The sequence below is a fragment of the Ktedonobacter sp. SOSP1-52 genome (assembly GCF_016587395.1).
On sequence record NZ_BNJH01000002.1, the window covers coordinates 922744 to 1153429 of the forward strand.

Here is a 230686-nt window from a genome sequence, read left to right on the forward strand (position 1 = left end):
GAGCAGCACTGTCGCTCATGCGGCCACTGGATGCCGGTCGCCTATCATGGAACACGCAAGGTGCTCACGATGCAGGGGTTCGTTCAGCTACGCATCGTCGTTCGCCGCTGCCCCAATGCAACCTGTCAGGCGTACAAACAGCCGTATCGAGCCGAAGAAGAAGGTCGGTGGGCACTTCCTCATGGGGAATGCGGTCTGGATCTGATTGCGTATGTGGGGCATCTGCGCTACCGCGATCATCGTTCAGCTCCCCATATCCAACGCCTGTTGCAGGAGCAAGGAGTGCCAGTCTGTGAGCGGACCGTCGAGCATCTGATGCACCGGTATGAGGAATTGGTGAGCCTGCATCTCTCTAGCCGACACCGGCTGCAAGCCCGCTTCGCTTCCCAAGGACGTGTGATTCTCGCCATCGATGGGTTACAGCCGGATGTGGGTCATGAGGTGCTCTGGGTCATCCGCGAGGTCCTCTCCGGAGAGATCGTGCTGGCCCGAGCGCTTCTCAGCTCAAGTCAAGAGGATCTGGCGGGTTTGCTCACCGAGGTCAAAGACCTGCTGGCTGTTCCTCTCCTGGCTGTGGTTTCTGATGGGCAGCTTTCCATTCGTCGTGCCGTCGCTTCGGCCTTTCCCGAGATACCTCATCAACTCTGCCATTTTCACTATCTGCGTGAAGCCGCCAAGCCCATTTACGAGGCAGATCGCCATGCCAAGAAGGAGCTAAAAAAGCAGGTTCGTGGGGTGCGGCCCATCGAGCGAGCCGTCGAGGGGAGAACCGATGAGGAGGCTCAGGTGATTCATGATTACTGCCTGGGGGTTCGTGCCAGCCTGACTGATGATGGAATGCCTCCGCTCTCGGCATCGGGCTTGCGTTTGCAGCAACGATTGCAAGCCATCAGCGAGTCGTTGGATCGCGTGGCTCAAAAAGGGGGCTTCCACGAGAGCTTGGACGATTGAAGCACCTGCTCGACAAGGGATTACAGGCCACGGAGGCGCTGTTTGCCGTTGTTCATCCGCTCTTTGCCCATGTCTGGGCCGTGGCCCAGGTGCTCAGCAATCACGAGCAGCAAGCAGCACAAGAGGTCCAAGAGCGCTTTGAGAGGGAACTGATGCGCATGCGAGAGGACGCGGAGCAGCATCAGGCAAGTCGAGAGGCCCTCTCGCACTTCTTGAAGGTCACTCAGAGCTATGGGCCTCATCTCTTTTGCTGCTACCAGGTGGCCGATGTTCCCAAAACCAACAATGACCTGGAACAAGCCTTTGGGGCCGTTCGTCGAGGGGAGCGCCGAGCGACTGGACGCAAAGGAGCCATTCCGGCTCTGGTAGTGCGGGGAGCCGTTCGCTTGACAGCAGCACTTGCCACCCGCTTGCATCTTTTCAGCGAGGAGGAGCTTGTTCCCTCTGATCTGGCCCGCTGGCGACAACTGCGCTCCGAAGTTTCCTCTCGTCAAGAAGCTCGCTGCAAACAGCTTCGCTTTCGCAAAGATCCTCTCGCCTACTTGGCTGCTCTGGAAAAACAACTTTCTAAGGCAAGTTTACGATCCTAGGAAAAAAAGAGGGTCTGGCTCAAATTTGGTGATTGAAGACCTTATTACCAAATTTGAGCCAGACCCCAAACGGTACCGCCGTGACTCCACGTCGTCCTAATTGTTCTCTCATCCTCAGTGAATGGCTGACTTCCAATCCGCGGTCTCAGGATTCTTCTTGTCATAGAATGGGCGACGACTGCGGACGATGGGTATGGTAAGGAAGTTATACTTCTTCGGCGGCGATGTCGTGTCCCACTCCAGGGTAAAGCCGTCCCAGGGATCACTACCTACCTTCTGACCTGACTTCATGCTTGTGACAAAGTTGCAGAGGAAGACCATGATCGCGATACCAATCAAGAAGGCTCCAATTGTCGACATCAGGTTCAATTCGTTCCACCCTAAATTCGCTGGATAGGTGTAGACGCGACGCGGCATGCCCAGCAGCCCCAGGATATGCATGGGGAAGAATGCCAGGTTCATACCAATCATCAGCAACCAGAATTGAATATGTGCCAGCCTCTCATTCATCAATTTGCCGGTCATCTTGGGAAACCAGTAGAAGAGGCCCGCGAAGATTGCCATTACGCTACCACCGAAGAGCACGTAGTGAATGTGCGAGACCACAAAGTAGCTGTCCGTGACCTGGTAGTCAAAAGGCACAACAGCCAGCGCGGCCCCATTCAAACCACCGATGAGGAACATAGCAATAAAACCGAGTGCGAAGATCATAGGAGCTTTAAGGCTCAATTTCCCCTTGTAGATCGTTCCCAGCCAGTTGAAGATCTTTACAGCGGTTGGCACCGCGATGAGAACCGTGCTGGAAGCGAAGAATGCCTGTGCGACAGGTGGCAGACCAACGGCAAACATGTGATGAGCCCAGACAGTGAAGCTCAAGAAGCCAATCGCCACACCGGACCACGCGATAAAAGTATAACCAAAGATGGGTTTATGTGAGAAGACCGGCAAGACCTCCGAGACAATACCGAAGGCCGGCAGGATCAGGATATATACCTCAGGATGACCAAATGACCAGAACAAATGCTGCCACAGAAGCGGGTCACCACCATAGGCAAACTGATAGAAGTGCGTCCCAAGATGGCGATCCAGCAGCAGCATCAGACTCGCCGCCGTCAGACTTGGCATCGCGAATAATATCAGAAACGCCATGACTAGGATCATCCACGTGAAGAGCGGTATACGGTTAATGCTCATGCCAGGCGCGCGCATCTTTAGAATCGTCACAACAAAATTAAGCGATCCTGCGATTGAGGAGATGCCAAGCATTGTTATACCCAGAATCCAGAAATCCACGTTCATCCCAGGTGTACACTGATAGGCATGGATGCCGCAGACCTTTGTCGTCAGACTCAAAGGAGCGTACATGAACCAGCCCCCATTAGGAGCCACGCTCAACAGAAAGCTGGACTGTAAGAAGAGGCTACCAAAAAGCAAGATCCAGTATGCAAAGGCATTCATGCGCGGGAATGCCATATCGCGTGCTCCAAGCATCAGAGGTACAACATAGTTACCCAGCCCCGACAATATCGGCATGACGAATAAGAAGATCATCGTCGTGCCATGCATCGTAAAAATCTGGTTATATTCTTCGGGACTGAGCACCTTCCCATTGGGGACCGCCAGTTGTGCCCGAATGAAGAGTGCCTCTACACCGCCGATCAGGAAGAAGAAGAAAGCTGTGATAATGTACATGATGCCGATCTCTTTATGATCGGTTGTCGTGAGCCAACTACCAATATAGGTGTCGCTCAAGTGCCTCTCACGTACGCTCACTGACTCTCTATTACTAGTGCGAGTTGCCATATCTGATTTCTCCCAAACATCTCTTCTATACCAACACTAGTAACACCACATACTTCATTTTATATTTTAAGTATAGTCAATGCAATCTCAAGATATTCTCCCCTGTGTTTTAAGGATCAGTCACGTAAAAATATCACTCAACGTGATTCTAGATGTTCCTAAAAATGTTCTCACAATCTTCCTCACAGAAAAAGCTCAACCTAGTAGTCAAAAAGCGCACAACTCCTGAGAGCGACAATCTGTAGACACTCGAGGACTTCGTCTTAGAGGCGCAAAAGGATGATTGTCAGGATGAGTGGGAACATGTGGTTCTAGAGTGAGGAATAGTACCTTGGCGATCTTCTCCCGAAAGGAGAACTATCATGGCTCAATACTCAACAAGAACATCGGAACATCGTGACTTGGCAGAAGGACGTATTGCAAGCCCTATCCCTCTTGGGCTGAGCGTTCTTGCACTGACTACGGCTATTCTTGGCTCCTGGTACGCTGGTTTTATTCTTCCATTTGGAAATCAAGGCGCCCTCAGAGCTATTGGACCGATCATTCTTGTGGGAGGAATTGTTCAAATTCTGGCTGGCATGTGGGAGTTCCGCAAGGGAAACATGGAAGCGGCTACGCTCTTTACCTCGTATGGCGGCTTCCTCACAGCCCTTGGCGTGATCTTCATGCCAGGGTTTGGCATCTTAGCGAGCATGAGTGCAGGAGTGCAGCATCTCCTCTTAGGGCTTTTCTACCTATGCTGGACCATTCTTCTTGCGGTGACCTTCATTGGATCACTCAGGATGAATATGGTCTACCTTGCGGCCGTTGGTTTGTTGTTTCTGGCCTACCTCTGTCTGACTATCGGGCACCTAACAGGATTTAACCGGGTGTGGCTTGGCATTGGTGGTTGGCTGGCTATCATCTGCGCGCTCGTTGCCTGGTATGCGACGATTGCCAGTATGCTGCGCACGGCCGCTGGTATCACGCTGCCAACAGGTGGACGTGGACCTGTTGCAACTGAATAAGCACGCATCGATGCTCACAGTGTTTTCTCGTACGTACCTGGAGCAATTGTCAGGTGGTACGAGAAAACACGCTCAAGAGGTAAGGCGCTGGAGATAAGTATTTTGCCTATCTTATCTCGCTCATACTAAAAGTTTTCCTTCTTTTCTTTCGTCTTGCAGAGTATATTCCCCATCATGGTCTGTTTCCCGTTCAGGAAGAGTTCTCGTTTTGCTGTGGAAACCAAATGTGCAAAGTGCGAGGATCACACATATTGAACCAGCAATGCCTAGCGTCAGAGACGCTCCAATGTCCTGAGCTATCCAACCAGCAACAAGGTTGCCAAGTGGCGCGAGGCCGAACGCAGTCAGTATCCAAAGGCTGAGAACGCGCGAACGCATCTCCTGTGGCACCATCATTTGCAGAATGGTATTGGTGAGGGTTGAGGAGAGCACTGAGCATATACCTATGCAGATGAGCAGGGCCAGGGAGAGTGGTAAACTGTTAGAGAGCGCAAAAGCCAGGCAAGCGCCTCCTCCCAGGCAACAGACAATCACCAAGATACGCGACCCATTTTGAATGCGTTGTGTCATCATGACCAGAATGATGGAACCAAGTAGAGCCCCAATACCTGCCGCAGAATTCAATAGACCCAGCCCGGTGGCCCCGATATGGTAGATATTGTTGGCAAAGATTGGAAGCAGTGTCTGGTAGGGGAAAACCAGAAAGGCAATAAAGAATTGCAGCAAGAGCACGATTTGGGCTATAGGTCTTTTTCGCACATACTGCAGGCCATCGCGTAGGTCGCTCCACATACTTTTGTGCGTACTTTTGCGTTGCTCTCGATTGGCGGTGTGCATCAGGAGGAGCGGAATAATGACCGCAATGTAGCTTAGTGCATTGAGGTAGTATGAGCCTGCGATCCCAAAGATACCTACGGAGAGACCTCCAATAGCTGGGCCGATCACACGCGAGAGATTAAATTGAGTTGAGTTGAGCGCGATACCCTGCCTTAACTGCGATGGTGGTAATAGGTCGCCAACAAATGTTTGCCATGCGGGGAAGCCAACCGAACTGAATACTCCATTAAGCAGTGCAAGAAGGATAATCTGCCAGACAGTGATGATGTGTAAGGTGGTAAGAATGCCCATGAGAAGGGAGATGAGCATATAGAAGCACTGTGTAAAGAGGAGCAGATGACGCCGATTGAAACGGTCAGCTATGACTCCCCCAATAGGGGAGAGGAGAAGGTTAGGCAATGTCGCTATGAAGGTGACCAGGCCAAGCAGCAGGGCTGAATTGGTGATTTGAAGCACTTGCCAACCTTGACCAATAGATTGAATCCAAAAACCAGCATTTGAAAGAAATGCTCCTACCCATAGAAGTGCGAAATTTTTTTCCGCTAATGGGCGTAGTGACGATGGGAGAGCAGAAGCTCGTGTTTGAACAAGGTGAGATGATTCCGAAAGTTTTTTAGTATCTTTTATATTCTCAATAGAGGGCGATAACATAAAATATCCTTGCTAGACTAAAAATGAGGATTATGATGAAAAAGCTTTATCTTTTATAGTGTAACCGGGTGGGTACATGCAAACAATGTATAAATGCTCTATAAACAGGGCGAATAAGGTATGCAAAACACGAAAGATCGAAATCCACTGTTCCTTTTGCTCGGCCATAGACGACTTTTTGGGACAGCGTTCTGGAAAGCTGTCCCAAAAAGAACGGCCCAACCCTCTTTAGATATGGTGATTATGGAAATAGTCACCCTCACCATGTCTCTCCTGAGAGAACGCGCAGAAAAATGGTTGACATTTAGCCAATGGAGATTTCTTTCTCCAGGTAAAAGGAGCTTCCTATGAAATTGAACCATATCAATTTGACCGTTACCGATACCTCAGCAGCAACTCACTTTCTCGAAACATACTTTGGGTTACGTACACTAGCCAACAATCAGATGTTGACGGTGCTCACCGACGATGACAACCTGATTTTCACCTTGACAAAAGCTGGTCAGGTAAACTATCCCAACTCGTTTCATATCGGCTTTGTCCAGGAGAATGCAGAACAAGTCAACGCGGTCTATCACCAGTTGAAAGATGGTGGGTTTGAGATGAAACCACCACAGCGGAGTCACGCTATGCCTGGAGGAAAGTATGCCTGGAATTTTTATGTGCAAGCACCAGGCGGCTTTATGGTTGAGGTGCTCACCGCAGTTGATTGATCAGTTCGAGGGTATTCTGCATACTCAAATGCAAGATTGATTGTACCAATCAATCTTGCCCCCCTGGCTCAAGCGGAAGAGAAGTTTTTCCCTCACTATCCAAGTACAGCAAAATCCAGTCAAGAAGCTCTAGAGCAACCTGCACACGCTGCTTAGTTTCCCCACAAAAGAATTGTTTTAGCAGCTCTTCGGCATCAGGAGGTCCTTGTGATAAATCCTCGAGGTGCGCCCAGATTGATCCGTTAGGTGGAAGTGGCCTGTTATTTGCAGCCCATAGCCCCTCGATAACCTGCCAAGAAACTGTCCCAGCCACGAAAGCTGCTTTCAACAGATGGCCTCCTCTCTCAGCTACACGTATTTTGAAGCGAGCAGCCTCTAGCCAGGAGGTGATTTTCTCCCGCTCTTGTTCAGAGATCCGGTAGGTCTCAAAACGTCTTTGCGCCTGTTCTTTCAGGCGCGCGAGGATTCCCTGCGGATCAAAGAAGATACGGCCATCTAGATAGGCATAGACTTCCATTGGGTTCGTTTCGAGTTTGTACTGAGCTCCTGCCGCATCAGCATATCCCTGCTCAACCAGAACCCCCTGGCGCAGCCCTCTATGAAACTCACGCCTGGCACCTGGAGTAAGAATGAAGCGTAGGTCAAGATCGGCTCCCGGCAAGGCATCACCTCTCGCGACGGAGCCAGTGAGCAGGATGCCAATGATCTCTTCCTGCCCAGATGCCTCTTCGATTATCTCTTGCAGGAGGGTCTGATACAACAAATCAGCATCTCCTTTCATAGGTTTTTATCTCCTTATTCATGGATTTGCTCTCAATCGAGCCAAATTTCTCAATGCTCGCCTTCTGCAAATGAATTAGTTGCACCCTCGCCAAGGACATCACGCAGCACATCTGGCGTGTGAGAAGCGCCAGGTTCGATGTTCATCATACCTCTCTCCTGTCGTTGGAACTGGGAGAGACTCGATCCGCAAACAAGCGGGACGATCTCTTGCCAATCCAGGTGTAGTTTTACACTTGGTACAACACATTTCCCCTAGTATACTCTTCCCTGTGAGCAGAAAATGGTCCAATGCGCGTGATTGCCTGGAAGATGCTCTCTCGCAGAGGACCAGCAGAAGCTTCACCTATCAATGAGCGAGAGCTGTTCTTGCGAGAAAGACAAGCTCACGTTCATACGGGTTTCAGGCACCTGGTGCAAATGCAAGAGAAAATGGAGATACAACATGGTGACTGTAGGGTTTCTCATTCGATACGAGGCAAAACCCGGAAAAGAGGCGGATGTCGAGCGCGTCCTCAAAGAAGGGTTGGCAGCAGTCCAGGAGGAGCCAGCAACGACCGCCTGGTTCGCGTTCCGCCTGGGATCCTCGACGTTCGGCGTCTTCGATGCCTTCCCAGATGAAGAAGGGAGGCTCACACACTTCAATGCCCGTGCGGCGCAGTTGCAGGCGTTAGCTTCCGAACTGTTTGTCGAAGGATCACTGATCATGGAGAAGATTGATATCCTGGCGGCCAAGCTTCCTGGATAGAGGCTGCAAAGATCGTTATGTGCCGAAGGAAACATCTGTGGTTGGGAACCTCGCCAGGACCGACGCGCCGGTCCTGGCGAGGTTCCCGTCGTTTTACCACTAGAAATTGTGGCAATGACGGCTATTTCAGCACGCCATCCGTCACCCCCCTGATGAAATACCGTTGCAAGAATAGGAAGAGGAATACCGCTGGCAACATACTTATCAGGCAACCCGCAGCCGCCCAGTTGACATTATTATGGTACTGAGAGAAGAAAGCCGCCAGGGCCACAGGAAAGGTTTGTACCTCTGGTTTCTGAAGGAAAAATACGGAGAACTGGTAATCGTTCCAGATGGCAAGCCCGGCCAGGATAATCACTGTTGCCGTCACAGGCTTTAAGAGGGGGAGCAGCACGTGAAAGAAAACGGTAAAGCTATTGCACCCATCAATAAGCGCGGCCTCATCTAATTCCCGCGGTATCGTGCGCAGGAAACCAGTATAGAGGAATATAGTGAGCGGCAAGAAGAACGTGACCTGAACAAGGATAATCGCCCAGTAGGTATCGATTCCGTTGATATCCACCAGAAGCTTGTACAGGCTCACCAGGATGGTGAGGCCGGGGACAATCATAGACGCAATGCAGAGCGTATAGACAAAGGTATTCCAGCGACTTGGGAAGCGTGCCAGTGGATAGGCAGCCGCGGCGCCAATAAGTACGACCAGGATCACCGATACAACTGTAATGAGAGCGGTATTGAGTAGCGCTTGATCCAGGTGCGCACTTTGCCAGGCATTGACAAAATTGTCGATGAACCAGTAAGTGGGGGTTATCCACTTCGAACTGGTATCATTCGGCGACTTAAAGGCAATATTGACGAGAATAAAAAAGGGAATACTATGTATCAGGCCAATAAAGACCGTAAGCGCCCCCAGAGAGATCTTTTTCGTCATAGCTGCACTTCCTTTCCTCTGAGAGAGCGTAATGAGAAGATGCTGATAATGCTGATGAGAAGAAACATCACGATCCCCATTGTTGCTGCGTACCCAGCATCCTGGCGCGCAAAGTAGAGGTTGTACATCATGGTTGAGAGGGACTGCGAAGCATAGCCTGGTCCACCTTGGGTCAAGGCAACAATAATGTCAAATAGTTTTAAGCCACCTATAATGTTGTAAACAATGCTAATAGTTACCGAAGGCATGAGAAGAGGTAGCGTCACATCTTTGAAACGACCAAATGAGGAAGCTCCATCAAGTGCGGCAGCTTCTAAATACTCCTTGGGGATAGCTTGTAGCCCAGCGAGGTAAATCAGCATGGCAATCCCAACGTATTGATAGGAATTGACGAAAGTGATGATCCAAACAGCGAGCGCGCCATTACTCAACCAGTCGCGTGGAGGATTGCCAAATATTTTCAGAATGTCATTGACAGCACCACCATCATATTGGAAGAAAAAGTAGCCAATGTACCCCATAATTAATGGGCTAATGATAATTGGAAGGTATATGATGGTGCGGACAATTCCCTGCCCGCGCACTTTTCGGTCTAAAAACAGTGCATAAGCCAGGCCAAAAATATTTTGTAGCAAGGTGCTACCCAGCCCATAAATCAGGGTATTCACAATCGTATGGAGAATGTCCGCGTCAGTCAATATACGACGAAATTGCAACCAACCTACCCACTGCATCTCATCAGAATAACCATCCCAGTTGGTAAAGGAGAGACGAATGCCCTGTAAAAAGGGATAGAAAATAAATACCGCTAACAGGATGAGCGCGGGCACATACATAAGGTTAACCAACCAGGTCTTTCGTTTTTTCCCCTTGTGAGCTTGTGTTAATAATCGCGGTTTTGCCAGTCGCAGTTGAGCCTGAAAACGCACTGTTAACTCCTCACTACTAGAAGCCCTGTGATACATGCGTCATCCCAAATTGTTGTCCGCGAGCTTTCCAGATAGGAAAGCTCTCTGCGAGCCTCTCCCTCCCAGGGATCAGGATGCCAGTGGTGAAGTTGCAAACCCAACCACCGGCATCCTGATCCCTGGAGCGCCAGAGACGCACGAGGAGCACAGCAAGCCAACGTAGATGTGAATATTTAGGGATGAGCATGTTTGGCTTCAGAATCTCAACTAATGAGACCCTTTAAGCCGGTCATACTCTTGTTTCAAATTCGCGGAATATTGGCTGGGCGTGATTGCCCCCGCCAGCATATTCTGTGCATTCTTACAGAGCGGGTCCCACATCCCATTGGGCAAGTAGACGCGATCAAAGTATGGATGCACAGGCGTCGAACTGTACTTTTGATAGTATTGAGTCATTTCACCAAGATCCACCTGAATGCCTTGCAGTCCTGCCGGTGCCTCGCCAGTTTTCGCGAGATACTTGATATTCTCAGGCTGTGCCATGAAGTCCAGTAATTGCTTGGCTTCTTGCAGGTGAGGAGAGTCTTTCCATATCCCTAGAGTTGTTCTTTCACCACCGGCAAAACTTGGTTGATCTCCCGCAACCATGGCGGGAATAGGCATCAGCCCAAGATGGACATTGGGGTTCACCTTCTTTGCCTCATCAACAATGTACGAGCCATAGAAGCCAAAGGCCGCTTTCCCCTGCGCCAGAGCTTGTGCCGAATCACTGTACTTCGCGGTCAGCACATCTTTATTCAAACACCCCTTTTTCTGCAGATCCAGAAAATCCTGTGCGAGCGGCGTATAATGCGACCAATCGAAGGTGCCATTGAGTAGATCTGTTGTGTAGTTCTTCTGGGGGCTGATGAGGAGTGACGTTGAAAAATAGTCGAAGTAATTTCCTAATGGCCATGAATCCGCACCGCCGATGTGCATTGGCGTCACCTGCCCGTGACTCTTCTCATTGATCGTCTGACAGGCTGTGACAAGTTCGTCATAGGTCTCAGGGATGTCGATTCCATATTGCTTTAAAACATCACTGTTGAACATTAGGCCCGACTTGTCCTCGTCGATTGGGAGGACATAGACCTTTCCGCTGGAATCAGTAATGTTATCCTTGATGGTTGGGCTCAAATGGCTAGCCCATGGCCTATCGCGCAAATCAGCCAGGAAGTTCCCATAGCGAATCTTTGCCCATCCATGCGTCGAAAATATGTCTGGTAGATGCTTTGAGGCCATCTTCACCTTCATAATATTTTCGTAGTCCGCCCCTGGCGCGGTCACGTCAACTTTAATAGTAGGGTGCAGTTGGGTAAATTTTTGAGTAAGCGTTTCAATTGCCTGCGCTTCAGCATCTGTCACGTTTGTCTCCAGCGTCAGCGTAACAGTGCCTCCACTAGAGCCACCGCCACCTGAGCCACAAGCACTCAATAAACAGAGTAGAAGACAAAAACCTGCCATCATGGCTTGTAATGTGCGACGCCGCATAAATGCCTCTCCTGTTCTTTCCCTGGAGAGTGAGCTCAACGAGCCTAGACAGCCCATATAAACCACTGCACCTGGCTCCAGGAACTACTGGATACGCCAGCAGATGTACTCTCCAGAAAAATGTACAATAACGTTGAAGTGCCTTAAGAGCTTTGTATAATAACCACCTCTATTACTGTCCGCTTGCTTCTTGACAACAGATAAACGATCAGTTACCATTCACCTCAGGACCTGATAAAAGATTAATCCGTATTATTGTGTTTGTGTATGCTGTAAAACTACGATATGCGCGCTCATTTCTCTTCAGCCGGTAACTACTTCAGATATATTCTTGCTCACGGCATTCCTGCCCACACCTCCATACCTGGAAGAGCCATGTAGTGGCGAGAAGTCCTGCGAATTGGTCGAACATCGTTTGCAAGGAAGAGGCGATGAAGTTCACAAAATCATTGCGGATGAAGCTGTCAGTCTTGTATCTGCTGACGACTGTTATACCCCTGGTCGTTATTGTTTTTGCGATGCCCAGCTATACCGAGGGGGTCATCACCCAAGATACGCAAACCTTGACTACCGCTACATTGACAGCAGTATCGCGCAACATTGATACCTACCTCGATGACTTAGACCGCCTGACCCTGACCCCTTATCTCAATAGCGAGGTGATGTATGCGCTTAAACTCAAGGCGAGCAACGAGTATGCACACGCGACACCTTACCAGCAACTCATCGCGGACCAGGCCCTGTATAGAACCCTTCCTAATTACCTGCGCATTACCAGAAAAGACATCTTAAACACCATTATTTTGCCACTTGATGGTTCTGTTTTTGTGGCGTCCAAATATCCCTCCTCCAGTCCCGTTCCCAGGTATCCATTTACAAAACAGGAGTGGTATCGAAAAGCCATCCAAGCCGACGGAGACATTGTCTTTGTGAATCCACATTCACAGGATTATCTGCTAACGCCCACCGCGACGCAGGTTTTTTCCGTCGCGCGGCTGATCAAGGACCCCGATTCCAGGCTTCCCCTGGCTGTTATAATGGCGGACGCTGACACAGTGGTATTACATGATATTGTCAACGGCATCAAACTGAATGTCAGTTCGATCATCGCCGTATTTGGTACAAACGGAAAACTTCTTTACTCCAGTCAGCCACTCTCTACGAATGTGGAAAACGCAATAGCCCGCAGAGATCCAGGTACCCAGGGTGCCACTGATAATTACATTCCAGTCATCCAGTCTACGGCCTCAGCACAGTGGAAAGTCGTGATATTACTCTCACAAGCAGAAATAATCGCGAAATTGCGCTGGCTGTATATCACAGGGATTGGCTTTGCCATCGGCGCGGTCGGCATTACCCTTCTTGTATTTTTCTTTCTCTCGCGCTGGATTATCACGCCTTTTCAACATATGATTGTTGCCATGATGCAGGTGCAAGAAGGAAATCTGCACACGCGCTTTGTCACTGATGGAGAAGATGAAATCGCGCAGCTAGGGAATGCCTTTAACACGATGGTTGCGCGCTTGAATACACTCATTGAACGCGAATACGTCGCGACATTAAATCAACGCAATGCCGAATATCATGCGCTCCAGGCGCAAATGCAACCGCACTTTCTTTACAATACCCTCAATGGCTTTATTGGCCTCAACCGTTTAGGTGAGAGAAAAACGCTGGAGAGCGCCATTATCGCGCTCAGTGGTCTGCTACGCTATGTGCTCAATAATGATGAGCAAGTCATCCTCAAGGAAGAGTTTCTGTTCGTAAAGCGTTACTGTGAGCTTCAGGCACTTCGCTTTCAGGGTAGATTGACTTATCACCTGCAATGTGAAGATGGGCTAGCAGACTTTATACTCCCCAAGGTTCTTTTACAACCCCTGGTCGAGAATGCCATGATTCATGGTATCGAGCCCTCGGACCGTCCATGCCACCTGAATGTCTGTGCGACCTCGTTGTCAGATGAAGAGACCGGGCAACCCATGATACACATCCTGATTGAAGATGATGGAGTAGGTTTCTCTACGGCTGCACAGCGTGAACGGTGTGGACTTGGCCTGAACAATGTACGCGAGCGCCTGAAAATGGCTTTTGCAGCAGCCTCTCTAACGATCAACAGCCAAGTGGGTCAAGGAACACGCATAGCTATTAAAATTCCCAGAGGCGAGGCGGTAAGGACATGAATATTCTCATTGCTGACGATGAACACCTGGCACGGATGAGCTTAAAAAGCATGTTACAAGAAGCAGGTCTTCCCCTAGAAGCTATGAAAGAAGCTATCAATGGCGAGGAGCTGGTCGATCTGGCTTGTCTCCACAAGCCCCTTCTTGCGTTCGTAGATATTAGAATGCCCAGGCTGAATGGTTTGGAGGCTATCAAACAGGCCAAACTTCTCTCACCGCAGACGCGCTGGTTTATCCTCACAGGCTTTTCGGAGTTCCAGCACGCCCATGAAGCGTTACGTATAGGGGTCTCCGACTATCTCCTTAAACCAATTGATCCGGCAGAGATACACACGATCATAACAAAGGTCACAAGAGAACAGAGACAGCACCTGCTCGATCGCAATAAACAATTCGCTATGGATCTCACTGCTATCTATCATGGTGTTAGTCCTCTATCGCAAGAAGAACAGGATGATATCCTGCAACATGCATGCTTCATCGGCACCATATTTTGTATTGACACGACCTTATCAGCGATAGAGAAGGCCACGCGCCAGGATTCTCTGCTCCAGACCGTACAGTCTATCATTGACGAAATGGTGACCCCTGAGTTCAAAATGACGGTCTTTGTGCTCTCTAATGGCGAAATAGCCTTAATTGGCACTTGGGGATCAGAAGATGCCGATCAGGAGATGCAGCATTGCCTGAACTGCCTGTACCAGATTGAGCAAACTGTATGTCGTCCTCCAGATACCGGTTTTGACGTGACGCTGCTACAAACAAGTGTTTGTTCATCCTACAAAGATTTGTTCTATCAGTTCAACTGGCTACAACAATTTTCTAGCTTGCGAGTGATTTACGGGGTTGGCAAGAAAATCCAGCAACGCGACCTCTTACCCTATGCGGATACTCCACGTTTTCTCGCTATAAGTAAGCTGGTTAGTACCTTGACTGATTACTACAGGCAAAGTATGTATGTAAACTACATGAGCACGCTCGACCACTTCATGAAAGCGTATGCAGAAGAGCGTGCCATTGACTACGGCGTAAAGAAAAGTGTTGCGGAGTTCCTCAGTCAGATGCTTCCCTGCCAGATTTCCCCTCAACAAGACCTTGCCGACTGGTATCAGATCTTGAAGGGCTGTGGAGAACATCTCTTACATACTCAACCTCACAAGGAAGCTGTTGGCCTGGTTGAGTGGGTCATAGCGACTATTGAGCAGGAATATCATGCCAATATTAGCATCGCTCAGATCGCTGTAAAGTTAGGAGTGTCACCAAACTATTTGAGCACCCTCTTTCATAAGAAAACAGGAATGACCTTTGTAAGGTATGTAACAAAAGTTCGCATGCTCAAAGCGAAAGAACTGCTTAATAATCCTTCTTTGCAAGTCCAACAGGTTGCCGAACAAGTAGGCTACTACAGTGTGCGACACTTCACCAAAGTATTCACCGAGTTCTTTGGCTATTATCCGTCAGCCCAACGTAAAAAGCGAGACAAAAATACCACGCCTGCCCAAGTGGAACAGCAACCTTAGTTGTTTTCATGAAGGCTTCTTGACGGCTTCTATGCAGAGCTCAATGCGCGTGTCGTATCCGACAAGAGAGATGCCCATGTCCAAGACCTGGTTGAAGTGCATACCAAACATGCGCCGGTCGATGGTAGCAACTGAGAGGAGACCAAGTCGCCAGCCATCACTAAAAGGATCGCGTGCGTAACCATTGAAATCTGTTTGAAAACTGACAGTACGCGTAATACCATGTAGAGTCAGATTACCAATAATAACACAGCTTTTGGAGGTAGTGCGCCTGACCCGTGTGCTCTCAAAGGTAATTGTAGGATATTGTTCGACGTTAAAGAAATCAGCAGAGCGCAGATGTATATCTCTCTGCTCAGTACCCGTTGAGAGGCTGGCCGTGTTGACCGATGCCTTGACCCAAGAATTTTCTGGTTCCTGGGTATCCAGATAAATACTTCCCTGTACCTCGTTAAATCGTCCTTTGACAACATTAATCATCAGATGCTTCACGGAAAATTCAACGAGCGTGTGATAAGGATCAATGTCCCAGTACATAGCGATGCTCCTACAAAAATGGCCAAACTCCACAAAATATAGATATGTGCGTGAGAGAGGAGAGATCGCACCTCTTCTTCTTACTTCGTCTCTTTACCCTGGATATGTCACATGTTTAGCAATTATGTCGCTTTAAAAGCGGTGCCGTTTGATGATAGCCCACGCCTACCGCCGCGAACACCAGGTAATCGGTCGCAATATTCAAATATTTGCGACCGGAACCCCCTCTTTCTCAGCTTACTCATTTAATTTTTCGTGTTGCCACTCATTGTTGCCACTCATTATAGAATAGAAGCGTGAAGACATTGTGAATACTCGCAAAGCACTGGTGATAGTTTTGTAATGTTCATAGGATATTCTTGTGAAGATAATTCTTTCCTGAAGCAGAGGAGCGTTATGTCTCATTCAGAACAAGATATGCAGCAAGAAAATCTTTTTCTGTCCATGCTTCGTGCTCTACGAGAGGAAAAGGACTTTTCCTGTGATGGGACGCAGGAGATCAGTGAGAAGCAGACCCATCTCTCAGTGGTGTTGCTCACGCCGCAGTACGTATACAAGATAAAAAAGCCGCGAGACTTTGGCTTCTGTAACTACACGACACCTTCACGCCGCCGCTACTTCTGCCTGCAAGAGGTCCTGTTAAATGCGTCGCTGGCTCCGAATGTTTATCTTGGAGTGGCCCCTATTCTTCAATGCTCAGAAGAACACTTCCGCATAGGCCCAGTCATTGCGAGCGATGAGTTGCCTGAAGCTGGAACACACTATCAAGAGGGGATCGTCATTGACTACGCGGTCGTGATGCGGCGCTTGCCCGAAGATGCGACACTCGCCTCCCTCATTCAGGCGGGTCAGGTCACCCCTGAAATGATGCGCGAGGTCGCGCAGACGATTGCACATTTTCATATGGCAACTCCTACGAATGCCTCTATCATCACCTTTGGTGACGCGCAAACGATACAGCAGAACTGGGAAGAAAATTTTCGCCAGATCCAACCCTATATCGGTCGTGTGCTAGAACGAGAAGCCTATGACGCACTGCGCCGCTACATCGCTCAGTTCTTGCAGGCGCATGGCCCACTCTTCACGCGGCGTCTGTTACAAGGACGTATCCGCGATTGTCACGGGGATCTGCGTTTGCAGCATGTCTATGTATTGCCCACTACCAACCATTCCCCCACTCGACATATCCTCCTGCTTGATCGCATAGAGTTCAACGAGCGATTTCGCTACGGAGATGTCGCCAGTGAAGTCGCGTTTTTGGTGATGGAGCTGGAGATGGCACAGCACCATGATCTCGCAATGAACTTCCTCCAGGCCTATATCGCGGAGACAGGGGATACCGATCTCTACACACTTCTCCCTTTTTATATCTGTTACCGAGCTTGCGTACGCGGCAAGGTGACCGCATTCCTCCTCGATGATCCCGAGATCGAAACTAATCAGAGCAGGCAAGCTATTCAGGAGGCCTCTGACCTCTTTGCCTTCGCGGTTCGCACCACAAACAGCGACACGCACCACCCGCTGCTACTCTGCATAGGCGGGCTCATGGGTAGCGGGAAGAGCACGCTCGCCCACGCATTGCAACAGCATCTCTCCTTTCCCTTGTTCTCCTCAGATGTCATCCGTAAACAACTCACACAGCAGTCGCCCGCTATGCATCAGGCGGAATATTATGGCAAAGGAAACTATACCCCCTCCTGGAACAGGAAGACGTATGCTGCTCTCGCACAACGCGCGCTACTATATCTGGAGCAGGGGCAGTCAGTGATCCTTGATGCCAGCTTTTCACGTCGAGAGGAACGACAGGTATTGGCGCGTGCAGCGGTGACATTGGGGGCCAAGATCGTTTTTATCGAGTGTGTCTGCCCGCCAGAGGTCGCACTGGCGCGGCTCCATAGTCGCTGGCAAAGTCATTTCGATGGTACCAGCCATGAAGCGTCCCCTGAAGCTGTTCTGGCCTCAGATGGTCATCCAGATTTGTACGCCGTACAGGCTGCACACTGGGAGCCCTTTGAGTCTGCATTGGAACCATGGGTTACACATATCCTTCTCACAACGACCTCTCCTCTTGTGGAAACAGTGCAGCAACTTCTGACAAGGCTACCGCTAGAGTGTACCTCGCGCTACGCTTAGTTGGGGAATGCTGGGCGACAATGCTATTTGAACCAATGCAACAACGAAATTGGATGCATATGTATGTGTACATATGCATCCAATAATCGGAGCAGGATGTCTTTCGCTTTCTTCCCTAACTCAAAACCGACCATCCTGCGCTGGCGAACGGGGTGACAGCATAGGAGCATGCTTTCCCTGGAGCATGTAGTAGAGATGCCAGGAAATCTCATCAATAACGGGCACCTGGGTCATGAAGAGCTGAGGATCAAGCCCATTGACCATACTCTGACCAGTGTTGATCCGCTGTAGCATTGTTAAAAGCAATTTAGCAGCATAAGCTGTCTGCTCATTTGTAGCGCCGCCTTGCTTGAGACGATAGAACTGCCTCAACTGGTTGTTGATGAACATCCCTTGCTGATGTAGTGGATGGTCCGAAGATAAAATAATGAGGCCTTCCTGGCCATTTGCCAATAAACGCAAAGCATTGATGACCTCCTGCACAAACTCTTCCACCCGTGCTTTGCGTTCAGTCTCAGCCATACTAAAGCGCTGCTCAATAGTTCGCAATTCCTCTGCCCGATCAGCGCGTCGCACTGCTTGATCCATGCCACGTACCCAGAGAAAGGCGATAACGGCTGTCATAATCTGAATCGCTACCGGACGCCCAGCAATAACAGCCATGCTGTATTGAGATAGAGCCTGGTGAAGATCAGTGGACCAGGGCTGCAACATCAGATCGCCATAAATAAGGACAACATTCACACCCGCAATGATAAACGCTGCACCGCGTGGGAGAATAGAGGCACCAAGAATGACTGAGATAACCAGAACATCGTACGCGGGCAAATAAACCAGGTGGATTTTGCCATCCGTTGAACCTAGAACAACACCGATGACTGCCAAACACGATAGTATCACTAGAATAGTTCCCGCTACAGTGACCAGGCCCCCACGATTACATAGTATCGCGACCAGCACACCTGCAAGAGCAAAGAGGACGGCAAAAGCTGAGGCTCTGTCCGTAAAGGTAGCGGGAATGAAGGCCACAAGAGTGACAAGCATGCCCAGCAAAATCCAGGAAGTCAGGCGACTGCGGCGAACCTTCTCACGTTGCTCAATTGTTTCCTGGGGTAAATCCCAACCAGTACTTGTCATCCGCAACCACCAGTTTGTTCGAGGTGCTGGTGGCACAGGGGTTTCACGCAATGGCATACTTGCCCGAGGCTCGGTATTGGTAGGGTGCGTCATAAGCTAGCCTCCTTTCACTGCTATGACTAAAGGGAATACACGACAAAACTCTATTTTCTACTTGCTAGGAATAGGTGAACCCTCCAGTATAGCTTTGAGCTTCGCGAACATCTCTTTATGCGATGCTAAACCTTGCTTATAAACCGTTTTGATAAGCAAGCTCGGTGCTGTAATTTCAACACGCTCTTGTATTCGCGTTCCATTTCCCTCAGGGAGACAGATAGTAACATTGTGCAAATAGATGCCTGGAGATTGGTGCGCATCGTAAACGATTTCGCCCCGAGCATTGATGCTCATCTCTACGCTATAGGTAAAGGTCGTCATAAAGGGACCCTGCTTCATACGATCACGAATCTTATAATGATCAATACGCGAACCATCAGCCGCCTTCGTAGTTTTCTCATATGCGATATTAACAATAAGCGGGTGAATCTGAGTATGGTTACTCAGTGTAGAGAGGAAGCTCTTCACCTTTTCAGGTGGCACCTCAATAAAAGTGTCGATTTCGAATGAGTCCTGTGCCATAAAACACATCCTTTCGCTGCCAAAAAGATAAATAAAGCATTTTTTGCGTTTCTAGTGAGGTGGATGCTTTCCATCTATGAGTGCAATGCCTCTATATGGCTCACATATAAAATATAAACGCTAAACGAACTATAGCAGCACCATAGAAGGCAGTCAATATACATATTGAAGGTCCTAATGAACAAACGATTCAGGCCGGTATGCAAAGGTCATTGATCACGTCAAAAATTGTTTTGATCTTCCTTGGCGAAATCATCATCTCACGCCAGTTGACAAAAGCAGAAATTCATATTATCATTTTCATGAAAAACGATAGGTACAACATAATATATGACAACAACAAAACTCATCGATGTAGCGCGCACTGCTGGTGTCTCCCCAACGACAGTCTCGCGCGTATTGAATAATACGGGACCGGTCAACGAAGGCACACGCGCGCGTGTGTTAGCAGTCGTTGCCGAATTAGGCTATAAGCCAATCAGTGGTATACGACCACAACCTAGAAAAGAGCAGCGCACTATCGCCCTGGTTATTAGCGATATTCTTAATCCTTTTTTTCCTGAAATTGTACGCGGGGTCGAAGATGAGGCAGGCACGAATGGATTGACCATGCTCCTTTGTAACACGTCAGAAGACCCGCAAAGAGAGGCCCAGGCGCTCACGACACTCATTGAACGCCAGGTAGATGGAATTATTGTCTGTGCTTCGCGTATTGAGAGTAGCGCCCTGGTTACGCTCTATGAGCAGAGCAAGATCCCCCTCGTGATCATTAATAAAAATCTTAATCATCCCGAAATTCCTTGCGTCCTCATCGATTTTGAAAACGCGGCTTATCGCTCGACACAACACCTACTCAGGCTCAATCATACACGCATAGCGTATCTAGCAGGCAACAGTCTTGCCAGCCCTTCTTTAGCCAGAAGGCGAGGTATCGAAATGGCACTTCGCGAGAGGAATCGGACATTGCAGCCTGAATGGTGCCCCACCAGTTTTCCTAACGTTGAAGGAGGATTTCAGGCGATGAGCGCACTCCTCTCGCGCCCTCGTGCCGAACAACCTACCGCTGTGATAGCTTACAACGATATTATGGCATTAGGCGCTCTCCATGCTATCCGCACATACAGACTACGTGTCCCAGACGACATTTCGGTCGTTGGTTGCGATGGTATCGCGATGGCGGCTCACTCCAACCCTCCTCTCACCACTATCGACCAGCCAAAGTATCGTATGGGGCAACTAGCCATGCAGATGCTTCGACTGCTCATTGAAGGGCGGAATGCACCGAGCAGCGGCTACACACTCATGGAAAGCCCCTTGATCGTACGGGAGTCTACCGCCCCTTGTGTGCCTTAAGTCAACAACTAGCTCCCACTCCTTACACTATCTCTCTCTGGACTCTTCGCCTCTTTATTTTCATGAAAATATTACATGTATTTTCACCTTCTATTGAGTAAGTCCCGGGAGCACAAACACCACATTTGCGCTAAACCTGGGGAAGAATCTGCATTTACGAGCTCATAATAGAGAGGTTTATTCTTTTTTTACTGATACTGGTATGCGCAGGCTTTACAAGACCAAAGGTGAAATCACTGAAAATGCGCCTTGACAGAAAGGGTAATCATATGCTACCTTCTGAAAAGTAGTGAAATATTTTCATCTTTTTCTGGTAGCTAGTTGGCATTAACAAGGAAGGTGTGTCACAAGAAAGATCAGTACATCCCTGGCAGGTATATTTACACACTACTGCATGACAGAGGAGTTATGTCGGGTAGTGCGATCAAGCGCGCTTATGGCAATTCGCTTCAAACTACGGTGACTTGTCGTCAGAATAGTACTTATCAAGGAAGAGGTACACAATGAAGAATCCGCTAAGGTCGCCAGTTCTCCGCATCATATTTCTAGGCATGGCCTTTCTGCTTGCTGGATGCAGCGGAACTGGAGGATCGCCCAATGCCAACCACCCCATCATATTACAGGTAGTCGATGCCGGAGGATATACCGCGCAAGTAAAACCCATGCTCGACGCCTACCAGAAGGCTCATCCTGACAAGGTATCAAAGATCGTCTATCCTGCACGCATTCAGGCCCCCCAACTTCCTGGCAAGCTCAAGGCCGAAGAAAATGCCGGTAACATCCAGGATACACTTATCATTACTGGCTATGATGCTGTCGCGAGCACTATTCAACAGGGGCTAGTCGAACAACTGACACCAGCTCATAACGACAAATTCCCTAATCTCGACGCAAACTATCTGCCCGCGGCAAAGGCTTATAACGACCTGGCTCAGGGTTACGGCCTGGTTTTTACCTACACACCAAGCGGCCCCGTCTTCGAGTATAATCCAGCTAAGGTGTCCAATCCCCCACAACCATTGAAGAGCTACAAGCCTGGATTAAAGCCCACCCACGCCAGTTCCTCTATGCGCGTCCCTCAAACTCTGGTCCTGGACGAACAATGTTGATGGGACTGCCCTATCTGTTAGGTGACAAAGACCCCAAGGACCCGATACATGGCTGGGACAAAACATGGTCATTCCTGAAAGATGCAGGCTCAGCTATCGACGCGTATCCAACACGAACCGGAGACACGATGAAAGCCCTCAGCACTGGTGAAGCCTCTATCATCGCCAGTACCCTGGGATGGGATATTAATCCCCGCTTCCTCCAACAGGTCCCCGCGGGAGACAAAACGTTTGTCCTTAAGGACACGACATTTGTGGCCGATGCGGCCTTCATGATGATGCCCAAGGGGCTGGACCAGGCACGCCAGAATGTCATGCTGGACGTGATGGCCTGGATGCTTCGACCAGATCAGCAAGCATATAATTACGATTCTGGATACTTCTATCCCGGTCCAGCAGTAAAGAACGTGCCAATCTCTCTGGCACCAGCTAGCAGCCAACAAGTCATGCAACAGTACGGTCGCCCAGAATACGACACGTTGATTAAAAACATCAAAATCGAGCTGCCATTGAATACTGACCAGCTCGTAGCGGCTTTCCAAAAGTGGGATAGCGATATTGGTAGTGGCAAATACCAAACGTCTTAAGGCTTTAAGCGAAGATAGCGGTGCAGGAGGAGAATTTCCTCCTGCATCTTGCTAGAATCGAATACACCACCAAACCAGGACACAAGAAGCATGAAGAAAATAGAGAAGCTCGTGATCAAGGGCATGACGCGCCGCTTTGGTGATGCGACAGCCTTACACGACTTTAACCTCGAAATAGCTGGCGGTCAGTTTATTACTCTGCTGGGTCCTAGCGGCTGCGGCAAGTCCACAGCGCTCAATTGCCTCGCTGGGCTCCTTGAATTGACTGAAGGCGAGATCCTACTCAATGGTGCACCTGTCCAACACTTACCAGCGGAAAAGCGCGGCTTTGGCATGGTTTTTCAGAACTATGCCCTGTTTCCGCACCTTACCGCACAACGAAACATCAGCTATGGACTGGAAATTCGCCGTGTTCCCCGAGCTGAGCGAGAACAACGTGTCCGTAAAGCCCTGAATATGGTCCATTTACAGGATTTCGGGAAACGCTATCCGGCCCAGATGAGCGGTGGGCAGCAGCAGCGGTTAGCGATTGCGCGTACGATTGTATTGGAGCCTTCTCTCCTTCTTTTAGATGAGCCGCTCTCTAACCTGGATGCCAACCTGCGCAACGAGATGCGTATCGAAATTAAGCGCTTACATACTGAGCTTGGTCTGACAACCGTCTACGTGACGCACGATCAATCCGAAGCCATGTCGCTCTCAGACAAAGTCGTCGTCATGCGCCAGGGTCGCATTGAACAGATTGGGACGCCACAAGAAATTTACAATCGCCCTCAGAGCCTCTTTGTCGCCAGATTTATGGGGTATCTCAATCAGTTCCCTGGCACAGTTATAGGAAGAGATGGCGAGTACTGGCTCATTCAGACGGCATCCGGTGTGCAATTTACCGCCAGTAGTACAGCGGCAGAGAGCGCCCACTGGCAAACGGGGCAGCGTGTACTGGCATGCATACGTCCCGACGAAACACTGGCTGATCCGTTGCCCGCCGAGAACCACGTCCAGGGCCATGTGCGACTGGTGGAATATGTGGGGCGAGCATATGAAATTCTAGTACAACTTGCGGACGAGAGAGGCACACAATTGCTGGTGCATAGTGCCCACGCGCCAGCAATTGGCGCTCCGCTTACATTTGGCGCGCAACCCGACAGGCTTTTGCTCTTCCCTGACGACGAAACAGCAACAGATCACACCAGTGCTGAGCAGGATCTAGTAGATGTCGCAGCGATGAGAGTCGAGAGATAATGCGATGGCAGATATACCTCATTCCTCCATACGGCGCAAGATAAACAGGCGCGGACTACCTTTCAAGGTCAATAGCAGCGCGGTGTTGCTCTCGCTGCCAGCGATCATGCTGGTACTTGTGCTGTTTTTCTATCCTTTGCTCTTCGGTCTTGATATCAGTTTACGTTCAAGCGAGCAGGCATCATCCTGGAGCCTGACAAACTATTTTCAGTTTTTTAGCAATTCCGACCTGGTTGCCACCATCTGGACAACCTTTCGTGTCGCCTTGCCTGTGACCCTCTTTAGCGTATTGGTCAGCATTCCCCTCGCCTATTATATGCGTCGAGGCATTAAGTTTGAACGCCTGCTCACCGCAATTTTGATTCTGCCCATCACGCTCGGAAACGTTATGGTGGCCCAGGCAATGCTGGACTATTTCGCGCCTACCGGTTGGTTCAATCGCGTGCTCCTCTCGCTACACCTCATACAGCAACCCATGCTCCTGCTGCATCACTGGCTCGCGGTCGAGATCGCGCTCTTTATCCAGGGCTTTCCCTTCACCTTTTTATTGATCCTGGGCTATATGTCAGCGATCAGCCCGGATCTAGAAAGAGCCAGCCGGATGCTAGGAGCGAGGCCGTGGCAAACTTTCTGGCGCGTTGTACTTCCCCTCTCATTACCGGGTATCGCGGTCGCGTTTTGTCTCAATTTTGTTGCCAATTTTAGTGTTTTCCCTTCAGCGAACCTGGTTGGAGAACCATCGCATGAGACACGTGTGCTGGCTATCGCCGCCTATGAAACGGCCTTTACCAATTACAACATCCCGCTTGGCACGGCGATATCGTTGATCATGGGCGTTATTGAATTGCTGGTAATCGCACTGGTCCTGTGGCTGCAACGCAAAACGGCACGTGGCGCGACCATCAGTGGCGGCAAGGGGGTATAGGCGATGAACATTGAGGTTTCCCAGAATACTGTCACCAATACCACGAACAATGTGCCAACTCGTTCTTCAGAGAAGCCACGACATCAGAGGCGCAGGGGACGTTTCTGGAGTACGCTCGCCTTTTACGCCGCAATCGGCTTCTTTATTCTTAACATCCTGGCCATGGTCTGCACGGTTGTGCTCGACTCGCTAGGCAAACAGTGGTTCGCGACCTGGCTCCCGGAAGGACTATTTACCACACAATGGTACGCCTTCGCATTTAGTGACCATGATATTGTGCAACTCCTCTCGAATACGCTCATTGTCGCGCTTAGCGCAACCTTTATTTCCATGCTTGTAGGCTTCCCCGCCGCCTACGTGCTGGCGCGTCAACAGTTTCGCTTCAAGGGAGCACTGATGGGCTTTTATCTGCTACCAATGCTTGTACCGCCACTCGCGTATGGTATTCCGCTCGCGACAGTTTTGCTACGCTACATTGGTGGCGAATTACCAGGCGTCATTCTCATCAACGTTGTGCCCACGCTGCCCTTCGTTATACTCATTCTCGTTCCTTTCATCGAACAGGTGGATATCTCGCTGGAATCAGCCAGCCATATGCTCGGCGCGAATCGCTTACAAACGTTCTGGCGAATCGTGCTCCCCCTGGTGATGCCAGGTTTGCTCACTGCGAGCATACTGGCGGTTGTGCGCGTTATCGCGATGTTCGAGCTAACCTATCTGGTTGCCAACGCCGATGCCGGAACTCTCGTCGTCACCCTGTACGGAGATGCCTTTGCTTCGGGTATGCGGCCAGAGCAAGCAATCAACGCGATGGCTGTCGTCTATATGCTCACCACCATGGCGCTGCTGATCATAGCGCTCTGTTTCGTCAAGCCGACACAATTCGTTGTGCGCTTGAAAGGGAAGTAACAAGCCATGTCATCCTGCCAAATTATGTGCAGCGTTTACGCTACAGCGCTTTATTCCTCGATATATTCATTGTTGGCTCATAGATAGGAGATCCAATGACTCAGTCACTAGAAGACCGCTTCTTTTCGTCGGATCCTGCTCAACTCCAGATTGCTCGCAGTCTGTATAAACGCGTAAAAGACCTTCCTCTTGTCTGCGTCCACGGACATGTTAATCCAGCGATGCTTTGTGCATCCAACTACGACTGGGGGACGCCCGTTGATCTCTTGATTATTCCCGACCACTATATTTTCCGCATGCTCTATTCCCAGGGTATCATGTTAGAGGACCTGGGCATCCCCTCCAAAGAGAAGGGGAGCCATCTCGCGATGCCAGATCATCGCAAGATATGGCAGATCGTCTGCGACCACTGGTACCTGTTCCGAGGGACGCCATCGAGTCTCTGGTTGCGTGATGAATTGCGCGATATCTTTGGTATCGAGGAGAAGATAAACTCCGCCAACGCGCAGAAGATCTACGACGCCCTTGAAGCGAAACTACACAGCCCTGAGTTTCAGCCGCGCCAGATGTTTGAACGCTTTCACATTGAGGTACTCGCCACGACCGATGCCGCTACCGATACACTTCACTATCATGAAAGCATGCGCCAATCGGGCTGGCACGGGCGCATCATTCCAACCTTTCGTCCTGACATGGTTGTAAATATCGACGCGGAACACTTTGTAGAGAATATTCAACGCTTGAGTCAGGTGTCCAACATCGATGTAACCAGTTATCACTCGTATATCGCAGCGCTGGAACAGCGGCGTCGCTTCTTTAAAGAGATGGGAGCTACCGCCACCGATCATGCCGCCATGACCGCGTACACCGAGCATCTCAGCGAACGTGAGGCTGAGGTTATTTTTCAACGAGCATTGAAGGGTCAGATCAGTACAGAGGATGCGCGCCGCTTTACAGGTCATATGTTGCTTGAAATGGCGCGCATGAGCGTTGAAGATGGCCTCGTCATGCAATTGCATATCGGAAGCTATCGTGACCACAATCCTGCGATTTACGAGCGCTTCGGACGTGACATGGGCGCTGATATCCCTGTCGCCAGCGAATTCACACGCAACTTAAAACCCTTGCTTGACCGCTTTGGGCGAGAAGATGATCTGACCATCGTTGTATTTAACCTCGATGAGACAACCTATAGCCGAGAACTCGCACCACTGGCGGGCCACTATCCCGCCCTGCGCCTTGGTCCCCCCTGGTGGTTTTTTGATAGCTTGAACGGTATACGCCGCTTCTTCGATAATGTCGTGGAAACTGCCGGGCTATACAACACCACTGGCTTCAACGACGATACGCGCGCCTATCCCTCCATTCCTGCACGCCATGATTTATGGCGGCGTACCAGCGCCGACTGGCTGGCTGGAATGGTGCTACGTGGCATCATTGATGAAGAGGATGCCCATGAGATGGTTGTGGATATGGCCTATCGCCTGGCAAAGCAGGCCTACAAACTGGAGTCATAAGAATGCTTCATAATCTCAATCTACCGATCATTGATACATCAGTCGTTACCCTCGATAACACAACATATGCCCTGGTCACGACAGCCATACCAAGCGAGAAGCTGCTCGTCGTGCAGGGCCATACCAATGGCTTTGTTGGGGAGCGGCTACACAACGACCAGGTTATGCTATGCGCCCGAACCCCTGAAAATGCGCGTGTTCTACGCGCACGTCTTCCATGGCTACAACCAAGCGTACTAGGCCTGCAAACATCAGCAGGCTTTGGTGATCGCCTGGGCATCGCCACCCCCGGACATGTGCAAAGCGTACGCGACACAGGCGTGGCTCCCATCTTCGCGCAACAATCGGTACGCGAAAATGCACGTACGGGTCGTACCCCACAACAGGTACTTGATGACGCGATGTGGGGAGTGTTTGAAGCGGGCTGGCGCGAGCCCTGGGGAGCGGATGCCGACCACTTGAAAGCCCTGGCTGATATTGAAGCCTTCATCGCCGCCGGTTATACATTCTATACTATTGACCTCGGTGATTATGTTGACGATGATGCCGAGGAAGATGACACTGCAACGTTACGTCAGAAAGCCTCTGCTCTTCCCTGGAGCGATCTACAAAGCTCGCTCAATGAAACGCAACAGCGGTACCACAGACAATTCGATATCGAAGGTCTCCCTCTAGCGTTTGATGAACATACCTTGCTCAAAGCGGTTGTCAAATATGGTGCTGCCGTGGCTCACATGGCGCGCATGACACAGAGGATTCAAGAGCTGGCTGGTCAGCGCCCCTTTGAAATGGAGATCTCGGTTGATGAGACCGGGACCACAACCGCATTGCTTGAACATTTCTACATCGTATCCGAGTTGAAGAGGCTCAATGTCCCTTTCGTCAGCCTGGCACCGCGCTTTGTGGGGCGCTTCGAGAAAGGGGTGGACTACATTGGTGATCTCGCGGAACTGGAACAAAATATCGCTGGGCACGCCAGCATTATGCGCTACTTTCACAATGACTATAAACTCAGCTTGCATACGGGCTCGGACAAATTCGAGGTCTATCCCATCACGATGCGCCTGACTCAGGGTCTTGTCCATCTTAAGACCGCAGGAACAAGCTATCTGGAAGCGCTGCGCCTCATCGCTTCCATCGACAGTTCGTTCTTCAGGGAGATCGTTGAATTCGCCTGTAGCCGCTATGATACTGACCGCAAAACGTATCATGTCTCGGCCACGCTAGCGAAGTTTCCACTCATCACGTCCTTAACTGATGAGCAACTACCAGATCTCTTAAACCAGTTTGATGCACGCCAGGTCTTACATGTCACCTTCGGGTCGGTCCTAGATACCTTTGGCTCCAGGCTGCATCACCTCCTGAATGAACACCAGGCGGACTATCATGTGTATATCAAGAGGCACTTCGATAAACACCTGGAAGCCTTTCGAAGCCGTTGATCTCATAGCGCACACGAATGGCTCTCAGAGGGTAGGGGGTTCATGATCTCTTGATGCAGCAAACGCCTATTAGCACTTACTCTCTGCCTTGCATTGAAGGCTTCTGACCATCAAGAGCATAGCACTGCTCGTTAGTCCAGATGATACTCACTTTGCTGTTCATCTCCAGGGGAATGTCTTTGAAATAAAGAAGGCACCAGGAAGAGCTCCATATCATGAGCTTTTCCTGGTGCCTTTTAAATGGGTCATTAGACCCATGTTTAGCATGGCAGAGAAGACATATACTGAGGTAACAATGGTCGTTGTTGATATGGTAAAAGCACCATAAGAAAAATATTCTCGTGGCCCAATATATCACAGTTGGCCTAATATATCACATTAGAATAGCAGGGAAGTTTTATGAGTACTTTCATCAGCAATACGCCTGTTCGGGTTATAGCCCCCAGGAAACCCCGCCTTTTGAGTCCACAACGGATCATAGTGGCCTTGCTCTCGCTAATTCTTCTATGCGCAATCGCGTGCGGAGGCATTGGCTATTACTTCTCCAATGTCCTTTTAGTACCTGCGCACGATATATCCTATAATTTAGAGGCAACCAATGTGAGCACGCAAGCGGTGACGCTGCCACACACCCAGGACACCGAGCAGCCAGGTACATTTGGCATCACCTGGGCCAACGGAGCAGCCATCGTGGGCAAGATTACCGACGAAAACCAGGACACCGTGACGCGCCAGGTACTCCAGACGACCGCCCCTCTGGCATCACACACTATGGTTTCCTGGAATAGAGAGGTATATCTAAACGGATTGAAGGATACACTGGAGCTACACATCAGCACCGTTCAAGTCTCGACGTCTTTAGGAGAGATGCCCGCCTGGTATGTGCCTGGTAAGCTGGATACCTGGGGCATCCTGGTTCATGGGCGAGGCGATACGCTCGCTAGCAGCCTGCGCTTCATGCAACCGCTGGCGAAATTGGGCATACCCATGCTTGCCATCTCGTACAGAAATGATATGAATGCCCCAGCTAGCCCGGATGGCTACTATCACCTGGGTGATACTGAGTGGCAGGATCTGGAGGCTGGCGTCAAGTATGCTCTGGCTCATGGCGCCCACCACCTCGTGCTATATGGCTGGTCGATGGGTGGCGCGATCGTTGAAGCATTCCAGCATCGCTCACAATATGCGAGCAACGTTCAGGCACTCGTGCTCGATGCCCCATTGCTCGATTGGCGCTCCACGCTGAGCTTTCAGGCCGCCAGCCGCTACTTGCCAGATGTGGTTGCCAGCACCGCCGAGTTCTTCGCCACTCAACGCGCCAAAATCAATTTCGACGCGCTCAACCAGCTCAATCAGCCGCAGGGCAAGACCCCAATTCTGCTCTTCCATGGCACAAATGATACCACCACTCCCGTCTCGGTAAGCGATACCTTCGCGCAAGCACATACCGATATTGTCACCTATAATCGCGTCAATGGCGCGGACCATGTCCAATCATGGAATCTCGATCCTCAGTGGTATAACACACAAGTGGAATCGTATCTGACGCGCGTCCTGCACCTGTAATCATCAGACCTCCGCCTCTGGAGACCCCTGGCTTGAGGCCTGACACTTACACACAAGTTGTGGCGTGGGGTTCCTGACTCTTGCTACATGTCATAACAAGCCCGTCTCCTTGAAGGGGCGGGCACTTGACTGAGCTCAATACAGCATTTGCGAACTAGGCAGAGGCATCAAAGACGTAATGTCGATGTGCGGAGAAAGAGGCAGGGGAACGATGGAGAAATCAAGAATATCCTCATCCATATGCAGCATTCTGAAAAGGCTATTCTTGAAAAAGAGCGGCACCTTTTCACCATTGAGCCAGATACAAATAACCCCTTCCTGTCTGCGCTGGCTCGAGCCAGAATAGACAATTTTTGCTTCTCCCGCAGCTTCTGCCTTAATCTTATCTTCAATTTCATAGACGAGTTGTCTCAAAACAGAAAGTGAACATGCACATACAATATATGATTCAGTTCCTTCTAGCACCTTCCCACCTCTCTTCATATACATCCTTCCTCTCTACCTTTCTGACAACAAGAGCAACCTATCTGCTTTCAGGATGGTGTTATTACTATCTGCCCTTGTGCTTTGCTTCTTCCGCGATAATGGGTATAATGTGAGAGAAGTGTAGCATATAACCTTATGGTCATACATCGGTGAGTTCCCCTATATCCAGATCTTTTTATAGAGTAGAGAGCTGGTTGCGCACCACAGGTGAGAGCGTGTTATGGTTGAAAACAAGCGGTCAGATGAGAATCTAGCGACGCTGCTCTGCGCACTTTCCTTTGCTACGGGTATGGGATTTGGCGAGGACATGGAGCATGGGTTGAAAAGCGCCTATCTTGGCCTTCAGCTGGCCTGCGCCCTTCGACTCTCGCCCGATATACAGGAAGCCGTCTTCTATGGCGCACTGCTCAAGGATGTCGGCTGCACCGCCTGTTCGGCGGGTATCTCGGCCTTCTTTCCGGACGACGAACAGGTGCCGCGTGCTGATTTCATGCTCGTCGATCCATCACAGCTTCATGAAATGCTGGGCTGGCTCTCGCGCAATGTTCCCCTGGATGCACGCTTCCCCAGTCGCGTCACCAGGCTCTTCTCCTTCATCGCCCAATGTGGCCCTGTTATTCGTGAAGCCATGCGCGGCCATTGTGAAGTAGCTGAACTCTTTGCGCGCAGGCTTGGATTTCCAGAGACTGTGCAACACACGCTCCGCTTCCAGTGGGAACGTTGGGATGGCAAAGGGTTGGCTTATAGTTTAAAGGCCAGCGAGATACCACTTCCCGCACGTATCTTACACCTGGCACAGGTTATGGAACTTACAGCCAGCGTTGGAGGAACAGCCGCAGCACGCACCCTCGCCAGAGAAAAGCAAGGTACCCGCTTTGATCCAGACATCGTGGAGGCATTCCTGCACCTGACCCCCTCAGGGCAGGGGAGAGACGACCTGGAGCACCCAATAACCCGCGAAGCGATCATACAAATGCGCCCATATACATCCGCTGATACTGTCACGACAGACCGCAAAGAAGATGTATGCCAGGCCCTGGCGGACTTTGTTGATGGCAAAACGCCTGGAACCTGGCATCACTCACAGCTTGTCGCCCAGGTAGCCGAGGGCATAGGCAAGCAACTTGCCTTGACCCCTGGCGAACTCTACACATTGAAATGTTCGGCCCTGGTTCATGACATTGGCAAGGTCGCGACACCCTTTGGTATTCTTGTCAAAGGAGCACGTAGATCCCAGAGCGAATGGGAAATTTATCGTCTCCACTCTTACTATACCCAGCGTATCCTGGAACAGGTTACCCCATTGCGCGATCTTGCCCCCATTGCCGCCTCACATCACGAATGGGTCAACGGGCAAGGCTACCATAGGCAACTCCAGGGTGAGCAGATACCACTTGCAGGGCGTATTCTTGCCGTCGCCAACACCTATGTGCACACAACGCAAGAGGGGCAGCAGCAACATGAGGAGCAACCTTCGCGTGTACTCACCTCGATGTCTGCATGCGTGGGGACGCAACTTGACACCGCATGCTATGAGGCCCTGGTCGCATCCTTGCAAGCTGGCGATACCAGCAAAAAAGTAGCGCCGAAGCGCTCACAGGCAACTGATCTGACCCAGCGTGAAATAGAGGTATTGCGCCTCCTTACCCAGGGGCAAAACACCCCTCAAATCGCACGCACCTTGAGTATCAGCAAAAAAACGGTTGAGCACCATCTGGCCCATATCTATACAAAATTCGGCGTCTCCTGCCGTACCGCCGCGGTTGCCTACGCCGTACAACAAAATCTTGTCTAGTATACTGCGAATCTCATCAGGTTAAGGAGAGCGAACTTTGGGGGCTGTGCCTCGCGCCATTGTGAAGCGCCCCCGGTGGCCAGCGTTCGTACCCGGCGAGATAATGCATGCGGGCTAAGGTCTCATTCTAGCACATGTGTGTGGAAGCTAGCTATCCAGGAACAAAGCGACCAGGTAAAACACATCGCGGGTATCTCGATGAGACACCCGCGACCAGGATCACTTAGATTTGTGCCTGCCCTCCATCGACGAAGAGTTCAATCCCATTGACAAAGCTGCTCTCATCCGATGCGAGGAACACGGCGGCTTTCGCAATTTCGTCAGGATCACCCAACCGCCCTAGTGGCACGATGGACGCGAAGTGCGTCAAAAGCTGTCCGCGCTCCTCCTCAGTCTGTACTAAGCCATTCAGTCCCGGCGTATTGGTCGGGCCAGGGCTGATCGCGTTGACCCGGATCCGGCGGGATCTCAGGTCCAGAATCCAACTGCGCGCGAACGAGCGTACAGCAGCCTTGGCTGCACTGTAAACACTCAACGCTTCAATACCTGTAATCGAGGTCGTCGAGCCTGTGAGAATCACTGAACTGCCGTCTCGCAAGAGGGGAAGTGCCTTTTGCACGGTAAAGAGCGTCCCTTTGACATTGGTGTCAAACGTTTGATCGAAGTGAGCTTCAGTGACGGCCTCTAATGCAACCAGTTCTCCCCCACCGGCGTTGGCGAAGAGGATGTCAATGTGATCGTGACGCTGCTTGACCGTGGCATACAACTGATCAAGATCCGCGAGATTCGAGATATCCGATTGAACTCCAGTAATGTTTCTCCCGATCTGCATGACTGCCTCATCGAGGAGGCCCTGGCGGCGACCGGTGATGTACACGTACGCGCCCTCTGCAACGAAGCGCTGGGCTGCGGCAAGGCCGATGCCGCTGTTCCCACCCGTGATAACAGCAACTTTCCCTTCGAGTTTGGCCATGATTGTTCCCTCTATTCGTAGTGTGGGTTGTCAGAAAAAAAACATCTTAATTCCTCATGTATTCGTTCCAGGAAATATTATAGAAGGGAGCAGGTGTTGTACCAAGTGTAAAACTACACCTGGATTGGCGAGAAATCATTCAATGGATCGGATCTTGGCCAGTCCTCATAGCAGGAGAGAGGCATGATTGAAAGCAAACCCAAATCTTCTCAGAGATCAAATGTGCTACACGACACTCTTGAGGAGATTGAAATCCTGCGGCTCGCTCGCCAGGAAGAGGTGAGGGATCACCCTCATCCACTCCTCAAACGCTTTACGCAACAGGAGCTAACTGATGAAGTGTGTCCAACCTATAAAAATTTGCTGGTCGGACGCTCACAGCGAATTCCCAGCCGCCAGACATTGATGCAGATTGCCGATTATCTGGAATGTACCATTGCCCAGCGCAATGACTTGCTCTTAGCCGCTCGCTATCTTCCAGAAAGTCTTGAATTAAAGGGCCTTGAACTTCGGCAAGCTTTAGAGCAGGCCCGACAACTCATGAGAACCCTCCCCTATCCCGCCATGCTTGTGACCCATACCCTGGAAATAGAGACAATCAACAAGGCCTTCCAGCGCCTCTTTGAGCTTCCCTCACTCACCGCGCTTCCACGTACACAACGACATGTCCTCCCTTTATTTTTTCGGTATGACTTGCCAATCCGAAGGCGCTCAACCTTCAATGAGCAGGCCGTCACAGCCTGGCAGGCTGGTGTATCACGGGGCATTCAACTCTTTAAGCAAAGCAACAGGTTATATCAATTTGAACTGTGGTATCAAGAGCTGGTAGACCAGTTCTGCGCAGTAGCCGATTTTCGTCAGCATTGGGAGCGAACGCCTGAGCTACACGATCAGCACCAGGAGCCATCAAAGTTGCTGCTCGGCCAAAATGCCACCACTGGAGAAATGCTCCCCATTCAACTCCAGCATGTTCGCATCTCGGTCTGTAGCCATATGTATCCCTGTATCATGGCACTTCTCCCCTGGATGACGCGGCTCGCGCCGTCATTGCATCCCTTAGCAATGCAGAGGGACCTGTGCTCCATAATCTGGCATAGGTAAAATCAGGCCAGGAAGTTGTCCCAAAAGTGACTGCGTAACCCTCTTTCTCTCTAGATGATCACAAAGAGTGGTCATGAGCATAACATCTCCATTGCTAGAAAAGGAAAGAGGGAAGATGGCAACAAATATCCCATCAGGCTCTTTAGCAAGCATAGTAGCAAGCACGATTCCAACCGACATTCCATTGCAGGAACAGATTGATACATTCGTGGCTCGAGGAGCAAAATATGTCCCAGAAGAAATGGCGAGGCAAGTGGATAGCCACATTGAGCACCTTGCCGCGTCTGGCGTCGCGGAATTCGCGCTGAAGGAAGATGAGCAGGCACCTGATTTCACGCTACCCGACGCCTTGGGGCAAGCGGTGACGCTCTCGCAGCTACTCACACAGGGGCCAGTCATCATCATATTCTATCGCGGCGAATGGTGTCCCTACTGCAACTTGGAATTGCGTGCCTATCAGAAGGCGTTGCCGCAGCTCCAGGAACTGGGGGCAACACTTGTCGCGATTTCGCCGCAGACGCCAGACCACAGCCTCTCAACGCAGGAAAAGCACGAGCTGGGCTTTGTCGTACTTTCAGATAGGGGGAATCGTGTGGCACGAGCGTATGGGCTTGCCTTCGAGCTCGACGAGGCAGGAAAAGCCTTGCATGCCCAGCTTGGCGCAGACTTACCTGCCTACAACGGCGATGACTCATGGGAATTGCCGGTGCCAGGAACATTTCTCATCGATCAAGCCAGGACGGTTCGCCTGGCTTCCGTCGACTCAAACTTTTTCCATCGGCTTGACCCATCGGTCGTGATCGCGCGGCTTAAGGAGTTAAAATGAAAATTGTCATCTTTGGCGCAAATGGCGCGACAGGAAAAATCTTGACCAAACAGGCCCTGGAGGCTGGACATATCGTGACGGCCGTTACTCGCCACCCGAAAACCTTCCCCCTGCAAGATGTCCACTTGAACGTGATGGGTGGAGACGTGTTCGATCTCGCGCTGGTTGAACAGGCTGTTGCTGGACAGGACGCCGTCCTCTCCACCCTCGGTGTCCCCTTTAGTCGCGAGCCAATTACCATCTATTCGCGGGGCATGGCCCATATCACACAAGCCATGAAGCACTCCAGCGTTCGTCGCGTCATCTGTGTCAGTTCAAGCGCGACTGGTACGAACCACGAGACGGGAGGCGGTTTCATCTTTGATAAAATTCTGCAACCGATCGTGATGTCCACAATTGGGAAGACGACCTACGCGGATATGAAAGAGATGGAAACTATGTTGAGGAAGAGCGACTTTGACTGGACGGTCGTCCGGCCCTCCGGTCTCTTTGAGACGGAAACCATCACTGATTACCGGGTGGCTGAAAATCACATCAGCCGACAATTTACCTCCAGGGCAGACCTGGCCGACTGTATGCTCAAACAGCTCGCCACGGACAAGTATTCGCGCAAGGTGATCGCCGTGGCAACGTTTTCGGCGCAGCCCAGCATGCTGAAGTTTATGCTACAAGAGGCCTTCAAAGAGCCCGCCAAAAGCTGATAAGGAGGGAGATTGGTCATAATTATGGCAAAAACAAATAAAGCTCCGTGGTTTGTCAATTTGGGGAATGTTATGACAACGACCCTACTGCACGCGGGCTTCAAGCTCGTAGGACCCGGCAACTACCCTATGTACCTGCTTACGGTGCGTGGGCGCAAAAGCGGGCAGCCACGTACGGTCCCAATTGTAACTATTGAGCGTAATGGAGAACGCTATCTGGCCTCCCCGTTTGGAACCGTGGCCTGGGTGCGCAATCTGCAAGCCGCGGGAGAGGCTACCCTCACGCGTGGGCGTCGCGTTGAAAGAGTCAATGCACGAGAACTACCCCTCAAGGAGGCGGCTCTCGTCTTGCAAGAAGATATCAAGGGCGGCAACCCCTTTGCTAGCTACTACCAGGTCAATGCGGAATCTTCCCTTGAGGAATTTGAACGTGTGGCGGGCAAACATCCTGTGTTTTTGTTACAGGGCGCCATGTGAAACCTTATATGAGCGCACTGCCCCCTGCTGGACGCAAAGGGCAGTGCGCTCATTATTTCGTGCCAACGACCGAGGCAAGTACCAATGGCCGCACCCGTTGCAGGAGTTCGCTGAGAAACTGTTCTGGTCGTGCAAAAGCCGCCAGGTGACCAGCCTGTTTGATCAGGACAAATTCCTTGTGCGGAGCCTCAAGCGTGTCGAAGTAGGCCTTCGCCGCAGCTGTTGGCGTGATCGCATCGGTATCGCCCTGGAAGACGAAGAATGGGATTTCGAAGCGCGCACCAAGCGCGCAGAGATCGGACACCATAAGTTCGTTCAATAGTTGATCAGTCGAAAAGTTCATGCCCTTGAAGATGTCTATAAGATCTCCTAACGTGTGATCGGGTGAGGTCAGCATGGCTGGCAGCATGATATCCATAATCATGTTTGGAATCGTTGGGTTGGCCTTGATCGTCCACTGATGCAGTGTTGTAAACTCTTTAGCAGTAAGCTTCCCTTTCCTGGCTCCAAGTTTCTCCACTGCTTTCACACCTCGGGTATTGCCTGAGGCGCGAAGCCACTCCAGCGTCAGTTGATAAGAAAGCTCGCCGGCATCGGGCGTGCTATTCTGGTCGGTACCCACATAGGCGGCAAACAACTCAGGCCGATGTTTGATCATCATGGTCCCGGTAATACTGCCAACCGAGCTGCCCACGAGAATGATGGGCTGACCAAGGTATTGGCGCAAAAACTCCGCGATCTCGATCCCATCCTGGACCAGGCGCTTAAACGTGAGAGGGCCGGTGCCAGCCTTCCCGTTTTTGTGGAAGGTCTTGCCCGCGCCGCGCTGATCCCACTGAACGAGCGTAAAGTACTTTTCCCAGGAACGTAATAGGGGAGCAAAGATCGAATAGGTTGAGCCTGGGCCACCATGGACAAAAAACAGGACCGGGTTGCGGCGGTCCTCGCCGCGGATCGTGATCCACTGGTCGATACCACCAACCTTGATGAAGCGTTCATTGACAATTCCATTGGGAGTAGTGATCATAAGCGCTTTCGCGAGCTTTTGCTGCGTGCTTTTGCGTGTCATAAGAGCAGTGAACATGTTGATAGCCATGAATATTTTCGCTTTCTTTTCGCGCCATCTCTCTGGAGAGAAGAGCAAGATTTTTATTGTGTGTCTGTTGTCATTGCTTGCTACTGTTGAGAGTATAGCCATTTCATGAGAAGAACTCCCCACCCATGCGGGTAGTGCGAAGGGTAGTTGATAGAGAGGCGAGGAGGTAGTGAAGAGAGGAGAGGCTATCTAGCGTGGCTCATAACGCTGAGTATTAGAGGGAGAGGAGAGATGTAACTGGCGCGCCGCCTCACTGGCCTGGAGGCGGTTGCTGACACCTAGCTTCTGATAGAGGTGCTTGATGTGGTACTTCACAGTATTGACTGAGATAATCAATTCGCTCGCGATCTCCTGGTTGCTCAAGCCCGCGATCAGCAGGTGCAGCACTCGTTCTTCGTGCGCGGAGAGCGGCTCCACCAGTCCATTGGTTTCCACTTTCCCATTCAGTCTGTCCAGCTCACGCTGTGCCTCTACGATCACCTTCTCATCAGAGAGTTCGCGAGCGCTTAAGAGCGCCTGGCGAAGATGCGTTTGCGCGAGCGCGAAGTCGCCCTGGGCCAGGTAAATCTTGCCCAAGGTCAGAAGGATGTCAACGGCAAGAAAGCGGTTGCCAGGCGGAAGGTTATCCTCCTGAGCCTGGAGCAGCATCTCGCGCGCCTCGCTCACCTGGCCAAGATCCAGCTTTTCCTTGCCCACAAAAAAGAGGCATGCCGACCGATACATCTGCACTCGCCGATCCAACGCTCCTTTTCGCGGCAAGAAGATGAGTGCCTGCCGGGCGAAATGCACAACTGAAGAGAAGGGGGCTTCGTCCAGCAAAGCGCTCAACGCGCGATGCGCCCAGATGGCGCCAATCCAGGAGACGTCGCCACTACGCTGCCAGCCCTCTTCGGCCAGTTGCAATAACCTCTCGATACGCACGCGTTCGCCATCAGGGATAGTGGCTACCTCAGTGGCTAACGCTGCTTCCTGAGCAAACCAGAGTTTCACCGGAAAGCGAAGTTCGGTGGCAAAGAGAAAGCAGAGCATGGGATGTGCGCGTACAACCACTTCCGGAAGCAGCTCCATCCACCGCAGCATCGTTTGTGGCTCAGAGAAGTTTTGCGTGTGTACCCGCTCGATCAGCCGCGCGACCCGCTCCATATCTCGCGCCAGAGAGGCGGCCTCGATAGCCTCCGTGAGCAGCGCCTCCTGCTCATACCATACGCTGGCTCGCAAGGAGAGGTCACGCAGGGCCCCTTCACCGAATCTCCGTTCGGCCTCATGCCGCATGGCCGCCGCAAAGAGCGCATGATAGCGGTACCAACCTCCAGGTCCCTCCAGGGCTTCCAGGAAGAGTCCAGCCTGCTCGGCTGCCTCCAGTTGAGCCGCGCTCTGCTCATCCCCCGTGACGGCTACACACAGCGTAACAGAGAGACGACCGAGAATGCTAGTTTGAAGGAGAAAGCGCTGTATTGGCTCAGACTGCGTCTCCAGGATCTCGTAGACAAAGTAATCGAGTAGCGAGCGATCGGCAGCGGTATCCAGCACGCCAAGCGAGAGGACGGCCTGGTCAATGGCCTCCTGAGTTCGCCATTTCGAGAGGGCCAGCGAGAGCAAGCGTAATCCGGCAGCCCACCCCTCCAGTTTGTTATCAAGTTGCTGCAGAGCCATTGGCGACAGGTCGTGAGGGAGGGCCTGGCGAAAGAACGCTGCTGTCTCCTGGAGGGAGAAGCGCAGATCGCTTGTCTGTAGCTCGTATACCTCACCCCTGGCTCGCCAGCGCAGGAGCGGAAGTGGCGGTTCAGAACGCGAAAGCAGCAGAATATGAATCGTCGCGGGCAAATAATCGATAAAAAAGGCCAGCGTCTCATGAACACGAGCATCCTCGATCACATGATAGTCGTCGACTACCAGCACACCCTCGAAGGGCGAGCGCGCAAGGGTGTTGAGCAACTGCGTCAGAGCCAGGTCCAAGGCAGGTGGCTCAAAGGGTGAAGGAGTGAGCGGACTAAGCAGAGCCAGCGCAGCCTGTCCCGAGGCCAGCTGCTCCGGTGCCAGAAATTTGAGGCAGCTAGTCATGAGGTAGCGCCAGAAGCGCAGGAGATCGTTGTCACCAACATCAAGCGAAAGCCAGGCAAGAACGGCATCTGCTCCCGATGTGTCCTGTACGCCAGGAAAATGGAGATACCGCCACTGATTAACCAGCGTCGTTTTGCCGGAGCCTGCTGGCGCCTGGAGCACTGTCACTTTGTAGTTCAGGCTCGCGTCAAGCTGTTCAAGCAAGCAAGTTCGTCTGACCAGCTTCCCTGAGAGAAGTGGCGGATGCAGCTTGGTTTCCAGCAGCGGTAGCACGGATGGAACAGGAATCAGGTTAGTATCCTTTTCAAAAGGCGTATCGCGAGACACAGAGCCGCCCTTTCCAGTCGTTGATGTCAGAAATATCTTCCATGAGAGTATAGCAGATAGAGAAGCTTTTGGATAAAAACTTGTTGCGCTTCCTGCCTAAAAAAGGGACGGGTGATGAGTCAACTGACCCATTACCCGTCCCTTTTTTAGGCAGCTACCCGACGCATGTGCGGATTCAGTGTGGCTGCGAGGGCAAGAAGTATAAGACCGGCTGTCATGAGCAGGATGGTAAACGTCGTCCCGGCATTCTGGAGCAGGAACCCGGTCAGCGCCAGGCTCACAGGGTTACTACTAAAGACAATCAGTCGGTATACGCTATTGATGCGCCCTTGTAAGGCATCAGGGATCAGGGCCATACGCTGACTTCGCTGTAGGACATCAAAGATAGGGAAAAGGAAAAAGAGGAGGGCGAGAATAGCCCCAAGCGTGAGCAGGTTGGGAGCCAGGATCAGCAAAGGCGCAAGCAATGCCTGTGCCCACAAGGTGATGAGAGAGATCACAAAGAAGCTCAGACGGCGGTGGAGCAGTGGCGCAGCCAGCGCACCAAGCACCCCGGCCACCCCTGCGACGGCGAACAGGACCCCGAGGTCTACCGTCGAGGCATGCACATGTTGCCCCAGCACAATACTGACCAACGTGATTCCCCCTGTCATCAGATTGATTCCACACAGGAGCAATGCCAGCGAGCGAATGAAGCGCTGCTCCCATAGCCACTTCAGACCCTCTTTGACCTCTGTCATCAAAGCACGCGAGGTCCCTGCTGTACGCTCCTGCTGAAATGAGGTTCGAATGAAGAGAAGCGAAAGACAAGAGCAGAAATACGAGACAGTATCTGCCAGAAAAGGGAAGAGGCTCCCAACACTATAGAGGAGGCCACCCAGCGGCGAGCCGAGGAGCATCGCAATATTATAGGTCGCGATATTTTGCGCGCTGGCGGCAGACAATTGCTCCTTTGAGACGACCTGGGGCAGGCTGGAGACTTCGGCGAGGTCGAAGAAAACAAAGAGGGTCCCTTCCAGAAGGGAGACGAGATACAGTTGAATAAGGGTCAGATGGCCGAAGAACAGCGCCAGCGGTATGCTTGCCATGCTCAGAAATCGCCCAATATCACAGAAGATCATCACCTTCTTGCGGTCCCATCGATCCATCAGGGCACCTGCGGGCAAACTGAGGAAGAGATAAGGAATGGTACGCAGCGCCGCCGCGATCCCGGCCTGAGCAGGTGAATGGGTGAGCGCGAGGATCAGCAGAGGAAAAGCCAACTGTGACACCTGTGAGCCAGTCTGCGAGACCACCTGACCACCCCAGAGGAGCAGATAGTCCCGATTCCGCCACAGCGGAAGAGGCGCACGTGCCTCTGATATCGCTTCTTTGATCACAACCTGATTTTGATTCTCTATCACGAAATTGTTCCTTTTTAGTTAGCTTTATAAATTGCACGAAAAGCATGCAGGCATAAAATGCTTGCAAAAATGAATAAGGGAGTGATGGATGCATCCAAAATCAGGCCAGGTATGAGGGCTGATCATCTTCGAGACTGAAGGGAATGCAAGGGAGGAAACACGTAGGGCTTTCTTAGCGCGTTGTGGATGTGCCCAACTCGGAAAGGATGCACCATCTTTCTGTCGAAGGAATGTGCTGCATAAGAGTGCCCCTTTCTTTTTTCTGCTGGATAAACGACGCTTGCTTGGCTTAGTATAGCATACCGGATCGCCCATCGCAATGAACGAGCCAGGGAAGGCAAAGAGCAGCAATACAATCTTGAACGCGCCCTCATGGGCCATCTCAGCTTAAAAGACAGGGCATTCTCGCTCGCAACTGTAACTCATGTGGGAATACCATTGCAAGTCAAGCCATTTTCCTGGCTGGTTGATGGGAAAAAGCCTGTATATTCTGCTCTATCTCAAGAGGGATTTGTACAAAAAAGGTAGTGCCTTCTCCCTCAATGGATTTCACCCAGATTTGCCCGCCGTGGCGCTCGACAATTTCTTTACTCACAGTGAGCCCCAGGCCCCAACCTTCTCTGAAAAGAGCCTCGGCGTAAGGAGTACGATAAAATGGGTCAAAAAGGTGTGACTGCTGCTCGAGAGAAAGAGCTGGTCCCTCATTATGTATCTGGAAAAACACGGAGTCCCCCTCCACATGTGCGCAAACAGAGATCACAGTATCTTCTAACGAGTAGTGAAGAGCATTGCTCACCAGGTTAATCGCAACCTGGGTAAGTCGTTTGCCATCAGCTTGAATGATTATAGGATCAAGAGGAAGTTGTAGCTCAATCTGGCGACCTGAATACGTACGTTGATCCTCGACGACCTCACCACAAAGCTTGCTGAAATCGCAGGGACCAAACTGCAAGAGCTTCTCTCCAGTATGTAAACTACTGAACTCTATCAGATCTTCAACCAATGCCTGCAATACACGTGCCCGTGCCTCAATTTTGTCAAAATGCCTTCTATACAAAAGCGCTTCTTTCTCTGTGCTTTTCGCTTTATCCAGACGTCGTAGAGCGAGCTGCACTTCTCCTAGTATGGTGGTAAGAGGGGTTCGTAACTCGTGAGCTGCGCGTACCATAAAATAATCCTTGAGATGGTTGGCCCGCTCAAGCTCTTGATTGATTTGTTCGAGTTTCTGGTTTGTTGTTGTCAGTTCCTGGGCATAGGCATGCACCTTTTGTTCGGCCGCACGTATACGCCAGTATTTCACCATATTCTGGCCCGCGAGAACAGCGATTATGCATTGGGCAAATACGAAAGGGCCAAGTGTTGCTATGGCAGTTCCAAAATTCAGACTCACTATATCGAAATGGGGAAAGACTATGAGGAAAAAAGCAAGAAACCCAGCCAGAGTCGTTACCAGAGCAGGACTTACTCCCCACACAAAGCCAACGATAACAGATGCAAGACACAAGGGTACCCACATAACACGTATGCTTGGAATAAGAAGAGCTAAGATCACTGCTATACCTGTGAGGAAGAGTCCGATGAGATACCCAAAAACGGGTAGACGCCACCTTGGAAGGTATATGGTAGCCTCGTGATTCACCGCTCTCTGGCGATCAAGGTACTGGCTTATTTTTCTCCTTGGCATCATAAGACACTCCTGATCATTTACCAATCCCTTGTTTCGTTGCTACGAGGGGGAGAAGATTATGCAGCGGGGATAGGATATTTCATTTTTATGATACGCCTTGGAGACAAGAGAGATTTCACAGGATACGAATAGATCACCTTTGTTGAGGAAAGGGAGATGAATACCAGATATTGACAAAGTGTACAAAAGTGAGCTAAAATTATTATATGTACTCAGTTGCACAGTTTGCCAAGCAAATAGGTGTAAGTGTAAAAACCTTGCAGCGCTGGGATCGGGAAGGCCGCCTCAAAGCGAAACGAACCATTTCCGGGCGTCGCTACTATGATGAGGCCGATCTGGCTACGGCGCTCAACCTTCCTCAACGCCCAGCCATACGCCGAACGGTGGCCTATTGCCGGGTGTCAAGCCCCGCTCAACGACCGGATTTACAGAACCAACGGGCCGCCTTAGAAAGCTACGCAGCCTCCAAGTTACTGGTGGTGGATGAGTGGATCATGGAAATCGGGGGCGGCCTCAATTTTGAGCGCAAGCGGTTTCTTCGGCTCGTAGATGCCATTATCGAAGGGCAGGTTTCGCGCCTGCTCATTGCTCATGAGGATCGGCTGGCTCGCTTTGGCTTTGCCCTGATCAAGCATCTGTGCGAGACTCATCACACGGAATTGGTTGTGATGAACACTGAGACACTTTCGCCCGAACAAGAGATAGTGCAGGACTTGATGAGTATTGTCCACGGTTTTAGTTCACGCTTGTACGGTCTCAAGAATTACCGCAAAGCCTTAGAGAAAGCGCTCAAGGATGAAAACCGCGCACAAAATACGGATCAACCCGACGCCTGAACAGGTGGAGTATCTCAAACGTGCCTGTGGTACGAGAAGGTTCATTTACAACTGGGGGAGAGAACAGTGGGAGAAACAGTATCAAGCGTACAAAATGGAACAAGAAACGGTCCCCGAGGCCGAGCGCACTCTCACGTCTCCCAACGCGATGTCCCTGAAAAAGCAGTTCAACAAGATCCGGGAGCAGGAGTATCCGTGGACCTACGACGTGACAAAATGTGTGGTGGAAGGAGCTTTTGATGACCTGAAGAAAGCCTACGACAACTTCTTCGCAGGCCGAGCCGAGTATCCTAGGTACAAGAAAAAAGGGAAAGCGCACGAATCCTTTTACCTTTCCAATGACAAATTCACCCTCGGCAGTCATTGGATGTCAATCCCAGGACTTGGCCGCTTCCTTCTGGATCAGCGCAAGATCGAGAAAGGGCGAGGGAAACTGCTTCGCAAACTTGGGACCGTCAATCTCGCCGAAAAGCTGCGTTTTGTGGAGGAGGGAAAAGCGCCACAGCCGACGAAGAAGCGCAACCAGCGCAAGCAGGTCATTTGTGAGTTGGTCAAAATGCTGGGGGCAGCGGTCTCCTGTGAAGCAGGTCATTGGTATGTGAGTATTCAGGTCGAGATCAAGAAACAGCGCCCTCCCACTCCCACGGCTGTCGTGGGGGTGGATGTGGGCATCAAGCAGGCTGCTGTGGTTTCCGATGGGCGACGACTTGAGAACAAAAAGCCGCTCGAACACCATCTAGGGAAGCTCGGCAAGCTGCAACGAACCCTTGCACGGAAGCAGAAAACGAAAGACCCGGAGACGGGCCGAACCGTTTTCGGCAAAAATTATGAGGAACAACGGGTGAAGGTGGCCCGCGAGCACCAGAAGATCGCCAATATTCGCCGGGATGTCCAGCACAAGTTTACCACCGAACTGGCACGAACCGCTGGAGTGATCGGCATCGAAGACCTCCATCTGTTGGGGATGATGGCCAATCGCAAACTGGCAAGAGCTGTGGCTGATGCGGCGATGGGACAACTCTTGCAGTTCATCAAGACCAAGGTCGCCACCGCAGGAGGAGACGTGTTCATTGCCTCGCGCTGGTTTCCTTCCACCAAACGGTGTTCGTGTTGTGGGCATGTGAAAAAGCGCATGCCACTCAAACATCGTACCTATCAATGCCTGGTTTGTAAACTCATCCTGGACCGCGACCTGAATGCCGCGTTGAATCTCGCGTGGTTCGCCACCGACATGCTTCGCCAGCTTCACGCCTAAAGCTGGCCGTCCTGGGTAGTGGCTACGACCGATGACGTAAAAGCGCCTGTGGAGTCAATGTGAGACCGAAACGGGAGGGCTGATCCAAAGGTTCCCGTGCGCTGGCAACTGACGATGAAGCAGGAACAACTGACCGCTTAAGGGTGGGTTCGCTCACCTTTGAGTATGAGAACGGTAGCAGAATACCGTAAATTTCTCGGCAGGCCACGAAAGTCGTAATAGGAGCGGACAGCTTCGCGTGCCTCTGTCTCCAGGTCGAAGGATTGGTCGAAGGGTTTGAGGAGGATGTCAAGCTCATTCTTCTTCAGCGTGCGCTTCCAGGTGCCGACAATCTGGCCCGCGACGACAAGCATGGGCATGAAGACGCCGTTGTTGCCCGGCACGACTTTCTGGACATGCTCGGCAGCAAGCACGGCACTACGGTCCTTGTATCCAAGCAGGTATTCATCGAAGCCGGGTAGCAAGTAGAAGTCAGAGGATGGATGTGCCTCGCCGTTGAGCACGTCACTGGAGAACCAGTACTCCTGCCCATTGTGCTTCTCGACACACAGCTCGCTTCGGACGGAGTGGAATCCGGTCCTGGCCTCACTGATGGTCAAACCTGTCCACCAGGCGAAGTCGTGAACAGTAACCGGCCCATGACTCGCCACATAGCGCTTCACAAGCTCGTTCAGGGCCTCCTCGCGCGAGAATTTACGTGGTTGTGGCACCCATTCATCGAGCAGCACAAAGGTCTGTTGCTTACCCTCGTATGGCCCCAGGCAGATCAGCCCCGTTTGTGCCAGGTACCACAGCAGGTGATAGCCACGCTGGCCCCTGGTGCTGATGCCCGCATCTTCCCATAGCTTCATGACACCAGGGCGAGAGAGACGCTTGCCACCGTGCAGCGCGTCGTGAAGGAGTTGCGCGGCACACTCGATGATGGCCTCGTCAAGTTCGAGCTGCTCCTGTCTGCGCTTATCCTTCGCGATCATGCGCGTGGCCGTCAGTTCCAGCATCCATTTCGCATCTTCCGCCGGAACAAAGTGCAGCGTGCCACGCATAGGCCAGGTACGTACGATCTTCCCCTCCGCTATCGCTTGTTCGACCATTGCCAGTGTCGCGGAGCGGGTACGCAGGCCAATCGCCCACAAGGCCTCCTGATACTCCTGCGCCTGCATCGCGCCCAGCCAACGCACCACCTCTTCCGGCGTCTGGCAGCGCTCACCATTAATCCGCTGGCTCAGCAATCGTTGCTGCGCAATGTCCATATCCGTTTTCTCCCTCATGGTCTACACGTGTTCATAGTTTCACTGATTGGTTCGCGTACAGGAGTCGTTGGAGCGCACTCAGACAGACCTGGCGCATCTGTGCAGGGCTAAGTGCGGGATTCTGGAGCGTGGCTTGAATAGCTAATCCATCGATCAACGCCGCCAGTTGCGTGGCGACGATAGCTGCATCAACTGCTGCGAATTCGCCGGAAGCACTCCCTTCGGCGATGATGCGCGCCAGAAAACGCGTCCAGCGACGATGTTGTTTCTCACTGACTGCGCGCAGCCGTGCATTGCGTGTGACTTCTCCCCAGAAGATCAGCCACAAACGCCATTCGTCGCGGACCTCCTCGCTTTCGGGCAGGCTTGCCATCACCAGGCGCTCCAGGCGTTCCCAGGCACTCTGGGCGCCAGTGAGTGCCGCCCGAAAGGCAATGCCGGTATCCTGCACTTTCTCGAGGAGCGCGGCCTCAAGCATGGTGTCTTTATCACCAAAATAATGGACGATGGTTCCGGTACTGACTCCGGCCGTTTCCGCCACGTCACGCATCGTCACGCGCTCATAGCCGAGTTCCACAATACAACTGCGTGCGGCGCGCAAAATTTGCGTACGGCGAGCGGCCTCATGGATGCCGGGTTTTGCTGGCATGGGGTGAGTCCTCCTTTGCTCTTATTGCCTCACCTATGATATCATAGAACTGTCCGTGTTTATAAAACGAACATTCGATTTACAAACATGGGGATAATGTGATTCTCATTTGACAGTGTGAAGGAGAGTTGAAAATGGTCCAAGCAATGATCCCTGGCTATCCGCGTCTTGGCGCCAGGCGCGAACTGAAGAAGGCACTTGAACAGTTCTGGTCTGGTCGTATCACTGAAACGGAACTGCTTGAGCAGGCAAGCGCGCTACGCAAGCAGCGCTGGCAGCTGCAACACCAGGCAGGACTGACGCACATCCCGTCGAACGATTTTTCCCTCTACGACCATGTACTTGATACAATCGCCCTGGTTGGAGCCGTTCCCAGACGCTATCAATGGAATGGAGGCCTGGTTGATCTGCATACCTATTTCGCTATGGCGCGTGGCACGGAAAAGGACCAGGACCAGACCAATGCAGTTCCTGCCATGGAGATGACCAAGTGGTTCGACACCAATTATCACTATATCGTTCCTGAGTTTGAGCCAGGGCAAGCGTTTCATCTTGCCTCACGCAAGCCTGTCGAGGAGTTTTTGGAGGCGAAGGCATTGGGCATCCAGACATGTCCGGTGCTGCTCGGTCCGCTCTCCTTCTTGCTGCTCGGCAAGACAACACAGAGCGGGATGAACCAGCTTGCACTGTTGGATGCCCTCCTGCCTGTCTATGAGGAGACGCTGCAAGCCCTGGCGCAGGCGGGGGCTGAGTGGATACAAATCGATGAGCCATGCCTGGTTCTCGACCTGGATGAGGCGACGCGGGCAGCCTACCAATTTGCCTATACGCGCCTGGCTGCGCAGAGAGCAGCCCAGACTCCATCACTGCGCATCTTACTCGCCACCTACTTTGGCGATATGCGCGAGAATCTGCCGCTGGCATTACAGTTGCCCATAGATGCGCTACACCTTGATCTGGTTCGTGCTCCAGAACAGCTTGAGCAGGCGCTTGAGCAAGCCCCGTCCTCGCTCTCACTCTCACTCGGCCTTGTCGATGGACGCAACATCTGGCTCACCGATTTTGAGCGTGTGCTGACTGTGGCTTCGCAAGCTGTGCAGGCGCTTGGCACAGAGCGCGTCTTGCTCGGCGCCTCCTGCTCACTGCTGCATGTACCTATTGATGTGATGCAAGAGACGCATCTTGACGAAGAGATGCGTTCCTGGCTCGCCTTCGCCAGGCAAAAGGTTGAGGAGATCAGTCTGCTCACCCGCGCGCTCAATGAGGGTCGAGGGACAATTGAGGCTGCGCTCCAGGCCAATAGGCAGGCGCTGGAGAGCAGGCGCAGTTCAGCACGCATTCACAAGGTGGAGGTTGCTCAAAGTGTCCAGGCCATTACAGAGCAGATGGCACAACGTTCGCAGCCATATCATATGCGCAAAGGGCGTCAGCAAGCTGGACTTAAACTGCCACTTTTACCCACCACGACGCTTGGCTCCTATCCGCAGACAGCAGATGTGCGCGCAGCGCGTGCCGCCTACAAGAGCCACAAGTTGGATCAGAACAGCTATGAAGCCTTCCTCAAGCAAGGGATCGAAGAGGTGATTCGCTTTCAGGAGGAGGCCGGGCTAGATATGCTGGTGCATGGCGAGGTAGAGCGGGGTGATATGGTCGAATACTTTGGTGAGTATCTGACCGGGATGCTGCTGACACAGCATGGATGGGTCCAGAGCTATGGATCGCGTGCTGTGCGCCCCCCGATCATTTATGGTGACGTGGCACGCCCTGGGCAGATAACCGTTGAGTGGTCACGCTTTGCGCAATCGCTCACCACTCGCCCGGTCAGAGGGATGCTCACCGGTCCGGTGACCATCATGCAGTGGTCCTTTGTGCGCGATGACCAGCCCTGTTCAGAAACGTGCAAGCAGATTGCCCTGGCGATTCGCGAGGAAGTCCTGGACCTGGAAGCGGCTGGCATACGCGCGATTCAGATCGATGAGCCAGCGCTACGTGAGGGCTTTCCTCTACGTCATGCTGACTGGCAGGAGTATCTCTCCTGGGCAATCTTCTGTTTCCGCCTGGCTGCCAACGGTGTACGTGACGAAACGCAGATCCACACCCACCTATGTTACTCAAAGTTTGATGACATCGTTCCTGAGATCGCCAGCATGGATGCTGATGTAGTCCTCATCGAAGCCTCGCGCTCTCAGTTCGATCTCCTGGAGGCACTCAGAGCCTATCGCTATCCTAACGGCATTGGACTTGGCATCTACGATGTGCACTCGCCGCATGTGCCGACAACACAGGATTTTGATGAGAAACTGCGTCTCGTCCTCCAGATTCTTCCATCCGAACAGTTGTGGGTGAATCCTGATTGTGGTCTCAAGACGCGCAAGTGGGAAGAAGTCAAGCCAGCGTTGAAGCATATGGTCTCTGCCACCCAACAAGTGCGATCCTCACTACCACTACAAACCGGTACTTTGTAATGGTTTAGGGATCAGGCGAGAAACATTTGCAGTGCTGCCCAGGTTTGTGCGATAAAGCAGTGTCTTCGTTCACAAAATTTGGGAAATTTGCGCTGGCCTCTCGTCAAGTACTTCGCGCAAGCGGTGGGCAAAGGCCCTCGGATTGCTCACATAGCCCACGTGGCGGCCCGGAAATTCTACCATATCCGTTCCGAGCCGGTCCGCTACGGCGGCGGCGCTTAAGTATGTCGCGGCCTCCTGATAGTCGTGTCCGCCAGCAAGCACGATTCGCGTCTGACTGGTAGCGCTTGCGAGTGCGGCAAAATCCAGTAGGTAGTGGTCGTACATGGCGACCTCATGCTCAAAGAAGAAGATCGTGTTCTTCACAATCTGATCCTTTATAGAGGCAGGTAACTCGCTCACTATGTCTCGACCGTCCTCGTTCAGGCCATCCAACTGAAAGAGTGCCTGTAAGGCCGCCATAATTCCTGAATGCCGGTATACGTCCTGGATGCCTTTCATCTCCTGAATGGGGTCCGTCTCGGGCAATAGGTGCGTTGGCGGCTCATGTGCGACCAGCGTATAGACCTGTCCGGGGTGGCGGGCCACCAGGTCAAGTCCAATAATGGCACCGCCGCTACTCCCGAATACATATGCCGGTTCATAGTCACTCCCCAAGGCTTTAAGCAAACGATGGGCATCGTCGCTGTGTACCTCGACGTGTTGTTCTTCACCTGGATTGTCGAGTTGACTGCGCGAAAGACCCCGGCGATCATAGGTCACAACGGTATAGTGATCGGTGAGATAGCCCACAATCTCATGGAAGACAATGCGATCATTGCCTCCACCAGCGATAAGAAGCAGGAGAGGACCGCTTCCACGCACCTCGTAGGAAAGAGTCGCGCCAGGCACAGGTAAGGTGTTCGATTTTGTGCTACTCATGAAAAAGTTCTCCTTTTTGATCTCATTACTTCGATGTATCTGATATATGGGCATGATCCCCTCCCTCAGCACCATCGTCAGGCATGTGCAACGTTAGGTCTCATAGAGAACAATACATGGGTTTTGTAAACACAATTTAAATTGGCACCTGCCAGAAGAAGCCCCGCTCACTCTCATTCAGAGTGAGCGGGGCTTCTTCTGACGACCTTATTCTGCTGCTGGCAAGGAGACAAGCATACTCGTTCCGGCATGAGGTTGACTCACCACCTTAATGGTCCCCTGGTGGAGTTCCACTATTTTTCTGACGATGGCGAGTCCTAATCCGCTTCCCTCGCGGGCACGCTCCCGTGAGGCATCGACCTTATAGAAGCGCTCAAAGATACGCGTTTGCGCCTCCAGGGGGATACCTATCCCCGTATCCGTAATCCTGCATTCGATGCAACGATCCTGCCGATGCACTTCAACACACACTTTTCCACCCTGTGGCGTGAATTTGATACTGTTGTGTAGGAGATTACTCCACACCTGTGAGAGCAGGTCTTCATTCGCGAAAAGCAAGACCTCTTCCAGATCCACCTCCATAGTGATGGCTTTACGCGTCCACTGTGGCTCACAGGCCAGGATGAGCATTCTAATCTGTTTATCCAGGCGATAAGAATTCGGCTCAACCGTCAGATGCTTTGATTCCAGGGAGGCAAGCTTGAGCATATTCTCAGTCATTCTGGAGAGCCGCATGCTTTCGGTTTCGATAATGCCAAGATAGTGCTCTCTCTCTAAAACCGGCAGGTGTTCATCATGCAGGGCCTGCGCAAAGCCCTGAATTGAGGTCAATGGTGACTGGATTTCATGCGAGACATTCGATATAAACTCCTGTCGCATATGCTCCATCTGGTTCAGTTCCTCAGCCATTTGGTTCACACTCTTCGCCAGTTCACTTGTAAACCCATTGGCCCCAACCTCTGGGTCGAGCCTGATCTGAAAATCGCCTTTCGCGATCCGCTTCATCGCCTCGATAATAGGTTCAAAGACCTGCATGCGTTGTCGCCTGACTTCTGACCTGGTGCTGCTCCAGGCAATGTAGACAATGAAAAGTAAGACAAATACCAATAGACCAAAGAGTGAATTCAAGACCTGAATCAGGAAGGGAGGAAGCGTCAAGCCAGTCGCAGCATACAGCCACGCCGTCAGGAAAAAGGTGCCAGTCCAGATAGCGCACAAGAGCAACATTGCGACCACGCCCACAGCAGTAACCTGAATAACCCACCTCGTCTTCATCAGCCCACCTCCAACCGATATCCCAGACCCCGGATAGTTTTTATGCGGAAGGAATGCTGATCTTCGGGAAAGCGTTCGCGCAGCCGATTAATATGCACATCCAGGGTACGTTCATTGCCAGCAAAGTCATAGCCCCAGATATCCTCAATCAACTGGTCGCGAGAAAAGGTCCTTCCTGGCTCGCTCGCCAGCTTGAACAGCACCTCAAATTCTTTCAGGGGTAACGTGAGGCGTTCCCCATGCACACTCATTTCAAAGGTTTTATGATCCATAACCAACTCACCGACCCGAAGTCGCTGTGAGGTGGCAATGCGATAGCGCTTCAACAGAGCCTTGACCCTGGCAACCAGTTCAGGTGGCTCGAAAGGCTTGACCAGGTAATCATCAGTACCCACCTGGAAACCTTTGAGCTTCTGGCTGGTCTCCCCCCTGGCTGTGAGCATGAGGATGGGGACATCAGAGTACCTGCGTAGCTCCTGACACAACTTCCAGCCGTCCATCTTTGGCATCATGATATCAAGGATAACCAGGTCGATTTTGCTTTGTGCAAAGACGGCAAGGGCTTCAACGCCATCAGACGCTTCAGCGAGCGTAAAGCCTTCCTGTTGTAGGAAGATACGCGACAGCTCCCGAAGATGAACATCATCATCTACCAGTAAAATAGTGCTCACAGAAATAGTCCGCCCTGTTTATGGAATAAGAACAACAACCTGACGATCCCATCCAACACCCATCCAGCCCATTGATGGTAACAACCTTGCCTGGGCTGATATTCTCCGAGAGCTAAAGCTGTATGAGCAGGAAGCGCTCCCGCTCCTTCGCTGTCTGGGCCAGTTGTTGCGTCATCTGGCGTAGTATAGCACTCTGGCTCACCCAATCCTCAGGAGTCATACGCGAAACGTGCTGATATATTTGCTCGCTGCCGCGTACAAGTAGCAGGTCAAAGTTCAACAACTGTGTCAAAAGAGCGTGCTCTTGCCGAAAGCGCCACCATATACGATCCTGGGTCGGGACCGACATCCCACGGATGCCAGATTCCACACTCGCAAGGGCCTGTTGAGCCGCCTCAATGGCTCGTATTTGCGCCATGGCTTCCTGGGGTGGGTCAGGGTTGGCACGCGTCAGAGGAGGAATAAAGCGCGTATGATACTCGCCACGCAATTGTGCGAGCAGGGATACCGCTTGAGAGAGAGAGTAGGAGGCTCGCTCTCGCACAAGCACATCGTCCGCGCGTGCCTGGTCTGTCTTATTATAAAAGTTATAGCCATAGCCCGTAAGCAGCAATTGCAATTGTTGCATGAGCGGATTGTTGGATGGTTGTGAACTCATCTCGATCCCTCCCGATAACGGACAAGCATGAGCTTGCCCGTATCCCTTTGATTATTCTTTTAGCGAGGTGGCTGAACCGGTGCGCGTGGAGGAGTGGGTGCAGGAGCGTGTGATGAGTTGACCGTATAGTGATCAGCATTTGTAGTTGGCTGTACACCATTGACATTGAAGGGTTGGCCAATCGCCATATTGGGAGCGGAGACAATCCCTCTTTCCGCCATCAACATCGCTGTATAGTAGCGCACCGCTTCTAGCTCGCTCAAACCAAAAGCCTTGAGCGAAATCAGCGCCTTCATGCGCTCATCGCGAGGAAACACCAGGACTTTCACTGTATTGAGCGCGATTCCATACGTCGTCAGGAATTGCTGGAGGTGCTGAAATACGATCTGCGAAAGATCGTGAATCTTTTCATTCACCACTTCGAGGGGTGTAATCTGCACAACCTGGTTGACCGCCTGCTCAATGACGGGGCCAGCATAGGCATTGATCTCTTGCGTTGTCAATGCATGTCCCCGGTAGGGCATGTGTTGGACAAGTTGTACCGCGGCCTCGCGCGTCTCAACATGAATATAGTAATCCACGCTGTAAACCATCTCGGCCATTTCTCGTGAGAGGGCCATGCCGGTTGTTTTCAGCACGAGCTTGGCGCGATTGATGTAGAGTGCCTCATACTGCCAAGGGCTCTGCCCACCATAGAAAGCCTGTTGCATAGAGCCGAAAAGCGGACGATCAGGGGTCTGAATCGTATACTGCCCTGTTTCGTAGACATTGAGAATAGCTCCCCGCGACTTGAGAACGCAGAAATGGTTGCTCTCCACTGTAAGCAACGAGCCATTCATGATGCCATTGTGGGGATAATGCCAGAGGAGAATTTCTGGCCCCATTATCTCCTCGCCGTTTTCGCTCAACGTCGAAATCACGTTACGGATGCCTGTCATAATACCTCCTATTATCTCAGAAGAGTATGGCCAACCTGCTAGCAGACAAAAACTTCTGCCATACTGATAGACGACATATTTTGGATCTCATCAAATATCAGCCTCTAGATACCCCTGCTTTATTTATGACTATTTTTTGATTTCACTACTAAATATAAGATGCTTGCTTCTATGCTCTCTGTTGAAAACCTAAAAATCGAATGTCGGATTAATAGTTGACTTTCTTGAATTTATATGGCATCTTAATTACGGTAGCTATGGCAGAGTTTAGAGTATGATCATTGAGCAAATCCAGGTACGATAGGTAGAGAATATATGAAAACCAGCGTAACATTGCTTTGTGTCTTTTTTCTTGTCTTGTTCCCACTTGTCGCCTGTGGTGGCGATCCCACAACAACAACAGGCACCCATATTACCAAGATCCAGACAGGTAGCGGTTTTGATTCCCATGGAAATACAGTACAAGGAGAGAATAACTCTTTTGGGGTTGGAGAGACAATATATGTCGTCTTCACGGTAAATACAACGGACAAAAACGCTCTGGTGACACTTAGAATATTGCATAGTGGCGTGCTAGAAGATACTAGTATACCTCTGGCTATTCAGCAAGGAGAACACATTTACAATAAACCTATCGATATCCATGCGGCGGGCAAATACAGTATTAAAGCTGAATATAACAATAATGATGAGGCTTCTATTGAGTTTTCAGCAAATTAGATTGTAGAGGCAAGCAATGAAACATATTCTACCGCTGGGTTGCATCTTCCTTCTCATTCTTCTTCCAATGCTTGGTTGTGGTGATGATTCGTCACAAACAACAGCGCCTTCCTGTAAACCCAAATACGTGTATGATCAAGTTAAGGATGGAGGCGAAGCATTAGAGGTACTCGATTTCGAATCTGCCTATAATGGCACGGCTGATAATGCAGACTTTACCCTCAGCGCTACGCATAGCGCGTCTGTGAGCATTTCACGTAGTGAGACTCAAATTCAGAAATTCCATGCGGAAGTCAAGGGTGAGGCTCCTGTCATAACTGGAAATGCCTTTGTGCCGCTGGCAATTGTACAAGCTAATGCCGTCTACGATAGCGTTCACCAGCAAAGCGAGAGTGTAAGCAAGACTATGACGTCAGTAACAGGCAGCAACATTAGATTAACAATCCCGCCCATGGCAAAAGGATATGGAATCTATGGGGTCGTTGTAAAAATCACCTCTGGACATCTCTACTCACAAAACTGTACCAATCATGACGATTTAGGAAACATATCCACTATTATTCCCGAACATTTCGATTGGTGTACGTGGACAAGGGGACCCAATCTTTTTACAGAGGGTGGTCAAGGTCCATGCCTCGTTGTGGCTTATAATTTGTGAGAAAGCTAGAACATAGCTTTTCTGCGCGCTGAGAACACCCTTTCAAGATGGGACAGCCTTTAAAGAGTATGCTTTATAGTGTACAGGCCTCCTTCTTGGAGGAGGCCTGTACACTATAAGGGCGCTTATCAAGGTCTTTCTGCAATAGCGGGTGGTTCCAGGAGGAGCACAGATGGTACCCGTCCCGGGTCGGCAAGCCTGAGCAAGGTGTAGCCAATGCCTGCTAATCCGATCATCAGCCCTGGCGCTTCAATGTTGCGTGGAGTACCCAGACAGATTGTACCGGCTTCGACGCTTGCGAGCAGGCTTGAGGTGACAACATTCAGTCGAGCATTGTATTCCTCGGCCAGTGGATCACGCAGTACCCATCCAGCTAGCAAGAGCGCCTCCAGGTTGCCCGCATCGCCATGGGCCAGAGAGTGATTAGGACCAATCTGCTCGTGACTATACCCAAAACCCTCCTCGCTGGTGGTAACAAGCGCAGCGGTGATCTCCTGACGTAACGTGTTATCGTCAAGGTAGCGCAAGGATGCGAGTCGCCCCAACGCAATCCCAGGGGCGCCATGCGCCCACGACATCCCATATCTCTGTGCCTGTGCCGAGGAGCCTGGCTGCTTGCGCAGGTCTCGCCAGTTGCGCACCTCCGGCACATACAGGCTACGCTCGTATGCAAGTGCCGCCAGGGCAGCCTGCCGAAAACGTTGCTGACCGCTCACCTCCGAGAGTCGAAGCAAGCTCCAGACAATGCCCGCTGTTCCACGCGCAAAACCCGCCAGCGGGACCTCCTGGCGCAGCGTCTTCCAGCTTGATCCTTGCGCACTGTGCTGAGTCTGTGCTAGCAAATGATCACCGCAGCGCTCAGCCATAGCCAGCGTCTCTGCTGTCGGAGCCACGGTATAAAGGCTCAGCAGACTGGCAATCCCACCGGCGCTCCCATCCACCAGGTCATAGCGCTCATCCTTCTTCAATACGTCCGGAAACAACTGAACCAGTCCCTCAGCCTCCTGCAAGAACGTGGAGTCACGCCAGAGGATGGCCAGTTGCGTGAAGAGATAGATGCCTGACCCCCAACCATTGAAGCCTCCCACGCAATAGTGGTCGGGATGGGCCGTAAGCCTGGCAAGCTCACAGCGAAACGTCTTGAGGGCACGCCTGGCCAACTCCGTGTAGCCCAAGTTCTCGGTGAGCGCTCCCAGATAGCCCAAGAAGAGGATGATACCTGGCAGGCCATTGTAGAGATCGGCTCCAGCCAGTGCCACACCCCAGTCACGATCCATCACGAAGGAGAGTCCAATCCAATCTGCCATATCGTCTTTCACAATCGCGCTCGCGCAAAGGCGATCTCCAAGCACCTGTGCCCCCCTGAGTAGCCTCTCACGCTCAGGGAAGGGGCACGCCTGCCCGGCGGGAGGCTGCCCACCAGAGATGGAAAGAGCCATGAGCGGTACACTGGCAAATGAGGCACGAATCAGCCAGATCTGCCGCTCCAGGTCCTCCTCATCGAGAGCCGCAAGACGCTGCCTAACTATGTCCAGGCTCGAAGTGGCAAAGAAGTCTGGAATGCGCTCGCCTCGGCTTGTGAAGAGATCACAACTGGCTGGACGCGTTGTAAACATCGGGATATCGCCTTGCCAGAGGTCCGCACGCTCAGCGGCAATGAGCCTGGCCAGGAGTGGTTGTTGCTCAACCTCTGTCCACAAACCATCAAAGAAGCGTTCGCGCTTCAACGCATCCCGCAACATATTGGGATGAAAGCTTTCGGTAAGCAATATCCCATAGGTCCTGGTAGCGCGCGCCACAAAGCGAATCTCACCCTGCGCGAAAAGTGAGAGGTATTCACGCGCAATACGCTCCTGGTGACGTACGAGGAAATGGTACATAGCGTGAAAACCGCTCACAATATATTCAAGGTAGTCAACGGCCTGTATAGGACGCCCATTGAGACGTGGGAGGTTATTTCCGCCTCGCATCTCAATATGCTCACGTACCAGCTTCATCTCATCGCTCGCCACGTCTTCCCAGCGCGCAACCGGGTGAGGACTCAGCCCCTCTCCACTCCCTAACCCGCTTAGATCAACTCCCTCAAAGGCTTCTGTGGACCAGAAACGCTCTGGCAGCAGGGCGATACGCCGTACAGAGTGATCAAGAATGTGGTAGGCTGGGCGCTTGGCCACGCCATCCTCATTGAGGGCCCAGCGAGGATGAAAGAGCGCCTCCAGGTCCACCAGAACAGGATGCTCGCCTGCAGCCAGGACATTTTCTCCGTGAAAATCGCTGGCGTCCAGGGCATAGAGCAGAGCCAGGTATCGCCCCTGCCGTACAAAAAAGCGTTTTACCTCTTCTTCAGAACTGCACTCAGGGGTTGTCACAAACTCCGACCAACCATAGGTTTCGCGATCAAGAAGTTTCAGGGTGCGAAACGCTGGTCCTTCCCCCTGCCCATTTAGCCATTGGAGCAGTTGTTGAAAATGCACGTCAATTGCCAGCGATTTTGGCTTGTACACCAGTTGCAAGCCAGAACGGAACTTCAGCAGCATTACGCTGCGCCCACCACGATGCGTATCGCCCGCGCTCCCCCCAATTTCGACGAGTGGTCCAGGCTCACTCTCAGGAGAGAAGAGAGCACACATCTCGTCCCAATCCGCATAGAGGCGCGATACGAGTTCCAGGCTGCATAGCACCCAGCGATCCATGGCTACAAGAAATTGCCGAGCTAGAACGCAATACTCCTGCAGAAAAGCGATCAGGTGCTCACGTTGGCACAGGCGCTGGATGTAGCTATGGAAGCGCTCCTGCGGCGTCTCACCCTGTAACTGGCCTCGTAGGCGCGCAATATTAAGTTCCAGGACTAGTGTCTTGCTTATTTTAGGCATAATCTGCTGGACAAAGTTCGGCAGAAGAAGCTCCATGATATGCTGCTGATCAAAGGGGAGAGAGCCATGAGCAAGCTTCTCTATTCCCGCACGTAGTCGCGCAATCCCCGGGCGCATCAGTGAGGTAAATGGCAACAGGAAGGCAACCGCCTCCGACTCTGGTATCGCCTCGGCAAGCAGCCGCGCTATGTCCTCGCCCGGCGTAGGATCAAGAAGCGCGTTGCTCAATTCTACCATCCATTCAGGTGGATAGGGTTGCGAGAGCCGGGCCTGTAGAGACTCAAGCGGTTCGCCAAGCAGGGTCAGCAGGTCTTCTTCCGTAAGGCCATCCATCTCCAGCCGTTGGGTAAAAAATGTCCCTGTATTGAAGGGCGCCTGGTCTCGCCAGCGTTGAAATTTCTTCTGGGCCTGCTCAAGCTTGCTCCGGTCCGGCACAGGTGATGGCTCAGTACGTAAACATGACATGCTTCGCTCGCTTAATAGCGCGGCGTTATACCAGCCAGGAGCCTGCCACAAAGGACTTGTTGCCTGGTCTGTTTGGACTGGGGTAGTTTCCATATGCTAGTTCCTCTTTCCCTTCAAGACAAAAGACAGGATGGCTTTACGTGAGTGAACTATTCCCACAGCAGCACCGAGGGGAGTTTTTGTGGGGAGGCCAGGCGCAAGAGGGTATAGCCAATGCCTGCCGTTCCATGAAAGAAGACCGGGTTGGGCACCCATTTCGGCAACAGGTCGTTCAGGGCCAGGCCACCTCTACGCTGTGCTCGGGCCAATATCTCCTTCGTCTGCCTAAGCGCGGCATCCGCCAGGTCAGAACGTTTTAGGCGTTGAGCCGCTGTCCACAAGATCTCGACACGACCAAAGTTGCCACAACAGATGTGGTCGTCACCATAGATCCCCGCCTTCTGTGTGGTCTCCAACGCGACCTCAATATCGCGTCGAATCTGTGCATTATCGAGACAACCCAGACCACCCAGGCGCGCGAGGCCAATGCCAGGAGCGCCATGACACCAGGTTGAAAGCACGACTGGTTTCCCTGCCTCGTCCTCAACAAGTTCGTCGGCCCAGTTACCCAGGGTGGGGAGAAAGGCTGCATCCTCATAGGCGAGGGCCTCCCTTCCCGCCTCTAACAAAGTGGGGTCACGCGTGACCTCGTAGAGCCTGGTCAGGGCATAGACGATACCAGCCGTTCCATGCGAAAAGCCTGTAGAGTGTCGCTTGTTCAGCGTTGGCCACGCGAGGCACCCGACCATGCTGGCCGTCCGCTGGCGCAGAAGATGCCGAGCACAGAGGATGGCTCGTTCCAGAATCTCCTGGTCATGCGACACCTCATAGAGCGCCAGTAAACCGAGAATAGCCCCAGCTGAACCAGCGATAACATCGAGCGCGAGATCGCGTGCGATGCGTTCACGCGTCACCAGGCTTGCGGCCTGGGTCGCTACTGTGTAGAGTTCTGGTAGGTCTAGAAATTGAGCAATGCGCGTCAGCGTATAGACCAGCGATCCCAGGCCAAGCGCGCCACCAATGCCCATTTCGTGCGCGAGCGTCTCACCCTCATGTTGCAACGCTTGACGCAGCGTGAGAGTGGCTCCCTGCGCCAGGCGATGATAGGTTTCATTTCCTGAAAGTTGGGCGGTAGCGGCCAGGAAGAGTGCGATTCCACTCAGGCCATTCAGGAGGCTATAACGGACGGGCTGGAGCTGATAGCGCCTGGAGCGCATCTGGTACTCTGGCGCAAGCCAGGTGATACAGCCATGAGGCAATTCTATGGCCTGCTCCGCAATGCGTTCCGCGATAGCCAGTGCCTGCCTGATAAGCACCTCACGCTCAAGACTAGGGCTTCCCTGGCGCTCCTCGCCGTCGATGTGATATATACGCGCAACGCACTTCTCTCCCAGCGTTCCAAGCAAGAATCCCTCCTGGCGGCGCATATCCTCAATATCAAAGTTCCGCAGTCGTTCAAGCACCAGCGTAAAACAGGAATGATAAAAACAGTTGGCGATGCTTTGTGTCTCGTCAAGGAAAAGCGTGGTACCATCTGTAGGCACCGTAAAAAAGGGCATATCTGCGCGTAATAGTGCCGTCTCTTCAGCGCGTTGGACTGGCAGCCAGTGTGCGAGATCCCCCTGTTCCCACAGGTAGTACTCGACAGGGATGGGATGTCGGCGCGGCGACTCCAGGAGTACCTGTCGCTGCACCTCATCGCGCAAGCGCTCCACGAGTAGTAGTTGTTGGAAGAGCGCGTGGTACACCCGGTCAGGGCGATAAACGAAACGCGCGAACCGCCCTCTAAAGGCGTGGAGAGGACTTCCAGGGGTAAGCAGGGTTTCACGTTTCCCCATCAACCACTGATACATATCAACAAAACCCGTAGCGAGAATGTCGCGATACGCTTCCAGGCGCAAAGGGAGCCCATTATACCTCGGTACATGCGCGCGTTCACGCATCTTCACCACCCCATATTTGAGCGGCAAGGGACGATACTCATGTACACCTTCAAATTTGAGATTCGCCGCCTCCTTGCTCCGACCAAAGCCACTGATATCCATATACATCTCACCCACCCGTGAAGGTCCATCATGTGGAGTAAGTTGATCCCAACTGGCAAGGAGACCTGTATGCAGAACAGAGTATGTGCCTTCTTCCCAATTAGTGCCGGGAAGGATTGCTCGTGGCTCGGGGTTGACAAAGGGCTGGAGAAGAGCGCTCGCGTCAACCAGGACAGGATGTTCGCCATGCGCGACGATGTGATCATAGAAACACTGCTTGCCTCCCAGCATATACGCCAGGCAGAGCAGTATCCCTGCGCGCCGATAGAACTTCTGCCCCGCCTGCTCATTTTCACACTCGACGTGCGCGACATACTCCATCCAACCGTAAGAGCCGCGTGGTACAACCGTCACAATTTTGAAGGGAGGCTCTATGCCCTGCTCATTACACCAGGCAAGCAGGCCAAAGTAGCTCGCTTCCATGCCAATGTCCCTAGGTTTATATACCAGCTTGCAGCCCGAGGCAAAGGTTAAGGCCATGGCCATACGTCGACCATGATGGGGATTAGAGAAGGCAGGTTGGAGAGCAACGACCTGGCCCAATGCTCGCCCATCTGCGAAACTCTCTTGAAGAAGCTCCTGGTCATCTGCCAATCGCCTGATAAATGTACAGGCGTTGTCGATCCAGGCCTCCACCGTTGTAGCCAGGAGGCGAGCCAGGACGCTATAAGAACATAGAAAGCTTGCCAATCCGCCTCGTGCGGCTTGCTGGAGAAACTGCTGATAGAATCCCTGCTCATCGAGAGGTTGAGCCTGCTGCCTATACTGGCTGGAGAATTCGGTATAGAGCGCCTGCACTGCCAGCGAAGTAAGCACCTGGAGCAAGTGTAGCTTGAGGCTAGTATGAGCCTCCTGAGTGAGCAAATGATACCAGGGGCCAGACTGCTCAACGTAACGCTGGTGCCCAACCATGACAAAGGGGAGCAAGAGTTCTACGAAGGGAGAAGGCTTCTCGGCAGCAGTTTTATACCATTGGTCCTGCTCACCCAGGTAGGTCTCGGCGGGAGTGCTTTCTATATACTGCACAATGTCCTGTAAAAACACTGCCCAGGCAGGGAGAAGGAGATCTTCGCGCAGGTACGGTGGACTTAGCAGCCGTACAGCATCCTGCGACTCGTCTGGGATAAAGCCACTGCATTGCCTCTCGGCAAGTGTACTGGCAGCGCTCACAATGGCATGCAGATCAGCGTGGGAGAGAGGCATTGATAATGGCCCATCCTTTCTTCTACAAAGGGATTTAGCACCATACTGACAATAGGCTGAAACCGCCTGGAGGAAGGGTCGCCAGCATAGTATCCAACGGCCCTTCCTCGCAGGCAGAGCTAGTGAAGAAAAGGTGACAGATTGTGAGATTACTAAATGGCAGAGAGCTTACAGGTGGGGTTACAAACCAATGAAGTTTCTTCACAGGTCACAGTACAACGCAGTCCGCCGATCACTTCCTGCAACTCCTCTTCCGTGAGTTCCTGGCCCACCGGGTTCGCCGGAATATGAGCCTCTAATGCGGTCTCCTCGGACTTCCAGGCTTTAACGATCTCTTCAATACTCATAGCGGTTATTTCCTTTCTGCTTTATTCTGCTTTAATTTTGCTTTACTGGAGTGTGCTCTACATCTTAAGGTTGGATCTTGGAAGGGCCTGGGCGGCAGTCCAGTGAACTGTCAAGGCAGGTCATCGTACACATCATCCCGCCCACAGTCTCCAGGAGTTCCTCTTCTGAGAGTTCCTGGCCTACCGGGTTCGCCAGAACGCTTGCCTCAAGAGCCTGCTCTTCAGACTTCCACGCCTTGATGATCTCTTCAATACTCATTTTTCACCTCCTTTCTCCGCATTTTTTGAGGTTCGCCCAGTTTTTGTCACTCTTATGCGACATATTTCTAGATGCGATACCAATCTATGGCAACGGCAGAATGTCTTACGCACAACCCGTCATCATAGTTGCTTAAAAAGGTGCTTAAGCGAGAGACGGTGTCACAGAACGCGTTTCCATTCACACCGGAATGCCCGGAGTTACTCGTTTCTCAGTGCGCCATGAGCCAGTTGGTGCTCAATTAATTGCGCATAGTATCCATTCTGCCGGAGCAGCGCCTCATGGGTTCCCTGCTCAACCACGCGCCCCTGTTCAAGAACCAGGATCAGGTCAGCATTGCGAATGGTGCTGAGGCGATGGGCAATAATAATCTGTGTGCAAGCCAGTTCGCGCAGGTTTTGCTCGATGAGATGCTCGGTCGCGACATCCAGGGCGCTCGTGGCTTCATCAAGCAGGAGCAGCGCGGGTGAATTCAGGAGGGCGCGCGCAAGCGCTATGCGCTGGCGCTGGCCGCCCGAGAGGGCGTTGCCTGCCTCAGCTACATAGGTCTCATAGCCCATGGGCATGCGTACAATATCCTCGTGGATGGCTGCCAGGCGCGCGACCCTGACGACTGCGTCATGATCAATCCCTGGCCTATTCAAGGTAATGTTATCCCGTATCGAGCCACTAAAGAGGTTTGACGACTGGATCACAACCCCAAATTGGGAGCGTACCGCCTGGTAGTTCAGCGTATGTAATGGCCTGTTGTCGAAGAGAATCTCCCCTTGCGTCGGCAGATACAGACCCAGGAGCAAGTTTCCCAGCGTGCTCTTGCCCGATCCCGTACGCCCTACAATAGCCACTTTCTGGCCCGCCTGAATAGTCACATTGATATGGTGTAACACCTGTGGCGCGTGCGAATCATAGCGAAAACAGACATCTTCGAGACGCACACTGCCTGTCAAACGTGGAGGAAGCGCTACTGCGCATCCCTCCTGTTCTGGAGCGGTCTCCATTACATCAGCAATGCGCTCCAGGTGCGAGTGAATAAGTTGCAGGCTCTGCCCATTCGTCACCAGGGTGACAAAGGGAATGAGGCAGGCGGTACTTAGAGCATTCAAGGCCAGCATGGTGCCAACCTGCAGTGTACCAGCAAGCACCTGCCAAGTTCCAAACCAGAGCAAGGCAACAGGCGCGAAGACGCGTACCGTGGTCAGGATCGCATTGATGATCGTTGAAAGCATGTTACGCCGCACGGATACATTCATCTGCTCATAGAAGAGATTGGACCAGCGTTCAAGTGCCTGCTGCTCTGCGCCCATAGACTTGAGCGTCTGTATGCCAACCAGCACCTCTGCCATATAGCCCTCCGCCTTCCCCTGAGCCATCAACTCACGATGCGAGAGGCCGCGTACCTGACGGTTTGTCGCCAGTAAGAGTAGAAACTGGAGCGCGCCAATGCCCAACACCAGAAGACCGAAACCTGGAGATTGAGATAACAAGATGATGAAATAGACAATGGCAAAACTGCCATCGAGTACCGTTGAGATGAGTTGGTTACTAATCGTCTCGCGAATAACCAGATTGCTATTCATGCGTGCGAGAATATCACCGCTGGACCGTTGCTGGAAGAAGCGCTGCGGCAACGCCAGGAGATGCTCAAAGAAGTCAAGCATCATGTGCCTGTCAATGCGTGTCTGCAAGTAGAGCAAAACCGAGCCACGTAGGAACGTCGTCGCCAGTTGTGCGAGCAACAGAATCCCCATGCCAATACCCAGCAGCACCAGAACGTCTCGCAACGTATGAGGGATAACCTGGTCGATCACGACCTTGGTCAGCACGGGAATCGCCAGGCCAAAGAGTTGAAGCAGCAACGAGGCCGCGATAATCTGGAGAAGTGCTACAGGTGATTGTTGTACATATTTTCTGGCATAGGCGCGCAACCTTACGCTCACATCAGAGCCCTGACGGGAAAAATCAGCCCCTGGTTCTAGCAAGATGGCGATCCCCGTAAAGCTCTGTTGAAACTCCTTCATGGAGACACGAGTTCGCCCGCAAGAGGGATCGACTACGTCCAGAGCGGTAGCCGACCAGCGTTCAACAACCAGAAAATGATTAAAGTTCCAATGAATAATGGCTGGCAAGGGCAGAAAACGCACCTCTTGCTCAGAAACGCTGATTGCACGTACGCGCAGGCCATAGGAACGGGCCGCGCTTACAATAGCAGAGGCAGAGAGGCCATCTCGGCCCGGACCACAACGCTCCACGACCTCCGCGACAGTGGTTACGCGTCCATAGTAGCTGAGAATCATAGCCAGGCAGGCGGCGCCACACTCTACCATTCCCATCTGCATACGTACTGGTACGCGCCGCCGAAACTTAAACAGAATCGCGGGTGGCGAGGCAACGCGAAGGAGAATATCTTTCTCCCTTCTTCGCGTATAATGCTCCAAGGCTGTCCGGCGAAAGATGCCGCGTTTCTCCTCTGACATGGTACTGCATTCCCTCTTTTTGCTCTTTCGTTCGCTCTCGAGTACCTTCAAAGTCTAACGCACAAAACGGCAAATTCCACCTGTAGAATTACTGGTTCATGAAACGGGAGATATAGCCAGCCAGGAGGAGACAAAGCCGGTAGAATTACTGGTTTCTCTAACGTAGCGAGGGGCGATGCCAGGCAAGCCCCTCGCTACTGTCTCTCTATCAGGACCATGCCCCTCAGTGACGCCCGAGTACTCACCACCAAACTGCATATATATCGTTATGCTCAGTGAGCACTCAAAGTGTGAGAAGACACTCTCATGTCTTCTCACACTTTTCACGCTTTTCATTAAAAAGGATCAAGCTCATCTTTCCTGAGCTGGTTTCCTCATCCCTGCCGAAGTTGAGGCATGGGGACAGGAATGGTATAGGTCTGCCCCCCTACGCCTACTCCTCCTTCGCAGCTATTTGGAGGGGTTGTACAGGTACCTCGCGCTGAAGGACACTCGGCAGCCCAGAACATATAGCCCAGCATCCCACTCGTGGTCCCTGCTCCGTTAGGAGCCACCGAATGCACATAGCTGCCAGTGGTATCTATGAGCGATCCACTGAAATGGTAGCATTCCGGCTGAACGGCCCCGTTGGCACTGGTAATATAGAGACCTCCGGTGAACTTGGCTGGAGCAAGTGGGGGAATCGGGGGGCTATACTGTGGCTTGCCATCAATATGTTCTTGCCAGTTCGCCTCGGCACTGCTCGCACTGCTTGGCTGCTTACTCGGCACCATGGCATTGGCATAATCGAGTATAGGAGTCGAAGTTGTAAGCCAGGATGTGGTCGCTTTCGTCGTCAAGCCTGATAACCACCGATCGCCAGCGGCCAGGTCTATGGTTAAGCGCGCAGCGGGATTGCTCCCCGTCACATCATAGGGCTCTACAGAACGATAGGCATCAATGAACGCTTGCAGCCCCGTCAAATTGGGTGAGCTTGACTCCTCATAATCAATCTCGATGCCCACTCCCAATTGTTGAGCGACCGCTGCCGCGTTAAGCCCTAACTGGGTGGGATTGGTGGCAAGTGCCTGATTCCAGGCACTGACATAGGTAATCCCGCCGATGGAGAGCATAACACGGATATTATGACTCTTGAAATAGTTCACGATATCCGCTGTCATCCCAATGGGAAGGCCCTGCGTCGTTTGCGTATCTGTGGTCTTATTGAGCAATTTGAGCGGTTGAACGAAACTCAAGACCACCAGGTTTACCGAGGGAACACCATCTCCTCGATCAATAAGCCAATGATTTTTGCTATCGAACTCAGTCACACTGCGTACCGTTCCCCAGAGGCAGCCATCGTTACTACACTGCCAGGCACCATAGACCGAGATCGGGGTAGAAGTGGCGGCTCCTACATGAGATGAGGCTTTACTAAAAGGAACGTGGATAAAGAGCAGAAACAGCGCCGTACAAATGCCTAGTGCATGAGCTACGAGCTTTTTGTGTGGCATTCTCTCCTCCTCAAAAATAAAGGATTTGCATACATCAAACAAAACGTTCATAAAATGAAGCGAAAAGAGGTCCTGCAACCTCCAGCTGTGTGGCATACCCATTCGCTATCCGAGGTGGTATCACCCCAGATAGCAACTGTTGAGCCGATGCGAACCATCTTAGGGGTAGCTGACCTGGTCAGCGACATTGGTGCTGGAGTTCGATGGACCGCCAGTTGTGTTGATAATGTGAGTAATCGTGCCAGTTCCGCTCAGCGTGACGGTGTCACCGGCGAAAAGAAAGAGAGGAACGGAAACAAAGGGGAATTTTTGGGAAAGGAATAGACATATTTCCTCCTTGAAATATCTAGCAAACACGGCATTTTCTGTTAGCAAACTCTTGCCTGGAGGCCTTTCCGCTTCATGCGTACTTGTTCACCTGGCATTTCGCTCACATCATGCAAAATAATCTCCAGGGAAAGCATACCATGCTTCTAAGCATAAGGTCAATATATCTATACCACCATACAAGATCTCGTAACGGTGAGTTTTGGCACTTGATCTTTTACGCCTTAGGGAGAAAAAGCATATTTTTCGAATGTTATAATTTCCCGTTTTTTGCGATAGAAAGGAGAGATCTCAAAAGGTAGGGAAACAATGAAGAAAGGATTCACTGTAATAGAGCAGGATAGAAGCGCACTACTCTATAAACGGCAGGCGCCTGCCATTCTCGCCTATTTCTATCGGCAGACCGCTTCCTGGGATGACGCTGAAGATCTTCTTGTCGAGGTCTTTTTGTCTGCTCTGGAAAATCAGCGTTTTCGAGTCATCTCCGAGGAAGAGCAAGAACGCTGGCTGTGGAAAGTTGCACACAATAAGGCGGCGGATTACTTCCGCCGCCTCAAACGGCAAGCTAGCCTACCGCTCCATGTAGAGACAATCGAAGCCGTTCTTGCAGACACGGCTCTGACACCGGAGAATCGTTTGTTACGACAAGAAACATATGCTGATTTGGATGCCATGCTCAAGACATTACCCAAAATCCAACAGGATATGTTGGAACTGCACTTTGTCCATGGACTCAGCGTGAAACAGATCGCGGCGGTCTTTGAAAAAAATGAGGGAGCCATCAGAATGCTCCTCTTTCGTACGCTCAAACACCTACGAATCATCTACACAAAAACGGCGAGGTGATCAATGACAGAACATAATCCAGACTTTCACCCAGAAAAAGAAGAGAAAGATATTGAACAATACTTCCACCATCTTTCATCCGAAGACGCACAACTGCTAGATGATTTGCGCAATCACTATAGCTTGATGAGTGCGCGTAGCACACGCATCCTCGCACATGCCTGGGAGCGCATTCAACAGGAGCAGCCATCATTGCAAGATGAGAACATGAACGTGTTCATTTACCCAACCAGTGAGATAAAAAGAGAAGGACGTCTGAAAGTCGCCTCAAAGAAGGTAGGTTGGCTGAGACAATTAGTAAACGTACTGGTAGCAGCGATACTCCTGATAGTTATCGTTGGAAGCATGGGACTGGTCTCAAGTTATTTTCGCGCACAAACTAGCACAGGGCATAGGGATAAGATCGCCATCACAGCAGTCACTCCTTCGCCAAGGAAGGGGACAACTCCTGGTACACAAGGAGGTCAATCGTCCTCAACTGGAGAAAAGTCTCTTGACTGGCCCGTTGGACATGATACCTACTGGGCCAATCGTCGCTATCATCAATTAACTGGTTACTGGATAGCCTGGCACGGAGACGCGAACCAATGGGTCTCTGGCGCACAAGCCGCAGGTTGGCAAGTTTCACAAACACCACACTTTCCCTCTATCATCGTACTGATGCCATCTGTACAGGGTGCAGGCGAACATGGACATGTCGGGGTGGTCGAGACTCTTGGCACCACCAGCAGTTCTACAACGATACACACCAGCAACATGGATTGGTACATCAATGGAGGCGGTTTAAATCTTTTATCATACGCCGATTTCACCGTTGGGACGGGTGTCTATTTTATCTGGCACCCTTAATTATTGCGCGTAATGAGCTTTATACCAACCAACCAGCCTGGCGTGTGTGCTACAGTCGCGCCAGGCATGCACTCTACGTCCACCGTTCATGCAACAACAAGGATGTGAGCAATAACAATGAAGGATTCACTCTTCAGTTCGGAGCCTCGCAGAGCAAGCCATACCACCGTATTACGCGATCCAGTTGTCATCAAACCAACAAACACCAAGAGCTCCCCGCCTCGTCACTCGCAAGGGCAGCGCATCATTATCCAGATCGCAGTTACTTCGCTTTTCATCATGCTTCTCGCCGTGACGCTGCTTGCAGCAACAACGAGTGGACAGGCTGAAACTGGCTCTGGGAATGTTTTCAACAGCGTTAGCCATCTCTTTGACTCCAAGAACGACAATTCAACGCTGTTAGCTCAACAGGCTGCAACAGCGACAGCAGTGACCCAAGATGGCTTTGATGGAGGCAATCAGTCATATGCTGGAGTGAATGGAGGCCCGGTCCTAGATGGTACAGGTAATCATTTTTTCCAGGGACAATGCACCTACTGGGCGGCCTTCCGTTTCCACCAAATACACATGGTGTGGGTTCCCTGGCTAGGCAATGCCTGGGAATGGTTGGGGCAAGCACAGCGCTATGGCTGGAAAGTTTCCGCCCAACCCACTGTCGGCGCGATCCTTGTACTGCAACCTAACGTTCAGGGGGCAGGTGCCTATGGCCATGTAGCCATCGTGGAGAAGATTAACACGGACCATACTGTGTATATCAGCCAGTATAACTGGCAGGGAGGCTTTGGTCAGCTTTCTAACTGGAATTTTTCATATCCAGACTATCCCAGGGTAGCCTTCATTAGCTTACCGTAGGTATGTTCTTTTCCCGTGATAAGAAGCGATGCCAGGCCTGGCAAGAGCGTGAGCAGCCCTTGACGAGTTTTCTAAATCAACCTTACAATGTTTCTGCATATAAAGATAAAAACCAGGCAGGAACGCTCCTGCCTTAAGCAGCGTTGTGGAGGATACAGAATGCTCACGGCCATTGCTTCTCAGATCGGCCCCTATCGCCTCAAACGCCAGATTGGTTCAGGCGGCTTTGGGAAGGTATTTCTCGCGGAACACACCGCAAAGCAGACTCAGGTCGCTCTCAAAGTACTCCATACGTTCTCTGATGATGGCGAGGAAGAGAAAGAAGCCTATGCAGAGGCGGTCGTAGCCTTTCAGCAGGAATTCCGTATATTGCAACAAATGCAACACACTCATATTGCGCATGTGCTGGATGGACAGTTGGAAGGCGAAACGCCGTATGTGGCGATGGAGTACTGCTCCTATGGAGCCTTTGCGCGTCGCTATCCTCTGGGAGTAATTTTCCCGCTGGCCTTAATTGTCTCACGCGTGCGCCAGATCGCGTCAGCACTGCATTACGCTCATGAACTGGGAGTAATTCATCGCGATGTGAAACCACAAAACATGTTGTTTGGGGTCAACGAGGAAATCTTGCTCAGCGACTTTGGACTGGCAGCACTTACGCACAAGGGTGACGGTGGTCCCGATGACCCCTACCGCTTCTCCGGCACCCTGTACTATATGGCGCCTGAGCAGTTCTTCGGGTCTCCGGTCCCCAACAGCGATCAATATGCTCTCGGCGTGACCGTCTACAACTGGTTAAGCGGCAACTTTCCTTTTTATGGATCGACCCACCAGTTTGCCGCGTATTTCCAGGGAGCAACGCCACCCATACCATTGGGCGACCAGGTTCCCGATCTGCCCGCTGGCGTTGAAGCAGTAATCATGCGAGCCCTGGCGATAAACCCCGATGAGCGTTATCCCAACGTCATGGCCTTCGCAGATGCCCTGGAAGAAGCCAGTCAGATCAAAGCAGATTTCTATGCCCTGCCCATTGGCTGGGCGCAGAAAGCCAGTGCCCAGCTTTGGGCTGACCAGGCACTGGTGCTCCATGACGCCAAACGCTACGAGGAGGCCAAAGAGGCCTGTAGCCGTGCGCTAGCGCTCAATCCCCGTTTCTACGAGGCCTATGCCCATCGAGGTTTGATCAAATATGAGCTCAAAGACTACGTTGCGGCGCTAGAAGATCTAAATCATGTGATTAAGCTCTCTCCCGACCTACAAGTCGCGTATAAATATCGCGCCCTGGTCTATCACAAGTTAGAACAATTTGAGCAGGCCATCGCCGACCAGACCCACATCCTTGAACGTGATGATGCGGACGCCGTTATGTATAATAATCGCGGCTATGCCTATCAAAGGTTGGAGCAGTTCCAGGCGGCGCTCGCGGACTTTCAGCAGGCCATCACGCTTTTCCCGCGTTTCGCCCTCGCATATGCCAATCGGGCCTCAGTTTATCGTGAACTTGGCGAAATTCAGGAGGCGCAGGACAATATCCAGCAAGCCCTGGAACTGGAACCAACCCTGGTTCTCGCGTACAACGAGCAGGCAATGCTTTTTCATAAGCTTGACAGGCACGAAGAGGCACTGGCCAGCATCAGGCAAGCACAGGAAATAAACCCACATGATACTCACACCTGGGTCGCGCTGGGTGGGATTTCTTATGATCTTGAAGAGTATGAGCAGGCCCGTATCGCTTTTACCCGGGCGTTGGAACTGGAGCCGGCATCTGCTGATGGCTGGTATCTCCTTGGTTGCATATCTATCAAGCTCGAGGATTACCCACGTGCGTTAGAAGAGCTTTCGCAGGCAGCGAAGGTTCGTCCAACCTACACACATGCCTATCATGAGCGCGCCCTGCTGTTGTATACCATAGAGCAATATGAACAGTCGCTGGCGGAATTTGAGAAAGCGTTTGAACTCGATCCGACAAATGCAAAGTACTGGTCTGAGTTCACCTCGCTGCTCCTCAAACTGGGGGGAAACGACCTGGTTCGAGACATGTTGCTACGCGTCATTCAGCGCCATCCAACGCTCTCCGAAGCCTGGTTTCAACTGGCATCGTGTTCCGCGTATAACGACCGTTTTGTCTCAGCGCACCAGCAATATAGTAGAGCACTTAAATTCAATCCCCATAACGCCTTTGCCTACGCTATGCGCGCCCTGTGCAACCTGGAGATGAAGCACTATAATAGCGCGCTCGTCGATTGTCGCAGAGCCAACACGCTTGATCCCGGGCACTATCTCCCCTGGCAGACGCGCGGAAACGTTTTTCTGGCAATCGGTCAGAATGACAGGGCCTACCAGGCTTTCAGCCAGTTGATTGAAAGAAACCCAGATGATGCAGCCAACTGGCAGACACGCGCCACAGCCTCGTATCAAGCACACAATTATGCGCAGGCCATTGCCGACTGCACCCAGGCGCTCATGTTGGATGAAGAACTCGCGGAAGCCTATCTGACCCGAGCACAGAGCCAGCGAGAACTCGCGCATCTTACTGAGGCCGTAGCGGATTACCAAACCTATCTTGCCGCCAGATCCGAAGATACAGATGCCTGGAGACAATTGGGGCAGGTCTATGATAGGCTGGGTGATTCTGAGCACGCGCAGACCGCGTATCAGCAGGCCGAGCAACTAATGACGTCGTCGCAGACAGTGGTCGAGCAACAGAGCGAAGGCAAGTAACAGGTAATGATTGCACAAAGCAGCCATGCGGTATGACATAATACTCTCTTAGAAAGCACGCCGCCTGTGATGATATAACGCGCTTTCGCATATCCACGGTTTAGGAGCATTAAATGACAAATTCCCACTATACAGTCTATGTTGGCAGCTATGCCACCGCCGATACACCCGGCATTCATGCCTTTACCTTTGACACGACAACTGGAATATTGACGGCCAAAGGGTCCTCTGCTGGCATTGCGCATCCATCCTTTATTCTCGCTCACCCCAACCGGCGCTGGCTCTATGCGGTAAGTGAACAGGGTGAACAGGTAGATGGCAAGGCTGGCGCGGTCTGGGGGCTGGCACTGGATAACATCGGCGCGCAGGCGACTTCGCCCCTCTTAAACAGCCAGGCCAGCGGCGGCAACTGGCCCTGTCACCTGGCGCTGGATGGCAGCGGCAAGTGGCTGGTCGCATCCAACTATGGCAGCGGAACGGTCGCTGTCTTTCCCATTCAGGATGACGGCAGTCTTGGCGCAATAAGCGAACATATCCAACACCATGGAAGCGGACCAAACCCAGAGCGACAGGAGGGTCCACATGCACACTCTGCGATCTTTACGCCTGATAACCGCTTTCTGATCGTGGCAGACCTGGGAATTGATCAGCTTGTCATCTATGCCTTTGATCCTGTTAAAGGAAGCCTCAAAGCGCACGCACAGATTCACGCCCGGCCTGGAGCCGGTCCTCGCCATATGGCTTTTCATCCCCAGCGTCCACAACTCGCGGTCGCATGCGAACTAGATAACACCGTTATCATCTACGACTACACTGTGGAAGACTGTCACCTCGAAGCACGCCAGGTACTCGAAACGCTATCGCCAGGCTCCCCTGAAAGTGCGGTCGCCGATATTCACTTTGCCCCTTCAGGCGAACGGCTCTATGTCTCGAATCGAGGCCATAATAGCATCGCAGCTTTTACCGTTGCCCCAGATGGAGAGTGGCAGCGCCTGGCAACTGCGCCCACGGGCGGCGATTGGCCCCGCAACTTCGCCATCGCGCCCAATGGGCGCTTCTTGCTGGTCGCGAACCAGTATAGCGGCGAGATCACAATCCTCCCAGTAGTAGAGAGCGAACAAGCCCTCGGAGAACCCGTGGCCAGAGTAGCCGTTCCAGGGGCATCATGCATACAATTTGTGAGCAGAGAGAGCTAGATTATGCAAGTTTGACCGATTTGTTGTAATAGCTCCTGGTTAGAGTTGTGTCCAGCCCGCGATGGCGAAGGGACCCGCGAGATAGAGCATCGAGGTCTTATAAGTGGCAAGTGTGCTGACAACGGTATTGGTTTCAGGTGACAGGATGCTCATAGTATTGGTCACTCACGTACGGGGGAGTGTCAGCTGCACTGAAAAATATGAGGAGAACTTCAACCAGTAATACAAAAGGTGGCGTCTGTGTCTTTGCCCAACATAGCAAATGGGCACGTGTTAAAATGGGGGAGAGGAAATCCAATATCCAGAAGATAGATAAGGAGATACAGAGCATGAATGATACTGAGTTTATTGAGCGCAATCAAAAAGTTGTCGAGGAATTTCGCGCTAATAGTGGAAAGGTCCCAGGTTGGGCGCCTTTGATTCTCATTACAACGAAGGGGGCGAAATCAGGTCAGGAGCGTATCTATCCGTTAATGTCGGTTCCTTATGGAGATACCTATCTTGCGGTCGCCTCTAAGGGAGGCTCACCGAAGCATCCTCTATGGTATCACAATCTCATGGCACATCCCGATATCACGGTTGAGGTTGGAAGCGAGAAGTTTCCTGCCAGGGCCAGGTTGCTCAGTGGCGATGAGCGGGCGCAGGCCTTCGCGAAGGCAATCTCGGTCTTTCCCCCTTACGGCGAATATCAGAAGAAGACCGCCCGCGAGATCCCCGTTTTCCTGCTTGAGCGCATCTAAGCGCAGTAAAAGCATGTTGAGAATACTTGCCACTATCCACTCATAAGGGAAGGCATGGGCTTTTGCACGATCTTGGTACAAAAGTCCATGCCTCTTAAGCTCTTAGTCGTTCTGGGGAATGGCGCAATTGTCGCCTTCACAGACGCCCGCATCCTGCGTGCTTCCACTGAAATTGATAAGTGGATGGGACTCGGACCACGCCTTAGTGAGCACCTCCGCAAATACCTGGCTCGGTTGCGCGCCGGAGATCCCATACTTCTCATCAATGGCGAAGAAAGGAACACCCTGAACGCCAAACATGCTGCCACGCTGGAAGTCCGCCTTTACCTCGTCGGCATAGGCATCGCTCTCAAGCGCCCCCCGCAGTTCATCGGCATCGAGACCAATCTCGGTCCCCAGGCGCACAAGCTCATTAATGTCGGAGACCGCCGCGCCCTCGGTAAAGTGCGCTTTGAGCAGGCGCTCTTTAGCTTCATCCTGGAGGTTCTTGTGAGCCGCGAAATGGATCAAGCGGTGCGCGTCAAAGGTGTTGTCGTAGATGGCCGTGTCTAGATGATACTCCAGACCAGCTTCGGCAGCAACCTGCGTCACTCGCTCGTTCATAGCCTTTACCTTCTCGGGTCCACCAAATTTCTTCGCGAGGGCCTCGCCTGTTGTCTGCTTCGAGTCGCGGGGGGCGTTGGGGTCAAGCTGATAACTGCGCCAGATAACATCAACCTGCTCGCGCTGTGGAAACTCTGCCAATGCAGCCTCAAAGTGTCGCTTCCCAATGTAGCACCAGGGGCAGGCAACATCGGACCAGATTTCAACCTTCATGGATGGTTCTCTCCCTTATTCTTGTGCGCGCCCCCGAATATGAGTGGGGTGACGCGTTTCATAATAACATTGCTCTATAAATAGCGTACTCTGCCATATAAGAACAATCACCAGCGAAAAAATCTTCCCCGAAGAACCTTCGTGCCTGCGGCGCGATGGAGTAAAGAAGGTGTATGTGGGAAACGGCAAAGCCGTTTCCCACATACACCTTCTTTACTCCAAGGCTCGCGTAGTGAGCCGAGACAAGAGTCAGAAGAAACTTGGCAGACAGCCCTTGAACACATACAGCAGTGTTTGCAAAAAAGCAAATCTGGGTCTATACTAGTAATGCCCCAATAAAGAGACGCGTCAATATTGGAAGGCCGTCTTTGCTATGTGGTTTGCGCGAATGAAAGTTGCGCAAGAAACACCGCCAACAAAGATGCATTTCTCTGCAGTGTCTCTTAAACTTTCACGACTGAGAGAAATGAGTTAAAGCCGAGTGCTTACCAGATATCGGTCAGCATCTCGGCTTTAACATTTTTGGCAGAATTTCCCTATGTAGACATCGCCATAATCACATGTTTCAAATCGCCTTCAAGACCTCATCCCACATATAGGCACATGCGTCGAATGAAGTGTTTCTCATTCTCCAAAGTATGCGTCCACCAGCGTTGATCATGTAAGATCACTTCTCATCCGCTTTGGCAACACATTTTACTTCAATTGTACAACGGTCTTTTTTGCGCCGCTTTATCAGCGCATAGATGCTCATACAATGTAAGGAGAACACTTCCATGGTTCAACAACCAGGTCGTTCCTGCCCCTCGTGTGGATCCCCCCTGGGCGCGGGACAACGCTTCTGCTCAAACTGTGGCTCAATCGTTGAGGAAGATATCAATAAGCCGACGGAACGTACGCCAGGGGAGCTTCAGTATCGTGATCTCCAGCAGGAGGCAACCCAATGGAGTTCGCCCACACCCACGCCTCCTCCTCCTCCTCCTTCTCAAGGACCAGCCATCTCACAACAAGCCTATGAACGGCCCATGAATTACCAGCCTGTCCCGTCCTACGCTCAGGCCCAACCCTCTTCATCAGGGAAAGCACTCCGACAGATTGGATGCGGAACGGTACTTATCCTGCTAGTGCTACTCTCGCTCTGTGGCGGAGCGGGATACCTTGGTTTCCAATGGATCAAAGGCGCCGCCACCAGTGCTTCTCGCAGCACACCATCTACCTATAACTCTAATGGCAGTAGCTCGGATAACTCAGGCACCAGTGATGGTTCAGTCATCACGACGGCACTCAATACCAAGGCCGTTACCTATGCCAGCGTCTCCATCACCATCGTCAATGTTCAGCAGGCGAACAGCCTGCCAGGTGATGAGAACGGGAATCAGTCGGGTCTGCTGCGCTTAAATCTGAAAGAGGATAATACCTCTTCAAAAGGATCGTATTATTACTATGGAGACGTCGCGCATCTGATTCTGCCCGGTGGCAATAGTATCGCGCCAGGCACCATGCAAAAATCTTCGGGTCCCGATGCCTCGACCAAGCGCGATAACTGGCTTGATTTCCCGGTAGCCACGAATATTAAGCCAGATCAGTTGACCCTGCGTCTGGGCAAGAGCACTGAAGCCCAGATTGATATTCCTTTGAAATCCGATGCAGACGTGGCGAAATACCAGCCAACGACGATCACACCCAATAAGCATGTCCAGTATGCCGATGTGACCTGGACGATTACCAGCGCCACGCTGCAGATGAGCTTCCAGAGCAAACAGGCCGATAATGGAAAGCGCTTTGTCGTGCTCAAGCTGCGCATGGATAATACCAGTTCCAAGACGTTTATTGGCTACGATGGCGATTATATGCGTCTCCAATCTGGCGACACCACAAGCCCCCCAGACGGCGACAGTGATGTCCCTACCAGCGTCGACTCTAATCAATCAAACGTGACTGGTACCGCTGCATTTATGATTCCCGATGGCAACCCCAATTGTACGTTTATCCTGTTAAATACGCCCTCTACTGGCTCTGTGCCACAACAAACCATTGACCTGCAATTCAAATAAGCCAGATAGTTTTTGTAGGTGGTATGGTAAAGCCCTGGCAGCTTGCTACTGCCAGGGCTTTACCATACCACCTACAAACTAGAGGGTTGCCAGGTACTGAACGCTAAAGAGGTGCTGCTCGTCGCACCAGGCGCGTTCAACGCGAAAGCCTGCGGCCCGCGCCAGCCGCGCAAACTCCTCCAGGGAGTATTTATAGGAACTCTCGGTCCAGATGCTTTCGCCACGCTTAAAAGGGATCTCGATATCATCGATATGCACAACCTGTTCCTCCAGGCTCACAAGATGCATCTCGATACGCCCCTCACCTGGATTATAGCAAGCGTAATGGCGAAACTTCGCGAGCTGAAAATCGGCCTCCAACTCCTGATTGATTCGCCGCAAGAGATTCAGGTTAAACTGGGCGGTGATCCTCTGCGGATCATTATAGGCATGGTGCAGGACCGTAAAGTCTTTTTTGAGGTCGACGCCGATGAGCAGCCCTCCACCTCTACAGGTGTGCGCGATCTGTTGCAGGAAGCTCCGGGCCGCCTTTGGCTCAAAGTTGCCAATTGTGGCCCCGGGAAAGTAGCCGATGCGCTGGCGTACCGCTCTCGCAGGCACGGGAAGCTCAAACTCACTGGTATAGTCGGCGCAGACAGGCAGTACTTCGAGCGCTGGATAGGCCAGCGCCAGAGCAATAGCCGCCTCCTTCAGATACGCTTTTGAAATGTCTATAGGAATATACCCCACCAGGTCATTCAGCGTATCGAGTAACATGCGCGTCTTCAGGCTATTGCCACTCCCATACTCGATAAGCAAGCAGTCCGGCCCGAGCAGCTCAGCAAGTTCTCCCACGCACTGCTGCATGATCCGCCTTTCGGTGCGCGTTGGATAATAGGCCTCCAGTTCACAGATCTGAGCAAAGAGTCTGGACCCCAGTTCGTCATAGAAGTATTTACTGGGCAGGGTCTTGGGCGACTGCTGCAACCCCTGTATGACCTCCTGCCGCAACGTTGTGCAGGTGGGCGCGCAATCAAGCAGTTGAAGTGTCAGATGCTTGCTACGCATGCACCTCTCCCCCCCTGGCCAGGCGAATGCCTGTAAATTGCCAGCGCGCATCTGGTGGAAAGAAGTTGCGGTAGGTTGGGCGAATATGTGAGAGGGAGGTAACACACGAACCACCCCGCAGGACAAACTGGTTACACATGAACTTACCGTTATACTCGCCAACCGCCCCTGATGCAGGTCGAAAGCCTGGATAAGGAGCATAGGCACTCTGTGTCCACTCCCAGACATCGCCATACATCTGCATGGGACCCTCTTTCTGGAGCGCTATCTGCATAGGTACAGGATGGTAGACGCCACTCTCCACAAAGTTCCCTCTCACGTCCAGACCACTGGCCGCGACCTCCCACTCCGCCTCGGTCGCAAGTCTGGCATGCTTCCAGTGGGCGTAGGCATCGGCCTCGTAGTAGCTGACATGGCAGACAGGCTCGTCCTTGTTGACTGCACGCAGGCCGCTCAAGGTCATCATGCACCACTGACCATCCCGCTTCTCCCAGTAGAGGGGTGCCTGCCACTGCTGCTCTTGCACGGTGCGCCAGCCATCAGAGAGCCAGAGCGTGGGTGTGCTATAGCCGCCATCCTCGATAAACTCAAGGTATTCACCATTGGTGACCAGGCGTGAGCCCAGTTGGAAGGGCTGGACATAGGTTTTATGCCGGGGTCCTTCGTTGTCAAAGGCGAATCCCTCGCCTTTATAGCCTATCCAGTAGACATCCTCCTGATAAGTTATCCAACGCAGGGGTGCAACCGAGAGCGAGGAAGAGGCAGGAGCCTCATGATAGGCGGGATTGAGAGGATTACAGGAAAGTACGTGCTTGATATCGGTAAGCATCAGTTCCTGATGCTGCTGCTCATGATGCAGACCCAGCGTGATAATGGGTGTGAGAGCGCTCAGGCGGCTCTCGTCGAGATGCTCAAATAGGGCCTGCATGTGCTCATCGACATAGCGGCGATACTGGTAGGTTTCCGTAACAGTTGGACGAGAAATCAGACCGCGCTTAGGACGACAATGGCGCGCACCGACGCTATTGTAGTAGGAATTGAAAAGATATGTGTACTGGGGATGGAGCGAGGTATAGCCAGGCTGAGCGGCGGAGAGCACGAACGTCTCCCAGAACCAACTCACATGAGCTAAATGCCATTTCGTCGGGCTGACATCTGGCATAGATTGCACAACATAATCTTCTGTCACCAGCGGCTTACATATCAGTTCAGAGAAGGCACGCACCTGTTTGTACTGCTCAATGAGAGCATGGCGGGAGTGGGCCAGGGTCGAGGGTGTTTTGGGCTGCGCATAATCTACCATGAGTATTCTCCTTTAGTGGTGGCATAACGCCCAAGGATATGCTGAATTAGATTCTGCCAATGGTGCATTCGCTTTCAGCATACACGGCGCAAAAAACTACACGATGGCAGATTCTCTCACATCACTCTTTCCCCTTTGCTGCATGTTTATGATGAGAACAGACCCGTAAGTATCCCATGGGTGCATAGATATTTGCTTGAGAAACAGAAAGGAAATACCAGAATGAACTTTGATATTACCCAGGTAGACCAGATGGTCAATAAGATTCCCTACCCTGTGTCCACATCCAATCTTAAACAGATGGCACAGCAGTTTAGCGGGGGCAATCCGCAGATTACGGCGGTTATTGATCGCCTGCCCGAAAAAACCTATAATTCATCTGATGAACTTAAGAGTGACCTCCAAAAAAACCTGGGGAACCTGGGGAATATGGGGGGCTTCAAGCTCTAAGCCATTTCCCTGTTTAGCTCGCTTCTATAGCAGGTGGGTACATGTTCCTTGCAGCAAGGAACATGTACCCACCTGCTGCTACGATGCTTTACCAGGATCAGGACGTACCAGCAATACGGGCCTCGTCGCCGCTGCCAGGACGCGCTCAGCAGTGCTCCCCAGAACCCAGCGCTCAAAGCCACCACGTCCATGTGTAGCAAGCGCTACCAGGTGACAAAGCTGAGCTGCTTCATCACTCTGACTGGTCTCAGCCAGGTGAAGCAGGGTATGAGCCGGGTCGCTCCCCTTCACAATTGCCCATGATAGCCGTACGCCGGTTTCCGCTCCAAGCGTGTCTTTCAACCTGACAACCAGGTTCTTGAGATACTCATGTGCCAACGATGTCGCCTCTTCTTCAATGTTCTGGACGAGGCACGCGCGACGGTACAGGGCGAGTTCATCGCTAGAGAGTGACTGAATTACGCGTACCAGGTGCAATTCACCTTGCTGGGATGCTGAGAGCAGAGACACCAGTTGCGCCGCTGGATACAGCGCTGACTCTGCCCACCTCGACCCATCCAGGCCAACCAGCGCGCAGAACGCGCCTGGCTTCTCAAGCGTAAGGCATTCCTCAAGCAGGCATGCGCGACTCATAATGAGTACTGGCACATGACTATGGCGCGCCACCTTTTGCGCTACGCTTCCCAGCATCCAGTGCTTAAAACCGGTCCTCCCATGCGTGCTCATCACGAACATATCCACATGCTGCTCACGCGCAAAGGCTAGCAGAGACGATGCCGCCTCGCCATATAAGACCACTTGCTGAGTCGCTATACCAGCGACAGCTGGCGTCTGAGCCAGGTGTGTGAGGTAGTTCTTCGCATCCTCCGCCGAGTCGACATCGTCATCGGCATACATATAGCAGGCATAGGGATTGGCGAGCGCCATACACGACGCCATGTTATCAATGACTCGCACCACGCGTGCCAGAAACAACGTTCCCCCCGAACGGCGCACAATGGCAGCGGCAAGCGGGAGCACGCGTTCAGCAAACGCAGACCCATCCAGAGGAACCAGAACATTGTGAAACATCTTATGTCTCCTCCTCAGTCTCCTCTTCCCCTGCATGCTCCTCGACCCAGGCTGGACGTGTAATCAAGAGCGGTAACCGCGTCCCATGCAACACGCGCTCCGTCACGCTGCCCATGGCCCAACGCCGGATGCCACTCAAGCCATGCGTCGCCATCGCGATCCCATCACACCTGGGCATGCTCCCAAGACCATCCTGCGTATCGCCATGTTCGGCCACGCGCACAATGGCATTCGCGACGTCATTGTCCAGGATAACAGACCAGGTGACCATAAAGTTTTTTGGCGAGAGCGAGGGTTCCACCAGGCTCTCCTTGACCTTTTTAGCCATGGACTGCAAGTATTCTCCCGCCTTCTGCACCAGTTCGCGCCTACGTCCTTCATTTTCTAAAAGCTGTACATTAGCAGGAATGACATGCAGGAGATGCAATTGAGCAGGCGTTTGTGGGGCCAGGTTCGCCAGTAGAGAAGCCGCCGATGTAAGCGCTGTCCTGGCTGGCGCCGAGCCATCCAATGGCACCAGCACGCGAAGAGGTTCAGTCGCGTCTGGATGTGGGCCCGCAGGCACCCCGCCCTCCTCTTTGAGCATCAAGACCGGGACTTTCGCGTGCCGTACGACTTTGGCTGCGACTCCGCCGATACGCCAGTGTGAAGCAGCATTTTGTCCATGGCTACACATTACAATACCATCCGCCTGCGTTTCAGAGGCCGCATTCAGAATGCTGGCGGCTGCGCTTCCACGCAGTAACAACATTTCGGTGGGGATGGGCGGTTCCGTTATCTCTGCCTCCTCCCCCGCTGGTGCAGGACTTAGCAAACTGTTGAGATACATCTCGGCCTCTCGCAGGCGCATCTCCACCAGGGGGGCCTGTTCCACTGCCCAGAGATCACTTACTGGATCCACCACGTAAACCAGGACAATCGAGCCTCGTGTGGCACGCGCTATCCTTTTTGCTAGCGGAAGCGCGCGCTCTGCCCGAGGTGAGCCATCCAGGGGAACTAGAATGCGCTTAAACACTATTGTCTCCTCCTTTTGCTACCCATCTTGCCTGTCTCCTCTGCTCCCCACTGACATCCTCATCACACATTCAGTATAGTTTGCCTCCTGTATCTCAGCCACTAAGCCAACCAGCAGCCCACCTTTGAGAAATTCCACCAGGAATAGTGTGAAGGCTTTTCTTGTTTATATTGATAAAAATAGTTCACGGCTAAGCTGTAAAATAAGAAGGTCAGGTGGTGAGACGGGATCAAGCCATAGAGAAAAATAAGAGGAAGAGCTATATCCGTTTTCCTTACGCCATTTATCGATGCTATGGTGTCCACACCATAAAGTACTAGGGATTATGTTTTCAACAATGAAGAGGCCGATAGTAGGGTATAGAATACGGCAGACCATGTAATCGTGTGAGCGAAGCTAGTCGCTGTGAAGCGGCGTTCACGGTTGTTCTTTCATGGTAAAGGGTTGCCTGGTCCATGTCGTTTAATTGCTCTCGCTCGGAAGGGGCGCAACTGGTTCAAGCAACCAGGAAGCGTTGGCATCATGGCTCATGACCTGGTACCGATGTAACCCGCTGGCGAAGTTATACTTAGTTACATATGAAGTGTAAAACCAAGGTCGCGGTTTTAAGCCCGATGCTGGTTCTTGAAATGAAGAAATAAAGAAGTACGCGATGTTGAAAAATGTTTACACTCCTGGTACGAGCAACGCAAGTACAAAACCAACTGCAAATCCAACTGCGAAATACGCTGGTATTCGACTAGAAGATAACACTTTACATATAGCAGCCACTCGTAAAAGCGAACAGGATGTGGAGTTCCATGCTTTTACTCAACCACTCCACCAGGATGGAGTAGAGCAGGTACTCACCTTTTTGCGCCAGGCAGCCCAGGAACACAATCTACAGTACATTGCCAGTACCTTTACGCACGATCCTCGCTTCCAGGATCTGCACTCTCGTCTCTGGCTCGAAGAGGATATTGTCCCCTTTCATCTGCCAGCAGATATGGGTACAACCCTGGCCTCAGGTATAAAGACGATGATGAAAACATTCGATGAGCAAAATATTGTGGAACCGGTACTCACCAGCGTCAATGAGGTTCTCCCATCGGAGCTGGTGACAAAGGAAGACTACCGTCGCGTCACGGCACCATCCGACTTTGCACGCCTGGAAGCCCTGGCCCAGAGCCTACAGGGTCGAAAACTCATTTTCATCAACGCGACCCCGCGTGGTGGTGGCGTCGCCTTAATGCGTCATGCCCTCATCCGGCTTCTCCGCCTCTTTGATGTCGATGCCCACTGGTATATTCTTCAGCCCAGCAAGGAAGTTTTCGACATCACAAAGACTAAAGTACATAATGTCCTGCAAGCCGTCTCAAGTCCCGACACAGTGCTCACGCCTGAAGATATACAGGTCTACGAGTCCTGGACGGAAGAGAACGCGGCGATGCTGCACGAGGTTTTCACCCAGGCAAACGTGGTCGTGATTGATGATCCTCAGCCCGCTGGCCTTATTCCGCATATTAAGCGCGTCAATCCCGAGGCAAAGATCATTTACCGCTCTCACATCCAGATCGTGAGTAGCCTGGCCAACCAGCCAGGTACACCACAGCATGTCACCTGGAGCTTCTTGTGGGAAAAGATTCAGCTCGCGGACTACTTTGTGAGCCATCCCATGAGCATGTTTATTCCAGATAATGTGCCCGCTAACAAGGTCTTCTACATGCCCGCGACCACTGACCCGCTCGATGGACTGAACAAGCCGCTGAGCGAGAAGCAGCTCGATACCTATATGCAACTCTTCAATACCTACCTGGAAGCTGCCGGTCAGACTCCATTGGATGAAACACGTCCCTTCATTGTGCAGATCGCGCGCTTCGATCCCTCCAAAGGCATACCCGATGTACTGGACGCCTATCGCAAGCTGCGTGAGATGTTAGAGGAGCAGTGCCTACCCGTTCCACAACTGGTGATCGCAGGCAATGGTTCGATTGACGATCCAGACGGGGCGCCCATCTACAATCTCATCTGGAACATCCTGCAAACAGCTCCATACGCCCGTTTCGCGCATGATATCAAGGTGTTACGCCTGCCACATCGCGACCAGGTGCTCAATATGCTGCTGCGCAGAAGCAAAGTGGTGCTTCAGCTCTCAACCAAAGAGGGCTTTGAGGTCAAGGTGACGGAGGCCCTGATGAAGGGGAGGCCCGTTATTGCCTATAATGTGGGGGGCATTCCACTCCAGATCGAGGATGGTATTACCGGCCACCTGATCGAGCCAGGCAACACGACCCAGGTAGCGAAGCATCTGTATACCCTGCTTACCGAAACAGAGAAGTATCAGCGCATGAGCCAGGATGCCGCCGAGCGCGCTAATAACGATTACCTGACGCTACCTAATGCCATCAACTGGCTCTTCCTGGCGCAGCAACTCCTACAGGATACCCCTATTGAGGGGAACTACCAATGGGTCAAGCGCCTGGCAGAGGAGCAGATTCCCGTAGATCTTGCACCAGAAATACTCCAGCTCGATATGCAAGAGCTTTCAGCGTAACAGACACCTCTCATTCCTTTATCACGGTTGTCTCATAGCGTTATGACGTGAGGGTTCGTGCTCAGGCCTGAGCACGAACCCTCATTTTTGTTGTCCCAGGCAACTCTCTCCGTATTAACGTCCACTAATCCTGCCGCTTCTTCTCCCGGTCTTTCGCCGAATTATAGGCTTGTTGACGCTCCTGTTCAATATCCTCAGCGATATCCACTCTCCCCTCGACAGGGGGCTGCGAAAGCACCCCTGGCTCTCCTGACCCCACTGGCGAATACCTTTCTAAATCGTTCTCACGTCCAATATCGTCGCGTCCCTCTGCGGGAGGCAGCGAAGCTGGAATAGGAATATCATCGTGACGCTCTTCGGATTGGGGGAAGGTCTCCATGACGCTCGCTCCTTCATCGAGAATGGCGGCATACACATGGCCGCCTGCCAGGAAAAAAGATACTTTTTCTCTTCTCGTTATACAAGCAACAACAAGCACCTTAACGTTGGCTAAGTTTTTTCGCTCCCGCAATGTTGAGATCAGTCTCCGTTTTCTTTTTGCCAGATGAAGCGTTCTATATATGAGAGGCAAGCAATGAAGCTTAACTCAACACTAGAAAAGAGGATTTCAACAGTATTGAAAAAACGAGGAAACTAGGGTAAGATGTAGGCATGGAACATATGTTTTAAGCAACAACCTTCTTCGAGCAGCGGTTCTGTGAAAGGATATGAGGAATGATCAAGGCGCATAAGATCAGACTCCATCCAACACCGGAGCAGGCTCTCTCCTTTGCCAAAGCCGCCGGGACCGCGCGATTTGTCTGGAATTGGGCGCTGGCGGAGTGGAACCGGCAATATGAGGCAGGCTTGAAGCCGACCGCGCTCAAGCTCAAGAAGCAATTTAACGAAATCAGACGAGAGCAATTTCCCTGGACCTGGGAGGTCACGAAGAACGCTTCAGATCAGCCGTTTCTCGACCTGGGCAAGGCGTTTACCGCCTTTTTTGAAGGGCGTGCCCGCCACCCGAAATTCAAGAGCAAGAAGCGCAGTAAGCCGAGTTTCTATCTTGCCAACGATCAGTTGGAACTCGGTGATCATCGCATCTGGGTTCCTAAACTCGGATGGGTGAATATGGCAGAGAATGTGCGCTTTGCGGGCAAAGTGACAGGCGCACGCATTACCAGGACAGCAGACTGGTGGTTCGTGAGCATTCAGGTAGAGATCCCCAATACCATACCGGTGAAAAAACCGGCCGCTGTCGGCATCGACGTGGGACTCAACCGGCTGGCAACCTTGAGTACGGGAGAGGGAGTCGAGAACCAAGCCTTCCTCAAAACCGCGCTGAAGAAGTTACGCCGGGCCAACAAGCGTCTGCATCGCCGGAAGGCGGGATCAAAAAACCGGGAGCAAGCACGCAGGCAGGTTGCACGCCTGCACTACCGCATTGCCTGCTTACGCGATGATGTGCTCCACAAGCTGACCACCAGGCTCGCCACCTGTTACGGGATCATTGGCATTGAGGACCTCCACCTCAAAGGGTTGCTGAAAAACCGGAAGCTTGCTCGTTCGTTCTCGGATGCGGCATTAGGCAAACTCCTGTCGCTACTGGCGAGCAAGGTAGAGCAGCGCGGCGGGCAGGTCATCAAGGTAGATCGCTTCTTCCCATCAAGTAAGACCTGTCATTGCTGCGGCTGGAAGTGGGAAGCCATGCAGTTGTCTGATCGGGAGTTTCTCTGCCAGAATCCCTCCTGTGCGTATCATCTTTTCCCACAGGACCGGGACCATAATGCCGCGCTATGCATTCTTGCTGAAGCCCTGCGCTTGATCGGGCTCATAGATCAAGTCGCCACCGGTACTGGCTCGGACGATGGCGTAAACTTGGCTGTGGACGCGGGGTAAGACCAAAAAGGCCAACCGGTCTTGAGGCACCTACGAGTGAAGCAGCAACAACGAAAGATCTGGAAGGCGATGCTTGCATACGTTTTCCTACATTAATCGGAGCAGTATACAGCATGGTACAGGATCACAAGCAGGTGCGCTCACGCAAAGTCCCGTTTGCGAAGATAGCATACGAAACCTTTGGCTACGATCAGTTACACCCTGGACAACAAGAGGCACTCCAGGCGGTTTTCTCAGGACACGATACCCTGGCCGTCCTTCCAACAGGATCTGGTAAATCATTTATCTATCAATGTGCCGGGCACCTCCTCAAAGGGGCAACGGTCGTAGTCTCGCCCTTGATCGCGCTCCAGCGTGACCAGGTCGAAAATATTGAAGAACTCAACATCGGCAATGCCGCACTTATCAATTCAGTAGAGCGCGATGTAGAGGCAAGCACTATCCTGGAGGATCTGGAAGAGGGAGACCTGGAGTTTCTCTTCCTGGCGCCCGAGCAATTCAACAACGCGGAGACGCTGGAGCGCCTTTGTCAGATCCAACCCTCGCTCTTTGTCATCGACGAGGCGCACTGCATCAGCGAATGGGGCCATGACTTCCGGCCCGAGTACCTGCGTCTCGGCTCGATTATTGAGGAACTTGGACACCCTAGAGTCCTGGCTTTGACCGCCACAGCTGCGCCCCCTGTGCGCGAAGAGATCCTTGAGCGCCTGCACATGCAAGATACCAAAGTCATTGTCCAGGGCTTTGATCGCCCCAATATCTGGCTGAGTGTTGAGCGCTTTCAGGATGAACGCACCAAGAAAAAAGCACTCATCGAGCGGGTACAGGAGAACGCCAAACCGGGCATTATCTATGCCGCCACCCGCAAGCACACTGAGGAGGTGGCCGAGGCGCTTCAAGCAGTCGGTATCAAGGCCGCCTTCTATCACGCGGGCATGAAGGGTGAGGAACGCACCCAGGTTCAGTCGGACTTTATGGAAGACCGGGTCGAGGTCATCGTGGCCACGACCGCCTTTGGCATGGGTGTGGATAAGCCCAATGTACGCTTTGTCTACCACTATGATATCAGCGACTCGGTCGACTCCTACTATCAAGAGATTGGGCGTGCTGGTCGCGATGGCGAAGCGGCCAGGGCCATCCTCTTCTATAGCCCCAGGGATCTCAATATTCGCTATTTCCTCTCGGGACGCTCACCCGTTGACGCAGAAGAGGTAGAACTGGTCGCGGAAACCATTCAGGAGCAACCAGGTCCCATCACCACTAAAGAGCTAAGCGAGGCCCTCCATCTCTCCCAGACCAAAACCATGCAGATCCTCACTGCACTGGAAGAGCTCAACGTGATCGAAACCCTCTCCACTGGAGAAGTCGTCGCCAATCCCGAGTATATTGAGCATCACCAGGCCATCGAAGAAGCCATTCATATTGATGAAGCGCGCCGCCAGCATGATCGCTCACGCATTGAGATGATACGCGGCTATGCCGAGCTGCATGACTGCCAGCGCGAATATATGCTCAACTACTTTGGCGAGGTCTTTGAAGGGCCATGCCAGAACTGTGCAAACTGCGATGCTGGTATCGTCACCACGAACATCCCTGTTGAGCAGCAGCCCTTCCCCATCAACAGCCGCGTGCGGCATACCTCGTGGGGACCCGGACTGGTGATGCGCTACGAGGAAGATAAAATCATTGTGCTCTTTGATGAGGTTGGCTACAAAGCGCTCTCACTGACTGTTGTTCAGGAAAATAACCTCCTGGAATCACTGGTGAGCGCCTAGCAATACGCAGAAACCCAAAAGAAGCCACGACGAGTCGGATGATCCTCTCGCCGTGGCTTCTGTACTTCTGCCTGCCAGGCTAGCGCGTCTGTAGGGAACCATGATCGTCACAGTGATCACCATGTGGATGATGCAGGTGCCCCTGATAGAGGTAGTCATAGTGATCACCATGGGGAACTTGCTCATGCTGGGAAGCATCATGGCCGCCACAGGAGCACTCCATTGGCTGACACGAAGCGGGATTCTGCGCATTCACGCCAATCACATGCTCATCATAATGCCCCTCGTGAGGATGGTGCAGGTGACCTTCATGCAGATAGTCGATATGCCCCTCGTGGACGACCGCTGTATGACCACACTGCTCCGTATGTTCATGTTCGCCGTGCGTTTCATGCATAGAATGGGTCATGCGTTCTCACCTCCTGATCGCTAAACGCTACCAAAGCAAGTATACTTTCTCAAGAGGACACGCACGCTTAAGCCATTTCGTCACTAACCCGGCCATAAAGCTGCAAACGCGCTAGCCCCGCTACTGGCATACGCGGCTACTTCTGCGTAGCCGCGTATGCCAGTAGCGGGGCACAACTATAAGTATCAATTTTCTATCCTTTTATACTAATCGCAACAAAAATAAAGCAAGCTCACATGTTGACAGAAGAGATTTAGTGTGGCATAGTGTGAATAAGCAGTCTATTGGTATATACAACATATCAACTGTATAGCAATGGCAAGAAAGGTTGTGTGATAGAAATAGTAGCAAAATCACGTGCAACCTTTTTTTCACGCCTACGCACGTCGCGGATTCAAGCGGCGCTTTGCCTGAATCCTGATCAGCTCATAGACGAGTGTGTCCAACGAGGAAGCTTTCGCTCCTGTGACCGATCCTCTTCTTGCAGGATCGCTCTTCCTTCTACCCTATTTTCCCTTGTTCAGGTAGAAGTCCATACGACCTCTGGACCATTCCTCACGGCTTATTCGCGATGCTGAGCATGTATCCTTTTTGTCTTCATCAAAGGAAACAAGGAGTATTTTAAAACTATGTATTCTACGACACGTCGACAATTTCTTGTGGATGGCGGCAAGATCGTCGTCGGAACCAGTGCATTAGCTGCATTCCTCGCGGCCTGTGGCGATTCCGGTGCCAGTGCAGCGTCAGGCATCCTCAACTACTGGGTCACAAGCTATCAGCCTCATGGCGCTAACGCGACCGGTAAACTTACGGATGCGGCCATGGCAGCTTATAAAAAGGCACACACCGATCTCAAGGACGTCAAGGCCACTGGCTTCACGGGTGACCAGGCTGGCTTAACCAAGGTCACGCAGGCGGTACGCGGCGGCACCTCTATCGACCTCTTCCGCTATCCCTCCGACAACCTGCCCTTGCTGATCAAGCAGGGATTGGTTGCTCCTATCGATGAGTATCTGAGCGCGGAAGACAAGGCCGATTTCTATCCTGATATCCTTAAATCCGTCACCTTTGATGGCAAGGTCTATGCCTGGCCGCTCTGGGTACCTCCAGTAGGCATGTACCTCAATGTCGATCTCTTTAAAGAGCGCGGCATCGAGCTGCCCAAAGATGATTGGACCTACGAGGAGTTTGTCGATATCGCACAGCGCCTGACCTTCAAGCGCTCCAATGGGCAGCAAGTCTATGGCTATACAGGTGCCATCGATCCTGACCTGGTTAATACCTGGTCCTTCCTCCTGGGTGATGGGGCGACGCCTCTCTCCGAGGATAACAAGAAATATACTCTCAATACCCCTGAGGGTGTGAGTGGCCTACAGAAGCTAGTTGACCTGGCGCAAAAGTATAAGGTTACTCCTCCCGACTTTGGCACACAGTCGCCCGATGATATCGGTACCGGCTTTAGCCAGAACAAAAATTACGCGATGTACAGCGCTCCCAGCGGTGACTCCAGTGGCTACCGCCAGTCGGGCCTGAACTTTGAAGTGCGCGCCATGCCCGTCGGCAAACGCAACAAACCCTTCACGGTTGGCGGCGTAGGTCTGATCGTGGTTGGCAAGCACAATGATAAGGGTCAGGAGAAACTGGCCATGGACTTCGCCAATTACCTGACAGGCAAGCAGGTCGGCACGGATGTCAACGGTTACTACCTGGCTCCAGGCGCGCGTAAGTCCATTACGGTGCTCGATCCCATCAGTAAGTTCTCGCCCTTTGTGTCCAGCACCTACTTTATGCCCCTCATCGCGCAGTGGTCTCAGGTTCGTACCCTGATCCACTCGCAGTTGCAAAACGCGGTGCTGGGCAAGTCTTCCGCGCAAGAGGCACTCAATGCCCCTGCCGACGAGATCAATTCGATCCTTTCCGGCAATGCGTAAGCACGCATAAGAGAGGATGCGAGTGTACAGGCACGTTCTTGTACACTCGTGCTTCCCCTGAGCCATGAAGGGCACAGCCTGCTCCTGATGTACATAGGTATAAGGGGGCACCTGACTCACCTCGGGGCATACTAGCGGCGTCACAATCGTCTGTCGCACGGTCCTCTCCTCTCGCAACATACTACCCTGACCCTTTCAACATCATCACAGGAGAATGGTCATGTCAGACATATCACTGTCAGGTGCGGAGAAGCGCACGCCGTCTCGCCCATCGGGTGCGTTTGGGCGCACTCTGAAAAAGCACGGCTGGAGTTACTTCTTCATCCTACCCAGCATGCTTACCTTTGCCATCTTCACGCTCTTTCCTATCCTGTGGGCGCTGGTCATCTCCTTCCAGGATAGCGATATCGTGACGACCGGCAAGTGGATTGGCCTCAAAAACTACGTCTCGGCCTTCACCACAGAGGGGGGTATCTTCCTTAAGTCTATCGAGAATACCCTCTACTACACAGTCATTACCGTCATCGCCAATATTCTGATCGCGCTCGTCCTCGCCGGGCTGATTCAAAAGCGCGGCAAGATCGCGAAGACCTTCTTCCTGGCGGCATTCTACCTGCCCGCGGTCTCCAGCTCCGTCATTATAGCGATTACCTGGAAGTGGATCTTCAACTCTGAATATGGCATGCTCAACTATTTACTGAGCCTGGTGCATATCGTCCCCGTCCGCTGGCTCTCCGATCCCAATGTGGTGCTCAATAGCATCACACTCTCTACGGTGCTCACCATTCCAGCGACCGGCGTAGTGCTCTTTAATGCCGCCATGGCCAGCATTCCACCCGAGTTCTACGAGGCGGCTCAGATCGATGGTGCTGGCCCCATTCAACGCTGGTGGTACATCACCCTTCCGCTGATCAAGTCAACCACGCTCTACCTGGTCGTGCTCTATACCATCGCCAGTTTCCAGGTCTTTGAGAAGTTCTTTGTTATGGTCAAGAGCGGGGTAGGAACAAGCACTCAGGTGATGGTAACGCAGATCTACGAAAATGGCTTCCAGCAGTCGCGCTATGGCGTTGCCTCCGCGCAAGCCTTTATCCTCTTCTTGATGATCGCCTCCGTAGCTGTGGTACAGTTCCGTATGCTCCGCAGCGATGTGGAATACTAGGTGGGAGTGTCAGTAATGGCTCAAGCAGAACTCAAACAGCGGAGCGTGACTCCGCGCAGGATCAAATGGGGAAGCGTCGCACCCTGGCTCGTGCTCCTTATCGTTGCTGTCATCGCGCTCTGGCCGATGTACTGGCTCTATGTGACGGCCTTTACGCCGACCACATTTTCGCTCAAGACGCCCCCGGATTTCTTTCCCGTACACGCAAACATATCGAACTTCCAGCGCCTGCTCAGCCAGGCCACCGATTACTGGAGCTGGGGCGCAAACAGCCTGACGATCTCCATCGTTATTACCCTGTTCCATCTTCTCTTCGATACGATGGCTGGCTATGCCTTCGCGAAACGTAAGTTTCCTGGCCGTACCATCCTCTTCTGGGTCGTGATCGGGACGATGATGATTCCAACATACGTGACCCTGGTTCCTATGTACCTGATCACGCAACAGCTCAACCTGATCGACTCGCTCTGGGCCGTAATTCTACCAGGTTTCGCCAATGTCTTTGGCATTTTCTTGATGCGCCAGTATATCCAGACCCTCCCCACAGAGCTGCTGGATGCCGCTCGTATAGACGGCTGTGGCGAGATGGGTGTCTTCTGGCATGTGATCCTGCCTCTGTGTCGGCCCGCGGTTGGCGCACTGGCCATCTTTACCTTCGTCCAGCACTGGAATGATTTCCTCTGGCCCTTGATCGTATTGCAGTCCAGCAATCACTATACGCTCTCCGTTGGGGTGGCAAGCTTGCAGGGCGAGTTCACCACAGATTATGGTATCATTTTTGCAGGCGCTGCCCTGGCCGCGCTTCCGATGATCATCTTCTTCCTGATCTTCCAGCGCAACTTCCTCTCCGGTGTGCGCATGGGCGCGATCAAGGGATAAGACCATGACCTGTTGAGCGAAAGGAGTATCTTCATGAAGGGGTCCACCCACGCTGTCGTCCAGAATGGACTCGATGTCTTACTGGCGGGAGGAGTGCCAAGCCTACACGGGAAACGTTTGGGACTGATTACCAATCCAACGGGTATCAACAGGGCGCTTCAGGGCGGCGTTGATCTCCTGCACGCCGACCCGCGCTTCGAGCTTTGCGCACTCTTTGGACCCGAACATGGTATTCGCGGCGATGCCCAGGCCGGTGTGCATGTGCAGGCCAGCACAGACTCACGCACCGGCCTCCCAGTCTACAGCCTCTATGGCGAGACCCGGCGGCCTCGTTCCGAGATGCTCCAGGGGCTGGAGGCTCTGCTCTTCGACCTCCAGGACATCGGCGTGCGCTACGCGACCTATCTCTCAACCCTGGTCTACGCCATGGAGGCCGCGGCGGAGGCCGGGCTACTCTTTGTGGTTCTGGATCGCCCCAATCCGCTTGGTGGCCAGCTTCTGGCAGGCAATATCCTTCATCCAGATTTTAGCTCCTTTGTCGGCATCGCCAATATCCCCGTCTGCCATGGACTGACGGTCGGCGAGTTCGCACGTCTGTATGCCACTGAACATGCGCTGCCTGAACCCATGGTGGTGGCGATGCGGGGCTGGCGGCGCGATCTCTGGTTTGATCAGCTCAATCTGCCCTGGGTGCAGCCCTCACCCAACCTGCCGACGCTGGACGCGGTGGCACTCTACCCAGCGACCTGTCTGCTTGAAGGTCTCAGTTGCTCTGAGGGACGCGGCACGACGCGCCCCTTTGAAATCCTGGGCGCTCCCGATATCGATCCCTTCGTCCTGGCGGAGACTCTCACAGCCCATGCCTTGCCTGGAGTGGCCTTCCGTCCGCTCTATTTCATGCCAACCTTCTCCAAACACGCTCAGACACGCTGTGGAGGCATACAGGTCTACCTGCTAGACCGGACACAGATCCCTCTTATGGAACTGGGGCTACACCTGTTGGCGGACCTGCGCCGCCTCTCGCAGCTCTCACGGACCTGGATTCAGGGTGAGAACGGCACCTATTTTCTCGACCTGCTCTGCGGCAGCGACCAGGTGCGCCTGGCCCTGGAGGCCGGCGCAAGCGTAGCAGAGATCACGGCGAATTGGGAGGATGGCCTGGCTGCTTTCGCGCAGCGACGCGCCCCTTTCTTGCTCTACCAGGACTGATGGCATGTGAGAACGAAAGGAGCACACATCCTATGCGCGTACTTGGCCTGAACTCGGGCACCTCCGTTGACGGCATCGACCTGGCCCTATGCGAGTTTCTGCCTGTCGCACCAGGCGAACTCTCGCTGCGCCTTTTGGCATATGAAGAGGCCAGCTTCTCCGCATCCTTGCGCCAACAGGTGCTCAACATACTGCGCACGCCACAGGCGCACCTGGCGGACCTGACAGAGCTAAACTTTCTCCTGGGGGCGGCATTCGCCGAAGCCGTCGAGACCTTCTGCCTTCATCAGCAGGTCTCACGCGCTGATATTGACCTGGTCGCCTCTCATGGGCAGACACTCTATCACCTCGTTGAACCTGGACGCGTCCGCTCAACCTGGCAAAGCGGCGAGGCGGCGGTGATCGCGCAACGCCTGGGCATAAGCGTCGTGGCTGATATGCGCGTGGCTGATGTCGCTGCGGGTGGGCAGGGGGCGCCCCTGGCCTCATTCTTTGACGCCCTGCTCTTTAGCGACCCGCAACAGACACGCGCCCTGCAAAACATAGGTGGCATTGGCAACGTAACCTTTCTCCCGGCGGGCCAGGGTCCATCCGGGGCCTACGCCTTTGATACCGGCCCGGGCAATGTGCTTATCGATGCCGCAGTCCGCCACTACACGCAAGGGGCGCTCCACTTTGACCGCGACGGAGCACTGGCACGCCAGGGCACAGTTGATGAGGGCCTGGTAAGCCAGGTCCTGGCCCATCCTTATTTTCACCAGTTGCCCCCCAAAACCACCGGGCGCGAACTGTTTGGTGATGTCTTCGCGGCCCAGCTCATCGCCCAGGCCGCAGACGCGGGTCTCTCACCCGAAGATACCATCGCGACGCTTACCACCATCACAATCGAAAGCATCATTCACGCCTACCGCACCTATGGTCCGACACACCTGGATGAGGTCCTGGTCGGTGGTGGTGGTGGCTATAACCCTGTACTCATGCAGGGCTTACAGGCGGGCCTTCCCACCACACGAGTCCGCCTCTTCGAAGAGACGGGCCTACCCGCTGGGGCCAAGGAGGGTATCCTCTTCGCCCTGCTGGGGCATGAGTGCCTCTATGGCCGCGCCAACAATCTACCCAGCAGCACAGGGGCAAGCGCCCCCGCCATCCTGGGCAAGATCGTGCCAGGGCGCAATTATCGCCAGCTTCTCCGCCAGGTACACGCAGACCTGGCACACGAGGAGGAGACAAGCACAGCATGCAACTATCCCATGCTGCACCGTCTGCACCTCATACAAAACACTGTGCCCGCACCGGGCACACGGCAATAGTAAACACACCACCAGGAGTAACGCATATATGTCGAGTTCATCAGGACAGCCAGAACTCAATCTTCAGGCTATGGAGACTGAGGGGGCCAATCCCGCCAGCGCGCAAATCGACCAAATGAGCGCGCTTGAGATTGTTCAGGTCATGAACACGGAGGACGCCAGGGTCGCCCTGGCTGTACAGCAAGAACTACCTCAGATCGCGCGTGCCGTGGAGGAGAGTGCCAAACGCCTGCGCCAGGGAGGGCGCCTGATCTATCTTGGCGCAGGCACCTCGGGTCGCCTGGGCATTCTGGATGCCTCGGAGTGTCCCCCCACCTTTAGCACACCACCAGAGTTAGTGATAGGCTTGATCGCGGGCGGTCCTCCCGCCATCCTGAAGGCGGTCGAGGGAGCGGAAGATAGCCCCGAGGGTGGCAAGGCCGACCTGCAACAGTTGCATCTTGAGGCCAGAGATGTTGTGGTTGGCATCGCCGCCAGTGGGCGCACTCCCTATGTCCTGGGGGCTGTCGCATACGCCCGCGAGGTTGGCGCATTGACCGTGGGACTCGCCTGCAACTCACAGACGCCCCTGCACTCCGCCGTCGATATCATGATCGCGCCCGTGGTTGGTCCCGAGGTTGTCAGTGGCTCCACGCGCCTCAAGGCGGGCACCGCGCAGAAGATGGCGCTCAATATGCTTAGTACTGGTGTCATGATTCTGTTGGGCAAGACCTACGGTAATCAGATGGTCGACGTGCATGCCTCAAACTATAAGCTCCAGCGCCGGGCCAGCAAGATCGTGCAGACTATCGCTGGCATTGAGCAGGAGCAGGCCGATGCTCTGCTTGCCCAATGCGATGGAGAGACCAAAACCGCGATTGTGGTAGCGCGCGCTCATGTCAGCCCGCAAGAGGCACGCCAGCATCTCGCGGCACACCAGCAGGTCTTGCGCGCCACCCTTGCGGCCTTGCAGGCAGAGTAACCTGGCACACACAAACGAAAGACCTATTACATGACCTCTATATCGAAGAATGTGATAATATTGTGATAGTTGCGGTCAATGACGAGCGCGATGCATGCCAGCTATAGTTGTTTTGCGCGTTTTGAATCAAGTTCTATGGAAGATTGATCATCTACGCGGGAATGGCGGGGAAGCCTCTTCGCTTCACGTAGCCGAAGGCGAGTCGCAGCAGCGGCGTTGTGAAATGGAATCCAGACAGGGATGTTGCCCACACCTCTCTTCCTTCTACAGGATTTGGTATGACGCGCCTGTACGTCAAACATATTATTTTCGCTTCACACGGCTTGCACAGCCTGGTGAAGAAAGGATGGGGACACATGTCTGATTACACCCGAGGCATGGAGCTTGAGCGGCAGATCGGGCAACTGCTCAGTGTTGGCTTCTATGGTACCACCCCAACGCCTGAAATCATTGATTTAATCCAGAATCACCATGTCGGAAACATTATTTTCTTCGCGCGCAATATCGAGAGCGCCCACCAGGTCCACCAGCTTACCAGCGAGCTACAACGTATCGCACGCGATGCAGGCCATCCCTACCCCCTGCTGATCTCGACGGATCAGGAGAACGGCATGGTGCGCCGTTTCGGCAAAAGCGCGACGAGCTTCCCTGGCAATATGGCCCTTGGCGCCATCGATAGCGAACAGGAGACTTACGAGATAACCCTGGCAACGGGCAAAGAGCTTAAGGCGCTGGGCGTCAATATGAATCTGGCCCCGGTCGCCGATGTCAACAACAATCCCGCCAACCCGGTCATCGGTGTACGCTCCTTCGGTGAGCATGCTCCCCGCGTCTCGCGTCATCTCGCGGCCGCGATTAAGGGCTACCAGGAAGCAGGCGTCATCACTAACTTGAAGCACTTCCCCGGCCATGGCGATACCTCTGTCGACTCCCATCAGGCCCTGCCGGTCATCCCGCATACCCTCGAACGCCTTGAGGAGATTGAACTGGTGCCCTTCCGCGCTGGCATCGCCACCGGGGCCGATTCAATCATGATCGCGCACGTCTATCTTCCAGCTTTGATGAAAGAGGAGATGCTACCCGCGACAATCTCCCGCGAGATCATTACGGGACTCCTGCGCGAGCGCCTGGGCTTTAATGGCGTTATCACCACCGATTGCCTGGAGATGAACGCGCTGGCGGACACGGTTGGCATTCCACGCGGGACGGTGATGGCCCTGCAAGCTGGTGTCGATATCGCCCTGATCTCCCATCACTACGAGTATCAGAAGGCAGGCCTTGCCGCAGTCCTTGAGGCCGTGCAGAAGGGCGAACTAACAGAAGCTCAGATCACGAGCGCCGCCGAGCGTGTGCTCCAGCTCAAGGCCAGTTACCTCTCCTGGGACGATTTGCCACAGGAAGAGAGTGTGCGCCAGATCGCGACTCCCGAGCATCTCGACCTGAGCAAGCGCGCCTTTGCACATTCGACCACCCTGGTACGCAACGCCCAGCAGCTTGTACCCGTGACAGGCGAACAAGCACAGCACCCGCTCTTCCTCTTCCCAGAGACCGATCACGCCACCTTCGCCGCCGACCGCTACCCCTCGCGGGAGGAACTCCAGGTCGCTATTACGGAGCATTTCCCCACGGCAGAGGTTCTGGCCGTCCCCAGTCAGCGCGACGAGGCAACGGAGGCCCAGCTGCAAGAGGCCATTGCCAGCAGTTCCACTCTCATTGTCGTCACTGTTAACGCGAACCGCTATCAGCCCCAGGCGGACCTGGTACACTCCCTGCTACAACAGGAGAAGCCAGTCATTGGCCTGGCCGTCTATGACCCCTATGACCTACTGGCCTTCCCCGAGCTGGAAACCTACCTGATCACCTATGAATACACCCTGCCAGCCTTTGAGGCTGCGCTGGATGTCTTACAAGGCAAACAGACCGCTCAGGGCAAGCTTCCAGTAAGCATTCCTGGCTTGCACGAGCGGGGCCACCACGCAGAATAGCACACCCATAACCAGCAATCCCTCAGGCAAGAGGTTAAGAAAGAAAGTTCTTTTTGCTATGGCACACCATTTTGCTATCTTTGAGCCAGAACGCGACCTGGACGACCTGGTCACGCTCTGGCAGAGCACTGTTGGCTCGCAATGGCCGCTTAATGCCGAGCGCATCCAACTGGTTCTCAACGGGCCAGAGGCACACCATTTTGCTCTCCGCGAGGAGGGCAGGCTGATCGCCTTCGCGGCCACTTTCCAGAGCCCACGGGGACACGACAAAGTTGGACATCTCGCCGCACTCCTGGTCGCCCCTGATAAACAACGCCAGGGAATCGGCAGTGAGCTACATGATGTGGCCTTCAACTACTTGCAACAGCAGCCAGGTCTGCGCGCCATCCAGCTTGGCAGCATCTATCCACGCTTCTGGTGCGGCGTGCCAACCAACCTGCCCGTCGCGCCATTCTTCGTCCGCAAAGGCTGGCAACTGGATGAGATTGTCTATGACATGGTCCGCGACCTGCGCGACTTTAGCATCCCCACACGTATTGTTGAGCGTATGCAGCGCGAGGGCATTCGCTTTGAGGTTGCCACCCCCGAGACGATTGACGCACTCAGAGCCTTCGAGGAGCGCGAGTTTTATAACTGGCTGCGCGCGGTGAACTATATGGCGAGCGTGGGCGATTACCAGGACCTGCTCATCGCTTTCGATGGAGAGCGCGTAGTTGGCTCGCTCGTCACATCATGCCCCCAGTCCAACCCTGAGCGTACCGATGTCATCTGGCAGGGTCTGCTGGGCGAGGACGCTGGCTCCCTGGGTTCAGTCGGAGTGGCCGTCTCCGAGCGCGGACGAGGCATTGGCATCGCCCTGGTGGCCTACGCCTCAGAGATCCTCAAACAACGCGGTGTCCGCAACTGCTATATTGACTGGCTCGTCCTGACCGACTTCTATGGGAAGCTCGGTTACGAGAACTGGCGCACCTACCAACCCTCCTGGCGCGAATTATAGTTAGGAGAGGGGATGATGGTACGTGCTGGTGGCGTCAGCACGCACCATCCCCTCTCCTAACATTACTCCTTCCTCTTGAGAAGCCTCTTCTAACACCTATCTATCATCTATACGTGCATATCTTACGTGTATATAGAGATGAGGTAAAATGACCATTTCCTACTCATCCTTGAAGGAGCTTCTCTATGTTTACAACGCTGTTTCGCGCTGTCTCGCGGCGCCAGAAGCAGAGGGGTATGCTTGCGCTTTCCCTGGCCCTGCTTCTCACTTTGCTACTCACCGCCTGTGGTGGCTCAGGGTCTTCAGCGCAGAAGGCCGATTCATTGTGGATAGGTCAGGTTGGTGACCAGTATACACAAAATTTTAATCCTTATACCGGCGCTTCGGGTGGTCCTCCCTCTGAATTGATCTACGAAACGCTGCTCTTCACGAACTATGCCAACGGCACCATGAATCCCTGGCTCGCTACAGCATATAAGTTTTCGCCCGATAATAAGCGACTGACGTTTACCCTGCACGACAACGTCAAATGGAATGATGGCAAGCCCTTTACGGCCTCCGACGTCGCCTTTACCTTCAATTTGATGCATAAATATTCTGGCCTGGATGTCAGTAATGTCTGGAAGTATCTCACTAAGGTCACAGCACCTGATACTCATACGGTCGTGCTTGACATGAATACCCCCTACACACCACTCCTCTGGTATCTCGGACGGTTGCAGATCCTGCCAGAACACATCTGGTCATCTGTGGGCGATCCCACCAAGTACACCGCCTCCAATCCCGTTGGTACCGGCCCCTTTAAGCTAGGCTCCTTTAGCTCGCAACTTGTGACCCTGGATAAGAATCCGTACTACTGGCAGAGCGGCCAGCCTGCATTCGCGCATGTCAAATACCCAATCTACAAGAGCAACGATACGCTTCAGCTTCAACTCATCTCGGGGAAGCTAGACCAGGCCAACGTCTTTGCTCCCAATATTCAGAAGAGCTTTGTTGCACGCGATCCCGAACATAATCACTACTGGCTCGTGCCCAACCAGACCGTGATGTTCTATCCAAACAACGCCAAGGCCCCCTTCAATGATGTCGCGGTGCGCCAGGCCATTAGCGCGGCTCTCGACCGCGAGAAGATGTCCAAGGTGGCCGAGAATGGCTACCAGCAGGTCGCCAGCCCCACAGCACTTATCCTGCCCAACGCCAGGTCCTATCTCGCGCCTGAGTACGCGAACCTGAAGTTCCAGCACGATGTCCAGAAGGCGCGTCAGCTTCTGGAGAGCGCTGGCTATACCCGCGGCGGTGATGGCATCTATGCCAAAGGTGGGCAGCGCCTCTCGTTCAAGATCAGTGTGCCCAATACCTATAGCGATGAAATTCTCCTGGCCCAGATTGCCTCCGATAACCTGAAAGAGGCAGGCATGGATGCCAGCGTCAATACTCTCTCTTATACTGACTGGTACAATAACAAGCAGCTAGGGCAGTACGACATCACCATCGATAATGATGGCGGTGGCCTCAATCCCTACTACTACTTTAATCGCACCCTCTACAGCAAGCGGAGCGCACCAATCGGGGCGAATTCGCTCTCTAACTTCGGGCGCTGGGAAGATGCCACTACCGACAAATACCTGGACCAGTTTGCCGCATCCAGCGATCCTAATATCCAGAAGCAGGCCATCTATGGTCTCGAAAAGATCTTTGTCGAAAAGATTCCGACCATTCCGTTGCTGGACGCACCAACCTGGTTCATCTATAACTCGTCCCGCTTCGATGGCTGGCCATCGGCGCAAAATCCGTTTACCACAGCAGCCTCTCCGCTCCAGGTGACGCTACACCTGAGGCCCAGATAAGCCTTTATGAATTTACACCGTAGGGGGTGGGGTGCAGTAGCCGCGTACGCAAGTAGCAGGCTACTACAACCACACCCCCTAATCAGGACAAGCGCCGCAGGCGCGAAGAACCGGAAAAAACCAAAGGAGGTCTGCGCGTATGCCTCATACCATACGCCGTGTCGGCTTCTATCTCTTAACACTATGGATCTCGCTGACGCTCAATTTTCTTCTGCCTCGCCTGGTCCCGGGCGATCCGGCCCAGGCCATCATGGCCCGCTTCCGCGATAAAAACGTCGATCCCGAGATGCTGCAAGCCATCCAGGTCCAATTTGGCATCTCGCATGATCCGCTCTGGGTGCAGTATGGCCAGTACCTGACCAACCTCTTGCATGGGAACCTGGGCATCTCGACCAGCTACTTCCCCACCCCAGTCAGTGACATCATCGTGCAGCGCTTGCCCTGGACTTTGACCCTGGGACTAATCGCACTGATCCTCAGCTTCATTATCGGTACAGCCCTGGGCATCCTCAACGCCTGGAAACGCGGCACACGCATCAACTCTGTGCTTGCTCCCTTCATGATGCTGATCTCGGGCGTGCCGTACTTCTGGCTGGCGCTGATCGTGCTCTATGTCTTCGCCTTTATGCTCCACTGGTTTCCTCTCAATGGTGGCTATGACGAGGACCTGCTTCCTGGCTGGAATATTGATTTCTTGCTCAGCGTGCTCAGCCATGCCTTCCTTCCCGCGCTGACCATTATCGTCTCCTCCATCTCTGGCTGGATGCTAACGATGCGCAATGCTATGATCACGACGCTTTCAGAGGACTATGTCCTGATGGCGCGTGCCAAGGGACTGCGCAACGCCTACGTCATGTTTGGCTACGCGGCGCGCAACGCCATTCTCCCCAGTGTAACTAGCTTCGCCCTGGCGCTGGGCTTTATCGTCACGGGACAACTGTTGACCGAATTGGTCTTCTCCTATCCCGGCATCGGATTCGCCCTGGTACAATCTGTGTCTAACAAGGATTATGCCCTCATGCAGGGCCTCTTCCTGATGCTCACCCTGGCAGTGCTGGCCGCAAACTTTATCGCCGATATGCTCTATACCGTGCTGGACCCACGCGTGCGCCAGGAAAGGAGCTAAGCCATGAGTTCAACCCCTCCCTTTACCTCCGCTCCTCAACCTGATGAGGCAAAACCGAATCACCCCTCCAGGATACCTATGCCGACGACGCCTACTACAGGCATGGAACTACTGAGCGCGAACGCGTCAACGCGCCGACGTTCCCTGCCAGGGGCCATCCTGCGCGCCTGCTGGCAGCTATTCACCATGAATAGCAATATGCTTGTCGGCTCGCTTATTGTTGGCCTCTTTTTCTTGCTCGCAATCTTCGGGCCGCTCCTGGTACGCTATGACCCCAACGCGCTGACCACCGATATCCTCCTGCCTCCGTCCGCCGATCACTGGCTGGGCACGACCCAGGCGGGACAGGATGTCTTTGCCCAACTCATGTATGGGACGCGCTCCTCCATCCTCTGGGGTCTGCTGGCTGGCGTGCTGGTGACCTTCATCTACACTATCGTTGGCCTGGCGGCGGGCTATTTTGGGGGGCTAATTGATGAATTGCTCTCACTGCTCATCAATATCTTCCTGGTGCTCCCCGGGTTTCCCCTGGCCCTCATCCTGGCGGCCTACATCCCCTACAAGGGACCGCTCACGGTCGTCCTGGTAATTGCTTTTACCAGCTGGCCGGGACACGCACGCATCATCCGCGCCCAGACGCTCTCGATGCGTAACCGCGACTTCACCGAGGCGGCACGCTCCACCGGTGAGGCCACCTGGCGTATTATCTTCTTCGAGGTCCTGCCGAATATGATCGCCATCGTAGCATCGGGCTTTGTGGGAACCATGATCTCGGTTATTCTGGCGATTGCGGGCCTAGAGTTCCTGGGATTGGGGGATATTCGCAGTGTAAGCTGGGGAAGCATGTTTTTCTGGGCACAGAATAGTTCAGCACTCATCCAGGGCGCCTGGTGGTGGTTCGTGCCACCCGGCCTGTGTATCGCGCTCCTCTCAGCGGGCCTGACCTTTATCAATATTGGTCTCGATGAGATCGCCGATCCACGCCTACGCAGCGAGATCATGCGCCTGCCACGCCACAAAAAGCGTTCTGCCGAGGAGGCAACGCCTGTCCTCGTTCCCCCTCTAGAGTCTTAATTGACGAAGATGGAGAGCGCCCTGGCAGCTACAGGCTGCCAGGGCGCTCTCCATCTTCGTCAACACTACTGCTTAGCGCTCGCGGAATGTTCTCCCGCGACCCTCTTCGCGAATTGGACGCCCACCTGTATCCACATGCATATCTGGCTCACGCACTGCCTCGCCACGCGTTACGGCTGTGCCCGAACGCCTCATGCCACGTTCCGCAAGCACGCGCCCAATAGTATAGTCATAGCCAAAGGCCGCGATCAGCCCGCCCACAATGGGCGCCACAATGGGGACCCAGGTGTAGCTATTCAGCGCGCCCAATCCACCACCAGCCAGGGTCATCCACAGACGCGGACCAAAGTCACGCGCAGGGTTGACCGCAAAACCGGTAATTATGCCAAGCGAACAACCAATAGCTGCAAGCACCAGGCCAATGATCAAGGGATTGAGGTTCGCCTGCACAGGCTGATTGCGTGCATCCACAATTGCCAGGATCAAGCCAACGAGCATGGCTGTGCCCAGCGCTTCAGCACAAAACGCTCCAAACAGACCCACAAAATCTCGTTTCCCCGTGTAGAAGGCTAAGCCTACCTTATTAACATTGGCGGCATTCAAGGACGCCCCACCTAGTGTATGCGTGATTGCACCACGATAGACAAAGAAAAGGAAGGCCGCCGCCACAAACGCGCCAAGGAACTGCGCCACGATATAGGGCCCCACTTTGTTCCAGGGGAAACGCCTGGTGGCCGCAAAACTTATGGTCACCGCCGGATTGAGATGTGCTCCGCTAATCGCGCCCGCGATATAGATGCCCAGCATCAGCGCAAAACCCCACCCGAAAAAGACTACCGGCCAGGTATTAGCAAAAAAGGCGTTCGTCCCTGCGATATTGTTGAATAGAAGGAAGGAAGCGACCGCGCCATTTCCTAACAGCACGAGCACAAAGGTCCCGATAAACTCGGCCAGCGCCTCGCCACCTACCCCAGCAAGGGGCGTAGCTGGATGTACTGCTCGATTTGCCATATGCTTCTCAAACTCTCATCTTGGACTAAGGATAAACATCTCGTCATATCACACAAGCGCAGCAATACCTATCTCTCGACCTACGTAGTTTTAGTATAAATAACATACATACTCCTCTCTTCTCAAGACCACGCCGGAGTATATCCATAGCAAGAGAGGCGCGCACGACCGCGGTTGTGCGCGCCTCTCTTGCTATGGATATGCTCCATCTAATCGCGAGGAACCTCGCGCTCATTCTGCTCAAACAAATCATGCCAATCGTTTTCACGCAGTTCAACATCAAATTTCTTGGCTGCTTTCTGAATACGATGCCAGGCCTCTTCACGCTCTTCGTTCGATACCCCCTGCACCTGGTTAAAGCGCGCGACGGCCTCCTGCACATGACGCGCGTCAATCAGCGGCTCTTTGCGCTCCTTAGGAAAGGCAAAGGCGCTCTCTGGCAGATTCTCTTTATCTTTATCTGAGAGTTTACTCATAGCAAAACGCTCCTTTCTCTCTCTATCACGATGCGCGAGAAGGGAGTGTTTCTCTTGAGCTCGTGTCAGAGAAGAGACAAGCCAACCTTGCGTTCAGGCAGGAAAATACTCTATACTTTTAGGACCGGGTTATCTACAAGATGAGAGATGACGCTTCATACATGTCCATCTATCCGTCGCCTATCAAACAAGCGATCTAGCAAAGGTGCATACTAACATGTCAATTCCCACACTCCCCTTTGGTCGTACTGGCCATTTCAGCACACGTACCCTCTTTGGGGCGGCCTCTCTCGGCTCCCTTTCGCAGGCCGAGGCGGATCAGACCCTTGAGGTACTGCTCCAGCATGGCGTCAATCATATCGATGTCGCCGCCAGCTATGGCGAGGCGGAACTACGCCTGGCCCCCTGGCTCAAGCAGCATCGCGACCACTTCTTTCTCGCGACCAAGACCGGCGAACGCACGGCAGATAAGGCTCGCGAGGAACTTCACCGCTCGCTTGAACGCATGGGGGTGGAGTATGTTGATCTCTGGCAACTACATAACCTGGCCGATCCCATTGAATGGGATATCGCACTTAGTCCTGGAGGCGTACTGGAGGCAGCCATTGAGGCAAAAAAAGCGGGGCTGGTACGCGCCATTGGCGTGACCGGGCATGGGTTGCAGATCGCCGCGACCCATCGCCGCAGCCTTGAACGCTTTGATTTCGATTCGGTGCTCCTGCCCTACAACTATCTCACCCTCCAAAATTCCTACTACGCGGAGAACTTTAACGCGCTAGTAGCAACCTGCCAGCAGCGCAATGTGGCGGTGCAAACCATTAAGTCTATCGCCTATCGCCCCTATATGGGTCGCGATCACACACATAATACCTGGTACGCGCCACTCACGGCGCAGGAAGATATTGATCGCGCGGTCCACTGGGCACTGAGCCGCCCCGGCATCTTCCTCAACACAGTAGGCGATGTCACACTGCTTCCCAAGGTACTCGACGCGGCCAGCCGCTTCGAAGCCAGCACCACACCTGCTGAACATGAGATGCAGGGCATGGTCGACCGCCTGGGCATGGAACCACTCTTCGTATAACGAGAGGACGAGCAAGCGCTATACTGCGTGCGCACCTAAAAAATACGCGGGAGGACGCGCCACACACTTACGCGTCCTCCCGCATTCCTTCATTGCCAGGTGCAAACTGTCTCATCACTCCTGCATTCCCAGGCGGCCTCATTGCCGTTCGGGATGCTAGAGCTATGACAATTTCCCTGGCTGCACAGGCCTACATGCCTGTTGTGTAACGGCTATTCTCCTTCGCGTTCACAGCCTGGTAGATGTCCTCCTTATGCCGCGAGAGCAAATTGAGCAGGCCCAGCATCTCCTCGGCATCCATACTGCCATAGAAACCACTGGGGTCCCCTACCTGGTGGTAGTAGAACTTTAACGTGCCGTTCTCCAGGCAAGATTGATAGCGCCCAATGCGAACACACTCTTGTGCCTTGTTGTCCATGACAAACTCCTCATTGATTTTCAAGATGGTACGGCTTCATTGCGTACCTCTCAAATTGAACAGACACATGCATTACTTGTGTTCATAAGCCTACACACACAAAGCCTATGAACTACACACACTACTACTATACCGTATTTTCTTGCTATGTGGAATACTTACGAAACCCGTGTACGCCCAAAATGTTACTTTTAACTGCCTCTGTCACCTGGTACTGTTTGTTCTAGCTATAGGTTGTGCTCGTTTTGGCCCTTTCTTTTCCCGCCGAGTTGTAACCATTTTCGCCATCTTTGTGTTTTAGAGGATAGAAAGCATAGGATGGTTAGTAGGGTAGTGGGTGCGTGCGGGCGGCCTTTGGCTGCCCGCACGCACCCACTACCCTACTAACCCTGCCTTATTACGTGTCGCAAAGATGCGGCACAACAGTAGGAGGCTGGCCGTTCATGAAGAAACGCCACACATTTTCACTTTTCTTTACCTTTCTCCTGGTCTTCCTGCTCACAGCCTGCGGCGGGAGCGATACCGGCAGTTCTGGCGGCAATGGAGGCAGCGGAAATACGCACCAGGGACTCACAGGCGGAAATAGTTATATCGCCTGCCCCGGCAATACCAACGATAAGACCGCAGATAAAGAGAGCGGCACCGTGACCCTCACCGTCGCAGGCTGGTCCTCCTCACCCGCTGAGGATGCGCTGGTCCAGCAAAACTTGAAGAAATTCGAGGACGCTCATCCCAATATTAAATTGAAGTGGTCCCCCATCACTGGCGACTACGCGACCAAGATGCGCGCTAATATTGCCAGTGGAAATGTACCGGATGTCTTTTATCTCTCGACCGACATGGCACCCGAGTACATCACTGCAGGCAAATTGCTCGATCTCTCGCCCTACATGAGCAAGTCGAATGTGAGCACCAAGGACTATTATGATTCTCTGATCACGCCCTTTAGCTGTAAGGGCGGTCAGGTCTACGGCCTGCCAAAGGACTGGGGTACCCTGGGCGTCTTCTACAATAAGAAAATGTTCCAGGACGCGGGCGTGAGTCTACCAACGGCAAACTGGACCTGGAATGATATGCGCTCCATGGCCAAGAAGCTGACCAAGTCCGGCAATGCAGCGACTTCAACCTATGGCATTACCCTGGGAGCTGCTTCACAGCGCTGGCTCCCCTTCATGCTCGCCGATGGTGGCAAGGTGCTTAATTCCGATGGTTCCGCCTCGGCCTTTAACAGCCAGGCAGGCATCGATTCGCTCAATTTCTACACCAGCTTCCAGAAGGATGGTTCCTCGGTACAGCCTGGGGATGTCGCGGCCGGCTGGGCTGGCGATGCCTTTGGTAAGAAGCGCGCGGCGATGGCCCTGGAAGGTCCATGGCTCATCCCCTATATGCAGCAGAACTTCTCTGATGTGGACTATGATATCGCGCCAGTTCCCCTGGCCCCCAATGGCAAACGTGCGGACCTGATCTTTACCAACTCCTGGTCCGCCTACGCCAGCACGAAGCATCCCGAAGCCTCATGGGAGTTGATCCAGTACATGACAGGCAAAGATGTCCAGGGCAGTCAGTTGCATGCCGGTTTCGCCCTGCCTTCGCTCAAGAGCCTGGCTAACGATTCCTACTTTGAGCAGCATCCTGGCTTTAAGACGCTCTTCGAGGCCGCGACCTACGGCTATGCCGACAACTTTGGCCCACATACCGACAAAATTCACTCGCTGCTCGACGCTGCCGTTGAGAAGGCCCTGCTCGGGAAAGCCAGCCCCCAGGATGCCTTAAAGGAGGCCGAGAACAAGATCAATAACGAACTGAACTCCTGATCACCTGTTCTCTATCGTTTGTAATATGCCTGTCGCCCTGTCTCTCCTTCTTCCCCGGGAGTACAGGGCGGCAGGCCCTATCCCTAATGAGTGTAAGGAGTTTTGCTATGGCAGCATCACCACAACCTGCGGCGACGCCAGGACTGGTTACCGGTGAGGAAAAACCCGCCTCTCCCCGCTTTAAAGGGGCCTCTGAGGGTCGCCGTCGCGACGCCGTCGCCGCTTATCTCTTCCTACTCCCATATCTATTTGTCCTGATCGTTTTCTACCTGGTGACCATGCTCTACGGCCTGGGACTCAGCTTCTACAAGGTCGATATTGGCTTTACCATCCCCCGCTTCGTTGGCATTCGCAACTACCAGAATCTCTTCAACCAGCTCTCATACGCCGCCGATAGCGACTTCTGGGTCTCGATGATCAATGTCTTGAAGTATACGGTGGTCGTCGTGATCGGGCAGACGATTGTTGGCCTACTGCTGGCGCTTCTGCTCCAGGCTATCGCTCCCCGCCTGCGTGGCCTCTTCCGCAGTGTCTTCTATCTTCCCGCTGTGACCTCATCAGTGGCGGTCTCACTGATGTTCCTCTGGTTCTATAATCCCCAAGGACTGATCAATTACATGCTCTCGCTTCTACGCCTGCCAGGCCCCCACTGGCTTGAAGACCCCAACTTCGCGCTCCCGGCCATTATGATGCTCAATGTCTGGGCGACCTCGGCCACCTTTATGCTCTACTTCCTGGCCGCGATCCAGGATCTCCCCCTGGAGCTCTATGAGGCGGCACGTGTCGACGGCGCCAATCGCTGGCATCTCTTCCTCAATCTGACAATACCTTTGCTACGCCCAACCATCTTCCTGGTCGTGGCCCTTGGGACCATCAGCAGCTTCCAGCTCTTCGACCAGGTCAAGTTTATGACGGAGGGTGGACCACTCAACTCTACCCTGACGCCGGTGCTTGAGATTTATAACGCGGCCTTTAAAGATAATAACTTTGGTCTCGCGGCATCCATGTCCGTGCTGCTCTTCGTTGTCATCTTCATTGTGACCATAGTTCAGCGCCGCCTGATCGACGTCAATAACTAGGCCAAATCACCGGTTGGAAGAAGGAGAATTGCTATGGCTCAGGCCCAGACAATCAGCAAACCACTCGATACCAGCCAGCAAGAGAGCGAGAAGCCACGCAGGCCATTTCGCTGGTACAATGTCTTTCTCTATGCGATGCTTCTCGTGTTTACGATTACATCACTCGGTCCCTTCATTTTTACCTTCCTGTCATCCTTCAAGACCTTCTCGCATATTCTGGATTACCCTCCAACACTGCTGCCTAACCCGGTGACCTACGATAACTTCGCCCGCCTAATCAGCGATCCCGACTTCTTACGCTGGATCCTCAATTCGGGCATTTACGCGGTGAGTGTGGCCGCGCTAGATGTGCTCTTCTCGGCTATGGCTGGTTATGCCCTCTCGCGTCTCAAGTTCCGTGGGCGCGAGGTCATCTTTCTGGCGACGCTGGCCGTGATGATGATTCCCGCCCCAATCACGATTATCCCCAAGTTTTTGATCATGAATAGCGTGCATCTCGTAAATACCTACTTCGCACTGATCCTCCCTGTTATGGCCCAGCCCTTCGCGGTCTTTCTAATGGTTCAGTTTATGAAGAGCCTGCCACGCGAGCTAGAGGAATCGGCCATGCTAGATGGCGCGTCGCGCTGGACCATCTTTACACAGGTCATCCTGCCTCTTGTGAAGCCCGCACTGATCGCGGTCGCTATCATCAGCTTCCAGGGCGCCTGGAACGATTTCCTCTGGCCCCTGCTTGTTCTCAATAGCCGCAATATGTATACCCTACCTCTGGGCATGTTCTTCTATAAAAGTGCCTACTATACCGAGTACAACCTGCTTATCGCAGGCTCGATGTTTAATACCATCCCCATGTTCATCCTCTTCTTTATCTTCCAGCGTTACTTCATCGAAGGCGCCACCAGTGCCGCCGTCAAAGGGTAAGAAAGTATGAAAAGCCTGTTGCGCAAAATGCGCAACAGGCTTTTCATACTTTCACCTGATTTATGGGCTTAAAATCTGGTTGACCTGCATTGCCGCCCGGTTCAGAGCCGCTTGAGAACTAGTCTGACTAAAGAGGACGCTTTGAATGGCCAGATTGAGTCGGTCGTGAATATACTGGTCATACTTACCAAAGTTATCCAGGTAGCCGTAGTTGGCACCTTCAAACAAGACGTTAATCTTAGGGTGTGCCTGAAGGTATGCATTTATATTCATATTCTTCAATGTTGGCAGCGCGAAGCCAGCCTGGAGTTGGCTACGCTGTACATCCTGCCCGGTCATGTAGTGAATCAATTCCCAGGAGGCTTCTGGATGCTTGCTCTGGACGGATGCGGCCCAGGCATTGGTGTAAATCAAGTTGGCCTGCTTACCACCTGGACCTTTGGGAAGAGGCGCGATGCCGTAGTCTGTCTGAGGATAGTTCTGCTGCATATAGGTCACAAGCCAGCCGCCTTCAATGACCATCGCCGAGTGTCCCATGCCAAAGGCGTCAAACTCTTCCTGGGCCGTCGCCGGCACAAGCGCGGTTGGCAGCGTAGAAGAGGCATCCTGGCGCATAAAGCTGGTATAGTAATTCATCGCCTCGACCCCGGCCTTACTATTAAAGGTGGCGCGCGTGCCATCAGGACTAAGCACCGAGCCGCCGTTCGCGAGGAGAAAGGCCAGCCAGCGCGAGGAGTCAAGCTGGAGCGTCAGGCCATATGTCTGCGCTCTCCCCTGGGCGTCTACGCTTGTTAGCTTCTGAGCGGTTGTACGCAAGTCCTGCCACGTCCAATTCGGGCCTGGCTCTGGAAGATGGGCGGCTGCGAAGAGGCGCTTATTATAGAAGACACCAAGCGCATTCCAGTCCTTGGGCAGACCATAGACCTGTCCACGCTTACAACTAAATGAACTGATTAATCCTGGATAAAAATCAGTGGCGGCAACCTTGTCACGCGCCATGTAGGGAGAGAGATTGAGCAAGACGCCCTGACTGATATAAATATTGGCCATGCGCGGCTGCAAATAAAAGACGTCCGGCATCTGACCACGCTTGAGATCAGCTTGAATCGCGCTACTATAGTCCCCGCGAATGAGTTCTTTCTTGATAAGGATATTCGGGTGCAGGCGCTGAAATTGCTGTAGATTGGCTTCCACAAGCGCATCCTCGGCTGGCGAAGACGACCAGTAGGCCACGGTCAATGTAATCTTTCCTTGCACTGGGAGCGTCACTTGAGTGTTTGTCTGTTGTGGGCACTCCATAAAGGGGTCGCCACTCCTCAAGGAGTACTGACCGCTCTCCCTGCCGCCCCCCTGAGAACCTTCATTCCCGCTTTCTCCTGTGCTACTACCAGTACATGCCAGCATCATTACCATCATGCACAGGAGCAAAGGAGTAATCACGCGTCTCATACTGTACCTCCACCGGTGCCACACGGCCAATAGGACTACTCGCTTCGTCGCGATCTGGGCTATTGAGACACATTATATTCGCCGCTACCAATCTACACAGCATCATACGCAACCCACATTCCCCTGTCAATAGGCACTACCATATCACAAAAGACGTTCAAATCGGGGTAAAAAGCAAAAGAGACAGGCGCCTATCGACCCGTCTCTCTAGCCTTCTGGGAGAGGATCAAACTCATTTTTTGACGCCCCATACAAACAGCGTGCCATTCTCGTCAACGGAGGCGACCTGCAAGCCATCGGGGGACCAGGCTACGTCTGTGACAATGTGTTTATGCTGCTCAAATGAGCCACCCGCGCACCCCGAGGGATCGCATACTTGAATACTGCCATCGCTGCTCGCCGTGGCAAAACGGAGGACATTTGTGCTCTGTAAAGGAGACCAGGCGCTAACAACCGAGGCTTTGCCATTCACCAGCACAATGCCATCGGCAGCAAATTGCTTCAACAACCACCGTTTAGCCCCATCCTGGCCGTTTGTCCCGATAAGATACATGCTATCAGGCGACCAGGCCAGCGAATCGAGGGCATAGGTAGGATAGGCCGTCCCAACTGGAAGCAATATACCATGCCCCACGATCTCCAGCGTGTTACCGTTGTTTACCATCTCAGGCGTACTACTGGCAATGGCCAGCATAGCGGCATCATCCGAAAAGGCAAGGGCGGTCACACGGCGATTGAGCGTGGGATAGGTTGTAAAGGGCGTGCGACTATTCCAGTGCCAGAGCTGTACCCTTACTCGGGCGCCTGTCACACTATCATTGTTGTTCAGTGCAAGTGCGATAGTATTGCCATCGCGTGAAAGCGTGGCGACGGAATACCGGCTTGCCTCTCCTGGCAGCGTATAGTTACTTTGCGCATCGCTGCCCTGATAGTTCACAAAGATGCGCGTCACGACAAGCTGTTGATTCAGGTTAAGGTCAACGATGGTGAGACCATCCTGGCTCCACTGCATCGCGAGCACAGATCCAAAGACGCCAAAACTCTTATCACAGACCTGGCGCGTAACATCACAGACCTGGATATAGCCTGCCTCGTCTGCGAAGGCCAGCAGGCGCTGCCCATGGCGCGCACCTCGATACGCGTTCGGCGCCCAGGAGACCTTCTCAATACTGCGCGCATTGACATAGCTAAAGTAGGTCTCGGTGCGCCCCACTCCAGCAGCGGGGGGATGCGTCCACGAGCGTAGGGAGAGCCAGCCTCCAATGAGGAAAAACAAGAGGGCAACCGCGAGCAGGCGTCCTCCCCACTGCTGCCAGGGCGTCGCACTGCGTGGCGCACGCTCCCGGTATTTCGCGTGGGCTCGCCCACCCCGTCTCTCCGCACCTGTTCCCCACACTGGGCGTGACACTTGCTCCTGTGGCACATCATCAACCACCTGTTCAGCTTCCACGACACCAGTAGAGAGACCTTCACTATTGTCCGACTGAGCGCCAGGTGTCCCGGTCTGTTCAAGCGATAAGGCAGGATCAGTAAGCGGGAGCAATAGCAAATCGGTATTCGTGGATGAGGCAGAGGGCGTTTGTGCGATATGCCGCTTGAGCGCTCCATCTTCCGACCCGCGCTCATGATCTGCCTGATCCAGTTGCGCACGCACAAAAGGCTCCAGGGAAACCTGTTCGTTTAATTCGCCCAGGGCCTGAATAGCGGCTTCACGTACAAGATTGGACTCATCAGTAAGCCCTTCGACCAGGATATTTACTAGCGCGCGCTCCCCCATTTGCCCCAGGGACCACACCACAGCCGCGCGTACCGTGGGATCGGTATCGTGCCAGGATTTACAGAGGAGATCGAGAGGAGCACGCTGGCCTTGCTTGCCCAGGGCGCGGGCCGCCTCTGCTCGAACCTGCCACTGCTCATCGCGCAAAGCTTCGGCTAGGATAGACACCGATGCCCGCTCTCCTCTACTACCCAACGCTCGCACAGCCGCCGCGCGCACAGCCTCATGCTCATCATGTAAGGCAGCTAGCAGTACCTCTGGCGCGATATCTTCCTGCCTGCGCGCCAGTTCTCGCAAGGCCATTACCTTTTGCTGCCAGTTCTCCTGCTGAAGGGCGGCGCATAGCTGGTCATGCGAGAGGGCGCGCGCCTGTTGACGCACCTTCCCCAGACCCAGGTGCGCGAGCACTGGTGGCTCAGGTGGGGCAGAAGCACTATCCAGAGGTGTGGATGGGACTGATGCAGGCTCCTGCTTGTCACGATTTAGTTGTGATCGGTAGGCATCAAACTCCATTGGCTTGCTTTCTTTGGTTTCCCCTCATTTTTGCTCTTCGTGACTTTTTTCACCGGTTCGGCTGAATCTGTAGGAATACCGGGGCGCGCCTCTTCAAAGGTCTTGCGCAAGAGCTTAACGCCCCTATGCACATACACCTTCACCGTCCCCAGGGGCTGCTCAAGCACATCCGCGATCTCCTGGTACGTCAAGTCCTCAAAAAAATACAGACTCACCACGTCGCGATAATGCGCCGGCAAGAGCGCGACCAGTAGCTCCAGTTCCTGCCGACTCTCAGCGAGTTCAAAGGCTCGCTCCGGCTGTGCATTAAGCTCATCCTCGCGCTCAAGATGCGGGCTCTCATCTGAAGTATCGAGATAAATGGATGGGGGCGCTTTCACACGCCCGGTATAGTTGCAATAGACATTCCAGGTAATCTTATAGAGCCAGGCACGCGCTTTTAGCATCTGTATACGCTCTGGAGAATAAGTCTCCAGAGCCATATAGGCACGCAAAAAGGCCTCCTGTACGATATCTTCCGCATCTTGCATGCTCCCTACCCGCCGGTACACGAAGGCACAGAGCTGGTGCCAGTAGAGCACAACCAGTTCTTCATAGTACCGTTCGACGTCATCGGCGAATAGAGCCAGCAAATTTTCTCCTGCCGGTTTCATAGCTCTTTTTAACCATGCTCTTTATATTTTTCTCTACCAACTACAACACAAGCATTCAGCCAATGGTTACAATTAGCACCATCAATCCGGCACGTCTCCTCAAAAAGGGCATGTCTTCTTTATGTATGATAGCACAAGCAGGAGGGGATGAGAGCGAGTCCAGGTATATACACTAATGAAAGTAGCAAAACGAATTCACAAATGGATTCAATGCTTCAGTCGGGCTTTCACCTATGCGTCATGCTAGTAGGAGAGGCCCTCCTTTTTGGTTCAGGGCTGTCTCGCTCCAAGCACTAAATACAGTATTATACGTAGTGAGGAGGAACACGCATGCAACGAACAGACGATTTCTGCCAGGGTGCGTATGGCACGACGGGGTCCACCTGGCTTATGGCCATACGTGGTGTCGTCGCTATCATCTTTGGCATTGCAGCACTCTTATGGCCGGGTCGAACACTGCTTATCCTGGTCTACCTGTTCGGAGCGTTCGCTATCGTTGATGGCATCCTTGCCGCCGTTGCCTCGGTGCAGCTGCGCCATCTGACAAGCTACTGGTGGATCATTCTGCTGGAGGGCATCTTTGGCATCATCATCGGTATCGCCGCCTTTGCCTTGCCCGGCGTGACCGCGCTGGCACTCCTGTTCCTTGTCGCGACCTGGGCCATTCTCACAGGTATTCTGGAGCTTGTGAGCGCTTTTTCGGGACGCGCACCAGTCAGGCGTGAATGGGCAATGGGTATCGCGGGCGTGCTCTCTATCGTGCTGGGTATCTTGCTTATTGCCCAGCCGCGAGCTGGACTCCTCACGCTCGTCTGGCTCATCGGCATCTACGCCATTGCGTGGGGCTTTACCCTGTTCGTGCGTGCGTTTCAACATCGCGAGCCTCATCCCTCTATGCCTGGCACCGTCTAGCCAGGCATAGAGGCACCGTATTTTATCTTTTATTGTACCAGGGATTTTTTACCTACTTCTGATCCGAAAACCCTGAGCGCAAAGCGCTAGTCACGCCAGTGACGTTGGGTTTCGGAATAAGATCCTAAAGGAGATTTTTAGCAGTGAGTATGCCACAGCAACCATTTGGCAATCCACAACAGCAGCCCGACTATACCCCTGCTGAGGAACAGGTCGTCCCGCAGGATGTCTCAGACCAGCCAACCATGCGCACTGAAGCAGTCAATAGCCAACAAGTTCAGGCTCAGCAAGCTATGCCAGGCAATGAGGAAGGGGATGTCGCGACCCTCGAACGCGAACTTACTGAGGCTCAGCGCCAGGCAGGCGAGTATCTGAGCATGACCCAACGCCTGCAAGCCGACTTTATTAACTATAAGCGGCGCGTGACCCAGGAGCAGTCCGAGGGACGCCTGCAAGCCCAGGCCCAGATCATTGAACATATCCTTCCCGTGCTCGATGACCTGGGGCGCGCCCTGATGGCTGTCCCACCTGAACTGACCCAGCATCCCTGGGCGCAAGGCATCCAGCTCACTTCGCGCCAATTGGTCTCAGCTCTCCAGCAACTGGGTGTACGCCAGGTCGGCATGCCAGGTGAACTTTTCAATCCTCACTGGCATGAGGCCTTGATGAAAGAGCCACGCCCCGATCTTCCAGAAGGAACGGTCGCCCAGGTCTATCGCCCAGGCTATGTCTTTGGCGAACGCGTCATCCGGCCAGCCCAGGTCACAGTGGCAGGCCCCGCTCCATCAGGAGAACAGAACGCGAACCAGTAGAGAATAAATTTTGCCCAAAATATGTTATCATTCTCTAGAAGAGACTGCTAGCAGTCCTGGAACAGGAGAGCCAGAAATTCATGTGCTCTCCTGTCTTCAGGCTATGGACCCACGCTCTTCACCGCTCTAGCGCTTGAAGGTCCTTGTATTTTTCGCACAATAACTAGCAGCGTAGGAGAACCGATCGATGGCAGTTGATTATAAAGATTATTACAAAGTACTTGGTGTCAGCAAAGACGCCGATAAGGATGCGATTCGTAAGGCATTTCGTAAGCTAGCGCGCCAGTATCATCCCGATCTCAATCCTAATAACAAGGAAGCGGAAGAGAAGTTCAAAGAGATCAATGAGGCATATGAGGTGCTGGCCGATCCTGAGAAACGCAAGAAATACGACGAACTCAGCGATTATTATCAGCAGTATGGAACCTGGCCTGGGGCAGGTGGCGGAGCCAGCAATTTTAGCGGTGGCAACTATCGCTATCGCACAGTCAGCGAGGAGGACCTGTCCGATCTCTTTGGTGGTCAATCGCCCTTCTCGGACTTCTTTGAGACCTTCTTCCACTCTGGCTTTGGTGGCCAGGGGGGAGGTAGTCCCTTCGGCAATGTACGTAGCCAGCGTGGTGCTCAACGTGGGCGCGTCGCCCAGACCCACGGCCAGGATGTCGAGACAGAGGTAGAGGTCACGCTCGCCGAAGCGTATCAGGGCACTACGCGCACCCTGCAACTCGCCGCACCTGACGGCAGCACCCGGCGTCTTGAGGTCAAGATACCCGCAGGGGTCAACGAGGGTGGGCGCATTCGCATCGCCAAACAGGGCCTGGACGGTGGCGATCTCTACCTCAACATTCGCCTGCGTCCCGACGCACAGTTTGTGCGCGAGGGCGCGACCCTACGCACAGTGATCGATGTTCCGCTCAAGAATGCGATCCTGGGCGGCGAGGTCCAGGTTCCCACACCCGACGGAAAACGCCTCCTGCTGCGCATCCCTGAGGGAACGGCCAATGGGCAATCCTTCCGCCTGCGTGGGAAGGGCATGCCACGTGTGGGCAAAGGCGATGAGCGCGGCGACCTCTATGCGGAGGTACGCGTCCAGCTCCCGCCCAAGCTGAATGAGGAGCAGAAGCGCCTCTTCCAGGCCTTCGCGGACTCACTTCACTAAACTTACAGATGTGATGAGCTGGAGCTGCTAAAGCAGCTCCAGCTCATCACATCTGTAACCTCTTCTCACGCCTCTGGTCCCTGCGCCGTGTGCCGCATCAATTCATCGGGATTATAGACCGAGGCCCAGTGCCGCCCCCCTGGCTGCAAAAACTCCTTCAGATCCAGGTCAGGCGGCATCAGCAGACCATCCAGTGTATGAATGACCCCATTTGAAGCGAAGAGGTCTGCCTCCAGAACGGGGACGCCACCTACCCGCATGGGATTGCGCATATCAATCGTCAGGAGACGGCCTGTGCGGGTCTGAAGCTGAATCGTAGTAGAGTGACTCTGCTCCGCCTCCCGGCGCAAATCCGCAAGCGAGATACGATCGGGCACGATATGGTAATCAAGCAAATACTTGAGCTTGCTGAGGTGCCTCAACAAATCAAACTCGTTCACATCCTTCAGCTCATTCAAAGCCTGGTCATGCGGCGCGAATAGGGTGATCTGTGTATCCTCCTGCAAGAGATACTCCAGGCCAACTGCGCGCACTAACGCGTCCAGGTCATGAAAGGTATAGGGGTAACTTCGCTCTTCAAGAATATCGATGATCCGCTCCATAAGTTTTTCTCTCTTCGTGTGAAAAGGGGTGAAGATGCATGTATCGAGATCACGAAGAGCGAAGGAGAAACGTTTCTCGGCAGAAGACTAGCTGGGAGCGCGCCAGACGCGGGCCGTGGCGTCACCCTTGGTTGTGGAAAACCCTTCGTCCAGGCCGCTGCCACTGAGCAGCATGCGGCTATCTGGTGACCAGGAAGCAGAACAAATGGGTTGTGTATGCCCGCGATAGACTTTGACCAGTTTGCCTCGCTGCGCTCCCCCTTGCATTTGCCAGACATAGAGATTGGTGTCTTTGCTGGCATAGTCCCGCGCCCCTAACAGGTAGCGCCCATCTGGTGACCAGGCTAACACCTGGGGTCCCTTCAAGGCTGGTGCGCAGGCAAACACAACTCGCTGGCGCGCCACATCCCATACCTGTACATCCGCATTTTGATACGAGACCGCCAGCATCGTACCATCCGGCGACCAGGCCAGGGCCTGCGCATCCACATCTGCACGGGTGAAGAGGGCCTGCACCTTGCCGTACGCCCCAGATTGAGTGCTCCACAGGCTCACTAACTCGCGAAAATTCTCGCCGCGCGCGTCACTACTCTGTGTTAATGAGGCGATTGCGCGCCCACCGGGTTCCCATTGCAGCATATAGGCAAGCTGGCCCTGGGGAAACTTGACCGTGTTGTCTATATAGACCTGTTTCTTCTGGCGCACATCCCATATCTCAAGCCCATTGCTGGTGACCAGGACCAGAAAGTCGCCCCCAGGCGACCAGTACATATTCAGAAGATAATTGCGTGTGGCTAATGTCTCATAGGTGTCGGCGTTGAGATGGCCCAGGAGCAGACCCCTATCTGTTGCCAGGGCGTACTGTCTTCCATCCGGAGCCAGGCAGATGTTTTTTAAGAGCGTGGTCCCATACAGCCTGGCACCTGGATACAGCCATTGCTCGTTCGCGCCGGTCTGGGCATCCCATAGATAGGCATCGGTATCATCGAGAAAGGTCAGCACACGCTTGCTATCAGGGAGCCAGGCGACATAGCCAACCTTCTGGTGCGCCCGGCGATAGACAGCGATTTCATCCCCCATAACCACCGGGGGCGCTTTCCGCCAGAACCAGGAACTCCCCAGGGCGCCCAAACCCGCAACGCCTGCTACGCTAACACCTCCTGCCAGCAAGGCACGCCGCGACAGGCGAGGTGTGGTGGGAGGAGCAGGCTTCTCCAGTGGCACAGATATCTGTATCTGCTGCTGGCGCCTTTCGGTCACTTGCAGCGCCACCGCTAGCTGCTCAGAGGCAGGAGCCTGTAGCGTCCTCGAAGCCCCAAACAGGGTTCCATAGTCTCTAGAAGTTCGCTCACGCACACCTCTATCCCCTCCGTGGACAATATCGGGCGCGCTCACAGCGGCACTAGCCTGGGTAAAGGCCTGGGCAAAGGCCAGTACGGAAGGGAAACGCTTCTCCGGCTCTTTCGTCAGCGCACGCAGGACAACCTGCTCCAGTTCGTCAGGGAAATCTGGCTGATAATAACGCAACGGATAAGGAGGGGTGAGCAGGTGTTGCGCCAGCACCTCGGAGGTAGAACCTATGAAGGGGGTCTGGCCACAGAGCCACTCGTACGCTACGATACCGAGCGCATACTGGTCGCTGGCGGCACCGGGCTTCCCTTGTAACTGCTCGGGCGCCATATAGAAAATTGTACCTGCAATCGTATCCTGCGCACGCTCTTCACGTACACTATTGGCAATCATGGCAATGCCAAAATCACTGAGTAGCACCTGTCCTTCTCGATCTATCAGCAGATTCTCCGGCTTGATATCGCGATGCACAATTTTATGCTCATGTGCGTACTGTAAGGAGGAGGCGACCTGCGCGATATAGGATGCTATCACCTTCAACGGTGGGCACGTCCCCCGGGGATAGAGGGTGCGCGTGGTGCCCCTGGGAGCATACTGCATCGCCAGGTACGTCGACTCGCTCGCTTCATCGATACCAAATTCCAGGATACGCACAATCCCAGGGTAGTTCAACTGCGCCAGTACTCGCGCCTCCTGCAGGAAGAGTTCCCTGTTCTCTTTTGTCAGGGTGGTAGGCATAACCTTGACCGCGGCCTGGCTCCCCAGGTAGCGATGCTCACCCAGATACACTGAGGCAAAGCCACCCTTCCCCAACAGCCTGGTCAGGTGATAGTTCCCAACTTGTCGCCCGCTATAGTCGCTCATAACTTCTTGCTGCTCCAAACCTTTTCATGGCCCTACCTGTGGCTGGCCTTATTCCGCCTGCCAGATATGCACAACGCTTCCATCCGTGGAGGCGATACGCGTGCTATCCGGCGACCAGGCTATTGCACGCACATAATCTGTATGCTTTGCATAGGAACCCAAGAGCCTTCTCCGCACGATATCCCAGACCTGCACATTGGAGACATACCCCTGCGCCTGTAACGAACCAATAGAGGCAGCCAGCCGCGTGCCATCAGGCGACCAGGCCAGGGCCAGTATGCTCTCTCCATGCTGGCCCGCCTGAAAAACCTCCTGCTGCGCGCCGCTAAACGCATCCCAAACGCGCACATGCCCCTCGATATACCCTGTTGCCACCAATCGCCCGCCGGGCTGCCACGCGATATGCAACGCATCGTGCTCTCCCGAGGGATTGCTCACCAGGTCGCTGCCGTTATCTCGCCTCCAGGTCATAATACCAAGTAGCGCGATATCAACATCGCCTGCACTGCCACCCATACTAAAAGCAGTGGCAATATATTTTCCATCGGCAGACCAGGCGGCATCAACGTTCGAGAGCACGTGCAAACCAGGATGAGTTGTCTGCGTCTCCCCCGTGACCAGGTCCCACACAAGCAGATTTCCAAGATTGGAGGCATTCTCCTGGTCCGATACGTTCTTCATCCCCAGGACGGACTTGCCATCGGGAGAAACGGCTATAGGAATGGTGTTCTCTCCACTCTGATAGGTGGCTTGCACGACGCCACTATGCGCCTTCCATACACGCACCCCCAGCTTGCTCGAGCCTGGTGCTGCGCCCGCCTGTTGTCCATTGACGGAGACAAGAGTGTCGTTGTCGCGCCAGTTGAGGCGGGTAATGCTTCCCAACTGCTCCCACGGTTGCGCGCTCAACTTCCCCTGTCCGGCGTCCCATACCAGGACACGGTTGAGATCAGCGGAAGCTATCAGCCTTCCATCAGGCGACCAGCCCAAAGCGGTGATGGTGTTATAGCTCCCGGCCTGCTGGGGATCGTTATGAATATCATGTCCATTGAAGGTGAGCAGGCGCGTTCCAAAGGGAGGCAGTGGCTTCTGCGCTGGACTATGTGTCGGTGCCGGTGACTTCTTCGGCGTACTCTGCGCCGCTTCTGGTCGCCTCAAGATCCACCAGGCGGCGCCTCCGCCTACAGCAATAATGCCCGCCCCTAGCGCGATACTCCCCACTACCGCGCGTCGCGAGACACGACGAGTGCTTTCTGGTATGCGCTGCGTCTCCGCTTCGATCTGCCTCGTGGACAAGGCCTCGTCCCCGGTCGGTATTTCCACGACGCGCTCGCGCTCCACTATGCCGGGTTGAGCCTGGTAGCCAGCTTCATATGGCCCGGGTTCTCCCAGGCATGCCTGCTCAAAGGCGCGTGCGAAGCTGCGGATGTCGGGGAAACGCTGATGAGGGTCCTTTGCCAACGCCCGTTCTATGACGTGAGCAACGCCTGGATGTATATCTGGCAGCAGCGTGGTCAGAGAGGTTGGGGCCTGCGTGAGATGCTGGGAGAGAACCTCGCGGAAGGTTCCTACGAAGAGCGGCTTCCCGCTCAGCCAGGTATACATAATCGCCGCCAGCGCATACTGATCGCTGACGGGACGCGGATGGCCTTGAATGACCTCCGGCGCCATGTAGTTGATCGAGCCAGCGAAGGCCTCTCTATGCTGCGAGTGTGTATGATGCGCAGTAACAGCCAGGCCAAAATCACTCAAGAGTGCCTCATGAGCCGCGCCCAGCAGGACGTTCTCCGGCTTCATATCACGATGGACGATACGCCGCTGATGTGCATAGGATAAGGCGTCCGCGATCTGTATGACATGCGGCAAAATAACATGGGGTTCATAGCATTGCCCTAGACGATAGCGCTGCTGCAAGGTTCCATTTGGAGCATAGGCCATCACGAGATAGGGGACATCTCCATCGATGCCACCCTCCAGCACGCGAATAATGTTGGGGTGCTCCAGTTGCGCCAGGGTGCGTGCCTCAGCATAGAAAGCCTCCGCTTCGCGCTCCTGGATATGCGTATGCAGTACTTTGATCGCGGCCTGCATCTTCAGGTGACGATGCTCGGCCAGGTACACCTCGGCAAAACTTCCACGCCCCAGCAATTGTGTCAAGCGATAGTTACCAAGGTGCTTACCCACCAGCCCAGCGTTGCCTGTTCCATACATTTCCATAAATATACGACTCTCTCATTAACGGGGCTTAACCTGTCTATAGCGTCTACCATAGCATATTTAGAAATAGTTTGTATATGACATCCATCACATCATGAAGGAATTTCTCTTCTTATGTCCGCCACCAGAGGGTGAGGGTACTGCTGGCGCATAGGGCAGATATGGCAGTGCTAGCACGGCGCGGACATGGCTAATCACAGCGCTATCCTGGCGTATGATATTTTGCACCTCGCCACGCTGCGCCATCTTTTCTCACTCCCTGGGAAACGCCACACACCTTGTTCCTGGTCTAAGCACAAAATAAACCCGCCTTCGGATCTCCTGGGCGGGCGATCAGGCGGGTAGAATGTACTAATGAGGCAATTCGCCATCGTTATCCACACATCACTTGGTTTTGTTATGCTGACGCGGATGGGTCGTTCCTCCAGTCTTATGTGGCTTTTGATGTGGCTTTTGATGCCCCTTCCCGTGGTGTTTGGGGCCTGGCGTGCCTTTTGGGGGACCGGCATAGGTGTCCTTGTGCAATAATGTGCTCACATGAGAAGTGCTATGCGTTCCCAGATTCATAGCATGGCTCGCTGCCAAAGCAGGAGTCTTGGTTCCCACAAGCAGACACAAGACCAACACACACGTGACCAGGAAGAGACTGATGCTCCTCTTCATCGCCGAAGCGCTCATGTTGCCTCCTTCATACCAATAACTGTCTTCGGACCTTCTCTCGTTATAAACCAATCTACTAGCTTCTCTCAAGAGCAGCTAGTGAGGTCAAAGATATAGCTGTGTTTTCACGTAGTACAGCTTTTCTCTTTTCCCTACGAGTATCAGTATAGATCGTCTCCAATGGTTGCAGTTGATGAACCAATTTTCATACCTACGTTTCACAAATGTGCAAGGGCCTGAAAAAGCCAATTCGCAAGTTTGCGCCCTACATCGGCTCTGGCCTGGTTTCAACACATCCACAAATCCAGGCGATACTTCAAGCGGGCGCTCAGGCGGTGGCAATTCATCATGCCCATCTCTGACCCTGACACTCCCGCAGACGATTAGGGAACTATCATGCTCTCATGCTAGAATACTGTGGGCACCGCTGCTCGCATTTTCACCGAAAACGCCGCAGGATGCCCCTGCCCTTTCAGGCATGAGGAGGAATGCGGCGTTCCTTTGTAGGTGGCTTGGGTGGAATACGCCGCAGACATGCTTTCATCTGCTTATGTATTATTGACGGTCAGATGAAAACTATGATATAATTTAGAGTATGAAAACGGTATTAACAGCTAAACTCAAATTGAATACAACGCCCGAGCAATTCAAGGCATTACGCTCTACGCAACTGGCTTATCGTGATGCTCTCAACTATGTAAGCCAGTACGCCTTTGCGAATGGCAAATTGAGTAATGCTCTTCGTTTGCAAGATGCCACCTACGATGAGATCCGCCTCCGTTTTCATCTCCCTTCGCAAATGGCCTGTTCTGTTCCTCGCCAAGTTGCAGCCTCGTATAAAGCCCTCTGGACAAAGGTGAAGAACAATGCTGCTCATCGTAAGGCAGGTCTCACCAAGAAACGGTATAAAGGGCTTGATCAGGCTCCCACGTTTCTCTCTCCCACGTTGACCTACCAGTATAAGAAAGACTACACGTTCAAGAAAGAGCAGCACGTGAGTCTTCTCACGCTCGATGGACGTATCGTTGTGCCCTATACTGGCTACAATAAGCATGTGGCATTGATCCAGCGTGGTACGGAGATTGGCGCATCGAAACTCTGGTATGACAAAGCCAAGAAGCAATTTTACCTCCTTGTCTCCCTAGACGTGGAGATGGCTGATCCTCCCCCCGAAACACACAAGCAAGTCGTTGGCGTGGATGTGGGGATGCGATACCTTGCCGTCACGGCGACAATGCAAGGCGATTGCACCTTCCATGCTGGCATCTCTACGGTTGCCAAATCACACCACTCTGCACGACTGAGAAAGCGTCTGCAAAAAAAAGGCACTCGTTCTGCAACGAGAAGGCTCGTTGCCATCAGTGGACGAGAGAGACGGTTGAAAGCAAACGCCAATCATGTCGTGAGTAAACGGATTGTTACCCGATATTCTCAAAGCTTGATTGGGCTGGAGCATCTGACAGATATTTGCGAGCAGACCAAACGACGGAAAGGCAAGCGAGCCAGTGCAAAACAGCGCAAAGCCAATCGTGCCTTTTCCAAATGGTCCTTTGCAGAGTTGCACAGTATGATCGCTTATAAAGCGCTCTTGCATCAAAGTATGGCGATTAAGGTGGATGCCAACTACACCTCGCAGGCCTGCCCCAAATGTGGGCATACCTGCAAAGAGAATCGTCCTCACAAGGGCTTGCTCTTTCTCTGTCAGAATTGTCAGTACACGCTCCATGCCGATCTGGTTGGTGCAAGAAACATTGCGATGCGAACGCTTCTTATCCGGCAAGACTGGATAGGAACGGGCCTCTTGTCAGTACGCCCTGATGTGTCGGACGATGAAGCCAAAGCAGCACGCCTGAAAAGGTATGCTGAATTGCGGTGGAGTTCAGACACAACTCCAAGCCCTCGGCTTTAGCCGTAGGGTACTGACTACTACATTGCTGTTTGTTGCTCAAAGAACACGGAGGATTGTACGTATGGCCAAGTATGTATTAGCACTGGATCAGGGCACCACCAGCTCACGCGCGATTGTTTTTGACCATGATGGGGCAATCGTCAGCGTCGCCCAGCAGGAGTTTCCTCAGATCTATCCCGCTCCCGGCCTGGTCGAGCATAATCCCGAGGACATCTGGTCTAGTCAGTTGAGCGTTGCGCAGGAAGCCTTGAAAAAAGCCGGAGCCTCCTCTACCGACGTAGCGGCAATCGGTATCACGAACCAGCGTGAGACCGCCATCGTCTGGGAGAAGGCAACTGGCAAGCCTGTTTTCAACGCCATCGTCTGGCAGAGTCGCCTGACCGCTCCTATTTGTGATGAGCTCAAGGCCAAGGGCTTTGACAAAGAGCTCCGCGCCCGTACTGGCCTGGTAACAGATGCCTATTTTTCGGGAACCAAGGTTAAGTGGATTCTCGACAACGTGGAGGGAGTACGCGAGAAGGCGGAGCACGGCGAGGTCCTCTTCGGCAACGTCGATACCTTCCTGATCTGGCGCCTGACCAGGGGTCGAGTCCACGTTACCGACGCTACCAACGCCTCGCGCACCCTGCTCTACAATATCCACGAGGGAGAGTGGGACGATGTCATTCTCAAAGAACTAGGCGTGCCACGCGCCATGCTCCCCGATGTGCGCCCCTCCAGCGAGGTCTACGGCGAGACCGATCCCGAGTTCTTCGGTGGCCCCATTAAAATCGCGGGTATCGCAGGCGACCAGCAGGCCGCAACCTTTGGCCAGGCCTGCTTTGAGACCGGTATGGCCAAGAACACCTATGGCACCGGCAGCTTTATGCTGATGAATACCGGTTCCGAGGCTGTTGAATCCAAGAATGGTCTCCTGACCACCATCGCCTGGCGCTTGCAGAACCAGACCACCTACGCCCTTGAGGGCAGCATCTTTATCACTGGCGCGGCCGTGCAGTGGCTACGCGACGGCCTGAAAGCGATCGAGAGCAGCGGCGATGTCGAAGGCCTGGCCAATACCGTTGAGGATAATGGCGGCGTCTATCTCGTTCCCGCCTTCGTGGGCCTGGGCGCCCCCTACTGGGACTCCTACGCACGTGGCGCCATCCTCGGCCTGACTCGTGGCACCACGATGGGCCATATCGCCCGCGCCACTCTGGAATCGATGTGCTACCAGACACGCGATGTACTGGAGGCCATGGTCGCTGATAGCGGAGTCGATCTTAAGGCCCTGCGCGTCGATGGCGGCGCCGCGGTCAATAACACGCTGATGCAGTTCCAGGCAGATATCCTCGGCGTACCCGTACAGCGTCCCAAGGTCGCGGAGACCACCGCGCTGGGAGCCGCCTACCTGGCTGGTATCGCCACCAACTTCTGGGGCGGCCCCCAGGAGGTCGCAGCGCAATGGGCGATTGATCAGACCTTTGAGCCACGCATGAGTGAAGACCAGCGCGAAAAGCTCTATATGGGCTGGAAGAAAGCCGTCGAGCGCGCCCTTCACTGGGAACAGTAGCTTGCTGGAGGTTGCGTGAGAGGGGGAGAACCGTCGCGACGGTTCTCCCCCTCTCTGTTCTACGGATACTTAGCTCTCTACAGCCTGCACAGGCTCAATCGCTGGAGCAGCGGGCTCCTCCTTCAGTTCCTGGCGGAAGGCCTGGCTCTTGGCGACCGCAGCCTGGTAGCGCTGCTCTTGCTCAGCACGCTCCTCTTCGGGCCAGCCGCAGAGCGTGCTCATCTCCTTGAGGACACGTGGCAGGGCCGCCAGCCCCTGGTCCTGAGTATAACCTAGCATTGTCCGCCGTAACAGGAAGTCTTCGGCGTCCACGCAGAACTCGCGCGCAACGGCGTGATGGATCTGCGCCACAATGTCCAGGTAGGCGGGATGGATACGCTCCCCCAATTCTGGCTGCCTGCGCAGCAGGGCAAAGATGCTTAACGCCTCCGTCCCATACAGGCTCAAGAGATGTTCGACCTGCTCATTTGGTAGGTTCAGGCTCTCGCTCTCTTTGTAGAGCAGGTCGCGCATATAGCGCAGGCTCTCGTCCCGCCCCTGGGTTCGAACACTCAGGCGCGCACCGGGCAGAGGAACCTTCGCGGTCTGCGCTCGCGCCGAGAGCCCCAGTTTCTGGCAGGCCATGTCTACGGCGTCTTCCGCAATACCGCGATACGCCGTAATCTTGCCGCCCACCACCGCCATGTAGCCGTGTAGATTATTGGTTTTGGCATAGTCGACCAGCGCATGCTTGCGTGAGACGGCCGACTCGCTTACACCCTCCTTACGCACCAGGGCACGCAGCCCAGCCGTGGTATAGTAAATCTTGCGCCACTGCGCCTCCGGGAGAAACGTCTCGACCGAGTCGCGCAGGTAGTCGACATCTTCACCATTGGCGCGTACCAGGTCGGGCGAGTCATCGTAATCAGTATCGGTTGTACCGACCCAGGCATAGCCCTGCCAGGGAATGACGAAGAAGAGACGGTCATCCTTGCGCGCAAAGAGAACCAGGGCATGGTTGCTCGCGGGAGGGGAGGTAAAGTGAATGCCCTTGGTCATGCGTACGCGGTGACTAGGCTTATGCAGCAGCTTGCCCGTCAGGCTATCGAGCCAGGGTCCAGCCGCGTTGATAACCAGGCGTGCTCGGACCTCACGCTCCTCCCCACCGCGCTCATGCCGCACCTTGACCCCGGTAATCTCCTCTCCTTCTCGCAACAGACCCACAACCCGCGTGTGATTCCAGATCTGCGCGCCATGGTCGCGAGCATCGAGAATGTTCTCCATAACCAGGCGCTCGGTCGATGGCACCTGCGCATCATAGTAGCACAGCGCCCCTTGCAGGCCATCAGGATTGAGCAACGGCTCACGCTTCAGCACCTCTTCCCGATTCCAGAAGTTATGGTTCGGCAGGCTCTTATCATAGGAGAGCAGGTCGTAGAGGATCATGCCCATTTTGAGCCTGGCGCGATAAAATAGACTGCGTGACCACATTGGTACAACAAAGCGGAGCGGATTGACCAGGTGAGGGGCAATACGTAACAAGATCTCGCGCTCGCCCAGGTCCTGGCGTACCAGGCCAAAATCGAACATTTCCAGGTAGCGCAGACCTCCATGGATCAGGCGCGTTGAGGTCGAAGAGGTTCCCGCGGCAAAATCGTCCTTCTCAAAGAGCGCCACTCTTAAGCCGCGTAGAGCCGCGTCACGTGCAATACCCGCCCCCACGATTCCTCCGCCAATAATAACGACATCGAAAAGCTCTCCTTCGAGTTGTGTGAAAGGAGATATTGTACTCATAGCCTGTTCCACTCCAGTCTTCTTTTAGAACTCTCTATCTCTACTATGCCAGCCCGCCAGAAGAGAAACAAAAAAAGCCCTAAGCCTTCTTTATCTATCTTCGGCTCAGGACTTTTCAAATCAGTGTCTCAGGTTATATTACATTGCAATCAAGTCAATCGCTCCATGCTTGCATATGAGCACGCTGACTGCTGTATTTTTAGCTGCAATATTTTTTACCATTCAATTATACCTGGAGCATGGGTGTTTGTCAAGTTATTTTTGGTTCCTGAGCGCCGCAGCAGGCCGAGGCAGAGGAAGCGCCACCTGGAGGCAGTTCGCGTTTGACGCGGACGCTACCTGGATGTTACCTTTAGGGAGGACCACACACCCCGGATTTTTTCGCCAGCGATCCAGCCTGGCTAGCTATTTCAGAGGAGAGATCTCTTATGACCATTGTTGTTCGCCAACTCGCGACGCCAGAGGAGATGGACCAGCAGTTTATCTGGGCCGACCAGGCCTTCGCGCCCACGCCCGATCCCGTCAATGCGCGCGCCTGGGGCCAGACGGTCTTGACGCAGCCTGACTTCCGCCCCCAACAACTACGCGGCGCTTTCCGCGAAGAGGCGCAACTGGGCGGCTATGGGCTCAATGAATGGCTACTGCGCATTGGCGAGGCTCGTATCTCCACCGGCTGCATTGGCATGGTCGTCACCAACTCCAGCCAGCGTAAGCAAGGGGTAGCGACGGCTCTGATGCGCGACGCGATCCAGTTTGCGCGCGAACAGGGTCATAGCCTGCTCCTGCTGGATGGCATTCCAAATTTCTATTATCGCTACGGCTATACCGATGTCTTTGATTCTTCTACGGAGGAGATCAATCGCGCGGCCATCCTGGCTCATCCCGCAAGCTCCCATAACGTGCACCAGGCCACGCCAGAGGATGCACAGTCCATACGCGATCTCTACGAGCGCCGCCTGAGCGGTTTTACTGGCAGCTTTGAGCGCTCACGCGAGAAACAAGAACACCTGTTGCGCCACCGCTTTGGCAAAAATACAATCTTACTCGCCACGTCTCCCGAAGGCAAGGTTGAGGGCTATGTGCTTGCTTCACGTGCTCCAAGCCCGGCCGTGGCTCTGGAGCTCTGTGCCGACAACTGGCCTGCCCAGATCGCGCTCATGCAGGCACACGCACATCTCTCTGATGGACCAGAGGCGCCAGCGATACATACCTATTATCTCCCGCCTACCTCAGAAGAACTCTATCGCGCCATCGCCCATCTCGAAGTGCCCGATACCTCCCACTGGCACGGCCCTGCTGAAGAATGGGGCATCCGCACAGTACAGGCGCACCATCGCTACGCGGGCTGGATGGGGCGCATTGTTCATCTACCGACCTTCCTCGATGCCCTGCTACCCGAGTTGCAAGTGCGCTGGCGCCGCTCCCTGGCCCACTGGTCAGGCGAACTACATTTCCTGGTGGGCGAGGAAAGCTATACGCTTGGCATCTCTGGCTCCGAGCTTCAGAGTACCACAAAGTCAACCGATAACGCGAGCACCTTCCAATGCTCGCTCCAGGACTTCACGCAACTGGTCCTTGGCTATCGCCCCCTCTCGTGGGTCCTCACACAGCAGCCACAAGAGCTTTCACCAACTGAGCAGACCGTGTTGCAACAGCTCTTTCCGCCCAGCCAACCCTGGATCAGTTTTAGCGACTGGTTCTAGAAGCGACTGGTTCTAGAAATATAGAAGATTGCGTTTGCCTGCATCATACACCGCATTAGCGGTGTATGATGCAGGCAAACGCAATCTTCTATATACTATCTTAATGCTTTATACGCCGCTCTCGTACCAGCAAGATGCTCTCATGGGGAGCCATCTGCCCCTGAATACGTTTCTCCAGCAAGACGAGAGCAATGTAGAGATCCAGGTAGTGCCCCAGCACGCGTTCAACAGACGCTTCCGCTTGCTGTAGACCCCCACCTGCAACCATTGCAGAATGCTCTTCGCTCCCCTGATCAGGAGAGCCTGAGGGGCGCGCCCGCCAGTCATAGACATAGAGTGCCAGCGAGAGCAGAATACTCCTCACATACCTGCGCAGATAGTCCTCGCTCTCATTATTCGGTCTCGATGTCTCTTCATAGAGGGGCATGAGGCGCGAACGATCCAGCATAAAAGCCAGCATCCGCTCCAACTCGTGCATTTGCAGACGCACACGCTGAAACTCGCGCGCACTATTGCGCACAAACGCTGCCAGGTGTTCCTGCATAAAGGCAAAGACAGACGCCAGGTCGCGACCATGATCCAGGTTGCAGACGTTCTCACGCGTGCATGCCAGCGTCAAGAGACGATCATAGGAGAGCGGGCGCCCCTGATCTAAATCCATACTGCTGGCAAGCGCGACAACGTGCGCGCGTTGTATGGCTCGCTTAAGCGCCTGGGCCTGCTCGATTCTGAACTGGATCTTGCGCACACGCATAAGGGCGCGCTCGCTCTCCCTGGTCTCCGCAAGCGAGTACGCGCCAGAGAGGGCATGGTAGAAAGAGCTGAGCAACGGCTCCATCTGCGCGAGCAGCTCTCCCAGTGTGGTGGCAACGTCGCCAACCAATTGTAAAGGCAGTTCGTGCTCCCAGATATGGAGCAGTACTTTATACATATTCTGCATAACAGGTTTATCATAGATCTTGAGTAGCGCTTGCACACACTCAATAACGCGTGTCAGGGTCTGCTCCAGCTCCTGGCTGAGCTTGCTATTATAGGTAAGATCCTGCTTATACACTTCCATGAGGATGCGTCGCAGAGCCTCAGGTGATGAGGCGTCCTCTTCGACCCAGGCAAATCCCTGGCCCTGCTCCACCCAGTAGCCTAGCGAGGCGGACAGCCTGGATCTGATACTCTTATCCGCGCCTACCAGCCGGGCCTCAGCACGCGTGGGTAAGCGGTAATACCAGGCGCCAGGCTCCCGCTCATTGAGCCAGTCACAGAACGCCACAGCGTCCGTTGGGCGCATTCCCAGTACGGGCATATGGCCCTGCCCATATTCAAAGCTGGAAATAGACAAATGGTCCGGCAAGCAGTTATTGCCTTGAGCGCGCTGCTCATCCAGGAAGAGCTGGTACTCAGCACAGGTTACAAAAGAGGGGTTGAGATAGACCTCTCCATGCAGGTGCAGCATCTGCTGTAAGCGACGGGTGAGCAGGACATTGGTAATCAAACGCCGCCGCTCTACGTCGCTATCCTCTACCCCCTGCTTGAGCAAGGTCTCCAAACGCAGGCGAACCTCGGGCTGGACTTTCAAGGCTTCGCGCTGGCATTCAAGCGCCAGGGTCAGCGTGGCGACCGAGGTCTGAGCATCCAGGCAGGCGGCGATAACAGGGGTGGCATCGGCCTGAGCGCAGTAAAGGCGGATCGTTTCATGCCACCAGCTAATAGCAATCTGCTCTACCAGGAAGTTGCCCAGCCCCTCCTCTTTGATATGCACAGCGGCCAGGTACTCTTGGAAAGTGAGGTGCGCGAAACTATATACCCCCTGCTCCCGCTCCAGTAAGAGGCCACTGGTATTCTCCAACTGGCGTAAAAAGGCCGCTGGTTCCAGGCTCGTGCCGAGCTGGGATAGTGGCGCCTGAATGATGCGATAGGCGTCTTCAAAGGGGATATCGCGTATCCCCATACAGAGCATCGAGAAAGCCAGGGAGCGCAATACCTCGCGTTTCTGCGCCACGGTAAAGTCTAGCGCAATGCCTTTCGCCTCCTGGCGCTTGCCCAGGAAGACATCACAGATCTCGTCATAGAGCATCACGCGCTTCACTGGTAGGGTATCGCGATAGCGGTGCACCGTCGCGATCATCGTCAGCAAGAGGGGATTGACCGCCAGGGCTATCAGCGCCGGATTTTCATACAGACGCCCCAGTAAATCGTCCGCGCCGCTCCGCGCTTTCGCTCGTACCTCCAGGTCATCGCGCTGGGCACTCATAATTTCGTTGGCCTGGTACCAGTTATAGATAAAGCGCTCGACCTGGGCACGTGTAAAGACACTCATCTCCAGCACAGTAACGCCCGTCAGCGGGTTACTCCGGTAGCCAAAGGGACGCGAGGTAATAATAAAGCGGTTCTGGCCATAGACGAGCATCTGCTGCTGCACCCAGTTCACCACCTGCTTGCGCGCCTGGAGGTCTGCGACCTCGTCAATACCATCCAGAAAAATCAGGCAATTGCCACTCTCCAGGCGCTGCTTCAGCCAACCTGCGGGCATACTCTGCCGCCAATATTTCTTGTGGTGATCAGCAGCGGCTTCCTCTAAGGTATAGCGCTCGCCGCGACGTTTGATGGTCTGAGCATGATCGCGCAGAAAGAGCAGAACCGGCAGTTTTGTGGGAATAGCACTCCCCTGCTCCAATCTGCGCCGGCTCGCCAGTGTCAGCACCATATGCTTTAAGAGCGTTGTCTTACCACTGCCAGGGGAGCCAACAACCACAAAATGTTGCTGTTGCAAGGCTGAAGATGCGAGAAAATCCCAGATCTGGTGCTCGCCTGGCGCAAGATCCGATCGCACACGCAATGGGTCAGCCGATATCTGGTGGACGGGCGTTGGCACCATACTCAGCTCGACAAAGACTTGCTCCAGGGCCAGTGTATACATACTCTGCGTTCCTAGACCCTTCACATCCAGGTCGCGGTGCTGGGAGAGCAGATAGTGGCAGTAGCGCTTATGCACGCTTGAGAGGTTCCACTGCATATGGACATCTAGCCAGCTTGCAATCTGCTTAACGGCAACCAGGGGAGCCGTCACCAGGTGTACAGGCGCGCCCACCTGCTGAGCGGGAACTGGTATCATGCCCGTGGCGGTGGAGAGCCGTGCTTCAGAAGACGCTTCTATTGTGTTGGCCGCCTCCGCGAGCGCCAGCGCAAAGGCCTCAACCGTAGAGAAACGTTGCTGGGGTTCTTTGGCGAGAGCGGTTTGAATGACCTGTTCGACGGCCAGGGGGAGCGAGGGCCGCTTGGCGCGCAAAGAGGGAATATCCGCGAAGAGGTGCTGGCTCCCAATCTCAGCCAGCGTTCCCTGAAAAGGGGGCGCGCCTGTCAGCAGTTCATATGCAATGACCGCCAGGGCGTACTGATCGCTGGCGGCGCAGGGATTCCCCTGATATTGCTCTGGAGCCATATAGGCAACGGTTCCACCGAAGTGAGGGTGGCTACGCAAATACGAACTACGCAAGATAACGGCGATGCCAAAATCACTGAGTTGGTACTGCTCTTGCGCACCAATCAGCACATTCTCTGGTTTGACATCCCGGTGGACGATCCCTCTCTCGTGCGCATACTGCAGCGCTGCCGCAAGTTGCTTAATACAGGCCACAACCTCAGGCAAAGAGAGCGTATTCCCCGTCTCACAACGCTGGCGCAGCGTTCCATGGGGGGCATACTCGATGACAAGAAAGGGAATACGCTCTCTCCCCTCAAGGCCGAAGTCGAGCACATGGACGATGTTCGGATGATTGAGCGCGGCAATCGTACGCGCCTCTTGCAAAAAAGCCTGCACATCTTGATAGAGAAATGCCGTTTGTTGAACTTTGATCGCGGCCTGGCGCTCCAGGTAGAGATGCTGGCCCAGGTACACTTCTGCGTAACTTCCCTCTCCAAGCAGGCGTACCAGTTGATAACTACCAAATTGCGCCCCAACACGGTCAACCATCAGAACATCTCCTACAAATACATACTTGCAAATACCTCGTTCCAAAAACCACTCTTGTATACTAAAGATGCAAGCCAAACCTGTCAAGGTATATACTATAAGTAATTTCTCCTTCCCCATCCAAATTTTGATGAGTCAATATACAACTATCTCAAATAACGGTGGGAACGGAGAGAATTGTAACAACGAAAGGAGCCGTAGAGCAACCACTCATGAGCAATGCAGTACTCTTTTTCCCGGCACAAAACTTTCTTGGCGAGGGTCCACTCTGGAACGTGGATGAGCAGGCGCTGTACTGGGTCGATATCATCGGTCAATATTTTCATTGCCTCGATCCGCGCACTATGCTGCATGAGAGCTTTGATGTTGGCACACCCGTCTGTGTGCTTGCCTTCCGCAAGAGCGGCGGATTGGTCATGGCGCTACGCGATGGCTTCGCTTACTGGAATGTCCAGGAGAAACGTCCCGAATATATCGTACGCCCACTGGAGCATCTGAACAATGTCCGCTTCAACGATGGCGCCGTTGACTGCGCGGGGCGCTTCTGGGCTGGCACCATGAGTACCACCGGCGATCTGAACTCAGGAGTGCTCTATCGCCTCGATCCCGATGGCTCACTCCATGTGATGGACACCGGCTTTGGCATTTCAAACGGCCTCGGCTGGAGTCCGGATAACACCATTATGTATCTGACCGATTCGCCTCGACGCGTTATTTATGCCTATGACTTCGCGGCCACAACTGGCGCCATTAGCAATAAACGTGTCTTTGTTCAGCTTCCCAATGATCCACCTCAGCCCGATGGCCTGGTCGTGGATAGCCAGGGCTATGTCTGGAGCGCGCACTGGGACGGGGGCTGCGTCACTCGCTACGCCCCTGATGGCTCCATAGAGCGTGTCATCCAGGTCGCGGCCCCACACTCCTCCGCCTGCGTCTTTGGTGGGCCAGCGCTCACCGATCTCTATATCACCAGCGCCCAACAGGGTCTCTCGCAGGAGCAGCTCAAGCAGTATCCACTCTCCGGCGACCTCTTCCGCTACCAAAGCGATGTACCCGGCCTGCCAAAATTTCAATTCGCCGGCTAACACACGCTACTTGCGTACACGCCTACTCCTGACCTGGAGAAGAAGGCCCGTACGCAAGTAGCGCGCCTGCCTCTTGCACCACCGACTCTGGCTGCTCCTCTACACGCAAGGAGAGAATGATATATCCGGAAATGAGCTGGGTCAGGCCAACAAAGGCCATCAACAGGCTGATGCCGTGCACTCCCTCTTTGCTCGTCATAATCCAGCCCATGAACAGGGGTCCCACAATCCCACCGATACTGCTAATCGAGCCAATCATCCCCACGCCCGCGCCTAGCGATTCACTGCTCAACAGCAAGGCGGGCAGGGTCCAGAAGACGCCACCTGCTGCCAGCATGCAGCCCTCCGCGATAACCAGGCTCCCAATACTCATGTTCCGGTTGACCACTACCAGAATACCAGCCGCCAGCAAGGCAAAACCAGCGAGAAGATGAGGCACGCCCGCGTGCCGCTTACGCTCTTTGCTGCGATCAGAATGCCGGGAATTTATATAGAGTCCAACCATTCCCGCAAGCGAGGGCAGGACCGCGATCAGACCTACTGTGCTGGAGCGCTGGTGCGTCACACCCGTAATGACCACTGGCAGCCAGAAGTTCATACCCCTGGCTCCCAGCGCTCCTAAGAGTGATGCTATCCCTAATGCCCAGACACTTCCTAGCTTTAACACCTCACGCCAGTTCTGTTTTCGTGTGCCTGCCATACGCGCCTTATCGCGGGCAAATTTATGCTCCAGTTCTTCTTGTTCTTCTACACCGATCCAGCATGCTTTTCCTGGTTCATCCGCGACCAGGAAGAACCAGAGCGGCGCCCACAGCAAGGGTCCAATTCCTTCAATCACAAAGAGCATACGCCAGTTCATGTGTAGCAACAACAACCCCACAAGTGGCTTTAATGCTAGAGACGTCAGGGGAATACAAAACATCCAGTACGTGTTTGCACGTGCTCGCTCCTCCAGGGGAAACCAACGCGAGAGGAGCACCAGCAGCGCGGGACCCATCGCGCCATCTATCATACCCAGCAGAAAGCGTACAATCAACAATTGCGTCGCGTTCTGCACACCACTATTGGCCAGGGCCAGTACGCCCCAGGACAACAAGGCCAGGGTGACGAGGCGACGTGGCCCCCACTTCGCCACCCAGTAGCCCGCTGGCACCTGCGCCAGCAGCGCACCACAGCTTAAGACACCCGCGGCAATCCCCACCAGCGTGGCGCCAATCGTCAGCGACCGCTCCATCCCTGGCAAGGCAAAGCTCAGGTTAATATGGTCCATGGATATCAGAACATGGGTCAACATAATCAGCGGGACAATACGTCGCCAGCGCTGCCCCAGGCGCGCTGATTGTGCTGAAAAAATATACTGCATACAACATCTTCCCTTCCATCCACCCATTGTAGGGTCCATGCTGGCATGGACTGCGAGCGAAGCGACTTGCCTGTGTTAGGATATTGGCTTGCGGGCCGGGCGAGCCCATGCCAGCATGGACCCTACACGTTCTTCGTGAACTAACCACGTAAGAATTTTCATCTTTTCTGGTATAGCTCAGAATCAGGTATTTTTCCAGCGCCTGGTTTACATACGCCTATGTTCCCACCATAAAACCGCAGAGAGGAGACATTTCCCCTGCCTCCTCTCTAGTACTTTCCGCCCAGCACTCTTATAACAGCGAGCGCACCAGGCCACCATCTACCTGAATGGTTGTCCCCGTAATATAGGCGGCCTGCCGCGAGGCCAGGAATGTCACCATCGCTCCCATTTCCGCTGGATCGCCCAGGCGCTTCATAGGGATGTCGCGCGCGACACTGGCAAGGGCCTCTTCCTCGCTCATGCCAGCGCTTATCCGCTCCTCAATCCTATACACCTGGCGCACCCGGTCTGTCAGGATACGCCCTGGGCAGACGTTATTGACGGTAATATTATCCTCGGCCAGTTCGACGGAGAGCGTTTTTGCCAGGCCTACCACGCCCGAGCGTACGGCGTTGGAGAGCACCAGGCCATCTATCGGCTGCTTGACTGAGGTGCTGACAATATTAATAATGCGTCCCTCGCCCGCCTTCCGTAGATGCGGTACGACCTCGCGCACCAGGCGCACGGTGCTCAGCAGATTGAGCTCAAAGGCCGCGACCCACTGCTCCTCGTCAAGCATTTCAAAGGTGCCGGGTTTAGGACCGCCCGCGTTATTGACGACGATATCCAGCCGTCCCAGTTCTCGCACCGTAGTGGCGACAATATTCCGAATATCCTCAAGCCGGGTGACATCGGTTGGCACGGGCAGGACCCTGCTCTTGCTCACAGCTTCAATTTCCTGGGCCGTACGCGTCAGTGCCTCCTGGTCGCGCGAACCAATGACGACAGACGCACCCTCCCGCGCAAGCTCCAGAGCACTAGCGCGCCCAATCCCCTTGCTCGCCGCCAGGACGATGGCAACCTTTCCCTTTAGACCTAGATCCATATCGCTCTATTTCCCCTTCATATACGAGCGGAGAGCCGGACTATGTTCCGACTCTCCGCGTCTCTGTCTACACTTCCTAATTATTCCTGCTCTTTGTCGAGGCCCGCATCCTCTGCCACGCCTTTCGCGAGGGCGGTCCAGTCCATTCCTCCTCGTCCCTTTGCCACGCCCGTCAGCAGGCGATCATGCATCAGGCCAGCCAACGGCATCGGCACACTCACCTGGTCGGCTGTATCCAGTACGAGGTTGAGATCCTTGAGTGCCAACTCTAACTGAAAGCCGACTGGCTCATAGCGCTGTTGCGCGATCATTTTCCCGTAATTTTGATAGATGCCACAGGCAAAGAGCGTCTGCGCGAACATATCCATCACCTGCTCGCGTTGCAAGCCGTTCTTCTCGGCCAGGGTCAGGGCCTCTGCCATCGCCTCCTGCGCGGATGCGATCATGAAGTTACCACACAGCTTGACGACGTTAGCCGCGCCCGGATCCGCGCCATAGTCAAAGCTTCCCTGGCCAATGGCCTCTAGAAGCGGGCGTACACGCGCCTTCGCCTCTTCGGAACCCGAGACACAGAGCCAGAGCTTGCGAGCAGCGGCGGCGTCCGGTCGGCCAAAAACGGGCGAGGCCACATACTGGCTGCCATATTCAGCATGTAGCCGTGCCAGCTCACGCGAGGTTTCAGGCGAGATGGTGCTCAACGAGATATGTATTCCCTCATGACCCAGGCGATGCAAGAAACCATGCTCACCCGCGACAACCTCCTTAACAGCGACATCATTAGAGAGCATGGTGAATACTACGCCACCCGGCTCGACGGCTTCAAAAGGTACTTCAGCGCGCTGTGCGCCCTCGGCAACCAGGGCCTCGGCTTTCTCCGTACTCCGGTTATAGACACGCAACTCATAGCCAGCCTTGAGCAGATTCCGCGCGATGGGTTCGCCCATTTTGCCAAGGCCAATAAAGCTTACCTGTTGAGGCATATGTTCTCTTCCCCCTTCTCACAAGGATTCGCTACATTGCAATATGGCAACATGCATATTAAGAAACATATATATTCAATACTGCAACATCAGCAACTACCACGCTTGCTTCAGGGGAAACAAATCTTGTAGGGTCCATGCTGGCATGGACTCGCCCGGCCCGCAGACTGTCCCCTGCGTGAGAAGGTCGCTTCGCTCGGAGGCCGAGCAAGCTCTGCCCCTACAACTTACTGATTGCTCCTCTTAGGAGCGTAAGAACAGCAATCGAAAATGTGCGCGACTATGGTCGAAGGTGTGCTTATTGTACACATTTGGAGGCGTTGACAGAGAGACGATATCATGGTATGCTACACGCATGAAATAAGAAAAAGTGTTCTAATTCATGTATCTGTCGTTTCTCGCGAAAGAGGCGAAGTCGATCTTTCCGTGTGGTGTTGAAAGGGAAGGGGTCTTCATGCTCCTCTGCAAAAAAATTAAACTGAACATGAGCGAGCAAGATGCAGCTACCCTTGAGTTCATGCAAGGTAAATGCAGAGGGCTCTACAATTGGTGGGTCATGAAACTGCGAGACGGAGAGAAGTGGCGCTTCAACGACTGCAAGAAAACTCTGGCCGAGAGTCGTGCCCATGATCCTGAACTCAATCAGGTGTATGGCAAGTTGCTTGCCGAAGTCTACTATCGCCTGGATGCAGCCATGAGAGCCTTCTTTCGTCGCGTCGCCAATGGAGAAACCCCAGGCTTTCCCCGCGTGCGGCCTCGTCATTCCTTCTTTACCCTCTGTTATCCGGCGATGTATCTCACGCTTGAGGGAAACACCCTCATCCTGCCCACTGGAGGCAAGGGCAAGCACAAACGCTTCCCTGCCATCCGTGCTCACCTCACCGAAAAGCCTCCAGAAGGCTTTCGAGAGGTGGCGATCAGTCGCGACGGCAGAGGCAACTACTACGCCTCCTTCAGCTATCAAGAGTACGAGGAAGCCAGGCGCGATGGCGGCACCGTGGCTTTCGATCTGGGTCTCAAAACGCTGGCAACTGGTGTCACGGAAGAGGGCCGAATCTATCACATAGGTGGATTCAAAGGCTCGCGTTGGTACAACAAACAGTTAGATCGGCTTCGCTCCAAACGCAGCAAATGTAAGAAGAAATCCCGTCGTTACCTTCATCTCAGCAGGGTCTACAAGCGCGTGTCGCAGAAGAAGCGCAACAAACAACGCGATAGCCTGCACAAGGCCTCGCATCTCATTGCACGACGAGTGGTTGAGAGAACTGTCGTCGTAGGAGATCTTTCTCAACGGCAAATGGTCATGAAAGAGCATCAAGAGCGCAAGAAGACACTCAACAGAGCCGTCTACAACGACTGGGGCTTGTACGCCTTTGTCCAGATGCTCACCTATAAATGCCAGTTGTATGGGAAAGAGCTTCAGTTCGTAGATGAGCGCAACACGTCCAAGCAGTGCAGTGGCTGTGGGAATCTGCAAGACATGCCGCTGTGGAAGAGGACGTATCAGTGCACGGAATGTGGATTCTGCATGGATCGAGACGACAATAGTGCCGTCAACATCTTGATGAGGTTCCTTGCCCGGCGAGGGCCACACGCTCGGCTTGCCGAGTGCGGTGTGCTGCAGGCGACCCAAAGCGGCGTAGAAGTCATGGAGGCTTCCTGTGAGGGGCACGTGCAGCAATTGAATCTATTCGAGGGTGTGTGAGCACATTTGAGTAGATTTAGAATGGCAGATTACCTCAACCGGGCAGGTCAACCTACGCTGGTCCTGTGTGACATCCACAGCGCCAGCGGCTTCCTTCCATGGGTCTTGCTGGGGAAAGAAGTTTGGCGAGAGCGTGCAGTCCTTGTAGGGGATATGAAACACGGGCGTCACTGAGCCAGACATGGGCGGCACGATCCAACTCCAGTCGGCGGGCAAGACCCGACCAGCCTCCTCTTCGTTGCGCTGATGATGCATAAACTGGCGCGAGGCAGTATGATGATCGATGATGGTCACGCCATGCTGGGTAAACGAGGAGAGGACGGCGACGTTCAATTCGACCAGCGCCCGGTCCTTCCAGAGCTCACGATCCAGGCGCGTTTTTAGCCCCATCTTCTCCGCGATGATCGGCAGGAGATTATAGCGTTCAACATCACCCAGGTTCCGCGCCCCAATCTCGGTTCCCATATACCAGCCATTGAAGGGGGCAGCGGTATAGGAGACACCACCCACCTCCAGGCGCATGTTGGAGATGACTGGCAGGGCGTGCCACTTCAGTCCCAGATCCTCAAACCAGGCATACTCTGGATGCGTCAGGGGTACCTCCAGGATAACGTCGTGAGGTAACTCAAAGAGCATCGGTTGCTGGTGCGGCATCTGAATAATCAATGGTAAGACATCAAAGGGGGTTCCCGGTCCTCCCTGCCAGCCAAGCTGGCGCGCGACCTCGCTCAGTTCCTCCTGCATGGGATCGCCGATAAGCAGACCATTGGGTTGGCGATATCCAGCGTAGCGTATGAGCTGAGGATTCCAGATACGGATGCCCGGCTCTCCCGGCACCTGAGGCGCGAAGACGGAAATAGTGGAACGAATCTTCCCTCCATTAGTAGCGACGCGTATATGTTCGACCAGCGCTTCATAGATCTCCTCGGCTGTCTGCACATGCCGCATATCTCGAACCGCCAGGGAGTTCCAGTGCAAGCGCCCAATACAGCGTGAGTTATTGCGCCAGGCCACACGCGCACCATGGGCCAGTTCCTTCTCTCCCTGCCAGTACGTTCCAGTCTGCATAATTTCGTCGTGGATACGCGCCATTCGCGGTATAAAGCCATCAAAACCTTCCTGTTCTCGATAGTAGAGCGATAAATAGGCCATAGCTTCCATAAATATTCGCTGGCGCTCATTATTAACCCCCTCACCATATTTCATCTTCATGACTTCTCTATGCTGCGTCTCCTCTCGGATAGTTTTTTCCCGGTGAACATACTGGAGTGCCATCTTCTACTCTCTTCCTTTGACAATAGTTGTCTACTTCTGTTTTTCTCAAGACCATGACAATATGTTCAGGAGCATTAACAAGCACAAGTATAGCATATTTCTATTTATCATTGAATAAAACTCATTTTTTATGACAATTAATTCACAATGCGAGAATAACGCCACCATCTCGCTTCTTTCATTAAGCGCACCTGTCGTCGTTTTGCATATAAGACCTTTCTCACTCTTAGTTCTCTTTATTCGAGACGTTGTTTTTGGCCTGGATGCCTGGTTTACAGAGCTAACCCTGGCCTCTCTAACAAGGGCCAAAATGGCTATTTTATGACAATTAATTCATTTATTTTCCCGCAGCTTGTGCAATAAAAATAGTATTAAAAATATAAGCGACCAGCGAGACCACATTTTTCACCGGAGAGACGTCCTCAGCCAATCACCTGGCATTCCACTTCATGAATAATCTCTCACAAATAGAGGCAAAAATCACTCTCCCGAGTGATGAGGATCCGGTGCCCAGTGCTCTATACTAGCTGGCATACCTTTCCTGTTATAACCATTATCCCAGCACAAGAGGTTTGCCATGAACAGCATGAATCAACTCAGTTCTTCGCGCCGCCCCATGGGCGTCAGTATCGTTTCGCTCATCGTAGCGCTTAATGCCATCCTGGTCCTGTTTGCCGCGGCCACCTGGATCTTTGGCATTGGACTCTTTGGCTTCAATGTCCCTGGCAATGTGCGCGGATTCGCGATCTGGTATGGGCTTTTCGCGGCTCTCTTCGGGATCATACTTGGGTACCTTTCATGGGGGCTGTGGTCGCTACAGCGCTGGTCCCTATACACCATCGTTTTTATCGAAGTACTCAATATTGTTGAGGTTCTTGCCGCCTGGGCTCAGGGCTTTCTCTCTCTGATACCATTCATCCTAAGCTTGATTCTGCCCATCGTCATCCTGACATACTTTCTGGCTGATCGCCAGGTTCGCCAGGCCTTTAATGTTTAATTCCATCTGCGGCCCTGTTTCCAGAAGCGTTCTATCTCTTCCAGGTTACGCCCCTTCGTCTCGGGAATGATAAACCAGCAGAAGAGGAAGGCGAGCACACAAAAACCAGCATACAGCCAGAACGTTACAGGCAGACCAAGATGAGCCGCCAGTGAGAGAAAGGTTATGCTTATCAGGAGGTTTGTGCTCCAGTTAAAAAAGGTGGTTATGCTCGCGCCACGCGCGCGAAAGGAGGTGGGGAAGATCTCCGAGCTCATCAGCCAGAAGACAGGACCCATACCAATCGCAAAGGCAATGATATAGAGGAGTAGCGCCCCTAAGACCAGGTAGCCCGTGTGCGACGTTCCAAGCGCAAAAATGCTCCCCATCAGCACCAGGGCCACAAACATGCCAACCAGGCCGCCCAGCAAGAGTGGTCGCCTTCCTACGCGATCAATAATCAGGACCGAAACCAATGTGGTCAGGAAATTCACGACGCCCACAACGCTGGTGGCCAGAATCGCCACAGAGGCAGAGCTAAAGCCCGCGAAGCCAAAGATGGTGGGCGCATAGTAAATGACGGTGTTAATCCCTACCAGTTGCTGGAAGACCGCCAGGCCAATGCCTGCAACCAGAGCCAGAATCATGCCCGAGCGCGCGAACTCACTCAGGGTCACATGTTGGGTGTCGCGGACAGCTTCGCGAATAGCCACCATCTCCTCGCGACGCTCCGGCACACTTAAATGTGTCAACGCCTGCTCGGCCTCCTGCCAGCGCCCCTGCTTTGCCAGCCAGCGCGGCGTCTCTGTGAGAAAGAGCATTCCTATCAACAATCCCATCCCAGGGATAGCCGCCACCGCCAGCATGGGTCGCCAACCCATTCCGGCATTGACAAAGGCCAGGTCTACCCAGTAGGAGATGGCGATGCCAGCCGTGATCAATAACTGGTCAAAGGCAACCAGTCCGCCACGCAAGGCGGGCGGGGCCGTCTCCGCGATATACATCGGCGCGAGAAATGAGGAGACGCCTATCGCGAAACCAAGCACAACACGCCAGAGCAGGAACAGGGAGAAATTGGACGCACTGGCCGTGAGTAAGGCGCCAAGCGCGAAGAGCAGGCCCATGCCGATCAGCGCCTTGCGTCTCCCCAACCAATCGCTCAACCTCCCACCTACCAGGGCACCAGTAAGACTCCCCACCAGAACCGAGCTTACCGCCAGTTCCTGCTGGAAGTTGGTGAGGGCAAAATCCCGTTTGAGGAAGAGTAGTGCCCCCGAGATTACTCCTGTGTCGTAGCCGAAGAGAAAACCGCCGATGGCCGCGACCAGGGCGATTATATATACGCGTGTCGCATAGCGCTTTCTGGTCCGCGTTGGCGGTATCAAGCTCTCGGGACCAGGCGTTCGCGAGGAATGCGGAAAAGACATAGTGCGTTCCTTTTCTCGGCTTTGGACAAACAACTATGTTCGTCCCCTCTTACCGCCGAGGCATCTCTGAGACCACGCGCTCCGACGATGCTTCGCGCTCGCGGTTCATCAGGCGCAGGAAGAGGTAACCACCGCCTCCCGACACCAGGGCCGCCAGCAGAATACCCATTTTGGCCTCGGTGAGCAGGAGCGGATTCTGCCCCTCAAAGGCCAGGTCCGCGATGAAAAGCGACATCGTAAAACCAATCCCTCCCAGCCAGCTCACGCCATAGATATGCCGCCAGTTCGCCTGCTCGGGGAGATCCGCCCAGCCCACCTTTACCGCCAGCCATGAGAAGAGTATGATGCCCAACTGCTTGCCGACAACCAGGCCCAGCATCACACCCAGCGTAACTGTGCTCAATAGCTCAGCAGGATGTAGCCCCACACGAAGGTCAAGGCCTGCGTTCGCCAGCACAAACAGGGGAACAATCACAAACGAGACCGGGTAATAGAGCGAGTGCTCAAGTCGCTGGGATGGCGTTTGAATCTGCTCACAGGAGACCTCAAGCGCCTGTACCGCCGCCACCTGCTGGTCATTCATGTGCAAGCCTAACCCGGGCCTACCTCCACGCTCAAACTCATCGAGGAAGGCATGGCCCTCGGCCAGGAATTTCCCCGCATTGATACGCGCTCGCGTGGGGATAAGCAGCGCCAGCAAGATTCCCGCCACCGTAGCATGCACACCTGAAATGAACATCAGCCACCAGAGCACTATCCCCAACAGTGCATAGGCTGGTATCCAGCGCACACCCGCCAGATTTAAGCCCAGCACACAGAGCAGCACACCGGCCGCCGCGATCAGCGCCAGCCAGTTCAAGGCCTCGGTATAAAAGGTCGCAATGATTAGCACAGCCAGGATATCATCAAAAATGGCATAGGCGATGACAAAAACCTTCAGGCTCCACGTGATACGCCCCCCGAGCAACGCCAGTATCCCCAACGCAAAGGCGGTATCCGTCGCCATAGGAATAGCCCAACCTTTGATGCCCGGTGTACCCGCATTCCAGAGCAGATAGATCAACGCGGGGCAGATGGCCCCTCCTATGGCGGCCGCAAGCGAGAATGTTGCTTGTTTCAACTTCGATAGCTCACCCACCAGGGTTTCACGCTTTAACTCCAGGCCGACCAGGAAGAAGAAAAGCACCATCAAGCCATCGTTGATCCATGTATGCAGGGGCTTATCCAGACCATAGCCACCCAGGTGAATGACCAGGTGTATCTCCCAGAGCTGCTCATAGCTCCCCGCCCAGGGGGAGTTGGCCCACACCAGGGCTAGACAGATACAGAGTATCAAGAGCAGGCCACTCGTCGTTTCCGCCTGCGCAAACGCTTGAAATGGTTGTAACAAGCGACCAGCAATGCCCTCGCCGGTCGGTCTACGAATAAATTCTCGCAATCCCTCCATCGCGCGTCCTTTTTGACTCTAACAAAGAGGAGCAGGGGCCGCAAGCGGCTTCCCTGCTCCTCCAAGCAATTGTATCGCACTGGTACCTTCAGCATAGCACGATGGCGAAAAAGGGGAATATATGTGGTGGAGGGTCAGCAGTTGTAGGCTGCTAACCCTCCACCACATATATTCCCGAACTTGCATTCTCGCGCCTCTATGAGGTACAACGCATAGAGAACACTCTTGCTCACATCGCAATGGCTAGACAGGATGGAACACACGCTTATGACCACAACCCTACCCCAACAGGGAACGCCCCCTTCAGGCTCACCAGCGCGCTTCAAGACCTTTCGCGCCCTGCGCTATCGCAACTTTCGTCTCTTATGGATCAGCCTGATCGTGTCCTCGGTGGGTACCTGGATGCAAATTGTGGCCCAGAGCCTCCTGGTGCTCGCGATTACCAATCACTCCGCCTTCGCGCTGGGAACTGTCTCGCTGGCCCAGGCCTCCTCCTTCTTTATCTTCGCCTTTATCGGCGGCAGCGTCGCGGACCGCATCGATAAACGTCGACTCCTACTCTTTACGCAGACGCTCTCGATGCTGCTGGCAGCCCTCCTGGGCGTGCTTACCCTGACTGGTCAGATTCAGTTCTGGATGGTCGTGGTGATCGCCTTCTGCTCAGGGACAGTCCTCAGCTTTGACCAGCCAACGCGTTCGGCCCTCGTCCCCACTCTCGTACCACGCGAGGACCTGATGAACGCCATCTCGCTACAATCCATCGTTTTCAATGGCTCGGCCTTTATTGGTCCCGCCCTGGCCGGTATCATGATTGGCGTGCTGGCCCAGACCGGTCATGCCCTTGGCCTGCATGGTCCCCTGATTGGCTACGCGGGCAACTTCCTACTCAATGCCGTGAGCTTCCTGGGCGTGCTCGTGGTCCTCTTCCTCTTACAAGTGCCTCACGATGCCGAGGCCAGCGAGCGACGCGCACCGCTGCTCAGCTCAATCAAGGCCTCGCTGAGCACCGTACGCCGCGATAGCGTCCTCCCCTGGGTGCTCTCAGGCTATGGCATTATGCTCTTCTTCGGCCCCTCAACTTCGCTGATTCTCCCGATCTTCGCGACCCAAATACTCCATCTGACTGACGCTCAACTAGGTCTGCTCTTCTCTGCCAGCGGCCTGGGAACAATCCTGGGAGCCTTGATAGTCGCCTCTCTCGGCGAGGTCAAGAAGAAGGGCTGGCTCATGCTCGGCTCACTTCTCATCTGGGCCGGCGCCTTGCTGCTCTTCGCCTTCAGTACCGTGTTCTGGCTCTCACTTCTGACCTTACTCATCTTTGGTATAGCTCAGAATGGCGTGGGCGCGACGACCATTACACTGATGCAGACCCGCGTGCCGCCCCAGATGCGTGGGCGAGTGATGAGCCTGAATACCCTGATGATTATGGGCATTCGCCCCCTGGGCGACTTCCCCGCTGGCGCGGCTATCGGGCTAATCGGCGGTCCGTTGACGGTCTGTGTTAGCTCTCTCATCATAGGCGGCTATACGCTCTTCCTGCTGCTGACCCGTCCCACTGTACGCGACGTCGTCTGAGGAACACACTCAGGTTATAGGAGGCGATGTGGGCGTGGCGCGAAGGCGCCACGCCCACATCGCCTCCTATAAAATCATCCTCTAGCTTTCATGCTCCGGCTGCTGTCGCTTAGTGGCCTCACGCTGCACACGTGGATTCTGCGCTACTCGCGGAGGTACATCCTGCTCCCTGGTCTCAGCGACATAGTTTACCGACCGCTCCTTATCGCGATGTTCGGTTGGCCCGGTATCAACACGGGCCTCCGACTCATCCTCGGGGATATCCTCGTTGACCTTGCCCGCCATGGTGCTATAAAAGGTGGCCAGGTCATTGGGCGTGGGGCGCACCCTCTCGACGAAGTAGGCATTGACCTCCGCGCCCAGGAAGAGCAACACGGCAAAGTAGTAAAAGAATACCAACAAGATGGCCGCAAAACCGACTGCGCCTACCGCTCCTTTGAGGAAGTGAGCCGCGTAAAGTGGGAAAAGCACCAGGTAGAGTTGCAGCGCGACCGCCGAGACAATCGCTCCCTTCCAACCATGGCGCAGGCGGATATGCAAATTGGGCACAATTACATAAATTGCCAGGAAGAGGAGAAACGCTGCCAGGACACCACCTAGAAGGCTGGCAGCCGAGGTCAGGAACGCGAAATGCCCCAGCGGTGTCGCCTGGAGAAACGAGGCCAACAGCACCGGAATACTCGCCGCGATACTCATCACCGGCACCAGCAAGATAAACAGAATAAACACCGCTATCGCGATGGCCATCCGGCGCACAATGGGTCGTGGGCGCACATGGTAGACAATCGAGAAGAAGGTTTCCAGCAATGCAAAGAGCCGCGCCCCCACCAGAATGGCACTCACGACTGCGATAATACCCAATATCCCCGAAGACGCCTTCAGGTTACTCTGCACTCCCTGCACTACTCCCTGAGGATTGGTCACCGAGGGCAGGGCGCTTACCAGCATATCCGTCACGCTTTTGGTCGCATCCCTACCCATAAATCCAAACACCAAACCCAGCAGCGACAATAGCGCCACCAGGACAGGAAAAGTCGCCAGCAGGAGATGATAGGCCAGGGCCGCCGACAAGTTAAAGGCCCAGTCGTTCTTAAACTTTAACGCGAACTCTTTCCACGGCCTTACCTCTCGCTTTTCAGTGAACTGTTGTGCCTGCTCAGCCATCACTGGCCTCCTCGTGCTTATAGCTCTTGTAAAAGAGCCTACCCATACGTCCACGCTCTACGATAGAGAGATACCTATGCGCCAGTTCTTGCATTCTCTAGGGGTAAAAAGCCTCTCTCCATATTCCACAACACGCTATAAAGCAAGCAAACGTAGCAGTGGGGCAGCTCCTTGACTTCAAGTCAACTTGAACATGTATACTGGCGGCTAACTTCTGGTAAATAGCAATCGAAAGGAACATAGTATGCATATCCTGGCCATTTCTGGCAGCCTGCGCGCCAGTTCGACGAACACGACCCTGGTGCGCGCAATTATGCGCCTGGCACCTTCACATATGACGTTTACCCTCTACGAAGGCCTGGCCGACCTGCCTCATTTTTCGCCCGATCTGGATGGCGACGAGCCGCCAGCGGCAGTCCGTACGCTACGTCAGCAACTTCAAAGCGCCGCTGGCATCCTCATCTGCACACCCGAGTACGCCTTCGGTGTTCCAGGAGTCCTCAAGAACGCGCTCGATTGGACGGTATCTTCGGGAGAGTTCTCAGATAAACTGGTTGCCGCCATCAGCGCCTCTCCATTATGGGGTGGAGGCGAGAATGCCCATGCCTCGCTTCTGCTCACGCTGAAGGCGCTGGGCACCAAAGTTCCTGAGCAAGGTAAGCTCATGATTCCCCATATCAACAAGAAGCTGGACGCCAATGGCGATATCTCAGATATCGAGACCAGGCAGGCGCTTCTAACGCTCCTCGAAGCCCTGGCCCAGACCATTACTGTGACACCAAATAAATAGAAAAAGACCACTAAAAAAATGTAGCGGTGAGAATCTCATCGCTACACTCTCGTCACACTACACCTGACCTCCAGTTTCTCTCATTCTGCCAATGGGAATGACACATAAATGATCTCTTGCTCGCTCGAGTCTTGCTCACTCCACAGGTGTCCTCCATGCTCTCGAATCACCTTATAACAGAGTGCCGTACAGATATTCTGGTCTCTTTCATCAAGCGTCTGAGACCATACTTCAAACAATTCAGTCGACTTTGACCTTCGAGCCATCAAAGTGTCATGTATATGGATGGCTACTCTGGCCTCGTGAAGAGCGTAAGCGGCATCCTGACACAGCATGACCTTGACATCTACTGGAACCGTCCTGGCATGGTTAGTAGTTAGATGCATGAGAATATGTTCTAACGCAAAGATTAGCCACTGCGAGTCACACATAATATAGCAAGGTGTAGCCGACAGCTCTAGATGCCAAACGTCTCTCTCGTAGAGCGGCCTCAGCTGATTTGTGATCTCCTCTACTAACAAGCTCAAATTATTTTTCACAAAACGCGCAGAAAAATGCTCTTTATCCAGATTGGCAGATAAGTCACGAAGCCGGGAAAGAAAAGTGTTCAGCCGCGTCTCCGTAGATTGCATCGCTTGCAGATATAGATCGCAACGCTGCTTATTTTTCGCCCAACCCCTTTTAGGATCTGTTGAATCCTCCTGCGGCTCACTATGGATGACATGTTCTAGAAGCTGAGTGTATCCTGAGATCGTCGCAAGCCCATTGCCCATAACGTGATGGATGATCTCTAATAATGAGTAGTTGATAAGACTCTCGCTTATCATCTTGCATGCCCTGGGTGATGTCTCCTCTAGCATCGTATCTCTCCCTATTAGTATTTCTCTGTTTCACTGTATAATTTTCAGCAAACAGAGCAGGAAATACGGAGGAGTCAAACCAAGAGTCTGCGCATTGGATTAACTGGCATCAGGAACATGTATGCGGAAGAGGCTATTTCCATCGTCCCAGTAGTGGGCATAGAGATAGGTCCCGCTGCTCGAACTCCTGGCGATGCTGGCGCTCCAGCAGAGACCACACCCCTCGTTGGCGGTATAACGTAATGGACTACAGCAAGGGCAAGCCCATGACGAGGGGCGGGTCAGTCAGGCGCGGGGGATGCAGGACAAGGTCGGAGCTACCAGACACGAGGCCAGCCTGTACGACAAGCGGGGACATATTACTGCCGAGCAAGATCTTCTCGCCAGGAAGCAGGCAAGCCCGGAGATCCGCAGCCAGCGGAAACGCGGCGGAACGTAGGTAATACACCCCGTCGACAACCCCATGCAGCGCATATGTGCCTGCTGCGTGCAGTTTCGCGCAACGCACAGGCGCCCCCTGAGGAATGGGGCTGGTGAAAAGACCGACATAGATCGTACCTTGAAAAGATGCCGGAGCACTGATCCATCCCCGGATCGTGTTTTTCATCCGCGTATTAGGGCTTCCTGGAAAACGCTTCGCCGCTGGTTCTACCCCTTCTTCTATAAGGGGCGGCTCAAATTCATGCGCGCGTTGACGCAAGAGGCGAGGAGACAGGCCCACCAGTTGGGTAAAACGCGTTGTGAAAGAACCCATACTGCTATAGCCAACTTCGAAACAAATATCGGTCACGCTGAGCGATGTGGTCAACAGTAAGCGCCTGGCCGCTTGAAAGCGCAGAGCTGAGAGAAATTCCACTGGCGGGATGCCGATCAGGCGGCGAAAAACCCGGTTAAAGTGATAGGGACTCAGGCAGGCAACCGAAGCCAGGTCTTCCAGCGCCAGTTCCTCATGCATGTGGGAATGCATGACCTGTATCACACATTCAATGGCCTGCATGTGAATATCCAGCGTCTCATAGCGCGCAAGGCCTTGACCCGATGCTGGCGATGCGATTTGCATGATAGCCTCCCTTACTATAGAGTTTTTGTTATGAGGTTATTCTTTTCGGCCGGGCCAAAGGCGGCAACGATGAAGAACAGCGCAAGAATGGACCACTAGAACGGATTTTCGCCTGCTATACTTGGGGTAGTGATCACGAGGAGGAGGAACGCCATGGACTACCGGATGTGCATCCAGAGGAGTATTGATTATATTGAGGAGCATCTGCGCGCCTGTATTACGGTCGACGAACTGGCCCAGATCGCAGGATTCTCCACCTACCACTACTATCGCGTGTTTAACGCCTATGTCGGTGTACCAGTGGTGGAGTATATCAGGCGCAGGCGCCTGGCATATGCCGCCGCCGAGCTCACCCATGGCAAGCGTATCCTCGATATCGCCATGGACTATGGCTTTGATACCTACAATGGCTTCGCGAAGGCGTTCCGTAAGACATATGGCTGTTTTCCCGAACAGTACCGCAGCCATGTCTCAGGGCAGCTACCTCAAAAAGTAAATTTGCTCCTTTTTCAGGAATACAATATCGCAGGAGGAATCGTTGTGGAACCAAAGATTATCAGCAAACCCGCAGCTAAAGTCGCAGGCTATGAACTCAAAACAACATGCCTTGAGGGCAAAAATTTGCAGGAGATTCCGGCCTTCTGGTCAGCTATGACTCCGGAGAAGTTCGCCACGCTCCATAAAACGTTCCCCGTCGTGCATCACAATGAGCTGGGCATCTGCTATCCGCCCGACAGCGTCACCGGCGAGTTCTCGTATGTCATCGCCGTCGAGGTGGAGAACTATGATGGCGTCCCAGCAGGCATGTTTCGCGGCGAAGTACCCGAGGCAAACTATGCCGTCTTTACCGTGCCTCCAGTTGAGAACACAGGGCCGGAATTCTCGGATGCCATTCAGGGAACATGGAAATATATCCTCACCACCTGGTTCCCCGAGTCCGGCTACGAGTTCGCCGAGGGCAAAGCCGATTACGAGCGCTACTACGATGCCACCAAAGTAGAGATCTATATCCCCATCAAGAAAAAAGCCTGAATTTCCTAAGCGTCTGCTTGTGCGCCGCAGGCGCACAGGGGAAAGAGGGAGGGGCATGTGGCGCGGGCAATTGCCCGCGCCACATGCCCCTCCCTCTTTCAGTCAAAGATTCACCCGCCCGAAAGACAAAGTATCCAATTTGCCCCCATCCAAAAAATAAATTGAGGAAATTTACAAACTCTTTTTAATCTTTCTTTAATTTTATGGGCTACTCTTAAAGGAGATCGAAGATAGAGATAGGCAGTTTGCATTGAACTTATTCAATGCAAAAAGGGTGTCGTAGGATGAATAGGAGTTTGTTTCATGGAAGTCTCCACGCCGGGTATCCAGCGTCAAAACATTGCTGCACGCATTGACCGCTTGCCGCTGAGTCGGGAAATCTGGAGCATTCTATTTCTGGCAGGTCTCTCCTGGCTGTTAGAATCATATGATATCGGCATTATTGGCACTGTTCTCCCCACTATAACGAAGCGATTTCACCTTGATACATTTACCGTGGGCTGGCTGGCAACTGCGTCCACGCTGGGAATTGTCGTCGCCATTCTCCCGGCAGGCTGGCTTACTGACCGGATTGGGCGTAAGTATATGCTGGCCCTGGGAACCGCCTGGTATGCTTTCTTCTCTCTGCTATGCGCCTTTATCCCCAATATTCCCCTCTTGCTACTCCTGAGATTTGTGGCAGGCTTTGGCATGGGCGCGATCTTTCCCATTCCGTATGCGATGGCCGCTGAGTTTACGCCCGGTCATAAGCGTGGCCTGATGACTGGAATTCTGGATTCATTTCTTTCAGTGGGCTACTTTGCCGCGCCGTTGCTCGGCTTCCTGGCAAACTCATGGTTTACCAGTGGCCAGAGCTGGCGCTTTCTCTTCCTCCTTGGTGGTCTTCCACTCCTGTATGTCCCCGCCCTGCTGAAATGGATGCCGGAATCTCCACGCTGGCTGCAAATTCGGGGCAGAAACAGCGAGGCGGACGGCATTGTGCATCACCTGGAAACCTCCATCGAACAGCGTCTCCAGAAACCTCTGCCAATGCCCCGGAGCAGTGTCGTGGCATCTTCCGAGGAGAGCGCCTCTCCGCTTGCCTTCCTGCGTAGGCCCTACCTTAAGCGTACGCTGATGATGTGGGTCTCTTTCGCCTGCATCCTATTCATCTTCTATGCCATTCAAACCTACACACCAACCGTCCTGGTGAAGCAAGGATATGGTCTGGATAATGCTTTCCTCTATACCAGTTTCATTGTCATTGCCTCTATTCCTGGCAAGTACGCTGTGGCTTACACCCTGGAACGCTGGGGACGCAAGAAGACCCTGATCGTCTTCACGCTTATCGCGGCGGTGAGCGCTATCGGTTTTGGTTTCTCCCATAGCGTGCTTCTCTCGCTCGCCTTTGGCGCGCTCATGTCGTTCTTTGGCATCGGCGTCGATCCAGGCATTAAGATCTACGGTGCTGAGCAGTATCCAACCAGCATACGCGCGCTTGGCATCAGCGGCTTTGAATGCGTGGGGCGCCTCTTTGGGGGAGCGCTGGCACCCTTTATCATGGCCTTTATCATCGCTGGCGGCGGGATCGCGGGATCGTATATCTTCCTGGCTACAGTGGCCCTGGTAGGGGTCCTGGCCGTCGCCTTCCTTGGACATGAAACGCGTGGAAAAACTCTGGAACAGGCCGTGATCATTGAAGATAAACGGCGCATCGCCTGAACAAACCATTCAACGACAAGGCGTGTCATATCGCGAGGGATGAGGAACATTTATGAGCACCTTCTATACCCGTTTACACTACTGGACACAGCACAGGCCTGAACACATCTTTCTCACTGAGATTGAGACAGGGCAAAGTTTCACCTATCAGCAGTCCACACAGGCAGTGCAATGTCTATGCCAGCACCTGGGCAGTTCGCCCCAGACCATCTTCTTACAATTTCAGAATAGCATCCTCAACGCGCTTGTCTGGCTAAGCACCTTCGCGGGCGGTCATGTCCTGCTGCCCCTGGCCCCCGATCTCTCCGAGCGCGATATTGCGCGTGCGATAGAGATGTTTCATCCTGATATCGTGTTCGTGGAACAAGCAAGCGATGTGGCACAATTTGAGGCCAGTGGCACCCGCGTCGTAACGCGAGAGGAGTGTGAAGCCTGGCTCACACAGCCTCTCGCCAGGCCCAACCGGCTCCCCACGCCTCCGCAGGAAGGGCGCATATGCATCATGACATCGGGAACCACGGGAGAACCCAAAGGGGTTGTACTGACTGAGCAGCAGGTCGCCTGGACGGCGGACCAGGTACGTCTAGTGCACCGCCTGGGGCCGCAGGATCGAGGCCTGACACCGCTCCCATTTTTCCATATCAATGCTCCCGTAGTTAGCCTGTGCGCCTCCCTGCTGGCGGGGGCCAGCCTGGTCATCGCCAGGCGCTTTAGTCGTCGCCAGTTCTGGGCCTGGCTCGAACAGCAGGATATTACCTGGGTCAGCCTGGTCCCGGCCATGATCGCTATCCTCCTGGAGGGTGATCCTCCACGGCTGCTGCCCTCGACGCTACGCTTTGTACGCACCGGTTCGGCTCCTCTACCAGCAGCCCATCTCGCACGTTTCGAGGAGTACATCGGTGTGCCAGTCATCGAGACCTATGGCCTCTCCGAGGCGGCAAGCATGATCGTGGCCAATCCACTGCCACCAGAATTCCACAAACCCGGCTCCGCAGGGCGCCCTGCAGGCGTCTCGCTACGCATCTGTAAACCCGCAACGCAAGAGAGGCGTCTACACGATGTCGCGCCAGGGGAGGTCGGTGAAATCTGCATCCAGGGACCCAATGTCATTCAGGCTTACTATGGGGATGCCGGACAGGAGGCCTTTGTGGCGAACGGGTTCCGCACCGGCGATCTCGGCTACCTGGATAGAGATGGCTATCTCTTCCTGGTTGGCCGTTTGAGGGCAGTCATTAATCGCGGTGGCGAAAACATCGCGCCACGCGAGATTGAGGAGGTATTACAGGCCCATCCAGCGGTTCGCGAGAGCGTAGCCGTAGGGCGTCCACACCCCATCTATGGTGAAGAGGTCGTGGCCTACCTGGCGCTGAATGAGCCCCAAACCAGGCAGCTAGAAGAAGATCTCTGGACCCATATCAGGCGCCACCTTAGACCGCCCAAGACGCCAGTTGAGCTGATCATTCTCGACGCCTTGCCCAAAAATCGGATGGGGAAGGTTGACCGTCAACAACTCAAGCTACGAGAGGAGACCATGACCTGTGGGGCAAACGTTAACGCCTGCTAGACAGGAACAAAGGGAAGCAACAAATCAGGCAGGCGTAGCGCAACAACGTACGGCGCGGAAACCTCACATCTATGAGCTAGATCCGTTGCGAGCCGTTACCGCACTCGTCGTCGTTGCTGTACACGTTGTCTCCTTCACCACGTTTCTCAATACAAGCGCGATGGGAGTACAGCTACAAAATGCCGTGCTCTCTTCCCTGCATTTCACACGGGCGCTGTTCATGTTCGTGACGGCATTCGCAATGACCTATGTCTACTACGACCGCTTCGCCCAGGGACAAGGCTTCTCGTTTATCCGCTTCTGGAAGAAGCGCGGCGTAGGTGTGCTGCTGCCATACTGTCTCTGGAGCATCGTCTATGTCTGGGCCAATAAGCACCCCCAATCCTTGCTCCAACTACTGCAAGAAAGCCCGAGCGCGATCCTGACCGGGAGCGCCTCATATCAGCTGTATTACATCCTGCTCACGATCCAGTTTTACCTGTTGCTCCCGCTTTTCCTCTGGTTTCTAAAGCAGGTCAGGGCCTATCCCTGGCAGGTACTAGGCGTCAGTTTCCTTGTGCAGGTCCTTGTCTTCTCCCTGGACTTCGGGTATATTCAAATGGGAACTCTTAACCAGGTTGAACCCTGGCATACGTTCTGGCTCTATCAAGAGCACATAGCCCTGATGTACCAGTTCTACTTTGTGCTCGGCGGCATCACCGCGTTGCACTTCCAATCTATTCGCGCCTTCTTGTTACGCCACGGGCGGTGGATTGTCTGCGGTATGCTACTGGCGCTGGGTATGCTCTGGCTAGGGTTCTATGCACAGCTTCAGTTCTTGCATGAAGAAATGGGGCTGGCTATCTCGGTACTACAACCCATCATGGTACCCTATAGCGCTGCCATCATCATAGGTGCCTTCTGGTTGGCATCCCGCTGGGCTAATCCAGCTCGGCGCCGTCCAGGTGAGCGCCCACGCTGGTATACACTCTGGCATATGCTCTCAGATGCCTCCTTTGGCGTCTACCTGATTCACGCGCTGATTCTGGCCGCGGCCATGAGCTGGCTCGTACCCGCTATGCCAGCCACCTGGCCCGTCGTGCTTCGCGTCTTTTTGACCTGGGCCTTTACCGCCGGAAGCTCGGCCCTGATCAGTATTGCCTTTACCCAAACGCCAGTGTTTAGCCGCCTGGTTGGAAGATCCCAACCATTGCCGCCCTGGTTGGCAAACGTCCCCAGGAGAGCCTGGGAGCGCCTATCAATCGCAAAAGATCGTTAACCCAGCGAAATCGAGAAAAAAACCGTGCGCTTCTTTCGTTTTACGAGCAGCTCGCTCAAATATGGATCATATGGACTCATCGCTATCCTACTTTGTATACTGACAGGCTGTGGTACAACGGAAAAAGCGCAGGCGGTCAGCACCACAGCCCAGGTCGCTGTCCTCTCTGGGTATGGCTGCGGCACGCCCTTCACACCTCCACCTGCAACCAGCGTCAATGAGACCCTGCTCTCGGGAGGGCTCTCCCGCCAATATCGTTTACATATTCCCCATACCTATCGCAGCACGCTCAAATATCCACTCGTATTGAGTTTTCATGGACATAGCGGCAATGCTCTCATGCAAGAACGCATCAGCGGCCTCTCTACGCTAGCGGAGCAAAAAAACTTTGTCGTGGCCTATCCCCAGGGTACCTTTGGCCCCGACCATCTGCGCGGATGGGACACGGGGCCGCGTAACTATCCCCATGTCGATGATGTGCGCTTTGTAAACGACTTGATTGGACACCTGGAGCAAACGCTCTGTATCGATCCCCATCGTATCTATGCCACGGGCTTTTCTAATGGAGGCTCGCTCACCAATATCCTCGCATGCAAGCTCGCTAACCGCATCGCGGCCGTGGCGATTGTTTCGGGAGGCATGCATCCCGTCGCGGGCGGCTGTACTCCACAACGCCCAATCTCTCTACTAGAGTTCCATGGCACGGGAGATCACATCGTCCCTTATAACGGCAACAGCGCCAATGATCAAGAGCCTCCCATTCACACCTGGCTCTCCCAATGGGTCGAGAGAGATGGCTGCCAGCCTACACCCACACCATTTTTTCAGCAGGGCGACGTCCTGGGTGAGCAATGGATGTCATGCCGCGCCCACACGGTAGTCATGCATTATCGCATCACTGGCGGTCAGCACACCTGGCCCAAAGGCAGTTTTGTTGACGAACAGGGGCAGAGATATGCCAGCGCGACAGATCTGATCTGGCACTTTCTCCAGGCCCACCCACTTACACTGCCGTCATAAAGCAAGCCAAATAGGCAGGCATACTGATGGCCTGGATTCCCTCCTGGCCCGCGGGTCCAGAGTGAAAGGCATTGTTGAGCGCGTTAAACAAGAATAACCTCTACCAGGCAGACGTGGTTGTGCTACAATAAAAAGACCTTTAATGTCGTAAAGCGAGGATAAGAAAACAGTGGCAGACAACTGGTTTGTACGTCTCTGGCAGAAACAACGCTTCAAGGTACTGACAATAGGAGCATCTCTCTACGTATTGCTCGTCTTGATCTTTCTGATAAGTCATGCCATTGCTCCTCAGCGCGTTGGTCTGCTCGCGCTGGCAGGAATCTTTGCGCCCTATCTCTTTGCGCCCCTCGTACTCCTCGTTCCCTTCTTGTTTCTACGTTTTACCGCGCTGCTACGCATTGCCTTTGCCATTGGTGTCATCCTCTTCGGTCTCTGCTTCTCGCCACGCCTGGGTGCTGGCAACGCTCAAAGCATCGAAGGAGGACGAACTATTACCGCCATGACCTGGAATTTCCTGGGCGACAACACACGGGGCGGCTATGTGCGCCAACTGATCAACACGCACCATCCCGACCTTATCGCCCTGCAAGAGGCGGACTGGAACGGAATCGATGAGGCTCAGGATATCTTACGGCAGTATCCTTATCACCTCTATGGCTCGGGAGAGGCACCGCCTGGCGAGGTCCTGCTCAGTACCCTTCCCATTCTGGATCATGGGCAGGTCACGGCCCCAGATGGTTCACGCGCAGTCTGGGATATTCCTCGTATTCTCTGGGCGCGCCTGGATTTAGGGCATGGACAAACGCTGCTCGTGGTCAACGCACACCCTATCTCATCCATCAACACGGTGTATGGCTGCCTCTTCTGTCCCCAGCGGCGCGATAGCCAGGTCAAGGCACTTCACCAGTTCTTGCAACCCTTCATTCAGCATGGCGAGCGGTTGCTCCTGCTGGGTGATATGAATACGACTGATCGCGAACCCGCCTATCAAGATCTCTCTGCCGGGCTACAGGACACGCACCTCCTCGTTGGCAAAGGTAGCGGCCATTCATGGGGCATTCGCGGGCTCAACCAGTATTGGGCCTTCTTGCGTATCGACTACATGTTCGTCACGCCCAAAGTCAAACCTCTCAGCCTCGATACCGATTGCACCTCGCGCGGTAGCGACCACTGCGTCTTGATCGGCAAATTCTCCACTTGATTGCCTCCCCTCCTTCGCGCCTGCGGCGCTCAGGGTAAGGTGCATGTGGAAAAATTGGCAACGCCCAATTTTTCCACATGCACCTTACCCTGATGACTCTATTGATGGTTATAAAACTCAACGCTCCAGCGCCATTCCTGATGATCGGGGGCGTTCCACCAGGCGCGTAAAATTCCAATTTCGCCACCCGGCAAGATCACTGGTAGGCCATATTCTGCCTCGGTTGGCCAGATCTCCTCGCGCGTGACCTGCCCTTCCTGAAGTTGAAGCCTGGTAATCGGTGTCCTTGCGGCGTGACGCTCCAGATTTCTTCCCCGCGCCAGCAGGTCCCCCTGGTCACTCCAGATATCAACTGAGAGGGAGAGTGGCGCCGCATGTACCAGCATGAACTCGGTCTTATCACAGCGCCCACGCGCAAAGGGCAGCCCTTGCGCCCCAGCACCAGGCATCCAGAGATCCCAGATCTGTCTTTCACCTTGTGACATAGCACATCCTCCAATGCTTGAGCAAGCGAAGAGAGCAGGTGTATTTATTCACCTACTATCATAAATATATGATTCATATCAAGGGTATGTGAAGGATATCGAGAACCAGCGACCATCTATTGATAATCTCTTGAGGTTCAACACGCACCTTCATACATTTTTTTGAGTGTCTATCAGATACATTAAAAGAGCACACATATCTCCTGCTTATAGCAGAGCCGAATGATAGTGAATCAAGATTTTCAGGCATGAATAAAAGGAGGTAGCGATGCGTACTATACAACAAATTCCCCAGGTCCCCATACAACTCAAGAGAAACTGGCGAGGCTACCTTATAGACAGCGCGCTGGCCATCGCCGGAGCCTTGCTATGTACCACGTTCATCTACGTCTTCCACCTCTATCCTACGATCCCCAACATTTCCGTGATCTATCTCCTGCTCATTCTGGCCCTGGCAAGTACGCGAGGCCGCTATGCAGCCCTGCTCGCGGCGCTGGTAGCTGTCTTCTCCTTTGACTTCTGGCTTGTTCCTCCCCTCTACACCTTGACTATCTCGCGCTGGGAGGAGGTACTGGCGCTCGTTGTCTTTCTAGTGGCGGCCTTGCTGACCGGGCAACTGGCTGGCGTCATGCGCCGCAGCATCCAGGAGGCCTGGCGACGCGAACGCGAGGCGCGTATCCTCTATGAAGTTGGGCGTGTGATTAATAGTACAGAACAACTTCCCGAACAATTGCAGAGCATTGCCTTGTCCATAGTCAGAGTCTTTGGGCCTTGGGGCGTGCAGGCATGCGCCCTGCTCATCCCCGATAAACAGGGCAACCTCACCCGCCAGGCAGAGGCCCCAATAAGCATCGAAGACTTCGCCCTCTCACCCTCAGAGCTTGCCTCTGCCAGCAAGCTCACGGGGCAGACGAGCCTGGAGAAGCCGCTCCCCTCCATCGCGCATCCCGAGGAGGGTCAGATCCTGCGTCTCATCCCGTTGCGTACACCTAGCCAGATCCTGGGCGTGCTCTGCCTGCGCCTCAAACATCCCATCCCCTGGCTGGCCGATGATCAACTCTTCCATGAAGAGGAGCGACGCCATACAGAGCGGGCCACCTTCTTCTGGGCCTTTCTTGACCAGGCCATCCTGGTCATCGAGCGCGCCCACTTCCGCATGCAAGCCCTCTCAGCTAATGAACAATAGCATTGAGCCGTGATAGCTCGACGCTGCGAAAGCGCGTCTACATATGGCACTAATGTAGACGCGCTTTCGCAGCGTCGAGCAACAGCCAATAAGCAAATCACTCATTTCTCACTCTATCCCCCACACCTCCCACCGTGCCTCCTGCTGCCTACCCATATGTCCTATCGAGTGCAAGTGAAGTGAAATATTCACCAATTTCGATAAATCTCTACCAAATAGCAACCATCTAGACACACTACAAACACCAAAATTACATAGACAAGCATCTATACTTTTTCTGGTGCCATTTCTGCTCTTCACTCTTTTTTAATACGACTCCTAGAGCTGGAGAACATTATGCCGAAAAATTCCTTTTTTCGTCGCATGCCTAGAGTGTTATTTGCCTCCACTGTTATGCTTGGCCTGCTAGCTAGCGTTACGCTAGGCACCGGTCAGGCGACTCACGCGGTTGGACATGTCAATCCAAATGCGGTCACCATCCACCCCCAGCATGTCTATGCGGGTAATGTCCAGGATAGTCGCACGTTCAGCTGTCAGTCTGCGACCGCGGCGGTTCGCTGCTACGGACCACAGCAGATTCGCACGGCATATAACATTCAATCCGTTCTTGATTCCGGTATCACGGGCAAGGGTCGCAGCATTGTGATCGTCGACGCCTTTAGCGCTCCGTCGATTGCCAGTGACCTGCAACTCTTCGACAAGACCTTTGGTCTTCAGGATGCGCCCCTCAATATCATCGCTCCTGATGGCCTAACGCCTTTTGATCCAAACGATGACAACCAGGTCGGCTGGTCCGGTGAGATCTCTCTGGATGTCGAGTGGGCACATGCTGTCGCTCCCGACGCCACGATCAACCTGGTCCTGGCCAAAACCAATAGCGATGAGGATATCCTCAGCGCGACCCGTTACGCGGTTGACCACAACCTGGGTGATGTGATCTCGCAGAGCTTTGGTGAGGGCGAGACCTGCGTCGATCCCAAGCTGCTCAAGAAAGAGCACCAGCTCTTCTTTGAGGCAACACAGAAGCACATCACGCTCTTTGCCTCTGCCGGTGACCAGGGTTCTTCGCAGCCCAGCTGCGATGGCTCCGGCAACTACTTCCTGAGCGCCTCTTCTCCCGCTACTGATCCCCTGGTGACCTCCGTTGGCGGCACTCAGCTCATCGCTGATCCCGTTACCGGCGCCTACCAGAGTGAGGTGGTCTGGAATGAGCCTCAGTTTGGTAGCGCGGGCGGCGGTGGCTTCAGCACCATCTACCACAAGCCGTTCTACCAGTATGGCATCCCCGGGATTAAAAACTTCCGTGGTGAGCCCGACGTCTCCTACAATGCCGCCATCAATGGTGGTGTACTGACCGTCTGGAGCGAGTCTGGCACACCTGGTGCGATCTACATCTTCGGTGGTACCAGCGCCGGGTCTCCCCAGTGGGCTGGCATCACTGCGCTTGGCGCGCAGAAGGCCAACCATCGCCTGGGCTTCCTCAATCCCGCTTTCTATCTGATCGGACATACGTCGTTCGCCAAGCAGGTCTTCCACGACACCACGGTTGGCGATAACGGCTATTCCTATCAGGATGCCAACGGGAACACGGTCACCATTCCTGGCTATAGCGCCACGAAGGGCTGGGACGCGGCAACCGGTTGGGGCACCCCCGACGTCTCCAAACTCCTGTCCGTGCTTATACCATACTCCTGCGGCGAGAACAATGCCGCAAACATTGCTTCACTACACTAATGTAATAGGCTTCTTAAAGAAGAGCAAAAGGCCCACACAGAGAAGCGGAGGACTCGCCAACGAGTCCTCCGCTTCTCTGTGTTCTCTGCCGCCTGCCCGACGCTGCAAAAGCACGCGTCGGACCACACATTTCTCTATCGGAATATGAGTAAACTACCGTTCTGCCTGATTATTGCGCACTTATTTGGTTAGAAACGCGACTATACTAGCAGCTCATCAAGTAGCTCGCAAAGTCTTTGTTCCCCAGGCAGATATAGCAGAACACAAAATACGCTCATTTTAAATTCCATTGACATATAACGATTTAAAAGATAAAATCAATGTTTAAGGCTGTTCTTTATAGTAGAAAGAGAGTATGGCATGACCACAAACGACTCCCTCAATCCACAGGACGTCCCCATGCTTGGCCATGAAAAAGCCCAGTTGACCGGCTTGTTTGGCGCCGAATATACCTGTCCGGTCTGTCACAAGGTGATCATCTCTCTCGCAGGCAACGAAATCCAGGTTAACAAGAGCCATGTAAAAGTGGAACAGGATGCCAACGGAGAAATCTCCCTCTTGCTCTACCATCGACCTGACTCCGGCAATTTTGTTCCGGCCAAGGTTCTTGAGAAGCCCTTTCTTGTCATAAAATCCTCCAACATTACCTCATTCTAAATCCACCCAGGGTGCAACTTTGGTGTGACTCCTCGCGCCTATAGCGCTCGCCTGGGTAGGGGAGTGTGGTGCAGGTTTGCAGCCGCTGGCTGCAAACCTGCACCACACTCGATAGATAAGCTCCGCCTATTGTCAATCTGCACCACACTTGATGGATAAGCTCCGTCGAGTGCAAACCTGCACTACACTCGATGGATAAGCTCCGTCGAGTGCAAACCTGCACTACACTTGATGGATAAGCTCCGTCGAGTGCAAACCTGCACTACACTTGATGGATAAGCTTCGCTGGTGCAAGGGAGGAGGCAAAACTTATGCCTGGCATTAGTTAATATTCGTGTGCAATTAGGTCTTATTTCCCTCGTTCACTTCATGACAGGACATGCATGGCATCCAGAAAGTGATACGAGGGAGGCTCCAATGATTGATCGCATCACGCCTGACGAAAGCACACAGAGAGGACAACACCACCCACCTCAAAGCTCACAACACGAAAACCACCAACATCCAGAACATCTCCAGAAGCTCCCCGTTACCTTTACGCCCCTCATCGGGCGTGAGCAGGACCTGGCTATGGTCACAGCGTTGCTACAACGTCCAGAAGTGCGCTTACTAACGCTTCTAGGTACCGGCGGGATAGGCAAGACTCGCCTGTCCATAGAGGTAGCGTCCTCTCTCCAAAACGACTTCGAGGATGGGATCTGCTTTGTCTCGCTGGCCATGCTCAGCGATTCCTCTTTCGTCCTGCCCGCTATCGCCCAGGAACTGGGTATTCAGGAGTTGGCCGAGCAGCAACTCTCCGAGCAGATTAAAGGGGTCCTCTCGACCAGGCAGCTCTTGCTCATATTGGACAACTTTGAGCATGTCTCTGCCGCCGCGCCCCTGCTGGTAGAATTACTCACGGTCTGTCCCCAACTCAAACTCCTGGTCACCAGCCGCGCCGTGCTCCATCTACAGTGCGAGTATGAGTACCAGGTTCCCCCACTCGCGATACCGGAGAGCGAACAGCTCCCCGCTCTCAACACACTGGCCCACAACGCTGCCGTAGCCCTCTTTCTCCAGCGCGCCCAGGCCATTCGACCACATTTCAAATTGACGAATGAGAATGCGCCAGCTATCGCGGAGATCTGTAAGCGACTGGACGGCTTGCCCCTGGCCATCGAGCTGGCGGCGTCGCGCGTCAAACTCCTTCCACCACAGGCGCTCCTCAATCGCATGGAGCAGCGCTTCTCGCTTCTAATTCACAACGTCCTGGATGCACCAGGCAGGCAGCACACGCTGGAGGCCACCATCGCCTGGAGTTATGATCTCTTAAACGATGAGGAACAGCAACTCTTTCGCTACCTCTCGGTCTTTACGGGTGGCTGCTCGCTGGAGACAATCGAAGCCATTGCCAGGCCCTTACAAAACAAAACATCTGTGATCTTACAACTCGTTGGCTCACTGCTCGACAAGAGCCTGCTCCTACAAATCGAGCAACAGGGCGAGTCGCGTATCTCCATGCTCGAGACGCTGCGTGAATACGGCCAGGAGCGCCTGCGCGAGCAGGGCGAACTGGAGCCAGCCCGGCGTGCTCATGCTCTACACTATCTCAAGCTGGCACAGGAGGCCGAGCCTCACCTCAAGGGCGCGCAACAGCTTGTATGGATGAGGCGCCTGACCCACGAGCAGGAGAATATCCGCGCCGCCCTGGGCTGGTTAATTGAGCAGGAAGAGATCGAGCTTATGCTAAGCTTCTGTGCCGCGTTGGGCTGGTTCTGGCACCTGCGCGGTCATTGGAATGAGGGACGCCGCTGGCTGGAGGCCGCGCTGGTGCTTCCACGAGCCGAGCTGCCCTCCGCCACACGCGCGACTGTGCTCTACAGCGCCGGAGACCTGGCCTACTATCAGGATGACTATGCCGTAGCCCGCGCCCGCTTTGAGGAGTGCATTGCCCTCTGCCGCAGCTTAGACCGCAAAAGCGAACTCGCCAGTGCCCTGGGAGCAGCGGGTATGCTGCTCCACATCCAGGGGGAAACCGAGGCAGCCCGCCCCTTCTTAGAGGAGAGTGAGCACCTCTGCCGTACCTTCGACCTGCGCTGGGAGCTTGCCCACCTGCTACGAAAACTGGGCCGTATTGCCTGGGGTCTGGGCGCGCTGACTGAGGCAGCGGCCTATACAGAAGAGGGCCTCAAGCTCGCCCAACAGCTCGGAGATTTCTCTCTCGCCGCCATGACCTATTCCACTTTATCGGCAATCGCCATGCGCCAGGGCGATCTCACTCAGGCCGCCAAACTCACGCGAGAGAGCCTCACACTCGCACGCACCCTGGATGATAAAGCCCTCATCGCGACGGCGGTCCAGAACCTGGGATATCTCGCCATCCAGGAGCGCAACCTCACCGAGGCCTCCGCCCTGGCACAGGAGGCACTAACCCTTTTCCGCGAGCTGGGCGACAAAACGTTTGTAACGATCGCCCTGCATAGCCTGGGCGACGTCTACATGTTACAAGGAGATAGGCAGCAGGCCGCCGCCGCCTACCAGGAAGGCTTGACCCTGGCCGAAGAGATAGGCAATGCGATCCAGGCGGGCTGGCACCTCATCGCCCTGGCGAAAATTGCCGCCGCCGAGGATCGCTTCCAGCAAGCCGCCCGTCTGCTAGGCACGGCCACGGTGAAGATAGATGTCAGCGTCCATATGAATGGCGCTGAGCGCGCAGAGTATGAGCAGTTGGTGCAAAGCATACGCACGCACTTAGGGGAGAAGAAATACACCAGCGAGCTACTCGCGGGAAAGAGTTCGGGTACGGAGCAACCCACCAGACACACGGAGCAAGGCGCAGTCATCCAGCCCCCAGCGGACGAACCAGCACCTTATCCCGCCGGGCTTACCGCCCGCGAAGTAGATATCCTCCGCCTGGTCGCCCAGGGCCTGACCGATGCTCAGGTGGCGGAGAAGCTTATCATCAGCCGGCGCACCGTGAACTGGCACCTGACCTCTATCTACAGCAAGCTGGCCGTCTCATCACGCACCGCCGCCACCCGCTACGCCATCGAACACCAGCTCACCTGATAGATGTCAAAGGTAAGGACGTGGTGGTGGACCAGCTCTATCAGTCCACCACCACGTCCTTACCTTGCATTCTTCCATGCTGCTTTTCTTCTTGAATCCTCTATCATCCAAATTGCCTACTAATACACTTTTATATTGACATTCACCTTTTTCACCATTATAGTGAGCACACTATTATGAATGGAAGGTGGAAGTGTCATGATTCATCCTCAACTGCATGCACTCTATCATGGTCGCATGAACGAAGAGCAGCAAGCCATCATCTCCCACAAAGAGGGGCCGCTGCTGGTCATCGCTGGTCCAGGCTCTGGTAAAACTCATAGCCTTACCCTGCTGGCGATGAATTTACTCCTCTCGGGAGAGGCCACGCCCTCCCAACTGATCCTCTGCACCTATACCGAGAAGGCCGCTCTCGAGATGCAGGATCGCCTGGCAGGTATCGCCAAAGCGGTTGATTATCGAGCAGATCTCTCACAGCTCAAAATTGATACCATCCATGGCCTCTGCAACCGCCTGGTCGAGGAGCATCTCCACCATACCCCGCTGGGCAATGACTATGAAATCCTCAATCAGTTCACCCAGCCACTCCTGATCTTTGAGCATCTAACAGAAATCTGTCACGGACAGACACTCCCCTTTTTTGTGGACCTGTGGGGTAACCACTGGCAGGTCGCCAAACACCTGGGCAAATACTTCGATAAGATCACAGAGGAGCTGATCTTTGAGCAACTCAAAGACTATGTCAAGCAATTTCCGCGTCCCACCAGCGAGCGCGCTAAATTCCTCTATGCCCTGACTTATGCCTATAAGAATTACCAGCAGCTTCTCACAATGACCAACCGCGTGGACTTTGCCCACCTGCAGAAATGCGCCTATAACCTGCTGCAGAAGCGACCAGAGATCATCCAGGGCCTACGCTACATTCTTGTCGACGAATATCAGGATACCAACTACATTCAGGAGCAAATTCTGCTCACGCTCGCACGCGCCACAGAGAGCCACAACCTGGTTGTGGTGGGAGATGAAGACCAGGCCCTCTACCGCTTCCGTGGCGCCACCGTACGCAACATCCTGGAATTCACCGCCAGGAGCGAGTTCGCCGGCGCCTGCGTCCAATACCATCTGACGACGAACTACCGCTCCCATCCGCAGATCATTGATTTCTATAATCGCTGGATGCGAACACTTGATTGGAGAAATGACGAGCACGATAGGCTCTCGCGCACAGAAAAGATCATTCAGGCCGATCCACAGGCAGCCTTCTCCGACTATCCATCTGTCCTGACACTTCAGAATGTAGACGTCAAGCAAGAGGCAGAACAACTGGCTGAACTCATTTACACACTTAAAGAGCAAGGGCGCATTTCGGACTATAACCAGGTGGCCTTCCTGCTGTATAGCGTGCGCTCTTACATGAGCGAAACCTATATCGAGGCCTTTCACAAACGAGGTATCGCGGTACATTGTCCTCGCGCCAGACAATACTTCGAGCAAGAAGAGATCCGCTTGATCATTGCCTGCTTCGCCTACCTGCTCGATTATGATGGCATACACCAGGATACTGTTATGGAGTATAGCGCCTTCCCAGGCTACGTCCGCGCCTGCTTGCAACAACTCCACACTCACCCCACGCTAGTACAGGTCCTCCAGCCCCTGAAAGAGGAGGTGGCACACATCATAGAGGTAAGGGAGCAACCAGGCAAACAACTACTCGACTACTTTTACCTTCTGCTCTTTCACCCCGCATTCTCCGGCTTCCTCGCTAAGGAGACGCAGCGCGCCAACCTGGTAGCCTTTTCACAGCACCTGGCAACCTTCCACAGGTATTATCGCGATACGTCTCCCGACATGTCAGCGCTTGAACAAGCCCGTGCGCGCTTCATGCACGCCTTTCTCTGCCTGCTCTACGAAAACGAGGCCAATCTACCAGAGGATCCCAACCTGCTCTTCCCCTCTGACCATGTACAGATGATGACGATTCACCAGGCCAAGGGCCTGGAGTTTCCCGTCGTGATCGTGGGGCGTCTCGACAAGGCCTCTTCCCTCTCCAGGGATGAATATAAGAATGAAAATAAACACCTGCAAGGCTTCTATCACCGTAAGCCCTTTGAAGCTGAGGAGAAGATCGCTACCTTCGACTTCCGCCGCCTCTACTATGTCGCCTTCTCACGCGCCAAACACCTCCTCATCCTTACCGCCAAAAGGCAACCACACGTAGAGTTCACCACTATCTGGCGTAGCGCCCCTGAGAGCGCCTCTGTCCGTGATAGACTACGTCTTATGCCACGTACAGAGGCAGAACCACACACAGCGCTCAAGCCTCGCTATAGCTTTACCGGGCACATCCGGCTCTACGCCACCTGCCCACGCCGCTTTCAGTTCTTTCGCCAGTTTAACTTTGTCCCTCGGCGCGCGACCGAGCCCTTCACAGGCCTTATCGTCCACCACACCCTTGAGCACATTCACCGCCTGGTCCTTGAGCAACCACACACGAACCTCGACGATACACAGCTTACACGTATTTTCGAGCGCACCCTGGGCTTTCTGACGGCAACCAGCCTGGACCCCAGCGATACCAGCCAGAATGAGAAAGCCCTGCACCAGGTCCTCAACTACGTCCATACAAACCAGGGCACGCTCAAAATGATCGCAGGCGCCGAAGACAGGTTTCGCGTGGAGAAAGAGCGCTATATCCTCACAGGCAAGATCGACCTGCTTCTACATGGCACGCATGGCCTCGACATCATGGACTTTAAGACCAGCAAACGGCCAGAGAAGGATACGGACTACCTGGCATTCTACAAGCAACAACTCTATCTGTACGCCTCCGCCCTCCAGGCGCGCACCGGGCAGGCCCCCAGACGCCTCTTCCTCTACTGGACCGCCGAGGAACACAAAAAAGATGCCCTCATGGAAATCCCCTATACCCCCACCCACATCCAGGAGGCCAATGACTACGTTGAGGAGGTTGTGACACACATCCAGCGACAAGACTTTGCCATCCAGCAGCTCCCCCGTCCCGGCGTCTGCAAGGCTTGCGACGTCCGCCACCTCTGCCGGAGAGAGCGGATCATTTAGAGCAATTCCCCCTCTCTCCAATTAAGGAGGGCATCCCCTTTGTAGCGAAAGGGGATGCCCTCCTTAAGCAGAAGCATAAAAAGATAATATCGTGTACTTATCTTTTTGCCGTCATTTTCCAGAAAGATAGCCTCTTTTTTGTAGACCATTTACGCATATAGCAACGCACACATTCGCCCAAAATGACTATATAAGCCCTTTGTTTTTGCCCTGGCAATAGAATGTTTTGTATACTACCCTAAAAGTAAACTGGGCATGACTTATCATTTCACACCTGTAGCACTTTGAAAGAGGGACGCAACTGCTGAGAATTGGAAAACCCCACAAAAACATTTTCTGTCGGAGAAAGGATTCAGAAGATAGATAAGAGGAGCAATTCGATGGGTGGAAGGAAAACCAACCAGGCACAATTCAACACCTTACTAAAAAATGCACGTTTAGAACATCACTTATCACAACAGGAGGTGGCCGCGCTCATTGGCGCACCACACGCCTATATGATTAGTCGCTGGGAGAATGGCGCATCCTCCCCAAGCTCCTACTATGGGGAGAGGCTCTGCAAGCTCTTCAAAAAAAGTTTGCAAGAATTAGGCCTGCTCAGGCCAATTCAGGCCCATCTCATACATCCTCTCTCCACCACAATCTATGATCCTATGCTCCCCAGTCGCTTAACCAGTGATATCCCACTTGTGGGAAGAGACGCCCTCTTACAACGCCTGAAAGAGTTCTTACAGCCAACCTCCCCTCACCGCTCCACACGCCTCGTCCTGCATGGCCTTCCCGGTGTAGGAAAAACCACTCTCGCGATGGAGCTCGCCGCTCATGAAGAGATACGCTCCTGGTTTCCCGATGGTATTCTCTGGGCCGGACTCGGACCTCGCGGACAGGCACTGACGGTGCTTAATCGATGGGGCAATCTTCTATCCCTCAATGAGCAGGAATGTCGCTCACTGCATACCTTGCAAGACTGGACCCAGCGGCTGCACGCTCTTATTGGAGAGCGGCGCCTGCTTTTTATCATCGATGACGTCTGGGATATAACAGAGGCCACCTACTGCATCATCGGGAATACACACAGCGCCTGCATCCTCACAACACGTTTACCCGAAATCGCGTACACGCTTGGAGGTGAGGTCATCCAGGTTCCTGAATTAAATGAGCAGGAGAGTCTGCAACTACTACAGCATATGATCCCCATCCTCCATAACACAGCACAAACAGAGATACAAGAACTCGCCCATGCTGTCGGCGGGCTCCCCCTGGCGCTCACCCTGATAGGTAGTTACCTGCTAATACAGACACGACACCAGCAATCTCGTCGCACCCAGCAAGCCCTCTCACGTCTCAAGCAGGTTGAGCACCGCCTGAATTTGACCCAACCTGGCATTCGAATCTCCAGACTCGGCTCGGACGCGCTCCACGAGACAGACGTCAGTCTGCAAGCCGTCATCGAGATGAGCATCTCCATTTTGGAGAAAACAGAACGCGAGGCGCTCTATGCCCTGGCACTCTTCCCTCCCAAACCCAATACCTTCTCAGAGGAGGCGGCGCTCGCGGTCACAGCAACAGTGCCAGAGGTGCTTGATCGCCTGGTTGATGTAGGATTATTGGAAGTTCATGAGCACGAACGCTATCAACTCCATCAAAGCATCATCGACTATGCACGCATGCACTCTGCTGAAAGCCAGGCCAGAGATCGTTTGAGCAAATATTTCTTCCAGCTCCTCGAGAGCCCTACCCATGGACACTATGCCCTTTACCTGGAAATAGAAAATATACGTACCGCCTTTGAGTATGCCTATGAGCCAGAGACATATGCCTTGTTCGCCCACGCTGTACTTAACAGCGCCCCTCTCTTCATGAAGCACGGCCTGTTCTCCCAGGCACAAGAGCTCCTCCTCAAAGCGAGCAGCGTTTTTACAGAAGAACATGAGCAGATCAACCAGGCTCGCGTGTTGTGCCACCTCGCCTCTCTCTCCCGCATTCTTGCCCACTATTCAGACGTTGACACCTATGCCCAGGCCTGTCTCACCTTAATGGAGAAGCATGATCACCAGCATGAAATAGTCACTACGGCGCTCTCCTGCCTGGGCCATAGCGCTATTGTCAGGGGAGAGTATGCTGTAGCTGAAGCCTACTTACAGCAAGGGCTGGCAGTCAGCCGCCATCTTCCACCGGTCACTTCGACCTGCCACATACTCAGACTCCTGGCAGTCATTTTAGATTACCAGGGTAAACTAGCGCAGGCAGAACACTATTTTCAGGAAGGACTCGAAATCGCACGCACGCTTTCAGAACATGAAGCCCTCATCTCACTCTTAGGCTCGGCGGGCGTCTATATGACTACGCATGGCCGCTACGCTGAGGCAGAGCAGCTTTTAAGTGAAGGGTTCGCACTGGCGCAACAGATCGGCCTCCGCGCGGAAATTTGTCACTTTCTCCTCGACCTGGGAGACCTGGCCTTCAGTCAGGATGACCTGGCGCAAGCTGAGAGTCGCTGGCAGGAAAGCCTCACCTACGCACGTCAGATGCAGCTTCAGCAAGCGACCAGTGTGCTCCTGCAAAACCTGGGGTTACTTGAAATCAGGCGTGGGAGAGATGACGCCCAGGCCTTAGCCTATTTAACAGAAGGTTTAGAGATCGCCCAGGCCAAGCCTTATCCTGATACCGTCAGTGGCATCTATTGTGCCATGGGCGATATCTACCTCAAGCAAGGCAAGAGAAGTGAGGCTCTCCAGGCCTATCAGCAGGCACGAGCGAATGCCCCGGCCGGTCACCAGATCAACATGGCCAGCGCCCTCTTCGGCCTGGCCCAGGTCTATGCGCTACACGGGGAGAGAGCACTCGCCCACGACTACGGCAACCAGAGCTATCATCTCTTCAGAGAAGCAAAGGCCCCTCAGAGCGCGCAGGTAAAATACTGGCTGCAACACAACAATCTACCATTGTTGGAAGCCTGGTAAGCGAGCGATCTAGAGGTCAACCGTTCCATTCATGATGATCAATAGAATGGCGTCTGCCATCTCTTCCCTTGGCAGCACCAGTTCCTCCTGGCTCCATTGGATCGCCGGCCCCAGGATCGACCAGCTGACGATGCGAGCTGTCGTTTCTAGCCGTGTAGCCTCCTGGGCGCTCGCTCCCCTCCGCTGCTTGAGCCAGGTGAAGAGCAGATGCGTCAGCTCCTCGTGCGTAGCTCGTTCAAGGAGTGGCGCCAGGACATGTGAGGAATGCTGCTGATGGTGGTACTTCTGCTCAAAGCTCTCCAGCAAAGCCAGGATCAGCAGCCGCAAGGATTTCCTGTCCCAGGCAGCTGTGACAGGAAGCGCCTCTGTCAGCATCAGGCAAAACTGCTCGCGCGCCACAGCGTCCGCCAGCATATACTTATCCGCGAAATGCAGATAAAAGGTGCCTCGATTGACATTGGCCCGCTCCGTCACGTCCTGAATACTCAGCGCGAGGAAGCCCTTTTCTGTTCCTCGGATACCCGTCGTCGTATGGCCCTTTTCACGTATAGCGTCCTTAAACGCCTGCTGCAACACCTCGCGTGTACGCTGGACACGCCGATCGACATGCCGTTTCTGCGTCGCCATCGCGCCTCCTCTCTCTGTCTTCCTGCCAGCACTCCGCTGCGTTTCTCAACAGTTTCGCTCATGTGTTCATTATTCAACAAAAAGGCTTTTTTGCGCATTGCTTGCGAAAGCATCGGGCCTTAGTATTATAGACAGCTGCTATACCTTCAGGCAACTGAGGAATGCCAGCCAGAAGAATCTTATTACACAACATTGACAAGGAGCAGGACATGCAGTCATTCATACTTACGCACGAAGCCATTACATCTTCTTACACACACGCCAGTGAGACACTCGCTGAGATCGCTCAAGCCTACTTCCTACTTGGCAGACTCAAGGACGCCCGGCACCTGCTTTCCACTGCGCTGCGCCTGCTAGAGGCGAGGGAGGCGACGCCACAGCCACGCCTCAGGCTCTTACTTCTCTATAGCCAGGTCCTCATCGTCGACCACTTGCTTACACGTGGGGAGACAGAGCTCATGTTCTCGATCATTAGCCAGGCCCAACAGGTCGCCGAAGCCATTCAAGATCCCCAGGGCCGCGCAGACGCCCTGAGCCTGCTCGGGCAGGCCCACTGCAATGCCACGACTATCGCAAGCTTGAAGAGCGGCGTTTCGCCCTTTGTTCCACAAGGGCAAGGGAGATACGACGAGGAGCTTACCACGGCCCTTACCTATCAACGACAGGCTCTGCAACAACGTGAGGCGCTCAACGATACACGCGGGATCAGCGAGTCCTACTTCCTAATTGGCCTGGTGCATGAGCGCTGGTGCCTGGATGAGCAGGCTCAAGACTACTACGCCAGGGCCAGCCAGGTAGCCGAGGAATCTGGACACGCCTTTGAAAGGACCGAGCCCGCCCGTCACAAGGCATTGCACGCCTTAAAGCAAGGCCATCTGGAGCAGGCCCTCCCTCTAGCCCTACAAGCACTCAAGCTACGCGAAGAGGCCCAATTCCGCCCCTACCAGCCCCTGGATCACCTGCTCATCAGGGACATCTATCTCGCCAGGGGAGACACCGCCAAGGCGCAGCAACATACCGAGGCCGCTTCCGCCATAGCCGCAGAAATGGGAATGGAAACACTCGTGGCCTCCATGCCCAATATACGCGATGTACTCACAGCCAAACACAAGGAAGAGTAGATACAACGCGGAAGAAATCAGAGTGGCGCGTTTCCCGTGGTAAAATGAAAACATTGCGGCAGATGCATGCAGCCTTCAAGGGCTCTCAATATCAAATCTCATTTAAGAAGCCCTCTAAAGGACTGACATGCATTTTCCTCGCGCCACTCGTGCCTAGAGACTTTAAGAAGGAGATGCTGGTATGTATCATCCTCAGGTAGGAGAGCCCCTGGAGGCACTCGACACGCCATCGATGATTGTGGATCTTGCATTGATGGAGGAAAATATTGTCAGGCTGATGCAACGCTTTCGCGAAAAGCGAGTTCACGTCAGACCTCATCTCAAAACAGTCAAGAGTCCTGAGCTGGCACGCCTGTTGCTGGCGGCAGGCGCCATTGGAGGGTGCGTTGCCAAGGTCAGCGAAGCGGAAGTCATGGCGCAAGGCGGTATTGAGGATCTCCTGATAACGACCGAGGTTGTTGGTAAACCAAAGCTACTGCGGCTCGTTGACCTCGTGCGCCAGCACCCTAGGATCAAGGTTGTCGTAGATAGTTTTGCAGGCGCCCAGGCACTTGACCAGGCAATGAGTGCGGCCCAGGTCGAAGTCAACGTGCTCATTGATCTCAATGTTGGGCAGAACCGCTGTGGAGTACTGCCTGGGGAGGAGGCGCTCATGCTGGCGCGGCGGCTCAGCAAAATGTCCCACATCCACCTGGTTGGCGTTCAGGGTTACGAGGGGCATCTCCAGCATATACACGCTCCTCTGGATCGTGTGCATCGCTGCCAGCAGGCTATGCAGGCCCTCACGGAGACCGCCGCCCAACTCCGAGCAAAAGGCTTTCCCATCGAGATCGTGACCACCGGTGGAACGGGAACCGCAGAGATCTGCGCCAATTGCGCTGGAATCACAGAGGTTCAACCGGGTTCTTTCGTGTTTATGGATACCGATTATCGTAACGCCCTCGGCCCAGCCTATGCCAATGCCCTGACCATTCTCTCGACGGTCATCAGTAAACCGACCCCTACCAGGGCCGTCGTTGATGCCGGTCTCAAGTCGCTCTCTATTGAGAGCGGCATGCCTGAACCTAAAGGCATGGCTGGCATTGCATATCAGCCAGGGGGAGATGAGCATGGAATTCTTACGTGGAGCATGAGCGCTGCATCCGCACTAACGCCGTTGGAGATTGGCGATCGTATTGAGTTCATCCCAAGCCATATTGATACCACCATCAACCTTCACGACACCTATTACGCCCATCGAAATGGAAGACTGGAGGCTATCTGGCCCGTTACCGCCAGGGGCAAAGTTCAATAAAGGGCAACTCTTGTTGCCCCTCTTGATATCAGCAAGGAGCCTGGTCAGCGCTGAGGGGAAGCGTAAAGCAGAAGTCAGATCCCTGGCCGGGCGTGCTCTGCAAGCCAACGCAGCCGCCGTGCTGCTCCACGATGGTCTTGCAAATGTGCAGCCCCAGGCCGAGCCCCAGGCCGTTCCCGCTCATGACGTTGATGCCTTTAGCGCGATAGAAGCGCTCCCAGATACGTTTCTGCTCGTCAGGAGTCAGGCCTGGCCCCTGATCGCTTACTGTCACCCGTACCATAGGGCCTTCAGTCATGATGGTTACCTCGATAGGTCTCTCAAACGCTGAGTATTTGTGCGCGTTGGTCACATAGTTATTCACGACCTGACCTAAACGTTCAGCGTCGCCATGAATAAGTAGTTTCTCGTCTGGCTGCTTCAAGATAATCATCCGGCCACCAGTTATCTGGCGCTGGTCCTCGACCACTTCACGTACCACCTGTCCAATATCGCAGGGCTGCATATGAAGCTCAAGTGTGCCCGCCCGAATACGCGAGACATCCAGCAGATCGCTTGCCAGGCGGCTCTGCACATGCACCTGCTGCTCAGAACGCTCGAGATAGCGCTGCATCTTCTCCAGCAAGGCGGCGGAGGCCTCTTGCTCCTGCATTCGCTGAGAGCGCAAGGTTCGCAGGGAGCGTTGCGCTAACTGAATGTTGCCTTTTAAGCCGGTTAATGGATTCTTCAGTTCATGGCTGGCAATGCTCAAGAACTCGTTGAAGCGACGATTGGTCTCCTGCAATGCCAGCGCATGCGCACGGGCCTCAGCCTGTTGCAAGAGCAGGTGTTCTCTCTCATATACCAGTCCGGTCAGCTTGGCAACGGTCTTGATCAGGGTGTAGTCAATGGGCATAAATGGATCGTCATTCTGAGGTGAGATCAGGACGAGTGCACCAAGCATGCGGTTTCCCAGGAACATTGGCGCCTCAACCATCAATGGAGTATCTAACCCCTTCTGTGGGGACAGCTCATGCATCACGATCTCATTGTTGCGCAGGCAATCTGTATCTCGCTCCTGGGAAGAGGCAAAAGCGTGCCTGACGTCATGCCACCATGGTGCTTCCTGCACCTGGTCAGAATCACCTTCGTTCAGCAAGTGCCAGGTTACGGTTTCAGGATCAAAGGAGAGGATGCCAACGTCCTGGCAGTGCATGACGACAGATATAAGTTGTCTCAGGCATTGACAGGTAAAGCGCAGTGATGATGCCTGATCTGACGAGGACACGTCAGTAGAGAGCGTAGGCTGCGTTTCTGGCAAGCGCGCCAGGGATTCAGCCAGCATGAGGAGGGCGTCCAGTGTTTCATGTGTGCGCCGCCCGAGCAGATAGCGTTCAGTTATATCGCGAAAGATGAGCACACCACCGTTGTCATGACCATGCAGATCACAAATCGGCCGCCCGGAGACACCCAGGAAGCGCCTCTCGCCCCGCGCGTTCTCCCGCTGGATGATGACCGTCTTTTCTCCAACCAGGCGCTCACCTCGCAGGACGCGCATGATAGGTATATCCTCAGGAGCTATGGGATGACCGTCTTCATCCCAGATCACCGTCCTCCCACTCTGGCGATCAAGGAAATCATGGATATTGTTACATGAGGGGACCACAGACAAGAGGGGCAGGGCGGCATCGTTCATACGAAGCAGCCCATTGCTGTCGCACACAAGCATGCCATCGCCCATGGCCTCAAAGATAGCTTCTAGTTCTTGAACGCGTTGGTCTGTATCCAGTCGCGCTTGCTGCTCCCTGCGCGCCAGCTCAGCCTGAGTTTTCTCTGCCGCACGTAACTGCTCCATCAGCTCTTCCCGTTCAATATGCGAAATCAGAAAACGAGCCACAATTTGCATCAATTCCAGCTTCTCCGGCTGCTGTGTAAGTGGGCGTGGATGCGGGTCCTGAGAGCAAAGGGTACCATAAACACGGCCATCGCTGTAGAGCAGGGGGACGCCAATATAAGATCCTATGTTATACTCTTCGGTCGTAGGCAACTGCTGATAATAGGGGTTGCACGTGGAATCCTCGACAATAAGGGGTCGCTGTGTGCGCCAGATGGTCTGACAATAGGTTTGCTTCAGTGGCCCCTCCGCTCCCTGTGCGGGAATCGACGTGCCTTGATTACGCGCCTCCATAATCTTGAGAGTATGGGCATCGATATGCCCCTCACAGATCGTTTCGTCCGTCTGGTGCATGCCGACCCGGGCGACAAAGAGGGTCTGGCAATCCAGGAAACGGCCTAGCATTTCAAGGGCAACGCGCATCGCCTCCTGCGAAGATTGAAAGCTCTGAGCAGTCATCTGCGCCATGTCATGCAATATATGTGCACGCTCCTCCTCTGCTGGCTCCTGGTGACCAATAGAATCCTGTCGCCTGCCAGGGCCTTTGTGAGTGAAGGCCGAGACTTCTCCAGGGAACGCACTTGGCGTTTGACTGGAGAAGTCTTGCTCGGTTGGTCGCTGAAATAGCTCGGAGGGCTGGTGTTCCATAATAGAGTTCCCTTTCTCCCATCATCGTCCTTGAAGGAGGGTCATTATCGGTATAACTGTGAAGACGATACGAATAGAGTATGCAATCGACATACCTGCTCGATTTCCGAAGAGAAATGAGGTTTTTCTCTATATCAGGTCATTACAAAGCGGGTTGGATCTCTTGAGAGGAAGCGTTACGCGAAATGTAGAGCCACTCCCCACTTCGCTCTCCACTGTAATTGTTCCCCCATGATGTTGTACGATCTCCTGGGCAATAGACAATCCCATCCCCAGACCTGGAATCGCTCGCTGGCTCAAGTCAAATGCACGGTAGAAGCGCTCAAAGATTTTCCCACGCTGCCCCTGTGGAATACCAATACCGTAGTCTCGCACACCAATAGTGACAGCCTCTGTGGTAGCATCCAGGTCGATATCGACTGTGGTGGCATCAGGCGAATAGGTGATGGCGTTGCTGATCAGGTTGATCAGGACCTGTTCGAGCCGGCCCTTATCGCCAATGAGCGTGCAAGGAGCCGAGCCATGTACCACGATAGTATGATTTGTACTCATCAATTGTATCGTTTCGGCGATCTCATACACCAACGCCTCTATATCCACTGGTTCTCGGAGGTAGTCAAGCCTACCAGCCTGAATTTTGGAGACGTCCAGCAACTCTCCGATCAGGCGATCAAGGAGTTGAACCGGCTCCTCCGCTCTCAATAGCGTGGCCGCCGCCTCGCCAAACCCTTGCTTTAACAGCCGTGTCCTCGCCAGTTGTAAGCGCATCTTAATAGCGGTCAGTGGCGTCTTGAGTTCGTGGCTGGCCATGCTCAGAAAGTTCTCTTTACGCAGCTCCAGTTCCTTACGGGCAGAGTTATCGAGCACAAAGCAGAGATTCTGAGAGGGATCAAAGGGCAAGGCCACGCCACCCACAAGTACAGGGAGACGGCTCCCATCTTTACACACATACTCCTTCTCATAGGGAATAAGTGTCTGATGCTGTGCGAGCTCTTGCCGTGCCTGCTGGGTGCGCGCAAGAAAATCTGGATGTGTCATACGAAACCAGCCCATTTTCCCCTGGCGCAAGTCTTCCTGGCTATAGCCGGTCATACGCAGAAAGGTACTATTAGCCTCAATAATTTCATTATCTCTGGAGATAAAGATGCCTATAATATTCGAGTCCATTAGGGTACGCGCTCGCTCCTGGCTCTGATAGAGAGCGATCTCCGCCTTTTTCAGATCATCAACGTCTGTACAGGTTCCGACCCATTGCCGGATCGTCCCCTGCTGATCCCTTCGTGGCGTGCCTCGTGTGAGATACCAGCGATACGCGCAGGTTTCCACCTCCAGGAGCCGGTGCTCCACTTCATAGGATGTACCAGCATGCACAGCTGCTTGCCATGTATCCAGCACACGCTGTCGATCATCGGGATGAATCCAGCGACTCCAGCTATCATTCCCCTGGTCTTGTTCGGCAGTCGTAGCAGTATAATCGCGCCAGCGCTGGTTCCTGTAGTGGGTAGAACCATCAGGATACATTGCCCAGACAAAGTGAGGGATGATATCAAGCAATGTACGCCATTCTTCTTCGGCCTGCTTCCACTCGGTAATATTGAGGCCCACACAGGTCAGATACTCGATACGCTGCTCCGCATCGCAATGAGGAGTCATGACAAACGCAAGGTCACGGTAGCTTTCCGCCTGCGGGTAGAGTCTGACCTCAAAGTGAACCGTCTCGCCTCTCCTGGCCTGTTCAATGGCGGCGCGCAACTGATCTTGAGCAAGGGGCGCGGACCTCCAAGAAGGAAATTCAACCATTGGCCTACCGATGACCTCCTCTTGCCTGGCCTGGGCAACCAGGAGAGGGCGCTGATTGATGTCGAGGATTAACCCTTCAGGAGTAAGAATGACGATTCCATCCGTAAAACTCTCCAGCAGGCTGCGATAGCGCTGTTCGCTCTTATAAAGAGCATCATACAACCGTACAGGCTCCTTGCCTTCACGGAAAAAGGCCAGAACGCCGCCATTCGTCGGAGAGAGCTGCACACGCAACCAGCCCTGGGTGATTGGAGAGCAGTAGGTTATTTCAAGCGACTCCTGCGTATGAATAGCTGTAGTAACGGCCTGGTAGAGCGCGGTACTTACAAGGTGTGGTGCGCTCTGCCAGAGACTTGTCCCTAGCAACTCATGTTTGCTTGCTCCAAACATGGCCGCAGCTCGCCTATTGACATACTGAATCGTTGCCGTCGTATCAAGGAAGAGCAACGCGTCGGACAGCGTCTCCAGCAAAGATGGCAGTTCGGGATATGATGTGAGTGGAGCACCTACTGAGGCATCATCAAGACACATGCGTACTTATCTCCTTTTTCCCTTGCTCAATCCTTTGGGCGAAAGGAGCATACTTGCTCGCTCAATGAAACAGTATATTGACGCCTGGCTGGGTTTTCACCATGCCACCCTTCCCTACAAATGCATTCTACAAAGAATAGCCATAATCACTATCACTATACAAAGCCATCTTTTTTACAAAAGACAAAGTTCAACTGTAATCCTGTATAGAAAAGACTACTCTCTAAATATGGAGTTGTCAATAGGATTGTGCACAACTTAATTTTCAGGGCCCGCTTGACAGATGGCATTGCTCGCGCGTATGGTTACCTCATAAGTACATTTCTCCTAGATACTTCGAGTTGAAAAGGGCATATACACATATGACGACACACGATCGCTTACAGCAAGCAATTCACCTCCGCGAGACGGGGCATGCCGAAGAGGCCCGCGAGATCCTGCTGGACCTGGTTGCCGCCGCTCCCGATGATCCTCAGATTAATTACCAGGCTGCCTGGGTGCATGATAATTTAGGACTGGAGCGTGAGGCGGTTCCTTTTTACGTCCAGGCCATTGAGCAGGGGCTTGCAGGCACTAACCTGGAAGGCGCACTACTGGGCCTGGGGAGCACCTACCGGGCGTTGGGAGCATACGACCAGTCAATCGAAACCTTCAAACGTGGGATAAAGGAGTTCCCGCATAATCGCGCCTTCCCTGTCTTCCTGGCAATGGCTCTCTACAACGCCCGGCAGTACAGCGAATCAGTGGAACTCCTTCTAACCCAACTCGCGGAGACGACCGCCGACGAGAATCTCTTGCGCTACAAGCGAGCGCTCTTGTTCTACGCCCCCCAGCTCGATCAAACATGGGAATAACCACGCCACATCATACCTCCTCGACCACCTGGATAGAGTCTTGTTGCGTGGTTCCCTCGTCGGCCTGTACCTGGCTCACCTCCCAACGCGAACGTGTCCCCTCACGCCAGAAGTGTATGGAGAGTGAGCAGGGGCCAACTCGCAGTTGTTGCAGCTCGATATCAGGCAGCCATGCGGGCAGCGTTGGTCGCACATATAGCCGCTTCGGCAATGCCGGTCCAGCCCTGAATACAATTGTGCATGGTAATCTGCGATGTTTTGGGAAAGGTGCACGGGATTGAAGGCCAGACCCGAGACGTGCAGACGCCAGTCGGCAAAGTTGTGCTGCGCCAGGCGCTTAAACTCGTCCTCTTCTGGAGGGTGCCCGTTGACCCAGAAGTAGTCCGTAATGTCAGACGTCGTCCTTCCTAGCCATGATGGGGCGGAATGGTCTGCGCCATACTCTTGACCAACTGCTTAACAATGCCTGTCTCATTGGTCAGCCACTTCATATGAAACGCATGTGCGCTCATACTGATGAGTATACTCAATGTCTACGTATCCCATCTTCTCTCTTCATCACGTTTCTGGTAAGCGAAAAGTACAGCCAGACCTGGTGATACAGTGTGGTGCAGTAATATTGAGTGTGGCCCGACACGTACTTTACGTGTCGGACCACACTCAATATTACTGCACCACATCCATCATTTTCACGCACACATCGTTTGTGGCTCCTTCTCGGTAATTAGGAGCGCTTCGACCGCTCCATCTGGGTCTAGATAGGCGATGGCATCCCCCAGGTCAATCAAGCCAAGCGCCTCTATCAGGTCGAGCAATTGTTCTTTTGTCATGGTTCTCTCTGTTTCAAAGATAGTTATGCTTCCGTAGTTTGTTGTGGGCTCTTCAACAAGGCAAACGCCACTCCGGCCATGCCTAACGATAAGGCGACACCGATGGCGAAGGTCGTCTGAGGGGTGATCCAGTGCCCGACGAGCGCTTGCGTCAGCGGACCAAGCATCACGGCCAGAGAAATGGCTGAGCCACGTATCCCCATTACCTGGCCGCGATTCTTATCGGTCGTAGCACCCAGATAGATACTGCCCATCGCTGGCTGCACCAGGGCGCTTCCCAGCCCTCCCAGTACTGAGCCCAGCAAGAGCAGCGGATAGAAGGGGGCCACGAACATAAACAGGTTCAGACCACCAAAGAGCAAGCTCCCAATGACAATGAGTGGCTTCTTCGGCAGGGTCTCGCTCAGACGGCCCAGGAAGAGCGGGAACACGGCCAGGGCCAGCCCATAGGTGCTGATGATGATGCCATATTGGGCCGCGCTATAGTGCAGGACCTTTTCAAAGAAGAAGGGGTATTGCGGAAAGACAAATGGGTAGGTGAAGATCATGCCAAAATCGATCACCAGGAATGGCAGGAAGAGCAAGACCAGGCCAAGAAGACTCAAATCTTGCTTGTTGCTCGTGATTGACCCCGACTTCGCCTTTGGTTGCCGGGCCTCTAGCCGCACCGCATCCGGCAAGGTTTCGGGCACCATAAAGATTGCCAGGAGCGAAGCCGCCAACGCAATTCCGGCTGAGAACAGGAATGGGCTGGTAAAACCCAACGATTGGTAGAGGAAGCCGCCAATTCCGGGTCCCAGGGCAATCCCAACAGCCTGGGCCGTCGTGACAAAACCAATCCAGCGCCCCTGTCGCTCCAATGGAATGGTATCGCCAATCATCGCCATCGCCACAGGCATCAGACCAGATATCAGCATGCCCTCGACAAAGCGAATAAGAATAAACAACAGCGGCACATTCACAAATGCCAGAGCGATATTCGTGCCAATAAAACCAGCTAACGAGATAAAGAGAATAGGTTTACGACCAATACGACCCGCCCATGTTCCCATTGGCGTGCTAAAGAGGAACATGCCCAGACCAAAGGCACCTTCCATTAACGCCAGCGTCTCAGGTCCCAGCCCCAACGCTTGCAAACGCTGGGGAAAGACGGGGATGATAATCGCAAACCCGGTCATAATTAAGGTGACGCACCCTATGAGAAAGGTCAGAGCAAGAGTAATAGATCTTGTCTGTTTGCCAGGAGGAACCACACCGGGTTCCACCAGTACCGCATCTTCAAGAGTGGGAGTAGTCGCATTGTCAAAGTGTGTTGTCTGCATATATTTTATTCTTCCCTTTTAAGTGAGGGACAATATCCTTCTTGCGGAAATAATCTAATGCTTTCCTGATTTATAACCCCTCTCTACTACATTCTTATTCCTGAGATAAAAAACAGTATATCTGGTCAGCAGGGATGCCGTCTTCACCTCTTCGGGTGATTGCGAGAAGGAGTTGTTCAGCTTTGTTGGGGAAGAAACAGGTGGCAGGGTGCCCTAACGGGATCTCGCCCCTGTACCGTTTTCGGGGCAGACGTTCAGGTATTCCTCGCCATGAAGAAAAATGGAAAACCTCATTTTGTCTATCCAGATATGACAGTTTCCTGTGATGCTGCGGATAACAAATCAGATAATACCTCTTTTGATGCCAGCACGAGAGCCACGCTGAGGAGCACGCCTATGCCGAGGCTCGCACGACGACCTTTGCCTGCAAGGTGCCGGTCTCCAGAACAGGACCACCCTGGCAGACGGAGACAACGCTCGCGATTAGGTGCTCGGTCAGGTTGGGATTTTCGAGGCCGATGGTGGTGAGCGGAGGAATACTCAGTTCGGCAATCATGGTATTGTCGTGACCGATGACGCTGACCGCTTCCGGCACGGCAATGTTGAGGTCGGAGAGCGCGGCCAGGGTGGCAAAGGCCACGTCGTCGTTGTATGCGCAGACCGCGAATGGCGGAGACTGCACTGCCAGGAGATCCGCCAGCGCCTGGCACGCCTTCTCGCGCGTCTGGGAGATGGTCACTATACACGGTTCAGGTAGGCCATGTTCGCGGCACATCTGCTGCACGGCTTCCTGGCGCGTGCGCGAGAGATGCTGCAGCTGTGGCTTTTCCGTGGCTGCGTAGACAATGGGACGCGGACCGAGCTTCAGCAGGTACGCCACCTGCGCGCGCGTGCCCGCGTTGATCCAGTCCCGATTGCCCAACGTAATAATCGGGGCGTGAAAACGCTGGAGGCTGGCAACTGCGGCGGCATCGTTTTCATCGACCATTCCGACCACGACCGCTGGCGCGAGGTTGGCCGACAAGTGCTCCTGTTCACTGGAGAAGCCCACCTGCCAGACCAGGCTGAAGCCCACTTTTGCCACTGCCGCTGCCAGTTCTTCAATCATTTGAGAGATCGCTGCCTCAACGACCACCATTGGCCAGACAACCAGCACAATTTTGCTCTTTCCCGAGCGCAGCGAACGAGCCGGCGCGTATGGTTGATAGCCCAGTTTGCGCGCGGCCTCCATCACTCTGACCCGCGTCGCCTCTGGAATGCGCTGGCGCGGATCATTATTGAGCACATAACTGACGGTGGCTTGCGATACCCCAGCTTCCCGCGCCACATCGACACTTTTGGTTCTATGCTGCTCGCCTCTCATGTCTTCGATCTTCCTTTAACTCAGCCTCTTGACTTCTGGATTTTCCCAGATTATACTCCAACTTATACGAATAAGTAAAGACGTGAACGATGCTGGAGGCCCTCACCGATGAGTTGGCAAACCGGGTTCAGCGTCTTCAAAAAGGAGTCTCAACGATGGATTCTTCATTCCAGAGCGCTTCATCCCCTGATGCAGGTCAGACAGAACAAGAGCTTGATAAGACGGGTGGTGGAGATATAGCGCTACCCTGGTGCTCGTCGTCATCAGCGCGCTTTGTGAGCCCCATCCGTTCTGTGCGCTAAGACGCAGAACTAGCAGAAAAAGAGAAAAAGAAGCACATGTCTGTACAAACACTCTCTACTGATGATGGTTTCGCGTATCGCGATCTGAACAAAAACGGGCGCCTGGACCCCTATGAAGATCCCCGTGTGCCCATTGAGGAGCGCGTGGAGGATCTACTGGGACAGATGACGCTAGAAGAGAAAGCGGGAATGCTCTTCCAGACCATGATTGCGATGAATCCCGATGGGACGTTAAACGAGGGCGGAGGCGATTTCCCGACGGAGCCGACGACGGAGATGGTGTCTCGGAAGTTGATGAATCATTTCAACATACTCTACGCCTCTGCCCCCAGGCAGATCGCGGAATGGTACAATCGACTCCAGGCCCTGGCCGGGGAGATGCGCCTGGGCATTCCAGTGACCATTTCCACCGATCCACGCCACGCCTTTAGCAGCAATCCCGGGGCCAGTTTTCTGGCCGGCGCCTTTTCGCAGTGGCCTGAGCCACTGGGTCTGGCTGCCATCAATGATCCCGCGTTGGTGGAGGAGTTTGGTGATATGGCACGCCAGGAATACACAGCGGTGGGTATCCGCGTGGCGCTTCACCCCATGGCCGACCTGGCGACAGAACCGCGCTGGGCGCGCATTAACGGGACCTTTGGCGAGGATGCGGAGCGTTCCGGCAAGATGACCGCCGCGTATATTCGCGGTTTCCAGGGTGAGCGCATTGGCCCGGGGAGCGTCTCCTGCATGGTCAAGCACTTTCCTGGCGGAGGTCCCCAGAAAGATGGTGAGGACCCGCACTTCACGTATGGACGCGAGCAGGTCTATCCTGGCAACAACTTTGACTATCACCTCCAGCCTTTTGAAGATGCCTTTGCGGCAGGCGTTTCCCAGGTTATGCCTTACTACGGTATGCCAGTGGGTTTGCCCATTGAAGAGGTTGGTTTTGGCTTCAACAAAGATGTCATCACCGGTTTGTTGCGCCAGAAATATGCCTTTGATGGGATTGTGTGCACCGACTGGGGGCTGCTTACCGACGCGGATATGATGGGTGAGCCTTTCCCGGCGCGCAGCTGGGGCGTTGAGCACCTGAGCATCCCGGAGAAGGCCAAGAAGGTTCTTGACGCGGGTGTTGACCAGTTTGGCGGCGAAGCCTGTCCTGAAGTGATTATCGACCTGGTCAGAAGCGGGCAGACCCCTGAAAGTCGGCTTGACATCTCGGTGCGCCGTCTGCTGCGCGAGAAATTCCGCCTTGGTCTGTTTGATCAGCCCTTTGTCGATCCTGATGCTGCCGAACGGATTGTTGGCAACGAGCGCTTCCAGGCGGCTGGAGCGCTGGCCCAGCGCAAAGCCTTTGTGCTGCTGAAAAACGCTACTGGCGCAAACGGACCGACGCTGCCTCTGAGCGGCAAACCAAAGATTTACATTGAGAATATCGCCCCAGATGTTGCCAGTGCCTATGGAGAGGTGGTTGCCACGCCCGCCGAGGCCGATCTGGCCATTCTGCGCCTCCAGGCGCCGTTCCAGCCTCCCAAGGGTGGCGGTTTCCTGGCGAACTTCTTCCACTCGGGCGACCTGGATTTTAAGGAAGAGGAACTGGCACGCATTCTGAATGTGTTGAGCCAGGTTCCCACCATCGTTGACATCTACCTGGATCGACCAGCCGTGATGCCGGAGATCGCGGAACACAGCGCCGCTCTGCTGGCCAACTTTGGGGCCAGCGACGCAGCCCTGCTCGATGTGGTCTTTGGCCGCGTGGCTCCTCAGGGTACCCTGCCTTTTGAACTACCCTCCTCCATGAAAGCGGTGCGCAAGCAGAAGTCAGATGTCCCCTATGACTCGGAGCAACCGCTCTTTCCCTTTGGGCATGGGTTGTCCTATTAAAAAGCATCTCCCCGAAAGAGAATGTGCGGTAGACCCACACTATGATAGTGTGGGTCTACCGCACATTACTTGTTTCAATATTTAGCTCTCTACAAAAGTGGTTCAAACTTACACTTCGACTGCAAAGCCGTACCCTCGTAGTCCTCTCTCCCGCCACCCCATAACACCCAATATGTCTGGTATGGGCAAAATCAGACCGGAAAGCTGTCCCAAAAAGGATATCTCAACCTTCTTTATAGGTGGCGACCATTGCATGGTCATTTCAACCATGCCTCTCTTCGAAGAAGGGGCATGAAACAGATTGATATTCAACCATCGGAGAGTTACTTCTCCAGATAAAAGGAGGAATTACATGTATAAAGGGATACGGGTGGTATATATGATCGACGCCTGGCTGTTCCCAGCGGCCATTCTTGTTCAGGTCTTCTTCGCCGGGCTCAGTCTCTTCACTCGGCAGAGCTACTGGGGCGCGCATGACCCCTTCGGTCATATCATCGGTTTTCTCCCTCTGCTCCTGGTCTTACTGGCGTACCTGGGACGGCTCCAGCCTCCAGCGAAACGTCTCGCCTGGACCTTGTTAGGCGTCTACTTTATCCAGGCAGACCTCTTGACACTGCTTAGCTCGACTGTTCCGCTGCTGGGTGCCTTGCACCCTGTCCTGGCGCTCGTGCTCTTTGCCCTTGCCCTGACGATCGCGTTCCAGGCACGAGCGCTGGTGGCGGCGGGCATCAAAACGCCCTCTCCTTCGAAGTCCTTTGCTATGAGAACCCCTAACCCAACAATAGAAGAAAGGAACTAGCTATGATCCTGGTTACTGGAGCGACGGGAAACGTCGGACGTGAGGTCGTGAACCTGCTGCTCTCTGGCGGAAAGAACGTGGTAGCAGTCACTCGCAATCCCGCCACTGCCGCCTTGCCCGATGGGGCGCACGTGGTCGGCGGCGATCCCTCCCTCCCACCCACACACCCTGGCAGCGGCACTGCGCGGCATTGAAACAGTCTTCATCAGCCCACGTGCTCTGGGAGATGCCACAGCCGGGGCCGCGACCGTTGAACCGCTCAAGCTGGCAAGCGAGCAGGGCGCGGCGAGTGGTCGCGCTGTCGGCTGTCACCGTGGAGGATGGCGGCGGGTATCAGCGCTTCTCTGATGCCTTCAGGGCTGTTGAGGATGCTGTCAGAGCTTCTGGCTTGCAGTGGACCATCCTGCGCTGCGCTGACTTCGCCTCGAACGCCCTGGCCTGGGCACCACTCAAACACTCGCCTTTTTGCACCCCTGATGTAAATGTTGACATTTCATGGGAGAAATGTCAACATTTACATCGTGGAGGCAGAGAGGAGTCATATTCCTGCAAAATAAATGTGTGCATGTTTCTTCAAGCCAAAGCCCGAACAGTATCCTTCAACAAAATCTCTTGACGCATATGCCTCTTTTGCCCTACAATTGGCTTTTGTGGAGAACATATTTGGTCTCATCAAGAGACTTGAAGGATAAGCAGAATGGGAGAGCGGGTCAGCCGCAGAGAACAGCGTCTTGGCAATTACCGCCTTATAAGCTTGTTGGGCGAAGGGGGCTTTGCCCAGATATACCTGGGTGAGCACATCCACCTGGACACCCAAGCCGCTATTAAAGTGCTGCATACTCGCCTGTCTCCTGATGATATTGATAAGTTCCGTGTGGAGGCGCGTACTATTGCGCGTCTAGTTCATCCTCATATCGTGCGCGTTCTTGAATTTGGCGTGGAGGACAACACCCCTTTCCTTGTCATGGACTATGCTGCGGAGGGAACCATGCGGAGGCAGCATCCTAAAGGGACGATCCTGCCGCTAGAAACGATTACCTTCTATGTGCAACAAATCTCCGAGGCATTGCAATATGCGCATGATCAAAAAGTGATTCATCGAGATATCAAGCCTGAAAACATGTTGTTAGACAAGCATCGTCGGGTGCTCTTGAGCGACTTTGGTATCGCGGTAGCTGAGCAGAGTTCGCATGATCAGAAAGCAAGAGGGATGGCAGGAACTGTCGCCTATATGTCCCCTGAACAGATCAAGGGCAGATTCTCTCCGGCAAGTGATCAGTATGCGCTAGGTATTGTCGTCTACGAGTGGCTTTGTGGAGAGCGCCCTTTTCAGGGTTCGTTTACTGAACTCTGCACACAGCACTTGTTTGCCTCTCCTCCTTCACTGCGTGAGAAGGTCCCCGCGATCTCGCCTGAGATTGAGCAGGTGGTCATGAAGGCTCTTGCCAAAGATCCAGCGCAGCGATTTCACAACATACACGCCTTTGCTCTTGCCTTGCAAGAGGCTTACCAGGCAAGAGGGGGCAGCATCGTGCAGTCTTTGCGAGCAGATCTTATATCGGCCAACTCGCATGAAGACTCTCCATCAACAGCATCGGGCGAGGATACACCACCAACAGAGTTAAAAACAGCTATACCCTCAATCAAGCTTGAGAAAGATATTCCATCGGCAAACGTGAGTCAGCAAAGGCTTCCATCTGCCAAGGGCCTCTCGCGCCGTGCGATGATTCTGGCGAGTCTAGGGGGAGGTGTCGGTGTGGGTGGAGGACTCATCTGGTTTGTGGTCTCACACAATGGAAGGCCAGCCACGCCAGCCTTGACGCCTCCTCTATCCTCGCCTCCAACCCTGCCATCAAGAGGAGCTACTCTTTATAGCTATGAAGGGCATGATGATACGGTTGATGCGATTGCCTGGTCACCTGATGGGAAGCGGATAGCCTCTGGGGGTGGTGATAAAACAGTACAGATTTGGGATACAGCGAAAGGCGACCACATCTTCACCTACCGTGAACATAAAGGTGCCGTGGAAGGACTGGCGTGGTCACCCGATGGGAAACGAATTGCCTCTGGAAGCTATGACAAAACAGTGCGGGTATGGGATGTTGCCAGTGGTGGTCATGGATTTACCTATGTATATATGGGACATGGTAATTTGGTAGAGGAGGTTGCCTGGTCGCCTGATGGGAAGAGAATTGCCGTTACCGGAGTAAGAACAATGGAAACCTGGAGCGCGGAGGATGGCGGACAGCGCACTATTTATCAGCGGGGGCTGGAGGCCGCGAAAACAGTGTCCTGGTCCCCCCACGATGGTCGCCAGATCGCCTCTGGTGGTGGGGTCACGGTTTATGTCTGGAATGCAGTAGATGGCAAGCAAGCCTTTGCGTATAGTGGGCATACAGATCGTGTGGATACTCTCGCCTGGTCGCCTGATGGGAAGAGGATTGCCTCTGGTGGAAAAGATAAGACGGTGCGAGTATGGGATGCCGCCGATGGTGGTCATGTTGTGATCTATCGTGGGCATGCTGATTACGTGAACTCTGTTTCCTGGTCGCCTGATGGGAAGAAGATAGTTTCAGGCGGCAATGATGAGACTGCGCAGGTCTGGGATGCTACAAATGGCAGCCCCATCTTGACATATCGAGGGCACACCAGTGATGTGAATGTAGTGGCCTGGTCGCCTGATGGGAAGAGGATTGCCTCTGGTGACGATGGGAGAAGTGTGCGTGTCTGGATGGCACCATAGCCTGTTTGCCGAATATTCACCCCATTTACCAACAACCTCGACTGAGCTTGGGGGCGTATAATACAATGACGTTTTTATATCTATCGTGATCTGCGAGGAGAGAAGGTATTTATGCAGAGCCAGGAAAGCGGCTACGAGTCACAACAACAGGTAACGCCGGAGCGTGCAGTCAACCGGGACCCGCGCGAGCAGGCTTCGCCCTATACGGAAGGGGCGCACGTGGACGAGAGGGAGCGCACGTACGAGGAAGGCTATACGGGACAGTACGCGCAGGATAGCTGGTTTCAGGAGGGCGAGAAGCTGCACCCCCAGGCACCCCGGCAACGTAATGCCTCCAGCGTCTTCGTCTTCATAGGCATCCTCTGTCTGGCCTTGATCGCGAGCAATGTCCTGGGCCTGCTCTCCGGCTGGCTGATCTGGGGCGGTGTCCTCCTGTTGATCGGTATTGGCGCTTACCTCGCTATCCTCAACTGGCGCGTTATCACGCTTCCCATGCCCACGGAGAGCTTTATGATTCAGGAGCATGCGCGGCTGGACATCAATAACGTCTTGGGTCGCGTCACGATCCGGCAGGGCGAAGACAACGTGGTGACGGTCAAGGCCACGAAGAAGGCCAGTGGGATCGGTATGACGCTCGACTCGATGCGCATAGATTACCAGCAGCAGGGCGATTCCATCACCATGAAGAGCGCCGCTGACTCGTCCTTCTTCCAGTTTGGTTGGAGAAGCTTCGAGCTTGAGATTACAGTGCCGAAGGGGTGTGATGTGCAGATGAAGACCGGCTCGGGCCGTGTCGAGGCGCGGGGCTTTAAGGGTGATATACGCCTGCGCACCGGTAGCGGTGGGATAGAGATCGCGGAGTTGGAAGGGCGCATCGATGCCCGCACTGGTAGCGGCTCCGTGAACGCAGATCAGATCAAAGGCGATCTCTTGCTAAAGACCGGGAGCGGACACATCATGGCTCAGGAGTTGAATGGTAGCGCCGAACTGAATACAGGTAGCGGCTCTATTACTGTCATGCAGTCCAACCTTACGAGAAGGACCACAATCAAGACAGGTAGTGGCCCGATCACAGTTACGCAATCGCCCCTTGCGGGAAGCGCTCTCTTCAAGACGGGCAGCGGCTCCGTTACCTACTCCGGCGGGCTTGACCCGCTCGGCACGTACGAACTGCGCACCGGTAGCGGCTCCGTCTCCATGACGCTCCCGTCACAGTCCGCGCTAACGCTCAACGCCTCGACCAGCTCCGGCAAGGTCATCAATGCCTTTGAGCATATGCCCGTGGATGGTCCGCGCGCCCAGGTTCGAGTCAAGACCGGTAGCGGCTCCATCACCGTCGCAAAGGTGTAGAGGCTGAACCTGATAAGCAGAGTCCTCTCAAAGAGTGAAGAAAGGGTCATCGCGAACGGCTGCCAGGCATTCATCCACCGTCATGGCCGAGTAGGGCTCGATCCACTGGCCAGTGTAACGCATAAACGCCAGATCAAAGAGCCTGGAGCCCGCATAACGCATGCGCGCAAATTTCACTTCGAAATGGGAGACTTCTGCTTCAGGATACGGCACGTGATAGGTCGCACAGAAATAGAAAGCGCTGTGATACCACTTCCCATAGACATCTACCACGTAGTTGAATTGGGGCTTCTGAGGAGGTGGTTGAATGTAGCGCGCTTTGAGCACCGTCTCGATGAGCATATTGGCCTTCGTGCTCACCTCTTGCTTTAGCGTTTCGGGCAACGTTGACGATGTAGTTTTGCGTGGGCTAGGCATCCACGATTTCGGTGGCTTTCTCATACCGGCTTTCCCTTCTCCATTGGAACGACGAGAAGTTCCCAGTGTAGGTCGACGACCAGCCAAACGGCGCTCGCAACCGTTGGGCGGAATGGATTTGGAACACCCATCTCTGCGGTTTATGATTCCTTTCTCAGTTCCAGTTTGACATGATCATGATCTACTCTTACTATAACATGGGGAAAGCTGGTGCGGCACACTCTACTGTACTAACAGACCAAACAGCAACAAGCAGTGTGCGTGGAGAAGATGCATGAGAGGAGTTCAGTAGCTATGACAGCAAAGTTATCATCGCAAGAGAAAGAGCGCTTTTATCGGATCTGGTTTGTCTTGTTGCATTGGGTCAACGAGCAACTCCATCTGGTTCCCTGGCTTCCAGCAGTACCTTCCGAGGGATCAGTGCAACCAGAGCAAGCCATGCAGGTGCGCAACGCCCTGTGGGCAAACGACCGTTTGCTCACACGTTTCATTACCGAAAATCCCACCCAGCTCTCAGATGAGGACCTGGCGCTCGTAGAGAGTTGGCAGTACCGGCTCGCAGGCAATTTCTTTGTTGTGCGCGCACTCAAGAACTACACCGTCTTGCTTACTGACTTTGCGCCTCATGCGCGTGCCTATGGAGTGGTAGGACTCACCGATTCGGTGGCCGAGACGATGATCCTCCCGCTGCCCGTGTACATCCAGACCGTTTTATTACCCTTTGAAGATCGGATTATCTATGACAGTTTGCTAACCACCTACAACGTCTCTTTCGGCTCCGGCATTCGTCGCAGTCTCAAAGAAGCCTATCGCAATGCCACAGAGCGGGAAGGTATTCTGACTTCGCTCTTGCCCACAGCACCAGCGAACCTGAATGAGCTGCGTCTCCAGATAGAGGCGCGCAGTGAGAAGCTCTTGCAGGCCTTTCGCAAGCACCTCACCCAGACGGGTTTAAGCCTGAAGATGGTAGAGCAGCATGCCAGCACTATCCAGCATTTCGCCTCCAACGTGTTGTTAAGCCAGACGCCATCGCACGGATTGCTGGATATGACGCCGAATGAGGTCGAGTCCTATTTGCAGAAAGTTGACGTTAAAACGGCGAAGACAAGCTTCAAGCGTTTTGTGCGCTTTCTTGTGGAGACGGGAAGGATGGAGTATGGGCAAGCTGAGGAACTGCGGCAGATGCTCAAATAAGGAGAAATGAAGCCTCCCGCCTGATACACTTCACTTGAAAGGAGAGCGAAGGTGACCTACGACATGACGCCAACACAGCAGCTTTTAGAAGTCCTCAAGCAGAGAGCATTCACAAAAGCGGAACGGGCCATCGCGAGAGAACAAATCGGACGCTATTATGCGAAAAAACTGGCAAGCCTCCAACAGCACCTCTTTGAGGCGTTAGAGAAGCGCCACACTGGGGAACTTGACCCCTTCGAGGTGGATGAGTATATTCACCACTATCATAAGCAATCCCAGGAGCTCTATGTCTACATCAACATGCAATCCCACTCTAATGAAAGGCTTCCTCTCTGGCTGGCAGCCATTGAGGCTGATGAGCAAGGCAGAAACGTGTGGCAACCAAGCACGATACTTCCACATGAAGAACAACCTTCCTGACATCTACTGTCAGGAAGCACTGACTAGACTGAAGTGTGTTGTCAGCTAAAAGCTTTAAGGAAAAAAACCATCAAGCTCCCGGTTCAGTCAGAAGAGAGCGGCCCCCTTCTTCTTCAATCAGGAATACCGCCAGAGAAGCGCGAGCTTCCTTCAGCTGATACGCCAGTTGGGCAAGAGAGCCACGCAAGAGAGGAGATTCCATCATTCAGTCGTACGCAATGATAGTCAGAGCATATTGATCACTAACAGAGCGGGGCTTGCCCTAAAACTGCTCAGGAGCCATATAGACTTGCCTCAATGAGGAATGGATGCAGGGGCCAGTGGACTGTTCTCCTCTCTAAAGGTGTGAAACTTTTGACTAAGCTGGTGGCTCCCCAGGCAGCGCAATGGCCCCCAGTTGCGTCAAGAGACTTAAGATGTCCATGAGGATTTGGCTCTCCACCAGTTGCCCCTCAACCACCCGATCAAAGACCATTCCCGTCACCATGATCTGCTTGCCCGTTGCAGGCACGCCAAAAAAGGCACCGCGATGGGTGCCACGCCAGGTAAAGCGGCTGGCGACTGTCTCCCCTTCGGCCACCATTTCATCCACGACCCACTCCAGATCGGGAAAGGCGGCACGAATCATAAGAATGACGGCTTTGAGACCCTCGCGACCTGGCTGTTGACCAGGGAAGGGATCACGTTCGAGGAAGTCAAGGGCTACCACCTCGTCGGCGATGGCCGTTTTGCCGGTATTAATGAAGTTGACAAAACGAGTGAGGACGGCTTTGTTCTGTTCGAGGGACATGGAGTGCTCCTTTCATTTCGGCAAACAAGGGTGTATCATGATTCTAAACTAAGCATATCTGAGATATTCAGGCTTGTCAATATCATTGAACACCTCTGTTTAGCGAAATGTGGGTAGGCAAGCAAAAGGAAGAGAACCTATGGCGCGCAAATACACGTTACAGCAACGTGCGAAACATCAGGAGGAGACGCGACAGCGCATTATCGAGGCAGCGGTCTGCCTCCATCAGACGGTCGGAGGAGCCAAAGCCTCCATCAGTGCCATCGCGGAGTTAGCAGGCGTCGAACGGCTGACGGTCTACCGTCACTTCCCGGATGAGCGTTCGCTTGCAATGGCCTGCACCAGCCATTATCAAGCGCTCAACCCTCCTCCCGATCCTGGCCCCTGGCAAAGCATCCAGGATGCCGAACAGCGGCTGCGGAGAGGACTCAGCGAGATTTATGCCTTTCATCGTCGCACCGAGCAGATGTCCCGGCATGCCCTGCATGATATGGAAGAGAAGCCAATCCTGCGTGAAGTGCTTGCTCCCTACTTCGCATATTGGGAGCAGGTCCGGGATCTGTTGGCTTCGGCGTGGGAACCCAAAAACGCACCATGTTCGGCACGGATTCGTGCCGCTATCGGGCATGCCATCAGCTTTCAAACCTGGCGCTCGCTCGTGCGTGAGCAAGGGCTGGAGGACGCGGAGGCCATTGAGTTGATGGCAAGTATGCTCCGCTGCCTCTAGGCTCTATTTATGAATGTTTAAAACAGGCATTATCCAAGCGGGCGTTCTGCTCTTCTGAGGAAAATGATCAACGACTAGAAAAAACAACTGGATAGACCCAGAAGCGTACCAACTGGCATTTGATCAATTGTGATCCAAAAACGCATCGTCCCTTTGCTTCCTTCTGACCGGTCACTTCGTGTAAAGTGGCCTCTCATCGGCTTGCACAGGGACGATTGACAGCAAAAAAGCGGGAGACGAGACTCGAACTCGCGACAGCCTGCTTGGAAGGCAGGAACCCACAAGCAGTCCTCCCCAAACCCATCAATCGGCCTGGCAAGCCGTTTTACTCACCTATCACCTACTGACATCGTGATAAGAAACTAAACTGAGTAGCCGCATTGCAGTGAACAACTACGAATAATGTCGCGTTTGTGACGTAATCGCTCTTTTGCTCGAAGCAGCTCTTGATACAAGTGATCGAGGTCCCGACAACAGAGATTGCCCATCTCGACGCGCTTGAGATACTGCCAGATGCCCTCATCTGGGTTGAGGTCGGGAGCGTAGCCTGGAAGTTGCTCCAAATGCAGTCGTTTGCCCATCTTCGTTTTGAGAAAGGTCTTGATCTCATGGTTGCGATGGATGGGAGAGCCATCCCAGATGATCAGGACCTTGCCGCTGATCTTACGCAACAGCACTTTCAGAAATCCGACCACTGCCTCCGCATCATAGGAGGTCTGGCGCACTTGCATGAAAAGCCGCCCATCCAGGGTAATCCCACTGATCGCGGAGAGGTGATCCCGTGTCAGTTTCACGCGCAGAAGAGGCGTTTGCCTGCGCGGAGCCCAAGTACGAACCGCCATTGGCAGCAGATAGAACCCAGCCTCATCTACCCAGAGGATGGTGTATTTCTCGTTTTCGGCTTTTTTTTAATCGCTGGCCAACGATCTTCATACCACTGCTTGATAGCTTCTTCATTCCGTTGCGTCGCCCGTTCGATTGGCTGTTGAGGACTCCAACCAGCTTCTCGTAACAGTCGTCCGGCGTGATCGGGATGGTAACGGACACCAAAGCTGCGATAGATCACTTCCGCGATCCGCTTCCCTGTCCAGACATCTCCCCGAAATCCATAGGCTTCTGCCCCTCCACCAACAAGCCAGGAATCTGCGCTTGTTGCTCAATTGACAGTTTTGGCTTCACGCCTTTAGGAGGATGTGCTTTGAGTGCTTCTATGCCGCCTTCTCTTGCTTGTTTCATCCATTGGCTCACGGCTCCCTTACTTACCCCTAGTGCTTTGGCTATATCCTTTTGTTGCCATCCTTGTTGCTTCAGTTTCCATGCTTGTTTGCGTCGTTCTTCTCGCCAATCGGCTTTCTTTGGTGCTCCCATGCTGCCGATTCTATCACAGTTTACTTGCTTCCGTCGACGTCAGTAATATGAGCAGCACTGGAGAAAAAGGTTACGACAATTTTTGCTCTCTTGCGGCAAAAATTGTCCGAACATTTTTGCCATTTTCAGCCTTTTATCACTCGCTGCTTTCGGCTCAAAGACAAAAGAGGCTATAAGATTTATCATCTTTTCCCCTTTTATGCATGAGCTTTTTCAACTGCGAGACAAAAGGCGTCACACCATCCTTTGACTATGAGAGCGGTACAAGGCCCTCTTCCCGCACTTCTTCTGATGAGAAACGCATCGTGGGATGACGAAAACAGCGAAATCTTTTCCCCGCAAACATGCTCTTAAAGAAACTATAAGGACTTTCTGCCTACATTTCAAGCGGGAAAGCCTGCCTCTGACATACCACACTTGTATCACAGCAAATGCTTTCTCGTTGTGATCGCTACCTACCATAAAGAGAAAGGAGAATATGTACTCATGCTTTGGCTCTCTTTCTGTTCAGACCAATGTGTCCCAGCAACACCCAGAAAGCAGGGAAAGCTGCATCCAGAGAGACCACACGATGGAAAGAGCCACAAGAGGAGCCGCCCAGACCTCGCTCCTCCTTTCCACCAGCGATCAAAGACAGTATCTTAAAATGATGACAAATATGCCTATTGGTCATCCGTTCAGACGGCCAGCCGTCTGGGGAGAACTGCGGCTCCCGCTACTCCTCGCCCCACTTGCAAAGGGTCGGAGTTACTTTTGCGTAAGATGTTGTAGGATCCGTTGATATCGGCATGAATGAGGCGTCCATCCCTGGCACGATACCAACTGCGAGCCACACGCTTGCCTGAGAACACCGGTTTTTCAGCAGCGTTGGCTTCATAGGTTGGGATGGGATCGTCGTCTAGAAAACTGGCCTTGCTGGTGTAGCTTTCTTCTTGAAGGATGATCCTGATCCCAACCAGGTGCGCTTTGTAGGTTACCTGCTCAATGAAACGGGCATGGGGAAGTTGCAATAGAGTAGGGAGCGAGTGCCTTTTGCAAGGTCACTCGTCACCCTCTCTCAGAACCGTGCGTACAGCGTTAACCGTACACGGCTCGCCCTCTACTCATCTCTTGAAATGGCTCCTTCCAGGGAGGGTTCCAGTATGTAGGCGTTGATGGCATCTAACGCAAAGAACGAGTGTCTTTCTTCGTCTCGCAGCCATGATGCGTTGCCAGAGTTCTTTCCCGTCTGCCACATCCTTCATCTTCCGAATGTGATGAACTTGGAACGGCCCTTCTTTTGTCTCACAGTATTCGCATTGCTCCGCATTGATCCTTCGGATCAGTTCTGAACGACTGAGCGTTAGCGCAAACGTATTGGGAGGAATATCGATACTCTGATAGGTAAGAGGTGACGTTTTCAGGTCTTTTAGTCGGAAAAGTCTGATTATTCGTGTCTTCTCTTTCTCTTGAACGGTATGAACATAGCCATTATCCGTCTTGAGGCGCTTGGCGATAGTGGTCACATGGGTTTTGTGCTTGTGAGCAAGAGTTTTGAACAGACTTGTTTGCCAGATATGGGCCAGTTTGTTCATCTCTCCCTTGACACTGTGCGCCAGAGCGTAGTAGTTTGCCAAGCCCCGAAGTTCCCCGTTGTAGGCAAGAATGATTTCTGCGTCGCTGAGTATCGAGAGTTCTGCCTTGTGGCGACCATCTCCGTTTTCATAGATTCCATAGCGCTTTTCTGCACAGAACTTTTGAAGGTTTCCTGGTGGGATCTGGACTTGAATGCGTTCGGACATAGATTTTTGTGTGGTGTGTCTTCCCTTATGGATGATAGCCTTGACCACACGTGCGCCCGAATACGTCTTAATCCAGTAACCGACAAAGATTACGCCTTGTTTACTGTGCCGGATGTGAGACTTTTCTTCGGCTATTTCCAGCTTGAGTGTCTCCTGAATGAATCTCTTGATTTCTTGCTGGATGCGTTCGGCATCTGCTTTTGAGCCAATGATGCTCGCTACAAAGTCGTCGGCGTAGCGGTAATAGGAGAGTCTCTTGTATCCCTCGTCAAATGGATCGCTACTTGGTAGGCGTCTTCTCTGGCGTTGGGTCTCTTTGATTTCCCTTTGGATAGCTTGAAGTGTTTCTTTACTGTTCTCCTTTCCCTTCAGCCTATCCCCTTTCTTCCTGAGACGATGGATTTTGTCTGAGTGGCGTTTGTACGCTCGATTGCTCTTGCGTTGTACTCCTTTATCGAACTGTTCTTTCATGGTTTTCATGAAGAGATCTAATTCGTGGAGATATACGTTCGCCAAAACGGGTGAGACGATTGATCCTTGAGGGACGCCGCTGTAGGTCGTGTGGTACGTCCATTCCTCTAGATAACCAGCGTCTAGCATGGCTCGAATGAGGCGAAGAAAGCGTTTGTCCTCAATTTTCTTAGCGAGAAAACTCATCAATAGATCGCGATTGATCGTAGTGAAGTAGTCTCGGATGTCCATATCAATCATCCATTTGGAAGCTGTCCACTCCTGTTCGATTTGGTGGAGCGCCGTGTGGGGAGAACGCCCTGGTCGGAATCCATGTGATCGATCAACAAAGATCGGCTCATAAATCTGTTCCAGTATCCTTCTAACCACTTCTTGTACTAATTTGTCGTCTCCTGAAGAAATGCCTAGAGGGCGTTTCTTGCCGTTCTTCTTCGGGACATAGACACGACGGGTTGGTTTGAAGCAGTATCTTCCTTCTCGGAGCCGTTGTACAATCGATTCGACTCGTTCATTGGAAAAACCATCAAGAGTGGTGTTATCCACTCCTTTAGTCATTGCCCCCTCATTCGAGTAGATATTGGCGTAAGCTTCATACCACAAGAGAGGACTCTCCATGAGACGGAAGAGACCATTTAACCGTTTTCCCTGTTTGGAGATTTCTCCGAGTGCTTCCAATCTTCTAATCACTTGAGCGGGTAGCATCAGCACACCCTCGCTTTCGTTAATTGATAAGCTGAGTAGACTGCTCTCCTTCCCCTCAGACAGGTATGGTTTCGTGGCTATCACTAGCCACTTATCCGCCTGCCGATCCCGTTTACACGGGCTGCGGAACCCATTACAGGCCCACCTTGGGTATTGCGAGAGTTCTGTCACCATGCAGGGTCTCCCCTGTTTAGGTGATCCCGCATTTCCAGCGGCATGAGATGCGACGTGCTCCAGGTCTCCTGTTCGTTCATATTCCCTCGTACAAGGGTGCGTCAGGAAGGTTGGATAATGTTGTAAATTCGTGATACACCATTACTTCCTGAACCAGCGTTTCAGCCACGTTCGCTGGCATCACCAGAAAAACCGCATGAACTAGGATTTAACCAGTTTAGGCTTAACCATACACGTCCTTGCACTGACAGATCAAGAAAGTGTGGCCTTTCCTTACGCTGCCTTGGTAGGATAGACGGCCAGCGCGTTACCTCTCGGCACGTTTCCAACCGTCCTCCCCCGAACCATGGCATGCACACTTTCTATGCACCAGGCTCTCCAGAGACCCGCATCTTTTCAATGCAACTCCCACGATGGTCTCATGACACATCCGTGTCAACCATCATTTCCTGAGTCTGGCCTCCTGTGGTACTTCGCTCAACGAATGGTTTCCCATTGGCGAACTACTATTACCACTCCGTCGCCCTGACCCTCTCGGATGGTAGGCGATCCCCAAGTTACACATCATCTTCGCTTCGTCCTTAGGCCCTCCGTACGTCGTTTCTCGTTCCCTACGAGCTGGCTCTGATGCAGGCTGTAACCACGCTGGAAACGTTCATGGTTACCATCAGACATGGGCGATGACACCGCTCCCACAGGACGCATGTATTCCGCCACGACTAGAGTTGAAGCAATCATGCCTTGACCATAGACGACCTCGCTGCCTATCTTCTGACCCTTGGTGTTAGGGTTTCAACAGACTTTTAACCCCATGCTACAGTCCCCCCCAAACCTTTCGGCGGGAAGTAAGGGGCTGCGTTACTCACTTCGCCTGAGTGAGGTCGCGCTCTCGCACGACAGAAGATCATGTGCCTCTTTGGGCGCACCTCCCAACATGCTACACTCCCCCCTCCCTTTCGGGATTCAAGTCATATGACAGGGATAAGTTGGGTGTGTAGTAGGTTTTCCAACAACCTACACAGCATATGCTGTACTCATTTTCGCCGTTGATGCGGCGCACCAAACTGCTGATTGTTCCTGCGCCCCAGGTTCACATTCTGTTTCCACAAGGGATTCTTGCCAATCACCAGCGTTCCGATACCTTCGCTCACCAACAGATCAATGATCCGACGGCTGGCCGTGTGCAGGTAAGCATCCACACGGCGATTGCGCTTCGTCGTCACACGATCCAACTGGCGTGAAGTGTATCGGTTCTCATGGGCGAGGCGTTGCTGCTGCTTGGCGCGCTCTTTGTTGTAGCCCTGATTGAGGCTTTTGAGGGGTTTGCCACTCACCAGACGAGGCACAAAACCAGATTTGTCGCTGGTAATGGCTGCCAGCACGTTGACGCCCACATCCACGGCTGCCCGAAGCTGGGGGTTGACCGCAGCCGGTTGGATCTCCTGCTCATAGACGACTTCCACCATGTAGCCATCAGCGCGTGGAACGATGCGGACCTGCCGGATGGCTTCCCAGGTGATCTGAGTTGCGATCTCAATGGGAAGTCCTGATGGGACCAGCTTGCCTGTGCGCTTGAATACCCTCTTGCCCAGAGCTTTTTTCTCGTAGATAAGCAGGAAACGGCCCCTGGCCTTGTCTTGATAGCCAGGGATCTTGGGGCGTCCTGTAAAGGGAGAAGGGTCTTCGCGATAGGCCTCCATGCCTTCAAAAAAGCTGATCCAATTGTGGTGGAGCTGAATGAGGATGGCATTACTGACTTTGCGAGGCAGGGCACAATAGGCCTCATGCTGCTTCAAGCGATGAAAGATGGCGGCGTAGGGCAGATAGGTTCCCTCGTGAATGAAGGCTTGCCGAACGTGGTAATTGGCCTGGTTATAGAGGTTCTTGGAGGCAAAGGCTGCTCGATCAATGACGGCAAAGCGTGCATCCTGATGACGAATGAGATGTCGTTCGACCAACTGCATCTGGTGCCTCCTCCTTTTCCAACAACACGTCCTTCGTGTCAGTGAACCTCTCTTGGCATTTCACGCAAGAACATTCTTTCTAAAGAAACTCTACCAGAGATGTCTCCAGTTGTCAATATCTGGCGTGATTCCTTGGAAACGTTTATCACACTCCTCTGCGTGCAGAGAGGTCCGCGAAAGCGGCGTGTGAAGTGGCGGTCTTTTTCTCATTGCTCGCTTCTGGTTCTATCCCCGTTTGTTCAGGCGTAGCCCGATTTGCTTCGACCACTTCGGCGAGCCCAGGCAACTCAAGTGAAAAGGTGGGATTATCGTTTCTCCTGCTCCTCTCTGCCACTTTCGTGGATTGTTCCTGCCGAGGCAAATGTCATCCAGTTCTTAAAGGCAGTGTATTATTTCACTGTATTCGTGCAGGCATCGTGCCTTTAATCGTCCCTACAAATTGTGATGCCGAAGCACTCCACTACGAGGAGATGCTCGCTTTCCAACGCCTCATCCATAAATGTGGTATGATGAGGATAATACAGCGTAACGAAATTATGCCGTCCTCCCTTTTTGCTTTTCAGCGGAGAAGGATCGTCAAACAGTCTGTTTGAGAAATATCGTGCTCTCGTGGCATTGCCTCTTTTCGTTCTCGACAAGCGTCCCGAACACCTTGACCTTTCCTCACTCATCTTCTGGTCAGAAGCATATACGGTTGTGATCTCTTTCGTGTATAGAGAATGCAAACAACAACACATCCAGATGTTGTCCTCCTCTCTGTACTACTTGTACGTACACCATGTTTGTATTTCATGACACCCGGGTTTTCGCATGCCCATTGAAGAGGAAAAGAGGCTGGATATGGGAGAAGATCTCAAAGGATTGGCGCTGTCTGATGCGTCCAGGGAGGCGCCCTTTCCTATTGTGGGAATCGGTGCCTCTGCTGGAGGCTTAGAAGCATTTACCCATTTGCTCTCTCACTTGTCACCAACGACAGGAATGGCCTACGTCTTTGTACAGCACCTAGACCCCATGCATCACAGCATGTTACCAGATCTGCTTGCACGCGTCACCACGATGCCTGTGTGTGTTGTCCAGGACCTGATGCGGGTGGAAGCGGATCAGGTCTATGTCATTCCTCCAAATGTCGATCTGACGCTGGAACAAGGAACCCTGCATCTTCTACCACGAACGCAGCACGGTGGTCAGCACCTCACGATAGACCGCTTCTTTCGTTCGCTAGCGGCTGATCAGAAACGTCAGGCTATCGGGGTGCTTCTTTCGGGAATGGCCACTGATGGCACAGAGGGTTTACAAGCGATTCAGGCACAAGGAGGGATAACGTTTGCTCAAAGCGTGGAGTCAGCAGCGTACCCACAGATGCCTCAGCATGCGATTTCCTCCCACTGCGTGGACCGGATCCTGCCACCAGAGCAAATTGCCCTGGCGCTGCTGGCTGATCTGGGGCATCCCTCCTTCAAAACGCCCTTCTCACAGGAATCGGAGAGCTTGCTTGCTGATGAGCAGCAGGCGTTCACAACGATTCGTCTGTTGCTCAGCGCTGCTACCGGTGTGGATTTTCTCGCGTATCGGGCCGCCACGCTGCAACGGCGCATCCTTCGTCGCATGGCCGTCGTGCACATGAACCAATTCCTTGCGTATGCGACCTATCTGAAAGACCATCCGGCTGAGACGGAAGCGTTGAGCCAGGAGGTCCTGATCCATGTCACGCGTTTTTTTTCGCGATCCACCCGCCTTTGAAGCTGTCACCCGCCTGGTCTTTCCAGAAGTCGTGCAGCATCTCTTGCCAGCAGAGCCCATCAGGATCTGGGTCGTAGGCTGTTCCACGGGCGAGGAAGTGTACTCGCTCGCCATCTCGTTGTTCGAGTTTCGTGAAGCACAAGAGCTTCCATTCTCTTTTCAAATCTTTGCGACTGATCTGGATACGGGGGCTCTCAAGCAGGCTAGGGCGGGCATCTACCAGCGAGAGATCTTGCAGGCGGTCTCCCCAGAGCGCTTGCAGCGCTTCTTTCTTCCTCTCGATAGGAGTAGAGGGCGCTACCAGGTCAACGAGGCCATCCGTGAACGGTGTGTCTTTGCACGACACAACGTTATGCACGATCCGCCATTTTCGCGGGTAGATCTGATCAGTTGCCGCAACGTCCTCATGTATCTGATGCCTCCTGCACAAGAGAAGGTCTTGCAAACCCTGCATTACGCCATCAAATCACATGGCTTCTTGCTGCTTGGGGCCTCAGAAAGTGTTGGTCCAGATTCCACGCTTTTTACCCGTGTGGAGCAGCACCAGAAAGTGTTTACCAAAAAAAGTTGGGCGCAACACCTCTTGCCGCCTGTTCTCAGCACAGGAGTTGAGCGTGCTACCAGACAAGAGAGCGTCAAGAAGGAGCTACAGGAGATGATCCATGAACCTACTCTTCAACAAGAAGCTGAACGTCTGCTGCTGACCACGTATGCACCGGCCAGCGTCATTCTCGATGCAGATCTGCACATCCTCCACCTTCGTGGAAACACCGGCCTCTACCTGGAACCAAGCGCCGGGAAAGCCACTTTTCATGTGCTCAAATGGGTCCGTGAAGGGGTAAAATTGGGTCTGCGTGCAGCCATTTTTACCGCACAGAAGGAAGATCGTCCTATCACGAGAGAAGGATTACACTTGAGCAACACGAATCGCCTGGTGCAGATTACAGTCGTGCCACTCAAAACGTCTTCCCTCATCCGTGGTTTTCTCGTCCTCTTTGCAGAGAGACCGCCTCTGGCCCCGCTCGTCGCAGCACCGCTCTCCCTGAGGAAGCTCCTGGGTAGAGAAGCCGGGCGCGCCACCGGTGCCACCCGAATCGCCACCCTGGAACAAGAACTGGCACAGACTCAAGTAGAGGTGCAGGCCACGCTGGATGCAGACGAGAGAGCCAATGTGTCCTTGCAGGAAGCCAACGAGGAGGTCCGGTCAAGCAATGAGGAACTGCAAAGCCTCAATGAAGAATTAGAGACATCCCAGGCCGAAGTACAAGCCATCAATGAAGAACTGACCAGCACGAACCAGGAACTGCAAACGCGCAATGAGCAACTGCGTGTGGCCCAGGACTATGCGGAGTCTATTGTCGAGACGATTCGCGAACCGCTGGTCGTCCTCAATGCAGAGATGCAAGTGCAGAGTGCCAATACGGCTTTCTATGCATTCTTTCATGTCATTCCCCCACAGGTTGCGCAACAAACGCTGTGGGAACTGGGCGATGGGCAATGGGATCGCCCCCAGGTCCGAGCGCTCCTCCAGCAGGTCCGGGACACACACCACTCGTTCCAGGATATTGAGGTCGAACACAACTTTCCCACCATTGGACACAGGATCATGCTGCTCAGCGGTCGCGCTATCGTCAGCGAACGAAAAGGCACCAGGGATCATTTGATCCTGCTGGCGATGGAGGATATCACTGCACGCAAGGAGCTCGAGCGGCAGAAAGAGACGTTCCTTGGCATGGTCAGCCATGAACTCAAAACGCCCCTCACCAGTGCGAAGGGCTTCGTCCAACTGCTCCAACGGCGTCTGAGCAACGCGGGAGATGAGCACATGGCACCCGAGCTTGAGCAGGTCGATAGAAGCCTGGAGAAGCTATCGCGCTTGATCAGCAGTTTGCTCGATGCCAGCGCGTTGGAAACAGGCATGCTCTCCATCCACGCAAGCGTCTTTGCGGTGGATGATCTGGTACGAGAGATGGTCAAGGAACAAAAACAGCGCTGGCCTCATCGCCTCTTTCTTGAAAGTACCATCCAGATACGGGCTTACGCTGATCGAGAACGCAGCGGGCAAGTCTTACAGAACCTGCTCAGCAATGCATTGAAATATTCTCCTGTGGATGAGCCGGTGTGGGTGAGCGTCTCAGTCGATGACGATATGATTCGGTTGAGTGTGCAGAGCCGGGGCAAAGGTATTCCCCAGGACCAGCACACCAGGATCTTTGAGCGCTTCGTTCGGGGTGCTCAACCCGAACAGAACACAGTGAAAGGTATGGGACTGGGGCTCTATATTGCCGCACAGATTGTGACGCAGCAGGGAGGGCGGATCTGGGTGGAAAGTACCCTCAACGAGGGAGCAACGTTCTTCTTTACCCTTCCTCTGGCGGCCTAAGTGCAGTCAAGCAACTTTTTTGGCATTGGCTACCCTTGATAAACGGGACTCATACCGAAAACGTTGCGTGATTGTACTTAGCTCAAACTTCGGCAATATGTTTAGTATGGCGGGGGCGTACGTCTTCTTGCCCTTTCTGCCCATGTTGCCGTCGCAGATTCTCCTCAACACGTTTCTCTATAACCTCTCTCAGGTGACCATTCCCACCGATAACGTGGATGCAAGCTATGTCAAAAAACCGCAGCATTGGGATATCAGGCTCATCCGTCATTTTATGTGTCTGCCCAGGATCTAGGGGATATTCTATTTATTAGTTGAACTTTTTATAAAAGCAATGAAATTAAAATAGCATAGATTAGATATATATTGTATTTTTCTCAAAAATAGTGTATACTAAAAATAGCCCATAGATCTTTTCTTGAGCCAAGCCGCTCGTACCATGTCCCTCGTAATTACTAACGCTCTGAGCGCTCTTCTCTCCACTCAGCAGACATGATTGCCATAATGGTTGCGTTCGCGCTCTCGCGCTTGTGCCTCCTCTCTTCCTTCAGGCATAGGCATCTGGAGGAGAAAAATACAGGATCACATGATTATGGAAATTGTCATTCTCTCCTTGGTGCTCTTCGTCCTCCTGATAGGTCTTCTCTGGTTCAGGGAAATACAGGACCGGCACAAACGAGCCCACTGAGAAAAAGCAACACCATGTATATTCGATGACACGGTTTCAAGAGTTCGCTCCCGGTTGACACGCCTTCAGCAGAAGAAGCGCTCCTCTTGTTTCTCGCAAGGAAGGCAACTTCTATGAACACCGTTCAAGAAACACACTCGCCAGTCAAGACGATGAGAAACGCACCACCGGATGAGCATCCAGAAACAGTCGTGACCGCGCAAGGCGTCTCTCCATCTGTGCAGGGCTCCTCTGTGAGAGAGGGTAGTGCAAGCCAGGGCAACCTCGCAGGGATGCTCATACCGGAGAGGCATGCTCAAACACAGTGGGTCTACCCGGCATGGCCGACATCCAAGCCCGGTCCGCCGGTCACCTCTTTGCCTCCAGGGCAGAAACCGCACCCAAAGCGCACTGATCAGATGGTCTATGACTGCTATGACCGGGAGCGAGAAAGACCATGCGTTGCTCCTACAATCCAGGTGGTGCGGAAAACGAGAGCCAGGACGTACCGTCCTGATAACACCTTCTTAGAGGTGATTTGAGGTGATTTCTGAGGCAGAGGTAACGCAACGCTGGCGTGATGCTGGCAACGCCTCCGAGATCGAGGCCATAGCGCGTTGGCTCGACGATGGCTGTGCATCTGATGCCGCGTTTGAGATGGGGAGCCTTTCACCTTGCCACAGTGTACAACGCTAACGCCATCAGGAGGTTTGCCATGACGTTCTTTACCGTGTTTGTGTTTGGTGTCATCGTGGTTCTGCTGCTGTTCGTCGCGATTTCTGCGATTCGCATCGTGCAGCAGTATGAGCGCGGCGTGGTCTTTGTGCTGGGACGTTTAATCGGAGCAAAGGGTCCCGGGCTCATCTTCGTTCCCCCACTCATTTCACGCGTGTGTAAGGTCGACTTGCGAATTATCACGCATACCGTGCCCCCGCAAGAGGTCATTACCCGTGATAATATCACGATCAAGGTGACGGCGGTCCTCTACTTCTATGTCGTCGATCCCATTGTGGCTATCGTCAATGTGATGGACTTTAACCAGGCAACCACGCAGATTGGTCAAACGACCTTGCGCAACGTTCTCGGTCAATCGGAATTGGATGAGTTATTGGCGCAGCGCAACAAGGTCAACCGTGATTTGCAAATCATCATTGACGAGCAGACGGGGAGATGGGGAGTTAAAGTGACCGCAGTTGAGATCAAGGATATTGAGTTACCTGCCACGATGCAGCGTGCCATGGCCAAGCAGGCGGAGGCAGAGCGCGAGAAGCGCGCGAAGGTGATTCATGCTCAGGGAGAATTACAGGCCTCGACCCAGCTGGCTCAAGCCGCTGAAATTCTTGGCTCACAGCCTGCTGCGCTACAACTGCGCTATCTCCAAACGTTGACAGAGGTCGCGGTGGAGAAGAATTCGACGATTCTCTTCCCGCTGCCGATCGATCTGATTGAACCGATGTTAAAGATGACGCACCAGAAGGCGGACAGGGCAGTATGTGAGCCGCCCAACGATGTTCCTCTGAAGGAGTTCTCTCTCCCGCGTTAAATGTATTCTGGAAGCCGTCGTTATCATAGAAGCAATGCTTCTCTGGTGCTGCCACGAGTGTGCCTCGAAAGGGCCTCTTTCTGGCAGCTCACCCCGGGAACTGCGAAGAAAGAAGAGCTTGCCATGGAAGAAGCAATCGTGAGAACGGCATTGGTAACGCAGAAACTCGAAGCGTTTGAGCGGCTACAATCCGAATTTGAGGCAAGTCTTGGCTTCATTCAGGACGTACATGGGCAGCGGCGCTTCTCAGCATTTCCTGTTGCTGAAACTATCCACTATCTTCACGCCCTCTGGATCTGTGCATGCAAAGACCGCCTCCTGAATGTCTCGAAGCATCGTGGACGATATGAGGGGGATATGTGCTTAGGTCTCTTACAGGGTTGGCAGGAGGGAAAGACGGCTCCGGTAGTGGCATTCCTCGAGCGAAAATTGGATGGGGTCGCTTTTGCTGGTCTCACGCGTAAGATCGAGAAGGCTGCAACTGTTCTTCCTCCTCATGAGGATCTGGCACAGCGCCTTGCCCATGGTCGTCTCGTCTTGCTGAATCGGAGAATGAATTTGCTGCGAGCCTTAGACGCCATTTTCGCGCTGTCAGAGCATGATTTGTTGCAGGAAGTGTATGCCGCCAGTGTGTACTATGAGCATACCCCTCAGCAAATTGAGCAACAACGAGCCCAGCAGGACGATGTTCGTTCCTCTTCTGTCCTCCATCCGCTTCTGGCACAACGCAACATGGTGGTGATGAATACAATTGGTGCCCATGTCATAACGCAGCAAGCCGCTGGAGAAAGAGCGCATTCGTGGAAGGTTGTGACACCAACGGACCCTTCGCGCCCCTTTGCTGAGTATCTTATGAGAACATATCAGGACCAGACGTCACCAGAGCATACCTGGTGACGGATCAGCATTCTGGTTTCTGCTTCCTTTCGCTCCTTTAGAACACGCATAATGAAGGGAGAAGATGATGATAACACCCATCCCATTTTCTGAACAACAGAGTGAACAATGGCTCCTTGAGAGGACCTATCATGCACAATTGCGTGATGGTCGGGAGCTTTCTGTTCCTGACTTCACACGGGCCATGAAGCAGCTCACTGATGTCGACGTTCCTCTTTCTTTGCAGTCCTGGAAATCAAAGCTACCGGAGCGGTTGCCTGCAAAGAAGAGCACCAACGTGTACATCCCAATCTCCACCTGGATGGAAATCTCACCAGAAGAAGCACGTACCCGCTACCAGGAAGGAAGCCCTGTCCTGCTCTATGGTGAGCATCGGTGGGAGCATTTGAAAGGAGCCTCTGAGACATGGAGGCCAAATAGAAACGTATGTACCCTCATTTATGGAAATGCCAAAGCAGTGCCGGAGGTCGTCTCTGGGAGTGAATATGCCGTCTGCTACCTCGACCCCACACGAGGCCATGCTGCCAATGCTTGCTGGAGAGCCTGGTTCTCTTCGGACGTTGCCACACTTCTTCATGGCAGCATGCACAGTAATGTTCTCTTCCTTCGCCCTTGTATGCAGTTTCCCTCTACGACCCACGACACCATCATTGCGGCTGATGGACACATTCAGGAGTATGCGGACAGAGCCGGGGCAATACAGGGCTATGCTCTCCTGGCATCACAAGAAGCGCATGACCGGAGTGATCTTCACCACATCTTCCCCCAGTTCTGCTACTATCATGAGATCATATGTCCAGATGGTGTCTACCGCATCGAAATTTTTGGACCCCGAATGAATGAACAAGGATACAAAGTCCATAAGGGATGAGCTTCAGCGGAATGAACAGCTCTTCCCACATAGCATGACGTGCGAGTCCTGCTCCGATAAATGTAGTAAAACGTATGCAAGCACAACCTTACTACATCGTTCGTTGTTGTTACTTCATCCGTAGGTGCCTCAATGCCTGGGCATTTTTGGTCTTACCCCGCGTCCATAACCAAGTTAACGTCCGCGTCCGAGCCAGTACCGCTGACGACTTGATCAACTACCCCGATCTAGTGAAGGGCTTCGCGCAGAATGTTCAGAGATGCGTTATAATCTCTATCCTGCTCGAATTGGTAATAGGCGCATTCCTGGTTTTGGCAGAGAAAAACACGGTCAGACAACGCCATGTCTTCCCACTTCCAACGGCAACAATGGCAGGTCTTACTGGAGGGAAAGAAGCGCCCCACCTTCATGACCTGTCCCCCGCGCTGCTCAACTTTGCTGGTGAGCAGGTTCAAGAGCTTGCCGAGCGAGGCATCAGAGAACGAGCGAGCGAGCTTGCGATTTTTGAGCAATCCCTTGAGATTGAGGTCTTCAATCCCAATGATCCCATAACAGTCAGCGAGCCTGGTGGTCAGCTTATGGAGCACATCCTCTCGCATGCAAGTGATACGGTAGTGCAAGCGCGCGACCTGCCGACGGGCTTTCTCCCGATTCTTTGATCCCTGTTTCCTGCGATGCAGCCGCTTATTCGCTTGACGGAGCTTCCCCAGTGCCGTTTTGAGAAATGCTTGGTTTTCGTATTCCTCTCCAGTGCTCAAGGTGACCAATCGGTTCAAGCCTACATCGATGCCAATGGCTGCAGGTCGCTTTGTCGATTGCTTCTCTGGAACTTCTACGGTGATCGCGATGAACCACCAATCCGCGGTGCGCGTCACCCGTGCCCCGGTGATTTTTCCCTGGAATCTCAGATTCTCCGCCATATTCACCCATCCGAGTTTGGGGATCCACACTCGGTGGTCCCCTCGTTCCATCTGATCATTCGCGAGATAAAAGCTCGGTTTACTGCGCTTTTTGCTCTTGAATTTGGGACGGCGAGCATTGCCCTCGAAGAACGCCGTAAAGGCTTTGCCCAGGTCCAGAATAGGCTGATCCGAGGCATTCTTCGTGACTTCCCACGTCCAGGGGAATTGTTCCCGCCTGATCTCGTTGAATTGCTTCTTGAGCTTCAAAGCGGTCGGCTTCTCTCCGGCTGCATATTGCCGATTCCATTCAGCCAATGCCCAGTTCCAGACGAACCGGCTGGTTCCCGCTGCCTTCGCGAAGTAATTGGCTTGCTCAGGTGTAGGATGCAGCCGGATCTTGTGCGCACGAATCATCGACAGTTTCCCTTACAATAGATCAAAGCGCATGATGCATGTCTATATTAGAACATTCCTTCTCCAGTGTCAAGGGAAGAGAAATGTATGTCTTTTGCCACCATTTGATGGCGTTCTCCTATCTTCTTGAAAACTGTCGCATTCTCTTTTGTGGAATTGGCCCAGTTTGAGAAGAGAAGATGAAATGCAAGGAGATTGCGAGGAAAAACAATCTCCTTGAAAGCAGGTCACGCTCTCTTTCCAGCCGCTTCTGCACTTCGATGAACGTATCATGATCATACGTCGTTGCCAACTCGGCATTGTTCTCACACAACTGGGTCAGTTGGACCTGGTGCTTGGCACTCAGACGTGAGGGCGGCAGATGGAACCACCAACGGAAGCATATCAGGTTCCTGTTTGGATGGCTCATCCTTTTTCACTCCGTTCTCCGAAACTTACCCAGATATAGACAGGCTATACACGGTGTTCGGTTCCTGCTTCAACCCTCGAGGGGGCACAGCGCAGACAGCAAGCTTTTCGCTCGTCTTACATCTGCTCCACAGGCGTCAATTCCCGCAGAACTTGCGGTACTCCACTCCTCGCGAGGCCAACGCCGCTAAATTCCTGGCGGCGTTGTCGTCTCGATCCTGTACACTGCCACAATCCACACAAGCAAAGACCCGATCCGAAAGGGTGAGCGCCTCATTGACCCAGCCACAACACGAACAGGTTTTTGAGGAGGGTTCCCAGCGGGAGGCCAGTAGCACCTGCACCCCTGCCTGTTCTGCTTTGTAGAGGATCTGCCGCTTGAACTCGTACATGCCCACATCGGCAATCGCTCGAGCCAACCTGCGGTTCTTGAGCATGCCTGCAATGTTCAAATCCTCTAAGACGATCACGCGCGGCCTCTGGGCATCGGGCTTGGTTCTCGCCACGATCTCAGCGGTCGCCTGGTGCAAGGCATTTTTGCGCACGTTGGCGATCCGGGCATGCATCCGCGACAGACGCTGCTTCGCTTTCTGGCGATTGCGTGATCCTTTGGCCTTGCGGGAATGGCGTCGCGACGTGCGTTTTAACGCCGTGATCTTCTTGCGCAGCGCCTTGGGGTTCTCGAAGGTGCGTCCATCAGAGAGGGTCGCCAGCCGCTTAATCCCCAGGTCAACACCAATGACGTCACCTGTGGCTGCCTGGGGTTCTTTCGCTTCCCCGGCTTCCTCATGCGCACAGATCGAGACATACCACCTGCCTGCTTGCTCACGGATGGTGGCACTGGTAATCTTGCCATTCAGAGGGAAATAACCGTGCTCTTTGAGTCGGAGCACACCCAAACGAGGCAATTGGATGGCATCCGGATACACCCGAATGCTCCCGGTGAAGCGGGCACCACCGATGGCTTTCTTCCGGCTTTTGAAGCGGGGATAGCCACACTTGCCTTTCCATTTGCCCTCCTTTTTGAGCCGGCATTTGCGAAAGAAGTGCTTGAAGGCGGCATCCAGGTCACGTAATCCCTCTTGGAAGGCGCACTTACTGACCTCATACATCCAGGGCTCAGAGGGCTTGAGGGCATTGATTTCGCGATGCAGATCGATCGCGGTGGGCGTTTTCTGCCCTGCCTTGTAGGCCTCCTGTTTGCGGCGAAGACCATAATTGTAGGCCCAGCGAGAGGCCCCGGCATGTTTGCGGCATAGCGTCTTTTGTGCATTATTGAGGTCAAGTTCTCCCCGATACCCACGTACCATCTGTTGCTCTTCCTCCTCGGTGTCGAGAGTAGAACAAATATACCAGAAAACCACGGCTTTGGCAAGGGGGATACACGTCCCTACTTGCCTACATCTGTCTAAAGAATGTAAAACTAACTATAGCCCTCTTGCTCTCGTTCAGCATCAGCAAGACGTTGGTAGCGCCTCGCTACTGTCATGTCTTTGAGACCCAGGATCTCACACAAGACGACGAGCGCCCCTCCTGTCAGCAGATACTGAACGGCAAAGGTTTCACGTAGCAGCCATGGCGTCACCTGTCCGTCTTCAAGCCCCGCTCGCGCCCTCAGACGACCAAACAAAAGCGTGATGCTATTGGGAGTCAGTGGCTGATAGGTCTCCGTGAAAAAGAGGTATTCCTCCCCGCTCCTGCTCTCCTGTCCCCTCCGCCTCGTCGAGCAAGCATGGTCCAGATACATCAACAATTGGTCCTGTCCAGGTGGGGAAAGGGGAACCCAACGTTCTTTCCCTCCGGTTCCAATCCGAAGTGTTCCCTGCTCGCGATTAACATCGCTCAACCTCAAACGGCCCTGGGGAAACTGCGTCAGGCCAACAAACGCTTGCATCGTCGCAAACGTGGATCAAAGAATCGAGAGAAAGCGCGCAGACAGGTCACACGCTTGCACTACCGCATTACCTGTCTGAGAGACGATGTGCTCCACAAGTTGACCACCCAACTCGCTGAGAGTTATGGGATCATTGGCGTGGAAACCTTGTACCTCAAGGGACTCATCAAGAACCGACGCCTGGCGCGCTCGTTCTCTGATGCCTCGCTCGGCACGCTCAGACGGCTGCTTGAGGTGAAGGTAGTCCAACGCGGGGGACAGGTCATCAAAGTGGACCGCTTCTTTCCCGGAAGTCAAAACCTGTCACTGCTGCGGGTGGACATGGCAGCAGATGACGCTCAACGATCGGGTGTTTGTCTGTCAAAACCCAACCTGTCCCTATGATCAGTTCCCGCAAGATCGTGATCACAATGCGGCTCAGAATGTGTTACGGGAAGCCCTTTGCTTGATCGGGCTGATGGATCAAGTCGTCTTCGGTACTGGCTCGGACGAGACGGAAAAGACGCCTGTGGACTTGGGGTAAGACCAATGGGCTTGGGCTCTGCGGCTCCTGGGAGTGAAGCAGGAACAACGAAAGATGGAAGAAAACGATGCATGCATACGTTTTCCTACATTAATCGGAGCAGGATGAGAACACAAGATACGGGTAGCGTGAAGAATCCATGCAACACCTACGGAGAACGGCTTGCAGATCACTACAGGAATGAAAAAACATGCCATGAACATCATACCCACGGGTACGATTTCTCGTGACGCAATGCGCCCTTGTTGAGCATGACACATTCGGCCCGCTCAGCTATCGCTGCATCTGTCATCTCTGCGCGTGAGGGTGTGCCCTTCCTTGCTCACACTGTTTTCCAGCACCTGGGTTGCCCAGATGACCGGGACGTGAGCCGCCTCGCATACCCACAGCATCTCCTCCTGCATCTCTGCCAGCCGTTCAGAGCCGAGGCGGCGTCCGTGCCTGTCTCCCCTGGTCTCCCTGGCGATTGGTCATCTCAAAGCGGGACGTGCTGGCGCTTCATCGCAAAGGATGGAGTCTCAGAGAACCAACTCGGCTTTCATCAACTGATCTTCTTGGGAATACCAGAGGCGAAACCCCAACTTCTTACAGACCGCTTGCATGCCCTGGTTGTCGGCCAGAATATCTCCGGTGAGCCGCTGAATATGCTCATCGCGGCTGAACTGGATCAAGCGACGCAGCAGTTCGCTGCCCAACCCCTGGTGTTGGTACTGGTCAGCGACCAGCAGCGCAAATTCGGCCTCATTGGCGCTGTGATCCTTGATAATGCGACCCACGCCCACAATGTCATGCTGGTTGGTCGCAGGATTGTCATAGTCCACGACGAGCGCCATCTCGCGATCGTAGTCGAGAAAGCAGATGCCGATCAACCGCTCGTGAGCGACCCGCTGGCTCAGCTTGATCATGTGCAGCCAGCGGGAATAGACGCTCTCGTCCGACAACGTGTGGTGGAACTGCACCATCAGCGGTTCATCCTCCGGGCGGATGGGGCGAAGCATGACAGGGATGCCATTTGGCAGCGTCCATGGTTGGGCATAGTGGAGCGGATAGGGACGAATCGCGAGCCTGGGCAACGTTTCCTCGCCCATCTCCGGCCCGTGAAGCACGATCCGCGCGTCAAGGGCCAGGAGCCGATCGGGAGACGCAAGCAGGGGATTGATGTCCATTTCTTTGATCCAGCGGTGCTCGGAAACCAGATAACTCAAACGAACGAGCACTTGCTCCAGAAGATCCAGGTCCACAGGCGGATGCCCGTGTGCTCCCGCAAGGGCCTGGAACACGTGGGTCTGTTCCATCATGCGGCGGGCCAGGGTGGTCGTGAGCGGAGGGAGGGCCAGAGCACGGTCCTGAGAGACTTCCACCCATTGGCCGCCTGCACCGAAGAGCAGAATCGGGCCAAATTGGGGATCGAGGCTACTCCCCAGGATGAGTTCGTAGCCATCCTGGGGAACCATCGGCTGAACCGTGACGCCCAGGAAATGTTCGGCTCCCACATGGTCACGAACTGCCATGGCAATGCTCTGATAGGCGCGGCGCACCGCGTCCGCATCGGACAGGCTCAGCCGCACACCACCCACCTCGCGTTTGTGCGTGATGGTTTCTGACCAGAGCTTGAGCACGACCGGATAGCCCATGGTTTCCGCGCACGCCACGGCCTCCTGTTCACTGCTGGCCATCCGCGTCTCAACCACGGGAATACCATACGCCGCCAGGAGTTGCTTGGACTCTCCCTCGGTAAGCAGCGTTCGACCCGACTGACGCGCTGTTGCAATGATCATCGCAACCACCTCCCGATCAGGCCCATGCTGGTTGGTCTCCAGCAAAGGCAGTGGCGTTTCGTAGAGGCTTTGGACAGTGGAGATGGAGCGCCACAGGTAATCAAAGGCGCGGGCGGCGGTGTCAGGGTACGCGAAGGTGGGAATACCAGCCTGGAGCAAGATGGCTTTGCCGCTTTCCACTTCTGCCGCCCCCATCCAACTGGCCAGGATCGGTTTGCCCTTGAGTGTGGCAAACTGCTTCACCTGTTCGGCGGTCACGGTGGGATTGGTCATCATCTGAGGGGTCAGGATGACCAGGAACCCATCGCTTTGTGGGTCCTGCGTGATAATCGCAAGCGACCTAGCGTAGCGCTCAGGATCAGCATCCCCCAGAATATCGACCGGGTTGCCATGACTCCAGGGCGCCGGCAGAAGCTGGTCGAGTGCGGTCTGGGTTTGGGGAGACAATGCGCTGAGTGTGCCACCCGCGCTGAGTAAGGCGTCGGTGGCCAGGACTCCTGGTCCACCCGCGTTGGTAATGATGGTCAAACGCGGTCCACGTGGGCGCGGCTGTGTGGCCAGCACCTCCGCCATCGAGAACAGTTCATCAAGGCGGTCAACGATCAGTATCCCGCTGCGCCGACAGGCCGCTTCAAAGACCTCCTGACTGCCAGCGAGCATTCCGGTATGCGACATGGCCGCTCTGGCTGAGGCCATCGTGCGACCCGCTTTCAGGAGGATAATCGGCTTGCTCCGGGCGACTTCTCTGGCGGCGGAGAGGAACGAGCGCGCATTGCCAAGCGTTTCCAGGTACAGGACAATACTGGTCGTCTGCGGGTCACTCCCCAGGTAATCAATCAGATCACCCCAATCGACATCCATCATCGAACCAATGGAGACGAAGGCGCTAAAACCCACCCGTTCACGCAGACTCCAGTCTAAGACTGCCGTACACAGGGCACCACTCTGGCTGATGAACCCGATCTGACCGGGCAGGGCCATGGCGCTAGCAATGGTCGCGTTGAGTCCGGTTGGCGGGCTCATGACACCAAGACTATTGGTGCCGATGATCCGCAGTTTTCCCCGCCGGGCTTGCTCCAGGATCTGCTGCTCCATCTGCGCTCCAGCGTCTCCGCTCTCCTTAAAACCCGCTGATAGGATAATCGCCCCTTTCACGCCAGCCGCAACGCATTCGGCAATGATGCCTGGCACAGGAGGTGCAGGTGTGGTAATCACGGCGAGTTCGACGTGTTGAGGTAAGGCGGCCAGATTTTGATAGGCTTTGATGCCCAGAACCTGGGGGCGTGTGGGGTGAATGGGAAAAACCGTTCCCCCAAAGGGGGTGCTGATCAGATTCCAGAGGAGTGTGCGCCCAACACTGCCGGCTTCTTCTGTCGCGCCGATGACGGCAATACTGGTTGGCTCGAAGATGGCGTTGAGGGGATGATGGCGCTTGTAGCGAAAAACAGTCGTGGGAGTGCTTCGGCCAGAGAGGGATGGCCCTCCGGTTTTCTTTCTTTCCATAGGATTCCAGAACCTTTCAGTAGCCGCTCAATATCGCGTGGAGCCTGCATTGCCTTCTCCTGAGAAGCAGCAAAGGGAGGCCAGAGCAGACATCCGTGAAACAAGCAAGCAGCGCCAACGTTAGGTCGGATGGACCTCCATCGTGTAGACTTGTGCCACAATGACGCTGACATTGTCAACTCCTCCCCCTGCCAGTGCCGCCTGAACAAGCGCCTGGGCCGTCGCAAACGGATCGGGTTGAGGTGTCATGACGATGGTGGCCATCTGCGGGTCACGGACCATTTCCCATAACCCATCGGAGCACAACAGCAGCAGATCTCCAGCCGCAAGTGACAGCGTGTGGGTTTCCACCTCCACAGTGGCATTTTCACCCAGGCTGCGATAGATCTGGTTGCGCATGGGATGGGTATAGATGTCCTCCGGCTGGATCGTTCCCGCTGCCACCAAGGCGGCCACGAGCGAGTGATCGTGGGTAATCTGCGCAAGTCCCAGCGATTGGTGAAAGTGGTAGAGCCGACTATCACCCACATGGGCAACGTAGGCGGTGGCTCCAAGCACCAGGGCAGCCGTCATCGTGGTGCCCATCCTGGTTTCCTGGGCCTGATTGTGCTGATACACGGCCTGATTGGCCTGCTCGACGCCTGCCACGAGCAGGGGAAGCAACGCCTCTGGCAACACCTGCTGCGAGCGGAGGGGGCCTGACACCGATGTGACCAGAGCTTGCGCAGCAAGTCGGCTCGCTTCTTGCCCATGCTCCTGCCCTCCCATCCCATCGGCAATCAGGAGGAGGGCAAAGGATTGTGACGGGGAAGAAGCGCCAGGAAGGGTGATTCCCTGGCTGACGAAGAGGGTATCTTCATTAGGTCTGAGCCTGCGTGCCAGCCCCGGATCAAGGCGGGAGCCGATCCGTAAGGTCAACAGTGGCAGCCTGGCATGCACTGGCTTCGCTCTATCTTCGAGCGGCGGTACCGGTGTATGCGGAGCAGTGGCAGGCACATTATTCGTTGGGTGTATCGACATGCTCGTATCTCCTTGCTCACGGGAGCGAAAAAGAGTCAATGGATGGTCCACCTGCATGCATCAACGTACCCACGCTTTCTCGTCATGGGGTGGAGTCACACATGAGACATGAGAACTTCTCAGCATTGATACGGAGAACGTGGAAAGGAAGTTTCTGTTGTGGATTGAACCCAAGAGACTGCTTCCTGTACAGAAAAACGATGAGTTGAACGTCTGGCCAGGCAATGCTCCTCAGAGGCAAGGTTCCTGTGGCCAGGTTTCCTGCGCTCATGGAGGCTCTTGCTCGGCAAGATGCGAGCCAAACAGCGGTGGTATCCATACGAACGCTGTCGTCTTGTGCGCTCTCCAGAGAGCAGATAACTCCAGCAGAGAAAGATCGGTGACTAGAGTCATCTGCTCGCGGCATCTAGGGGACTGGGGCTGGACTCGTGTCTGCGCTGCGGTGTGCTTCGACCCGCACGTCATGATAGTACTCGCGCCAGATCAGGCGGTGGACGCCGAGGTAATACGGGAGACGATTGAGCAAGGGCAGGTAAGGGAACAACGTGAGGAGGGCCGTCAGTATTCCCATCGTGACCAGCACCAGCGCATCGGCGTTCGTCGAGGTGTTGTAGGGTGGGACCTGGTACCAGAACGTGTAGAGCCAGAGCCACGCCTGACCGGGATAGTTGCCGGTCTCATTCATCACCCCCCACTGCGAACCCAGCAGATTGAATTGCGCGGCCTTCGTCGGCAACGCATCCTCCGACAAGAACAGCAGGGGTTTGGTAAAGTCATTCTGATAGAAGCCGCCACTGCTCAAGAGCAAGCCATCTAACGCGCCGCTGGTGCCTAACGTGAGCAGATGATCCATCAGCGCGGGAAGTGGGCCATCGTCGCCATTGGGCACGACCACGTGACCATTGCTTCCCGTCGCTGTTCCCAACGCCTTGGTATATGTAGATTCCCAGGCTGCTTGCTGTTGTGCTTCGGCCTGGGTAAACATCTGAAGCGCCGTTGCCACCTGCGGGTCGCTCTGTGCAGCGATGGCTAAGGGATCGAGGACGTAGACATGCGCCACATCAATGGGAATAGTCACGCCTGCCGCCTGTTGCAGCGAAATGGGCCCGATGGATTGCACGGAGCCTGTCCCCTGGTTATAGGGTGGCCCATATTGGGCAATGATGCTCGTGCCGCTGAGTTCCTTCATAGCGGTGGTGACGAAGCCAACCGGATTCTGCTGCGCGTACTGCTGAAGCGTCAATGGCGGCTCATCCGGTGAGGACAGGAAACCAGCCAGGGCGACCGTCAGAACGAAGACCAGGAGCAGCGCGACCAAGCCTTCACGGATGAGGTCGTAGGGCATCATGCGCAGTCCGCGATAGTAGCTGACCTGGTCGGAGGCTCGTGGGCGCGGCGTCGCAGGAGTGGTCTGGGATTTTTTGCGGCCTCTGCCTCTCCAGAGCGTTTCTCTTCCACGTTCCTAGTGAGATCAAGAGAAACCCGACATGCAGATATTGGGCGGGACCATTCATGGCCTGGCCTTCTTTCTGGGAGGCAGAGCCTCCCTCCAATCCTCCCATGCTCTCTGACAACGGTGCAAACAGAGAGGATGGTATGGAGTATCAGAGAGGCGAACCTGAAGTCTGCCCCTCTCAAGAGGTTACGTGAGTTCGGCGAAGCATTGCTTTGCCTCATTTAAAAGAGACCTGATTCACAACGTACTGCTTTCCCTTTTCGCCAGGTGAACGAAAAACTCGGTGGCTTTTTCACGTCTTTCCTGCTTCATTTCTCGGACCCAACCAGATACCCTTTCCCTCAGACGCTGGCTTTCTGTGAGGAACGAAGGAAAGATGTGCCTCTCGTACGCCTTTTCTCGGCATCGGGATTGGTACGAAGGGCGCGAGAAAAAAGTTTCAGCATCTTCTGCTCAAAAGTCCTCTGATGATGAAATACGCCATTGCATCCGAAACTTTTGTCCGCTGTTCTCCGTATCAACTCAGATGCTCCATAAGGAATGATGCCTCTTCAACCAGGTTGCTTGTAGAAACTCGCGCGTAGAACCCACATGTATCAAAGGGACCTCCTGGTTCCGATGGTCTTGTGCGCTCTCCCGCTTGTGTTCCTCCCATCGTTTGCCCTGCTCGCATCTTGTGTCTGTTCTGGTTTGAGCACATTTTCGCGTCTGACTGACGGCATTGCGCTGCTTTTGAAAGGAGCCGTCTGGCTCTTTCCCGTTCATGTCACGCATCTGGATGTCATCAGATTCTTCCCAGGAGGAATAGCATGTCAATCATTACTCAGGCCAGGAGGTCTTCTCCTGATCAGGCAGATCTTGAGCTTCTGCATCGCTATTGGAATGCCGCGAATTATCTGACCATTGGTCAAATGTATTTACAGGACAACCCCTTGCTGCGAGAACCGCTGCAAGCCAGACACATCAAGCCACGTTTGCTCGGCCATTGGGGCACATCCCCTGGATTGAGCTTTGTCTATGTTCACATGAATCGGCTGATTCACGAGTACGATATCAATGCCATCTACCTCGCGGGACCCGGACACGGTGGCCCTGCACTGCTTGCCAATGTCTATCTGGAAGGGACCTATACGGAGATCTACCCACAAATCACGCAGGACACCGAGGGCATCCACCGCCTCTTTCGTCAGTTCTCCACGCCCGGTGGCGTCCCCAGTCATGTGAGTGTGCCCACTCCAGGCTCTATTCACGAAGGAGGCGAACTCGGCTATGTCCTCTCCCACGCTTTTGGTGCCGTCTTCGACCATCCCGACTTGCTCGCGATCGCGGTGGTGGGCGATGGCGAAGCCGAAACCGCTCCCCTTGAAGGTGCCTGGAAAAGCCTCAAATTTTTGAATCCGGTGCGCGACGGGGCCGTATTGCCCATTCTTCACCTGAATGGCTACAAGATTTCCGGCCCTACCGTGATGGGGCGCGCAGAGGATGACGACATTCAGACGTTCCTTGCGAGTCATGGCTACGACGTTCATGTGGTCGAAGGCGACGATCCTATGACGATGCATCAAGCCTTCGCCGAGACGCTTGAGACCTGCTACGCAACCATCCGCGCCGTTCAAGAAGAGGCTCGCACACATGGCTTTACCAGGGGAGCACGCTGGCCTGCCATTCTCCTGCGAACACCCAAAGGATGGACGGGACCGAAAGAGGTGGATGGTTTGCCCATTGAAGGGACATTCCGCGCTCATCAGGTCCCAGTGGCAGATGTGCGAGAAAACGCGGAACACCTGACGATCCTGGAGCAGTGGATGCGGAGCTATCACCCAGAAGACCTCTTCGATGAGCAAGGTCGCCTGGTCGCTGAACTCGCCGCCCTTGCCCCAACGGGGGATCGTCGGATGGGAGCCAATCCCCACGCAAATGGCGGCAAACTCCTGGTTGATCTGGATCTGCCACCATTCGCCGATTATGCGCTTGATGTGCCAAGGCCCGCGACCGAGCATCACGAGTCCACCCGGCAATTCGGCAAGATGATGCGTGATATCTTTACCCGCAATGCAACGCAGCAGAATTTCCGGCTGTTCTGTCCTGACGAGACGAACTCGAATCGCCTGGGGAATGTATTTGAGGTAGAAAACCGGTGCTCGACTGGGAAAGTGATTTCCAGCGACGACCATATTGCTTCTGATGGACGCGTCATGGAGGTGCTAAGCGAACATCTGTGTCAGGGCTGGCTTGAGGGCTATCTGCTCACCGGACGGCACGGCGTGTTCGCGACCTATGAGGCATTCGCGATGGTCTCCGATTCGATGACCATCCAGCACGCGAAGTGGCTGCAAGTGGGGAATACCCTTCCCTGGCGCGCCCCGATTGCCTCTCTCAATGTTCTCCTGACCTCGACCTGCTGGCGCAATGACCATAACGGCTTTAGCCATCAAGGACCGGGATTGATTGATGTCGTCCTGTCGAGCAAGGGCACCGTGGCACGCATCTACCTGCCGCCGGATGCCAATTGCCTGCTTTCCGTCGCCGACCATTGCTTACGCAGTCGTAACTATGTGAACCTGATCGTGATTGACAAGCAGCCCCAACTGCAATGGCTCAACATGGGCGATGCGATCGCGCACTGTGCGCGCGGTCTCTCCACCTGGCAATGGGCGAGCAATGGCCAGAATGACGAGACGGATGTGGTGCTGGCCTGCGCGGGTGATATCCCCACCTTAGAAACGGTGGCGGCTGCCTGGTGGCTTCGTCAGCATCTCCCGGAATTAAAGGTCCGTGTGGTCAACGTGGTTGATGTGATGAAGCTCTACCCGTCGTATCTGCATCCTCATGGAATGGACGATACCACGTTCATCGAGCATTTTACCGAGGACAGGCCAGTGGTGTTTGCCTTTCATGGCTACCCGCGTGCGGTGCATGAGGTGGTGCATGGACGGCCAAATGCGCAGCGCTTCCATGTCCGTGGCTTTAACGCAGAGGGCACCACGACGACCCCCTTTGATATGGTTGTCCTCAACGGCATGAGCCGATATCATCTCTGTATCGAGGCCATGCGTCGCGTGACGCGTCTGCACGCGTTGACCCCACCGCTCATCGCCGCATGCAATGCTTTGCTGACGAACCATCACGCCTATATCCGAGCCCATTTTGAAGACCTGCCGGAGGTTCGTGACTGGGTCTGGACCGACGAGGCAAGGTGAGAGCGTCAGGAGCTTTCGCCCGCGAAAAACCATTTCTTCCCGTCTCCGACACGCTCATACGAACTGAGCGTGTCGATGAGCTGGATACCACATGGGAGTCTATTATGCAAAGCGTCGAGACTTTACAAGCACCACAGGAACAGCCTGGTGCAGGAAACATGGCTCTCCATACGCTCCCTGTCCAAAAGGTGTTTGAGCAACTCAAGAGTAGTGAGCAGGGGTTGACGAGTGAGGAAGCACGCAAGCGGCTCGCTACCTACGGCCCGAACGATACCACTGGCGTGAAGCGCAGTTCGGCGGTCGTCCAATTTCTGCGCATGTTCTTGAATCCGCTGGTGACTATTCTGCTGCTTGCCGCCGTGATCTCGGCGGTCCTGGGGGATCGGATAAACGCCAGTATTATCATCGTCATCGTCCTGTTTAGCACCATTTTCAATTTTATCCAGACCGCTCGCTCACAGCAGGTGGTCGAGAAGCTGCGCGCGGACGTGTCTCCGACAGCAACCGTGTTACGCGATGGCACATGGATGGAGCGTCCACGGCACGATCTCGTGCCTGGTGATATGATCCGTCTTGCGGCAGGAGATCTGGTCCCTGCCGATGCGCGCCTAGTACAAGCCACCGATCTGCATATCCAGCAAGCTGCCTTAACCGGCGAATCCCTGCCCGTGGACAAAAGCGCGGATGACCTTGACACACCGACCGAAGGTTCCGCCGAGGTCCACAATTGCGTCTTTCTGGGAACCTCGGTCATGAGTGGCACAGGAACGGCATTAACCTTGGCGACTGGCCGTGCCACCGCCTTTGGCGATATTGCCGTGCGCCTGGCCAGCCGCGCACCGGAGACCGAGTTCGAGCGTGGCATCAAAGGTTTTGGCCAGTTGATCATGCAGACCGTTTTCTTCCTGGTGCTCTTTATTGTCCTGGTCGGCGTGATTGGTCATCACCAGCTCTTCGAGACCTTGCTCTTCGCCATTGCGCTCGCCGTTGGTCTCACCCCCGAGTTCTTACCAATGATCACCACAGTGACCCTGGGACGGGGTGCGTTGCGCATGGCCAAACAGAAGGTCATTGTCAAACACCTGGAATCAATCCAGAACTTTGGCAGCATCGATACGTTATGCAGCGATAAAACGGGCACCTTAACCAGTGGTGAGACGAAACTCGAAGGCTATCTCGATCTCCAGGGACAGGCTTCGGAGCGGGTACGACTGTTCGGGTCTGTGAATAGTACCTACCAGACGGGTATCAAAAGCCCTCTGGATGAGGCTATTTTGCGACATGGCACAATCGATGTCAGCGCGTATCGCAAGATTGGTGAGATCCCCTTTGATTTTGAGCGACGCTGCCTGTCCGTCGTGGTGCACCATGAGAGCGAAACCCTGCTGATCATCAAAGGTGCCCCTGAAAGTGTCCTGAATCATTGTTCCGCGTATGAAAGCAACGGTGAGCGCCGGCCTATGGGGAGCATGAGTGACGAAGCGCGGACAACCTACGCGCAGCGCTACAGTGATTTAAGTACCCAGGGCTATCGTGTCCTCGCGGTCGCTTATCGCGTGCTTCCTCCACAAGCCGTGTATCGCAAAACGGATGAGCAAGACCTCGTCCTGCTGGGCTTTCTGACCTTTGCTGATCCACCCAAAGCCGATGTGGTCCAGGTGCTCCAGGCGCTCAAGAATGATGGGGTGCAGGTCAAGATCATCACTGGTGACAACGAACTGGTCACCCGGCATGTCTGCGACCAGGTGGGACTCGCGAGTAAGCGCATCGTCCTGGGCAGTGAACTGGAGCAGATGACCGATTCAGCCCTGGCTCAGGTCGTTGAGGAGGTCAACGTCTTCGCGCGTGTCTCCCCGGCGCAAAAGAACCGCCTTATCCTGGCACTCAAGAGCCGCAAGCACGTGGTGGGTTATATCGGTGATGGCATCAACGATGCGCCCTCACTGCACGCGGCGGATGTGGGGATCTCGGTCTCCACGGGTGTGGATGTGGCCAAAGACGCAGCGGATATTATCCTGCTCGAACAGAGTTTGCGGGTGCTCCATCAAGGCATCCTGGAAGGGCGCAAAGCCTTTGGCAATGTGATCAAATATCTGCTGATGGGCACCAGTTCCAACTTCGGCAATATGTTCAGTATGGCTGGAGCCTATGTCTTTCTGCCGTTCCTACCCATGTTACCAGCGCAGATTCTGCTCAACAATTTTCTCTACAATCTGTCTCAGGTGACGATCCCGACGGATAACGTGGATGCGAGCTATTTCAAGAAGCCGCAACACTGGGATATTGGTCTACTCCGTAATTTCATGCTAATCATCGGACCCATCAGTTCGATCTTTGACTTTTTGACATTTTTCCTGCTACTGCAGGTCTTCCACGCGAATGCGGTCCTGTTTCATACCGGCTGGTTCGTCGAATCGCTCGCCACCCAAACGCTTGTCCTGTTTATTATTCGGACGGCAGGCAATCCGTTGCGTAGTCGTCCCAGTCGCCCGTTGACCATTACGACGCTCGTGATTGTTGCGCTGGGCATCGTGCTTCCCTACACACCTGTGGCGGGGCTGCTCGGTTTCCAGCCGTTGCCAGCGCTCTACTTTCTCTTCCTGACTGGCATGACAGCGATCTATCTGCTCCTCGTTGAGTTGGTCAAGAGGCGCTTGATGAGACGCTATGCATAGCCATTCCAGAGACAGACAAAGGGAGCCTCTCGCATGCTGATAGGTAGAGATCTGGTCGTTTGATAGAAGGAGCCGTTCCTGCATCTCGTGGACGTTTCGCTTCTCCCTGAACTTCCGCATGCGTGAAGCGTTTCTCGCGCGGCGAAAGATCGTCTAACGGCCGATTACACCATCGAGGACCGCTCGCTTCTGCGCATCAAAGGAATGCCCTCCCAACCGTGACCCAACTCATCGCGGAGCATCTACACTGGCATCGCCCTTGACCTTTTGCTCGTGCTCCAGATGAACACGAGGAGACCGGTTGGTGTGGTATAGTTGAGGGAATACAGTGCAAGGAAAGGCACTGTTCTTCCTCCTGGCTCACAGTCGCCAGAAGGATAGGCACACCCGGTGCGTGAGAGGTGAGACTATGGCACCTCGCCTGCTGGTTCTTGATGACGAACCAGATCTGCTTTTTCTGTACCAACTGATCCTCGAACCAGAAGGATATCTCGTTCACCTTGCTGCCTCTGGATTTGAGCAGGTGACAGACATCAAACACTTTCACCCTGATCTGCTTATTTTGGACTATCATCTGCGTCGCCACCGTGGGGCAGAGCCGCTTTTGCGTCAACTCAAAGCCTATCCACCAACCGCCGCTCTTCCGCTGATCCTCTGTACTGCTGATGCATACGCCATTGCTGATGAAGAAGCCTTCTTGAGAGCACATCATCGCTGTCGGCCTCTGGAAACCCCTGTCTTTAGACCTGATTCTTACCCACATCTACAAATGGAGGTGAAGAGCGAGATGCGCGCCCTCAAGAAGCGTTTGCAAGGAGAGCCAGCCTTTCCAGATGGTTCGCCATCCAGGAGGACCATCACGACGACGCGCCAGATAGCCACCGAGCCGTGCCACTTCCGTCCAGAAGGTGCCCAGTGTCATGGTGGCAGGCGAGTGACCAGAGCGCTGGGCCAACACCGCAAGCATTAGAGGCTCAATCACCTCAGAAGCTGGGCGTTGTGGCGCTTCACGAGCGGTAGGCACGCACCTGCAACAAGCGCACGGCAAGTGGAGACAACACCCCCAACAAGCGCATCAGAGCGTCAACCGTTTGCAATTGTCGTTCCTCGATGCGACACCCGCTTTTGAGGCATTGGTGATACTCCTCGACCAGCCAGCGTTGCCGATACCAGTCCACACGCTCCCGTGCTTGTTCGAGCGTCATGGTGGGAACCGAGGTCAACAAGATCCATTCCAACGGTTTTTCACCTTCCGGAGCCAGTTCTTCCCAGACGCGGATGACCCAGACGGTCAAGGGTTCGTTGCTCGCTTGCGGCTCATGGCGTGGGGGCAAGAGGGTCATGTGTCCGAAGGCAAGCTGAACCTGGGTCGAACGCGCTTTATGTCCATGCCGAGCTGGCACCTCCAGCGGACGGCTCTGCTGACTTGGAAAGGCGCGGGCGCGATCCAGAGAATACGTGATCTCTTCCTCGTCCGCTTCCGTGCGCCGATTCTGAGCCGCTCGCACCAGAAAGTGCGTCTGGTTCGCTTGGCATGCGAGGAAAAACGGGAACATATCCGCGCCTCGATCCCCAACATGGACCCAAGTGCTTCCTGGCTTAGGCTTCCCAATGGCACCTACCTGGCGCATCCAGACATCGGTTTCACGCTCTTTGCGTTTGAGCCGTTGATGGCGTTGTTCCCCTTTGGGTGCTGCAATGCGCACAAAGGGTTCTTGAGCCATACAGCCAAGCACTTCCTTGGTAGGGGGACGCACAGCAAGCACTGTTTGCACGCGCGAAACCACGCCCACGTTCATTGCCAATTTGCCCTGTCCCACTGATCTTGTGGCGATGCGACAGATCGATATCGGTGGTATCTTGTACCAGCAACATCACTGCAGAGGATGCAGCTTGTTCCCTCGTCTGTTGAACATGCGGCTGCATCAAGGCAGCAAAGGTCACGTCTGGCTCGTTGAGCAAACGATACAAGGCTTTTGCCCCTTTCCAGTCGTGCATTTGAGCAGGCAGCGAACCCAGAGGGTTCTCCGCCAGGTTGCTGGCTGCCTGGATGGTGCGTCTCGTTCGGCGGCTATCGTGCAATTGGACGTTCCCAAAGGTGTGCTCGGCCCAACTCTTGGCGTCTAATACTTCTTGCGTCTTCATCCTTGATTCTATCACTTCCTAAATGTGGGTAAGAATCAGGTCTTTAGACATGGGGAGGAAAGAGGCGTTCCTTTCTTTCGGGCGGATAGGGTGGTGGTGCATCCTCCCCACTTGACAGTTCTCGGTCTCCATGAGATACTTTTTGCATGGATAGAACACTTGTTTTACGCCTTGCCCCCACGCATGAGCAAGCTACGGCACTGCAACAGACATTGCAGGAGCATACCGCTTGCTTTAATGCTGTGGCTGATGAGGGTTTTACCACCAGGTGTCGAAATGGAATTGAACTGCATAAACGCACGTATTTTGACCTGCGTGCACAGTATCCCAACCTGCCTGCCCAACTGGTGTGTGCCGCTCGTGTCAAAGCCACCGAAGCCGTCAAGAGTGCGCTTGACCGGGTGAGGAAGGGTCGCAAGGCAAGTGCTCCACGCTCTCGTGTCTGTCCTATCCGCTACGATCAGCGTTCCTACTGGATCAAGTGGGAGACACTGACCATGAGCCTTGCCACGGTGCAAGGGCGTGTGCACCTCTCCTTTCTCGTTCCCAAACATGCAGAGAAGTACCTTGGAGGCAAAGTACGCAGCGCCGACCTGTGTTATCGCAAAGGCACGTACACGTTGCATGTGGTCGTAAGCGTCCCCGATCCTGTTGTTCCTTCCTCTGATGAGAACATTGGCGTTGATCTTGGACTCACCCATCCCGCTGTCACCTCCAAGCATCAGTTCCTGGGGGAGCGCCGATGGAAAGAGCAAGAACGCCGCATCTTCCGCCTCAAGCGAAAATTGCAAGCCAAAGGCACCAAGAGCGCGAAGCGCCATCTGCGCAAGCTCTCTGGCAAACTGTTTCGGCAACGCAAAGACCATGACCATGTCCTCTCCAAACGCATCGTTGAGAATGCCATTCCCGGATGCACCATTGTCCTTGAGAACCTGACCCATATTCGCTCTCGTGCGCGTCTGCGCAAAGGTGAAGGACAACGCCGCCTGCATTCGTGGAGCTTCGCACAGTTCCATTCGTTCCTCTCGTACAAAGCACAGGAGAAGGGGATGATGGTCGTGAAGGTCGACCCACGCCACACATCGCAAACGTGCTCGTGTTGTGGACATCAGGCGCGCAACAACCGTCGTTCTCAAAGCCTCTTCCTTTGCCGTGCGTGTGGATTCAGCCTCAATGCTGACCTCAACGCCTCTCGCAACATTCGCAACAAGTATGTTGCGTCTCTTGCCAGCCTCGGTACACCTTTGGCTGGTGGGTCGTTGTCAGACGGCCTCTCGTCTCAAGCTTCGGCTTAGGGACAAGCCCCTGCATTTATGCATGGGGTATCTGACGTGGGTGTGATCCTCAAGCCATTCGCCATTGCTGCGCTGCTCCAACTGGTTCGTCAGATGCTGGCGGAAACGGTGGCACCCACTGCGTAGGTGCGCTTCCGTCTCCGTGTGCTGGCTCCCTCTCCGTTCTTTCAACAAAAAAACAACGCCTGCTCTGGCGGGAAGCCGAGCCAGGCGTTGTTTTTCCTGGAAAACATGTTCCATTTTTCCGACGTTCACCGATCGATGCTCCATCTGACTGCCTTGGTGCTTCACCTCCATCCCTCAAAGAGAGCATGACCTTGAGGAGCTGTTTCATGGCTTCCAGGATGTTTGGCCCTGGAAATGACGATGAGGCCAGGTACAAAAAGCAGGGATTTCAGGCGAAACTTTTACCTGATGTTCTCCGTATCAACCCTGATGCTCAGAAAGAGCGCTCTCAGGGATATATCTCTGCACGCTCCCTCTCTCTCACGTACCTGCCTGTCAGAAGGAGTTCCGCCCGTGCGCGACCCATTCTGAACGGGTCAGAACGCGCAGAGAACGCTCTCAAGGAGGTGTTCCCCGCGCGTTCCCTGGGGAATCGGGGAAACAGCAGACGTTTCCAGCTAACAGATAAGCGTATTCCAGGCCATGAGTGGTGGCCCTCTCAGCAGAAAAGGCCCATTCTCTTGGGGCCAAGGAGGGCCTTGTACTCAACCAGAATGCTCTCTTTCAAGGAAACGCAGACATATCTAATAGGAATGATGCCTCTTCAACCAGGTTGCTTGTAGAAACTCGCGCGCAGAACTCACTTTTCTCAAAGGAACCACCTGGTTCCGATGGTCTTGTTCGCTCTCCCGCTTGTGTCCCTCCCATCGCTTGCTCTTCTCGTGTTTGGCATCTCTTCTGGCTCGATCAAGCTGTTTGTTGAGAAGAGACGTGGAAAGGATTATCCTCTGCCACCATTCGTGCTGTTCTAGCTCTTTCTCCTGGTTATTGCCTGTGCTTATGGCTACTCGGTGTACCGCGTCCCGATAGAGGAACAAGCGAGAAAAAGGAAACGCAACCAGTTCAACAACCGGGTGTAGTAAGGGCAGAAGCCATGTGCTCGCCTTTCCTCCACGATACGCTCTGCGGCGCAATGAGATAGACGCTTCAAGGAAGAGCTCTGGCGAAAAAACGTCTCCTGTTTCAGGAAGAAAGGCTTTCTTTATGCCTACCGATCAATCGACACCCCTCCCGTCGCGGGAAACGATGCCGTTCTCGCCACAGACGCGAGGAGTAGAAGTGACGCGTCAGACGCAACCGCATACTCCGGATTTTCTCTTGACGTGGCGGCCAGGTTCGGGTCTGAGAGACGTTTTCAGGCCAGACCCCGGCGCCGCCAATCTTTCCAGGGCCAATGGGCAGCACGCACTGTCTGAAGCCGAGGCGCTGCAGCGCTGGCTGGCGGCTGGTGGTGAGCTGGACATTGCATCTCGGTATGACTTGGAAATCATCGCGGGCGATGGTGCTCTCGATCCGTTCTCCATAGAGCCATCCGGGGAAGAGGCCAACCATGGCTCATCAGAAAGAGCGTGATCTGCTTCGGCGCACGGATCACTGCCGACCAATGCGAGTACGTGGCGGAAAGGTCGCCCGTTGTGTCAAGGGAGACTTGAGATGGAGAAGCGATCCTGACAAGGAGTGCAAACACTATGGTAGCGCAAAGAAAGAGGGTTCTTCCCTCTCCGACTGGCATCGAAAAGCCCCTGCTGGGAAGCAACCCGCTGGCTCGTCGATCTGATCTGAGGAAGGTTCCGTCAAGGGATGGCACGGGCTCGCCCATCGAGTCTTCTGTGTGTCCTTATCTCAACGAAATAAGTGCGGTCTTGTTGCTCTCTGCGGAAGAGGAGGTGTGGCTGGCCCAACGTATCGAGCGCGGCCAGGCAGAACGACGCAAGCCTGAAGCGTACCAGATATCTCAGTTCATAGAAGATGGCGAGGCGGCCCGACACCGCCTGATCGAAGCCAACTTGCGTCTGGTGGTCAGTGTTGCCAGGCGCTATTGTGGCTATGGCATGGCTCTGGAAGATCTGATTAGCGAGGGCAATCTCGGTCTGATCCGCACGGTGGAAACCTTCGATTACACCAGAGGCTACAAGTTTGGCACCTATGCCACCTGGTGGATTCGCCAGGCCATCACGCGTGCTTTCTCCGAGATCGCACGCGTGATTCGCCTCCCCGTCCATGTCTGTGAGCAAATCCATACGTTGACGCGAACGAAGCATACCTTGCTTGAGCACCTGAGGCATGAGCCGAGCGAGCAAGAGATTGCCACTGCGATGGGAATCGCCCCAGAACGGGTACGAGATCTGGTGGAAATCAATTACGAAATGGTCAGCCTGGAAAAGCCCCTGGATGAAGAGCACGCCGACTCACTGGCGGACATCCTGGAAGACCAGGAAACGCCGGTCCTCGATCATCTCCTGGAGCAACAGGCGTTGCGTACACAGGTTGAGAGCTTACTGGCGAGGCTTGGGCCACGCCAACAACTGGTCATGAGGATGCGCTTCGGTCTGCTCGACAATGGCCATGCGTATTCGCTGAGTGAAGCCAGCAAAGAACTCCAGGTGACACGGGAACGGGTGCGTC

180 protein-coding genes, 1 tRNA gene and 6 pseudogenes (1 of these 187 cut by a window edge) are annotated in these 230686 nt (G+C 53.8%); 102 read left to right on the forward strand and 85 right to left on the reverse strand.

What is annotated here, in order from left to right:
• The first annotated feature begins 30 nt into the window (after positions 1-30).
• Positions 31-1541, forward strand: a protein-coding gene (locus JMJ16_RS19610) for an ISNCY family transposase (RefSeq protein WP_201386145.1) whose coding sequence is annotated in 2 segments (ribosomal slippage) — positions 31-931 and positions 931-1541 — 1512 coding nt in all. Because the reading frame shifts where the segments join, the coding sequence is not laid out codon by codon here.
• 114 nt (positions 1542-1655) lie between these two features.
• Here the strand turns inward: JMJ16_RS19610 and ctaD are convergent.
• Positions 1656-3344, reverse strand: a complete 1689-nt coding sequence (gene ctaD, locus JMJ16_RS19615) for a cytochrome c oxidase subunit I (RefSeq protein WP_201384219.1) — start codon at positions 3342-3344, stop codon at positions 1656-1658.
• A gap of 362 nt (positions 3345-3706) precedes the next feature.
• Between ctaD and JMJ16_RS19620 the strand changes: the two genes are divergently transcribed.
• Positions 3707-4351, forward strand: coding sequence for an acetate uptake transporter (locus JMJ16_RS19620; protein WP_201384220.1), 645 nt, complete (start codon positions 3707-3709; stop codon positions 4349-4351).
• Positions 4352-4471: 120 nt separating this feature from the next.
• On the opposite strand, the gene JMJ16_RS19625 is transcribed toward JMJ16_RS19620, so the two are convergent.
• Positions 4472-5839, reverse strand: coding sequence for an MFS transporter (locus tag JMJ16_RS19625; RefSeq protein ID WP_201384221.1), 1368 nt, complete (start codon positions 5837-5839; stop codon positions 4472-4474).
• A 347-nt stretch (positions 5840-6186) separates the two neighbouring features.
• Here JMJ16_RS19625 and JMJ16_RS19630 point away from each other — a divergent pair, with 347 nt between their 5' ends.
• A complete protein-coding gene (locus JMJ16_RS19630; RefSeq protein ID WP_201384222.1) occupies positions 6187-6552 on the forward strand; it encodes a VOC family protein in 366 nt (121 codons plus the stop codon).
• 49 nt (positions 6553-6601) lie between these two features.
• On the opposite strand, the gene JMJ16_RS19635 is transcribed toward JMJ16_RS19630, so the two are convergent.
• On the reverse strand, positions 6602-7333 hold the full coding sequence (locus JMJ16_RS19635) for a nucleotidyltransferase domain-containing protein (protein ID WP_201384223.1): 732 nt from the start codon (positions 7331-7333) through the stop codon (positions 6602-6604).
• Between the two features lie 444 nt (positions 7334-7777).
• Here JMJ16_RS19635 and JMJ16_RS19640 point away from each other — a divergent pair, with 444 nt between their 5' ends.
• Positions 7778-8080, forward strand: coding sequence for a putative quinol monooxygenase (locus JMJ16_RS19640; protein ID WP_201384224.1), 303 nt, complete (start codon positions 7778-7780; stop codon positions 8078-8080).
• 121 nt (positions 8081-8201) lie between these two features.
• Here JMJ16_RS19640 and JMJ16_RS19645 read toward each other — a convergent pair whose 3' ends face one another.
• From JMJ16_RS19645 to JMJ16_RS19655, 3 genes are all read right to left on the reverse strand, one after another.
• Entirely contained in the window at positions 8202-9011 is an 810-nt protein-coding gene (locus tag JMJ16_RS19645) for a carbohydrate ABC transporter permease (protein WP_201384225.1), read from the reverse strand.
• A complete protein-coding gene (locus JMJ16_RS19650) occupies positions 9008-9940 on the reverse strand; it encodes a carbohydrate ABC transporter permease (RefSeq protein ID WP_201384226.1) in 933 nt (310 codons plus the stop codon). Before JMJ16_RS19650 ends, JMJ16_RS19645 begins: the two co-directional genes overlap by 4 nt.
• Positions 9941-10186: 246 nt before the next feature.
• The gene (locus JMJ16_RS19655; protein ID WP_201384227.1) at positions 10187-11323 is read right to left on the reverse strand and encodes an ABC transporter substrate-binding protein; all 1137 of its coding nucleotides are present in this window, start codon (positions 11321-11323) and stop codon (positions 10187-10189) included.
• Positions 11324-11880: 557 nt separating this feature from the next.
• On the opposite strand from JMJ16_RS19655, the gene JMJ16_RS19660 reads away from it, so the two are divergent.
• Both JMJ16_RS19660 and JMJ16_RS19665 read left to right on the forward strand, forming a co-directional pair.
• Positions 11881-13629, forward strand: a complete 1749-nt coding sequence (locus tag JMJ16_RS19660; RefSeq protein WP_201384229.1) for a sensor histidine kinase — start codon at positions 11881-11883, stop codon at positions 13627-13629.
• Positions 13626-15149 carry a response regulator gene (locus tag JMJ16_RS19665; RefSeq protein WP_201384231.1) on the forward strand — a complete coding sequence of 508 codons (1524 nt, stop codon included), beginning with the start codon at positions 13626-13628 and terminating at the stop codon, positions 15147-15149. The genes JMJ16_RS19660 and JMJ16_RS19665 overlap by 4 nt, the downstream gene beginning before the upstream one ends.
• 6 nt (positions 15150-15155) lie before the next feature.
• On the opposite strand, the gene JMJ16_RS19670 is transcribed toward JMJ16_RS19665, so the two are convergent.
• Entirely contained in the window at positions 15156-15686 is a 531-nt protein-coding gene (locus JMJ16_RS19670) for a YceI family protein (RefSeq protein ID WP_201384233.1), read from the reverse strand.
• Positions 15687-16082: 396 nt separating this feature from the next.
• Between JMJ16_RS19670 and JMJ16_RS19675 the strand changes: the two genes are divergently transcribed.
• The gene (locus JMJ16_RS19675; RefSeq protein WP_201384235.1) at positions 16083-17819 is read left to right on the forward strand and encodes an AAA family ATPase; all 1737 of its coding nucleotides are present in this window, start codon (positions 16083-16085) and stop codon (positions 17817-17819) included.
• 120 nt (positions 17820-17939) lie between these two features.
• Here JMJ16_RS19675 and JMJ16_RS19680 read toward each other — a convergent pair whose 3' ends face one another.
• Together JMJ16_RS19680 and JMJ16_RS19685 are read right to left on the reverse strand one after the other, a co-directional pair.
• Complete coding sequence (locus tag JMJ16_RS19680) at positions 17940-19049, reverse strand: hypothetical protein (RefSeq protein WP_201384237.1); 1110 nt, start codon at positions 19047-19049, stop codon at positions 17940-17942.
• 57 nt (positions 19050-19106) lie between these two features.
• Positions 19107-19574 carry an SRPBCC family protein gene (locus JMJ16_RS19685; RefSeq protein WP_201384239.1) on the reverse strand — a complete coding sequence of 156 codons (468 nt, stop codon included), beginning with the start codon at positions 19572-19574 and terminating at the stop codon, positions 19107-19109.
• 330 nt (positions 19575-19904) lie between these two features.
• Between JMJ16_RS19685 and JMJ16_RS19690 the strand changes: the two genes are divergently transcribed.
• The 8 genes and pseudogenes from JMJ16_RS19690 (at position 19905) to JMJ16_RS19730 (ending at position 30224) form a co-directional block, all read left to right on the forward strand.
• Positions 19905-20927: a LacI family DNA-binding transcriptional regulator gene (locus JMJ16_RS19690; RefSeq protein WP_201384241.1), complete on the forward strand. Its 1023-nt coding sequence runs from the start codon at positions 19905-19907 to the stop codon at positions 20925-20927.
• 662 nt (positions 20928-21589) lie between these two features.
• A pseudogene (locus JMJ16_RS19700) lies at positions 21590-22623 on the forward strand (extracellular solute-binding protein).
• 90 nt (positions 22624-22713) lie between these two features.
• On the forward strand, positions 22714-23865 hold the full coding sequence (locus JMJ16_RS19705) for an ABC transporter ATP-binding protein (RefSeq protein WP_201384245.1): 1152 nt from the start codon (positions 22714-22716) through the stop codon (positions 23863-23865).
• A 4-nt stretch (positions 23866-23869) separates the two neighbouring features.
• A complete protein-coding gene (locus JMJ16_RS19710) occupies positions 23870-24790 on the forward strand; it encodes an ABC transporter permease (protein ID WP_201384247.1) in 921 nt (306 codons plus the stop codon).
• A 3-nt stretch (positions 24791-24793) separates the two neighbouring features.
• Entirely contained in the window at positions 24794-25699 is a 906-nt protein-coding gene (locus JMJ16_RS19715; RefSeq protein WP_201384249.1) for an ABC transporter permease, read from the forward strand.
• 95 nt (positions 25700-25794) lie between these two features.
• Positions 25795-27216, forward strand: coding sequence for a glucuronate isomerase (uxaC, locus tag JMJ16_RS19720; RefSeq protein ID WP_201384251.1), 1422 nt, complete (start codon positions 25795-25797; stop codon positions 27214-27216).
• A 2-nt stretch (positions 27217-27218) separates the two neighbouring features.
• Positions 27219-28658: a tagaturonate epimerase family protein gene (locus JMJ16_RS19725; RefSeq protein ID WP_201384253.1), complete on the forward strand. Its 1440-nt coding sequence runs from the start codon at positions 27219-27221 to the stop codon at positions 28656-28658.
• 399 nt (positions 28659-29057) lie between these two features.
• Entirely contained in the window at positions 29058-30224 is a 1167-nt protein-coding gene (locus JMJ16_RS19730) for a S9 family peptidase (protein WP_201384255.1), read from the forward strand.
• A gap of 135 nt (positions 30225-30359) precedes the next feature.
• On the opposite strand, the gene JMJ16_RS19735 is transcribed toward JMJ16_RS19730, so the two are convergent.
• A complete protein-coding gene (locus JMJ16_RS19735) occupies positions 30360-30707 on the reverse strand; it encodes a hypothetical protein (RefSeq protein ID WP_201384257.1) in 348 nt (115 codons plus the stop codon).
• Between the two features lie 223 nt (positions 30708-30930).
• Here JMJ16_RS19735 and JMJ16_RS19740 point away from each other — a divergent pair, with 223 nt between their 5' ends.
• Positions 30931-32505 carry an HD domain-containing phosphohydrolase gene (locus JMJ16_RS19740; RefSeq protein ID WP_201384259.1) on the forward strand — a complete coding sequence of 525 codons (1575 nt, stop codon included), beginning with the start codon at positions 30931-30933 and terminating at the stop codon, positions 32503-32505.
• Positions 32506-32728: 223 nt separating this feature from the next.
• Here the strand turns inward: JMJ16_RS19740 and JMJ16_RS19745 are convergent, their stop codons facing one another.
• Positions 32729-33478: an SDR family NAD(P)-dependent oxidoreductase gene (locus tag JMJ16_RS19745; RefSeq protein ID WP_201384261.1), complete on the reverse strand. Its 750-nt coding sequence runs from the start codon at positions 33476-33478 to the stop codon at positions 32729-32731.
• Positions 33479-33661: 183 nt separating this feature from the next.
• Here JMJ16_RS19745 and JMJ16_RS19750 point away from each other — a divergent pair, with 183 nt between their 5' ends.
• The 4 genes from JMJ16_RS19750 (at position 33662) to JMJ16_RS19765 (ending at position 36583) form a co-directional block, all read left to right on the forward strand.
• On the forward strand, positions 33662-34579 hold the full coding sequence (locus JMJ16_RS19750; RefSeq protein WP_201384262.1) for a hypothetical protein: 918 nt from the start codon (positions 33662-33664) through the stop codon (positions 34577-34579).
• A gap of 115 nt (positions 34580-34694) precedes the next feature.
• On the forward strand, positions 34695-35405 hold the full coding sequence (locus JMJ16_RS19755) for a peroxiredoxin-like family protein (RefSeq protein WP_201384263.1): 711 nt from the start codon (positions 34695-34697) through the stop codon (positions 35403-35405).
• Entirely contained in the window at positions 35402-36106 is a 705-nt protein-coding gene (locus JMJ16_RS19760; protein WP_201384264.1) for an NAD(P)-dependent oxidoreductase, read from the forward strand. The genes JMJ16_RS19755 and JMJ16_RS19760 overlap by 4 nt, the downstream gene beginning before the upstream one ends.
• A gap of 24 nt (positions 36107-36130) precedes the next feature.
• Positions 36131-36583: a nitroreductase family deazaflavin-dependent oxidoreductase gene (locus tag JMJ16_RS19765; RefSeq protein ID WP_201384265.1), complete on the forward strand. Its 453-nt coding sequence runs from the start codon at positions 36131-36133 to the stop codon at positions 36581-36583.
• Positions 36584-36635: 52 nt separating this feature from the next.
• Here JMJ16_RS19765 and JMJ16_RS19770 read toward each other — a convergent pair whose 3' ends face one another.
• The 4 genes from JMJ16_RS19770 to JMJ16_RS19785 form a co-directional block, all read right to left on the reverse strand.
• A complete protein-coding gene (locus tag JMJ16_RS19770) occupies positions 36636-37679 on the reverse strand; it encodes an alpha/beta fold hydrolase (protein ID WP_201384266.1) in 1044 nt (347 codons plus the stop codon).
• Between the two features lie 189 nt (positions 37680-37868).
• Positions 37869-40067, reverse strand: a complete 2199-nt coding sequence (locus tag JMJ16_RS19775) for a LuxR C-terminal-related transcriptional regulator (RefSeq protein WP_201384267.1) — start codon at positions 40065-40067, stop codon at positions 37869-37871.
• Positions 40068-40213: 146 nt separating this feature from the next.
• The gene (locus JMJ16_RS19780) at positions 40214-41470 is read right to left on the reverse strand and encodes an MFS transporter (protein ID WP_201384268.1); all 1257 of its coding nucleotides are present in this window, start codon (positions 41468-41470) and stop codon (positions 40214-40216) included.
• Positions 41471-41915: 445 nt separating this feature from the next.
• The gene (locus JMJ16_RS19785; RefSeq protein WP_201384269.1) at positions 41916-42773 is read right to left on the reverse strand and encodes a sensor histidine kinase KdpD; all 858 of its coding nucleotides are present in this window, start codon (positions 42771-42773) and stop codon (positions 41916-41918) included.
• 590 nt (positions 42774-43363) lie between these two features.
• Between JMJ16_RS19785 and JMJ16_RS19790 the strand changes: the two genes are divergently transcribed.
• On the forward strand, positions 43364-43993 hold the full coding sequence (locus JMJ16_RS19790) for an IS607 family transposase (protein ID WP_201384270.1): 630 nt from the start codon (positions 43364-43366) through the stop codon (positions 43991-43993).
• Entirely contained in the window at positions 43953-45248 is a 1296-nt protein-coding gene (locus JMJ16_RS19795) for an RNA-guided endonuclease TnpB family protein (protein ID WP_201384271.1), read from the forward strand. The genes JMJ16_RS19790 and JMJ16_RS19795 overlap by 41 nt, the downstream gene beginning before the upstream one ends.
• A 137-nt stretch (positions 45249-45385) precedes the next feature.
• On the opposite strand, the gene JMJ16_RS19800 is transcribed toward JMJ16_RS19795, so the two are convergent.
• Both JMJ16_RS19800 and JMJ16_RS19805 read right to left on the reverse strand, forming a co-directional pair.
• Positions 45386-46498, reverse strand: coding sequence for a winged helix DNA-binding domain-containing protein (locus JMJ16_RS19800; RefSeq protein WP_201384272.1), 1113 nt, complete (start codon positions 46496-46498; stop codon positions 45386-45388).
• A gap of 31 nt (positions 46499-46529) precedes the next feature.
• Positions 46530-47147 (reverse strand): TetR/AcrR family transcriptional regulator, encoded by a 618-nt coding sequence (locus tag JMJ16_RS19805; RefSeq protein WP_201384273.1) that lies wholly within the window; start codon positions 47145-47147, stop codon positions 46530-46532.
• Positions 47148-47281: 134 nt separating this feature from the next.
• On the opposite strand from JMJ16_RS19805, the gene metE reads away from it, so the two are divergent.
• Complete coding sequence (gene metE / locus JMJ16_RS19810; protein WP_201384274.1) at positions 47282-49612, forward strand: 5-methyltetrahydropteroyltriglutamate--homocysteine S-methyltransferase; 2331 nt, start codon at positions 47282-47284, stop codon at positions 49610-49612.
• 69 nt (positions 49613-49681) lie between these two features.
• Here metE and JMJ16_RS19815 read toward each other — a convergent pair whose 3' ends face one another.
• The 5 genes from JMJ16_RS19815 to JMJ16_RS19835 form a co-directional block, all read right to left on the reverse strand.
• Positions 49682-50533, reverse strand: a complete 852-nt coding sequence (locus JMJ16_RS19815; protein ID WP_201384275.1) for an alpha/beta fold hydrolase — start codon at positions 50531-50533, stop codon at positions 49682-49684.
• A 207-nt stretch (positions 50534-50740) separates the two neighbouring features.
• Positions 50741-51808 (reverse strand): cell wall metabolism sensor histidine kinase WalK, encoded by a 1068-nt coding sequence (locus tag JMJ16_RS19820; RefSeq protein WP_201384277.1) that lies wholly within the window; start codon positions 51806-51808, stop codon positions 50741-50743.
• Positions 51808-52479 carry a response regulator transcription factor gene (locus JMJ16_RS19825; protein ID WP_201384279.1) on the reverse strand — a complete coding sequence of 224 codons (672 nt, stop codon included), beginning with the start codon at positions 52477-52479 and terminating at the stop codon, positions 51808-51810. The genes JMJ16_RS19820 and JMJ16_RS19825 overlap by 1 nt, the downstream gene beginning before the upstream one ends.
• 112 nt (positions 52480-52591) lie before the next feature.
• Positions 52592-53137 (reverse strand): hypothetical protein, encoded by a 546-nt coding sequence (locus JMJ16_RS19830; protein ID WP_201384281.1) that lies wholly within the window; start codon positions 53135-53137, stop codon positions 52592-52594.
• Between the two features lie 59 nt (positions 53138-53196).
• Positions 53197-54075: an SPFH domain-containing protein gene (locus tag JMJ16_RS19835; protein ID WP_201384283.1), complete on the reverse strand. Its 879-nt coding sequence runs from the start codon at positions 54073-54075 to the stop codon at positions 53197-53199.
• 315 nt (positions 54076-54390) lie between these two features.
• Here JMJ16_RS19835 and JMJ16_RS19840 point away from each other — a divergent pair, with 315 nt between their 5' ends.
• Positions 54391-54795, forward strand: coding sequence for a hypothetical protein (locus JMJ16_RS19840; RefSeq protein ID WP_201384285.1), 405 nt, complete (start codon positions 54391-54393; stop codon positions 54793-54795).
• 16 nt (positions 54796-54811) lie between these two features.
• Positions 54812-55453, forward strand: coding sequence for a hypothetical protein (locus JMJ16_RS19845; RefSeq protein ID WP_201384287.1), 642 nt, complete (start codon positions 54812-54814; stop codon positions 55451-55453).
• A 128-nt stretch (positions 55454-55581) separates the two neighbouring features.
• On the opposite strand, the gene JMJ16_RS19850 is transcribed toward JMJ16_RS19845, so the two are convergent.
• The 6 genes from JMJ16_RS19850 to JMJ16_RS19875 form a co-directional block, all read right to left on the reverse strand.
• The gene (locus JMJ16_RS19850) at positions 55582-58884 is read right to left on the reverse strand and encodes a type 2 lanthipeptide synthetase LanM family protein (protein ID WP_201384289.1); all 3303 of its coding nucleotides are present in this window, start codon (positions 58882-58884) and stop codon (positions 55582-55584) included.
• A 56-nt stretch (positions 58885-58940) separates the two neighbouring features.
• Complete coding sequence (locus JMJ16_RS19855; RefSeq protein WP_201384290.1) at positions 58941-62078, reverse strand: type 2 lanthipeptide synthetase LanM family protein; 3138 nt, start codon at positions 62076-62078, stop codon at positions 58941-58943.
• A 152-nt stretch (positions 62079-62230) separates the two neighbouring features.
• Entirely contained in the window at positions 62231-62425 is a 195-nt protein-coding gene (locus tag JMJ16_RS19860) for a mersacidin/lichenicidin family type 2 lantibiotic (RefSeq protein ID WP_201384293.1), read from the reverse strand.
• A gap of 64 nt (positions 62426-62489) precedes the next feature.
• Positions 62490-62684, reverse strand: coding sequence for a hypothetical protein (locus JMJ16_RS19865; protein WP_201384294.1), 195 nt, complete (start codon positions 62682-62684; stop codon positions 62490-62492).
• A gap of 200 nt (positions 62685-62884) precedes the next feature.
• Positions 62885-65158, reverse strand: coding sequence for a peptidase domain-containing ABC transporter (locus tag JMJ16_RS19870; protein ID WP_201384295.1), 2274 nt, complete (start codon positions 65156-65158; stop codon positions 62885-62887).
• A 374-nt stretch (positions 65159-65532) separates the two neighbouring features.
• Positions 65533-66651 (reverse strand): hypothetical protein, encoded by a 1119-nt coding sequence (locus JMJ16_RS19875; protein WP_201384296.1) that lies wholly within the window; start codon positions 66649-66651, stop codon positions 65533-65535.
• Positions 66652-67287: 636 nt separating this feature from the next.
• On the opposite strand from JMJ16_RS19875, the gene JMJ16_RS19880 reads away from it, so the two are divergent.
• From JMJ16_RS19880 to JMJ16_RS19905, 6 genes are all read left to right on the forward strand, one after another.
• Positions 67288-67824 carry an RNA polymerase sigma factor gene (locus JMJ16_RS19880; protein ID WP_201384297.1) on the forward strand — a complete coding sequence of 179 codons (537 nt, stop codon included), beginning with the start codon at positions 67288-67290 and terminating at the stop codon, positions 67822-67824.
• Positions 67825-67827: 3 nt separating this feature from the next.
• Positions 67828-68673, forward strand: coding sequence for a CHAP domain-containing protein (locus JMJ16_RS19885; RefSeq protein WP_201384298.1), 846 nt, complete (start codon positions 67828-67830; stop codon positions 68671-68673).
• A gap of 117 nt (positions 68674-68790) precedes the next feature.
• On the forward strand, positions 68791-69525 hold the full coding sequence (locus tag JMJ16_RS19890) for a CHAP domain-containing protein (protein WP_201384299.1): 735 nt from the start codon (positions 68791-68793) through the stop codon (positions 69523-69525).
• A gap of 159 nt (positions 69526-69684) precedes the next feature.
• Complete coding sequence (locus tag JMJ16_RS19895; protein ID WP_201384300.1) at positions 69685-72246, forward strand: serine/threonine-protein kinase; 2562 nt, start codon at positions 69685-69687, stop codon at positions 72244-72246.
• A 113-nt stretch (positions 72247-72359) separates the two neighbouring features.
• A complete protein-coding gene (locus JMJ16_RS19900; protein WP_201384302.1) occupies positions 72360-73442 on the forward strand; it encodes a lactonase family protein in 1083 nt (360 codons plus the stop codon).
• A 329-nt stretch (positions 73443-73771) separates the two neighbouring features.
• On the forward strand, positions 73772-74182 hold the full coding sequence (locus JMJ16_RS19905) for a nitroreductase family deazaflavin-dependent oxidoreductase (RefSeq protein ID WP_201384304.1): 411 nt from the start codon (positions 73772-73774) through the stop codon (positions 74180-74182).
• Positions 74183-74284: 102 nt separating this feature from the next.
• Here JMJ16_RS19905 and JMJ16_RS19910 read toward each other — a convergent pair whose 3' ends face one another.
• Positions 74285-74998 (reverse strand): DsbA family oxidoreductase, encoded by a 714-nt coding sequence (locus JMJ16_RS19910; protein WP_201384306.1) that lies wholly within the window; start codon positions 74996-74998, stop codon positions 74285-74287.
• Positions 74999-75774: 776 nt separating this feature from the next.
• On the opposite strand from JMJ16_RS19910, the gene JMJ16_RS19915 reads away from it, so the two are divergent.
• A complete protein-coding gene (locus tag JMJ16_RS19915; RefSeq protein WP_201384309.1) occupies positions 75775-77052 on the forward strand; it encodes a zinc ribbon domain-containing protein in 1278 nt (425 codons plus the stop codon).
• A 78-nt stretch (positions 77053-77130) separates the two neighbouring features.
• On the opposite strand, the gene egtD is transcribed toward JMJ16_RS19915, so the two are convergent.
• Positions 77131-78099 carry an L-histidine N(alpha)-methyltransferase gene (gene egtD, locus JMJ16_RS19920; RefSeq protein WP_201384311.1) on the reverse strand — a complete coding sequence of 323 codons (969 nt, stop codon included), beginning with the start codon at positions 78097-78099 and terminating at the stop codon, positions 77131-77133.
• Positions 78092-79402 (reverse strand): ergothioneine biosynthesis protein EgtB, encoded by a 1311-nt coding sequence (gene egtB / locus JMJ16_RS19925; protein WP_201384313.1) that lies wholly within the window; start codon positions 79400-79402, stop codon positions 78092-78094. Before egtB ends, egtD begins: the two co-directional genes overlap by 8 nt.
• Before the next feature lie 222 nt (positions 79403-79624).
• Here egtB and JMJ16_RS19930 point away from each other — a divergent pair, with 222 nt between their 5' ends.
• The gene (locus JMJ16_RS19930) at positions 79625-79852 is read left to right on the forward strand and encodes a DUF2795 domain-containing protein (protein ID WP_201368837.1); all 228 of its coding nucleotides are present in this window, start codon (positions 79625-79627) and stop codon (positions 79850-79852) included.
• A gap of 78 nt (positions 79853-79930) precedes the next feature.
• On the opposite strand, the gene JMJ16_RS19935 is transcribed toward JMJ16_RS19930, so the two are convergent.
• Both JMJ16_RS19935 and JMJ16_RS19940 read right to left on the reverse strand, forming a co-directional pair.
• The gene (locus JMJ16_RS19935; RefSeq protein ID WP_201384315.1) at positions 79931-80923 is read right to left on the reverse strand and encodes a universal stress protein; all 993 of its coding nucleotides are present in this window, start codon (positions 80921-80923) and stop codon (positions 79931-79933) included.
• Between the two features lies 1 nt (position 80924).
• Positions 80925-81938, reverse strand: coding sequence for a universal stress protein (locus JMJ16_RS19940; RefSeq protein WP_201384317.1), 1014 nt, complete (start codon positions 81936-81938; stop codon positions 80925-80927).
• A gap of 652 nt (positions 81939-82590) precedes the next feature.
• On the opposite strand from JMJ16_RS19940, the gene JMJ16_RS19945 reads away from it, so the two are divergent.
• The gene (locus JMJ16_RS19945) at positions 82591-84471 is read left to right on the forward strand and encodes a glycosyltransferase (protein ID WP_201384319.1); all 1881 of its coding nucleotides are present in this window, start codon (positions 82591-82593) and stop codon (positions 84469-84471) included.
• 124 nt (positions 84472-84595) lie between these two features.
• Here JMJ16_RS19945 and JMJ16_RS19950 read toward each other — a convergent pair whose 3' ends face one another.
• Complete coding sequence (locus JMJ16_RS19950) at positions 84596-84850, reverse strand: hypothetical protein (RefSeq protein ID WP_201384320.1); 255 nt, start codon at positions 84848-84850, stop codon at positions 84596-84598.
• Between the two features lie 335 nt (positions 84851-85185).
• On the opposite strand from JMJ16_RS19950, the gene JMJ16_RS19955 reads away from it, so the two are divergent.
• Both JMJ16_RS19955 and JMJ16_RS19960 read left to right on the forward strand, forming a co-directional pair.
• Complete coding sequence (locus tag JMJ16_RS19955; protein WP_201384321.1) at positions 85186-86349, forward strand: RNA-guided endonuclease TnpB family protein; 1164 nt, start codon at positions 85186-85188, stop codon at positions 86347-86349.
• A 113-nt stretch (positions 86350-86462) separates the two neighbouring features.
• A complete protein-coding gene (locus tag JMJ16_RS19960) occupies positions 86463-88124 on the forward strand; it encodes a RecQ family ATP-dependent DNA helicase (RefSeq protein ID WP_201384322.1) in 1662 nt (553 codons plus the stop codon).
• A gap of 79 nt (positions 88125-88203) precedes the next feature.
• On the opposite strand, the gene JMJ16_RS19965 is transcribed toward JMJ16_RS19960, so the two are convergent.
• Positions 88204-88533, reverse strand: a complete 330-nt coding sequence (locus JMJ16_RS19965) for a hypothetical protein (protein WP_201384323.1) — start codon at positions 88531-88533, stop codon at positions 88204-88206.
• A gap of 629 nt (positions 88534-89162) precedes the next feature.
• On the opposite strand from JMJ16_RS19965, the gene JMJ16_RS19970 reads away from it, so the two are divergent.
• From JMJ16_RS19970 to JMJ16_RS20020, 11 genes are all read left to right on the forward strand, one after another.
• Positions 89163-90464, forward strand: coding sequence for an extracellular solute-binding protein (locus tag JMJ16_RS19970; RefSeq protein ID WP_201384324.1), 1302 nt, complete (start codon positions 89163-89165; stop codon positions 90462-90464).
• 220 nt (positions 90465-90684) lie between these two features.
• Positions 90685-91626, forward strand: coding sequence for a carbohydrate ABC transporter permease (locus tag JMJ16_RS19975; RefSeq protein ID WP_201384325.1), 942 nt, complete (start codon positions 90685-90687; stop codon positions 91624-91626).
• A 15-nt stretch (positions 91627-91641) separates the two neighbouring features.
• Complete coding sequence (locus tag JMJ16_RS19980; protein ID WP_201384327.1) at positions 91642-92505, forward strand: carbohydrate ABC transporter permease; 864 nt, start codon at positions 91642-91644, stop codon at positions 92503-92505.
• Positions 92506-92538: 33 nt separating this feature from the next.
• Entirely contained in the window at positions 92539-93714 is a 1176-nt protein-coding gene (locus JMJ16_RS19985; protein WP_201384329.1) for an exo-beta-N-acetylmuramidase NamZ domain-containing protein, read from the forward strand.
• Positions 93715-93746: 32 nt separating this feature from the next.
• Positions 93747-95024 (forward strand): anhydro-N-acetylmuramic acid kinase, encoded by a 1278-nt coding sequence (locus tag JMJ16_RS19990; protein WP_201384331.1) that lies wholly within the window; start codon positions 93747-93749, stop codon positions 95022-95024.
• 28 nt (positions 95025-95052) lie between these two features.
• Complete coding sequence (gene murQ, locus JMJ16_RS19995) at positions 95053-95985, forward strand: N-acetylmuramic acid 6-phosphate etherase (RefSeq protein ID WP_201384333.1); 933 nt, start codon at positions 95053-95055, stop codon at positions 95983-95985.
• 356 nt (positions 95986-96341) lie between these two features.
• Entirely contained in the window at positions 96342-97970 is a 1629-nt protein-coding gene (locus JMJ16_RS20000) for a glycoside hydrolase family 3 protein (protein ID WP_201384335.1), read from the forward strand.
• A gap of 58 nt (positions 97971-98028) precedes the next feature.
• Positions 98029-98967, forward strand: a complete 939-nt coding sequence (locus tag JMJ16_RS20005; RefSeq protein WP_201384337.1) for a GNAT family N-acetyltransferase — start codon at positions 98029-98031, stop codon at positions 98965-98967.
• Positions 98968-99152: 185 nt separating this feature from the next.
• Positions 99153-100814, forward strand: coding sequence for an ABC transporter substrate-binding protein (locus tag JMJ16_RS20010; RefSeq protein ID WP_201384339.1), 1662 nt, complete (start codon positions 99153-99155; stop codon positions 100812-100814).
• A gap of 139 nt (positions 100815-100953) precedes the next feature.
• Positions 100954-101940 carry an ABC transporter permease gene (locus JMJ16_RS20015; protein ID WP_201368855.1) on the forward strand — a complete coding sequence of 329 codons (987 nt, stop codon included), beginning with the start codon at positions 100954-100956 and terminating at the stop codon, positions 101938-101940.
• A gap of 3 nt (positions 101941-101943) precedes the next feature.
• Positions 101944-103014: an ABC transporter permease gene (locus JMJ16_RS20020; RefSeq protein WP_201384341.1), complete on the forward strand. Its 1071-nt coding sequence runs from the start codon at positions 101944-101946 to the stop codon at positions 103012-103014.
• 72 nt (positions 103015-103086) lie between these two features.
• Here JMJ16_RS20020 and JMJ16_RS20025 read toward each other — a convergent pair whose 3' ends face one another.
• Both JMJ16_RS20025 and JMJ16_RS20030 read right to left on the reverse strand, forming a co-directional pair.
• On the reverse strand, positions 103087-104025 hold the full coding sequence (locus tag JMJ16_RS20025; protein WP_201384343.1) for an MIP/aquaporin family protein: 939 nt from the start codon (positions 104023-104025) through the stop codon (positions 103087-103089).
• Positions 104026-104234: 209 nt separating this feature from the next.
• Positions 104235-104501, reverse strand: coding sequence for a DUF6582 domain-containing protein (locus tag JMJ16_RS20030; RefSeq protein ID WP_201384345.1), 267 nt, complete (start codon positions 104499-104501; stop codon positions 104235-104237).
• Between the two features lie 217 nt (positions 104502-104718).
• Here JMJ16_RS20030 and JMJ16_RS20035 point away from each other — a divergent pair, with 217 nt between their 5' ends.
• Positions 104719-105585, forward strand: coding sequence for an aldo/keto reductase (locus JMJ16_RS20035; protein WP_201384346.1), 867 nt, complete (start codon positions 104719-104721; stop codon positions 105583-105585).
• Positions 105586-105775: 190 nt separating this feature from the next.
• On the opposite strand, the gene JMJ16_RS20040 is transcribed toward JMJ16_RS20035, so the two are convergent.
• Positions 105776-106003, reverse strand: coding sequence for a hypothetical protein (locus JMJ16_RS20040; protein WP_201384348.1), 228 nt, complete (start codon positions 106001-106003; stop codon positions 105776-105778).
• A 443-nt stretch (positions 106004-106446) separates the two neighbouring features.
• Between JMJ16_RS20040 and JMJ16_RS20045 the strand changes: the two genes are divergently transcribed.
• The 3 genes from JMJ16_RS20045 to JMJ16_RS20055 all read left to right on the forward strand — a co-directional run bounded on the left by JMJ16_RS20045 (position 106447) and on the right by JMJ16_RS20055 (position 109817).
• A complete protein-coding gene (locus JMJ16_RS20045) occupies positions 106447-107817 on the forward strand; it encodes an ABC transporter substrate-binding protein (protein ID WP_201384350.1) in 1371 nt (456 codons plus the stop codon).
• Positions 107818-107924: 107 nt separating this feature from the next.
• Complete coding sequence (locus JMJ16_RS20050) at positions 107925-108896, forward strand: carbohydrate ABC transporter permease (RefSeq protein WP_201384352.1); 972 nt, start codon at positions 107925-107927, stop codon at positions 108894-108896.
• A gap of 33 nt (positions 108897-108929) precedes the next feature.
• The gene (locus tag JMJ16_RS20055) at positions 108930-109817 is read left to right on the forward strand and encodes a carbohydrate ABC transporter permease (protein WP_201384354.1); all 888 of its coding nucleotides are present in this window, start codon (positions 108930-108932) and stop codon (positions 109815-109817) included.
• Between the two features lie 60 nt (positions 109818-109877).
• Here the strand turns inward: JMJ16_RS20055 and JMJ16_RS20060 are convergent, their stop codons facing one another.
• From JMJ16_RS20060 to JMJ16_RS20075, 4 genes are all read right to left on the reverse strand, one after another.
• Entirely contained in the window at positions 109878-111116 is a 1239-nt protein-coding gene (locus JMJ16_RS20060) for an ABC transporter substrate-binding protein (RefSeq protein ID WP_201384356.1), read from the reverse strand.
• 85 nt (positions 111117-111201) lie between these two features.
• Entirely contained in the window at positions 111202-111372 is a 171-nt protein-coding gene (locus JMJ16_RS20065; protein WP_201384358.1) for a hypothetical protein, read from the reverse strand.
• A 126-nt stretch (positions 111373-111498) separates the two neighbouring features.
• Positions 111499-113556, reverse strand: coding sequence for a HEAT repeat domain-containing protein (locus JMJ16_RS20070; RefSeq protein WP_201384360.1), 2058 nt, complete (start codon positions 113554-113556; stop codon positions 111499-111501).
• Positions 113526-114209 carry an RNA polymerase sigma factor gene (locus JMJ16_RS20075; protein WP_201384362.1) on the reverse strand — a complete coding sequence of 228 codons (684 nt, stop codon included), beginning with the start codon at positions 114207-114209 and terminating at the stop codon, positions 113526-113528. Before JMJ16_RS20075 ends, JMJ16_RS20070 begins: the two co-directional genes overlap by 31 nt.
• A gap of 330 nt (positions 114210-114539) precedes the next feature.
• On the opposite strand from JMJ16_RS20075, the gene JMJ16_RS20080 reads away from it, so the two are divergent.
• The 3 genes from JMJ16_RS20080 to JMJ16_RS20090 all read left to right on the forward strand — a co-directional run bounded on the left by JMJ16_RS20080 (position 114540) and on the right by JMJ16_RS20090 (position 117092).
• On the forward strand, positions 114540-115121 hold the full coding sequence (locus JMJ16_RS20080; RefSeq protein WP_201384364.1) for an HdeD family acid-resistance protein: 582 nt from the start codon (positions 114540-114542) through the stop codon (positions 115119-115121).
• Between the two features lie 149 nt (positions 115122-115270).
• Positions 115271-115933, forward strand: a complete 663-nt coding sequence (locus JMJ16_RS20085) for a nucleotide exchange factor GrpE (protein WP_236601688.1) — start codon at positions 115271-115273, stop codon at positions 115931-115933.
• A 187-nt stretch (positions 115934-116120) separates the two neighbouring features.
• Positions 116121-117092 (forward strand): DnaJ C-terminal domain-containing protein, encoded by a 972-nt coding sequence (locus JMJ16_RS20090; protein ID WP_201384366.1) that lies wholly within the window; start codon positions 116121-116123, stop codon positions 117090-117092.
• 65 nt (positions 117093-117157) lie between these two features.
• On the opposite strand, the gene JMJ16_RS20095 is transcribed toward JMJ16_RS20090, so the two are convergent.
• The 5 genes from JMJ16_RS20095 to JMJ16_RS20115 form a co-directional block, all read right to left on the reverse strand.
• A complete protein-coding gene (locus JMJ16_RS20095) occupies positions 117158-117694 on the reverse strand; it encodes a fasciclin domain-containing protein (RefSeq protein ID WP_201384367.1) in 537 nt (178 codons plus the stop codon).
• 87 nt (positions 117695-117781) lie between these two features.
• Positions 117782-119908 carry a WD40 repeat domain-containing serine/threonine protein kinase gene (locus JMJ16_RS20100; RefSeq protein WP_201384368.1) on the reverse strand — a complete coding sequence of 709 codons (2127 nt, stop codon included), beginning with the start codon at positions 119906-119908 and terminating at the stop codon, positions 117782-117784.
• Positions 119909-119956: 48 nt separating this feature from the next.
• The gene (locus JMJ16_RS20105) at positions 119957-122125 is read right to left on the reverse strand and encodes a WD40 repeat domain-containing serine/threonine protein kinase (protein WP_201384369.1); all 2169 of its coding nucleotides are present in this window, start codon (positions 122123-122125) and stop codon (positions 119957-119959) included.
• Positions 122126-122212: 87 nt separating this feature from the next.
• Positions 122213-122371, reverse strand: a complete 159-nt coding sequence (locus JMJ16_RS20110; protein ID WP_201384370.1) for a hypothetical protein — start codon at positions 122369-122371, stop codon at positions 122213-122215.
• Positions 122372-122509: 138 nt separating this feature from the next.
• Entirely contained in the window at positions 122510-122803 is a 294-nt protein-coding gene (locus tag JMJ16_RS20115) for a hypothetical protein (RefSeq protein WP_201384372.1), read from the reverse strand.
• A 577-nt stretch (positions 122804-123380) separates the two neighbouring features.
• Between JMJ16_RS20115 and JMJ16_RS20120 the strand changes: the two genes are divergently transcribed.
• Entirely contained in the window at positions 123381-124694 is a 1314-nt protein-coding gene (locus tag JMJ16_RS20120) for an RNA-guided endonuclease TnpB family protein (protein ID WP_201384374.1), read from the forward strand.
• Positions 124695-124755: 61 nt separating this feature from the next.
• On the forward strand, positions 124756-126246 hold the full coding sequence (gene glpK / locus JMJ16_RS20125; protein WP_201384376.1) for a glycerol kinase GlpK: 1491 nt from the start codon (positions 124756-124758) through the stop codon (positions 126244-126246).
• A gap of 69 nt (positions 126247-126315) precedes the next feature.
• Here the strand turns inward: glpK and glpD are convergent, their stop codons facing one another.
• Positions 126316-128019, reverse strand: coding sequence for a glycerol-3-phosphate dehydrogenase (glpD, locus tag JMJ16_RS20130; RefSeq protein ID WP_201384378.1), 1704 nt, complete (start codon positions 128017-128019; stop codon positions 126316-126318).
• 428 nt (positions 128020-128447) lie between these two features.
• Here glpD and eis point away from each other — a divergent pair, with 428 nt between their 5' ends.
• A complete protein-coding gene (gene eis, locus JMJ16_RS20135; protein WP_201384380.1) occupies positions 128448-129722 on the forward strand; it encodes an enhanced intracellular survival protein Eis in 1275 nt (424 codons plus the stop codon).
• A gap of 100 nt (positions 129723-129822) precedes the next feature.
• Here the strand turns inward: eis and JMJ16_RS20140 are convergent, their stop codons facing one another.
• Positions 129823-133689 (reverse strand): protein kinase, encoded by a 3867-nt coding sequence (locus JMJ16_RS20140; RefSeq protein WP_201384382.1) that lies wholly within the window; start codon positions 133687-133689, stop codon positions 129823-129825.
• 212 nt (positions 133690-133901) lie between these two features.
• Between JMJ16_RS20140 and JMJ16_RS20145 the strand changes: the two genes are divergently transcribed.
• Complete coding sequence (locus JMJ16_RS20145) at positions 133902-134774, forward strand: SMP-30/gluconolactonase/LRE family protein (RefSeq protein ID WP_201384384.1); 873 nt, start codon at positions 133902-133904, stop codon at positions 134772-134774.
• Positions 134775-134796: 22 nt separating this feature from the next.
• Here the strand turns inward: JMJ16_RS20145 and JMJ16_RS20150 are convergent, their stop codons facing one another.
• From JMJ16_RS20150 to JMJ16_RS20160, 3 genes are all read right to left on the reverse strand, one after another.
• A complete protein-coding gene (locus tag JMJ16_RS20150; protein WP_201384386.1) occupies positions 134797-136137 on the reverse strand; it encodes an MFS transporter in 1341 nt (446 codons plus the stop codon).
• 292 nt (positions 136138-136429) lie between these two features.
• Positions 136430-137224: an SDR family oxidoreductase gene (locus JMJ16_RS20155; RefSeq protein ID WP_201384388.1), complete on the reverse strand. Its 795-nt coding sequence runs from the start codon at positions 137222-137224 to the stop codon at positions 136430-136432.
• Positions 137225-137304: 80 nt separating this feature from the next.
• Positions 137305-138204 (reverse strand): NAD(P)-dependent oxidoreductase, encoded by a 900-nt coding sequence (locus tag JMJ16_RS20160; protein WP_201384390.1) that lies wholly within the window; start codon positions 138202-138204, stop codon positions 137305-137307.
• Between the two features lie 454 nt (positions 138205-138658).
• On the opposite strand from JMJ16_RS20160, the gene JMJ16_RS20165 reads away from it, so the two are divergent.
• Positions 138659-139909 carry an RNA-guided endonuclease TnpB family protein gene (locus tag JMJ16_RS20165; protein ID WP_201384392.1) on the forward strand — a complete coding sequence of 417 codons (1251 nt, stop codon included), beginning with the start codon at positions 138659-138661 and terminating at the stop codon, positions 139907-139909.
• Here JMJ16_RS20165 and JMJ16_RS20170 read toward each other — a convergent pair.
• Complete coding sequence (locus JMJ16_RS20170) at positions 139892-141184, reverse strand: nitric oxide synthase oxygenase (RefSeq protein WP_201384393.1); 1293 nt, start codon at positions 141182-141184, stop codon at positions 139892-139894. The two genes, JMJ16_RS20165 and JMJ16_RS20170, sit on opposite strands and share 18 nt — an antisense overlap.
• A gap of 577 nt (positions 141185-141761) precedes the next feature.
• Between JMJ16_RS20170 and JMJ16_RS20175 the strand changes: the two genes are divergently transcribed.
• Entirely contained in the window at positions 141762-142181 is a 420-nt protein-coding gene (locus JMJ16_RS20175) for a hypothetical protein (RefSeq protein ID WP_201384395.1), read from the forward strand.
• Here the strand turns inward: JMJ16_RS20175 and JMJ16_RS20180 are convergent.
• Entirely contained in the window at positions 142178-143587 is a 1410-nt protein-coding gene (locus tag JMJ16_RS20180) for a sugar porter family MFS transporter (protein ID WP_201384397.1), read from the reverse strand. The two genes, JMJ16_RS20175 and JMJ16_RS20180, sit on opposite strands and share 4 nt — an antisense overlap.
• A 49-nt stretch (positions 143588-143636) precedes the next feature.
• Complete coding sequence (gene nhaA / locus JMJ16_RS20185) at positions 143637-145034, reverse strand: Na+/H+ antiporter NhaA (protein WP_201384399.1); 1398 nt, start codon at positions 145032-145034, stop codon at positions 143637-143639.
• Positions 145035-145301: 267 nt separating this feature from the next.
• On the opposite strand from nhaA, the gene JMJ16_RS20190 reads away from it, so the two are divergent.
• Positions 145302-146609: an MFS transporter gene (locus tag JMJ16_RS20190; RefSeq protein WP_201384401.1), complete on the forward strand. Its 1308-nt coding sequence runs from the start codon at positions 145302-145304 to the stop codon at positions 146607-146609.
• Between the two features lie 81 nt (positions 146610-146690).
• On the opposite strand, the gene JMJ16_RS20195 is transcribed toward JMJ16_RS20190, so the two are convergent.
• Entirely contained in the window at positions 146691-147773 is a 1083-nt protein-coding gene (locus JMJ16_RS20195) for a YihY/virulence factor BrkB family protein (protein ID WP_201384402.1), read from the reverse strand.
• A 244-nt stretch (positions 147774-148017) separates the two neighbouring features.
• On the opposite strand from JMJ16_RS20195, the gene JMJ16_RS20200 reads away from it, so the two are divergent.
• A complete protein-coding gene (locus tag JMJ16_RS20200) occupies positions 148018-148563 on the forward strand; it encodes an NADPH-dependent FMN reductase (protein ID WP_201384404.1) in 546 nt (181 codons plus the stop codon).
• An 80-nt stretch (positions 148564-148643) separates the two neighbouring features.
• Here the strand turns inward: JMJ16_RS20200 and JMJ16_RS20205 are convergent, their stop codons facing one another.
• Both JMJ16_RS20205 and JMJ16_RS20210 read right to left on the reverse strand, forming a co-directional pair.
• On the reverse strand, positions 148644-149423 hold the full coding sequence (locus JMJ16_RS20205) for a HAMP domain-containing histidine kinase (RefSeq protein WP_201384406.1): 780 nt from the start codon (positions 149421-149423) through the stop codon (positions 148644-148646).
• Between the two features lie 247 nt (positions 149424-149670).
• Positions 149671-150483 (reverse strand): helix-turn-helix domain-containing protein, encoded by an 813-nt coding sequence (locus JMJ16_RS20210; RefSeq protein ID WP_201384408.1) that lies wholly within the window; start codon positions 150481-150483, stop codon positions 149671-149673.
• A 153-nt stretch (positions 150484-150636) separates the two neighbouring features.
• Between JMJ16_RS20210 and JMJ16_RS20215 the strand changes: the two genes are divergently transcribed.
• The 6 genes from JMJ16_RS20215 to JMJ16_RS20240 all read left to right on the forward strand — a co-directional run bounded on the left by JMJ16_RS20215 (position 150637) and on the right by JMJ16_RS20240 (position 158259).
• A complete protein-coding gene (locus tag JMJ16_RS20215) occupies positions 150637-151515 on the forward strand; it encodes an AraC family transcriptional regulator (protein ID WP_201384410.1) in 879 nt (292 codons plus the stop codon).
• Between the two features lie 303 nt (positions 151516-151818).
• A complete protein-coding gene (locus tag JMJ16_RS20220) occupies positions 151819-153216 on the forward strand; it encodes an MFS transporter (protein ID WP_201384412.1) in 1398 nt (465 codons plus the stop codon).
• Positions 153217-153268: 52 nt separating this feature from the next.
• On the forward strand, positions 153269-154780 hold the full coding sequence (locus JMJ16_RS20225) for an AMP-binding protein (RefSeq protein WP_201384414.1): 1512 nt from the start codon (positions 153269-153271) through the stop codon (positions 154778-154780).
• The gene (locus tag JMJ16_RS20230; protein WP_201384416.1) at positions 154755-156038 is read left to right on the forward strand and encodes an acyltransferase; all 1284 of its coding nucleotides are present in this window, start codon (positions 154755-154757) and stop codon (positions 156036-156038) included. The genes JMJ16_RS20225 and JMJ16_RS20230 overlap by 26 nt, the downstream gene beginning before the upstream one ends.
• 24 nt (positions 156039-156062) lie before the next feature.
• Positions 156063-157058: a PHB depolymerase family esterase gene (locus JMJ16_RS20235; RefSeq protein WP_201384418.1), complete on the forward strand. Its 996-nt coding sequence runs from the start codon at positions 156063-156065 to the stop codon at positions 157056-157058.
• 169 nt (positions 157059-157227) lie between these two features.
• Positions 157228-158259 carry an endonuclease/exonuclease/phosphatase family protein gene (locus JMJ16_RS20240; RefSeq protein ID WP_201384420.1) on the forward strand — a complete coding sequence of 344 codons (1032 nt, stop codon included), beginning with the start codon at positions 157228-157230 and terminating at the stop codon, positions 158257-158259.
• A 98-nt stretch (positions 158260-158357) separates the two neighbouring features.
• Here the strand turns inward: JMJ16_RS20240 and JMJ16_RS20245 are convergent, their stop codons facing one another.
• Positions 158358-158744 (reverse strand): hypothetical protein, encoded by a 387-nt coding sequence (locus JMJ16_RS20245; RefSeq protein ID WP_201384422.1) that lies wholly within the window; start codon positions 158742-158744, stop codon positions 158358-158360.
• 268 nt (positions 158745-159012) lie between these two features.
• Between JMJ16_RS20245 and JMJ16_RS20250 the strand changes: the two genes are divergently transcribed.
• The 6 genes from JMJ16_RS20250 to JMJ16_RS20275 all read left to right on the forward strand — a co-directional run bounded on the left by JMJ16_RS20250 (position 159013) and on the right by JMJ16_RS20275 (position 171410).
• A complete protein-coding gene (locus JMJ16_RS20250) occupies positions 159013-159930 on the forward strand; it encodes a DUF4118 domain-containing protein (RefSeq protein WP_201384424.1) in 918 nt (305 codons plus the stop codon).
• A gap of 336 nt (positions 159931-160266) precedes the next feature.
• Positions 160267-161664 carry a S8 family serine peptidase gene (locus JMJ16_RS20255; protein ID WP_201384426.1) on the forward strand — a complete coding sequence of 466 codons (1398 nt, stop codon included), beginning with the start codon at positions 160267-160269 and terminating at the stop codon, positions 161662-161664.
• A gap of 360 nt (positions 161665-162024) precedes the next feature.
• Positions 162025-162321: a hypothetical protein gene (locus JMJ16_RS20260; protein WP_201384428.1), complete on the forward strand. Its 297-nt coding sequence runs from the start codon at positions 162025-162027 to the stop codon at positions 162319-162321.
• Between the two features lie 417 nt (positions 162322-162738).
• Entirely contained in the window at positions 162739-165369 is a 2631-nt protein-coding gene (locus JMJ16_RS20265) for a tetratricopeptide repeat protein (protein WP_201384430.1), read from the forward strand.
• Between the two features lie 198 nt (positions 165370-165567).
• Positions 165568-168447 (forward strand): ATP-dependent DNA helicase, encoded by a 2880-nt coding sequence (locus JMJ16_RS20270; protein WP_201384432.1) that lies wholly within the window; start codon positions 165568-165570, stop codon positions 168445-168447.
• A gap of 380 nt (positions 168448-168827) precedes the next feature.
• Positions 168828-171410, forward strand: coding sequence for an NB-ARC domain-containing protein (locus JMJ16_RS20275; protein WP_201384434.1), 2583 nt, complete (start codon positions 168828-168830; stop codon positions 171408-171410).
• 9 nt (positions 171411-171419) lie between these two features.
• On the opposite strand, the gene JMJ16_RS20280 is transcribed toward JMJ16_RS20275, so the two are convergent.
• The gene (locus tag JMJ16_RS20280) at positions 171420-172037 is read right to left on the reverse strand and encodes a TetR/AcrR family transcriptional regulator (protein WP_201384439.1); all 618 of its coding nucleotides are present in this window, start codon (positions 172035-172037) and stop codon (positions 171420-171422) included.
• A 209-nt stretch (positions 172038-172246) separates the two neighbouring features.
• Between JMJ16_RS20280 and JMJ16_RS20285 the strand changes: the two genes are divergently transcribed.
• The gene (locus JMJ16_RS20285; RefSeq protein ID WP_201384441.1) at positions 172247-173158 is read left to right on the forward strand and encodes a hypothetical protein; all 912 of its coding nucleotides are present in this window, start codon (positions 172247-172249) and stop codon (positions 173156-173158) included.
• Positions 173159-173339: 181 nt separating this feature from the next.
• Positions 173340-174452 carry a DSD1 family PLP-dependent enzyme gene (locus JMJ16_RS20290; protein WP_201384443.1) on the forward strand — a complete coding sequence of 371 codons (1113 nt, stop codon included), beginning with the start codon at positions 173340-173342 and terminating at the stop codon, positions 174450-174452.
• A 28-nt stretch (positions 174453-174480) separates the two neighbouring features.
• On the opposite strand, the gene JMJ16_RS20295 is transcribed toward JMJ16_RS20290, so the two are convergent.
• Entirely contained in the window at positions 174481-176973 is a 2493-nt protein-coding gene (locus JMJ16_RS20295) for an ATP-binding protein (RefSeq protein WP_201384445.1), read from the reverse strand.
• Positions 176974-177102: 129 nt separating this feature from the next.
• Positions 177103-179304 (reverse strand): PAS domain-containing sensor histidine kinase, encoded by a 2202-nt coding sequence (locus JMJ16_RS20300; RefSeq protein ID WP_201384447.1) that lies wholly within the window; start codon positions 179302-179304, stop codon positions 177103-177105.
• 362 nt (positions 179305-179666) lie between these two features.
• On the opposite strand from JMJ16_RS20300, the gene JMJ16_RS20305 reads away from it, so the two are divergent.
• Positions 179667-180158, forward strand: a complete 492-nt coding sequence (locus JMJ16_RS20305) for a tetratricopeptide repeat protein (RefSeq protein WP_201384449.1) — start codon at positions 179667-179669, stop codon at positions 180156-180158.
• A 10-nt stretch (positions 180159-180168) separates the two neighbouring features.
• Here JMJ16_RS20305 and JMJ16_RS20310 read toward each other — a convergent pair whose 3' ends face one another.
• The 4 genes from JMJ16_RS20310 to JMJ16_RS20325 all read right to left on the reverse strand — a co-directional run bounded on the left by JMJ16_RS20310 (position 180169) and on the right by JMJ16_RS20325 (position 183673).
• The gene (locus JMJ16_RS20310) at positions 180169-180351 is read right to left on the reverse strand and encodes a hypothetical protein (RefSeq protein ID WP_201384451.1); all 183 of its coding nucleotides are present in this window, start codon (positions 180349-180351) and stop codon (positions 180169-180171) included.
• A 496-nt stretch (positions 180352-180847) separates the two neighbouring features.
• Entirely contained in the window at positions 180848-180988 is a 141-nt protein-coding gene (locus tag JMJ16_RS20315; protein WP_201368937.1) for a hypothetical protein, read from the reverse strand.
• 23 nt (positions 180989-181011) lie between these two features.
• Positions 181012-182310 carry an MFS transporter gene (locus tag JMJ16_RS20320; RefSeq protein WP_201384453.1) on the reverse strand — a complete coding sequence of 433 codons (1299 nt, stop codon included), beginning with the start codon at positions 182308-182310 and terminating at the stop codon, positions 181012-181014.
• A 394-nt stretch (positions 182311-182704) separates the two neighbouring features.
• Positions 182705-183673 (reverse strand): LacI family DNA-binding transcriptional regulator, encoded by a 969-nt coding sequence (locus tag JMJ16_RS20325; protein WP_201384455.1) that lies wholly within the window; start codon positions 183671-183673, stop codon positions 182705-182707.
• A gap of 155 nt (positions 183674-183828) precedes the next feature.
• Here JMJ16_RS20325 and JMJ16_RS20330 point away from each other — a divergent pair, with 155 nt between their 5' ends.
• The 7 genes from JMJ16_RS20330 to JMJ16_RS20360 all read left to right on the forward strand — a co-directional run bounded on the left by JMJ16_RS20330 (position 183829) and on the right by JMJ16_RS20360 (position 190733).
• Positions 183829-183975, forward strand: coding sequence for a hypothetical protein (locus JMJ16_RS20330; RefSeq protein ID WP_201384457.1), 147 nt, complete (start codon positions 183829-183831; stop codon positions 183973-183975).
• A 36-nt stretch (positions 183976-184011) separates the two neighbouring features.
• Positions 184012-185841, forward strand: a complete 1830-nt coding sequence (locus tag JMJ16_RS20335) for a glycoside hydrolase family 3 protein (RefSeq protein WP_201384459.1) — start codon at positions 184012-184014, stop codon at positions 185839-185841.
• A 352-nt stretch (positions 185842-186193) separates the two neighbouring features.
• On the forward strand, positions 186194-186640 hold the full coding sequence (locus JMJ16_RS20340; protein WP_201384461.1) for a DUF6220 domain-containing protein: 447 nt from the start codon (positions 186194-186196) through the stop codon (positions 186638-186640).
• 2 nt (positions 186641-186642) lie between these two features.
• Positions 186643-186834 (forward strand): NAD(P)H-binding protein, encoded by a 192-nt coding sequence (locus JMJ16_RS20345; RefSeq protein ID WP_201384463.1) that lies wholly within the window; start codon positions 186643-186645, stop codon positions 186832-186834.
• Positions 186761-186988: a hypothetical protein gene (locus JMJ16_RS20350; protein ID WP_201384465.1), complete on the forward strand. Its 228-nt coding sequence runs from the start codon at positions 186761-186763 to the stop codon at positions 186986-186988. The genes JMJ16_RS20345 and JMJ16_RS20350 overlap by 74 nt, the downstream gene beginning before the upstream one ends.
• A 349-nt stretch (positions 186989-187337) precedes the next feature.
• A complete protein-coding gene (locus JMJ16_RS20355; RefSeq protein WP_201384467.1) occupies positions 187338-189383 on the forward strand; it encodes a serine/threonine-protein kinase in 2046 nt (681 codons plus the stop codon).
• Positions 189384-189494: 111 nt separating this feature from the next.
• Positions 189495-190733: a DUF4097 family beta strand repeat-containing protein gene (locus JMJ16_RS20360; protein WP_201384481.1), complete on the forward strand. Its 1239-nt coding sequence runs from the start codon at positions 189495-189497 to the stop codon at positions 190731-190733.
• Positions 190734-190760: 27 nt separating this feature from the next.
• Here JMJ16_RS20360 and JMJ16_RS20365 read toward each other — a convergent pair whose 3' ends face one another.
• Positions 190761-191174: a hypothetical protein gene (locus JMJ16_RS20365; protein WP_201384483.1), complete on the reverse strand. Its 414-nt coding sequence runs from the start codon at positions 191172-191174 to the stop codon at positions 190761-190763.
• 270 nt (positions 191175-191444) lie between these two features.
• Between JMJ16_RS20365 and JMJ16_RS20370 the strand changes: the two genes are divergently transcribed.
• Both JMJ16_RS20370 and JMJ16_RS20375 read left to right on the forward strand, forming a co-directional pair.
• On the forward strand, positions 191445-192344 hold the full coding sequence (locus JMJ16_RS20370) for a hypothetical protein (protein WP_201384485.1): 900 nt from the start codon (positions 191445-191447) through the stop codon (positions 192342-192344).
• A gap of 51 nt (positions 192345-192395) precedes the next feature.
• Complete coding sequence (locus tag JMJ16_RS20375; RefSeq protein WP_201384487.1) at positions 192396-192764, forward strand: hypothetical protein; 369 nt, start codon at positions 192396-192398, stop codon at positions 192762-192764.
• Positions 192765-193122: 358 nt separating this feature from the next.
• Here the strand turns inward: JMJ16_RS20375 and JMJ16_RS20380 are convergent, their stop codons facing one another.
• Positions 193123-193554 carry an ester cyclase gene (locus JMJ16_RS20380; protein ID WP_201384489.1) on the reverse strand — a complete coding sequence of 144 codons (432 nt, stop codon included), beginning with the start codon at positions 193552-193554 and terminating at the stop codon, positions 193123-193125.
• A 139-nt stretch (positions 193555-193693) separates the two neighbouring features.
• Here JMJ16_RS20380 and JMJ16_RS20385 point away from each other — a divergent pair, with 139 nt between their 5' ends.
• Positions 193694-194281: a TetR/AcrR family transcriptional regulator gene (locus JMJ16_RS20385; protein WP_201384491.1), complete on the forward strand. Its 588-nt coding sequence runs from the start codon at positions 193694-193696 to the stop codon at positions 194279-194281.
• Positions 194282-194511: 230 nt separating this feature from the next.
• Here JMJ16_RS20385 and JMJ16_RS20390 read toward each other — a convergent pair.
• From JMJ16_RS20390 to JMJ16_RS20410, 7 genes are all read right to left on the reverse strand, one after another.
• Positions 194512-194576: transfer RNA gene (locus JMJ16_RS20390), tRNA-Gly, on the reverse strand.
• 67 nt (positions 194577-194643) lie between these two features.
• A complete protein-coding gene (locus JMJ16_RS54475) occupies positions 194644-195123 on the reverse strand; it encodes a transposase (protein WP_236601122.1) in 480 nt (159 codons plus the stop codon).
• 26 nt (positions 195124-195149) lie between these two features.
• Positions 195150-195347, reverse strand: a complete 198-nt coding sequence (locus JMJ16_RS54480) for a winged helix-turn-helix domain-containing protein (RefSeq protein ID WP_236601630.1) — start codon at positions 195345-195347, stop codon at positions 195150-195152.
• Positions 195344-195649, reverse strand: coding sequence for a helix-turn-helix domain-containing protein (locus tag JMJ16_RS54485; protein ID WP_236601631.1), 306 nt, complete (start codon positions 195647-195649; stop codon positions 195344-195346). The genes JMJ16_RS54480 and JMJ16_RS54485 overlap by 4 nt, the downstream gene beginning before the upstream one ends.
• Before the next feature lie 677 nt (positions 195650-196326).
• Complete coding sequence (locus JMJ16_RS20400; protein WP_236601632.1) at positions 196327-196659, reverse strand: hypothetical protein; 333 nt, start codon at positions 196657-196659, stop codon at positions 196327-196329.
• A gap of 93 nt (positions 196660-196752) precedes the next feature.
• Positions 196753-198777, reverse strand: a complete 2025-nt coding sequence (locus tag JMJ16_RS20405) for a reverse transcriptase/maturase family protein (protein ID WP_201384493.1) — start codon at positions 198775-198777, stop codon at positions 196753-196755.
• Between the two features lie 1034 nt (positions 198778-199811).
• Positions 199812-200741, reverse strand: coding sequence for an RNA-guided endonuclease TnpB family protein (locus JMJ16_RS20410; protein ID WP_236601633.1), 930 nt, complete (start codon positions 200739-200741; stop codon positions 199812-199814).
• An 840-nt stretch (positions 200742-201581) separates the two neighbouring features.
• On the opposite strand from JMJ16_RS20410, the gene JMJ16_RS54490 reads away from it, so the two are divergent.
• The 8 genes and pseudogenes from JMJ16_RS54490 (at position 201582) to JMJ16_RS20440 (ending at position 208842) form a co-directional block, all read left to right on the forward strand.
• A complete protein-coding gene (locus JMJ16_RS54490) occupies positions 201582-202481 on the forward strand; it encodes a chemotaxis protein CheB (RefSeq protein ID WP_236601634.1) in 900 nt (299 codons plus the stop codon).
• Positions 202444-204864: a CheR family methyltransferase gene (locus JMJ16_RS20415; protein ID WP_236601635.1), complete on the forward strand. Its 2421-nt coding sequence runs from the start codon at positions 202444-202446 to the stop codon at positions 204862-204864. The genes JMJ16_RS54490 and JMJ16_RS20415 overlap by 38 nt, the downstream gene beginning before the upstream one ends.
• A gap of 79 nt (positions 204865-204943) precedes the next feature.
• Positions 204944-205141: pseudogene (locus tag JMJ16_RS20420) on the forward strand (hypothetical protein); the annotation flags it as partial.
• A gap of 524 nt (positions 205142-205665) precedes the next feature.
• Positions 205666-206073, forward strand: a complete 408-nt coding sequence (locus JMJ16_RS20425) for a hypothetical protein (RefSeq protein WP_236601636.1) — start codon at positions 205666-205668, stop codon at positions 206071-206073.
• 1 nt (position 206074) lies between these two features.
• Entirely contained in the window at positions 206075-206227 is a 153-nt protein-coding gene (locus JMJ16_RS54495; RefSeq protein WP_236601637.1) for a hypothetical protein, read from the forward strand.
• Between the two features lie 19 nt (positions 206228-206246).
• Positions 206247-207074 (forward strand): slipin family protein, encoded by an 828-nt coding sequence (locus JMJ16_RS20430; protein ID WP_201384497.1) that lies wholly within the window; start codon positions 206247-206249, stop codon positions 207072-207074.
• 123 nt (positions 207075-207197) lie between these two features.
• Positions 207198-207971: a hypothetical protein gene (locus JMJ16_RS20435; protein WP_201384499.1), complete on the forward strand. Its 774-nt coding sequence runs from the start codon at positions 207198-207200 to the stop codon at positions 207969-207971.
• A gap of 64 nt (positions 207972-208035) precedes the next feature.
• Positions 208036-208842 (forward strand): hypothetical protein, encoded by an 807-nt coding sequence (locus tag JMJ16_RS20440; RefSeq protein ID WP_201384501.1) that lies wholly within the window; start codon positions 208036-208038, stop codon positions 208840-208842.
• A 152-nt stretch (positions 208843-208994) separates the two neighbouring features.
• On the opposite strand, the pseudogene JMJ16_RS20445 reads toward JMJ16_RS20440, so the two are convergent.
• The 3 genes and pseudogenes from JMJ16_RS20445 to JMJ16_RS20455 all read right to left on the reverse strand — a co-directional run bounded on the left by JMJ16_RS20445 (position 208995) and on the right by JMJ16_RS20455 (position 212460).
• A pseudogene (locus JMJ16_RS20445) lies at positions 208995-210158 on the reverse strand (RNA-guided endonuclease InsQ/TnpB family protein).
• Between the two features lie 545 nt (positions 210159-210703).
• Positions 210704-211876 (reverse strand): RNA-guided endonuclease TnpB family protein, encoded by a 1173-nt coding sequence (locus JMJ16_RS20450; protein WP_201384506.1) that lies wholly within the window; start codon positions 211874-211876, stop codon positions 210704-210706.
• Positions 211877-211989: 113 nt separating this feature from the next.
• Positions 211990-212460, reverse strand: coding sequence for a tyrosine-type recombinase/integrase (locus JMJ16_RS20455; RefSeq protein WP_201384508.1), 471 nt, complete (start codon positions 212458-212460; stop codon positions 211990-211992).
• Between JMJ16_RS20455 and JMJ16_RS20460 the strand changes: the two are divergent.
• Positions 212401-212983 (forward strand): annotated as a pseudogene (locus JMJ16_RS20460) (RNA-guided endonuclease InsQ/TnpB family protein); the annotation flags it as partial. The gene JMJ16_RS20455 and the pseudogene JMJ16_RS20460 overlap by 60 nt on opposite strands.
• A gap of 238 nt (positions 212984-213221) precedes the next feature.
• On the opposite strand, the pseudogene JMJ16_RS57185 reads toward JMJ16_RS20460, so the two are convergent.
• The 4 genes and pseudogenes from JMJ16_RS57185 to JMJ16_RS20480 all read right to left on the reverse strand — a co-directional run.
• Positions 213222-213411 (reverse strand): annotated as a pseudogene (locus JMJ16_RS57185) (pyruvate kinase); the annotation flags it as partial.
• A 90-nt stretch (positions 213412-213501) separates the two neighbouring features.
• Positions 213502-216264, reverse strand: coding sequence for a bifunctional acetate--CoA ligase family protein/GNAT family N-acetyltransferase (locus tag JMJ16_RS20470; RefSeq protein ID WP_201384514.1), 2763 nt, complete (start codon positions 216262-216264; stop codon positions 213502-213504).
• Positions 216265-216384: 120 nt separating this feature from the next.
• A complete protein-coding gene (locus JMJ16_RS20475; RefSeq protein ID WP_201384516.1) occupies positions 216385-217284 on the reverse strand; it encodes a PP2C family serine/threonine-protein phosphatase in 900 nt (299 codons plus the stop codon).
• A gap of 406 nt (positions 217285-217690) precedes the next feature.
• On the reverse strand, positions 217691-218632 hold the full coding sequence (locus JMJ16_RS20480) for a hypothetical protein (protein WP_201384518.1): 942 nt from the start codon (positions 218630-218632) through the stop codon (positions 217691-217693).
• Positions 218633-219549: 917 nt separating this feature from the next.
• Here JMJ16_RS20480 and JMJ16_RS20485 point away from each other — a divergent pair.
• From JMJ16_RS20485 to JMJ16_RS54500, 3 genes and pseudogenes are all read left to right on the forward strand, one after another.
• Positions 219550-221940, forward strand: coding sequence for a phosphoketolase (locus JMJ16_RS20485; RefSeq protein WP_201384520.1), 2391 nt, complete (start codon positions 219550-219552; stop codon positions 221938-221940).
• A complete protein-coding gene (gene mgtA, locus JMJ16_RS20490) occupies positions 221937-224615 on the forward strand; it encodes a magnesium-translocating P-type ATPase (RefSeq protein ID WP_201384522.1) in 2679 nt (892 codons plus the stop codon). Before JMJ16_RS20485 ends, mgtA begins: the two co-directional genes overlap by 4 nt.
• Positions 224616-225024: 409 nt before the next feature.
• Positions 225025-225276: pseudogene (locus JMJ16_RS54500) on the forward strand (response regulator); the annotation flags it as partial.
• Between the two features lie 102 nt (positions 225277-225378).
• Here JMJ16_RS54500 and JMJ16_RS54505 read toward each other — a convergent pair.
• Genes JMJ16_RS54505 through JMJ16_RS54515 form a run of 3 tightly spaced genes read right to left on the reverse strand, consistent with a single transcriptional unit; the run spans position 225379 to position 226760 of the window.
• Positions 225379-225582 carry an IS4 family transposase gene (locus JMJ16_RS54505; protein ID WP_307813172.1) on the reverse strand — a complete coding sequence of 68 codons (204 nt, stop codon included), beginning with the start codon at positions 225580-225582 and terminating at the stop codon, positions 225379-225381.
• A 40-nt stretch (positions 225583-225622) separates the two neighbouring features.
• Entirely contained in the window at positions 225623-226339 is a 717-nt protein-coding gene (locus tag JMJ16_RS54510; RefSeq protein ID WP_236601638.1) for an IS4 family transposase, read from the reverse strand.
• Complete coding sequence (locus tag JMJ16_RS54515; protein ID WP_236601639.1) at positions 226260-226760, reverse strand: transposase DNA-binding-containing protein; 501 nt, start codon at positions 226758-226760, stop codon at positions 226260-226262. Before JMJ16_RS54515 ends, JMJ16_RS54510 begins: the two co-directional genes overlap by 80 nt.
• Before the next feature lie 146 nt (positions 226761-226906).
• Here JMJ16_RS54515 and JMJ16_RS20500 point away from each other — a divergent pair, with 146 nt between their 5' ends.
• The 3 genes from JMJ16_RS20500 to JMJ16_RS20510 all read left to right on the forward strand — a co-directional run.
• A complete protein-coding gene (locus JMJ16_RS20500) occupies positions 226907-228055 on the forward strand; it encodes an RNA-guided endonuclease TnpB family protein (protein WP_201384524.1) in 1149 nt (382 codons plus the stop codon).
• Positions 228056-229264: 1209 nt separating this feature from the next.
• A complete protein-coding gene (locus JMJ16_RS20505; RefSeq protein WP_201384526.1) occupies positions 229265-229633 on the forward strand; it encodes a hypothetical protein in 369 nt (122 codons plus the stop codon).
• Between the two features lie 116 nt (positions 229634-229749).
• Positions 229750-230686: the 5' portion of an RNA polymerase sigma factor RpoD/SigA gene (locus tag JMJ16_RS20510; RefSeq protein ID WP_201384528.1), read on the forward strand. 101 nt of this gene lie beyond the right edge of the window; only the first 937 of its 1038 coding nucleotides appear in the window; it begins with the start codon at positions 229750-229752; its stop codon lies beyond the right edge, outside the window.

Bases quoted from the DNA above. Each gene is read 5' to 3' on its own strand.
- JMJ16_RS19690 (WP_201384241.1), top strand. From the start codon at position 19,905: ATGACAACAACAAAACTCATCGATGTAGCGCGCACTGCTGGTGTCTCC.
- JMJ16_RS20005 (WP_201384337.1), top strand. From the start codon at position 98,029: ATGGCACACCATTTTGCTATCTTTGAGCCAGAACGCGACCTGGACGAC.
- JMJ16_RS20190 (WP_201384401.1), top strand. From the start codon at position 145,302: ATGACCACAACCCTACCCCAACAGGGAACGCCCCCTTCAGGCTCACCA.
- JMJ16_RS20075 (WP_201384362.1), bottom strand. From the start codon at position 114,209: ATGAAACCGGCAGGAGAAAATTTGCTGGCTCTATTCGCCGATGACGTC.
- JMJ16_RS20175 (WP_201384395.1), top strand. From the start codon at position 141,762: ATGAACAGCATGAATCAACTCAGTTCTTCGCGCCGCCCCATGGGCGTC.
- JMJ16_RS20330 (WP_201384457.1), top strand. From the start codon at position 183,829: ATGGATTCTTCATTCCAGAGCGCTTCATCCCCTGATGCAGGTCAGACA.
- JMJ16_RS19845 (WP_201384287.1), top strand. From the start codon at position 54,812: ATGAAACATATTCTACCGCTGGGTTGCATCTTCCTTCTCATTCTTCTT.
- JMJ16_RS19785 (WP_201384269.1), bottom strand. From the start codon at position 42,773: ATGGTGAAATACTGGCGTATACGTGCGGCCGAACAAAAGGTGCATGCC.
- JMJ16_RS20345 (WP_201384463.1), top strand. From the start codon at position 186,643: ATGATCCTGGTTACTGGAGCGACGGGAAACGTCGGACGTGAGGTCGTG.
- glpD (WP_201384378.1), bottom strand. From the start codon at position 128,019: ATGAGTACAATATCTCCTTTCACACAACTCGAAGGAGAGCTTTTCGAT.
- JMJ16_RS19820 (WP_201384277.1), bottom strand. From the start codon at position 51,808: ATGAAGACGAGGTGGGTTATTCAGGTTACTGCTGTGGGCGTGGTCGCA.
- JMJ16_RS19900 (WP_201384302.1), top strand. From the start codon at position 72,360: ATGACAAATTCCCACTATACAGTCTATGTTGGCAGCTATGCCACCGCC.
- JMJ16_RS19850 (WP_201384289.1), bottom strand. From the start codon at position 58,884: ATGGAAACTACCCCAGTCCAAACAGACCAGGCAACAAGTCCTTTGTGG.
- JMJ16_RS20155 (WP_201384388.1), bottom strand. From the start codon at position 137,224: ATGGATCTAGGTCTAAAGGGAAAGGTTGCCATCGTCCTGGCGGCGAGC.
- JMJ16_RS20245 (WP_201384422.1), bottom strand. From the start codon at position 158,744: ATGTCACAAGGTGAAAGACAGATCTGGGATCTCTGGATGCCTGGTGCT.
- JMJ16_RS19955 (WP_201384321.1), top strand. From the start codon at position 85,186: ATGATCAAGGCGCATAAGATCAGACTCCATCCAACACCGGAGCAGGCT.
- JMJ16_RS19915 (WP_201384309.1), top strand. From the start codon at position 75,775: ATGGTTCAACAACCAGGTCGTTCCTGCCCCTCGTGTGGATCCCCCCTG.
- murQ (WP_201384333.1), top strand. From the start codon at position 95,053: ATGTCGAGTTCATCAGGACAGCCAGAACTCAATCTTCAGGCTATGGAG.
- JMJ16_RS20440 (WP_201384501.1), top strand. From the start codon at position 208,036: ATGATGATAACACCCATCCCATTTTCTGAACAACAGAGTGAACAATGG.
- JMJ16_RS20475 (WP_201384516.1), bottom strand. From the start codon at position 217,284: ATGTCGATACACCCAACGAATAATGTGCCTGCCACTGCTCCGCATACA.
- JMJ16_RS20265 (WP_201384430.1), top strand. From the start codon at position 162,739: ATGATTGATCGCATCACGCCTGACGAAAGCACACAGAGAGGACAACAC.
- JMJ16_RS19960 (WP_201384322.1), top strand. From the start codon at position 86,463: ATGGTACAGGATCACAAGCAGGTGCGCTCACGCAAAGTCCCGTTTGCG.
- JMJ16_RS19680 (WP_201384237.1), bottom strand. From the start codon at position 19,049: ATGACGCACCCTACCAATACCGAGCCTCGGGCAAGTATGCCATTGCGT.
- JMJ16_RS20320 (WP_201384453.1), bottom strand. From the start codon at position 182,310: ATGCAGACAACACACTTTGACAATGCGACTACTCCCACTCTTGAAGAT.
- JMJ16_RS20220 (WP_201384412.1), top strand. From the start codon at position 151,819: ATGGAAGTCTCCACGCCGGGTATCCAGCGTCAAAACATTGCTGCACGC.
- JMJ16_RS20295 (WP_201384445.1), bottom strand. From the start codon at position 176,973: ATGGAACACCAGCCCTCCGAGCTATTTCAGCGACCAACCGAGCAAGAC.
- JMJ16_RS20350 (WP_201384465.1), top strand. From the start codon at position 186,761: ATGGGGCGCACGTGGTCGGCGGCGATCCCTCCCTCCCACCCACACACC.
- JMJ16_RS19950 (WP_201384320.1), bottom strand. From the start codon at position 84,850: ATGGAGACCTTCCCCCAATCCGAAGAGCGTCACGATGATATTCCTATT.
- glpK (WP_201384376.1), top strand. From the start codon at position 124,756: ATGGCCAAGTATGTATTAGCACTGGATCAGGGCACCACCAGCTCACGC.
- JMJ16_RS20425 (WP_236601636.1), top strand. From the start codon at position 205,666: ATGAACACCGTTCAAGAAACACACTCGCCAGTCAAGACGATGAGAAAC.
- JMJ16_RS19880 (WP_201384297.1), top strand. From the start codon at position 67,288: ATGAAGAAAGGATTCACTGTAATAGAGCAGGATAGAAGCGCACTACTC.
- JMJ16_RS20055 (WP_201384354.1), top strand. From the start codon at position 108,930: ATGGCTCAGGCCCAGACAATCAGCAAACCACTCGATACCAGCCAGCAA.
- JMJ16_RS19750 (WP_201384262.1), top strand. From the start codon at position 33,662: ATGATTGAAAGCAAACCCAAATCTTCTCAGAGATCAAATGTGCTACAC.
- JMJ16_RS20270 (WP_201384432.1), top strand. From the start codon at position 165,568: ATGATTCATCCTCAACTGCATGCACTCTATCATGGTCGCATGAACGAA.
- JMJ16_RS19710 (WP_201384247.1), top strand. From the start codon at position 23,870: ATGGCAGATATACCTCATTCCTCCATACGGCGCAAGATAAACAGGCGC.
- JMJ16_RS19740 (WP_201384259.1), top strand. From the start codon at position 30,931: ATGGTTGAAAACAAGCGGTCAGATGAGAATCTAGCGACGCTGCTCTGC.
- JMJ16_RS20205 (WP_201384406.1), bottom strand. From the start codon at position 149,423: ATGCTAGAGGAGACATCACCCAGGGCATGCAAGATGATAAGCGAGAGT.
- JMJ16_RS54475 (WP_236601122.1), bottom strand. From the start codon at position 195,123: ATGGCGGTTCGTACTTGGGCTCCGCGCAGGCAAACGCCTCTTCTGCGC.
- JMJ16_RS19990 (WP_201384331.1), top strand. From the start codon at position 93,747: ATGCGCGTACTTGGCCTGAACTCGGGCACCTCCGTTGACGGCATCGAC.
- JMJ16_RS20180 (WP_201384397.1), bottom strand. From the start codon at position 143,587: ATGTCTTTTCCGCATTCCTCGCGAACGCCTGGTCCCGAGAGCTTGATA.
- JMJ16_RS20045 (WP_201384350.1), top strand. From the start codon at position 106,447: ATGAAGAAACGCCACACATTTTCACTTTTCTTTACCTTTCTCCTGGTC.
- JMJ16_RS19770 (WP_201384266.1), bottom strand. From the start codon at position 37,679: ATGGCTATCAACATGTTCACTGCTCTTATGACACGCAAAAGCACGCAG.
- JMJ16_RS19815 (WP_201384275.1), bottom strand. From the start codon at position 50,533: ATGAGTAGCACAAAATCGAACACCTTACCTGTGCCTGGCGCGACTCTT.
- JMJ16_RS20255 (WP_201384426.1), top strand. From the start codon at position 160,267: ATGCCGAAAAATTCCTTTTTTCGTCGCATGCCTAGAGTGTTATTTGCC.
- JMJ16_RS19725 (WP_201384253.1), top strand. From the start codon at position 27,219: ATGCTTCATAATCTCAATCTACCGATCATTGATACATCAGTCGTTACC.
- JMJ16_RS20060 (WP_201384356.1), bottom strand. From the start codon at position 111,116: ATGGAGTGCCCACAACAGACAAACACTCAAGTGACGCTCCCAGTGCAA.
- JMJ16_RS20200 (WP_201384404.1), top strand. From the start codon at position 148,018: ATGCATATCCTGGCCATTTCTGGCAGCCTGCGCGCCAGTTCGACGAAC.
- JMJ16_RS19795 (WP_201384271.1), top strand. From the start codon at position 43,953: ATGAAAACCGCGCACAAAATACGGATCAACCCGACGCCTGAACAGGTG.
- egtB (WP_201384313.1), bottom strand. From the start codon at position 79,402: ATGGTAGATTATGCGCAGCCCAAAACACCCTCGACCCTGGCCCACTCC.
- JMJ16_RS19755 (WP_201384263.1), top strand. From the start codon at position 34,695: ATGGCAACAAATATCCCATCAGGCTCTTTAGCAAGCATAGTAGCAAGC.
- JMJ16_RS19870 (WP_201384295.1), bottom strand. From the start codon at position 65,158: ATGTCAGAGGAGAAACGCGGCATCTTTCGCCGGACAGCCTTGGAGCAT.
- JMJ16_RS19860 (WP_201384293.1), bottom strand. From the start codon at position 62,425: ATGAGTATTGAAGAGATCGTTAAAGCCTGGAAGTCCGAGGAGACCGCA.
- JMJ16_RS20325 (WP_201384455.1), bottom strand. From the start codon at position 183,673: ATGAGAGGCGAGCAGCATAGAACCAAAAGTGTCGATGTGGCGCGGGAA.
- JMJ16_RS19645 (WP_201384225.1), bottom strand. From the start codon at position 9,011: ATGACGAAAAAGATCTCTCTGGGGGCGCTTACGGTCTTTATTGGCCTG.
- JMJ16_RS20300 (WP_201384447.1), bottom strand. From the start codon at position 179,304: ATGTGTCTTGATGATGCCTCAGTAGGTGCTCCACTCACATCATATCCC.
- JMJ16_RS19910 (WP_201384306.1), bottom strand. From the start codon at position 74,998: ATGAAGGTTGAAATCTGGTCCGATGTTGCCTGCCCCTGGTGCTACATT.
- JMJ16_RS19760 (WP_201384264.1), top strand. From the start codon at position 35,402: ATGAAAATTGTCATCTTTGGCGCAAATGGCGCGACAGGAAAAATCTTG.
- JMJ16_RS20415 (WP_236601635.1), top strand. From the start codon at position 202,444: ATGTCACGCGTTTTTTTTCGCGATCCACCCGCCTTTGAAGCTGTCACC.
- JMJ16_RS20090 (WP_201384366.1), top strand. From the start codon at position 116,121: ATGGCAGTTGATTATAAAGATTATTACAAAGTACTTGGTGTCAGCAAA.
- JMJ16_RS20370 (WP_201384485.1), top strand. From the start codon at position 191,445: ATGACAGCAAAGTTATCATCGCAAGAGAAAGAGCGCTTTTATCGGATC.
- JMJ16_RS19625 (WP_201384221.1), bottom strand. From the start codon at position 5,839: ATGTTATCGCCCTCTATTGAGAATATAAAAGATACTAAAAAACTTTCG.
- JMJ16_RS54505 (WP_307813172.1), bottom strand. From the start codon at position 225,582: ATGCTTGCGGTGTTGGCCCAGCGCTCTGGTCACTCGCCTGCCACCATG.
- JMJ16_RS20385 (WP_201384491.1), top strand. From the start codon at position 193,694: ATGGCGCGCAAATACACGTTACAGCAACGTGCGAAACATCAGGAGGAG.
- ctaD (WP_201384219.1), bottom strand. From the start codon at position 3,344: ATGGCAACTCGCACTAGTAATAGAGAGTCAGTGAGCGTACGTGAGAGG.
- JMJ16_RS19890 (WP_201384299.1), top strand. From the start codon at position 68,791: ATGAAGGATTCACTCTTCAGTTCGGAGCCTCGCAGAGCAAGCCATACC.
- JMJ16_RS20260 (WP_201384428.1), top strand. From the start codon at position 162,025: ATGACCACAAACGACTCCCTCAATCCACAGGACGTCCCCATGCTTGGC.
- JMJ16_RS19985 (WP_201384329.1), top strand. From the start codon at position 92,539: ATGAAGGGGTCCACCCACGCTGTCGTCCAGAATGGACTCGATGTCTTA.
- JMJ16_RS20335 (WP_201384459.1), top strand. From the start codon at position 184,012: ATGTCTGTACAAACACTCTCTACTGATGATGGTTTCGCGTATCGCGAT.
- JMJ16_RS20065 (WP_201384358.1), bottom strand. From the start codon at position 111,372: ATGATGCTGTGTAGATTGGTAGCGGCGAATATAATGTGTCTCAATAGC.
- JMJ16_RS19980 (WP_201384327.1), top strand. From the start codon at position 91,642: ATGGCTCAAGCAGAACTCAAACAGCGGAGCGTGACTCCGCGCAGGATC.
- JMJ16_RS19705 (WP_201384245.1), top strand. From the start codon at position 22,714: ATGAAGAAAATAGAGAAGCTCGTGATCAAGGGCATGACGCGCCGCTTT.
- JMJ16_RS20470 (WP_201384514.1), bottom strand. From the start codon at position 216,264: ATGGAAAGAAAGAAAACCGGAGGGCCATCCCTCTCTGGCCGAAGCACT.
- JMJ16_RS20195 (WP_201384402.1), bottom strand. From the start codon at position 147,773: ATGGCTGAGCAGGCACAACAGTTCACTGAAAAGCGAGAGGTAAGGCCG.
- JMJ16_RS19675 (WP_201384235.1), top strand. From the start codon at position 16,083: ATGTCTCATTCAGAACAAGATATGCAGCAAGAAAATCTTTTTCTGTCC.
- JMJ16_RS19855 (WP_201384290.1), bottom strand. From the start codon at position 62,078: ATGCCTCTCTCCCACGCTGATCTGCATGCCATTGTGAGCGCTGCCAGT.
- JMJ16_RS20095 (WP_201384367.1), bottom strand. From the start codon at position 117,694: ATGGAGCGGATCATCGATATTCTTGAAGAGCGAAGTTACCCCTATACC.
- JMJ16_RS20070 (WP_201384360.1), bottom strand. From the start codon at position 113,556: ATGGAGTTTGATGCCTACCGATCACAACTAAATCGTGACAAGCAGGAG.
- JMJ16_RS20435 (WP_201384499.1), top strand. From the start codon at position 207,198: ATGGAAGAAGCAATCGTGAGAACGGCATTGGTAACGCAGAAACTCGAA.
- JMJ16_RS20105 (WP_201384369.1), bottom strand. From the start codon at position 122,125: ATGGAAATGTATGGAACAGGCAACGCTGGGCTGGTGGGTAAGCACCTT.
- JMJ16_RS19875 (WP_201384296.1), bottom strand. From the start codon at position 66,651: ATGCCACACAAAAAGCTCGTAGCTCATGCACTAGGCATTTGTACGGCG.
- JMJ16_RS20505 (WP_201384526.1), top strand. From the start codon at position 229,265: ATGCCTACCGATCAATCGACACCCCTCCCGTCGCGGGAAACGATGCCG.
- JMJ16_RS19885 (WP_201384298.1), top strand. From the start codon at position 67,828: ATGACAGAACATAATCCAGACTTTCACCCAGAAAAAGAAGAGAAAGAT.
- JMJ16_RS19635 (WP_201384223.1), bottom strand. From the start codon at position 7,333: ATGAAAGGAGATGCTGATTTGTTGTATCAGACCCTCCTGCAAGAGATA.
- JMJ16_RS20290 (WP_201384443.1), top strand. From the start codon at position 173,340: ATGTATCATCCTCAGGTAGGAGAGCCCCTGGAGGCACTCGACACGCCA.
- JMJ16_RS19935 (WP_201384315.1), bottom strand. From the start codon at position 80,923: ATGTTTCACAATGTTCTGGTTCCTCTGGATGGGTCTGCGTTTGCTGAA.
- JMJ16_RS19835 (WP_201384283.1), bottom strand. From the start codon at position 54,075: ATGACAGGCATCCGTAACGTGATTTCGACGTTGAGCGAAAACGGCGAG.
- JMJ16_RS19715 (WP_201384249.1), top strand. From the start codon at position 24,794: ATGAACATTGAGGTTTCCCAGAATACTGTCACCAATACCACGAACAAT.
- JMJ16_RS20210 (WP_201384408.1), bottom strand. From the start codon at position 150,483: ATGCAAATCGCATCGCCAGCATCGGGTCAAGGCCTTGCGCGCTATGAG.
- JMJ16_RS20285 (WP_201384441.1), top strand. From the start codon at position 172,247: ATGCAGTCATTCATACTTACGCACGAAGCCATTACATCTTCTTACACA.
- JMJ16_RS20080 (WP_201384364.1), top strand. From the start codon at position 114,540: ATGCAACGAACAGACGATTTCTGCCAGGGTGCGTATGGCACGACGGGG.
- JMJ16_RS20025 (WP_201384343.1), bottom strand. From the start codon at position 104,025: ATGGCAAATCGAGCAGTACATCCAGCTACGCCCCTTGCTGGGGTAGGT.
- JMJ16_RS54485 (WP_236601631.1), bottom strand. From the start codon at position 195,649: ATGGGAGCACCAAAGAAAGCCGATTGGCGAGAAGAACGACGCAAACAA.
- JMJ16_RS20000 (WP_201384335.1), top strand. From the start codon at position 96,342: ATGTCTGATTACACCCGAGGCATGGAGCTTGAGCGGCAGATCGGGCAA.
- metE (WP_201384274.1), top strand. From the start codon at position 47,282: ATGGTCCAAGCAATGATCCCTGGCTATCCGCGTCTTGGCGCCAGGCGC.
- JMJ16_RS19790 (WP_201384270.1), top strand. From the start codon at position 43,364: ATGTACTCAGTTGCACAGTTTGCCAAGCAAATAGGTGTAAGTGTAAAA.
- JMJ16_RS19730 (WP_201384255.1), top strand. From the start codon at position 29,058: ATGAGTACTTTCATCAGCAATACGCCTGTTCGGGTTATAGCCCCCAGG.
- JMJ16_RS19945 (WP_201384319.1), top strand. From the start codon at position 82,591: ATGTTGAAAAATGTTTACACTCCTGGTACGAGCAACGCAAGTACAAAA.
- JMJ16_RS20365 (WP_201384483.1), bottom strand. From the start codon at position 191,174: ATGAGAAAGCCACCGAAATCGTGGATGCCTAGCCCACGCAAAACTACA.
- JMJ16_RS20165 (WP_201384392.1), top strand. From the start codon at position 138,659: ATGCTCCTCTGCAAAAAAATTAAACTGAACATGAGCGAGCAAGATGCA.
- eis (WP_201384380.1), top strand. From the start codon at position 128,448: ATGACCATTGTTGTTCGCCAACTCGCGACGCCAGAGGAGATGGACCAG.
- JMJ16_RS20120 (WP_201384374.1), top strand. From the start codon at position 123,381: ATGAAAACGGTATTAACAGCTAAACTCAAATTGAATACAACGCCCGAG.
- JMJ16_RS19965 (WP_201384323.1), bottom strand. From the start codon at position 88,533: ATGACCCATTCTATGCATGAAACGCACGGCGAACATGAACATACGGAG.
- JMJ16_RS19905 (WP_201384304.1), top strand. From the start codon at position 73,772: ATGAATGATACTGAGTTTATTGAGCGCAATCAAAAAGTTGTCGAGGAA.
- JMJ16_RS19735 (WP_201384257.1), bottom strand. From the start codon at position 30,707: ATGAAGAGAGGTGGGAAGGTGCTAGAAGGAACTGAATCATATATTGTA.
- JMJ16_RS20430 (WP_201384497.1), top strand. From the start codon at position 206,247: ATGACGTTCTTTACCGTGTTTGTGTTTGGTGTCATCGTGGTTCTGCTG.
- JMJ16_RS20480 (WP_201384518.1), bottom strand. From the start codon at position 218,632: ATGATGCCCTACGACCTCATCCGTGAAGGCTTGGTCGCGCTGCTCCTG.
- JMJ16_RS19805 (WP_201384273.1), bottom strand. From the start codon at position 47,147: ATGCCAGCAAAACCCGGCATCCATGAGGCCGCTCGCCGTACGCAAATT.
- JMJ16_RS20315 (WP_201368937.1), bottom strand. From the start codon at position 180,988: ATGACAAAAGAACAATTGCTCGACCTGATAGAGGCGCTTGGCTTGATT.
- JMJ16_RS54490 (WP_236601634.1), top strand. From the start codon at position 201,582: ATGGGAGAAGATCTCAAAGGATTGGCGCTGTCTGATGCGTCCAGGGAG.
- JMJ16_RS20010 (WP_201384339.1), top strand. From the start codon at position 99,153: ATGTTTACAACGCTGTTTCGCGCTGTCTCGCGGCGCCAGAAGCAGAGG.
- JMJ16_RS20215 (WP_201384410.1), top strand. From the start codon at position 150,637: ATGGACTACCGGATGTGCATCCAGAGGAGTATTGATTATATTGAGGAG.
- JMJ16_RS19840 (WP_201384285.1), top strand. From the start codon at position 54,391: ATGAAAACCAGCGTAACATTGCTTTGTGTCTTTTTTCTTGTCTTGTTC.
- JMJ16_RS20035 (WP_201384346.1), top strand. From the start codon at position 104,719: ATGTCAATTCCCACACTCCCCTTTGGTCGTACTGGCCATTTCAGCACA.
- JMJ16_RS19800 (WP_201384272.1), bottom strand. From the start codon at position 46,498: ATGGACATTGCGCAGCAACGATTGCTGAGCCAGCGGATTAATGGTGAG.
- JMJ16_RS19685 (WP_201384239.1), bottom strand. From the start codon at position 19,574: ATGGCACAGGACTCATTCGAAATCGACACTTTTATTGAGGTGCCACCT.
- nhaA (WP_201384399.1), bottom strand. From the start codon at position 145,034: ATGGAGGGATTGCGAGAATTTATTCGTAGACCGACCGGCGAGGGCATT.
- JMJ16_RS19930 (WP_201368837.1), top strand. From the start codon at position 79,625: ATGAACTTTGATATTACCCAGGTAGACCAGATGGTCAATAAGATTCCC.
- JMJ16_RS19895 (WP_201384300.1), top strand. From the start codon at position 69,685: ATGCTCACGGCCATTGCTTCTCAGATCGGCCCCTATCGCCTCAAACGC.
- JMJ16_RS20360 (WP_201384481.1), top strand. From the start codon at position 189,495: ATGCAGAGCCAGGAAAGCGGCTACGAGTCACAACAACAGGTAACGCCG.
- JMJ16_RS20020 (WP_201384341.1), top strand. From the start codon at position 101,944: ATGAGTTCAACCCCTCCCTTTACCTCCGCTCCTCAACCTGATGAGGCA.
- JMJ16_RS19745 (WP_201384261.1), bottom strand. From the start codon at position 33,478: ATGGCCAAACTCGAAGGGAAAGTTGCTGTTATCACGGGTGGGAACAGC.
- JMJ16_RS20380 (WP_201384489.1), bottom strand. From the start codon at position 193,554: ATGTCCCTCGAACAGAACAAAGCCGTCCTCACTCGTTTTGTCAACTTC.
- JMJ16_RS19630 (WP_201384222.1), top strand. From the start codon at position 6,187: ATGAAATTGAACCATATCAATTTGACCGTTACCGATACCTCAGCAGCA.
- JMJ16_RS20030 (WP_201384345.1), bottom strand. From the start codon at position 104,501: ATGAGTAAACTCTCAGATAAAGATAAAGAGAATCTGCCAGAGAGCGCC.
- JMJ16_RS20250 (WP_201384424.1), top strand. From the start codon at position 159,013: ATGCGTACTATACAACAAATTCCCCAGGTCCCCATACAACTCAAGAGA.
- JMJ16_RS20355 (WP_201384467.1), top strand. From the start codon at position 187,338: ATGGGAGAGCGGGTCAGCCGCAGAGAACAGCGTCTTGGCAATTACCGC.
- JMJ16_RS54515 (WP_236601639.1), bottom strand. From the start codon at position 226,760: ATGAAGACGCAAGAAGTATTAGACGCCAAGAGTTGGGCCGAGCACACC.
- JMJ16_RS19765 (WP_201384265.1), top strand. From the start codon at position 36,131: ATGGCAAAAACAAATAAAGCTCCGTGGTTTGTCAATTTGGGGAATGTT.
- JMJ16_RS20110 (WP_201384370.1), bottom strand. From the start codon at position 122,371: ATGGCGCAGCGTGGCGAGGTGCAAAATATCATACGCCAGGATAGCGCT.
- JMJ16_RS20050 (WP_201384352.1), top strand. From the start codon at position 107,925: ATGGCAGCATCACCACAACCTGCGGCGACGCCAGGACTGGTTACCGGT.
- JMJ16_RS20115 (WP_201384372.1), bottom strand. From the start codon at position 122,803: ATGAGCGCTTCGGCGATGAAGAGGAGCATCAGTCTCTTCCTGGTCACG.
- JMJ16_RS20140 (WP_201384382.1), bottom strand. From the start codon at position 133,689: ATGGTTGACCGTGTTGGGGCGCAATTTGGTAGTTATCAACTGGTACGC.
- JMJ16_RS20225 (WP_201384414.1), top strand. From the start codon at position 153,269: ATGAGCACCTTCTATACCCGTTTACACTACTGGACACAGCACAGGCCT.
- JMJ16_RS20450 (WP_201384506.1), bottom strand. From the start codon at position 211,876: ATGGTACGTGGGTATCGGGGAGAACTTGACCTCAATAATGCACAAAAG.
- JMJ16_RS54510 (WP_236601638.1), bottom strand. From the start codon at position 226,339: ATGGCTCAAGAACCCTTTGTGCGCATTGCAGCACCCAAAGGGGAACAA.
- JMJ16_RS19830 (WP_201384281.1), bottom strand. From the start codon at position 53,137: ATGAGTTCACAACCATCCAACAATCCGCTCATGCAACAATTGCAATTG.
- JMJ16_RS19640 (WP_201384224.1), top strand. From the start codon at position 7,778: ATGGTGACTGTAGGGTTTCTCATTCGATACGAGGCAAAACCCGGAAAA.
- JMJ16_RS20280 (WP_201384439.1), bottom strand. From the start codon at position 172,037: ATGGCGACGCAGAAACGGCATGTCGATCGGCGTGTCCAGCGTACACGC.
- JMJ16_RS19660 (WP_201384229.1), top strand. From the start codon at position 11,881: ATGAAGTTCACAAAATCATTGCGGATGAAGCTGTCAGTCTTGTATCTG.
- JMJ16_RS20145 (WP_201384384.1), top strand. From the start codon at position 133,902: ATGAGCAATGCAGTACTCTTTTTCCCGGCACAAAACTTTCTTGGCGAG.
- JMJ16_RS19665 (WP_201384231.1), top strand. From the start codon at position 13,626: ATGAATATTCTCATTGCTGACGATGAACACCTGGCACGGATGAGCTTA.
- JMJ16_RS20500 (WP_201384524.1), top strand. From the start codon at position 226,907: ATGGATAGAACACTTGTTTTACGCCTTGCCCCCACGCATGAGCAAGCT.
- JMJ16_RS20085 (WP_236601688.1), top strand. From the start codon at position 115,271: ATGCCACAGCAACCATTTGGCAATCCACAACAGCAGCCCGACTATACC.
- JMJ16_RS20015 (WP_201368855.1), top strand. From the start codon at position 100,954: ATGCCTCATACCATACGCCGTGTCGGCTTCTATCTCTTAACACTATGG.
- JMJ16_RS20405 (WP_201384493.1), bottom strand. From the start codon at position 198,777: ATGGTGACAGAACTCTCGCAATACCCAAGGTGGGCCTGTAATGGGTTC.
- JMJ16_RS20160 (WP_201384390.1), bottom strand. From the start codon at position 138,204: ATGCCTCAACAGGTAAGCTTTATTGGCCTTGGCAAAATGGGCGAACCC.
- uxaC (WP_201384251.1), top strand. From the start codon at position 25,795: ATGACTCAGTCACTAGAAGACCGCTTCTTTTCGTCGGATCCTGCTCAA.
- JMJ16_RS20305 (WP_201384449.1), top strand. From the start codon at position 179,667: ATGACGACACACGATCGCTTACAGCAAGCAATTCACCTCCGCGAGACG.
- egtD (WP_201384311.1), bottom strand. From the start codon at position 78,099: ATGCGTAGCAAGCATCTGACACTTCAACTGCTTGATTGCGCGCCCACC.
- JMJ16_RS20340 (WP_201384461.1), top strand. From the start codon at position 186,194: ATGTATAAAGGGATACGGGTGGTATATATGATCGACGCCTGGCTGTTC.
- JMJ16_RS20170 (WP_201384393.1), bottom strand. From the start codon at position 141,184: ATGGCACTCCAGTATGTTCACCGGGAAAAAACTATCCGAGAGGAGACG.
- JMJ16_RS19620 (WP_201384220.1), top strand. From the start codon at position 3,707: ATGGCTCAATACTCAACAAGAACATCGGAACATCGTGACTTGGCAGAA.
- JMJ16_RS19970 (WP_201384324.1), top strand. From the start codon at position 89,163: ATGTATTCTACGACACGTCGACAATTTCTTGTGGATGGCGGCAAGATC.
- JMJ16_RS20455 (WP_201384508.1), bottom strand. From the start codon at position 212,460: ATGCAAGCGTTTGTTGGCCTGACGCAGTTTCCCCAGGGCCGTTTGAGG.
- JMJ16_RS20100 (WP_201384368.1), bottom strand. From the start codon at position 119,908: ATGAGCGACTATAGCGGGCGACAAGTTGGGAACTATCACCTGACCAGG.
- JMJ16_RS19670 (WP_201384233.1), bottom strand. From the start codon at position 15,686: ATGTACTGGGACATTGATCCTTATCACACGCTCGTTGAATTTTCCGTG.
- JMJ16_RS19975 (WP_201384325.1), top strand. From the start codon at position 90,685: ATGTCAGACATATCACTGTCAGGTGCGGAGAAGCGCACGCCGTCTCGC.
- JMJ16_RS20485 (WP_201384520.1), top strand. From the start codon at position 219,550: ATGTCAATCATTACTCAGGCCAGGAGGTCTTCTCCTGATCAGGCAGAT.
- JMJ16_RS20410 (WP_236601633.1), bottom strand. From the start codon at position 200,741: ATGCAGTTGGTCGAACGACATCTCATTCGTCATCAGGATGCACGCTTT.
- JMJ16_RS20275 (WP_201384434.1), top strand. From the start codon at position 168,828: ATGGGTGGAAGGAAAACCAACCAGGCACAATTCAACACCTTACTAAAA.
- JMJ16_RS20150 (WP_201384386.1), bottom strand. From the start codon at position 136,137: ATGCAGTATATTTTTTCAGCACAATCAGCGCGCCTGGGGCAGCGCTGG.
- JMJ16_RS20040 (WP_201384348.1), bottom strand. From the start codon at position 106,003: ATGGACAACAAGGCACAAGAGTGTGTTCGCATTGGGCGCTATCAATCT.
- JMJ16_RS19865 (WP_201384294.1), bottom strand. From the start codon at position 62,684: ATGAGTATTGAAGAGATCATCAAGGCGTGGAAGTCTGAAGAGCAGGCT.